Raw genomic sequence first — 201428 nt, forward strand, 5'->3', positions numbered from 1 at the left:
AGCTGCTCTGAGGTAGAATTCATGCCGGGCAAGGTGCGTTCGTGTTGAAATTGTGTTTTATGGATAACTCACATTTTATCAATCACTTACGGCATTCTTGCCCTTTTTTATGCAAAATTCAGGCTAGTGGATCCATTTCGCGGCGGCGAAGGCGACTCCGGCCAGCGTGATGGCAGTGGCGACAAACCACTTGAGCATTTTCGTCTCCAGTGCCGCTATCGAAACTTGCAGCGCCGCTATGTCCGCCTTGGTGGCGTAGTTGGACCGGATCACCGCAACGTCGCGCTCCACCGCCGCAAGACGTTCCAGGATCTTTTCTGTCACCAATTCAAGTTTGACGATACGGGCTTCCATGATGTCCATTATCTGCGCTTCCCAAAAAACGTTCAACCACGATCTCTCATCGTCGGCGATCCGTTTTCGGGTGCTGTTGACTTGACTCAAACGAGCGCATGGTGCGCCAGGTTCAGGCGCGCCGCAGCAGTGCGCGCAGATTGCATTGCTGCTGCCACAGGCGCCGCTCGTCGCTGCTGCGCGCCTGGAGCGCCAATTCCTCGTCCGATTGCGCAACCTGGGCCTGGATCAGCCGTTCGGCCAGCGCCGGGTCGGGCAGCATGGTGCCGAAGAAAGTCACCATGTCGTGGCGCTGGATCAGCAGGGTCGGGAAGTTGTCGACATCGAGGTCGCCCACCACCTCGGCCTGGTCTTCGATATCGATCCAGATGAAGTGCTTGTCGGGGTGGCGCGCGGCCAGGCCGTCGAAGGCGGCGCGGTAGGAGGCGCAGGTGCCGCACCAGGCCGCGCACAGGCAGGCGACGATCCAGCGCTCGCCGCCCAGCGCTTGCGCAATGCTGTCGCGGTTGTCGGAGTCGAGTGTGTGGCTGTGCATGAGCGGCATTCTACATCGGGCGACGAAGCCCTGCTTGCTTAAGAGCCTATCTCAGTAGATCGGAGTCGCTGCTGCCGCGCCTGGCAAGCGAGTGCCGCCTCGGTATTCCTTCGGAATACCCTCGTCGTTGCATGGCTAGCCATGCGGCCTCCTCGCGCCTTGCCCTCGCTTGCCATGCATCGCCTACGCGCATGTCGCCTACGCGCATGTCGCCTACGCGCATGTCGCCTACGCGCATGTCGCCATCAGCTTCCCCCGATCTACTGAGATAGGCTCTAAGCGCCAGGGCGGCACCCGGCCGGGTTAAAATACGGGATGTCTATTATTCTCGCTATTGAAACCTCGTCCGAGATGGCGTCCTGCGCCTTGCTGCGCGGCGACATCGTCATCGCCCGTGAATCGTCCGGCGTACGCACCCACTCGCAATCGATCCTGCCGATGGTGCAGGAACTGCTGGCCGAGGCCGGCATCGCCCTGAAGCAGTGCGACGCCATCGCCTTCGGCGCCGGTCCCGGATCCTTTACCGGCGTGCGCACCGCCTGCGGCATCGCCCAGGGCCTGGCCTACGGCGCCGGCTTGCCGGTGCTGCCCCTGATCACGCTCGAAGCGATGGCCGTGGCCTGCCGCCAGCAGCATGGCGCCACCGATGTGGTGGCCGTGCTCGACGCGCGCATGGGCGAAGTCTACTGGGCCCAGTACCGCTACGATAGCGGCGCCGGCCTGTGGCGCGAACTGGCCGCGCCGGTGCTGTGCGCACCCGGGGCCGTGGCGCCATTGCCGGTAGAGGGCCCGCTGGCCGCTTGCGGCAATGGCCTGGCGGCCTATCCCGACGCGTTTCCCGGTGAGGCCTTCGGGGCCATGTATCCGGACATCATGCCGCACGCCGCCCAACTGGCGCCGCTCGGGCGCGCCGCGCTGGCGGCGGGCAAGGCGCTCGGCGCGGCAGACGCCCAGCCGCTCTACCTGCGCAACAAGATCGCCTACACCAGCGCGGAACGCAGCGTGATCAACGCCGCCAAGGCCGCCGCATGAGCGCGCTGCGTGACGATGACCACCTGGTCTATGCGCCGATGGTGGCGGCCGATGTCGACGACGTGTTCGCGCTGGAACAGCAGGTTTACCCGCATCCCTGGACGCGCGGTAACTTCAGCGATTCGCTCGGCAGCGGCTACAACGCCTGGGTGCTGCGCGAGCGCGGCGGGGCGCTGATCGGCTATTTTTTGCTGATGCCGATAGTCGACGAAGCGCACCTGCTCAACGTGGCCGTGGCCGCCGCGCGCCAGGGCGAAGGCTTGGGCCGCTACCTGCTCGACAAGGTCGCCGCCTGCGCACGCGGGCTGTCGATGGACTCGATCCTGCTCGAAGTGCGCCCGTCCAACGTGCGCGCGCTGGCCGTCTACCAGCAGTATGGCTACACTGAAATCGGCCGCCGCCGCGGCTACTATCCCGCCCATGACGGCAAGCGCGAGGATGCCATCGTGATGAGGTTTGTCTTATGAGTACCAGCGCGCGCGACAGCGTCTTTTTGCAGGAGATGGGCATCGGCCCGCTGTGGACCTTGCGCGATGGCGCCGCCGGCGTGGCCGACGAGGCGTACTCCGACGAGCTTGCCGCTCCCGCGCAGCAAGCCGCGCCCCAGCCTGCCGCCGTGCCCGTGCCTACCGCCGTGCCTACCGCCGTGCCTAGCTCCGTACCTACCGCCATGCCCACCATCGCTGCGGTCGTCATGCCGCCCCCGCCGGTGGTGGCCAGGGCCGCGCCGCCCGCCGTCAGTCCTGCCACCAGCCCGGCCACCGATTCGGCCTGGGGCGAGGAGCCGCCCGCGCCGCCACCGACCGACGACGAGATCGCCGCCATGGACTGGGCCCAGCTCAAGAACGCCATCGCCAATTGCACCCGCTGCGGCCTGTGCAAGGGCGGACGCAAGCCGGTCTACGGCAACGGCGCGCAGCAGGCGCACTGGCTGGTGGCCGCCGGCGCCTCCACCGCGTCCGACGAAAAGGCGCGCCAGCCGGTGTCGGGCGAACCGGGCAAGCTGCTGGCCAACATGCTGGCCGCGGTCGATCTTTCGCGCGAGAGCAATGTGTACGTCACCAATTTGATCAAATGCCGTCCGACCAGCGCCAACGGCGGCGACCGCGCCCCGAGCGCCGAGGAAGCGCTGGCCTGCCGGCCCTACCTCGACCGCGAACTGGCGCTCTCCGGCGCATCGATGGTGCTCACGCTCGGCCAGATCGCCGCCAACGCCCTGCGCGGCAAGCCCTTGCAGGAAGCGCTGGCCGGTGCGCGCGGCCAGGTGCACGAACTGGCCGGCGTCAAGCTGGTGGCCACCCTGCATCCGGGCGAGCTGCTGCGGCGCGGCGCCGACAAGGCGCTGGCCTGGGCCGACCTGTGCCTTGCGCGGGAGCACGATGAGCGGCGCGCCTGACAACTACCAGGCCGGCTTCGCGCGCCGCTGGGGGCAGCTGACGCAGCCGCACGTGCGTGCGCTGGCCTGGCTGCTGCACGCGCCCGACCTGCTCGATCCGGACGACTCGCATTGGGAAGGCCGCATCGCCAGCCTGGGCGTGCTGCCGGCGGCGCTCGACGACTGGCTGCTCGGCCTCGATGCCGATCCCGCGCGCCTGCTCGAGGCGCTCGGCACGCGCAACTACACGCGCCTGGGCCTGTATGCCGAAAAGCTGATGGCTTTCTATTTCCGCGAGCATGGCCAGTTGGTGGCGCACGGCTTGCAGGTGCGCGCCAGCCGCAACGATACGGTCGGCGAGTTCGATTTCCTGCTCGATCCCGGTGATGGCGGCCTCGAGCACATCGAGTTCGCCACCAAGTTTTATCTGCTGGAAGGATCGGCGGCATCGCGCTTCGACACCTTTGTCGGCCCCAACCTGGCCGACAGCCTGGGCGCCAAGATGCGCAAGATTTTTGACCGGCAGCTGGCGCTCGGTTCGCACCCGGCGGCCCAGGCCGTGCTGCCGCGTCCCGTCACGCGGGCGCGGGCCCTGGTCAAGGGATGGCTGTTCTATCCGGGCGGCGCGGGGCAGGCGATGGATGGCATCTCCGGCCGGCATTGCCGCGGCTTCTGGTGCGCGCTCGACGAGGTGGCGGCGTTGGCGCCGGACGCCTGGGTGATCTTGCCGCGCCTGCAATGGCTGGCGCCGTTCCGCGCGCCGGACCAGGCCGGATTGCTGAGCCGGGCACAGTTGCAAGCCACCCTGGCCGAGAAATTCGACAGCGTGCCGATGCCGCTGCTGGTGGCCGCCGTGCGCGTGGAGGACGGCTGCCTGATCGAAACGCAACGCGGTTTCATCGTCCCCAACGACTGGCGCGTGCGCGCCGCCTTCCGCCAGAAAATGGTGGGGCAGGGCGCCTGATCAGTGCTTGTGCTCGCCGATCAGGGCGAGCGAATCGTGCTCGGCCTGGTTCATCTTGTGCTTGCGCATGATCAGGAACATGATGCCCGCCACCGACAGGCCGAAGCCGATGATCACAATATTCAAGTCCACTTTCAAGGTGATCAGGATGGCGTAAATGGCCAGCATGGTCAGGATCGACAGGTTTTCATTGAAATTCTGCACGGCGATCGAGTGGCCTGCGCTCATCAGGACGTGGCCGCGGTGTTGCAGCAGTGCGTTCATCGGCACCACGAAGAAGCCCGACAGCACACCGATCAGCAGCAACAGCGGATAGGCGATCAGGACCGAATGGACCATGGTCATGCAGACCACGACCACGCCCATGGCAATGCCGAGCGGGATCACGGTCAGCGACTTCTTGAGCGGAATCATCTTGGCCGAGCTGGCGGCGCCCACGGCCACGCCGAGCGCGACGATGCCGATCAGGGTGGTGGCTTTGTCGAGCGGCATGTGCAGCGATTTCTCGGCCCACTTGAGCACGATGAATTGCAAGGTCGCGCCGGCGCCCCAGAACAGGGTGGTCACGGCCAGCGAAATCTGGCCCAGCTTGTCTTTCCACAGCAATGAAGAGCAATTCGCGAAGTCGGCGATCAGCCTGGCCGGGTTGCGTTCCTGGTGGGCATACTTGGCCAGGGTGTCGGGAATGCGCAGGTTGAACAGGGTTGCCAGGATATACACGGCCACCACCACGCACAGGGCCGCTTCGGTGGTGTTGTCGATGCCGGTGTCGATGAACGGCATGTCCAGGCCGAGCATGAAGGCTGAGGCCTTGGCGCTGACCAGCGCGCCGCCCATCACGGTGCCGAGGATGATCGACATCACCGTCAGGCCTTCGATCCAGCCATTGGCGGCGACCAGTTTCTCTGGTGGTAACAATTCAGTGAGGATGCCGTACTTGGCCGGCGAATATACCGCCGCGCCGAAGCCGACCACCGCATAGGCCAGCAGCGGGTGGACCTGGAAGAAGATGAGCGCGCAGCCGGCCACTTTGACCAGGTTGGCGATGAACATCACTTTGCCCTTGGGCATGGAATCGGCGAAAGCGCCGACAAATGGCGCAAGGAGCACATAGAAGAGGACGAAGGAAAGCTTGAGCAAAGGCGTCAGCGAAGCCGGCGCATTCATGGAGATCAGCAGATCGATCGCCACGAACAGCAAGGCGTTGTCTGCCAGCGACGAAAAAAACTGCGCCGCCATGATGGTGTAAAAACCACGATTCATTCGAGAAGTCTAAAAGCTAGTGTGGGTTGCTTTATACCATGAATGGCTGGGAAGCCAAAGAAATCGGCGCGTCGGAACGGGCTGCGTCCGGTAAAATACAGGCTTGCCAACCACCCCATTTCGCACTATGCCGCGCCCGCTCATCGCCACGATTCACTTAGATTCCATGCAGCATAACCTGATGCGGGCGCGCGACTGCGCACCGCACGCCAAGGTGTGGGGGGTGGTCAAGGCCAACGCCTACGGCCATGGGCTCGAACGCGGCATGCGCGGCTTTGCCGACGCCGACGGGCTGGCCCTGATCGAAACCGAGAACGCGGTGCGCCTGCGCGAACTGGGCTGGACGCGCCCGATCCTGCTGCTGGAAGGGATTTTCGACGCCGGGGATGTCGACTTGTTGGTGCGCCATCAGCTCAACAGCGCTGTACATACGGTGGAGCAGATCGTGCTGCTGGAGCAGGCGACGCTGCCCGGCCCGATCGACATCCACCTGAAGATGAATACCGGCATGAACCGGCTCGGCTTCCGGCCGGAAGCCTTCGGCGCCGCGTATGCCCGCTTGCGCGCCATCCCCGCGGTGCGCGAGATTACCCTGATGACCCACTTCGCCAACGCCGATGAGCTCGAACACCCCCGGCTGACCGTGCTCGAGCAGGTGCGCCGCTTCTGCCTGGGTGCGGACGGCTTGCCCGGCCAGCGCAGCCTGTCGAACTCGGGCGGCGTGCTGCACCAGGGGGCGCTGTCGGACGAATTGTCGAACGACTGGGTGCGTCCCGGCATCATGCTGTACGGCGGCACCCCGGGCGGGCGCAGCGCGGCCGCATTCGACCTGCGTCCGACCATGACCCTGGCCAGCGAAATCATCGGCGTGCAAGACCTGGTGGCGGGCGACTCGGTCGGCTACGGCAGCGGCTTCCAGGCCGAGTGGCCGATGACAGTGGGCATCGTTGCATGCGGCTACGCCGACGGCTACCCGCGCCACGCTCCGCACGGCACCCCGGTGATGGTCGACGGCATCCTCACCAAGCTGGTGGGCCGGGTATCGATGGACATGATGGCGGTCGACCTGACCCACGTGCCGCGCGCGGGGGTCGGCAGCAAGGTGATCCTGTGGGGCGCCGGCTTGCCGATCGACACCGTGGCCAACGCCGCCGGCACTATCGGTTACGAATTAATGTGCGCGCTGGCACCCCGCGTGCGCGTCGTGGAAGGCAATCTGGATCTCAATGGCTAAAGTTAAAACGCAATACACCTGCAGCGACTGCGGCGGGATCAGCAACAAATGGACCGGGCAGTGCGCCGCCTGCCATCAGTGGAACACGATGGTCGAGACGGTGCTCGACACGCCTGGCGTGAACCGCCTGTCCCAGACCCAGCACAGGAGCCTGGCGCAGACCGCGCCGGTGCTGTCGCTGGCCGACATCGAGGCGGTCGACGTGCCGCGCTTCGGCACCGGTATCGAAGAATTCGACCGCGTGCTGGGCGGCGGGCTGGTCTCGGGCGGAGTGGTGCTGATCGGCGGCGACCCCGGCATCGGCAAGTCGACCCTGTTGCTGCAGGCGCTGGCCAATATCTCGCACATCAAAAGTACCTTATATGTGAGCGGCGAAGAATCGGGCGCCCAGATCGCCCTGCGCGCGCGCCGGCTCGGCGTCGATGGCAAGGAACTTAAGCTGCAGGCCGAGATCCAACTTGAGAAGATCCTCGGCACCCTGGCGGACCTGAAGCCCGAAGTGGCGGTGATCGACTCGATCCAGACCGTGTATTCCGACGCGCTGACCTCGGCGCCCGGTTCGGTGGCGCAGGTGCGCGAGTGCGCGGCGCAATTGACCCGGGTGGCCAAGCAGACCGGCGTGACCATTATCCTGGTCGGCCATGTGACCAAAGAGGGCGCGCTGGCCGGGCCGCGCGTGCTTGAGCACATTGTCGACACGGTGCTGTATTTCGAGGGCGATACCCAGTCCAGTTTCCGGCTGGTGCGGGCGATCAAGAACCGCTTCGGCGCGGTCAATGAGCTGGGCGTGTTCGCGATGACCGAAAAAGGCTTGAAAGGGGTGTCCAACCCCTCGGCGCTGTTTCTGTCGCAACACGACAACCAGGTGCCTGGCTCGTGCGTGATGGTGACGCAAGAGGGTACGCGGCCCTTGCTGGTCGAAATCCAGGCGCTGGTCGATACCAGCCACCTGCCCAATGCGCGCCGCCTGTCGGTGGGGCTGGAGCAGAACCGGCTGGCGATGCTGCTGGCGGTGCTGCACCGGCACGCCGGTATCGCCGCGTTCGACCAGGATGTCTTCATTAATGCGGTGGGTGGGGTCAAGATCACCGAACCGGCGGCCGATCTGGCGGTGCTGCTGGCAATTAACTCGTCGATGCGCAGCAAACCGCTGCCGCGCGGCCTCGTGGTGTTCGGCGAAGTGGGGCTGGCGGGCGAAATCCGGCCGGCGCCGCGCGGCCAGGAACGCTTGCGCGAAGCGGCCAAGCTGGGTTTTTCAATTGCAATGATTCCCAAAGCCAACGTGCCGAAGCAGAAAATCGAAGGCATGACCATCGTCGCGGTCGAACGGATCGACGAAGCATTTAACAAACTGCGCGAACTGGATTAGCCAACCGGTGTTGCAAATTAAAACTATAATGTATGACTCTGCAATGCCAACGGGCGAAACGTGTTTAACGAACAAAGACAAGCGCAGCGAAAATTGTTAAAAGTTAAAGCTGTGGTGACGGTGGACGGTTCCGCACCGGCCGCGGTCAAGACGGTGGATGTGGGTGCGAACGGGATGTGCATCATGTCGCCCGAGCCGATCCAGGTGGGGGCGAGCGCGCAGTTGCGCTTCGACCTGTTCGTCGATGGCGCCATGACCACGATTGATGTACGCGGCAAGGCCTCGTACTGCATTTTGAGTCATGGCGACTTCAAGGTCGGCTTCAGCTTCCTTAATCTGAATTTGTCGGGGGTGACGCAGCTGGCCAAGTTTCTGAAGTAAGACTGACTGACGCGGGGTCTGGGCATGCATCGTCCGCCCGCGACTGGCGCAAGCTTGTTCTCCGCCGCCATTGACCTGGCTCAGGTCTTGATCAGGAATTTGAACGAAGTGCGGCAAGCGAATGTGTTACCTTTACGTTAAACGTGAATCAAAGGTAAAACTTCATGGCCGTGCCGATCAATTCCAACAGTGTCCTGGGTGGCCTCAAGTCGGGCAATGCCGCCTCCGCCGAGATGGTCGGCCGGGTCAACAAGAGCTTGTTTGCGCAAAACGCCGGGGTCCAGAAACTCAGCGCCCAGCTGACCCGCGACCAGACCCGCCTGTCCGGGCTTGGGCAGTTGCAAAGCGCCTTGGCCAATTTCCAGTCGCTGACCCAGTCGCTGTCCGGCGCGGGCCTGCAAACCGGCGCCACCTCGTCCAGCCCCAACGTCCTGACCGCCGTGACCATGACCGGCGCCAAGTCTGGCACCTACGCAATTGACGTACAGCAACTTGCGCAGTCGCAAACCCTGCTGACGCTTCCGCAAAAGGACAAGGATGCGCCGATCGGCAACGGCCTGCCCAGCGCCATCAAGGTCGAATTCGGCACCGAGTCGGGCAGCGGCTTCACGCCAAACGGCAGCGTTCGTTCAATCAACATCGACATTGGCAACAATACCTTGCAAGGCATGGCGGACGCTTTCAAGGCCGCCGGCATCGACGCCACCATCGTCAAGGGCAGCGCCGGCTTCGCGCTGCAACTGAAGGGGCCGGAAGGCGCGGCCGGCAGCATGCGCATCAGCGCCGGCGGCGACGCGGCGGTCGAAAAACTGCTGGCCTACAATCCGGCCGGCCTCAAGAACCTGACGGCCGGCAGCACCGCTCAGGACGCCGTACTCAATATCGACGGCAAGCGCGTCACCAGTTCGGGCAACGTCATTACCGGCCAGATCGGCGGCACGGCGCTGGCGCTGACCGCCAAGGGCGCTACCAAAATGGTTGTCGCGCAGGAAACCGGCGCGATCGCCAAAAATATCGGCAATTTTGTCGATGGCTTCAACAAGCTCTCGTCCACCTTGCAAGGCTTGCAGCAGGGCGGCCTGAAATCCGATCCCGCCCTGCGCCAGGCGCAGGACCAACTGACGAATATGGTTCGCAGCAATAGCGAGGCGCTGGAAAAAGCCGGCGTTTCGCTCGACAAGAATGGCACGCTCAAGATCGACGCAAAGGCCTTGGCGTCGGCGGTTCAGGCCGACCCGAACGCGGTCAGCAAATTGTTCACCGACGGCGGCAAGGGCATTGCCGACAAGCTGGACACGCAGTTGGGCCAGTTGCTCGGCGCCGGCAGCAGCATCGTCAAGGAAAAACTGACGGTCGAGCGCAGCGTCAGCACGCTGACCGGCCAGAAAACCGCGCTCACCAGCGCGCTCAATGCCCAGGCGAGCAACCTGGTTGCGCGCTACACCGAGATCAGCCAGGGTAGCGGCGCCAACAGTGCCTTGCCCGGCCTGCCCGGAGGAGGGGCCCGCTCGCTGTTTGATTTCATGGCTTGAGGAGATGTCGAATGGCGGTTCGCAAGAACTTTACTTTCAGCGATATGGACCTGTGGCTCAACCAGCGCCAGGTCACCGAAATTGAATGCCTGGTACCGGACCTGACCGGCGTCGCGCGCGGCAAGATCCTGCCGCGCACCAAATTCACCAACGAACGCGGCATGCGCATGCCGGAAGCCGTGCTCGGCATGACCGTCACCGGCAATTATCCGGCCAACGACGTCGCGTACTTCCGCGCCATTTCCGAGACCGACCGCGACATGGTGCTGCGGCCCGACCCGTCCACCATCACCATGGTGCCGTGGGCGCTCGACCCGACTGCCCAGGTTATCCACGACTGCTATTTTCCCGACGGCAGCCTGGTCGATTTTGCCCCGCGCAGCGTGCTGCGGCGCGTACTCAAGCTGTATGCGGACAAGGGCTGGGAACCGAGCGTGGGTCCCGAACTGGAGTTTTACCTGACCGCGCGCAACAACGACCCCGACCTGCCGCTGCGCTCGCCCATCGGCCGTAGCGGCCGTGCCGAAACCAGCCGCCAGATCTACAGCATCGACGCCGTCAACGAATTCGACCCCCTGTTCGAGGATATCTACGACTTCTGCGAGCTCATGCAGCTCGACGTCGACACCCTGATCCACGAAATCGGCGCCGGCCAGTTCGGCATCGACCTGCTCTCGTGCGAGCCGCTGACCATGGCCGACAATGTTTTCTTCTTCAAGCGCACCTTGCGCGAAGCGGCGCTCAAGCACAATATGTACGCCACCTTCATGGCCAAGCCGCTCGCCAACGAGCCGGGCTCGGCGATGCACGTGCACCAGGGCGTGACCGACAGCGGCACCGGTCTGAACCTGTTCAGTACCCCGGAAGGAGCGCCGTCGCCCGCGTTTTACCATTACATCGGTGGCTTGCAGCGCTACATGCCGGCGGCGATGGCGCTGGCCGCGCCATATGTCAATTCGTATCGGCGCATCGTGCGCCACACCACCGCGCCCATCAATGTGCAGTGGGGGCTGGATAACCGCACGGTCGGCTTTCGGGTGCCGGAGTCGACAGCGCAGGAGCGCAAGGTGGAAAACCGCGTCATTGGGGCCGACGCCAATCCCTACCTGGCATTCGCCGTCACGCTGGCGTGCGGCTATCTCGGCATGACGGAAGAGATCGAGCCGAGCGCGATGACAGTTGGCAGCGCCCACGCGCTCGACTTTGAGCTGCCGCAGGGCTTGCCGCAAGCGTTGAGCCTGCTGCGCGCGGAAGACAAGCTGCGCGACGTGCTGGGCGAGCGGTTTGTCGACGTATATGCCGCTATCAAGGACCAGGAACACCTGGAATTCATGACCGTTATCAGCCCTTGGGAGCGCGAGCATTTGTTGCTGCATGTGTAGGGAAGGATGGTCTCTTCAACTTTCTTGTGGTCCTGACTGGCGCAACGAGCATGACATGATTCAACTGCGGCCTTCGTCTGGTATGTCCCGTACGCGCATGTCCCGTACGCGCATGTCCCGTACGCGCATGTCCCGTACGGGCATGTCATCTCTCCCCGAACACTTCCTCCAGACTGGGCGCGGCGAGGGCATGTTCGAACCATTCTTCAAGCTCAGCATGCGTGGCCTTGTCGATACGCTGGCCAGCTGGCGCAGGCAGGTCGCCGAAGCGGCGGCGCAACACGCTTCTCAGCATGGCGCGCAGTGCGATGAGCTTCCCTTCGGCCATGCCTTCGGCCTTTCCTTCCGCCTTACCTTCAGCTTTACCTTCAGCTTTACCTTCAGCTTTACCTTCGGCTTTACCTTCGGCGCGTCCTTTTTTGAAACCGATATACTCGAATTCTTCTGCCCAGGTTGCAAATTTGCGTCCCATGTCGGCAAACTCCTCCATATTCTCCAATGAAAACGGCCCCGGTCGTCCGGACCGGCGCTCCGCCACGCGGTTCGCCCATGCTGCGACCGATCGGCGCAGGGCGAGTTGCGGCGTTGCGCGTAGCCAGGTGATCAGCGCTGGTGCTACCTCCTTTAAGACATCGGGAGCCGATGAAAGTTCGAACAGGAACAGCAGTGACAACACATTCGCATTCGCTTTGAGCGCTGCCTGGTCCAGGCGCTTCTGGTCGATCAGCAGGTAGCGCTGGGATGGCTGGAACGGCGCCAGCCCGGCAGGCGCTTCCATCAGGAGCTTGGCCAACTCCATGCTGGCGCTCCAGCGCCGCTTGCCGTTGTAAAAGACCAGCGGCAACACCGGCGGTAGCAGGCCCCCGCGTTGCAATTCGTGGCGCTTGACCAGGTCCTGGTGCAGCAAGCCGATATAGGTCTGCATGCGCAGGGCCATCCAGGGGTCAACGCTGGACTGGAATTCCAGAAGCAGGTACACGTACAGGCAATGGTCGCCGACCTGTACGCGCCACACCATGTCGCCCTCGCGCGCCGATGCTTGCTCGCTTACATACGTGGCATTGACCCGCTTGAAGGACGACAGCGCGACGTTTTCGAACAGCTTGAAGGGCGTAAAGTCAGCGATCAGATCGCGCACCAGTTCCGGGTGGGCGAACAGCGAACGGTAGCCGAGGTCGTGGTGGGCGGTCATGGCGCATTGTAGCGAGGGACAGTACCCGCCCGTTGCGCTGGCTCAGGCGTACGTGGGGCACGAAACAGGCCATTCAAGGTCGCCGCCTCGTGCGAACATCGTCGCGGGTTTTCACGGCAGGCAAGCGCGATACTGCCGCAACCACCCTGGCGAGTTGTGTAAAATGAAATGACTTTAAGATACGCCACCGTTGTTGTTCGATCGAAGCACCCCAAGGATAAGCTTATGAATAACATTCTGTTTTCCATCGCCGCACTGCTGCTTCTCGCAGGTTGCAGCAACAATGTCGATTTCTCGATAGATAACCCGACCGATGCGGCAATCAAACTGCAGATTGATCAAACGGACTATGAGATCCCGGCAAATCAATCGAAAAAGATTACATTGAAAGCCGGCGAGCACAGCATGGACGCGCCCGTGGCGGGAAAAATCAAGTTCATTGTCTATGCTGAGCGCAAGGGCGGTCTGATCAACCCAACGCTGAGCGACTACGTGATTGTCAGCGTCGCTTACGTTACCGGCGAAGAGAAGCTGAAGAACTTCAGGCCGGGGGGCGGCGGCCCGTTCAAGCTCGATGGCGTGCCTTTCAGCGGTCCTTTCAAGCTCGTGAACGGATTGTTTATCGAGAACGATTGGCGCTTCGGCGTGCGCGAACCTTTTCCCACCTCGCTGCAAGGATATGACCCGGGTGGTGGTGGCAACATCTACAGCAAGCTGTTTACCGCAGCGGACTTTGTACGTTACTTCGAGAGCGAATCGGAGCAAGCCGGTTTCTTCGAGAAGCATCGCCAGCACATCGTTTCCGCACCGCGCAAGCCGGTTGCGCCGGCCCCGCTGCCCGATTTCGCGGACCCGCAACTGCAGAGTGCGTCGCTCAAGCTGCGCGAGCTGTACCAGCGCTACCAGCAAGCCGTCACGCCGGACGAGCAGAAACAATTGCAAAGCGAACGCCACAAGCTGACGATGGAGTTCGTGAGCCTCTCCGCGCGCCGCCTGGGCAACTCGCCTGCGCAGGAGAACGACAAGTACAACAAGTTCATCACCCAGATCGGCACGGTGTTGGGGTCGTCGGCGCTGGTAAAAGCGCCATGAAACGCGCTATTGACCTGCTGATGGGATGGCCAATCCATATCGCTGTTTACCGTCGGGAAGAACGTATCGCCGGCTCGCCCCGGTAACGGCGCCGATGCGCTGGAAATTCTCTTGCGCCTGACGCAGCGTCTGGTGATTTAGCCCGCTGTGGCTGCTTAACTCTGTCATCCCGTCATCTTCCCAAAAGCACACGCGGCCAATCTCGTCATTCGCACTCGTTTGCACGCTCAGGTAGCGGCAACACAGACATACCACCATCTCATCGACATCGACATCGACATCGCCCTCGACCGTGACGTTCCCGTCAGGCAGGGCGAGCTGCATCGACAGATACGTGTTGACCACGCCCATGTAGCTGTAGTCAAGCGCAAGCGGCACGAGCGGGTCATACAGCGCGCGCGTGGGGTCGTCCGGCTCAACAGAATAGGCCAGCATCGACTTCAACGGATCGGGCAGCCCGGCATATCCGGGACCATCGGCATCGCTGAACCACCAATCAAGCAACAGGCTCGCCCGCTGCTCGGTCGAAAGTCGCGCAAGGTCGCGGCGGGCCAGCAGGCCGATTGCTGCATCTCTGTTCATAAAGCATCTTAACTCAGCTGCAGGCCCGCTTATCCGCCATCGCAGGCACCATGATGGACGTTTTGCAATGAAAAATTGCGGAAGTCGTGTCTTTAAAGTCACATATCCAAATGACATCAACGGTAGTAGAATGTGAATTGGTCAGGCCGCTGCTTAAGTGGCCGGACCGATGATGTTAGGTGGGCGTGCACCTTTGTGTGGTGGCAAACCATAACGCGTTCGACCAAGATGTTTTTGAAAGCAGGGGCAGCATGAATCCATTTCCACGCCGGCAGTTGCGCGGCCCAGTCGCCAGCCTCGCGCGCTGATCCGCCCGTGCGCTTCGCGATTCGTGCCGTGGGACCCGACAACCGGGTCCAGATGCTGGAACTGGACGCCAGCGATGCCGTCGCCGCATCGCGCGCCGCTGTCGAACGCCGCCTGACGGTGCTCGACGTGCGGCCGCTCGCGCTGCAGGCCCAGCGGCGCGGCAAGACCTTTTCCCTGATGCTGTTCACCCAGGAGTTGCTGGCCCTGCTCGAAGCGGGCCTCGGCCTGGTCGAAAGCCTGGAAGCGCTCAGCGAAAAAGAATCCCACACCGATACCGGCGCGCTGCTGGCCCGCCTGCTGGCGCGCATGCGCGACGGCTTGCGCTTTTCGGTGGCGATTGCGGCCGAACCGGAGTCGTTCCCGCCCCTGTTCGGCGGCATCGTCAAGGCGGCCGAGCGCACCAGCGACCTGCCGCAGGCGCTCACGCGCTACATCGAATACCAGGTGCGCGTCGATGGCGTGCGCAATCGCCTGGTCAGCGCCTCGATCTATCCGGTCATCCTGCTCACCGTCGGCAGCGCGGTCAGCATGTTCTTGCTCGGGTACGTGGTGCCCAAGTTCTCCGCCGTCTACCAGGGCAGCGGACGCGAACTGCCGATGCTGTCGCAGTGGCTGATCAAGTGGGGCGGCGCCGTCGCCGGCCATGGCATGGCGATCCTGCTGGCCATGGCGGGCATCGGCGCGGCGCTGTTCTTCTGGCTGCGCCGCATGCACCGCTCCGGCCACTTGATGCAGCTGTTTACGCGCCTGCCGGGCGTGCGCGAACGCATGCACATCCTGGAACTGGCGCGCTTGTACCTTACCCTCGGCATGCTGCTCGAAGGCGGCATCGCCGTGGTGTCGGCGCTCGACATGGTTAGCGGCGCCATCTCGCCGGGGCGGCGTGGCGCATTGGCGGCGGCGCGCCACGCCATCGCTCAGGGCGGCAGCTTTTCCGAGTCGCTCGAACAGAACGGATTGACCACGCCGATCGCGCTGCGCATGCTGCGCGTGGGTGAGCGCTCCGGCCAACTGGGGCTGATGCTCACCCGCGCCGCGCTGTTCTACGACGCCGAAACGACCTTGTGGATCGAAAAATTCAGCAAGACCTTCGAACCGGTGCTGATGGCGGCCATCGGCGTCGTCATCGGCGCCATCGTGGTGCTGCTGTACATGCCGATCTTCGACCTTGCCGGGACCCTGCAATGAACCCGGTCGAGATGGCGCCCATGATGGCGTCCCTGCGCGCCGCGCAAAACAACGCGCGCCAGTCGGGCCGCGCCTTTTTTGCCGAACTCGAAGCGCTGACCCGGTCGGAGCCGCGCCTGCTGCTGGCGCAGGCGGCCGATGTGTTCCGCCTGCCCGCGATCGACATGGCGGCCATGCTGGCCTGTACCCCGCTGTTCGAGCGCTTGCCGCTGGCGCGCGCCCAGCAACGCCAGTGCGTGCTGCTGCAGGGCGCCGACGGCTTGTGGGCGGTGCTGTGCGACCCCTACGCGCAAGACCTGCAGGTGTGGGTCGAAACCCTGGCCGGGGCCCCGGTGCGCTGGCGCCTGGCGCTGCCGGCCGATCTGCATGCTTACCTGTCCAAGCAGGAGGAATCGGTGCGCTCGGTCGACTCGCTCGTGATGGGCGAAGCAGGCGAGGGCGATTGCGCGCGCCTGATGGAAAGCCTCTCCTATGCCTCGCTGGGCGACGCCGGCAGCCCGGCCGTCAAGCTGGTCAACTCCACCTTGTACGATGCGCTCAAGTCCGGCGTATCGGACATCCACTTCGAAAGTACGCCCGGCGGCATGCTCACCAAGTACCGCATCGACGGGGTGCTCGCCCAGGCCGCGCAAGTGGCCGGCAGCGCGCTCGCGGAGCAGGCCATCTCGCGCATCAAGGTGCTGGCCGAACTCGATATCGCCGAGCGCCGCGTGCCGCAGGACGGCAGTTTCCGGGTCGAGGCGCAGGGGCGCGAAATCGACCTGCGCGTGTCGATCATGCCGAGCGTGCATGGCGAAGACGCCGTCATCCGGATTCTCGACAAGCAGTCGATGATCAGCGCGCACGGCACGCTCACGCTCGATTCGTCGGGGTTCGCGCCCGACCACCTGGCCACCATGCGGCGCCTGGTGTCGGAACCGTACGGCATGGTGCTGGTGACCGGGCCGACCGGCTCGGGCAAGACCACCACCTTGTACGGCGCCATCACCGAAATCAACAGCGGCCACGAAAAAATCATCACCATCGAAGACCCGGTCGAGTACCAGCTGCCCGGCATCCTGCAAATTCCGGTCAACGACAAGAAGGGACTGTCGTTCGCGCGCGGCCTGCGCTCGATCCTGCGGCACGACCCGGACATCATCATGGTCGGCGAGATCCGCGACAAGGAAACCGGCGAAATCGCGGTGCAGTCGGCGCTGACCGGCCACCTGGTGCTCTCCACCGTCCACGCCAACAACGTGTTCGACGTGTTCGGACGCTTTGCCCACATGGGCATCGACCCGTACTCGTTTGTCTCGGCCCTCAATGGCGTGATCGCGCAGCGCCTGGTGCGCCTGTCGTGCCGCCAGTGCAGCGCCCCGTACACGCCGCACGACGAGGAACTGGTGCGCAGCGGCCTGCCGCGCGCCGCCGTTTCGCACTACAACTTCCGGCGCGGCGTGGGCTGCGGCGAGTGCCGTGGCACCGGCTACAAGGGACGGCGCGCCGTGGCCGAAATCCTGATTCTCGACGACGCGCTGGCCGAACTGGTGATCGAACGCCGTCCGCTGCGCCAGATCAAGGAGCTGGCCCGGGCCGCCGGCATGCGCAGCCTGTTCGATGATGCGCTGGCGCTGGTGGCCACCGGAGAAACCACGCTGGAGGAGGTCAAACGTGTCACTCTGGCAGGCTGAAAACATCGGCGTCGATATCGGCGCCCACACCATCGCGCTGCGGCGCGGCGCGCAGCGCACCACGCTCAAGGCGGCGGGCGGCGACTGGGCCGCGCTGGGCGTCGAACTGGCGCAGCTGCTGCCGGCGCGCGCGCGCCTGTCGGTGCGCGTGGCCGATTGCTGGAGCCGTACCTTCTTGCTCGAAGCGCCGGCCGGCATTGGCGGCCTGCGCGACTGCCGCCTGCTGCTCGACGCCCGCTTCGAAACCCTGTACGGCCAGGCGCCGGCCGACTGGCTGCTGCAAGCGGACTGGCAGGCCGGCGCGCCGATGCTGGCGTGTGCTATTCCGCGCAGCCTGCGCCAGGCGCTGGCCGGGTTTTCGCTGGCGCGCCTGTTGCCGGCGCTGCTGCAGGATTGGAGCCGCCACTGCGCGGCGCTGCCGCTTGACGGCGTCTGGTGCGCGGCGGCCGACGGCGTGGTTAACCTGCTGGTCTGGCACAATGCGCGCCTGCAACTGGTTCGCCAGCAGCCGGGTACGGACGTCGACGGCTTGCTGGTGCTGGAAATGGCGCGTCTTGGTGTCGCCTTGCCGGCCGCGCGCTTCTGGTCCGGCCCGGCCGCGCCGGCCGGCTGGACGCATCTGGAGGCAGCCGCATGAAGCCGATGATGATCGACTTCGCCGACCAGCGCGGCGCGTGGCGCTGGGACTGGCGCATGCGCGGCACCCAGCTGGGCGTGGCGTTCGCCTTGCTCGCCATGGTGCTGGGCGGCCTGGCATTCGGACGCGGCGTACGCGTGCAGCACGAGCTGCAAGAGGCGAGGGCGGCGCAGGCCGTGCGCCTGGCCGCGAGCGACCAGCGCGAGCGCGCCGGGCGTAGCCGCTCGCAGCCGCTGGCCGAAGAGGCGCAATTGCTGCGCCAGGCCATGCTGCAACGCGCGCAGCCCTGGGAAGAGATCTTCGGCGCGTTTGAGCGCGTGCCGCAGGCGCGCCTGCACTCGTTCGAACCCGATCTGGCGCGCGGCGTGGTCAAGGTCCAGGCCAACATGGACGATGTGGCTGGATTGCAGGAGTACCTGCGGTCCCTGAAAAGCAGCCCGGTCTTTGCGCGACTGAGCCTGATGCGCCACGAAGCGGCGGCCGAAGGCGGCATCAACTTCCATTACGAAGCGCAGCTCTCGGCCCCGTACCGGCTGCCCGATACCCCGATCCGGAGCGCCCCATGATGCAATGGAACGCGCTGCGCTGGCGCCTTGAGGTGCTGGCGGTGCGCCACGGTTTGTGGATGCTGCCCGGCGCGGCCTTGCTGCTGTGCGCATTGCTGGCCTGGCTCTGGTGGCTGCCATCGCAGGAAGCGGCCTTGCGCGACACACTGGCCATGCGGGTGAACGAACAGGCAACCGCCAGCGTGCCGGTCGCCGCGCCGCACAGCGCACTGCCGCCGGCGGCGCGCGCCGATGCGGCCCTGCAGCGCCTGTTCGCGCTCGCGGCGGAACACGGACTGACGATCGCGCAGGCCGATTACCGGCGCCAGGAAACGGGCCACGTCGGCCGCTGGCAAGTGCAGATGCCGGCCACCGGCACCTATCCGCAGGTGCGCCGCTTCCTGCGGGCGGCCCAGGCCATTCCCGGCCTGTCGCTTGACGAAGTTGGCATCCACCGCGCGCCGGTCGGCGCCGGGGTTGAAGCGCGGCTGCTGTTTTCGGTCTGGTTCACGCTTGACTCGCCAGCGGAAAAGGCGCCCTGATGTCGCCCCGTCTCAAGATCATGCTGGCGGTGATGCTGGGTGTCGGCCTGCTCATGCTGTTCGACAGTCCGTCCGAACCGGAGGTGGTGGGCGTGGCCGAACGCCCGCGCCGGCCGCAATCGACGCCCGTCGCCGCTGCGCCGCTGCGCGCGCCGCCGCCTGCGGTCGATCCTGCCAGCCCGGTGCCCGACCTGTTTGCCGGTGGCCCCATGCCGGCGGCGGAGCAGGGCGCGCCGCCGGCAAGGGATGACCCGGACGCCAGCGACAAGCCGCAAGCGCCGTTCGTCCTGCTCGGGTTCAAGGTGGAAGACGGCGTGCGCGAAGCGTATTTGCTGCGCAACGACGCCGTGCTGCTGGCGCGCGCGGGCAGCGTGTTCGAAAAGCGTTATCGCGTGCTGGCCCTGCGCCAGGAATCGGTGAACATTCAGGATCAACAAACCGGCAAGCAACACCGGATCAGTTTCGGGACAGAAGAATGAGAAAAATAGCAGGCAACCTGGCGTTGGCATGCAGCCTGGCCATGCTGGCCGCATGCGCGACCGGACCGCAGCCCACCCCGCCCGACATCCGTGCCTTGCTCGACGCCGGCAAGCTGGAAGAGGGCATGGCGCGCCTGGAGCACATGCTGGCCGCCACGCCGGGTCACATCGAAGCGCGCGTCCTGCTGGCCAACACGCGCATCGAGCTGACCAACCGGGTGCTGGCGCAGGCCGCCCGGGACGTGGCGCGCGGCGGTTGGGATGCGGCGCAGGAGGCTTACCGGCGCGCCGCCGCGCTGGGAGCCGTCGACCAGGCCATGATCGGCATGCGCAACCTGGCCGCGGCGCAGTCGCAAGCGCAGGCGCTGGCGGGCATCGAGCAGCAGCTCGCCGCCGGCAAGCGCACGGAGGCACGCGACGCCTTGCGCACGCTGGTAGCCAACTATCCGAAGAACGCGCGCGCGGCCAAGATGCTGCAAGCCTTGCAGGATCACGCCGCCGTGGCGCCCGGCGGCGCGGCGCTGGGGCAGGCATTCCAGAAGCGAATGAGTCTGCGCTTCCAGGATGCGCCGCTGCGCGCGGTGCTCGAATCGATGTCGCGCACCTCGGGCATCAGCTTCACGCTCGACAAGGACGTGCCGGCCGACCTGCGCGTGACGCTCAACCTGCAGGACACGACCATCGAGCAGGCGCTGCGCAATCTGTTAATGAGCGTGCAGATGGAGCAGCGCATCGTCGACGAGCGCACCGTGCTGCTGTACCCGAACGACGCGGCCAAGCAGCGCGACTACCAGAAGCTGACGATCCGCAGCTTCCGCATTGCCAACGCCGAAGCTAAAACCGTGGCCAACAGCCTGCGCACCCTGCTCAAGACACGCGACCTCGTGGTCGACGAAAAACTCAACATGCTGGTGCTGCGCGATACGCCCGAGACCATCCTCATGGCCGCCAAGCTGGTGGCGCTGCACGACGTGGCCGAACCGGAAGTCATGCTGGAAGTGGAGATCCTGGAAGTGCAGCGCAGCGACCTCGAATCGCTGGGCGTGAAGTGGCCGGGCAATGTGAGCCTCACGCCGCTCGGCGCGTCCACCCTGCTGTACGACGGCAGCGTGGCGACCAACCCGTTCACCCTGGGCGACCTGAAGAACCTCAATTCCAGGGGCTTGCTCGCCAGCGTCGACCCGATGCGCCTGTCGGCGTCGGTGAACCGCGATAACGTCAGCGTGCTGGCCAATCCGCGCGTCCGCATCAAGAGCCGCGAGAAGGCCCTGATCCGGGTCGGCGAGCGGGTGCCGAGCGTGTCGGCCAATGTCACCTCGACCGGCGTGACCTCGCAATCGGTCAATTACCTCGACGTGGGCCTCAAGCTCGAAGCCGAGCCGGTGGTGTACATGGACGATGAAGTATCGATCAAACTCAGCCTGGAAGTGAGCAGCATCCTCGGCACGATCTTCGACAGTAACGACCAGCCGTACGGCTACCGGATCGGCACGCGCAATGCCAGCACGGTGCTGCGCCTGCGCGATGGCGAGAACCAGGTGCTGGCGGGGCTGATCAGCGAAAACGACAAGCGTTCGTCAAGCGCCATTCCCGGCCTGGGCGAGCTGCCGATGCTTGAGCGGCTGTTCGGCAGCAAGGGCAGCGAGCGCACCAAGACCGAGATCGTGCTGTCGATCACGCCGCGCGTGCTGCGCAACCAGGCGCGCGGCGCCGGCGCCGAGGTGGAGTTCGACGCCGGGACCGATGCGAGCCTGCGTGGCCAGTCCGGCCAGTCCGGCCAGCCAGGCCAGCCGGGACAGTCGGCGCATGCGGCGCCACAAGAGCCGGCGCCGCCGCTGCCGGCGGCGCAACCGGCCAGCGCGCCGCTGCCTGAACGCAGCGGCGGCTGACATGCCCCGTGCGCGCGGATTCACGCTCATCGAGCTGATGGTAACCCTGGCGATCGTGGCGTTGCTCTCCACCATCGCCTTGCCGTTGGCGCAGGTGGCGGTGCAGCGCCAGAAGGAGCAGGAGCTGCGCCTGGCCCTGCGCGACATCCGCAGCGCGCTCGACGAATACAAACGCGCGGCCGGAGAGGGCCGCATCGCCAGCCTGCTCGATGGCAGCGGCTACCCGCCCAACCTGCAGGCGCTGGTGAACGGCGTGCCGGACCAGCGCAGCGCAAAGGCGCGCAAAGTGTTCTTCCTGCGCGCGGTGCCGCGCGATCCGTTCAGCACCGATCCGACCGTGCCGGCCGAACAGACCTGGCTCCTGCGCTCTTACCAGAGCGATCCGGCCGACCCCAAGCCCGGCGAAGATGTCTACGACGTGCATTCCAATTCTGAACAGGTGGGCCTCAATGGCATTGCGTACCGGCGCTGGTAAGCGCGGCTTCACGCTGATCGAACTGCTGGTGGTGCTGGCGATTCTGGCGCTGCTGCTGACGATCGCCGCGCCGCGTTTTTTTCGCAGTATCGACCAGTCGAAGGAAACGGTCCTCAAAGAGAACCTGCATATCACGCGCGAGGTGATCGACAAATTCTATGGCGATAACGGGCGCTATCCGCAGACGCTCGGCGAACTGGTGGAACGCAAGTACCTGCGCTCCCTGCCGCTCGATCCGATTACCGAAAGTACCTCGACCTGGATCCTCGTCGCGCCGGACAACGGCGCCGGCGTCTACAACCTCTACAGCGGCGCCACGGGCGCCGCGCGCGATGGCATGCCTTTCAGCCGCCTCTGATTCGCATCCCGATACGGAGTTCGTGCGGTCAGGCCAAATTGCCTGTGCCGCGCGCATTTTCGCGAATATTCACTTTTTGGACTGACCAAAAAATATTGTAAATCGACCAATAATCTATAGTGGTCAGGCCAAATGTTGTTTTTTGATCTTGCATTTTACATTTTTATCGGCATGAGGTCTTGTCGGTCTTGAAATAGCCACTCACTTGCCCAGCTTGCACGAAAAACGATGTCAGACAGACGTTGATATGAATTGAATGCATATACAAAGACGTTAGCCAATAAACAATGATCGTCACTGTGACAATCTCACACCGGGCTCATAGGTTTTGCGGGACTCGCCCCAAAATTGGTATCTTAATAATGCATTTGGTCATTTAACATGATATTGACACGACAATATAACAACGTGCATCCTCGCAGCAGACCTAACGAACGTTGATTTATTTGCAAATGGCCGGCCCGCGGAGCGCATGACCCCATGGTTTTTGCGGATGCAATACGGCAACAAAGCGGCGCTCCGTTTGGTCCACATCGCCAGCGAGGGGTTTTCCCCGGTAACCCTGGTGGCTCGAAAAACACCAATACTTACGGAGTAACCCGCATGAAAGTATCGACTTTGAAACTGACACTGGCTGCCGCAGCCGTTTTGGCCGGCGCCCAGGCAATGGCCGGGCCAATCGGCTACGGCGCCGCCACCACCGGCGGGGGCGCCAAGGCTGCGGTCAATGTCGCCACGCTGGCCGACATGGCGGCGAAAATCAAGGCGTATTCGGGCAGCGGTGGCCTGGTGCTGAACTACACGGGCAAGTTCGACTTCGCCAGCATCAAGGACGTCTGCGCGCAGTGGAAAAAACCGGCGCAGACCCTGGAAATCAAAAACAAGAGCGACATCACGATTCGCGGCGCGGCTGATTCGTCGGCCAACTTCGGCATCCGTGTGGTCGGCGATTCGAGCAATGTGATCGTGCAGAACATGACCATCGGCCTGCTGCAGGGCGGTGAAGACGCCGATTCGATCTCGATCGAAGGCACCTCGAGCGGCAAACCAAGCAAGATCTGGGTCGACCACAACACCATCTTCGCCTCGATCAAATCGTGCCCTGGCGCCGGCGACGCGTCGTTCGACGGCGGCATCGACATGAAGAAGGGCGCCAACCAGATCACGGTATCGTACAACTACGTGTACAACTACCAGAAGGTGGCATTGAATGGATTCTCCGACAAAGATACGCTCAACGCCGGTTCGCTGACCACCTACCACAACAACCGCTTCGAGAACGTCAAGGCGCGCCTGCCGCTGCTGCGTTACGGTAAAGCCCACCTCTTCAACAACTACTTCGGCAACGTCGATACGTCGGGCATCAACGTGCGCATGGGCGCCATGGCGCTGGTTGAAGCGAACTACTTCGAGAACGTCAGGAATCCTGTGACCTCGCGCGACAGCACCAAGCTCGGTTACTGGGACCTGCGCAGCAACTTCGTCGGCAGCGGCATTACCTGGGGCGCCCCGGACAGCGGCACCTACGCCAACGCCACCGACTGGAAAACCAGCAAAGCCTACGGTCCTACCGGCTACAACTACACCGCCAGCGCCGCTGCCGGCGTAAAAGCCAAAGCTATCGCAACGGCGGGCGCGCGCACCAACCTGGCCCAGTAATTTCGCTGCGCATTTCGCTGCGCATTTCGCTGTAAATCCAGCCGTCTGCGCAAGGCGATGGCTGCTTCATTCATCCACCAGGAGTTATCATGAAACGTCTCAATGCCCTTCTTTTCGCAGTCATCGGACTGTGCATCGCCACCAGCGCATCGGCCGCCCCGGGCAAGCGCGCAGTCCCGTCATGCACCAAGGTGCTGGTCACGCAAACGACCGAGGTTCCTGCCAACACCACCTTCGATGGCCTGGTCAAATACGGCAAGATGGTTTGCCTGGTGGGTAACACCAAGAAGATGGACGGCAGCCAGTCCGAAAGCCAGATCCCTCACTTCAACCTGGGTGTCGGCGCGACGCTCAAGAACGTGGTGCTGGGCGATCCTGCCAAGGGCACGGGCCGCAACCTGACCGCCGGCGGCGCCGACGGCGTCCATTGCGCCGGTAACTGCAAGATCGAGAACGTGTACTGGGGCGATGTAGGGGAAGACGCGGCTACGCTCAAAGGCGCAGGCACCATGACCGTCAGCGGCGGCGCGGCTTACAAAGCGGCCGACAAAATGTTCCAGAATAATGGCGCCAACAGCAAGATCGTCATCACCAACTTCTATGCGGAAGAAGGCGGCAAGCTGTATCGCTCGTGCGGCAATTGCTCGAGCCAGTCGGCACGCACCGTCACCATCAGCGGCGTGACGATCTATAACGTCAATGCCGGCGTGGGCGTAAACAGCAGCTTCGATGCGTCGAAACTGCCGGCACTGGCCAAGGCCTACGACGTGGCGACCATGAGCGACTTCGTGTCGAACAAGTCGTCGTCGCGCTGCGCCACGTTTGTCGGTACCTCGAAAGGCAACGAGCCTAACAAGGACACCAACGCCGGCAACATCGCTCGCGCATGCGTTTTTAAATAATCAGCAATCGGGTTTCAGGTGAGAGGACGGCTTATGTAGCCGGTTTGACCACGCGCACAGGCGATCCCTGTTCGCGTGGTTTTTTTCGTTCGAAGCGTCAGTCTTCCGGGCGCAAGGTGTCCTTGCAGTTGCCGCCGCACGCCATCACGTAGGCGAACTGCCAGTCGCAGTAGCGCTTTTGACCATCGAGGTAAACGAAGTCGCCATCGGCGAAGCTGCGCCGGATCGTTGGTGCGCACGAGGCGCTGCGCACGCCCATCAAGCCGCCGCCCGGCGCGCGCACCAGCTGCCAGTCGGCCTTGCCGGTGATCGGGTCGGGGTAGAGCTGGCGCAGGTAGCGCTTCATGCCCGGCTGGCGCGGGTCCTGCAACAAATCCTCCAGGCGCGACGGGGCATGGCTGGCATGGCCGTCGGGCGTATTGAGTTCGTATTCGAGAAAGGCGCGGATGTACTGCTTGCCGACGAACAGCAGCTCGGTTTCGGCGTCGCGCTTGCGCGCCAGCTCGCCCACCGACACAGTGGCCGCCGTCGCCACCCCGATCACGGCGATCATCACCATCAGGCCCACATAGGTGAAGCCCGGCGCGCTGTGCCTACGCACGGGAGAAGGTGCGCGTAACGCGTTCAAGGTGTGCGCGCATGGCCTGGCGCGCGCCGGCGACATCGTGCGCGGCGATTGCCGCCAGAATATTGCGATGGTCGATCAAGGTCTGCTTGCGCAGTTCCTCGGTCTGGAAGTGTTCCTTGAGCTTGTGCCACAAGGTGCCGCGCTGGTTCCAAAGGTAGTCGATGGCGCCCACCAGCGCCGTGTTGCCGGTCGCGCGTGCCAGGGCCAGGTGAAAATTGCGGTCGGCCTGCTCGTTGCTGGCGCGGTCTTCGTGGTCGCGCTCCATTTCCAGCACGGCGGTGAGAATGGCGTCGATGGCCGAATCGGTGGCATTTTTGGCGGCCAGGCCGGCCACCTCGGTTTCGATCATGCGGCGCGCGGCCAGCACTTCGAACGGTCCGGGGCCGACCTCCGGCGCCTGGGTGGCGCTCGCCGCCTGCGCGCTGACGTACACGCCCGAGCCGCTGCGCACCTCGACCACGCCGCCCAGCTCCAGGGCGATCAATGCCTCGCGCAGCGAAGCGCGGCTCACGCCCAGGCGTGCCGACAGCTCGCGCTCGGCGGGCAGGCGCTGGCCGGGCTGCATGCTTTCGGCGACGATCAGTTGGGCGATGCTATCGGCCACCACCCGGTACATGCGTGGTTCCGGCGTGCTCGCGTCGAGCGTCGCAGGGCTTGTTTTCATCGTCTGGAGCCGTCCGGGAAGGGGAAAGTGGAAAGGATACCGCAACAGGCCAGATTGTAGATAGCTATGCGCGCCCATGCAAGGCGCTTGCGCGGCGGCGCTTGCCAACCGGGCCGCAATGCCGGATCATTCCAGCAGTGCGTCCCGCATGGGGCATTTATCTGGCGTATATCTATATTCGGAGGCATCAATGGTGGCAGTCAATCGGCACATGCACGCGAAACGGCGGCTCGGCCTGGGTTTGGCCGCGCTGGCGGCGGTACTCTGGTCGGGCGTTCCGGCCCAGGCCCAGCAGCCCGAGGAAAAAGTCCTCAACATCTATAACTGGTCCGACTACATCGCCGACGACACGATCAAGAACTTCACCAAGGAGACCGGCATCACGGTGCGCTACGATGTCTTCGACAGTAACGAAGTCTTGAACGCCAAGCTGGTGGCCGGTAAATCGGGCTACGACATCGTGGTGCCGACCGCGCCGTGGGCGCGCCAGCAGATCGACGCCAAGTTGCTGCGTAAACTTGACAAATCCAAGCTGCCGAACCTGGCCAATCTCGATCCGGGCATCCAGGCCAAGCTGGCCACGCTGGACCCGAACAACGAGCACCTGGTGGACTGGATGTGGGGTTACACCACGGTCGGCATCAATGTCGACAAGGTCAAGGCCGCGCTGGGCACCACGCCGATGCCGGCCAATGTGTGGGAGCTGATCTTCAATCCGGTGTACACGTCCAAGCTCAAGTCGTGCGGCGTGTCGTTCCTCGATTCGCCGTCCGAAGTATTCCCGGCGGCGCTGCATTACATGGGCAAGCCGGCATATTCGAAGAACGCGGCCGATTATGCGGCGGCGGGCACGATGCTGCAGGCGGTGCGTCCGAGCGTGACCCTGTTCAGTTCTTCCGGGTATATCAACGACATGGCCAATGGCGCCATTTGCGTGGTGTTCGGCTGGGCCGGGGATATCAATATCGCCCGCCAGCGCGCCATCGATGCGAAAAAAGGCGTGAAGATCGAGGCCCTGGTGCCGAAAAACGGCGCGCCGCTGGTGTTCGACACCATGGCCATTCCGGCCGACGCGCCGCATCCGAATAATGCCCACCTGTGGATGAACTATATTCTGCGTCCGGAAGTGCAGGCCAGCCTGACCAACAAGGTGTTCTTTGCCAATCCGAACAAGGCCGGCATGAAGTTCGTGCGCAAGGATGTGGCGGAGAACAAGAGCGTGTTCCTGTCGGAGGAAGACTTGAAGAAGATGATCCCGCCGGAAGCGGTGCCGCAGGATATTCGCCGGGTGATGACGAGGACGTATACGAAGTTCAAGACCGGGCGTTAAACGGCGCTCCGATATTTCCGTTCCCTGCGGGTATTGCGTCGCTCGCTCCGTCTCCGTCGCTCCCGCGAAAGGCGGGAGCCCAAGTTCGCACCGAAGCCCATGACTGAGCAGAAAACTTGGGCTCCCGCCTTCGCGGGAGCGACGGTGGCAGATGAGCGACGGTGGCAGATGAGCGACGATGGTGGGAAGCGACGTTGGCGGGTAAGCGACGGTGGCGGATAAGCAACCGTGATGGGGGAGCGACGCTGCATGACAGAAGCGGCAAGCGCCCTCGGGCCTTGCCGCTTTTGTATCGACCCATAACGAGCCCTGTGCTATTCGTGATAGCGGTCTTGCAAGTCGAGCTTGCTGCCGTGAACCTCTTCCACCAGTTCATACAGCACCAAGCCAACCATTCCTCCAAAAATGGCCATGACGAGCATGCTTAACATGATCATGAACCGCCGTTGAGCGATTTCTCCTTTAGTTGATACACCTAAACTTTAGCAGGTGAATACAACAATTCAAGGATTACGATCGACCTATTTAACAATCAGGTCGGGCGCCATCACGCCTTTCAGATACAGGCTGTAGGGATCGAGCGCCTCGCGCTGCACCAGCCACCAGGCATTGGCTTTCTTGATCTGCCAGTCCTGCGGATGCCCCGACAGCAGCAGCGCCGCCACCTGGCCCAGGGTCGGCTGGTGCCCGACCACCAGCACCGGCTCGCGTCCGTTCGGCCAGTTGGCCGCCATCAGCACGTCTTCCGGATCGGCGCCCGGCGCCAGTTCGTGCACGATCTTGAACTTGCGCTTGAGCGGTTCGACCGTCTGGAGGGTGCGCAGGGCCGGGCTGACCAGGATGCGGGTGCTGTCGGGCAGCTGCGAGGTGAGCCAGTCGGCCATGCGGCGCGCCTGCTTCTGCCCCTTGGGCGTGAGCGCGCGCTCCATATCGTCCTGGCCCGCATCGGCATCGTGCGCCTCGGCGTGCCGCCATAAAATCAGATCCATCGTGTTCTCCTGTCACTCTCCGGTATCGACCGGGTGCGTGCCCAATAATTCCATCAAATGGCGCTGCGCCGAAAACTCCACCTGCTTGCCGCGCACCTTGCGGCGCTGGTAATGCCCGCTCGCGTCGAGCTCCCATGCGTTCGAGTTATCTTTCAGGTAGGGGTTCAATCCTTCCGTGATCACGCGCCGTTTCAGCGCCTTGTCCAGGATCGGGAAGGCCACTTCGATGCGGCGGAACAGGTTGCGGCTCATCCAGTCGGCGCTGGCCAGGTACACATCGTGCGCCAGGTCGTTGCGGAAATAGTAAATCCGGCTGTGTTCCAGGAAGCGCCCGATGATCGAGCGCACCTTGATATTCTCCGACAGCCCCGGCACGCCCGGTTTCAGGGTGCAGGCGCCGCGCACGATCAGGTCGATCTTCACGCCGTCGTGCGAGGCCGCGTACAGCGCGCGGATCACCGATTCGTCCACCAGCGCATTGATCTTGACGATGATCCGCCCCGGCCGGCCGGCACGGGCGATCTTCGCTTCGTTGCGGATCGCCTTGATGATTTCGCTCTGCAGCGCGAACGGCGCCAGCCACAAATGGGTCAGCTTGTGCGGCTTGGTCAGGCTGGTCAGGTGAATGAACACTTCGTTCACTTCCTGCGCCATCTCGGCGTGCGCGGTCAACAGGCCAAAGTCGGTGTACAGGCGGGTGGTGGTCAGGTGGTAGTTGCCGGTGCCGAGGTGGGCGTAGAAACGCAGGCCGCCCGGGTTGCCGTCGGCGTCGGCATCCTCGCGCCGGATCACCAGCGCCACCTTGGCGTGGGTTTTCAGGCCGACCACGCCGTACACCACCTGCGCGCCGGCCTGTTCGAGCTTGTCGGCCCAGTTGATGTTCGCTTCTTCGTCGAAGCGCGCCATCAGTTCCAGGATGACGGTCACTTCCTTGCCGGCGCGGGCGGCCGCCATCAGCGCTTCCATCAGGTCCGAATGCATGCCGGTACGGTAGATGGTTTGCTTGATCGCCACCACCGACGGGTCGTGCGCGGCCACCTGGATGAAGTCGACCACGGTCTGGAACGACTGGAACGGGTGGTGCAGCAGGATGTCGTGCTTTTTCAACTGCTCGAAGATGTCGTGGTGCGCGGTCTTTTGCGGCATGCCGGGGACGAAGGGCTCGAAGCGCAACGCTGGCTGCTTCACATGGTCGATCAGCTCGGCCAGGCGCACCAGGTTGACCGGGCCGTCGACCGCGTACAGGCGGCTCTTGTCGAGCCCGAATTGTTCGAGCAGGAATCCGGACAATTCCGGCGCGCAATTCTTGGCCACTTCCAGCCGCACCGAGGTGCCGAACTGGCGGCCCTGCAATTCGCCCTTGAGCGCCTGGCGCAGGTTCTTGACTTCTTCCTCGTCGACCCACAGGTCGCTGTCGCGCGTGACCCGGAACTGGGAATAGGCGATCACTTCGCGCCCGGTAAACAAGTCTTCTATATGCGAGTGGATGATCGAGGACAGCAGGCAGAACGACATGCCGCCGTTGGTCGACAGTTCGTCGGGGATGCGGATCACGCGCGGCAGCACGCGCGGCGCCTTGACGATGGCGATGCCGGTGCCGCGTCCGAAGGCGTCCTTGCCGGTCAGCGAAATGATGAAATTGAGACTCTTGTTGACCACTTGCGGAAACGGATGGGCCGGATCGAGCCCGATCGGGGTGAGCAGGGGGCGCACTTCGCGCTCGAAATATTCCTTCACCCAGGCGCGCTGCGCCTCGTTGCGGTCGGTGTGGCGCACCAGGTGCACGCCTTTTTTCTTCAGTTCGGGCAGCACTTCGGTATTGAGTACCGCGTACTGGTCCTTGACCAGATTGTGACATTCGTTGCTGATGCGCGCCAGGTTGGCGATCAGCGCAGGATTTTCAGCAAGGTTGCCTTGGGCCAGCAGACTGGCCACGCGCACTTCGAAGAACTCGTCCAGGTTGTTACTGACAATGCACAGGTAGCGCAGCCGCTCCAGCAAGGGCAGGGAAGTGTCTTCCGCCTGGGCCAGTACACGGCGGTTGAACGTCAATTGTGACAACTCCCGGTCCAGGAAGATGTTGGCGCGCGCCGGGTCCGTGCTCGATGCAGTTTTCATTATGTCTTTAACTAGTCAGATAGATAATAGTAAACGCCGCCAGTGTAATAAATGAATATGACAAGTCGGTGACACGGGGTGTGAATTGTGTGACATGCCTCGACGACATACAAAGCGTATCATGCAGACAGCAAAACGATTCTTGCAGGATTTCGACCATGTCATAAACATGTCATATTTGCGCGGTAGACTGCGCAGCATTCCACGTTGTATAACCCACAAGGACTTGATATGCGAATGAAACAGTTGTTGGCTTCCATCATCGTTGGCGTTGGCGCCCTGGCGGCAGCGAACTCCATGGCTGCGGACATGACCGGCGCGGGTGCGACCTTTCCTTACCCTGTGTATGCGAAATGGGCGGAGTCGTACAAGAAGGCAACCGGCAATGGCATGAACTATCAATCGGTCGGCTCCGGCGCCGGCATCAAACAGATCAAGGCAAAAACCGTCGACTTCGGCGCTTCCGACAAACCGCTGCCAGTCGAAGAACTGGACGCGGCCGGCCTGATGCAGTTCCCGGCCATCATGGGCGGCGTGGTCACCATCGTCAACCTGGAAGGCATCGCTCCTGGCGCCATGAAGCTGACCGGTCCGGTCATCGCCGACATCTACCTGGGCAAGATCACCAAGTGGAACGCGCCTGAAATCGCCGCCCTGAACCCGGGTGTCAAGCTGCCGGCCGACGACATCACCGTCGTGCACCGCGCCGACGGGTCGGGCACCACCTTCCTGTTCACCGACTACCTGTCGAAAGTGTCGCCCGAATTCAAGACCAAAGTCGGTGCCGATGCATCCGTGAAATGGGCGGTTGGCGTGGGCGGCAAGGGCAACGACGGCGTCGCCTCGACCGTGCAGCGCGTCAAAGGTGCGGTTGGCTACGTCGAGTGGGCCTTCGCCAAGAAAAACAAGATCGCGCACACCCAGCTCAAGAACAAGGATGGCGTGTTCCTGCAACCGGACGACGAGAACTTCAAGGCCGCCGCCGCCTCGGCCGACTGGGTCAAGGCGCCAGGTTTCGGCGTGGTGCTGACCGACCAGCCAGGCAAGAACAGCTGGCCGATCACCGGCGTATCGTACATCCTGATGCACAAGAGCCAGGCCGATGCCGCCAAGGGCAAGGAAGTCATCAAGTTCTTCGACTGGTCGTTCAAGAATGGTGACGCCGCTGCTGTCGAACTGGACTACGTGCCGCTGCCGGACAGCGTCACCAAGCTGGTGGGCGACTCCTGGAAAGCCAATCTGAAAGATGCAGCCGGCAAGGCCATCTGGTAACAACAAGGGGCGGGCAGGGGCGCGTGTGCGGCCCGCCTGCCCATTTAGCATCACTATCGGTATCAATCAACATCATGGCGATCAACATCATGTGGACACCTGGCGAAGTCAATCAATGAGCGCAAACCCAACTATCGCAATGGCCATGAGCAAATCCGCAGCGCATGAGCGCGAACATGCCGCGCTGCTTTCCACCATGCGCAAGCAGCGCATGCAAGATTTCTTCTTTCATAAAGTGACCCTGCTGTTCGCGGCAACGGTCCTGTTGGTGCTTGTCGGCATCATCGTCTCGCTGATCATCGGCTCGGCGCCGGCCTTCAGCAAATTCGGCTTCGGCTTTATCGTCAGCCAAGAGTGGGATCCGGGCAACCAGAAATTCGGCGCGCTGATCCCCATCGTCGGCACCCTGGCCACCTCGGTGATCGCCCTGCTGATCGCGTTTCCGGTCAGCTTCGGCATTGCATTATTCCTTACTGAAATTTGCCCGGTCTGGCTGCGCCGCCCGCTGGGCACCGCCGTCGAACTGCTGGCGGGCATTCCTTCGATCATTTACGGCATGTGGGGCGCCTTCGTGCTGGTGCCGCTGTTTTCGGAATATGTCCAGCCTTTCCTGAAAAGTACGCTGGGCCAGTTGCCGCTCATCGGCAAGCTGTTCAGCGGCCCGATGATGGGCTTTTCGATCCTGGCCGCCGGCGTGGTGCTGGCGATCATGATCATCCCCTTCATCGCCTCGGTCATCCGCGACGTGTTCGAAATCGTGCCGGCCGTGCTGAAAGAGTCGGCTTATGGCCTGGGCTGCACCAAATGGGAAGTCGTGCGCAAGATCGTGCTGCCTTACACCAAGACCGGTGTGGTCGGCGGCGTCATGCTGGGCCTGGGCCGCGCGCTCGGCGAAACCATGGCGGTCACCTTCGTGATCGGCAACGCCAATAACCTGTCCTTGTCATTGTTCTCCGCTGGTAACAGTATCGCCTCGCTGCTGGCCAACCAGTTCGCCGAAGCCGAGCATCCGCTGCATACCTCGTCGCTGCTGGCGACGGCGCTGATCCTGTTCATCATTACTTTTATCGTCCTGTCCGCAGCCAAGCTGATGCTGGCCGGAATGTCACGCAAGGAAGGCGTCAAATGAGCCAGACGATTGTCAACCCTGTCTACCGCAAGCGTCTCTGGAAGCACCGGATCGGCATCACCTTGTCGGTGCTGGCCATGTCGGTCGGCCTGATCTTCCTGATGTGGATTTTGTCGACCTTGCTGATCAAGGGCTTCTCGGCCTTGTCGCTCGACCTGTTCCTGGCCGATACGCCCGGTCCCGATTCCGAGGGCGGCGGTTTGCGCAACGCCATTCTCGGCAGCCTGATGATCGTCGGCCTGGCCACGTTTATCAGCACCCCGATCGGCGTGCTGGCCGGCGTCTACCTGGCCGAATACGGCGAAGAGAACCGCTTTGCCCAGGTCACGCGGTTTGTGACCGACATCATGCTGTCGGCCCCCTCGATTGTGCTGGGGATTTTTGTGTGGACCATGTACGTCAACGTGGCCGGGCACTATTCCGGCTACGCCGGCTCGGTCGCGCTGTCGCTGATCGCCATCCCGGTGGTGGTGCGCACCACCGACAACATGCTGCGCCTGGTGCCGCAAAACCTGCTTGAAGCGGCCTTCGCCCTGGGCGCGCCGCGCTGGAAAGTGGCCACCACGGTGCGCTTGCGCGCTGTGAAATCGGGCGTGGTCACCGGCGTCCTGCTGGCGGTGGCGCGCATTACCGGCGAAACCGCGCCGCTGCTGTACACGGCCCTCTCCAACCAGTTCTTCAGTTCCAACATGAATGCGCCGATCGCCAACTTGCCGGTGATCATTAATACCTACGCGCTCAGCACGGCGGACAACTGGATCAACCTGGCCTGGGCCGCATCCTTGCTGTTGACCTTCAGCGTGTTGTTGTTGAACATCGTCTCGCGTACCATGTTCAGCCAGAAAACCACGAAATAATCGACCGATCCCTCTCATGAGCCCTATGCCTACACCGATGCCTACTGTAACGCCGAAGAACAAGACGATCGAGATTTCCGGCCTGAACTTCTTTTATGGCAAGACGCAGAGTTTGACCAACGTCAATCTCAATATTTACGAAAAACAAGTAACAGCCTTCATCGGCCCTTCCGGCTGCGGCAAGTCGACCCTGCTGCGCACCCTGAACCGCATGTACGACCTGTATCCGGGCCAGCGCGCGGAAGGCTCGGTGATTTACCGCGGCAAGAACATCCTCGATCCGGGCCAGGATGTGAACATGCTGCGCGCCAAGGTCGGCATGGTGTTCCAGAAACCGACGCCGTTCCCGATGTCGATCTACGACAACATCGCCTTCGGCGTGCGCCTGTACGAAGACCTGTCCAAGGGCGAGATGGATGAACGGGTCGAATGGGCGTTGAAAAAAGCGGCGCTATGGGGCGAGGTCAAGGACAAGCTGTCCAAGAGCGGCCTGTCGCTCTCGGGCGGCCAGCAGCAGCGCCTGTGCATCGCGCGCGGCGTGGCGGTGAAACCGGACGTGCTCTTGCTCGACGAGCCGACCTCCGCGCTGGACCCGATCTCGACCGCGAAAGTGGAAGAACTGATCAGCGAACTGAAGCAGGATTACACGATCACCATCGTGACCCACAACATGCAGCAAGCCGCGCGTTGCTCGGACTACACCGCCTATATGTACCTGGGCGAGCTGGTCGAGTTTGGCGAAACCGACCAGATTTTCATGAATCCCGCACGCAAAGAGACGCAGGATTACATCACCGGACGCTTTGGCTGAGCCACGACAAAACATATTACGGAGAGCAGCAATGATAGGCGAGCATTCATCCAAGCAGTACGATCACGAACTAGAAACCATCCGCTCCAAGGTGTTGCTGATGGGTGGCATTGTCGAGACCCAGTTTCTCGACGCAATGACGTGTTTTCGCATCGGTAACCTCGAACGCGCCGACCGCGTGATCGCGGAAGACGACGAAGTCAACCAGCTCGAAGTGGCGCTCGACGACGCCTGCAGCCACCTGATCGTGCGGCGCCAGCCGACCGCCAACGACCTGCGCACGGTCATGGCGACCATCAAGGTGATCACCGATCTGGAACGGATCGGCGACGAAGCCGCCAAGATCGCGCGCACTTCCAAGAACTTGCATGGACGCGGCGCGGTTGGCGTGAACCATTACGAAATGGTGCGCACGATTGCCACCGCCACCTCCGACATGCTGCACGATGCGCTCGACGCCTTCGCGCGCCTGGATGGCAAGCAGGCTTTGCAGCTGATCGCCCAGGATGCGGTGATCGACCACGAATTCCGCTCGATCATGCGTAACCTGATTACCTTCATGATGGAAGACCCGCGCACGATTTCGTCGGCGCTGGACACGCTGTGGGTGGCCAAGGCAATCGAGCGCATCGGCGATCATGCCAAGAACATCGCCGAATACGTCATCTACGTCGTCGAAGGCAAGGACATCCGGCATAGCAAGCCGGCCCTTTTGATTCCCGATCAACCTGTACCCTAATCTCGATGGCAGCCGAAAAAACCACTGTATTAATCGTAGAAGACGAACCGGCCATTGTTGAACTGGTGACCTTTTCCCTGCGTGAAGCGGGCTGGAATGTGTGTTCGGTGCAGAATGTGGCCGATGCCTGGGAATTCATGCAGCAGCGCACGCCGCACCTGATGTTGCTGGACTGGATGTTGCCCGACCAGACAGGCTTGCGCCTGCTCTCGCGCATGCGTTCGGACCGCAACTTCCAGGACATTCCGGTGATCATGCTGACCGCCAAGAGCATGGAAGAGGACAAGATCGCCGGACTCAACAATGGCGCCGACGATTACGTGACCAAGCCATTTTCGCCGCGTGAATTGCTGGCGCGCGCCAAGGCCCTGTTGCGCCGCAAGAGCCCGGAGCATGACCAGGCGGTCATGAGCGCCGGGCCGGTGACCCTGGACCCGGTCAGCTGCACGGTGTCGATCGACAGCCAGAAGATCGACATGGGGCATGCCGAGTTCAAGCTGCTGAAATTCTTGCTGGCGCATCCGGAGCGGGTGTTTTCGCGCAGCCAGTTGCTCGACAAGGTGTGGGGCGACCATGTGGTGATCGAGGAACGCACGGTCGACGTGCATGTGCTCAGGCTGCGCAAGGCGCTCAAGGAATCGGAAAAGCTGATCAAGACCGTGCGCAGCGTGGGGTATATGCTGTCGGAGAAGTGATGTTGTAGAGGTTGGCGGCAGTGACATCGCGATGGCACTGCGACCGCCGACCTTCAATCCGTCATTCCCGCGAAGGCGGGAATCCAAGTTTGTTTGAGCAGCCACGAGCGGCGCTGCGAACTTGGGTTCCCGCCTTCGCGGGAACGACGGGGTAGCGTGAACAAAGGACACCCCCCGTAACATGAACCCCAAACTGCTGTTCTGGATCCCCGCGCTATTGCGCATGAGCTTCATCCTGCTTGGCGCGGGCGTCTTCTGGTGGCTGTTCGGGCTGGTCTACGGCCTGGCCGTCGCCTTTTTGTCCGTCTTCGTCCTGCTGTTCATCCAGCTGTCCTACCTGCACCAGCTCGGTAACTGGCTGGACGACCCGCATTCCGGCAAGCTGCCCGACGGCTGGGGTTCCTGGACCAATATTTTCTCGCGCCTGTACCGCCTGCGCCGCGACGACGAACGTAACCAGGCCGAGCTGACCGAATGGCTGGCCCGTTTTCGCCAGGCCATGCACCTGCTGCCCGACGGCGTGGCCATCATGGACGACGTGCTGTTCCTCGAATGGTGCAATCCGGCCGCCGAACGCCACCTGGGCCTGACCCTGGAACGCGACAAGGGCATGCGCGTCACCAACCTGATCCGCCATCCGGATTTCATCGACTACATCATCCTCGGCCGCTACGAAAACCCGCTGACCCTGAGTTTTCGCGACCGCAAGCTGATCTGCCAGATCATCCCGTTCGAAAACCGCCGCCAGATCCTGGTCACGCACGACGCCACCGAAACCCAGCGCATCGAGGAAATGCGGCGCGACTTCATCGCCAACGCCTCGCACGAACTGCGCACGCCACTGACGGTGATCGTCGGCTTTTTGGAAATCGCGTCGAGCGAAATGAACCTCGACCCGGAAACGCGCATGTCGCACCTGAAACTGATGACCGAGCAGGGCCACCGCATGCAGCGCCTGATCGAAGACATGCTGACCCTGTCGCGCCTGGAATCGATGGATTACCCCTTGCGCAGCGAATCGGTCGATATTGCCGCACTGATGGAGCAGGTGGTGCAGGAGGCGAGGGCGCTGTCGGGCGGCAAGCACCAGATCACGTCGAGCGTGAACGGGCCGGACATTTCGGGCAATGCGGAAGAGTTGCGCAGCGCCTTCGGCAACCTGGCCTCGAACGCGGTGCGCTACACGCCGCCGGGCGGCACCGTGCACCTGGCCTGGCAAATGGGTCCGAACGGACCGCAGTTCGTGGCCAGCGATACCGGCATCGGCATCGACCAGAAGCACATCGCGCGCCTGACCGAACGGTTTTACCGGGTCGACAAGAGCCGCTCGCGCGAAACCCAAGGCACTGGCCTCGGCCTGGCGATCGTCAAGCATGTGCTGCTGCGCCATGGCGGCAACCTGACCATCAAGTCGGAAGCGGGCAAGGGCAGCAGTTTTATCGTGTCGCTGCCGGCGGCCTGAGGGTCTTACTCGGGGTGCTTGTCGTTCTGGATAAAACCGGTCAGCCTGGCGATGGTGTCGGCTTCCGGTCCTGCCATGTTGAACAATGAATTTGAACGAGGCGCTGCCAGCCTTGCTGGTACCGCCATCAAAGCGCCCTGACGCAATCGAGGTTCCTCGCAACGAGGAGCTCTCCCCTGGATGTTAGTCCCGCCGTCATTTTCAATCGCGCCTATTTGCTTGCGATAAGGCAATATCCCAGTTCTTCGACTCGCTACGCTTGGTTTTCCCACTGGCAATTTTACGCCAGCATGTTCTTGCAGAAGACAGGAAAAACCATGCACCTTCGCGCCGCCAGTAGTTTGCCTTGCATCAATCGATTCCTGCGTTTCGCGCTCTTGTTTCTCGTTTTGATGCATGGCCACGCCCAGGCTGAAAACGGCTTGCCAGAGGGAACGCTAGGTTGGGATTACTACACCGGGATTTTCGGGCCGGACGAATACGCCCCCGATCCGGTCACCGCTTGCCAAAAAACAGCGAAGAAGCACATGGGAACGCCGCTGAAGGCGATTGAACCGTATGAAAATCGTCGCGATTGGTACAAATGCATCTACCCGCATTTTCTAGTGGTGGGCGGTGTGAGTTGGCATGGAAGTACCTTGTTGAGATGCAAACCAGGATACAGCGCATACTCCCAAGGGGTCTGCCGCAAGGAACAACCCGAGGTTGCGGTACCCTTGACGTGCCAGGGTTCCTCAGGAAACCCGGTTCAATTCACCAGCGGCGCCAAAGTCCAGCATGAAACCGATCTGGTCGCTGGCACCGAAGCGGCACTGCATATCAAGCGCACCTACCGCAGCGTTCGCGAAAACGGGCTCGGTCAATCGGCCGGCGCGGGCTGGTCGTTTTCTTTCGAGCGCGCTTTCTACGCTCGCCGCGAGTTCGGAGGCCCTAACAGGCCCACAGTCAGCGGCGCCCTCAGCGACGGCAGCTATTTCCAGTTCTCGCGCCAGCGCGACGGCACATATCGCTCCGACTACGACCGCAGTATGGCTCTGGTGGCACAAGGTGACGATGCCGGCTGGCTGCTGACGACACCCGACGGCACGGTCGAACGCTTTACCAAGGTAAATGACACGTTCAGACTCACCAGCGCGCATACCCGCGACGGCATGGTCACGCAGTATGCATATAACGCGAATAACCAGCTCAGCGACATTTCCAGCGCCAGTGGCCGTCGTGTGACGATCAAGTGGCAAGGCAACACCATCGCCTCGATCACCGGCGCCAGCGGAGGCGTGCGCTACGAATACGAGCAGGCGGACATTCCCGGCTCTGGGCCAATTGAAGGCATGGAGCGTCTGGTGGGCGTGCATTTCCTGGACCGCGCCGGCGCAGAGATCTCGTCGCGCACATACCACTACGAGGACCCCAACCAGCGCTTCCTGCTGACCGGCATCACCGACGAACATGGCAAGCGCTTTGCCACCTACGCCTACAACGTCGACGGCAGGGCCGTGCTGTCGGAACACGCCGGCGGCGCCGGGCGGTACACGTTCGAGTACCCCAGCCGCACCAGCCGCATCGTGACCGATCCGCTCGGCAGCCGCCGTACCATGGACCTTGCCTTCGGCACCGACGGCACGGGCCGGATTGTCGCGCAAAGCCAGCCCGCCGGTGCCGGTTGCGCCGCCAGCGCCAGTGCCAGGACCTATAGCGCCAAGGGCGATGTCACGAGCACGACCGACTTCAACGGTAACAAAACCTGCCTGTTCAGCGACCCGCTCCGTGGAACCGAGATCGCCCGCATCACGGGACTGGCCAAAAGCGCCGCCTGTCCCGCCAGCATCGACAGTGCGCTTCCGGCGGGGGCGCGCAAAACCAGTACGCGCTGGCATCCCGATGTTGCGTTGGCTGTTGCCACTGCCGCGCCGGCACGCCTGGAAACGAAGGTCTACAACGGCCAGCGCGACGCCGCCGGCAAAGTGGTGGAATGCGCCGGCGGCGCGCTGCTGCCGAATGGAAAGCCGATTGCCGTCGTCTGCCGCGCCACGGTCCAGGCGAGCAACGACAGTAATGGCGCCCTTGGATTCGCGGCGGCCGGGACCGGTCCGATCCAGGAATGGCGCTACACCTACAACCGCAGCGGGCAATTGCTGACCAGTAGCGGCCCGCTTGACGCCAATGGCAAGGCCGAATCGGCCAGCATGAGCTATTACGCCGACAGCAGCGCAAGCCACCGCCCGGGCGACCTGGCGAGTGTACGCAACGGCGTTGGCGAGGTCACCACCTACCTCGCCTACAGCGAGGAAGGCTTGCCGACCAAAATCGCGCATCCGAATGGCAGGATTGTCGAGTCTGAATACGACCCGCGCCAGCGCCTGATCTCCAGCACCGTCCGCGCGGCCAGTACGCAGGCCGAAACCACGCGTTACGAGTACGACGTGGCGGGTCAACTGATCCGCATGACAGCACCCGATGGCGCGGTGCTGGAATACAGCTACGACGAGGCCCACCGCCTGACCGGCTTGCGCGATCGTGCCGGCAACAGCATCAATTTCACGCTCGATGCGATGGGCAATACCGTACGCCAGGAAGTGAAAGATCCGAACGACAAACTGGTGGCGCAGACCACGCGCGCCTTCGATGCGCTCAACCGCTTGCAGCGGGAACAGAAGAGCGCGAACGACCTGGGCGCGCGCTTCGAATACGATGCGGTTGGCAACCTGACAGCGAGCACCGACCCGCTGGCGCGCGTCAGCAAGGGAACTTTCGACACCTTCAACCGTCTGATACAACAGACGCTGCCTGCGCCGGATGCCACGGGCAAGCCGGCAATGATCGACTACGCCTACACGCCGCAGGATCAGCTTGCCTCCGTGCTCGATCCGCGCCGCTTGCAGACGCGTTATGTGTTCAACGGGCTGGGGCAGCAAACGGCATTGATCAGCCCTGATACCGGCACCACGAGCACGCAGTTCGACGGGGCGGGGAATGCGATATCGAGCCTGGATGCGGCTGGGCGCAAGACTGCTTATCGCTACGACGCGGCGGGCCGGGTGACCGGCATCGGCGCCAGCACGTTCGAGTACGGCGCGGCCGGCACGCCCGCAGCAGGCTGTGTCACGGCGATGACGGATGAGGCTGGAAAAACAGTGTACGCCTACGATGGTTTGGGAAGGCTGTTGAGAAAGGAGCAAACGAGCGGTGCGGCGTCGAGGCGCTTCGTGACTGCCTATACCTATGGCAGCACTGGCAGCGCGGTTGGGCACGTCACCTCGATGACCTACCCCAGCGGCAATCGCATCGACATTACGTATGACAGCAATGGGAAACCGTCGGCCCTGGGGCTGACGCGCCCGAACACTGCGCGTATCACGATTTTGAGCGAGTTGACGTACCAGCCGTTCGGTGCCGTGCGGTCGTGGTTGTGGGGCAATCACAGCGCGGCCAGTCCCAACAAATACGAACGTCAGTTCGACCTTGAAAACCGGCTGGTCAGTTATCCGCTGGGGCACCTGGCGGCTGGTGGTTCAGTACGCACGCTCAGTTATGACGCAGCCGGGCGAATCGTGTCGATGACGCATAAAGGAAACGCCACGCCAGGCAGGCTCGACCAGCGGTATTACTACGATGGACGCGATCGCCTGATCGGCTTCGACAGCGCCACGGCGAGTCAGCGTTTTGAATACGACGCGAACGGGAACCGCACAAAGTTAACTGTCGGACCGAACAGCTACCTCAACACCATTGATGCCGGCAGCAATCGGCTGACGTCGACTTCCGGGCCGGTACCGGCCAAACGCAACACGTACGATGCCACAGGTAGCCTCATCAGCGACGGAACGCTGCGTTTTGGCTACGGCAGTAACGGCCGTTTGAACAACGTGTCCGGCGGAAGTGGTGGCGTCGTTCAATATCGCTATAACGGGCTGGGGCAGCGGACCATCAAGTCGGATGCGGCTGGCGCATCGACTTATTTTGTCTACGATGAGGCCGGCCGTATGGTTGGTGAGTACGACACTGCTGGTATTCCGATACAGGAAACGATCTATTTGGGCGGAATGCCGGTAGCGGTAATCAAACCGCGCTCGTCGAGTACTGGGGAAAATGCATACTATGTCTACGCGGATCATCTGCCAGCGCCCCGAGTTATCACACGCGCTAGCGACAACAGGATGGTGTGGCGCTGGGATGGGAGCAACCCGTTTGGCCAGGACTCAGCGGATGAAAATCCGAGCCGCCTGGCCAACTTTATCTACAACCTACGTTTTCCCGGACAATATTATGATAGTGAAACCAGCCTCCATAATAACTATTATCGTGATTATGATTCTCAAACAGGGAGATATATTCAAAGTGATCTTATTGGATTGGTTGGCGGAATCAATACATATATGTATGCCGCCGAAAATCCACTTTCATTTATCGATCCCCTCGGGTTGTCAATAGAAGATGTAGGATATATCTACAATCAGATGAAAAATGCGTTTAATGATATCAAGCCGCAGGGAGATGTAAAACTTGGGGAAATTCCTAAAAATGAGTCTGGTGCAACTGAGGCTTGGTCCGGAGATATAGTCGTTCCTCTATCATTTGCCGCTAAAAAGTGTTTATCTGAAGACGAATGGTCGAGTTTGTTTTTTACTTTGTTTCATGAGGGAATGCATAGTACAGATGGATTTTTGAAGCGACTGATAACGAAGAACGATATCAGCGATTCGCATCATAACAAAATTCATAACCGTGTGTCCTATGAAAAAATACGTCCGGTAGGTGAGCCTAGGCCAATGTGGGGTAAGCCTCGGCCTAGCCCAGTGAGTCAAGCTCAGCTTTATCAGGATTACTTTAAGAACTCTCCAGATTGTAAGTGCGTAAAATGAAAAGAAAATATTGGCTGCCTTTGGCAGTAGGTGCTGTATTCTTTGGCGCAGGAATCGCATTTGTATTTACTAGGCCTTTAATCGATTCGGACGCTGCTGCATTTCGCTTGATGACAACACATTCAAACCTCTCGATAATCGGAGATAGTATTGTATATTGGACGATGAAGCACGGTCGAGCTCCTAATGATAAGGAGAACTTTTCTGTGCTGAAGATGACAACTAACTCGCCCATAGACGGCTGGGAAAAGCCGCTTAAATACAGAAATATGGAGATTGCAGGGCCGGGAAGATTTTTGTTGTATTCAACTGGACCAGATGGAATTGATGAAAATGGATCGGGAGATGACGTGGTATACCGTCGAAATGTCTCTGCGGCAGAAAAGCGCGAATGATCCGGGACTCTGCGAATATTGTGGGGGTAACACACACGGAATGGCACGGGGTCAGCGAAGGGGGCTGTGGCACGGGGTCAGTACCGACATTCGCAAACGAACAGAACGATTACGAACCTATGGTACGAACCTATGGGGTCAGTACCGACATTCGCACACGAACAGAACGATTACGAAGAATAGGCTCTGTCGAATGCAGTTGACGTCGACTGTATATTCGCGTGGCGCGACTGTCCCGTTCGTGTGCGTTTGTCGGCACTGACCCTCGTCCTCGCTCCTGGCCTGGCAAATGGGGCCGAACGGACCGCAGTTCGTGGCCAGCGATACCGGCATCGGCATCGACCAGAAGCACATCGCGCGCCTGACCGAACGGTTTTACCGGGTCGACAAGAGCCGCTCGCGCGAAACCCAGGGCACAGGACTGGGCCTGGCGATCGTCAAGCACGTGCTGCTGCGCCACGGCGGCAACCTGACCATCAAGTCGGAAGCGGGCAAGGGCAGCAGTTTTATTGTGTCGCTGCCGGCGGCGTAAGCCATTTTCCGTCGTGCCGGAAGTTCTGGATGAAGTCGGTCAGCCTGGCGATCGTGTCGCTTGCAGGCTCCGCGATGAGGAAAACTTCCCTGTCCTCCCAGATCACCGGCACGCCGATAGCTGCCTCGAGTTGCCGATCGAAGTCGCCATACGCATCCGGGTCCTCGACGAACGAGGGCGGCATGAAATTGAACCATAGTTCGGCGCTGCCATCGGACATCATGCGGATTTCAGGTTCGCCGTCCGGGTCGAAGCCGCTCAGTTCGATAGTGTTGACTAGTTCGCTCATGATGCATGCTCCTTGAATAGGGTAGGTCTTCGATTTTACTCGTTGGCTATCCGGAATGCAGACGATCTTTGCTTGCCTCCCGGCGGCACTGCGTTCCCGGGAGCAGGTACAATCGTGGTCTTCGCTTCTTTGACGACCACTATGTTCACCAAACGCCGTTCCCTGATCGCCCTCGCCGTGTTGCTCGCCGGCTGCGGCACCACCACTCCTCCCGCCACCAAACCGGCCGCCGTGGTGCAACCGGCCGCCGCCGCCGTGCCCAAGAAAATCCGCATCGGCCTGGCCCTCGGTGGCGGCGCCGCGCGGGGGTTCGCCCACATTGGCGTGATCAAGGCGCTCGAAGCGCAGGGCATCTTTGCCGATGTCGTGGTCGGCACCAGCGCCGGCAGTGTGGTCGGCGCCATGTATGCCGCCGGCAACGATGGCTTCGCCCTGCAAAAGACCGCCATGGAAATGGATGAGGCCGAGATTTCGGACTGGGCCATGCCGCTGTTCGGCAAGTCCTCCGGTGTGCTCAAGGGCGACGCCTTGCAGAATTACGTGAACAAGGCCGTCAAGAACGTGCCGATCGAAAAGCTCAAGATTCCCTTCGGCGCCGTTGCGACCGACCTCAACAACGGTCAGCCGATCCTGTTCAGGCGCGGCAACACGGGGCAGGCGGTGCGCGCTTCCTCGTCCGTACCGAGCGTGTTCCAGCCGGTGCGCATTGGCGAGCGCTCGTATGTCGATGGCGGCCTGGTGGCGCCGGTGCCGGTGCGCTTCGCGCGCGAAATGGGCGCCGATTTCATTATCGCGGTCAATATTTCGAGCCAGACCGACGCGCAGGCGGCTGTCAGCTCGCTCGAAGTGTTGATGCAGACCTTCGCCATCATGGGCCAGCGCCTCAATCACTACGAGCTCAAGGATGCGGATGTGGTCATTACGCCGAACCTGCCGAAAATGGGCAGTAACGACTTTGCCGGCCGCAACCGTGCCATCATGGCCGGCGAGCAGGCCGCCGCGGCGGTGATGCCGCAGATCAAAGCCAAGCTCAAGGCGCGCCAGCAGTCATAAGGGCTATAGCCAATCCGATATCGGCAGACCGCGCGCTTGCCGTAAAATTGCCCGCATTAATCACTTGGGATATCAACATGCCATCGAAACCGTACCTGAACTTCGCCGACGTCCAGAAAATCGCCGCCGCCGCGCAAGCCGAAGCCCTTGCCAACAACTGGGCGGTGACCATCGCCATCTGCGACGATGGCGGCCATCTGCTGTCCTTGCAACGCCTGGACGGCGCCGCGCCATTGTCGTCGCACATCGCACCGTCCAAGGCCAAGACGGCGGCGCTGGGCCGGCGCGAGAGCAAGGTCTATGAAGATATCATCAACAATGGCCGCACCGCGTTCCTGACGGTGCCGTTCATCGAAGGCATGCTCGAAGGTGGCGTGCCGGTGATCGTGGACGGTCACGTGATCGGCGCCGTCGGCGTCTCGGGCGTGAAGTCGGACCAGGATGCGCAGATCGCCAGGGCCGGTATCGCCGCGCTGGCGCAATAAAGAAGGGCATAGGCCGCCCTGATCCGGTTTTCGGGGCGGCTCTGCGCAGGGCCGGTTCGGATGCGATGGCTTATGCTGTCATTCCCCCGCCAGGAGAATTCACATGACTGAATCAGAAAGCCGTCCGCCTCTGCCTCCCTTTACCCACGAATCGGCCACGCTCAAGGTGCGCCTGGCCGAAGATGGCTGGAACTCGCGCGACCCGGCCCGCGTGGCGCTGGCCTACACCGCCGCCAGCTGCTGGCGCAACCGCGCCGAATTCGTCACCGGGCGCGAGGCCATCGTCGGCCTGCTGACGCGTAAATGGGTGCGCGAACTCGACTATCGCCTGATCAAGGAGTTGTGGGCCTTCGGCGGCAACCGCATCGCCGTGCGTTTCGCCTACGAGTGGCGCGACGACGCCGGCAACTGGTTCCGCTCCTACGGCAACGAGAATTGGGAATTCGACCAGCACGGCTTGATGGCGCTGCGCCACGCCAGCATCAACGACCTGCCGATCCCCGAGCAGGAGCGCAAGTTCCATTGGCCGCTCGGGCGCCGCCCGGACGATCATCCGGGACTGAGCGCGCTGGGTTTGTAAACAGGGTCCGCCTCGGCGCCTGACGATGTTAAGGAGCGCTATGAACACCATATACAAAGCATCGCTGGCGTCGTTTGTCATGTTTTGCATCCTCGGCAGTGCCGGCGGCGCGGCGCGAGCGAGCGATGAATCCGGCGAACAGCTGTTTCGCCAGGAGAAGTTTGTCGCCGCCGAGCGGGCATGGACCAAGGCCGCCAAGGCGGGTGACCTGCGCGCCCAGTACATGCTTGGGCTGGCGCTGATCTCGGGCCGGCAGTTTCCCCTTGATGAACAACGCGGGCTGGCCTACCTCGCCGCGCTCTCCGATCGAGGTCATGGCGACGCGACCTACGCGCTGTACGGTTATCGCCTGCGCAAACACCTTGTGTCGGCGGCGGACGCCACCGCTTTGCTGGAAAAAGCCGCCGCCCAGGGCAGCGTCAATGCCCAGGCTGAACTTGAACTGCCAAGCGGGGAGCGCGGTTTGCAAATGGCCGGCGACGAGCTCGACCTAATGGTTCCGACGCGCGTGAGCAAGCTCGAGGCTGCCGGCCACGCGGGCGCGCTCGTGCGGGGACGCAAGGTGTATGAGGAATCGTGCCAGGTCTGTCATGCGCAGGGCCTGCTCAACGCCCCGCGCCCGGACGACCGGCCGGTGTGGGAGCTGCGTAACAAGCAAGGTTTCGATGTGCTGGTGAAGCACGCGATCGATGGCTTCCGGGCGCATCCGGCCAAAGGCGGCATGCCGGCCCTGACGGGCGACCAGGTGCGCGATGCGGTGTTTTACATGAGCTCGGGCCGATCGAAGTGACGGCGGGCCTGGCGCGCACGCGGCATGCGCCCCCGGCCGGTGCTGTCCTCAGGCGTGAATCAGCGGCCCGGCGGGCGCTGAATCAACCGCGTTGCTGCGTTCCAGCCAGGCCATCAGCAGTTCCATGTCGCGCACCTCGATTTCCGGCCCCTGGACGAATCCCACCTGCGCCAGGTTGCTGGCATCGCACACCAGCTTGTTAACAGTGGGCGAAAGCTCGACCATTCTTCCGTACGACTTCCACACCTTGCTTTCCCATTTGTGCAGGCTCGAATCGTTGAAGCGGTTGTTTTCGAAGTAAACCGTGACCGAGCCGTCGCTGTTGCCGAAGCCGACCATGCCCGAGCCGTTTTTCAGCATCTCCTTGACGGCGTCTTCCGCGTTAGTCTTGGGCACGAATACCGCTGCCCGCCCGCCCGGGTTGGGGCGCTCCATCGGCGTATCTCTTCCAAATGTAGACATAATCACATTTCCTGATAAATGGTTTGCCCGAGGATGCTGTCTCAAATGTATAGAGGACGGTTGGCGATGTCCAGTAAAAGCGCGAAAAGCGATGCAAATGCATCCGCCGGCGATTGCCGGAAAGGCCGCGTTGCGCTATAATTTGGAGGTTTAGCCATTCATACACCTACCGTAGCGACTACCCACTATCCCTCATTCAACATGACACCATCCCCAGCGCTAAGCGCACTGGGGAAACCATGGTCGTCGGTCTGACGTGGCGCAGCTACGGTAACTTTATCAGGAGTTGCCCTTGCCGCCATTTTTTTCTGGCCCCGCCGTTCCAGCCATCCTGGCTCTCGCCGATGGAACGATATTTAAAGGTATTTCCATTGGCGCCGCCGGCCATACTACCGGGGAAGTCGTGTTCAACACGGCCATGACCGGTTACCAGGAAATCCTGACCGATCCAAGCTATTCGCGCCAGCTTGTCACGCTGACCTATCCGCACATCGGCAATACGGGCGTCAATCCGGAAGACGTCGAGGCAAGCAAGGTCCACGCCGCAGGGCTGATCATCCGCGACCTGCCGCTGCTGGCGTCGAACTTCCGTTCGACCCAGTCGCTGTCGGACTACCTCAAGGCCGAAAACATCGTCGCCATCTCCGGCATCGACACCCGCAAGCTGACCCGCCTGTTGCGCGAAAAAGGCGCGCAGGGCGGCGCCATTTTGGTCGGCACGCAGGGCAACGAGCCTTCGCAGGTGCAGGCGCTGGAACTGGCGCGCTCCTTCCCCGGCCTGGCCGGCATGGACCTGGCCAAGGTGGTCTCGACCACCGCCGCCTACGAGTTCACCGAGACCGAGTGGAAGCTCGGCGAAGGCTACGGCAAGCTGACCGATCCCAAGTTCCACGTTGTGGCTTTCGACTACGGCGTCAAGCGCAACATCCTGCGCATGCTGACCGAACGTGGCTGCAAAGTGACCGTGCTGCCGGCCCAGGCCAGCGCCGCCGATGCGCTGGCGCTCAATCCGGACGGGATTTTCCTGGCCAACGGCCCGGGCGACCCGGAACCGTGCGATTACGCGATCGCGGCCAGCCGCGAGCTGATCGAGCGTGGCATCCCGACCTTCGGCATCTGCCTCGGTCACCAGATCATGGCGCTCGCTTCCGGCGCGCGCACGCTCAAGATGAAGTTCGGCCACCACGGCGCCAACCACCCGGTGCAGGATCTCGATTCGCGCAAGGTGATGATCACCTCGCAGAACCACGGTTTCGCGGTCGACGCGCAAACCCTGCCGGCCAACTGCCGCGTTACCCACGTATCGCTGTTCGACGGCTCGCTGCAGGGCTTCGCCCGCACCGACAAGCCGGCCTTCTGCTTCCAGGGCCACCCTGAAGCGTCGCCGGGCCCGAACGATGTAGCTTACCTGTTTGACCGCTTCATCAGTCTGATGCAAGCCGCGGAGATTAAATAATATGCCAAAGCGTAGTGACATTAAAAGTATTCTGATTATTGGCGCAGGCCCGATCATCATCGGCCAGGCTTGCGAGTTCGATTATTCCGGCGCCCAGGCGTGCAAGGCGCTGCGCGAGGAGGGCTATAAAGTCATCCTCGTCAACAGCAACCCGGCGACCATCATGACCGACCCGGAAATGGCGGACGTGACCTACATCGAGCCGATCACCTGGAAGGTCGTCGAGCGCATCATCGCCAAGGAGCGTCCCGACGCGATCCTGCCGACCATGGGCGGCCAGACCGCGCTCAATTGCGCGCTCGACCTGCACAACAACGGCGTGCTCAAACAGTACAACGTGGAGCTGATCGGCGCCTCGCCGGAAGCCATCGACAAGGCCGAAGACCGCTCCAAGTTCAAGGAGGCGATGACCAAGATCGGTCTCGGTTCGGCGCGTTCCGGCGTGGCCCACTCGATGGAAGAATCGTGGGTCGTGCAGCGCGAGATGGGTTTCCCGACCATCATCCGTCCCTCGTTCACCATGGGCGGCACCGGCGGCGGCATCGCCTACAACGAAGAAGAATTCGAGACCATCTGCAAGCGCGGCCTGGAAGCGTCGCCGACCAAGGAACTGCTGATCGAAGAGTCCCTGATCGGCTGGAAAGAGTACGAGATGGAAGTGGTGCGCGACAAGGCGGACAACTGCATCATCATCTGCTCGATCGAAAACCTGGACGCCATGGGCGTGCACACGGGCGACTCGATCACCGTGGCGCCGGCCCAGACCCTGACCGACAAGGAATACCAGGTCATGCGTAACGCCTCCCTGGCGGTGCTGCGCGAGATCGGCGTCGACACGGGTGGTTCGAACGTGCAGTTCGCGATCAACCCGCAAGACGGGCGCATGATCGTCATCGAAATGAATCCGCGCGTGTCGCGTTCGTCGGCACTGGCTTCCAAGGCGACCGGTTTCCCGATCGCCAAGATCGCGGCCAAGCTGGCGGTGGGCTTCACGCTCGACGAGCTGCGCAACGAAATCACCGGCGGCGCCACGCCTGCCTCGTTCGAACCGTCGATCGACTACGTCGTGGTCAAGATCCCGCGCTTCACGTTCGAAAAATTCCCGGCTGCCGACCATCACCTGACCACCCAGATGAAGTCCGTCGGTGAAGTCATGGCGATTGGCCGCACCTTCCAGGAATCGTTCCAGAAGGCCCTGCGCGGCCTGGAAGTGGGCGTCGATGGCCTGAACGAGAAAACGCGCGACCGCGAAAAGATCGAAGAAGAACTGGGCGAACCCGGCCCGGACCGCATCTGGTACGTGGGCGACGCCTTTGCCCAGGGCTTTACGCTGGAAGAAGTGCATCAGCTGACCCACATCGATCCGTGGTTCCTGGTGCAGATCAAGGAAATCGTCGACATCGAACTGTGGCTCGACAATCAAAAGCTCGAATCGATCGACAAGCCGACCCTGTACAAGTTGAAGCAAAAAGGCTTCTCGGACCGCCGCCTGGCCTTCCTGCTGCACACGACCGACAAAGTGGTGCGCGAGACGCGCCATGCGATGGGCATCCGTCCGGTGTACAAGCGGGTCGATACCTGCGCGGCCGAATTTTCGACCGACACCGCGTACATGTACTCGACGTATGACGAAGAGTGCGAGTCCAACCCGAGCGACAAGAAAAAGATCATGGTGCTGGGCGGTGGCCCGAACCGCATCGGCCAGGGTATCGAATTCGATTACTGCTGCGTGCACGCGGCGCTGGCGATGCGCGAAGACGGCTACGAGACCATCATGGTCAACTGCAATCCCGAGACCGTCTCGACCGACTACGATACCTCGGACCGCCTGTATTTCGAGTCGCTGACGCTGGAAGACGTCTTGGAGATCGTCGCCATCGAAAAACCGGTCGGCGTGATCGTGCAGTACGGCGGCCAGACGCCATTGAAGCTCGCGCTCGACCTGGAAGCGAACGGCGTGCCGATCATCGGCACCTCGCCCGACATGATCGACGCGGCCGAAGACCGCGAGCGCTTCCAGCAGATGCTGCAAAAAATGGGCTTGCGCCAGCCGCCTAACCGCACCGCGCGCACCGAGCCTGAAGCACTGGCGCTGGCGCAGGAAATCGGTTATCCGCTGGTGGTGCGTCCATCGTATGTGCTGGGCGGGCGGGCGATGGAAATCGTCCACGAACAGCGCGACCTGGAACGCTACATGCGCGAAGCGGTCAAGGTATCGCACGATTCGCCAGTGCTGCTGGACCGCTTCCTGAACGACGCCATTGAGGTCGACGTCGACTGCATCTCCGACGGCGTCACCACCTTCATCGGCGGCGTGATGGAGCACATCGAGCAGGCCGGCGTGCACTCGGGCGACTCGGCCTGTTCGCTGCCGCCATATTCGCTCTCGCAAGAGACCATCGATGAACTCAAGCGCCAGACCTCGCTGATGGCCAAGGGCCTGAACGTGATCGGCCTGATGAACGTGCAGTTCGCGATCCAGAAGACGGAAGTCGATGGCGTGATGACTGATACGGTATTCGTGCTGGAAGTGAACCCGCGTGCTTCGCGCACGGTGCCGTTCGTGTCGAAAGCGACCGGCCTGCAACTGGCCAAGATCGCGGCCCGTTGCATGGTTGGCCAGACGCTCGAATCGCAGGGCATCACCACCGAAGTCGTGCCGCCGTTCTACAGCGTGAAGGAAGCCGTGTTCCCGTTCGTGAAATTCCCTGGCGTGGACACCATTCTCGGACCCGAGATGAAGTCCACCGGTGAAGTCATGGGCGTGGGCATGACCTTCGGCGAAGCGTTCGTCAAGTCGCAGATGGGCGCCGGCGTCAAGCTGCCCGAATCGGGCAAGGTGTTCCTGTCGGTGAAGGGCTCGGACAAGCCGCGCGCGGTGAAGGTGGCGCGCGACCTGCACTCGATGGGCTTCCAGGTCGTCGCGACCAAGGGCACGGCCGCGGTGATCACCGCGGCGGGAATTCCATGCCAGGCCGTCAACAAGATGATCGAAGGCCGTCCGCACGTGGTCGACATGATCAAGAACCACGAGATCGCGCTGGTGATCAACACGGTCGAAGAAAAACGCAGTGCGATTGTCGACTCGCGCCAGATCCGGATTTCAGCTTTGGCCGCGCGCGTGACGACATACACTACAATAGCGGGTGCGGAGGCTGCGGTCGAAGGCATGCGTCATCTTGACGAGTTGCGGGTCTACGATTTACAAGGCCTGCATAAAACCTTAAACTAAGCGGCACGCAGTACCCCTGACCACAGGGCGCGCGAAGGACATCCTCCATCGCGCGCCCTGTGGTTTTCACTTTTCAGTAGAAACGCGAATACGACATGAACACATCTGTTCCACTTACCAAATACGGCGCCGAACTGCTCAAGGAAGAGCTGCACCAGCTCAAGACCAAGGAGCGCCGCAGTGTGATCGACGCGATCGCCGAGGCGCGCTCGCATGGCGATTTGTCCGAGAACGCCGAATACGACGCCGCCAAGGAGCGCCAGGCATTCGTCGAAGGCCGCATCGCGGAGCTGGAAGGCAAATTGGGCGCCGCGCAGATCATCGATCCGACCACCCTGGACGCCGAAGGGCGCGTGGTGTTCGCCTCGACCGTCGACCTGGAAGACCTGGATAACGGCACCAAGGTGACCTACCAGATCGTCGGCCTGGACGAAGCGGACTTGAAGCTCAATAAAGTGTCGGTTACCTCGCCGATCGCGCGCGCCTTGATCGGCAAGTACGCCGGCGACGTAGTGGAAGTGCAGGCGCCATCCGGCCCGCGCGAATACGAAATCCTCGAAGTCAAGTACATCTGATGCTGCTTGCGCGCGCCCGCCTGCTGCTGGTGACGGCGTGGGCGGGCAGTTTGTGGACGGTGGGCTACCTGGTGGCCCCGACCTTGTTCCGCACCCTGTCCGACAGCGTGCTGGCCGGGACCATTGCGGGCAGCATGTTCAGGGCCGAAGCGATGGTGTCGCTGGTGTGCGGCGTGGGGCTGCTGGTGTTGCTGGCCCTGGACAAGGGCGTCGATACCACACGGCGGCGCGTGCTGTTGCTGGTGGTGGCGTCGATGTTGGCCTTGATGGCGGCCAGTACGCTGGGACTTGGGCCGATGATGGCTCAGTTAAAAGAGGCGGCGCCCGGCGGCGTGATGGAAGCGGCCGCGCGCAAGCAGTTCGGCATGCTGCACGGGGTGTCGATGGTGTTGTATTTGATACAGAGCGTGCTGGCGGCGGTGCTGGTGTTCAAGAACCCAAAGCCGTAATCCCAGCCACCGTCGTTCCCGCATGCGCGGGAACGACGAGAGTGGCGGCAAGAACAACAATGCAGTAACGCAGGCAACGCGGGGATTATTTCCCCAGCGCGCCTTTCTTAGGGCTGGTCTGGCGCGGCTTGGCGCGCTTGATGGTGCCGCCTTCCGTCACACGCTCATTGCCTTTGATCATGACCTTGGTCACGGACGGACGCTTGGTACCGCTTGCGCTCGCTTTAACAATGGTAACTTCGCGCATTCCTTTACCCGACTTGCTGCTGCGTTCTTTCACCACTTCCACTTTGGGACGGTAAATGACCAGCAGTTTGCCGATGTGTTGCACCGGAGCCGCATCGAGCTCGGTACAGATGTTGTCGTAGATTTCTGCGCGCATGGCGCGGTCGTCGCCGAACACGCGGACCTTGATCAGGCCGTGCGAGTCGAGGCTGGCCGAGATCTCTTTGATCACGGCAGGCGTCAGGCCCGCTTCGCCGATGATGACGACTGGCTTGAGCGCATGCGCTTCAGCGCGCAGTGCGCTGCGCTCGACGGGGGTAAGTTTTTGCATAATATTTTTAGATAATCCTTTAAAAGCAGTATTCTACGCGAATGGCAAAGAACAAATTAAACAAAAACTGGTTGCACGACCACATAAACGACCCCTACGTGAAGTTAGCGCAGAAAGAGGGTTACCGTGCACGCGCCGCTTACAAGCTCAAGGAAATCGACGAGAGCGAAAAGCTGATCAAATCGGGCCAGGTCATCGTCGACCTCGGCTGCACCCCGGGCAGCTGGGGCCAGTACGTGCGGCGCAAGCTGGCCGGCAAGGATGGCGGCGGCATCAACGGCACCATCATCGGCCTCGACATGCTGCCGATGGAGCCGATCGCCGACATGCATTTTATCCTTGGCGACTTCCGCGAGGCGCGCATTTTGCGCCAGCTCGACACCATCTTGGCCGGCCGCAAATGCGACCTGGTGCTGTCGGACATGGCGCCCAACCTGTCGGGTATCCCCACGGCCGATTCGGCCCGCATGGAGCACCTGATCGACCTCGCCATCGAATTTTCGCAATTCCACATGAAACCGTCCGGCGCGCTGGTCGTCAAGTGTTTTAAAGACATGGGTTTCAGCCAGGTCGTGGAGAAGTTCCGCGCCGAGTTCAAGGTCGTCAAGCAGATCAAGCCGAAGGCCAGCCGTGATAAATCGTCCGAAATTTTCCTCGTTGGCAAGGGGCTGAAAAATCCTACCGACAAGAATACCGCACTGGAAGACGAATCTCCCCTTGATATTTGATGGGTTTAGCCGCACATCAACCAAGGAAAGCCGCAAAAGGCATGAGAATTGGGTAAGAGTTGCCTGATTTTCATGGCTTTTCAGTAGTTTTTCAGCCCGGCAGCGGGGCGTGCGTGGCACCGCCTGCTTATTGCGAGTAAAATCGGCGTTCTAAAATCGGTAAAAAGATGCGCCTGCATCGAAGGAGTTTTCGTGAATAATATGTTTTCAAAATCCGCCATCTGGGTAGTCGTTGCCCTGTTGTTGTTCATGCTGTTCCGGCAGTTTGACAACCACAACGTTGCCGGCGGCAGCAAGTCCATCGCTTATTCCGAACTGCTCGATGACGTGAAGGCACGGCGCATCAAGGAAGTGCTGATCGAAGGGCCGAACATCACCGCTACCCGCACCGACGACAGCAAGGTGCGCGCCACCGCCACCTTGCTCGACCGCGGCCTGGTCGGCGACCTGCGCGACGCCGGCATTCGCTTCGACATCAAGCCGCCTGAAGAAACCTCGTTCCTGCAGACCGTGATCATTTCCTGGTTCCCGTTCCTGTTGCTGATCGGCGTATGGATTTTCTTCATGCGTCAGATGCAGGGCGGCGGCAAGGGCGGCGCTTTCTCCTTCGGCAAGTCGAAGGCCCGCATGATGGATGAAACCAACAATACCGTTACCTTCGCCGACGTCGCCGGTTGCGACGAAGCGAAAGAAGAAGTCAACGAAATCGTCGACTTCCTCAAGGACCCGACCAAATTCCAGAAGCTGGGCGGCCGTATTCCGCGCGGCGTGCTGATGGTAGGCCCTCCGGGCACGGGTAAAACCCTGCTGGCGCGGGCCATCGCCGGCGAAGCCAAAGTGCCGTTCTTCTCGATTTCCGGTTCGGATTTCGTCGAAATGTTCGTCGGCGTCGGTGCAAGCCGCGTGCGCGACATGTTCGAGAACGCCAAAAAACACTCGCCTTGCATCATTTTCATCGACGAGATCGACGCGGTCGGCCGTCACCGTGGCGCCGGCATGGGCGGCGGTAACGACGAGCGCGAACAGACCTTGAATCAATTGCTGGTCGAGATGGACGGTTTTGAAGCCAGCTCCGGCGTCATCGTCGTCGCCGCCACCAACCGCGCCGACGTGCTCGACAAAGCGCTGCTGCGTCCGGGCCGTTTCGACCGCCAGGTCATGGTGGGCTTGCCCGACATCCGCGGCCGCGAACAGATTCTCAATGTGCACATGCGCAAGGTGCCTATCGGCGCCGACGTCAAGGCCGACATCCTGGCGCGCGGTACGCCTGGCTTCTCGGGCGCCGACCTGGCCAACCTGGTCAATGAAGCAGCCCTGTTCGCCGCGCGCCGCAGCAAGCGCCTGGTGGAAATGAGCGACTTCGAAGACGCGAAAGACAAGATCTTCATGGGTCCGGAGCGCAAATCGATGGTCATGCGTGAAGAAGAACGCCGCAACACCGCGTATCACGAATCCGGCCACGCCGTCATCGCCAAGCTGTTGCCTAAGGCCGATCCGGTCCACAAGGTCACGATCATGCCGCGCGGTTATGCCCTGGGCCTGACCTGGCAGTTGCCTGAGCATGATGTGCTGTCCGGCTACAAGGACAAGATGCTGGAAGAAATCTCGATCCTGTTCGGTGGCCGTATCGCCGAAGAACTGTTCGTCGGTCAAATGTCGACCGGCGCGTCGAACGACTTCTCGCGTGCCACCAAACTGGCGCGCTCGATGGTGACGCGTTTCGGCATGAGCGACAGCATGGGCGTGATGGTCTACGAAGATAGCGAAAACGAAGGTTTCTTCGGCGGCGCCACCAAGACCATCTCCGAGGCGACCCAGCAAAAGGTCGATGCCGAGATCCGTTCGATCCTCGACACGCAGTACGCGCTGTCGCGCCGCCTGCTGGAAGAGAATCGCGACAAGGTCGAAAAAATGACCCAGGCGCTGCTCGACTGGGAAACCATCGACGCCGACCAGATCAACGACATCATGGCCGGCAACGAGCCACGCGAGCCGAAGTCGGGTGTCCTGACCAAGCGCACGCCGCCTCCGGGCGACAGCGGTCCGGGCGGCGTTTCACCGAACGCGACAGCACCGGCGTAAATCTCTCCGATTTCTTGCAAGCTTGTATATAATGCCGTTCAGACAAGACTGAACGGCATTTTTTATGGTCGATCGATTAACATCATGATGTAAACGCAATGCGACAATATTTTCAATGCGGCCGCTTCGGCTTCGATGTGGCGGCCACACCCCTGGTCATGGGCATTCTCAACGTCACGCCCGACTCGTTTTCGGACGGCGGACGCTTCGGCTCGCTCGAATTTGCCCTCTCGCGCGCCGAAGAAATGGTGAGCGAAGGCGTTGACCTGATCGATGTCGGCGGCGAATCGAGCCGTCCGGGCGCGCCCGCGCTGCCCCTCGATGAAGAATTGCGCCGCGTGATGCCGGCGCTGTATGCGCTGCGCGATCTCGGCAAGCCCTTGTCGATCGACACCTACAAGCCCGAGGTGATGCGCGAGGCGATCCTGGCCGGGGTCGACATGATCAACGACATCAACGCGTTCCGGGCGCCCGGCGCCCTGGAAGCGGTGGCCGGCAGCGACTGCGCGCTGTGCGTGATGCATATGCAAAGTTCGCCGCAGACCATGCAGCAGTCCCCAAGCTACGCCGACGTGGTGCGCGAGGTGACGGATTTTTTGCGCGAGCGCATCGAGGCCATGCTGGCCATCGGCATCGAACGCCAGCGCATCTGCATCGATCCGGGTTTTGGTTTCGGCAAGACGGTGGAGCACAACTACGCCTTGTTGCGCAACATCGGCAAGCTGGGGCGCGAACTCGGCTTGCCGGTGCTGGCGGGGGTGTCGCGCAAGTCGATGATCGGGGCCGTGACCGGCAAGCCGGTCGAGCAGCGCCTGGCCGGCAGTCTTGCCGGCGCACTGGCTGCGGTGGCGCAGGGCGCGCGCATCGTGCGCGTGCATGATGTTACTGAAACAGTCGATGCACTTAAAGTGTGGCAAGCCGCCACCACGCATTCTTCATTAACTAATTCAATCACTGAGTAAAAGAGAAAACATGGCACGTAAATATTTCGGTACGGACGGTGTGCGCGGGCTGGTGGGCGTGGCGCCGATCACCCCTGATTTCGTGATGCGCCTCGGCTACGCCGCTGGTAAAGTCCTGGCCAAAACCAACGCCGCCTCGGGTCGTCCGACGGTCCTGATCGGCAAGGACACCCGTATCTCGGGTTACATGCTCGAATCGGCCTTGGAAGCGGGCTTCAACGCCGCCGGCGTGGACGTGATGCTGGCCGGCCCGATGCCGACCCCGGCCGTGGCCTACCTGACGCGCGCGCTGCGCCTGTCTGCCGGTGTCGTCATTTCCGCCTCGCACAACCCATTCCAGGATAACGGCATCAAGTTCTTCTCCGAGCACGGCACCAAGCTGCCGGACGCGGTCGAGCAAGAAATCGAAGCCATGATCGACTTGCCGATGGAATGCGTGCCGGCCGAAAAGCTGGGCCGCGCCAAGCGCCTGGAAGACGCCAAGGGCCGCTACATCGAATTTTGCAAGAGCACCTTCCCGAACGAGCTCGACCTGCGCGGCCTGCGCATCGTGCTCGACTGCGCGCACGGCGCCGCCTACCACATCGCACCGCACGTGTTCCACGAGCTGGGAGCGGAAGTCATCGCCATCGGCAACAAGCCGAACGGCTTTAACATCAACGACGGCTTCGGCGCGACCGCGCCGAAGGCCATGGCCGCGGCCGTGCTCGAACACCGCGCCGACCTCGGCATCGCGCTCGACGGCGACGCCGACCGCCTGGTCATGTGCGACGGCGCCGGCCGCATCTACAACGGCGACGAGCTGCTGTATGTCATGGTGCGCGACCGCATGACGACCGGCCCGGTGGCCGGCGCGGTAGGAACCCTGATGACGAACATGGCGCTGGAAGTGGCATTCAAGGAACTCGGCGTCGGCTTCGCGCGCGCCAAGGTCGGCGACCGCTATGTGCTGGAAGTGATGAAAGAGAACGGCTGGCTGTTCGGCGGCGAAGGCTCGGGTCACTTGCTGGCGCTCGACAAGCACACGACCGGCGACGGTATTGTCTCCGCGCTGCAAGTGCTGTCGGCGCTCAAGCGCAGCGGCAAGAGCCTGGACAAGTGCTGCAAGGAACTGACCTTGTATCCGCAAACCTTGATTAACGTGAAGGTGCCGTCCGGTTTCGACTGGACCAAGCATCCGGACATGGTGGCCGAGAAAGAAGCCGTGGAAGCGGAGCTGGGCGATACGGGGCGCGTGCTGATCCGCGCATCGGGTACCGAGCCGCTGATCCGCGTGATGGTGGAAGCGAAGAGCGCGCAGGTGGCCGAATCGACCGCGCGCCGGATTGCCAACAAGGTGCCGGCGTAAGCAAACAGTCGCGGCGGGGAGGGCGCGTCTGTTGATGGGCGCGCCGGTAAGCGGTTGAGTGGTGCTTGAAGTTAGTTTTCCTGTTTTCAACATTTCACAGAAAACTTCACGATGTGCCGTTGACGTTTGCGATTGCCCCGACGTATAATAACGTCTTCGGAGTGTGGCGCAGTCCGGTAGCGCACCTGGTTTGGGACCAGGGGGTCCAAGGTTCGAATCCTTGTACTCCGACCAAGTTAAAGACGGGCTGTCATGCATTTGACAGCCCGTTTTCATTTCCACAGGGGGTTCCTCCTTGCGGCAAATTACCCTCAGCTCGGGTAAGATATCGATACGATCAATACCGCCTGTCGTTCAACGGATAGGACCTCGCTCTTCTAAAGCGATCATGGGGGTTCGATTCCCTCCAGGCGGACCATTTTCCCAGGCTTGCATCCCTGTTCCAGCGAACAAGCAAAAGATCAGGCACGTCCATTCCACTTCCGTGACATGCGCATCTCCCACCGTTTCTCGAATATCACGTCAACCATGCCAATCACATCCGCCGTTTCCGTGCTGCCCCTGTGCCTGCTGTTAATCTCCGCGGCATCGCTGCCGGCGCATGCCGCCGTGCAGCACGCGCCGGTGACGCCCGCGTTCCTGAAAGCCGAGCGGATCGCCGTGCCGGGCAAGCTGGTCAAGGCCGCCCGCATCGTCGATGCCGGCGGCGAGCACATTCTGGTGGTCAGCTTGCGCACCGGCACGTCGAGCGCGGAAAACGCCACGCCGGGCGACGACGAGGAACGCCACGAATTGTTCGCCTCGCTGTACGTGCGCAAAGCCAACCGCTGGGCCCGCGAGTGGCTGATCCAGGATGAGAATGACTGTCCCATAGTGGATTCATCGGCCAACTTTTTCCCCAAGTACATTACTGTCACCGACCTCGACCAAAACGGCATCGCCGAAGTCACCGTTCCCTACAAATATTTTTGCGGCGGCGGGGTTGATTCCAGCACCTTGAAAGTGATCATGCGCCAGGGTGCGCAAAAATTCGCCGCGCGCGGACAGACGCAGTTGGCCGGCGAACCGGGGATGGCGTATGGGGGCGAACTGGTTTTCGATCCCTCGCTGTCGTTGAAAGAAAACGCCGTCTTCAAGGCGCATCTGCAATTCATTCGCGACAAGGTGTATATCGAACATTAATCTCAGGCGGCGATACACACTGCCACGGTCCTTGTACAGCGCCGCTATCACGCGTTCATTTACAGCTAATGCTGACGTCGGGATTCTCCCCCGGCTTTACCCGTTTGGTTTTCACCACGCATTGGGTAGCGCTCGCGGCAATGCGATGCAACAACTCGATTCCGCCGCCTCCATAGTTACAGAAAAACCACTTCTCACCGACCGTAAGAGGGTAGGTGACTTCATGACCCTCTTTGGTTTTGATGGACGCGCCGCCCATCAATTCTGCCCGGTCTTCGTCGGAGCCTGTAAACACCCCACCGCCGCTGAGCAGAAGATTGGCGCCTACTTTGCCTTTTCCATCCCACCCCTTAGGGACTTCCGCAAGTTTCACCGATTGGACAGGATAGCGGACCGGGCACTGAATTTTCTGCTCTGCTCCATGTGCTGCTGAAGCGAGAAAAACAACAACTCCAATCACTGGCATCTTCATATTTTTCACCATACAACGTAAAAGGTATCGGCATTGTCGGAGTCGTGATACGGGTTGCCCTCTGCGTGACTTTTCCCTCTGGCATTAATTGTACGTGATGCTATCTTATAGGGATTCCTGGTTTTCCACTGATCCATCACTTTGATACTTGTCGGTTTCCCCGTTTTCATGCTGACGGGGCCATAGCCAAGAAAAAAACAGGCGTGGTTGCCTTTTCGACGGTTGGGGTAGATGCCATTCTCAAACGTAGCGATCACGGTACCTACCGGAATATGGACGGAGTCAATGACACGTAAACCCGGACGCCATGTGCTCGTGTGCCCGACCTTCGTAAAATGCTGAACAAGCGGTACGCAGTCACCATTTCCGATAGGTTCGCCCCCTTCTAGATTTGGAGCATTCGCGTAAACTTTGAAAAATGAAGACATATTTGACCTTGAGAAAATGGATAGACCAGGTTTGTTTCTAAATCGCAACATTAGATGACCAACAAATGTTTTCTGTTGTTTTCCATTTGATGGGGCTATAGATCAAGATGGCACATAATCAACATTTAAAATATTGCATTTTCTAGTGCGGGAGATCTCTAAGGAAGTGGTGATGTCAATCTTGTATTTATTGTCTATTACGAATGAGAGCTAAGACGAGCTGATCAGGAATGGCGCTGCATCTGCCCTCGAGCAAAGACGTACTCGTAGCTTGTAAATGATGTGCCGCAAGAGAGATTTCAGGCTGCGCGATCGTCGGCACTCGACGCAATGACGTCAGCTTGGCTGTGGCGACTCATGGAACGCGTAAATAACTACGCGTCATCTGGCTCATCCCACCCGATCCGCGTGGCTATGCACAGCATGCTGTCCGTTGCGCACAAAGCCCGCCAGGGTCAAGCCGGATTGCTCCGCCACCCGCAGGACCGCCACGAGGCCGACCCCGGCCCGGGTCGCTTTTTGCACCATTTCATAACTGGCGCGGCTGGTGAGCACGCAAAACCCTTGTGCCGGCGAGAGGCCGCTTCGAACGAGCGCGCCGATCAGTTTGTCGAGGGCGTTGTGGCGGCCGATGTCTTCGCGCACCTGCAGCAGCTTGCCGTCCGCGTCCGCCCAGCCGGCCGCATGCGCGGCGCCGGTTAGTGGATGCAAACGCTGATGTTGCGGCAGCGATGCCATGGCGCGATGCAACGCCGCTGCACTGACGCGCGTGCTATGAGCAACGACACGACTGGGCGCGGAAAACTGCGCTTGGCTTTCCACTCCGCACAGCCCGCAGCCGGTGCGCCCGGTCCGCATGTGCTGTGCCTGTTTACTGCGGTGCAGGGAGCTGCCAACGATGCGGATGGCCACTTCTACCCCCTCCGGCCGGGCCGCAATGCCGATCTCGAACACGTCATGTTCTTGGTGAACAGGGTCTTCACTGAGTCCGAACCCAGCGCAAGATCCTCCAGCTCTTGCGGCGTGGCCAGCATGACAGCGTGCGTGATGCCGTTGTAGACCAGCGCAACCGGGGTTTCCTCAAGCACCCACTGATGGGCCGTGGTGGCGCTGCGACTATCAAAGACTGGCAATCCTAGCACAGTGTCCCGCAAGATATCCTCGCGCGCCCCGGCTGGCCCCAGTTCCAGCATCGTGCAAGCGTTCATGCCGCCACCGCAGCAACGTCGCGCACCCGGCAGACATCGATCGCCTCGGCGCCGGGCGCCATGCTTTCCTTCGCGTGGTGACAGAGCGGTATCAATGGATTGCATTCCAGGAAGTACCCATGCGATGCATTCGGCCGGCACCGAATACTCGGTGATGCGTAAACCGCTGACTGATTATCACCACGCTTGGAGTCAGTAAACATGTCACCGCCGCTGAGCGGACGATTGGCCTTCACCGGCTTTCCCCTTGTCATGCTGACGGGGCCATAGCCACGAAGAAGGCAGGCGTGGTTGCTTTTTCGACGGTTGGGGTACTATTCTCAGACGTTGCGCTCGCAGCACCCGCAGGAATATGGACGACGTCAATGACACGCAGGCAGGCAAGGGGTGAACCTTTTCGTCGTACAGATGTCAAATAGTTACAACTGATGCCATGTCACCATCAGCGATCGGGGAGTTCAGAATGACCATGAAAATAGCGTTAGCGCCGCAGTTTGAACAAATGGTGCGCGAAAAGCTTGCGTCTGGTATGTACGCATCGGCGAGCGAGGTGGTCCAGGACGCTCTGCGTCTCATGCAAGAACACGACCAAACGCGAGTGGCAAAGCACCTTCAACTACGTCAGGATATCGAGGATGGATTGAGCAGCGGACCTGCTGTACATTGGGATGCTGACGATATCACTCGGGCGGGATACGCTAGGCGCGCCATCAAGGCAGAAAACGGTGCATGAATGGGCGCCGTTACTGTCCGTCCCCGCGCCCGGATCGACCTTGACGAGATATGGGATTTCATCGCGCAGGACAGTGTGACGCAGGCAGACGCTTTCATCGGCAGGATGAGTGCAAAAATACAGCTGTTGGCCCAGCAGCCCGATCTTGGTCGTTTGCGGGAGGATCTGAGCCACGGTTTGAGAAGTTTTCCTTTCGAGCGCTACATTGTCTTCTACTTGCCGACTAAAGGTGGGGTGGAGCTTGTCCGCGTTTTGCACGGCGCGCGGGATGTGGAGGCGCTATTGCGCGTCAAGTGATTTTGGCGGAACGCCGGCACGGCTAGCGTGACGCAGTCATCGACACGGTCAACCTCCAGCGCTCCAGCCTGGCGAGCAGATCTTCATCGTCACATCCGTTTCACGCCTGCCGAAGCCCTTGCTCAGTTCAGATCACGCAAGGCTGTGCGAGCATCGGACCCGACGCGGTGCGACGCCATCGCAGTTCATCCTACCCGACGGGCGTGGCTATACACAGCATGTCGTCCGTTGCGCACAAAGCCCCCCAGGGGCAAGCCGGATTGCTCGGCCCCCCCGCACGGCCTGCGCCAGCGCGTGCGCAAGCTGCTCGCATTGCCGGATGCCGATGCAAGCAAGGGCGCCGGCCCGCAGGTCCGAATGTTATAGTACGTCCCGACGCCTGCCGCCGCCAGCGACGCGGTTTAACTCCCACGATGTACCTTCAGCTTGCCATGAGAAAAACCAGCACGACACCGCACCCGCCCGCTACCCTGCCCGATACCCGGACAGCCCATCCGGGCGGCACGCCGCGCGCCATCGTCGGCATCGGCGCCTCGGCCGGCGGACTCGAAGCGCTCGAATTGTTCCTTTCGGGCGTGCCGGAAGACAGCGGCCTGGCGTTTGTGGTCGTGCAGCATCTCGATCCCGTACATAAAAGCATCATGGTCGAGCTCTTGCAGCGCAGCACCAGCATGCCCGTCGTCGAAATCACCGACCGCCTGCGGGTCGAGCCGGATCATGTGTATATCATCGCGCCCGACTGCGACCTGTCGATCCTGCACGGCGTCCTGCACCTGCTCGAACCGGCCGCGCCGCGCGGGCTGCGCCTGCCGGTCGATTTTTTCCTGCGCTCGCTCGCCGCCGACCAGCAAGCCAACAGCATCGCCGTGATTCTCTCCGGCATGGGCGCGGATGGCTCGCTCGGTTTGGGGGCGATCAAGGAATGCGCCGGAGCCGTGTTCGTGCAAGATCCGGAGTCGGCCAAGTTCGACGGCATGCCGCGCAGCGCCATCGACGCCGGCCTGGCCGACGTGGTGGCGCCCGCCGAGGAGCTGGCCGCCCGCATCATCGCCTACCATCGCCACGCGCCGTTACCGGTGACGCCGCCCGAGCTGAGCTTTTCCGATGCCGACGGCAGCGCGCTCGACAAGATCGTGGTGATCCTGCGCGCCCAAAGCGGGCATGATTTTTCGTTCTACAAGAAAAGCACCATCTACCGCCGCATCGAGCGCCGCATGAGCCTGCACCAGCTGGGCAGCATCGCCGACTATGTGCGCTACGTGCGCGAGAATGCCCAAGAAGCCCAGTTGCTGTTCAAGGAATTGCTGATCGGCGTAACCAGTTTCTTCCGCGATAGCGCCGTGTGGGACCAGATCGAGAACGAGGCCATTCCCGCGCTGCTGGCGGCCCATCCGCAAGGCGCCATCCTGCGCGCCTGGACCCCGGCCTGTTCCACCGGCGAAGAAGCGTATTCGCTGGCGATGGCGTTTCGCGATAGCGTCGATCGCATCAAGCCGGAAGCACGTTTCACCCTGCAAATTTTTGCCACCGATCTCGACAGCGACGCGATCGGCCGCGCGCGCGCCGGGGAGTTTTCCGGCAATATTGTGGCCGATGTCAGCGAAACGCGCCTGCGCCGCTATTTCGTCGAGCGCGATGGCGGCTATCGGGTCTGCAAGGAAATCCGGGAGATGGTCACCTTCGCACCGCAGAACCTGGTAATGGACCCGCCGTTTACCAAGCTCGACCTGCTGACCTGCCGCAACCTGCTGATCTACCTGGAGGCGGACCTGCAGAAAAAGCTGCTGCCCCTGTTTCACTACAGCCTGCGCCCGGGCGGCATCCTGGTGCTGGGCAGCGCCGAAACAGTGGGTGCGGCCAGCGACCTGTTTACCGCGTGGCCGGGCAAGACGCGCATTTACCAGCGCCGCGAAAGCAGTCCGCGCACCGAGCCGGTCGATTTTCCGGCATCGATTTATGGCCGTGCCCGCAAAGGGCTGGTCGAAGCGATTCCGGCCGCCGCCCAGGTCCAGCCGGGCGGTTCCAGCGTGCAAATCCTGATCGACTCGCTGTTGCAACAACGCTTTTCGCCGGCGGCCGTCCTCACCACCGACAAGGGCGACCTGATCTACATCAGCGGCAAGACCGGTAAATACCTCGAACCGGCCGCCGGCAAGGCCAACCTGAACATCTTCGCCATGGCGCGCGAGGGGCTGGCCGGCGCCTTGAACGAAGTCTTCGCCCGCGTCGTGCGCGAGCAGGGCAGCCAGGTGCTCAGGGGATTGCGCGTGGGCGGCCACGACGGTGCGCTGCTGGTCAATGTGGAGGTGCACAGCCTGCAGGAACCGGCGCCGCTGCGCGGCATGGTCTTGATCGTGTTCTCGGACCAGCCGGCCGCGCGCCCAAGAACGCGACGCAAGGGCCAGCCGGGCGGCGTCGAGGCCGAGCGCATGGATGCGATGACGCGAGAAATCGCCCAATCGCGCGAGGAGCTGCAACGCGCGCGCGAAGAGATGCAGACCTCGCAGGAAGAGTTGAAATCGACCAATGAGGAATTGCAAAGCACCAACGAAGAATTGCAAAGCACCAACGAGGAACTGACCACCTCCAAGGAAGAGATGCAGTCGATGAATGAGGAGTTGCAGACGGTCAATCATGAATTGTCGGCCAAGGTCGACGAATTGTCGCAAGCCAGCGACGACATGAAAAACCTGCTTAACAGCACCAACATCGCCACCTTGTTTCTCGATGAAGACATGCGCATCCGGCGCTTCACCAATCGGATCACCGCCATCATCAAGCTTATTCCGAGCGACGCCGGGCGCCCGGTCACCGACCTGGTCAGCATGCTCGACTACCCCTCGCTGGCCGAGGACGCCCGTGAAGTGCTGCGCTCGCTGGTGTTCCGCGAAGTGCAGGTCAGCGCGCTCGACGGCCGCTGGTTCACGGTGCGCATCATGCCTTACCGCACCCAGGACAACCGGATCGATGGCGTGGTCATCACGTTTATCGACATCAGCGCCGCGAAAACGCTGGAACACGCCTTGCGGCTCAGCGACGAGCGCTTCCGGATTGCCATCGAACACGCGCCGCTGACGGTGTTCAGCCAGGACCGCGACTTGCGCTACACCTGGGTCCACAACTTGCAGCCGCAAGTGCGCTCGGGCGACGCCATCGGCAAGACCGACGCCGAGCTGTTGCCGCCGGAAGACGCCGCGCGCTTGAGCGCGCTCAAACGCCAGGCGCTCGAGCAAGGCGTGAGCGTGCGTGCCGAAACCAGTGCGCACCTGCATGGCGTCACCCGCTACTACGACTTTTTTGCCGAGCCCGCGCGCGACCAGGCGGGGGCGATTATCGGCGTCTCCGGCATGGCCTGGGAAATTACCGAGCAAAAGCGCGCTGAAGCGCGTTTCCGGCAATTGCTGGAGCATTCCCTGAATGCGGTTGCCTGCCACCAGCTGATTTTGGACTATGGCGTGCCGCGTGATTTCGTGGTCCTTGAAGTCAATCCGAAGTTCAAGGAACTGACCGGTTTGCAAGAAGTGGTCGGCCAGCGCCAGTCGGCGTTGGCGGGCTCGATCTATCCCTTCAACGCGGACCTGTTCGCCGCCTGCGTGCGGGTGGCGACCAGCGGCACGCCGGAGCGCCTGGATGTCTCCTGCAATGACGGAGCGCAATGGATCAACTGTGCGCTGTATTCTCCCGAGCCCGGCTACTTTATTTCGGTCAAGGAAGATGTGACCGAACACAGGCAACTGGCGCACATACTGAGCCAGGCCCAGTTGGTGTTGCAGCAAGGCGGTGCGCCCGGCGCGGACTTGCAACGGATCGTGCAAGAGGTGCAGGGCGTGCTGGAGCGCCGCACCAATCAGGACAACAATCATGAACCATGAACCGACACCCGCCGATGCCGAACTGCGCCTGCGCGCGCAGGAACGGCTGTCCGAACAGCGGCGCGCGCTGGCCAGCGGCGAGCACCACCTCGACAATCCGCAGCGCCTGCTGCACGAACTGCAGGTGCACCAGATCGAACTGCAATTGCAGAACGAGCAGCTGGAAGCGGCGCGCGCCTGGATCGAGGCTGCGCTGGCCAGCTACACCGAGCTGTTCGATTTCGCGCCCGTGCCATATTTCACGCTCGACCGGGTCGGCAAGATTGCCGAGCTTAACCTGGCCGCCGCGCGCCTGCTCGGTATCGAACGGGCCCGCGTGATCGACAAGCGCCTCGGTGTGTTTGTCGCCGAATCCGACCGTAGCCGCCTCGCGGCCTGCCTCAAGTCCCTGTTTGCGACGATGTCCGATGCGCACTGCGAAGTGGTGATCGTTGCCAAGGACGGCGCCCGGCGCACGGTGGAAGTGCGCACCACCTTGTCCAATAATGGCGAAGCCTGCCGCGCGGTGGTGATCGATGTGAGCGCGCGCAGCGCCGCCGGAGAGCAAATGCGGCGCCAGGCGCAGGTCTTTGCACGCGCGCCCGATGCGATGTTCATCAGCGACCAGCAGGGCGTCATTTCCGACGTGAACAACGCCTTTGGCGCGCTCACCGGCTATGCCCCCGAGGAAGTGCTTGGCCAGCATCAGGGCCTGCTGCGCGGCGCCGAGCAGGCGCCCGGGCTGGACCAGGACATTATGCTCTCGCTCGCTCTGCATGGCCGCTGGCGCGGCGCTGTGTGGCTGCGCCGGCGCGACGGTGAACTGGTGCGGCTGACCCAGCAGATCGACAGCGCTCCCCCCGAGACTGGGGAGCAAGGCTGGGTAGGGCGCTTTTCGCAGGGCGATTAAGCGCGGCGCAGGCCACGGTCGCGCCATTCCGGTCCGGCGCCCTGGACCGCGCAAGGCCCTGGATCGCGCAATTAAATTGCCCGCTTACCCAGCAAGCATTACAATTGAGAATAATTCTCATTCTTAAGTGATCGCTTGCATGTCCAGTTCCCCACCTCCACTCGCGCTTGAAACGCTGTACACCGACCATCACGGCTGGTTGCGCGGCTGGCTGCGCAAACGGCTGGGCAACGCCTGCGATGCGGCCGACCTGGCGCATGACACCTATCTGCGCATCATCACCAGCGGCCGCGTGCCGCCGCCCGGGCAGTCGCGCCGCCACCTGACCCAGATCGCCAACGGCCTCGTGGTCGACCTGTACCGGCGGCGCCAGATCGAACTGGCTTACCTTGAGGCCATCGCGCTGCTGCCTGCGGCGCACGCTCCGTCGGAAGAGGCGCGCGCCATCACGCTCGAAGCGCTGGTCGAGATCGATGCGCTGCTGCACTGCGTGCCGGCCAAGGCCCGCTCGGCGCTCTTGCTGTGCAAGCTAGAAGGAATGAGTTACCGCGACATCGCCGAGCGCCTCCAGGTGTCGGTCTCGTCGGTGGAAAAGTACATCGCCACGGCCTTGCAGGTGTGCGCCAGCGCACTGCACACCCCGGCGCAGCAGGGCGCGATCGCGTCATGAGCGCAGCCCCGCTCGACCCCGCCACCGTCAGCCAGGCCGCCGCCTGGATGGCACGCCTGTGGTCGGACCAGGCCAGCGCGGCCGACCAGGCTGCGTGCGGCGCGTGGCGCGCGGCCCATCCGGACCACGAACGCGCCTGGCGCCGCCTGCAAGCCGTAGAAGACAAGCTGGTCAGCGTTCCGCGCGAGATTGCCCAGCACGCCTTGCGCGAGCCTGCGGCAAGCGCCTGGGTCACGCGCCGCCGTGCGCTGCAACTACTGGGCCTGGGCGTGAGTGCGGGCGCCGCCTGGTCGCTGCGCGGCCCCGAAACCTGGGACCGCATCGCGTCCGATCACAGCACCGCCACCGGCGCCACGCGCGCGCTCATCTTGCCGGACGGTAGCCACGTGGTGCTGGCCAGCGCCACGGCGATCGACCTGCGCTTCGGCGGCGCCGAGCGCCTTGTGATCGTGCGCGCCGGCGAAATCCTGGTCACGACCGCGCCCGATCCGATAGCCGCGCAACGCCCGTTCCGGGTGCGCACGCGCGATGGCGTGGTGCAAGCCCTCGGCACCCGCTTTCTGGTGCGCCAGCATGCGGATCTGACGCGTGTCGGCGTGCTCGACGGGGCTGTCGAGTTGCGGGCGCACAACCATCTTCACGCTGCCGTGCGCATCGACGCCGGCCAGGGCGCGGCATTTTCGCAGGACCGCATCGAGCCGTCCGGGCCGGTGCAAGCCAGCGCCGCCGCCTGGTCGGACGGCTTGCTGGTGGCCGAAGACATGCGCGTGGCCGACTTTGTCGCCGAACTGGCGCGCTACCGGCCGGGCCTGCTGCGCTGCGATCCCGCCATTGCCGCCATGCGCGTGACCGGCGTGTTTTCGCTGCGCGATACCGACCGCGCACTGCGCAACCTGGCGCTGGCGCTGCCGGTCGCCGTGGCCTATCGCAGCCGCTACTGGGTCACCGTGCGCGCCCGTTGATAATGCCGTGTAAGATTTTTTACCGAAATCGTCGTTTCGGCTTGAGGGTTTCCGGTTCTCGTTCGGGATACATGTAAGCACTCCCGCATTCTTCGAACCAGGATCGCACCATGACCCATCCGTACCGCCATTCCTCCATCGCACCCTCAGCGCATCGACCGGCCTTGACTCTCCACCGTGGCGCGGCCGCCGTGCGCGCCGTTTTGCTGGCCGGGCTGGGCCTTGGCCTCGGCCTTGGCATGGGCCTGGCCACGCCGGCCCAGGCCCAAAGCGCACCGGCGCGCAGCTACCAGATCGCGCCCGGCCCGCTGGACCGCACCTTGACCAGCTTCGCCAGCGCCGCCGGCATCGAGCTGTCCGCCGATGCAACGCTACTGAACGGCAAGACCAGCGCCGGCCTGAACGCCATCACCAGCGTGCAGGCCGGCTTCGACGAAGTCTTGCGCGGACACGGCCTGCAAGCGCTGCGCCAGGCCAACGGCAGCTACACCCTGGTCAAGCTGGCCGAGCGGCCGGCCGCCCGTCCGGCGGCCCGGCCCGAGGCCGCCGTGCTGCCGACGATTACCGTGCTCGACAACGCCGAACCGGAGACCGCAAGTGGTCCCATCCGCGGCTACGTGGCCCGGCGCAGCGCCACGGCCACCAAAACCGACACGCCGATCATTGAAACGCCGCAGTCCGTCAGCGTGGTCGGCGCGGAGGAGATCGATACCCTCAAGTCGCAAAGCCTGCAAGACGTGCTCGCCTACGTGGCCGGCGTGGCCCGTAACGAAGCGGCCGACCGCACCACCGACCAGTTTTTCCTGCGCGGCTTCCAGGCCACCTCGGACCTTGGCAACCACTACCGCGACGGCACCCGCTACGGCGTCACCCGCTACGACGGTCGCCAGGAACTGTATGGCCTGGAACGGGTCGAAGTAGTCAAGGGCGCCGCGTCGGTCCTGTTCGGGGCGGGCGGGCCTGGCGGCATCATCAACACGGTCAGCAAGCGTCCCACGGCGGAGCCGGTGCACGAAATCAATCTGGAAGGAGGCTCATTCAAGCGCAAACAGGTATCGGCCGATCTTGGCGGCCCGCTGAGCGACGACGGCGTCTGGTCGTACCGCCTTACCGCGCTCTGGCGCGACAGCGACACCTTCATCGATCACGTACCCGACAACCGCCGTTTCGTGGCGCCCGCGCTGACGTGGAAACCGAACGCGGCGACCTCACTCACGTTTTTGGGAGACTATCAAAAAGACCGCACAGTCAATGTCTACGGCTTGCCCGCCGAAGGGACGGTGCTGCCCAACGCCAACGGCCCGATTGCGCGCCAGCGCTTCGTGGGCGAGCCGGGCTTCGATCAGTTCGCGCTGGAACGGTATTGCGCCGGATACCTGTTCGAGCATGCGTTCACGGAGCGGCTCAAGCTCAAAAACAGCCTGCGCTATGCCCATGCGAGCAACGCCTTCGACTACACCGAGGTGTGGGGCGGCGTTGACGCCAGCGCCCGCGTGACGGCCCTGCGCTGGGCCACCCAGCGCGCCGACCGTTCCTCGTCGCTGGTGTCGGACACGTCGCTCCAATACCAGCTGGGCGAGGGCGCCGTCAGGCAGACCATCCTGGCGGGCGTCGACTACTCGCGCGGACGCGAAGAAACCGAACGCTACACGCGCACGCTGGCCAATCTCGACCTGTTCGCACCGGTGTACGGCAGCGCCGTGGGTAGCGAGCGCGCGCCGAATAGCTTCGCCTACAAGGCCGACGGCAAGCGCATCGGCGTCTACGCGCAGGACCAGGTCAAGGTGGGCGAGAAATGGGTGGCCTCGCTGGGCGGTCGCTACGACATGATGCGCTACAACGAAGCCGGATTCTTTGGCGGCGTACGGGCCGACAATGAAAAAAGCCATGCCTTCACCGGCAGGGCAGGGCTGGTGTACCTGGCCGACAACGGCCTGGCGCCGTTTGCCAGCTACAGCGAATCGTTCGAGCCGACCACCGGCGTCGACCGCACCGGCGCGCGCTTCAAGCCGTCCGAAGGCAAGCAGTTCGAAGCCGGGCTGCGCTACCAGCCCAAGGGCGCCGACATGCTGCTCTCGGCTGCGGTGTACCAGCTGACCCGCCAGAACGTGCAGGTGGAAGACCCGCAGGATGCCAACTTTGCCATGCAGGCAGGCGAAGTGCGTTCGCGCGGCCTGGAACTGGAAGCGCGCACCCGGATCGGCAAAAGCGCCAACCTGATCGCCGCCTACGCCTACACCGACGCCCGCACCACCAAGGCGAGCCCCCTGTATCCGGAACGCGAAGGGCGGCGTGTCGACAGCGTGCCGTACAAGCAGTTCTCGATCTGGGGCGATGAGGGCTTCGGCGCGGCCGGCTTGCCCGGTTTACGGATCGGCACCGGCGCCCGCTACGTGGGCAGCACGCATGGCGCGGCGCATGGCACGCCCGTGATCGTGCCGTCCGTCACGCTGATCGATGCCATGGCCAGCTACAGCACCGGGCCGTGGAAACTCGCGCTCAACGTCACCAATCTGGCGGACAAGACCACTATCGGCAGTTGCACCTACGGTTGCTTTTATGGCGAAGCGCGCAAGATCATTGTCACGGCAAGCTACCGTTGGTAAGGCGTGCTCCCGGCGGCGGCTGTCAGTTGCGCCAGGTACAGCAGTCCTTTGATGCTCGGGAAAAAGCAGTACACCCCGCCGCGCGTGGTCACCAGCCGTGAAAAGCCGTCCAGGGTCCGGTTGGCGCTGCCTTTCGGACCCTTGCCGGGCAGGGTGAACGCGCTGCTGGCCGGATCGTTCACGCCTGCAAGAAAATCCTCGCCGCTGATGTTGTAGACGGCATTGCCGGCCACCGCGCCCTCGGGGCCGGTCGCCGATTTCACGAAATCATCCCTCCGGTTCCACTCGCTGCTCAGGAATTCGAACTGGTTGCGGATGCTCGCATTGATAAAGAAGCCGATCAGCCCGCGCTCGTGCGTGTCAGGGCGCGCGCGATCATACTGCCGACCATACGGTATCGAGCGCCGCACGAGCCGGTGATGGGTGCTGTCGGTGCCGATCACGGCGGCGTCGCGCGGATTGTTGCGCCGGATGTGGGCGCCAATTGGGCACTTCAGGCCCAGCGTATCGTCCGTGGCAGGATCGCTGCCGACGAACTCAAACCTGTTCAACTGCGCATCCGGCAGCGGCGCGCCTTGCGCCGTTGGCGTCAAGGTCAGCGGATTGCCGTTGCGCCAGCGCCCCATGAGCTTCGCCGCCAGTATCTCGGTATCGATGCCGGTCTCGGCCGCATAACGCGCCAGCATCGCCTCGAACCCGGCCACGTCCTGTTCCAGGATACGAAATACACCATAGCTGCTGTTGCTCGACAGTTCCTGCGGCAAGACACGATACGTGCCGCCCGCCGCATTCATGTGGCCAAGCAGAAATTCACCTGCGGGCACGTGTGGCTGCGCATCGGGCGCATCCCGTTCGCGGCGCGGCATGCCGATGATCGTCGGCTGCGCGATGCCATGGCGATAGCCGAAATGGACGGTGTTGTCGGGAAACTCGCCGCCATCCTGCACGTACAGCTCGCTCACGCCGCCCACAAAAGCGGCGCGCAGCTGCACCGACACAGTCTCCATCACCTCGGCGGAACTGGCTACCCACAAGCTCAGCACGATATGCACCCGGGCGGCATTGTCCAGGCCGCCAATCCAGCGTTCCGGCGCACTCGGCCCCAAGTCGCCCACCGTGGCGGCCGTGACAGGATCGGTCGCGCCGCGCTGGAATGCCGGGTCGAAGCTGGCGAGTTGCGCGGCAGTGACGCCGAGCGCGGCCAGGCCGGCGGCACTGAAACTGATATTCAGGAACGAGGAGGGTTTCGGCTCGATGATCCTGGCGCTGCTTATCATGGGAAAACCAGCGCGGCCCCGCACCAGCGCCTCGATCAGCTTGCCGGTCGCCGCAGCATCCGTGATCGTGAGCACGAAATGCCGCACCAGCCTGACGCGGTAGCCGCGCAGGATGACGCCCTGCACATCGTCCAGGTCAATCGCAGAATCGCTCATTCGCTTCTCCCGTCGCCTTCGCGTATGAACAGCGCACCGGGAGCGGGCCAGGTGCACGCGGCAGATCAGATCGCTGCCAGGATGTCTTGCACGGTATGCTGGTAGGCGGCGAAGAAATAGGTGTTCGGAATATGTTGCGAGGCATTGTTCTCGGCGATAAATGCTTCGAATTCAGCCTCGTGATCGACCACCGGCGTCAACGCCGCGCCGCCGACCACCAGCGACAAAGTCTTGTCGAACTCGGCGCTCAGCTGGACCGTGAAGTCATGGATGTAGGGGCTGAAATCGCCATCGAAGGAGGTGATGATGCCAATGACGAGCTTGTCCGACGGCAGCAGCGAGAACAGGTCCGGTTGCAGGTTCGGTTGCGAGCGATCGAGCAAGACGAGGCGCGCATAGTGGACGGTGCCGATCGATGCGAGCGCGGCCTCGATGGTCGGCAGCAGGGTGGTCAGGGTGGCGACGACGGTCACTGCGCTGGTGCCGGGAAGTACCGGCATGAACAGGGTGAGGGGGCTGGTCATGATATGCCTCTTTCTTGAAACACAGCATGCGCGGCCGGCAGGTTGGCGGCCGCGTCCTGTGTCAGCAAATGATAAGCATATCCCCGCACTGGCCAACCCGTTCGGACGGGGCGCGCGCTTGATTCAGCTTAAGGCGAAACGACCTTGCGCCAGAGCACGCGCGCCGTCAGAAGCGCGCCTCCAGCATCGCCCGCACCCAGGTCTTGCCCGGCTGCGTGGAGCGCGTGCCATAGCTGCCCGCCGCGCCCGCGTAGCTGCGGTCGCTGATCCAGTCATGCCGCAGCGCATTGGCGATACTCACTCTCAACTGCAGCTTGCTGTCCAGTTTCCACAAGCCATACATTTCCAGGTCGCGGCGGACGGAAGCATATGTAAATTCATTCTGCGACAAGCGCACGTGGCCGCCGCCGCTGTACACGAACGAGGCCCCGCTGGTCAGCGCGCCCGCCTTGTAATCGACGCCGGCCGTGGCCGACAAGCGCACTTGCTCGGCCAGGCGGTTGTCCGGCCCCGGCACCTGGTCCACGCTGGACCAGTTGCGGCTGACCGACATGCGCAGGTCCAGCGCGGGAGCGCCGGGCGCCAGCGATTGCAGCGGAAAGCGCGTTTCCACATCCAGCGTGCGCACGTCGCAGCGGCCACCGTTTTCCGGTCGCAGCACCCAGCGCCCGCCGGCCAGGCTCAGCGCCTGCACGGTGCAGTCGTCGATGCGGCGCGCCGCCGCCGCCACCGAGAACAGCGCGCCCTTGGCCCAGTGATGCTCGTAGGCGGCGTCGATGCCGAGCGCCAGTTCCGGGCGCAGGTTCGGATTGCCCGTGCTGTCCGGGTTCGATGCGCTGTTATTGATGGTCAGGACCGGGCGCGCGATCAACCTGCCCGGATCGGGCGCTTTGTAGGTGCGCGTGAGCGCCATGCGCACCTGGTCGCCGCTGGCGCCGGGTAGTTTGTACAGTGTATGCAGGATGGGGCTCAACACGTTGCTGTCGTTGCGCGAATCGGCCAGGCCGCTGCCGCCGCTGCGCGTGCCGATGCCTTCCCAGCGCGCACCCAGGTACACCGACCATTGCGGCGTCACGGTCCATTCATCCTGCGCGTACAGGGCCAGCGAACGGATCGTGGCGCGATAGCGTTCCGGCGCGGCGGCGAGGCCCGCGTCGGACTGCTGGCGCTCGCTCGTATTACGCGCCGCGCTGCCTTCCCAGCCCGCGCCGATGGCGTGCGCGCCGTCCGAGCGCGCGCTGTACTTGCCGCTTGCGCGCAAGGCGCGGTCGCGCGACAAACCATCGGCAAAGCGATCGAGGCTCAGCGCGCCGGACCCCGCCTGCGATTGCTGCGTCAGGCCGGTCGCGTAATTGCCCGCGTCGATGCCGAGCTTCGATTCCAGTTTGGCGCTCTCGCCCAGCTTGCGCGTCCAGGCCACATCGCTGCGCAGCGTGCGCCGGGTGGACGACGTGACGCTGCCGCTCGCCGGATCGACACGCGGCGCGCCGACAACATAGGTGGTGAGGTGGCGCGTATCGACATGCAGGTGGTTCGCGTACACGAACGACTGCCAGCTAACGACATCGCCGTTGCCAAACTCCCAGTTCAGGCGCGGGCTCAGGTTCAGTGTATTGAAATTGCCCACGTCGTCGCCGCGCAGCACATGTTCGTACAGCGGGCGTCCTTGCGCATCGCCGCCGGTTTCGACCGTCGTCACCGGCCGCCGGAAGGTATTGCGCGATGCGCTGGCCGCCAGCGAATACGAAAACGCACCCGCGCGGTCGGACAGGTTCAGGCTTGCCTTGCCCTCGGCCATGCCGCTCGACGCCCCCGCGCCGGCCTTCCAGTCGCGCTGCGCCTTCGACACGGTGCGCTTGAGGATCACGTTGATGGTGCCGGCAATGGCGCGCGTACTGGTGTCGGCGGTGGCCGCGCGCACCACCTCGATGCGCTCCACCGATTCGGGCGAGACCGAATCGAGCGAAAACCCGGATGGCGCGCGTTCGCCATTGAGCAGGATCTGGGTGTAGCCGGCCCCCAGGCCGCGCATCTGTGCATTGCCGCCGCTGACGGTCACGCCGGGTACGCGCTTGAGCGTATCGAGCACCGTGGCGTCGCCGTAGCGCACCATGTCGTCGCGGCTGACGACGATCTTGCCGGCCGTGTCGTCGCGCCGCGCATCGTAGCTGTCGCGGCTGGCGTTCACTTCCACCACCGCCGGCTGGGCGTGCGCGGCGCCGGCCGCCAACGCGGGTACGAGCAAAGCCAGCGCCCTCAAACCGCGCCGTCGATCACCACCGTCGCTCCGCTCATATAACTGTTCTTGTCCGACACAAAAAACGCCGCCGCTTCCGCCACTTCTTCCACCGTTCCCAGTCGCCCCAGCGCGCAATGGCGCACGTATTCCGTCATCTTCGCCGCCGGCACATTGCCGCTCACGCCTTCATCGAGCACGCCCGGCGCCAGGCAGTTGACGGTAATGCCGTAGCGGCCCACTTCCTTCGCCAGCGCCTCCGTCATGCCCTTGAGCGCCGCCTTGGCCGCGCTGTAGTGCACCGGCGCCTGCATCATCTTCACGCCCGCCAGCGAACTGATATTCAAAATGCGCCCGCGCTTCTGGTGGATCATCCCGCGCAACACCGCCTGGGTGGTCAAAAACGCGCCCTTGACGTTGGTGTTCATCATGCGGTCCCAGTCCTCTTCTTCCATCAGCGCGAGCGGCACCACCTGGCCGATGCCGGCGTTGTTGATCAAGATATCGATCGCCCCCGCATCCTGCTCGATGGCGCGCACCATGCCCTGCAGGCCCGCCTTGTCCAGCACCGACACCTGGAACGCCCACGCCTTCACGCCCAGTTCCTTGAGCGCGGCCAGCACGGCCTCGGCTTCGGCTACCGAACGCGAATAGTTAAAAGCCACGTTCGCGCCTTCGCGCGCCAGCGCCATGCACAGGGCGCGTCCCAGGCCGCGCGAGCCGCCGGTGACCAATGCGGTCCGTCCGTCGAGGATCCCCATTATTTGAGCACCACCGGCTTGCCGCCGCCAAGGCCGATCGAATGCGGCGCGCGCGCCGGCGTTTCATCGACCCCGATGCCGGTCAGCGCCTGGCGCGTGTCGGTGCGGTGGAACTGCACGATCTGCACCGGCGCGTCCGTGGTCCAGGGCTTCTTGCCCCATGCCGCCAGTTCGGTCTCCGGCCCCTTGGCCGCGCCCCGGTGGAACATATTGAAGCCGCAGGCCGGCATGATGCGCCCGTCCACCTGCGGATAATGGTGGCAGCACTTGCGCAGCCGTTCCAGGTCGAAATCGTGGCGGTCCATATAGTGGTGCAAAAAGATCGACTTGGCCTGCTGCTCGCCCAGGTGAATCGCTTCCTTGGCGCTGACCGGCCGGTTCGGGAACATCACGTCGATCGTGCGGCGCAGCGCCGCCAGGATATCGGCCGAACGCTCGATCTCATCCTGGCGCGCGAACACGTCGTGCACCACATCGCTCATCGCATCGTGAATCTCGGGCGACGCGCCCAGCGTGGCCGACGAACGCAGCAAGGTGCCGTGCGTGCGGAAGTCGACAAAGCGCCCGAACGGAATGTGGCTGCCGTCGTTCATGCGCAGCAGGTAGCTGAGCGAGACGCACTGCGGGTGGGAGCAGGGCAGGGGCGCAAAATCGCTCACCTTCAGCTTGCCGTTGGTTTGCTCCTCGATTGCCTTGATCACGCCCGGAATCGTCAGCCGGTCCATCGGGTCGTGCGCGAACTGCCCGCCGCCCGCGCCGGTAAAGGCGACCGGCTGGAAGTTCAGCGACAAAAAGTGGTCTTCCGAGAGGAACATCTCCACCACCTGGCCGATCTGGTGCTCGTTGACGCCGCGCGCGGCCACGAAAATGAGCTGCGTCGGAATATTGAGGTCCTTGAGCATCTTGAGTGCGGCGCTCTTTTCGTCGCACAGGTCGCGCCCGCGGATTTTTTCGTGCGTATCGGCCGTAAAACCATCGAACTGCAGCGCGATGTAGGCGCCGCTGGCCTTGATTTTCTCGGCAAAGGCGCGGTCGCGGCCAAGCCGCAAGCCGTTCGTGATGATCACGATGCGACCGATTTCCTCGCGCGTGGCGATCGCGATCAGCTCCATCAGGCGCGGGTGGCTGGTCGGCTCGCCGCCGGACAGCGCAATCGACTCCACCTGGCCCTCGTTGCGCACCAGCGTGTCGATCATGCGCGTGAACGCCTCGTTCGAGAGGTGATACGCGTTGGTGTTGTTGACGATGCAGACCGGGCATTCCAGGTTGCAGTAATCGGTAATCTCGATAATCGGCAGGCAGGTGTGCTGTTCATGGTCGCCGCAGGTGCCGCAATCGGTCGGGCAGCCTTGGTCCACTTCGGTGGCGAACACCAGCGGCTCGGTGCCGGCGCGCGCGTACGAGTATGCGTCCACGTAGTAGGCCGCGTCTTCCGACACCAGCGCCTCGGACGGTCCGCATTTCTCGCAGTTCTTCACAAAATAGACTTTGCCGTCGCGGATCACCACATCGGCCGGCAGCAATGCCAGGCACCCCGGACAGGTCGATGTGGTGTGCTTGAAATAGTGGTCGCCAACCTTGCCCGGTTCGACCTGGCCGCGCGCGAGAAAGCCCGCCATCCAGCCCTTGGCGTCGCTTGATACCATCTGTTCGGAAGGGCCGCACTGCTTGCAGTGGATCAGGCGCACGACCCCATCGTCGCGCAGCACCACGCGCGCCTCGATCGGCGCGGTGCAACCGCCGCAGATGGCCATCTCGTGCATGAAGAAGGTGTGCTCGCGATCCTTGCGCACGGTGCCCGTGTCGCAGCTGGTACATTCCATTTGAGCCTTTCAACGATGATCTACTAGTGTTGGGTGTTAACTTTAGGATATCCTAACCTGAATTGCATGTCTTGAGTGGCCGTTGGGCGCTGCCGGCGGCAATCGAGTTACGTAAAGGGCAGCGCGGATGCGATACATACTTCTCGATAAAATTACGGCGCTTGAGCCGCCGCAACTGGCGTCGGGAGTCAAGTGCGTGTCGCTGTCGGACGATATTTTTGCCGACCATTTTCCGGGACACCCCATCATGCCCGGCGCGATGATCATCGAATCGATGGCGCAGCTGGGCGGCGTGCTGGTCGAAGCGAGCATGCGCGAACAAGGCCGCCACGACCTGCACGCGCTGCTGGTCACGGTGGACCGCGCCAAGTTCCGCCACCAGGTGCGCGCAGGCGACAAGATGGAACTCGAATGCCACGGCATCGTGGTGCATGAAGATGGCGGCCAGGTGCGCGCCATGGCGCGCGTGGACGGCAAACTGGTGGCCGAGGCCGAACTGGCTTTCGCTTTCGCCCGCGTGACCAATCCAAAGCTGCTGGCGCGCCGCCGCGAGGTGCTCAATATCTGGCTCACCGGCTCGGCCGAGGAGCCATGACGCCAACGCGCGTGTTCGTGCGAGGCGTCGGCGCCATCACGGCATTGGGCGCCAACTGGCCCGCCTCGCTGCAAGCGCTGGCCGCCGGACGCAGCGCCATCGGGCAGGTACGTGGATTTGACGTGACCGGTTTTCCATCCACGGCCGGCGCCCAGATCGACGGCTTCACCCACACGGGCGACCGCCGCCTGGCACTGGTGCGGGTCGCCGCGCGCGAAGCGTGGCAGGGCGCCGGCGTCGACCCCGCACCTGAACGCCTCGGCATCTTCCTCGGCGCGGAATCGGGCCGTGCGCCATTCGCCACCTTGCATGGGCTGACCCGTGGCGCCGGCGGCGGCGCGCGCTTCGACCATGCGCAGTTCGGCGTCAAGGCGGCGGCGCTGGTGGCCGAATTCGACGCTTCCATTATCTCGCCCGCCGCCGTCACCTCGGCGCTCGCCCTCGAATACGGCGCCCACGGCCCGGCGGTGACGATTTCGCTGGCCTGTGCCTCGGGCGCGAGCGCGATTGCCGAAGCGGCGCGGGCGATCCGCCTCGGCGTGTGCGACGTGGCCCTGTGCGGCGGCGTCGGCGCCGATGTCGATCCGATGATGCTGGCCGGTTTTGGCCGCGTTGGCGCACTGAGCGCGCGCGGCGTCTCGTGCCCGTTCGACGTGCGGCGCGACGGCTTTGTGGTCGGCGAGGGCGCCGCCATGGTGGTGCTGTCGGCTGAACGCGGCAACGCCACGGTCGAACTGGCCGGCGAAGGCCGCAGTCTCGACGCCCATCACCTGACCGCACCGGACCCGCAGGGCATTGGCGCCACGTGCGCCATGCGCATTGCGCTCGCCGCCGCCGGTCTCGATGCGGTCGACTACATCCAGGCGCACGGCACCTCGACGCCACTGAACGACGCGGTCGAAGCGCTGGCGCTGCGGCGCGTGCTGGGCGCGAGCCTCGACGCCGCCCATGTCAGCTCGGTCAAAGGGGCGCTTGGCCACTGGATCGCTGGCGCGGGTGCGCTGGGTTTTCTGTGCGCGCACGCGGCGCTGGAGCAGGGCATCGTGCTGCCGACCGCGAACCTGGTTCAACCCGATCCGGCCTGCGCGCTCCCGCATGTGTTGACTAGTGCAATCCGCAAGAACGTCACCGCCGCCCTGGTCAACGCTTTCGCCTTCGGCGGCGCCAATTGCAGCCTGGTGGCGAGGCGCTGCGCGTGAGACAGGTATACATATCCGGCGCGGCGGCCGTCAGCGCATCCGGTTTCGACTGGCGCACCCTGGCCGGCTTCAAGGGGTTTGAACCCAGCGGCCAGCTTTCGGCCACCCATGGCAGCGTCATGGCGGCCGAAGTGCCGGCAATTCCGGCCGGTATCGATGTCGATGCGCGCGCCCGCAAGCTGATGGCGCATCCGGCGCGCCTGGCCGCCGTGGCCCTGCGCCTGGCGCTTGCCGACGCGCGCTGGTCGGCGCCGCAGCGCGAGCAAGCGGCCCTGTACCTGGGCGTGGGCGCGTCCGGCTGCTCCATGGATGAACTGACGCGCATGGTGGCTGCCAGCATCGTCAATCATGCATTTTCGCTGGAGCGCTTCGGCGGCGCCGGCCTGGCCGCCTGCAATCCCTTGTTCGCATTCCAGCTGATGAACAACTTCACGCTTTGCCACGGCGCGATCCTCAATGGCACAGCAGGCCCCAACAGCGCCTTCTATTCGCGCGGTACGGGCACGCTGGCCGCACTGAGCGAAGCGCACTGGCTGGTGGCCTCGGGCGAATGCGATACCGCGCTCGCCGGCGGCGCCGATTCGGCCCTGCATCCGGTCACCTGGACGCAGCTGGACGCCGCCGGCTATCCCGCGCGCGGCTTCGTTCCGGCCGAGGGTGCGGGCCTGCTCGCCTTGTCCGCTTCCGCCGACGGTGCGCTGGCGACGCTGGACGCCGTCAGTTTCCACAGCGCGCGCGCCTGGGAGCGTAACCCCGGCTTGACCGAAGCGTGCGAGGATGCCAATGTCGTCATCGCGCCGTGGGGTAGCGAGGCGCGCAAGCGGCTCGGTCATGACAATGCACTCGACGTCAGCTTGTGTCTTGGTGACGCGCTGGCGGCGGCGCCCGCGCTGGCCTGGTGCGTGGCGCTCGACCTGATACGCCAGGGCCGCTGCCGTCGCGCCATTGTGTTTAGCGCCGGTATCGACGGCGGCCTTGGCGTCGTCCGCTTAGGGAGCGTGGCATGACGCGCGCGGTCATCACGGGCGTGGGCGCGGTCAGCGCATTCGGCGTCGGCGTACCTGCCTTGTTCGACGGTCTGGCCGACGGACGCAGTCGCATCGCGCCGGTGCGCTCCTTCGACGCTTCCGCCTTCGACACCCGCGTGGCCTGCGAAGTGGCCGGTGGCGGCATCGGGCGCGACTGGCTGCGTGCGCATCTCGGCGACCTTGGCCGCGCCGAAGCGGTGCTCGACGCGTACGAACGCGCCGGCGCATGGCGCGACCGCAAATGCATGTTCGCGCTGCTGGCCGCCGTCGAGGCGTGGCGCATGGCCGGCTGCGGTGAGGCCGAGGACGAAGCGTCACTGGTGATGGCGCTCGGACTGGAACAGGCTTTTCTCGACGATTTTGGCCCCATGTTCAGTGGCCAGGCGATCGACTGGTCCGTCGGTGGGCACGATGGCATTCGCTTTCGCTCCGACGTCGACCTGGGCGCGCGCCTGGTTGGCGACGTGTTTGGCCTGCATGGCCAGGTCATCGTCAACGCATCGGCCTGCGCCGCCGGTGGGCTGGCGATTGCCCACGCGGCGTCGTTGATCGAGCGCGGCGCAGCCTCCATTGTCTTGTGCGGCGGGGCCGATTCGATGGTCAACCCGTTCGGCCTGGGCGGCATGTCGCGCCTCGGCGCGCCGTCGCCGCGCAACGAGCCCGACGCCTGCCGCCCATTCGACCTGCGTCGCGACGGCCTGGTGATCGGCGAGGGCGCCGCCATGTTCGTGATCGAATCGGAACAGCGGGCCGCCAGCCGTGGCGCGCGCGTGCTCGCGCGCGTGCTCGGATACGGCAGCACCCAGGACGCCTACCGCGTCACCGCGCCCCGTCCCGACGGCGCTTCCGCGCGGCGCGCAATGGAAGTGGCGCTCGGGCGCGCGCAACTGGCGCCCGCCGATATTGCTTACATCAATGCGCACGGCACCGGCACGCCGCTCAACGATGTGGCCGAAGCACGCGCCATCGCCGCCGCCTTCGGCGCCCGCGCGGTGCCAGTGAGCTCGGTCAAGGGTGCCATCGGGCATTTGATGGCGGCGTCGGGAGCGGTAGAAGCGGCCGCCTGCCTGCTCGCATTCGAACGCAATCTGCTGCCGGGAACGGCCAACCATCGCGACCCGGACCCGCAATGCGAGGTGGACGTCGTCAAAGCGCCGCGTGCGGCAAGCGTCGACGCGGTGCTGAGTAATTCGTTCGGCTTCGGCGGCCAGAACGTGTCTTTGATCTTTGGGCGGCCCGCATGAAGGTGGCGCTGACCGGCCGCGCATGGCGCACCCCGCTCGGTTCAAGCATCGACGAAGTCATCGAACGACTGCTGGCCGGGGAGCGCGCCGCCCGGCCCAACGCGCGTTTCGATGCGCGCAGCTACGCCTGCACCTTGGCCGCCACCATCGCCGCGCCGCCGGCGCCGTCGCGCCAGGCGCGCTTCCTGCGCCGTATGGGCTTGTACGCGGTGGAGGTGGCGGCCGAGGCGATGCGGGACGCCGGCGTGAGCGGCGGCGAGCGCGTGGGGCTGTTCTTCGGCTACGGCGGCTTGCGCGCGCACTGGGACGACCTGATGCCCGCATTCGAGCATCAACAGGCCGATGGCGCGGCCGCATGGGAGCGCGGCCTGGCGCTGCTGCACCCGTTCTGGATCTTGCAGCACCTCTCGAACAATGCGCACGCCATCGCCGCCCAGGAACTGGGCGCGCGCGGCGAAGGCGCGACCTACGGCGGCGCCAATGCGGGCGCGCAGGCGCTTGCCGGTGCAATCCGCGCGCTGGCCGCCGGCGCCGTCGACGTGGCGCTGGTGGTCGGCTACGACAGCCTGGTCGAGCCGGAAACGCTGGTCGAACTGGCCGCGCGCGGCTCCTCTGTATCGACTGTGCTGGCAGCGCCGTACGACATCGCTGCGCAGGGTTTCGTGCCCGGCGAAGCGGCCGCCGCACTGGTTTTGCAGCGAGCCGGCCGCGCGCGTGCCTACATCGAAGCGCTCGATGGCGCCGATGGCGAAAAGGGCGAGCCCCAACCGGCGCTGCTGGCGCGCCTTGTACGCATGCTTGCGCGGCCTGGCGACGCGGTCGATGGCTGCGGCCTGGCGCTGCCAGGCTTCGACGCGGCCGAGCGTGAGGCAGTTGCCGCGATCACCGGCGTCGGCGCGCCCCTGTGTTGTATCATGAGCGCCATGGGACAAATCGGCGCCGCCACTTCAGTTGTTCAAGTTATCGCGCTGGCAGAGCTGCTGCAACGCCAGCGCATGCCGCCGGTGGCGGGCTTGCGCGCCTCCGCACCCGGCCCCTTGCGCCCGCTCCTGCGAGCCGAATCATCGAATCACCGTTCGGCCATCGGCCTGGCCGCCAGCGCGCCGGGACTGGCCGGCATCGTCCGCGTGGAGCTGCCATGAAAACCGCACTCGTTACCGGCGGCTCGCGCGGCATTGGCGCCGCCATCGTGCTCGCACTGGCGCGCAAGGGCTTTACCGTCATCCTCAATTACCGCAGCGACGAAGCCGCCGCCGCCAGCGTGGCCGGACAGGTCGCGGCGCTCGGTGGCGAATGCTTGCTCGCGCGCGCCGATGTATCGGATCCGGCGCAGGTGGACGCGCTGTTCGCCGACATCGACGCTAGGCACGGCCAGCTCGATGTCCTCGTCTGCAACGCCGGCGTGCTGCGCGACACGCTGCTCGGCGCTAGCGAGCCGGCCGACTTCGACGATGTCTTTTCGGTGAATATCTCGGGCGTGGTCAATTGCTGCCGCCAGGCGTCGCGCCGCATGGTGTCGCGCCGGCGCGGGGTGATCGTCAACATGTCGTCGGTGGCGGCGACGCGTCCCGGCCGTGGCCAGAGCAATTACGCCGCATCCAAAGGCGCCGTCGAAGCGTTCACCAGGGCGCTCGCGGTCGAACTGGCTCCGCGCGGCATTCGCGTCAATGCGGTCGCGCCGGGCGTGATCGAGACCGACATGACGCGCGATATCCGCGCGTTGGCGCCGGAAGAACTGAACAAGCGCATCCTGCTCAAACGCGTCGGCAGCGCGCATGAAGTGGCCGCCGTGGTCGCCTTCCTGTGCAGCGACGACGCCAGCTACGTCACCGCGCAGGTGTGGAATGTGGATGGAGGATTCAAGGCGGAATGAACGAACAGACCACCCTGGACTGGTTTCTCTCGCGCCGCAGCACGCGGCAATTTTCCGATCGCCCGGTCGAGCGCGAAACGATCGAACGCCTGCTGCTCGCCGCCACCAGCGCGCCGTCGGCCAGCAACCGCCAGCCCTGGCAGTTTGCCGTGGTGCGCTCGCGCAGCCTGCGCGCGGCCATCGTCGACGCGGTGCGCGAGCGCGCCGACGAAATGAAGGCGGTCATCGCGCGCGGCCACCACGCCGAGGACTTCGGCAGCTACGGCGACTTTTTCCACGAACCCTTGATCAGCGCCGCCGTGATCATCATCCCGCAGTATCGCGAGTTCCCCGACCTGATCGCCAACCTGCTCGCCTCGGGCGGGGCCGATCCGTCGGCGTACCACACGGCTGGCGCCATGCAGGCCGAATTGTGCTCCACCAGCGCCGCCGTCATGAACCTCCTGCTGCAGGCCCACGCCAGCGGCCTTGGCGGATGCTGGATGGCGGGGCCGATGATTGCGCGCGACCGCATCTGCGCGCTGCTCGGCATCGCCGCGCCATGGCAGATGGTCGGCGCGATCGCGCTGGGTTACCCGCTTGGTCCCGCACCCGAACAAAAACCGCGCAAACCGCTGGGCCGCGTGGCCCGCTGGTTTGAAGATGAACATACCGACGAGGATACTAATTAAATGACCACCACAACTCCCCAGGAAATCGAAGACACCGTGCGCGCCATCGTCGGCGAATCGCTGGCCATTCCCGCCGGCGACGTGCCGCCGACGGTCAGCCTGATCGGGGAACTGGGTGCCGAGTCGCTCGATTTTCTCGATATCGTGTTCAAGCTCGAACGCACCTACGGCATCCAGGTCACACGCGGTGAGCTGGAACGCGCCGCGCGCGGCGACATGTCCGACGACGAATTCGCCCCAGGCGGCGTGATTTCGGATGCGGGTCTCGCGCGCCTGCGCGAGCTGATGCCCGAAGTGGCCGAGCAGATCAAGCCCGGCCTGCATCCGGGCCAGATTCTCAGCCTGTTCACGGTGCAGACCTTCGTGCACCTGGTCGTCGGCAAACTCGCACAGCGCACCAGCAACGTGGCCTGACACAATGACTCGGTGGATCGGCGGCCTGGTGTTCGACGCCTGCTTCTTTTTCGGAAGCGGTGTCGTCGCGCTGGCGGCCGGCCTGCTGATGCTGGCCGCACCGGGCACCGTGCTGCCCCTGTGGTTCGCCTGGATCTGGCTGGTGGAAGGCCCGCACCTGTGCGCCACCTGGCAGCGCACCTACTTCGACGCTGATTTCAGGCGCGAGCGTGGCCGCCTGCTGTGGACCAGCCTTGCATGGCTGCTGCCCGGTCCCGTCCTGCTTGGGGCGACCTGGATCAGCGGCCGCCCGGAACCGTTCCTGCTGTTCCTCGGCTTCGTGGCGCTGTGGTCTTTTCATCACGGGGTGCGCCAGCATCATGGCATCTTGTCGGTGTACCAGCGCCTGGGCGAGGCCGACGCCGCCGCGCGCAAGGCCGATAAGCGCCTCTTGCACGGCATCTTGTGGGTCGCTTTTGCTCTGCTCGCGCTGGCGCATCCGGCCAACCTGGACCTGGCGCGGCGCGTAAGCTGGGGCGCCGGTGCGATTGTCGCGTTGGGCGCGCTGCTGGCGGCGGCCATGCTGTCGTGGGCTGCGCTGCTGGTGCGGCGCTGGCGTCGCGGCAGCACGGTGCTGCCCGGCGTGTTCGGCCTCGTGGTCGCGGTGGGTACAACCCTGTTCTCGCTGTTCGCGGTCGGCCTGCGCGAGCCGCTGCTGGCGAACCCCCTCACCACCGAGCAGGTGTTCATGGCGGCCACCATCGTCGGCGGCACGCTGCACGGCTTGCAGTACATCGGCATCGTCATCGCCACCGAGCGCCGCCGCGAAAAATCGGCGCGGGCGGCGGGGCCGGTGCTGGCGTATGCCCTCATGCTGGCGGCGTCGCTACTGTACGTGCTTCTTAACGTGGCGCGCGGCGGGGCGCCGGTCGGATCGGCGCCCGGATCGGCGTCGGCCCAGGTGTTCCTGGCGCTGTACTGGGGCCTGTTCTGCCACCACTTCTGGCTCGACCAGAAAATCTGGCGGCCATCGTCGGATGCGCGCCTGCGCGCTGAACTCGGATTGGGAGCCGCATGAAGCAAAGCGAACACCCGGTCTCGCAAACCTACGCGAAGTACATCAATCCCTCCTTCATCGAGTTGCTCGGGGTGCTAGGCTACGGGCGCGTGTTCGTGCGCGCCAGCGACGTGTGGCTGTGGGACAGCGAGGGACGGCGTTATCTCGATTGCCTGGCCGGCTTCGGCTCGGTCAACCTGGGCCACAATCATCCTGCACTGATCGCGCGCCTGCACCAGCTGCTCGACGAACAGGTGCTGCACTTTTGCCACACCGGGCCGGCGGCTGGCGCAGCGGCGCTGGCCGAGGCGCTGGCAAAGCGGCTGCCCGCGCCGCTCGAGATCAGCCTGTTCGCCAGCAGTGGGGCCGAGGCGGTGGAGGCGGGCCTCAAGCTGGCGCGCGCCGCCACTGGCCGCAGCGACTTTATCTCGTGCGACGGCGGCTTTCACGGCACCACGCTGGGCACGTTGTCGGTGATGGGCGCCGAACGCCTGCGCCAGCCTTTCGAGCCGCTGCTGGCCGGCTGCCATCGCGTGCCCTTCGGCGACCTCGATGCGATCGACCGCGCCCTCAAGGCCCACAAGCCGGCCGCCTTCCTGGTCGAGCCGCTGCAGGCCGAAGGCGGCGTGGTCCTGGCGCCGCCCGGCTACCTGCGCGCCGCGCAAGAGATGTGCCGGTCGCGCGGCACGCTGCTGGTGCTCGATGAAATCCAGACCGGCCTTGGGCGTACCGGCACGCTGTTCGCGCACCAGGCGGAAGACTTTGTGCCCGATGTGCTGTGCCTCGCCAAGGCATTGTCCGGCGGGCTGGCCGCCATTTCGGTGGCGGTCATCTCGCGCGCGTTGTTCGACAAGGCCTACGGCGGCGCCGGGCGCTTCGACCTGCACAGCTCCACCTACCAGGGTAACGCGTTCGCTTGCGCCGCCGCCCTCAGGACCCTGGAACTGATCGACGAAGAAGACCTGGTCGCGCGCAGCGCCCGGCAAGGCGCGCGCCTGCTGGACGGCCTGCGCCAACGCTTGCGCGGGCACCCGCTGGTCAAGGACGTGCGTGGACGCGGACTGCTGGTCGGGATCGAATTCGGCCCGACCGGCAGTTCCTGGCTCGACAAGCTGGCACCCGCGCTGGTGGATAAGGTCTCGGAAGGCATGTTCGGCCAGTGGGTCGCGGTCCGGCTGCTGGAAGCGGGCATCCTGGCGCAACCCGCGTCGTCGCGCTGGAACGTGCTGCGGCTCGAACCGCCGCTGACCATCGCCGACGACGACATCGACGCGGTGGTCGAGGCGGTGGGCGCGATTCTCGACGACTATCGCTCAATCGCGCCCATCGTGGCGGACGTCACGCGCCGCGCGGGCGCGCAATGGAGGGGCGGATGGCAATTCTGAAAGGCCCGGGCCTGCTCGCCCGCACCAGCCGCGACCTGCGCTTCGTGGGCGGCGTTTTGCGCAAGCATCCGTTCCAGGTACTGGTGCAGGTGACCAACCGCTGCAATATGCGCTGTTCGTTCTGCGGCTTCTGGCCCAATGGCGTCGCCCCGCGCCTCGAACTGACCGTGGCCGACTACCAGCGCGTGGCGGCCGAACTGGCGAAGATCGGCACCTTTCTGGTGTCGGTCGAAGGGGGCGAACCGCTGCTGCGGCCGGACATTATCGAGATCGTGCGGGCGTTTGCGCAGCGCCATGCGCCGGTCCTGTACACCAATGGCTGGTTCGTCGATGACGCCAAAGCGCAAGGGCTGTTCGCGGCCGGGGTGGCGCAGGTGGGCGTGTCGATCGACTTTGCCGACGCCGCGCGCCACGACCGGAAACGCCGGCTCGACGGCGCTTTCGACCAGGCCTGGCGCGCCGTGGACACCTTGCTGGCGCACGCGCCCCACGGCGGCGCGCAGGTGCATGTGATGACGATCCTGATGAAGGAAAACCAGGACGACGTCGAAAAACTGCTGCAAATGAGCGCGGCGCGCGGCGTCGGCCACTGCGTCACCTTGCTCTCGACCGACGGTTTCAGGCGCGGCAAGAGCGACCAGGACCAGCTGCCGGACGTCTCGCTCAGCGCCAGGATGCTTGACCTGTGGCAGCGCTACCCGCACTTGCGCACCTTCCGCGACTACCTCGAACGCATGGACGCCTTTGTCGAGCGTGGTCCCATGCCGGCCTGCCACGCCGGCGAACAGTCATTCAATATCGACCATCTCGGTAACGTCTCGCCCTGCATCGAGCGCATCGATTCGGTGGTCGGCAATGTGCGCGACGAAGCGCTGGCGCAGATTGTCGGCCGCATGAAGGGGCTCGACTCAGTGGCGCGCTGCCAGGATTGCTGGACGCTGTGCCGAGGCTTTACCCAGGCGCTGGGGCAGGGCTCGACCATGCGCTCGCTGGCCGATCTCTCCACGCGCATGCGCTCCCAATGAACCATGAAACGGAACACCCTGTGATCGACTCCGACACCCCTGCGCCGCCATTGCGGCTGGCGGGAAAGCGCTGCCTGGTAACCGGCGGCTCGCGCAACCTGGGCCGCGCCATCTGCCTGGCCTTCGCCGCCGCCGGCGCGCGCGTGGCATTTACTTACATCAAAGACGACGAACAGGTCGAAGTCACCCGCGCCATGCTGCGCGAGCTGGGCGTCGAGCCGCTGGTTTTCAAGGGATCGGTCACCGATGCGGCCCACGCGAGGAGCACCGTCAACGCCATCGTGGCCGAGTGGGAGGGGCTCGACATCCTCGTCAACAACGCCGGCGTGATGCAGGTGCTGCCGATCGCCTTGCTGGAAGAAGACGACTGGGACCTGGTGCTCGATACCTGCCTGAAGGGTGCGTACATCTTCTCGCGCGCCGCGCTGCGGCCCATGCTGCGGGCCAAGAAAGGGAGCATCCTTAATATCGGCTCGATTGCCGGCGAGCGGATCGTCGAGTCGCCCGTGCATTACGCGGCGGCCAAGGCCGGCCTGCAGGGCTTCACGCGCGCGCTGGCCAAAGAGGTGGGGCGCTACGGGATTGCCGTCAACGACCTGTCGGCCGGCTTGCTGGAAGCGGGCATGGGCCAGCAGGCGCCCCAGTACCGGCTCGACGACTACACCACGCACTGCCCGCTGGGGCGCACCGCCACGCTCGAGGAAACCGCCGCTTTCGTCACCTGGCTGGTGTCGGACGAGAACAGCTTCATGAGCGGCGCGCGCCTGACCTTCGACGGAGGCCTGTGATGGACGCACTTCTGCATCAGGGCTACGACGATTTTCGCGCGTTTGTGAACCCGCTGGTGTCGATGCGCGCGCGCCTTTGCAGCGAACCTTATCTGCTCGAACGCGTGGAGCACGGCCACCTGATCGACACCGGTGGCAAACCGTACATCGACCTGCTGGCCGGCTGGGGCACGCAGGCGTTCGGCCATCGTCCGCCAGCGATCGAGGCGGCGCTGATGGACTTCCTGCGTGGCCGCGCGCCGTCGTTTTACCCATCCGGTATCAGCCCATACGCCGGTTTGCTGGCCAGCCGATTGCACCAGCGCACCGGCTACGACGCGGCGTTTTTCGCCAACGGCGGCGCCGAGGCGGTGGAGGCGGCGCTCAAGCTGGTGCGCGGCGCCAGCGGCAGGCCGCGCATCGTTTGCATCCAGGGCGCATACCACGGCTGTACCTTCGGCAGCGTGGCGATGATGCAGGCCGGGCCGTACCGCGACATTTTCGGTCCGCACCTGCCGATGGTCGACGCGCTGCCGTTCGGCGACATGCAGGCGCTCGACAACGCGCTGGCCGATCCGTCGCTTGCCGCCATCGTGCTCGAACCGATCCAGGTCGAAGCCGGCGTGCGCCTGCCCGATGCCGCGTATCTGGCGCGCCTGTGCCACGGCACGGGCGAGCGCGGCGTGCTGCTGGTGGCCGACGAAATCCAGACCGGCCTTGGACGCACCGGGCGTTTTTTGTCGAGCCAGGACTGGCCGCGCCGGCCCGACGTGGTCACCCTCGGCAAAGCGCTGGGCGGCGGCTTGATGCCGCTGTCGGTGATGCTCACGCGGCGCCCGATTTTTGACGGTGTGTACGGCAAGTTCGCGTTGGCCGAGGCGCATGCGTCCACCTTCAGCGGCAACGCGCTCGCCTGCGTGGCCGGCCTGGCGGCGCTCGACCTGCTGGACGACGCCATGCTGGCCGATGTGGAACGCAAGGGCCGCTTGCTGCGCAATGCGCTGGACGAATTCATCATGCCGTCGCCACTGGTCAAGGCGATCCGCGGCGAAGGCCTGATGCTGGGCGTCGAGCTGGAAGCACCGGACCATCCGTGCTACCAGTTCGACTACCTCGGCGTGCCCGAACTGGCGGCGCAGCCGGCCATCGGCATGCTGCTGGTGCACCGGCTGTACAAGGCCGGCTACATCTCGCAGATTTGCGGCCACGCGTGGCAGGTGCTGCGCGTGCAGCCATCGTTTATGATATCCGACGACGAGCTGCTGGCATGCGTGCATGCGCTGCGCGAGGCGCTCGACTTCCTGTGGGATCTTCAATGAAACGCGTACTTGTACTGGGCGGCAGCGGCGCCCTCGGCTCGGCCCTGCTGCGCGAACTGAAACGCGTCGGCGCCGATGTGATGTTTACGTACTGCCGGCGCGCCGCGCTTGCCGCCGCCATCGGCGACGAACTCGGTTTCGCGGCCTACGTGGCCGATTTCGAACAGGCTGACGCGCTGGACCTGCTGTTCGATGCGCTCGCGCGCGACGGCCGCTTGCCCGACGTGGTGGTCCACTGCGCCGGCGTGGCGCCGATCGCCTCGCTGGGCGCGGTGACGGCGGCGGCGTGGGACGCGGTGCATGCGGTGCACGGACGCGCCGCGCTGCTGTGCGCGCAGCAGATGGAGCGGCGCGGCCTGCGCGGTGCGCTGGTGCTGGTCGCCGCCCTCGACGGCGTGCAGCCGGTTCCCGCGCCCGCCCATTACGCGGCCAGCCAGGCCGCCATGTGGGGCCTGACCCTGGCGCTGGCCAAGGAGCTCGGCCCCAAGGGCATCCTGGTCAACCTGGCCGTGGTGGGCGTGCTCGATGGCGGCATTGCGCAAGCGCTCGACCCGAAACTGCGCGAATCGTACCGCCGCTATTCGGCGCTCGGGCGCACCGGCACCTGTGTCGAGGCCGCGCGCGGCCTGCGCTGGCTCGCGCTGGAGAACACCTACCTGAACGGCGCCCAGTTCCCGCTCACGGGCGGACTGGGGTGAAGCGCGCCGGCGGCATCTATATGATGCTGTTGCTTGCCATCCTGGCGGTGCAGAAGACGCAGGACGGGCTGGCGCCCGAACTGCTGTGGATGTGCCACGTGACCAGCACCATGCTGGCGCTGGGCCTGATCGCCAATGCCGCGCCGCTGATCGTCACTGGTTTCCTGTGCCAGGGGGCCATCGCCTTGCCGGCCTACGTGCTGCATGTGGCGGCCGGCGGCCATACCTCGCTCGCCTCGTTCCTGTTGCATGCGTCGGCGCCGGTGCTGGGGGCGCTGGCGTGGCGCGGCAAGCGCATGTCCGCCGCCGTTCCGTGGGTCGCGCTGGCGATCTACCAACTGCTCGTTGCGCTCAGCCAGGCGTTCACGCCCGACAGCATGAACATCAACCTGGCGTTTCGCCCTTGGGACCCGCTGGCCGGTTTCCTCCCGTCGGGCTGGCCGATACGGGCGTTGAACCTGGTGCTGATGCTGGTGCAGTTGCATGCGGCGCGCTGGCTCTGGAACCGCACCGTGCCGGCGAGCGTTAGCTGAACACCTTGGGCAGCTTCCACGCGCCCGCCAGGCGGAACTCGCGCGCCAGCACCAGCGCGCCGGGAACGGCCACCAGATACCAGCACAGCACGCGCAAGGTTACCGCCACGGCCATGCCCTGCGGCGTGAGCGCGGAATCGAGCATGTAGCTGGTTGCCACCTCGGCCACGCCGATCGCCCCCGGCACCGGGGCCAGGTAGGCGATCATCAGGCTGGTCGAAAAAATGGTCAGCGCTTGCAGCCAGGTCAGCGTAAAGCCAAAGTGGGTGGCCAGCAGCGACCCGATCGCCACGTAGGTCAGCAAAAAGACCACCGACGCCAGGTGGCACACCAGGTGCTGGACATCGGTCGACTTGCCGATGGCGGAAATGGCATGCGCGCTCTGGCCGATACCGAGCAGGATCTTTTGCCACAAGCCGCCATCTTTCATGGCGCCGGCGCGCCGTTCGGTCCAGCGCATCACCGGCCCCGGGAAAAACGCCATCAGCGCCAGCAGCAGCGCTATGCCCAGCAGCGGGGCGGTCAGCAGCGGCAGGCCGACCTGCAAGGGCGCCGGCAGGGCAATGGCGTGGCCGAAGGTGAGCGTGACGCACGAGACGAGGCAAATCCACAAGGTCATGTAGATGCTCTTGCTGACCGACGCAGCGAGCGCATGCGGCATCGGCACGCCCTGGCGCCCGAGCACGAACATCATGGCCGGCGTGTGCAGTTCGGCGCTGGGCGTGATGCTGGTGACGAAGTAGCTCACGCAAGTCAGGCGCAGGCCTTGTGCAAAGCGCAGCGGATGGCCGAGCACCGCGAGCATGCTGCGCAGGCGGATCCAGTCCAGCATATAGAACAGGCAGGTCAGGGCGGCAAGGCCGAGCCACAAGGTCGGGGGAATGGTGCCGATCAGGGCCAGCACGCCACCGAGGCTGGCGCCGCTGGCATGCGAGAAAAAGCGCACGGTCAGGTAGACGGTCAACGCGAACAATACGGCAAACAGGATCTTTTTCACGAGCGGGTCGCTTCGATGAAGGTCAGGTAGACCGCCGCCAGGTGACCGGCGGCGGTGGGGATGATGTGTTCGGCCTGGGCGGCGAATTTGGCGCGCGTGAGCGAGCGACGCAGGCCGAGCCGCTTGAGCAGGCGCCCCCAGTGGTGGTTGGTGCGGTCGGGCGCGAAGCGCTGCGTGAATGCGGCCAGGCCGGCGGCGGCATCATGCGCGCTGGCATACTGGCGCGGCACGTCGAAGGGTAGCGCCGCCAGGTGCGCGCCATTGGCTTCGACGTACCACTCGTAGCCGTCGGTCAGGTGCGCCACGCGGCTGGCGTGGACCGGGCAGGCCATGTCGATCACCAGGTGTGAGGCCATCCCCAGTTGCACGAAGGCGCGCGCGTGCTGGCCGGCGCGCCATGCCGTCACTGCACGGTCGACATAGTCCTGCGCCTTGGCCGGGGCGCTCGCCGTCAGGAAGGGAATGAAGCCGCCACCGAGATGGCGGCCGGAAAAATGACTGAGCGACCAGTGCTCCCGGATTTTTCGACGGCGCGCCATCCAGGTGATGTCTTCGCGGATCGCGCCCAGCACCAGCGCATCGTGGAAGCGGTTGAACCAGGGGTCGTCCAGCTTGCGCACGGCCAGGCCGATCACCAGCTGCAAACCGTTGTATCTCACTTGTATCTCACTTGTCCACTGCCGCCTGGTAGCGCGCCAGCAGGGCAAGCAGCTCGCCATACCGGCGCTGGCCGCCGTGGTCCCGGCAGAACTGCGCGACGTGCGCGAGGAACAGGGGAATGGCTTCTTCCGGCAGGTCGAGCGCGCGCAAGATGTCCTGCTGGTCGTTCATGCGACGCTCAGCCGGCCGCTGCCCAGGGTGGCCACCGGGGCGCCGGGCGCCACCGAAAAGCGCGTGTCGCGGTCGCGGTACAGGATGTTGTAGGCGCAGGAAGGCACGTTGCGCCCGTCCGGCTCGCGGATGCCCACGCAGCACTGGCGTATGCGGTCGGTATCGAAGGTTTCTTCGTCCATGTGCGAGTGCACGTAGATCGCTTTCGAACTCTGTTCGCCGATGCGCATGCGCTGTTCGGTCGACAGCCCGGGCGCGAACATACGCGCCAGCAGGCCCTTGAGGGTAGAGAGGATCATGTCGCTGTCGGGGCTTTCCATTTCGCCGGCCCACAGGCGCGTGATGACGTCCTGCAGGCGCAGTTCCACCTGCGGGGTCGGTTCCAGGTACAGCGTGCCGGTCAGCAGCGCGCGCAGGTCGGCGCGTTCCATGAAGCGGGTGAACGGCAGCCAGCGGCCGTCGTCCAGGCGCAGCATGTAGGTGATCAGGTAGCACATCGGATGGCTCGATGGGGATGGCACGAAGTCGCTGATGCGCAGCGCGCCGCCGGTCTGCTGTTCCAGGTCGGCCAGCACGTCGTAGGTGGTGTAGCGGCCGCGCCGGTCGAAGCGCGAGCCGCCCTGGCCGGTGAAGGTCATCGTGTGCAGTTCGACGCTGCGGATGAAGTCTTTTTCCAGCGCCAGCTTTACAAACGCACCCACTTCATGGTCGTTGCTGCCGCGTGCCAGCACCGGCAGCAGGGTGGTGTCGACCTTGTATTTTTCGAGCAGGGCCAGCACCCGCATCTTCGCCTGGTAGAAATTCCCGCCCAACATGTCGATATTCGTCCCCGGCGTGAACGAGTCGAACGACAGCACGATGCGCGCGTCCAGCGCGGCCAGCCGTTCGAGCAGCCATTCATCCTTGAGAAAACGCAGGCCGTGGGTGGAGATGGTGATGCGGTTGATGCCTTCGGCGTGGCACAGTTCCACCAGCCGCTCGAAGTCGGGATGCTGGGTCGGTTCGCCCCCGGTCAGGTTGATCATGCGGTTGCTCGGGTCAGCCCGCCGCATGTGCCCGAGGATGGCGCGCAGCTGGTCCTGCGACATGTGGAAGGCGCCTTCGTTGCGGTTATGCGTGTAGCAGATCGGGCAATCGAGATTGCAGGCCGAGGTGATCGGCACGATCGGCAGCAGGACCTGCTGTTCGTGGCTGGTGCAGGGGCCGCAGTCGAACGGGCAGCCCTGGCTGGCCGGCGCGGCGTCCGTGGGCGGCGTGAGCACCGGCGCCTCGTTCATCATGGCGTCGTACCAGGGGGCGTTGGAAGAGACGATGACTTCTTCCGAGCCGTGCTGCGGGCAGCGCTTGCGCATGACCACGCGGCCCTCGCTGCGCCAGATGGTGGCGTCGACGCTGCGTTTGCAGGTCGAACACAGGCTTGTCGTTGCGCGTACCAGTTCGTCGCTCATTGAGATTCACTTGGCAAATGCCGGACCAATCCGGAGATGTGCTGTGATTGTAATGGCAACGGCGTCAATCGCATAGCGGCTGATCGCGGAAGGTTTACTCCTTGGGCGCCTTCTTGCGCGCCAGCGCGCGGCTTTCCTGCTTGAGCTCTTGCGAGACCGGGCACACCGCCTGCATGAACGAGGCCAGCGTATTGGCCAGGTTGTCGCCCTGCAGGCGGTAGAACACGAATTGCCCGCGCTTGTCGCTGGCGATCAGGCCCGCCGATTCGAGGATGCGCAGGTGTTTCGACAACGATGGCTTGGTCATCTCGAAGCGCGTCGCGATCTCGCCGGCCGACAGCTCCGTTTCGGACAGGTAGGCCAGGATTTTGCGGCGTGGGGTCGAGGCCAGGGCGGCGAAGATTTGATCCATGATGTGCGGTGCGCCTGGTGGACGATAAAACGCCATGATACACCATGCTTTCCTAATTAGATAATTAGCTAGTTAGCTAAATATAGTGCATAATGGCCGTACCGACCCACTTTCCGATTGCGAGAACGCCATGCCAACTCCCGAGCCAGCGGCCACCGAGGCTGTCGTTTACTACAACAGCGCCTGTCCGGTGTGCGATGCAGGCATACGGGGCCAGCGTGACCGCATGCAGGGCTGCGCCATCGAGTGGCGCGATGTGCATGCCGAACCCGAACTGGCCGCGCAGCTGGGCATCGATATCGAAGCGCTGCGTGAGCGCCTGCATGTGCGAGACGCCAGCGGGCGCATGCTGGTCGGCGACCAGGCCTTTGCCGCGCTGTGGGCGGCCACGCCGGGGCAGCGGCCGCTGGCGCGCCTGGTGCGCTCGATGCACTGGCTGGCAGGGCCGCTGTACAAGGTTCTCGCGCGCCTGCTGTATCGCTGGAACCGCTGGCGCGGCAACTGGTAATCCCTCATTAAGATCACTTTATGGAGCACGACCATGCACACACCGACTTCCGGGCTTCACCCGAACGCCGACCCGGCCGAACTGGAGCGCTTCAACAATCTCGCCACGCGCTGGTGGGACGAGCAGTCCGAGTTCAAGCCGCTGCACCGCATCAACCCGCACCGGCTGGAATGGATCGATTCGCTGTGCTCCCTGGCCGGCAGGCAGGTGCTCGATGTCGGCTGCGGCGGCGGCATCCTGGCCGAATCGATGGCGCGCCGCAGCGCCAGTGTCACCGGCATCGACCTGGCCGAGAAGCCTTTGCAGATCGCGCGCTGGCATGCGCAGGGCCAGCAGGTCGATGTGAACTACGCCTACAGCAGCGCCGAGGCATGGGCGGACGGGCACGCGGCGCAGTACGACGTGATCACGTGCATGGAGATGCTGGAGCACGTGCCGCAACCGGCGGCGGTGATCGAGGCCTGCGCGGCGCTGGTCAAGCCGGGTGGCTGGGTGTTTTTTTCGACGATCAACCGCAACCCGCTCAGTTATCTGATGGCGATCGTCGGCGTGGAATATGTGCTGCGCATCCTGCCGGTTGGAACGCATCAATACAGCCGCCTGATCAAGCCGGCGGAACTGACCGGCATGGCGCGCAACGCCGGCCTGGTGCTGGCCGACCAGCGCGGCTTGGGCTACAACCCGCTGACCCAGCGCTTTCGCCTGCACCGGTTCATGGGCGTGGGTTATCTGCTTGCCATGCAAAAGGCCGCGTAAGCCTTGATTCGCTATGTCCTTGGGGCCAGCAGCGGATGTTCTTTTAGCGCCGCCAGAAAGTCCAGGTGACGGTGGCGTGTAATGCGCTTGTTGCGCGCGTATGGTGCCAGTGCGACATCGATATCCTGGCAGCCGTTCCGGATCAGGCAAATGGCGATGACCGGCAGCGGATACGCGTAATGATCCGGATAGGCGAGAACGTCCTCGATCAAACCGTCGCTGATGGCGAGCAGGCGCTCCATCTTGGGAATATGCCATTTGGCCAGGCGCTCGATGATTTCGCCACAGGTCCTGTCGATATCCATGCCGTCGTGCACCCGCACCACGCCGCCGATATCGGGACTGAATTCCTTGCGTTCCTCCGACAATGAATTGAAGCTCATGGTGGCGCAATTGAGCAGATTGCTGGCGTACGGCAGTGCCAGGCCGGCCAGCACCTCGTGCACGACGCCGCCGGTGATCTCGCAGGCCACATACACGCCGCCGGCGTTGCGCAGGTAGTCGAATGTCAGCTCGCCGAGGTGCTGTTTCGTGTCTTTGTCCAGCATCTTGATACCGTTCTTGAGTGGCTTGAGCAGCGCGATATCGGAACCCGGTTCGCCGAGCCGCGCGGCAAGCGTCGCCTTGAATTGCAGTTTGGTGGTGTTCAATGAGGTGGTATCCCGTAAGGTAAAAAGAGCGCAGCGTCATTCGGCGGGCGGCAGAAACGGCGTCACCATGTCCGCCCAGTGGGCTTGCCAGCAGCAGGAGTGGCCAAAGCCCGCAACTACCGTGACAGGCGGGCGCGCCGAAGCCGGGAAGCGCGCCGCGTACGCCGCCAGCACGGCCGGCGGCACCACATCGTCACCGGCGCCCACCCAGTGCTGCTGCGGCACGCGTGCCAGCCGCGCGGCGTGGTCGGCGGGATTGAAGGAGGCGGTCAGCGGCGACAGGTGCTGCAGGCGCGCCCATTCCACGGTATCGAGATTGGCGGCGACCGTCAGCAGCAAGGCCACGTCGGCGCGACGCGCGGCCAGCAGCGCGGCCACGGCGCCGCCGCCGGAGTAGCCCACCAACACCAGGCGTCGCGCGCCGGCGTGCCGCATCAACTGGTCGAGCGCGCCGTTCATGCTGTCGATTACCTCGGGGCCGTAGCGCGCATCGGTCCACAGCGCGCTGCGGCAGGCTGCGGGCAGGGTAGTCCCCTGGAACTGGCATGGCCGCGCCAGATACGCCACCGCGCCATGCGGATGGCGCAGCGCCAGTTGCAGCGCCACCGGATGGACGGGCGTGGGATCGGGCGAGGCGGCGGTGGCGCTCAGCCACGCCAGGCCGTCGCCTTCCAGGTACACGGTCAGCGTTGTCGCCGCCGGTGACGCAGGGCGGTAGACGGTGAGGGCGAAATCGCCCGCCTGGACGGAGTGGCGTTGCCAGCGCGCCGCAGCGGCCAACGCGTCTGCCTGCTGCAAGCGCCGGCCCGGATCGACGCCGGCGCACGCGCTCAGCAGTCCGGCAAGTGAAAGCATGGACAGTCGTGCCAAGAGGCGCACAAGCGCTTGATTAAGTAACATTATCCGGTTCTTCGACCATGACGCAGAGGATGATGATTGTATGCCGGTTCAAGCGCCGAAGCTGACATCGGCGGTGTGGGTCGGCCTGCCGGTTTGAAGGCGCAGGCCGGTATGTACAGGGGCGCTGTTTGCCCGCATACTCGGCGTTTGGACAAGACTATGAAAACGAGCGATGATGACGACACCGGACAATCCTTACGCGCCCCTTGCGCCGCTACCGGCGCGGCGGGTTAATACGCGCCTGCGCGGCTTGTCGTATGCGCTCGCGGCGTTCTTCGCGGTCCACTTGCTGTTGGTCCTGGTGGCTTTGGTGCTCAATCCCACCTACTACGTTACGCTGGCGGGCAAGAGCATTGTGTCATGCCTCTTTTTGGTGACCACGGTGATCGGATGCATCAACATGTATATCGGCGCAATGATGCTCGTTATGGGGCGCTGGCGCGGGCGCCTGCAGATGGTGTTCACCAGCGCGTTTTATAGTTTGCTCATATCGGCTGCAACCTGGTGGCCCAACAATGGTGCGATCGTGCTGGGCATCAGCGGCCTCGTTCTGGCGGCGGCGGGCGCATGGTTGGCTCGCGTGGCACAGCGGGATCTGCGAGGGAGCGGCCTCCTTTAGGCCGCGGGCATCAAGGAGTTGCGCCGACCAGCGCGCGCAGCTTTTCCGATGCGTCGTAGCGGCACTCGGCCGCGATGTGGGCGGGCAGGCAGCCCCATTCCATCAGCATCTCGACGGCCTGGCGGCGACAAATGCTGCATGGGTTGGTGCGATAGACCCATTGCGCCACCCCAGCCAGCGCTGGCGACCTGGCGCTGGTGCAGAGGTCGACCGCGCTGCTTCCGAGGGCATGCGCTTCGTCGCCGTCGACCGACTGGCGTTCCAGGGCGGCCAGGATCAGCGTTTCATCGCCTGGCTGAAAATTGTTCTTGAATAGCTCGAGTTCCTCGGAAAATTCGCTCGAAAACAGCGGATCGCCGAGACGTTCGCGACCCAGTGCGTACACGCGCGGGTCGCTGAGGTTCGACAGCGCCATGACAGCCGCGTTGCGCACCTTGGTTGCACTGTGGCTGGCTAGTTCCCATACGTGTTCGTCGAGGTACGGTAGCGTCGCCCGTCTGAATATCCACAACAGCTTTTCAGAAACCTTGGGATCGGGTTCAACACGCAGATGGTCGAGGATGCGGATCAAGTCTTCCTCGCCTGCCCAGCGGCCGAACAGCAGAAAAAGCCCGCGTCCGGCCGACTTGCGGGTAGCGGCGGCCAGGATGGTGTCGCACGGGTTTCTCACCATGAACTCCTCGCCGCGTCGCTTGTCGCGCGCAGCCTGGCTTTCGTGCGACCGGTCGTGCACGGCGTCGCTAGCGATCCGTGCTTCCTCCCTGGCGACGTAGGCGGCGACTGCCTCGTCGCCAGCCGCCACCCGTTTCAGTTCAGCGAACACGGTGTCGAAGGAGATCATGTGGTCAATCAAACGATCGACCGTATCGACCCAGGCATCGGGGTCTTGCTGGACGACCCTTCCAAGGAGCCGCGCCATCTCGAGCACGGCGGGAATGCCGTCGAGGGCGCAGATGTCAGTGGCGCCGAGAACGGTGGCGGCGGAAAAGGTTTGCGCCCAGACGAAGTTGCGCAAGGCGGATGCGGCCTGAAGGTCGCCATTGCGGCCCATCAGGCTGGCCAGTTCGCGCAGTTGGTCGCCATCGCGGTCATCCGCGCTGTTGGCCAGCGCCGCCAGGATCGGATCGACGAACCGGGGGTATGCCGACGTGCCTTTGAACAGGCTGTACATCCAGTCGGCGCGGCTGCCCTCGCACTGACGGTCGAAGCACTGGTCTTCGAGGCAGGCGGCCAGTACCAGGTCTTCTACGCCGTCCATGCCGTGCTCGCGCAAGTGCATCACGACGGCGCCGCGCCCGTGCCGTAGGGCGATGGCGAATGCCTCGCGCGCGAGTTCGGTCGATTGAATGGTTCACTCCAAAAGTTCAACAGGAAAGCGTGCATTGTAAGCCACGCGCGGCTGCCGGCAAGGCGGGTGTCAGAATGCCTTGTGCATCAGCGCGCGCAGTTCGTCCGAGGCGTCGTAGCGGCATTCGGTCGCGATGTGCGCGGGCAGGCAGTCCCATTCCAGCAGCATCTCGACGGCATGGCGGCGGCAAATGGTGCAAGGACTGGTACGGTAAACCCATAGCGCCACCCCGGCCAGCGCTGGCGACCTGGCCTCGGTGCACAGCTGCACGGCGTAGTAGCAAAGGTTGTATGCATCTTCCCCGTCGACCGACTGGCGTTCCAGCGCGCCCAGGATCAGCGTTTCATCGCCTGGCTCGAAATTTAGGTCGAATCGTTGGAGCTCGTGCGCAGATTTGCACGAAAATGCAGGATCGCCAACGCGTTGCCGCGCCAGTTCGCGCAGGCGGGGATCGCTAAGGCAATACATTGCCGTTTTCGCCGCTTGGCGTACGCCGGGCGAGTTGTGGTTGGCGAGTTCCCAGACACGGTCGTCGAGGCAGGTCAGTGTCCCGCTGGAGAATACGTGCAGTAAGTTCTCGCATGCTTGCGGGTCGCTTTCGACACGCAGATGGTCGAGCACGCGGTCCAGGTCCTCCTTGCTTGCCCGCCGGCCGAACTCCTGGAACTGGTAATGGTCGCTCGACTTGCAGGAGGCTGCCGCCAGGATGACCTCGACCGGGTTTCTGCGCATGAATCTCTGAACGCGTTTCGGCTTACCCGCAACCCGCGCCGCATGCGCGTAATCGGACCGGGCGAATCGCGCGTAGTCGCGCTCTTGCTCGGCGACGTAGGCCGCGATTGCCTCGTCGCCGACCGCAAGCCCTTTTAGTTGGGCCATCACGGTATCGAAGACGAGGGAGTTGTCAATCAGGAATCCAAGCAACTCGACACACACATCGGCGTCTAGCTGGATAACCGTTCCGAGGCGCCGTACCATTTCGACCACGGCAGGCATGCCGTCGATTGCGGTGAGATCCGCGGCGCCGATAATGTCCGGTCCGGAGAAGTCCTGCGCCCAGACGAAGCTGCGCAGTGCGTCCGCAGCCTGCGCGTCGCCATCGCGGGCCATCAGTCCTGCCAGTGCGCGCAGGTGGTCGCCATCGGTATTACGCAGGCTGTGGGGGACTGCCGCCACGATCGCGTCCACGAAGCGCGGGTAAGCCGGCGTGCCCTTGAACAGGCTGTACATCCACGGGGCGCGGCTGCCCTCGCACTGGCTCTCGATGCATTGTTCTTCGAGGCAGGCCGCCAGCACCAGGTCCTCGACATCGTCCATCCCGTGCGCGCGCAAGTGCATCACGACGGAGCCGCGCCCGTGCCGGAGGGCGATGGCGAATGCTTCGCGGGAGAGTTTGCTCGATTGAATGGGCGGCTCCAAAAAGTCCAACACACGTGCCTTCATTGTACGCGGCGCCAACGCGGCGCTACCTTTGGTAGCGTCGGGCGGCACCCGAACGGAAGCGGTTGGCCTGCGTGCTCCCCGCTGCAATAATCATTCGGTCGCCTTCCCTGAGAACCCGCCATGAACCATTCCAACGACTTCCCATTAGTGAACGATGTCCATTCCGGCCTGAACGCCACCCGCGTGGCGGATATTATCGCTCCGCGCAACGTGGCCGGCATCAGCGCGGCAATCGCCCACGCCGCCGAGCACAATCTGCCGGTGGCCATTTGCGGCGCGCGCCATGCGATGGGAGGGCAGCAGTTCGGCGAAGCGGCCCTGCTGCTCGACATGCGCCACATGAACCGCGTGCTCGACTTCGACGACGTCAACGGCCTGATCGAAGTGGAGGGCGGCATGCAGTGGCCGGCCTTGATCGACTATCTGCACGCGGCGCCACAAGGAAAAGCCCACGGCTGGAGCATCCGCCAGAAGCAGACCGGCGCCGACGCGCTCACCCTGGGCGGCTGCCTGTCGGCCAACGTGCATGGACGCGGCCTGCGCATGGCGCCCTTCATCGCCGACGTCGAAGCGTTCAAGCTGGTCGACGCCCAAGGCACGCTGCATCATTGCAGCCGCCAGCGCCACCCCTTGTTGTTCAACCTGGCCATTGGCGGCTATGGCCTGTTCGGCGTAATCGCCAGCGTCACCCTGCGCCTGGCGCCACGGCGCAAGATGCGAAGGGACGTGAGCGTGATCGGTCTCGATGACTTGCCGGCCGCCTTCGGGCAGCGCATCGACGCCGGCTACGTCTACGGCGATTTTCAGTTCGCAATCGACCCGGCCAGCAGCGACTTCATGCAGCGCGGCGTGTTCTCGTGCTACCTGCCGGTGGACGATGCGACGCCGCTCGGCGCGGCCGGCAAGGACCTGTCGGAACAGGACTGGCGCGCCCTGCTGGAACTAGCCCACACCCACAAGACGGACGCCTTCGCGCAGTACGCCGCGCACTACCTGTCCACCGACGGCCAGGTGGCCTGGAGCGATCGGCTCCAGCAAAGCACCTACCCGGACGGCTACCACCGCGCCATCGACCGCAAGCTGGGACACTGCGGTTCGGAGATGATCGGTGAGCTGTACGTGCCGCGCGAGCGCCTGTGCGACTTCATGCGCGAGGCCGCGGCCGACTTTCGCCAGCATGGCGTGGACCTGATCTACGGTACCATCCGCCTGATCGAAGCGGACCGCGAAAGCTTCCTGCCTTGGGCGCGCCAAGACTACGCCTGCGTCATCTTCAACCTGCACACGGCGCATACGGCGCACGCCATCGAGGCGACCAACGAGACCTTCCGGCGCCTGATCGACCTGGCCATGGCGCGCGGCGGCAGCTATTACCTGACCTATGCGGCAGCGGCCAGCCTGCGCCAGGTGCAGGCCTGCCATCCGGCTTTCGGCGAATTCTTGGAATGGAAAAGGCGTCTCGACCCGCAGCAGCGGTTCCAGAGCAACTGGTACCGCCACTACCGCGACCTGTTCGGCGCGGCAGGCGAGACGCCGCAAACCCTTACTTACCGCCAGGGCAGGAGCCGAAGTTGACCGACTGCTTCGCCGGATACGCGGCCGCTGTGAGCTTATTGGTCACGTCGGTGATGCTCAGGTCTGTCCAGCGCACGCTTTCCAGCACCAGTGTCATCGGACCCGGGCATGGGTTGTGTTTAACTTTTGGCACTTTCAGCGTAATGCAGGCCGACACCGTACCGTACTTGTCGGCTTGGTAGCTGGCCGAGGCGGTAACGGTTTCCTTGATGACCGTATCCTGGCCCGGTGGGCATTTGCCGGCGGGGTTACGGCAGGCGTACGAGGCCGTGACCGTCCCTTTTGCCACATAGCTGACCTTCGTGTCCTTTTTCAGGCCGGTTTCTTTGAAGCAAATTTTCACGTCGCCGGTTTTGGGATCGATTGCCGATGTGACTTTGCCGGAGAACTGAGGTCCGTAGGACTGTTGTGGATTGGTCTGGGCCGCACCTGCCGCGCAAAAAAGCGCCCCGCACACTGCCAGCGTGCTTGCATACTGTTTGACTGATAAATTCATGGTAATGCCCCTTAAAAGTCCCGCTATGAATACTGCTTACGGCTACCTCGCGCAGACGTTTCTGGCGACCAATCGGTCGCTCAGGGCGTTGATGCGCACTCTCAGGGTAGGCCGCTGGGACAGGGGACCTTTGTGCAGACGCACACCTTCTGGTTGATTCAATCGAGCCAGGCCGCAGTAGTCGGGCCGCCTATTTCAGGTAGGCACCGCCGCAGACGACCACATCTTCGTGCGGCTGGCAATACATGGCTTTTGGCTCGGTTTTCTTGCTCACGGGATTAGTGCAACGTGCGCGCACGCAAGGATTGGACGATGTACATTGAAGCTCCCTGGAAAGAGCGCCCGCTTGGCGCAAGGTCCACGCTAGCATCTGTGTGGGTGCGGCGGTACACTCAGCACTGCTTAGTGTCCTGAGTGTCGCGAGCCAGGGCGGGACTTCAGTTAAAGCTCAAGCCGCCGGGATTGGCGTTGGTGACCGTTTTCGCCTTCAGGTCCACCGTAAAGTGATCGCTCGGCTTGGCCGAGCCGAGTCCCTTGAAGATCGAGAACACCTGCTTGAACTGGTCCTGGAACAGCACGTGGACCGGGTTCTGGTCCGACGGCTGGGCGCCCACCCTGACCGGCGCCGCCGGCTTGGCCGGAAACGCCGCCATCAACACCTTGTACATGCGCACCCGCTCCGCGCCCATGTCGCGCAGGGCCAGTTCGCCCGCATACACGGTGCGGTGGAAGTCGCCATGGAAGTCGTAGGCGGTGACGTTGGCAAAGTCGTCCAGTTTCAGGCCCGCCGCTGCCGCCAGCTTGCCGGCGCGGATGGTGGCGTCGGCCCAGTCGGTGGCCAGTTGCACGGCCGGTGCCGGCGTGCCGGCCACCGTCCCCTTGGCCGCGCATGATGCGGTGAGCGGCACGATGCCCGGCGCGTCCTTGAGCTGCGCCAGCGTGACCCTGGTGTCTAACTGCGACAGAATCAGCATCTGCTTCGCGTTCAGGCTGGTCGCCGCTTCCTTCATCTCGCACGGCCAGTATTCATCCATGAAGCGCAGGCGCGACAACTCGCCGAAATAGTAGCGCGTAAATTCGCCGTACGACCTGGTATCGAGGATGGCGTGGTTCCAGCGCTTCTTGATATCGGCCTCGGCGCCGCTGCCTTGCAGGAAGGCGTACTCGCTCTCGTACAGCGCAAAGAGCTCGTTAAAGCGCGGCACGTTGGTCAGGGCCACGGTGCTCACGTCGACCGTGTCGGCATCCTTGTAGGTGACCACCTTGTACGAGGCGCCGTACACGGCCAGCGACGGCGACTGCACATTGACCAGGAAATTACCCGCCGCATCCTGATAGTCGTTGGTGCCGTTAAAGTGCATGTGACCGCCCACATGCAGCCGCAGGCCGGTGGCCGCCAGTGCCGCCGTGGTGGCCGCCGCCGGCACGCGCGCCGTCTGGAACGCGCCCGGCTTGAATACGGCCTTCATGGCGTCGGTCTGGTTGGCGTAGAAATCCATGGTCGGATAGTGCGAGAACGCCATCAATTGCTTGCCTTCCGCCCTGGCGCGCGCGGTGACCGACTTGATCCACGCCATCTGGTGCCGCTTGTGCGTGAGGACCTTGTTCCAGCCCGCGTTGCCGGCGCCATCGAAACCCTTGAACGCCTTCGGCTTGGCCGGGTCGAACGAGGCGTTCGGGATAAACACGTTGGCATCGATCGACAGCAGCCACAAGCCCTTGACCGGCTCGACCAGGTAGCTCGAATCGATGATGTCGCTGCACTTCGTGTAAGGCTTGCCGAGGGCTTTTCGCCGTCGGCCCGGTACATGCCGCCTTCGCCCTCGGCGCACATTTCGAACTGGCGGTTGCGCACGTCGCCGCTGGCCATCGCTTCGGCGTAGCTGTATTTGCCGCCCGGGTAATTGCTGAACGGGGTTTCCCAGTGCAGGTCGGCCTTGTTCGGCATGTAGCCAAAACCGGACAGCTTGGCGATCAACTTTTCATAGCCCATCTCCAGCAGTTCGTTGGTGCAGACGACGGTCGGGTCCTTGGCCTTGCAGGCCGCGTTCCCGCTGGCGAACACCTTCTGCTCCTTGCCGTCCCTGGTCAAAAAATCGCTCTTGCCGGCTTCGTCATCGTCGTACGGCTCGTTGGGGTCGTGATTGCCCGGAGCGATAAAGAAGCGCATGCCCTTGGCCTGGTACTCGTGCAGGATGGCGCTGATGCCGTTGATGTTGATCGGCTGCGCATCGTCCGAATAGTCGCCCGGCAGCGCGACCAGGCGGATGCCCCTGGCGAACGCGTCGTCAAGAGCTGCGCGGAAGGCGAAGTAGTTTTCGTTGAACAGGCGCGTCGAGGTGAGCTGCGCGTACATGGTGCGGATGGTGGCGTTCTTGCCGTCCTTGGTAGGAATGCCGCTGAACTGCGCGCTCTTGAAGTCGCCGTACACGTCTTCGAAATGCACATCCGTCATGAAGGCGACACTGGGCGTCGCGGCCGGCGCCGCCACTGGCGGCGCGATCGGGGCGGGAGCCGGCGCGGCGGCAGGTTCGTCGTCGCTGCTGCAAGCGGCCAGCAGCAACAGCGAGGCGGCGGCCAGGCCAAGGGACGGGCGAACGGAAGGTGTGATTCTCATGCATCGACTCCGGTGGACCGGCACCTGGCCGGGCGGGGTGGGGAAGCGCGCATTCTTGCATCGCAAAATGACCTGCTCATGACAGTCGCCTTGCGCAAGCACGCGCGATGCGCAAGAATGGTTCTCTTTTAACGACACTGCCGGCGTCCCGCGCGCCCGGCTTGGCACCATGTTGCGTCAATCTCTTGCTGTATTTTCCGGGCCGGCACGCGCCATCGCGATGCTGGCCTTTGGCTTGGGCGCCTTGAGTGCGCACGCCGCGCCGGCCAGCCAGTGCTTCGGCAGCGTGAGCAAGGGGCGGCTCGAAGGGGGTGTCAAACTGCCGGTATCGGGGCCGAATTTTTCCGCCTACAGCGCACAGGCGATTGCCGCCGGCCGCACCCATGTGCATGCGACGGTGGCGCGCATCATCCTGGACGCGTACATGGGCGCGCACGCGGCAACGCCGGCCGCCAGGTATGTGTACGGCGAAACCGGCATGGCCAACGGCGGGCCGTTCGCGCCGCACAAGACCCACCAGAACGGGCTGTCGGCCGACTTCTTCGTGCCGGTGCGCGATGCGAGCGGCGCGCCGGCCTCGCTGCCGGCCAGCGCCGGGAACCACTACGGCTACGACATCGAATTCGACGCCGATGGCCGCTACCAGGACTACCGCATCGACTTCGCCGCCTACGCCGAGCACCTGTACCAGCTCGACGCGGCCGCCAGGGCGCACGGCGCGGCGCTGGGGCTGGTGATCGTCGATCCGCGCTTCATGCCGGCGCTGCTGGCCAGCGCGCGCGGGCCGTGGCTGCGAACGCACATCCCGTTCATGAAGGGCAAGCCATGGGTGCGCCACGACGAGCATTTTCATGTCGATTTCAAGCTCGCCTGCGCGCCGCCTGGCGCGGCACCTGCGGGGCGCCAGCCGTGACGGGCGCCGTGCCGCGCATCGTTCCGGCCGGCGTGGCCGTGCAAGCGGTGCTTGGGCCGGTCGACGACCTCAAGGCCCTGCTGGGCGCGTACTCCATGGACGATGACGAGATGGTCGCCATCCTGGTCGACGGCGACTGGTCGTGCGCGACCGACGGGCCGCTGACGATGGCAGAACTGTGCGGCGACCTGGCCGCGCACCATGCGGACGATAAAATCCTGTGCGCGATTGTCATCACGGGCAACCTGCACGCGCCCGGCGTGGTCCTGTGCGACAGCGACCGTGACTGGGCGCCGTCGCTCATCGTCGGCGGCACCGTCACTGCGCGCAGCCTGAGCCTGGGCGGGGGCGCCACCCGGATCGGTGGCGACCTGGCGGTCGGCAGCACCATCTACGGCTTCTACAACCACGGCTCGCTCGACGTGGGCGGCGGCACGCGCGCCCACGCCATCGTCTGCGCCGACTTTTACATGACGTTCGCCGGCCCCGTCGACTGCGCGCATGTGGCCTGCACGCGCGGGTGGCTGACCATCCCGGTACATTTCGAAGGGGAAGCGATCAACCGCATGCTGCTACCCGACTTGCTCGATTCGGCCAACTGGCCGATCGATGAACTGGTCAGGCAAACGCTGGAAGAAGGTCGTTGCGTGCTGCTCCCGCCCGCGCAGATCGGCAAACAGCCGCCCGTCACGGTCAGCCGCGCCGGGCGTGCCCGGCTCGCGCAACTCGACCTGCAAGCCATCGACGGGCCGGTCCTCAGGCTCGACCTGTCCAAATGCGACCTCAAGACCGTACCCGAGTCGATTACCCGTTTTGCCGGCGCGAGCTGGCTCAGTCTCGCCGGTAACCGGATCGTCCGGGTGCCCGACTGCGTCGCGGCACTGCGCGAACTCGAGGTGCTCGACCTGTCCGACTGTGGCCTGGCGGCGCTGCCCGACTGGCTGGCCCGCCTGCCGAAGCTGCGCGTATTGCATGTCGCCGGCAACGACCTGACTGCGTTTCCCGCCATCGATGGCGGCTTTGCGGCGCTGGAGGAACTCGATATCGGCCATGCGTTCAGCCGCAGCGACGAGCATGTGGATTGGGCGTTCAACGTGTCACTACGCGGTTTTCCCGCGCTGCGGCGCTTTGCCAACCGCCTGAACATCAAGGATGGCGCCAGTATCGCCGCCGCGCATGAAGGCTGGTACAGCCCGACCCTGGAGCACCTGCACATTGCGCCCGAGATGGCAGGCCGGATGCCCGACTGCCTGGCGCGCATGCCGCAACTGCGCTCGCTGGACTTGCAGATTGCCGCTGCGATGACGCCATCGGCCTTGCGGGTGTTGTCGGCCATGCCCTGGCTGGAAGCGATCCAGTTCAGCTACTGCGAACCGGGATGCGCCTTCCTGTCCGCACTGCGGGCGGCCTTGCCGGCCACCCTGATCCGCTGGAACACCGTGGGCGGGCAGGCGGCGTCCAGTGCGCACAGGGAGATCGACAGCCTGATTTATCGCGACAGATTGGACGAGGCCTTGATTGCGGTGGAACGCCACATCGGCAGCAGCGGCGGCCTGTATCCCTGCCTGCCGGCGTCGGACCACGAAGGGACTCTGCGCCGCAAGCTCGATATTCTCAGCGCCATGGCGCGCCTGTGCGACGATGCGCCGCTCAAGCGCCGCCAGATTGGCGCTGCCGCCGACTGGGCTGCGAGCATGATGGCGCGCTACGCCGGCGTGTCGGCGCCGACCTTGTGGCGCCTGGGGTATGAGCTGGGGAGCGACCATGCCAACTGCCAGATCACGCAAGCGTGGTGGCTGATCCGGCGCGAGGCGCCCGACCACGCTGGCGCGACGGCGCTGCTGGTGGCGATCGAGCGCGAGGTCGCCGCGCATGCCCCGCACCGGCATATCGCCGAGCGCTTGCAACAGCGCATCGCCAACCTGCGCGCGCTGATGGCCTGACACCGGGGGCGGGGGATTGCCATGGTGGCCAGGTCGTCGCACTTGGGAAGCTATCCTCACGCCGTGTGGCCGAAAACTCACGCGCAGGTGCTAACGCATCGCCTGTCGGAATGTTTACTTTCTTCCGCGACATGAAAATGATACTCTACGCTATTATGCGAAAAACATCATTACCTCCGCCGCCAGTCACCATCGATACACTATGAACAAGAAAAAGTTGGGAATCATCGCTGCGGGCGTCGCCCTGTGCGCCGCCGCCGTGGCTGGCTATGCCATGTTCGGCTGGAAGAAAGCGCACCACGGCAAGGGCCTGAACATCGACTTGTCGCAGCCCGACGCGCTGATCGTGACCAAAAGCCTGTCGTCGCTGCCGCGCGACCTGCTCACCATTCCGCTGGCGCGCGACGTGCTGCGCGAGGATTTCGTGTTCTATTATGAGCAGAATGGCGACAAACTGGGCCTGCAGGGCGCCTTGCGCCGCATCGCCTATGAACATCAACTGGGCTGGGGCGACCAATTGATCCGCACGGTGCTCGACGAGCCGGCCGACGTGGCCTTGTGGCGCGAAGAAGACGGCTCGCTCAAGCACTTCGCCATCGCCGTTTCGCGCAACAGCATGACGCGCCTGCTCGAACAAGCGGGCAAGGTCGCGCTCAAGGACACCCAGATGACGCTGGCCGGCGAGATTCGCGTCGAGGGCGACAAGGTCGCGCTGTACTCGCTCAATTACGCCCACAAGCGCACCTTGCTGATCGCCGCGCGCGGCACGCGCATGGTGATCCTGTCCGATCCGGCCATGGTGTTCGGCGCCGACGGCAAGGCCGACGGCAAAGCCGAGACGACGGTGGCCAACCTGCTCGCCGCCGATCCGAAAAAACAGCAGGCCTTGCGCCAGCAGTTCCACCTGGACGCCCAGCCGGTCGACGGTCACAGCGTGGCGGTCAAGGCCGACGTGCTGGCCTTCGGCTACCAGCCATTCTTCGGCGCGCTCGACGCGCTGCGTTTCGACTTTACCAAGGGCCAGTGGCAGACGCGCGCGCTGGTCGACGCCGGCAAGCTGGCCGCCGGCGGCTACGACAACCGCGCCCTGTGGCCGGTGCTGCCGCATAATCCGGCCGCCTGCTTCGCCTTGCCCGCGGATTGGGCCGCCATGAAGACGGTGCTGGGCGACGTCGACGCGTCGTCCAACGTGGCGCCACTGTCCGAACAGTTGACGGGACCGGCCGCCGTCTGCTGGTACGGCACCTCGCGCCTGTACACGCCGCTGGTGGTGGCCACCCGCAAGGCGGGCGGCAGCGACGAGCTGTATGGCGCGCTGTTCGCGGCCGCCATCGGCAACAAGAAAAGCGGGGCGGTGCAAAAATCGGCGGGCCCGAACGGCGCCACGCTGTGGCAGCGCGAAGTCGCCACCGGCATCGGTCCCCAGCATCCGACCCTGGCGGTGAGCGGCCAGACCGTGCTGTTTTCGCCAGACCGCAAGCTGGTCGAACAGGCGCTGGCGGTCGCCCGCAAGCAGGCCCCGGCGATTGCCGACCGCCTGAGCGATTCCTCGCGCACGGTGGGCCTGATCGCGCCGTCCGCGCTGGCCGAGTTGATCCGCAAGGAAGCCTTCGACGCGCTGCCGTCCGCGCGCGAGCCGGTGCTGCGCGCCGCCGCCGACGCGCACCTGGTGCCGCGCCTGAACGCGCTCAAAAAATATCCGCCATACCGGCTCGTGCTCAAGTCGCTGCCCGCCAGTGGCGTGAGCTGGCAGCAGGTCGAGTGGCAGGCGATCGATAAATGATGGCAGTCACCCGCCGTCACCTGCTCGGCCTCGCCGCCGGCTGCGCCGTGCTGCCGTTGGCGCGCGCGCTCACCGGCGCGCCGGCCGCCGCCATGCCCGCCTACCTGTCGAAGGCGCAGAGCCGCGCCTTCCAGGCGTGGATGCTGCGCATCGTGAACGCGCAGATGGAGCAGGGCCCGTCGCCGCGCTGGCAACACCGCGACTGCGCAGGCCTGGTGCGCTTTGCCGTGAACGAGGCGCTGACCGTGCATGACGCCCGGTGGATGCGCGCCAACGGCATCGGCAGCGACGGCCAGCTGCCGCCCGAACTCGAACTGACGCCGGCCCAGCAAGTGCTGCGCAACCGCTGGGTGCAGACTGGCGGCACGGTCGGCCATTATGTGTCGGCCATCGGCCTGGTGCAGAACAACAGCCGCTTCATCGGGCGCGACGTCAATCAGGCGCAGCCCGGCGACCTGCTGTTTTTCGACCAGGGCGACGAACATCACCTGATGGTCTGGATGGGCGCGCGCATCGCGTACCACACCGGCACCGTCACACCGAACGACAACGGACTGCGTACCGTTGATGTCCCACAACTCAAAACCTGGAAGGACACGCGGTGGCAACCAGCGGTCGACAATCCCAATTTCGCCGGCATGTTCCGGCTGGCGTTTTTAACATGAACAATCCGATCACGCGCGCCATGGCGCTGCTGGTGCTGCTGTGCGCCTTCGTGCCCGCGCTGGCGCCGGCCCAGGAGGCCGAGGCAGTCGAGGCCCAGGCCAAGCCCGCCGAGGCCAGCGCCGCACCGTCCGGCACCAATTACACCAGCTTCAAGGGCGAACCGTTCTTCCTGCTGTCCGACGCGGCCTACGGCAGCGGCGAAGTGGCCAAGGTGCGCCTGGAAGTGCCGGGGCGCGATATGGCGCGCTCCAACCTGGAGGAGTACGGCGGCGTCGATGTGCTGGTGTACCGCGTGCCAGAGCCGCTCGAGTTCCTGAAAAAGCAGCGCAACCTGCATCGCGTGCAGGTGGCCGGCAATTACAAGGGCGAGGGCTTGCTCAACACCCTGACCATGCTGTGGGACCGCTGGTGGAAGCAGTCGCGCATGGCCTGGCGCAAGCTGTTTTCGAACGATGCGCGCGAGGCGGTCACCAGCGCCCAGCCCAAGCTGGCCACCAGCGAATCGATCACGCGCCCGGTGCCGTTCCGCCAGCAGCCGCAGTACGAGCCGCTCAAGGGCTACGATCTGGTCGACCGCTTCCGCTACCCGGTCTGGAAGGCGCAGATCATCACGCCGCCGGCCGGCATCAAGATGGAAGGCTCGAGCAGCGAATTCATGGCCACCAGCGCCGGCAACGTGATGATCCCGATCGGCCAGCGCAAACCGGGCCTGTACCTGGTCGAGGCGATCATCGGCGAGCACCGCGCCACCACCCTGGTGTTCGTGTCGGACACGATGGCCATTACCAAGGTGTCTGCCAACCAGATGCTGGTGTGGGCCGCGCGGCGCGACAACGGCGCCGCGGTGCCGGACGTCGACGTCACCTGGACCGACGGCAGCGGCGTGCTGCAATCGGGCCGCACCGGCGCCAATGGCGTGGTCTCGCTCGATCGCGGCAGCCCTGAGCACACGTATGTGATGGGCGAAGACCGCAGCGGCGGCGTGTTCGTGTCCGAGAATTTTTACTACGACAGCGAAATCTATAACACCAAGGTGTATGCCGTTACCGACCGTCCGCTGTACCGGCCGGGCGACGAAGTCAACGTCAAGTTCATCGGCCGCGAATTTACCGGCGCGCGCACCTCGCAGGCGGCCGTGACGGCGCCGCTGGCGCTGACCGTGTTCGATCCGAACGGCACGCCGCTGCTGACGCATTCACTGCAACTGATCGGGGAAACCGGCAGCGATACGCGCTTCCGCCTGCCCGACAACGCCGGCGCCGGCGGCTACGAACTGCGCTTCACCTACCGCGACACCCAGTACGGCGCCGCCTTCCGCGTGGCCGACTACGTCAAGCCGCATTTCGAGATCAACCTGGTCCCGGCCAAGGCTGATTTCAAGACTGGCGAAGATGTCAAGGGTCGCATCGAATTGCGCTACCCGGACGGCACGCCGGTCGCCAAAGCCAGCCTGTCGCTGACCCTGCGCGCCCAGAAAAACGCCATGGTCGAAGGCGAATTGCGCTACAGCGGCGCGTTCCCGGTCGAATTGAAGACCCAGGAACTGGTCAGCGACGGCAAGGGCAATGTCGATTTCGTCCTGCCGCAGGCCAAGGACCCGTCGCGCTACATCCTCACCGTACTGGCCTCTGACGGCGCGGCCTACCGCGTCAGGAGCACCCGCGAACTGATGATCGAGCGCTCGGCCAGCCAGTACACGGTCAAGGCGCAGCGGCGCTTTTCCGCGCCCGGCGAAACGGTGCGCTTCGACGTTGCGGCCGAGGCCACCGCAGGCGCCAAGCCGGTGCGCTGGGAGATGATCCAGCTCGAAAAGCAGACCAAAACCGAGGGCGTGTTCGACGCTGCCAAGCCGACCTGGGATGTGAATTTCCCTGCATCGGGTTCGTATCAACTGAGCCTGCGCGACGCCCAGAACAACCTGGTCGGCGGCACCAGCCACTGGGTCAGCGGCCAGGGGCTGGCGGCCACGCCGGGCAGCATCGAGATCGTGCTTGACCATGAACGCTACCGCGCCGGCGACACCGCCGAAGCGCTGATCACCTTCGCCGACCCGGTCGACCAGGCCTTGCTGACGCTCGAGCGCGACAAGGTCGAACAGGTTGGCCTGCTCACCGCCGGCGCCGACTGGATCAAGCCGGTGCGCGTGGCGCCGAACCAGTGGCGCGTGAAGATTCCCGTCAAGGACGACTACGGCCCGAACATCACGTTCTCGGTGGCGTACACGCGCAAGGGCGACTTCGTGTTCCAGAACGCCGGCATCCAGATCGTCGAGCCGCGCATCGCGCTGCAGTTCAAGACCGACAAGGAAGTCTACCAGCCGGGCGAGAAGGTCACCATCGACGTCACCGCGCAAATGGACGGCAAACCGGTATCGACCCTGGTCACGCTGGGCGTGGTCGACGAAATGATCTACGTGCTGCAGCCGGAGATCGCGCCCGATATCGGCGACTTCTTCTACCACCCGCGCCGCAACAACGTGCGCACCACCGCCAGCCTGTCGTTCATCAGCTACGACCTGGCCGCCGGGCGCAGCGCCGGCGCCCCCGCGCGCCATAACTACAATGAGCGTGGCGTCAAAGTGCTGGAACGCCCGCGTCGCGACAATGTAGACACGGCCCTGTGGGCGCCCGCGCTCAAGACCGACGCCGACGGCCGCGCGCGCGTCACCTTCACCATGCCTGACGCACTGACGCGCTGGCGCATCACCGGCCGCGCCATGGATGCGCAGGGGCGGGTCGGCCAGCACAGCGGCTATCTGCGCTCGGACAAGAACTTCTTCGCCAAGTGGACCGCGCCGGACTGGATGCGCGTGGGCGACGCGCCGCAGGCATCGGTAGCGGTGTTCAACCAGACCGCCAGCGACCAGCCTGTTGAAGTAACCCTCACCGCCGGCGCGGTCGTCAAGACCGAGAAGATCACCGCCCGCCGTGGCGTGAACTATGTGCAGTTCCCGCTGCCGGCCTACAGTGGCCCGATGCGCCTTGAAGTCAAACAGGACGGCAAACTGGTCGACGCGCTCGACACCGACGTGCAGGCATTGCCGGCCGCCTGGAACAGCCCACGCACCCTGAGCGTGCCGCTGACCGGCGCTAGCGTGCCAGTCACGCTGCCGGCGGACGCGCGCAATATCCGCGTTTCGTTCGCCAGCGGCGCAGCCAGCCACTTCGCGCGCATCGCCGACGACCTGATCGAGTATCCGTACGGTTGCGTGGAACAGACATCGAGCCGCCTGATTCCGCTGGCGCTCGGATTGCAGAACCTCGGCCCGGAAGCCGGCCCGGTGCAACTGCGCCTCTTGAACACCTTGCAGGCGCAGCGCCTGCGACTGGTGTCGATGGCTGGTCCGGAAGCGCAATTCGGCTGGTGGGGCAATGCCACGGCCGGCAATTCGCTGATGACGGCCTACGCCTATTACGCCGACTGGTACGCGGCGCGCGCGCTGCGCATCGAGATGCCGCCCGAGCACTGGCAAGGTTTGCTGGCCATGTACGGCAAGGAAGGCCTGAAAGAGCCGGTGCTGTACCGTGCGCTGACCCTGTGGCTGGCGCAGGAAATGGGCTTGCCGGTCAAGACGCTCGCTTCCGGCCTGGCCGACGAACTGGCCAAGACAAAACTCGACGCCAAGCCGGCCGCGCTGGCGCCGACCAGCAGCATGCTGCTCACCGCCGAAAGCGGCAACTCGCAGGCGCTGACCCTGGCCCTGCTGTCGGTGATCGCCGCCAACGATGGCGTGGCGCTCGTCCCCGAACTGCAGGAGCAAGTCAGCGCCGCGTGGACCACCTTGCGCGCCAACCCGGCGCCACTGGCGCAAGCCTTGCTGATGCTGGGCGGGCAGCTGCCGGCCAGCCAGGCCGACGCCGTGCTGGGCGCGGTGCGCTCCGACATGGCGACCCTGGACCGCGCGCTGACCTTGGTGTGGGTACAGAAGAAGCTGGGCGGCCCGCCGGCCGCGAAAGACGCCGGCGTCGCGCTCACCGGCACCTGGCAGAAATCGGCCAGCCCGCTCGGCCAGGCCTTGTTCCGCTGGCAGCCTGTGAAGGGTGTGCCGACCCAGTTGCAACTGGCCGAAGCCGCGCCGGAGAACACGGTGGCCATCATCCAGTACGACAGCCGCGAAGCGGAAACGCATACGCTGCCGGTCAAGATCGAGCGGCGCCTGATGCGCATGGAGCAGAAGGACAAGACCTTCAGCCCCGTGCCCGTGAAAAACGGCGAGGCGTTGCGCACCGACGCGCTGTACCTGGACGAAATCACGCTCACGCCGGCGGCCGGCGCGAAGTACCGCTATGGCCTGCTCGAAGTGGCGCTGCCGCCCGGCGCCTCGGTCGAGGCAACCACCTGGGGCATGACGCTCGCCGGCGAGAAAAAGGAAGCGCTGGAAGCTGCGCGCCATGAATCGCGCCGTGAAGGCTACGTGGTGCCGGTCGAGCCACTGGCCGAACCGCTGCGCGTGCGCCATCTGCTGCGCTTTGCGCAAAAAGGCAGTTACGTGCTGCCGCCGGCGCGCTACTACCGCATGTACCAGCCCGAGAACAAGGCGCTGGAAGGCGAGGGCAAGACCATGCGCACCTTGCAGGTCGAATAATGCCGGCATGGCGGTCAAGCCGATGCGCATTGGCGCTGGCGCTGTGCGCACCACTGGCGCAGGCGGCCACGCTCGATGTGGCGTGGTGGCGCGACGGCCAGCTCACCGCGCTGCAGCTCGACGACAAGGGCGGCAGCAGGCGCGCGCCCTTCGACGGCGCGCGCCAGGTGCCGCTGGGCAGCCTGTGGAAGCTGTTCGTGTACGTGTATGCGATCGACAAAAAAATGCCGACCCCGGACTACACCTGCGGCGGCCAAAAGAACGAGGAAGTGTACTGCTGCACCGCCGGTAAAAGCATCGCGCGCGACCTGGCGCTGGCGCAGTCGTGCGGCCTGTTTTTCTCGCCGGCCCGGTTAATGCTTACGCGTCGCCCGTGGCAGCAATATTGGAGCGAGCGTCTCGGGCGCGATGCGAGCGGCGAATACGACTGGCTGGCCGACCCGGCCAACCTGGCGCCGGAACGCCTGGTCAGCCTGCGCAGCCTGATGCTGGCGCTGGCCAGCATTCCGGCCGACAGCCGCAAGGACGCCGAGTCGGCGCTGCTGCACGTGGTGCTGGGCGCGCGCGGCGTCAACACCGCCAGCTGGTTCGGCAGCCGCCTGCGCGTGAAGACCTACTCGTGGCACCATCCGCAGCGCACGACCGAGCGGCTCGGCGGCGCGGCCGGCTGGCTGGCCGATGGCACGCCGCTGTGGTTCGGCGGCGCCGACACCAGCAGCCGCATCCTGGAAAAATGGGCGCCGCGCCTGGCCAGTACCTTGCCGTCGGCGGCGGCGCCACTTGACGCGGGCTGCGTGGTGGTCGATTACTTCGCGCGCTATCCGATCAAGGCGGTGGCGGCAGGGCGCAACGCCGCCGTGCCGGGACTCCTTCGCGGGCCGTACCAGGTGCGCTTCAAGAACGGCCGCAGCCTGGCGTTTTTCAGCCAGAACGACATGGTGCTGGAGCGCGATCCGCAGGGCCGGACGCGCCTGACCGGACGATTCGGGGTCAACGAGTACGTGGCGCGCGTGATCGACCGTGAGGGCGGTACCAGCGCGCCGGAGGCAGCCAAGGCGCTGGCGGTGGCGGCGCGTACCTATCTGCAGCAGAACGCGCAGTGGGCCGAGGGTTGCCAGCGCATCGCCGACAGCAGCGCCACGCAGCGCGTCGCTCCCCAGCCGGCCAGCGTGGCGGCGCGCGCCATCGCCGACTGGACCGACCAGCTGGTGCTGTCCGGCGTGAACGTGCGCTATCACGCCGATACGGCGTCGAAGGACACCATGGCGTGGAGCCAGGCGGTGGAAGAGGCGCAGCGGGGAATGCGTTTCGACGCCATCCTGACGGCGGCCTATCCCGGCGCCGACCTGACCACGCTCTCGGGCGGCGACTCGCAGCAGTGCGTGCGCCTGCCCGGCGCGCAGGCGTGGCTGGCGCGCGAACTGCCGCAGTGGGAGCGCGTGCTGCGCAAACAGGCCGGCTACGAAACACCGGCCGAACCGCCGGCGGTATGCCATCTGGTGCGCGGTGCGCCGTATTCGGAGCAGTCGCGTAACCGGATCTATTTGCGCGGCCTGGCCAGCCGCGAAGACCGCATCACCCTGGCGCACGAGTTCCTGCACCTGGGCCTGCGCAACCACCCGAGCGGGCAGGATGAAGTCCTGGTCGAACAACTGGCGCGGCGCCTGGTCGATACGCGCCTGGAAGCGCATCAATAATCCCACCACACCTGATCATGAAAATACTGTTGATATCCGCACTGCTGTTGTCCACCACCGCCCTGGCCCAGGTGAAGATCGACTCGCCCAACAGCGGCTGGCGCAATTCCAAGGGCGCCAAAGAGGCGTATTCGCAGGATGTGAATTATCCGGCGGCGTCGGTCAGCGTGCAGGAGGGGCAGAGTCCGACGGCCGAGATTCGCGGGCGCATCGGCGGCAAGGGCAAGAGCAAGCCGGCCACCCTGGTGGTCAACGGCGTGGCGATGCCGATGGCGGTGCAGGAAGATGGCAGCTTCGCGCGCCCGTATGCCTTCGGACGCGGGTCGAACAGCGTGGAAGTGCGCTCGCCCGACGGCAAGGCGCGCAATCGCACCCAGTTCCTCGATTCGTACGCCGGCAAGACCCAGTCGCGCCTGCGCGTGGTGCTGTCGTGGGACAGTGACGGCACCGATGTCGACCTGCACGTGGTCGCGCCCGACGGCGGCCACTCGTGGTACGGCAACCGGGTCATGCCCAACGGCGGCGCGCTCGATGTCGACGTCACCACAGGTTATGGCCCGGAGATTTTTTCCAGCGCCGCGCCGCCGAAGGGGAACTACCACGTCTATGTGAACTATTACGGGGCCGGCCAGGACAGCGGCATCCTGACGGTGGCGCAGGTGGCGATCATCACCAACGAAAATTCACCGAACGAGCGCCAGGAAGTGGTGCGCGTGCCATTGCGCGCGCCGGGCGAACTGACCTTGGTCAAGTCGTTCGTTTATCCTTGACCTGCGCTCCGAAAACAACGCCCTTCATCGGCGCTTTGACAGTTTTTGAAAGGCATGTAAAACTGTCGTCAGGAAATACGATCCTGGCTGCGTACCGACCGCGCCAGTCTTCTGACGAATTGGGAGTGCAAGTGAGTACTGCAGCATGGATCTACGATGCCAGCATCGTTATCAGGAACGCCCGGCAACCGGAGGCGTTCAACGCGATTCGCACATCGTTCGAAGGATGCGACTCCTTTTTCGCCGAACGCGCACGCGCCGAACGGGACTTCCCGGCTTTCCTTGAATCGATCGGCTTCACCAGCCAGCGCCAGGAAGGCGCGCTGCTGATCGACGGCGGCGATATCGAGATCATCACCAACTGGCTGATTCGCCTGTTCGACACGCTCGGACCCTTCGTCGAAGCCGGCGGTGTGCTGGAGATCCGCGACGAAGAAGGCGAGCAGATGACATTCTGCTACGACGGCAAGCAGATGGACATCGAATTCAGCGAGTAATGCAAGGCGCCGGCGCGCCGCTTCATGCTACATTGGCACCCCATCAATTTTGAAGGAGTGCTGCGTCATGCCACCGAATCCCGACATCGCCTCAATCCGCGCCGACCTGCTCGACGAGATGGCTGCCTACATGGAGCGCTGCGCCGAAGACCCGGACAACGAGCCCCCGTACGGCAAGGCCGAAATCGACGAGTGCGCGAATATCCTCGACGCATACGCCGCCGCCATCGACAAGCTCTCCAAGCCTGCCGATCATGCAGCGATCATGAAAGAAGTTGAACGCGTCGTCGTGGCCCTCAACGAGTTCGATGAACGCGCCGGCGGCGTGATCGAGACCGAAGAGCGCGAAAAACTGTGTGACATCATCTACCTGGTTGCCAAGGATGCCGGCCTGCAAGCCGACGAAGACATCACCGAACAATGGCGCGACTGGTAAATACACGCACCGCGACGCGCACTGCGACGCCCACCTCGCGCGCAACCTTGCAATTTATATAGTCCAGACCTATACTTCGCCGGTAGTCAAGCTTCTGGTTCTGGCAAACGATCGTTTGCCGGATTAAATGGGAAGCCGGTGCGCTCCTCCACGGAGCAAAGCCGGCGCTGCCCCCGCAACGGTAAGCGAGTCAAGGATGTGTATCACGCCACTGTGCAAAGCATGGGAAGGCGCATATCCCGGAAGTGGGCTTTGGCCCCGCCACTCGCCAGCCCGGAAACCAGCCGAAGCGGTAAGTCGTTTGTATCGCGGAGGGCGATCCAGGTGGATCGCTGCGTACCGCACCCATCTCATGTTCCTTCTCTTCGTACAAGCCCCCGGTTGCCGGCCATGGCAAGACGCGCGCGTCTGCATTGGACTGGCTCTATGCGCAGTGCTTTTGGAAGGAATGCCATGTCGTCGATCCGCAGCGTCACCCCCACCTTTGACGAACAAGTCCCGTTTACCGCCATCAAGGAGCGCATCGTGCAAGCCATGTGCGCCGCCAGCCTTGGCGCCGTGCTGCTGTTCGGCGCCGGCTTCGCCTCGATGGAAACGCTGCACAACGCGGCGCACGACAGCCGTCACTCGGCCGGCTTTCCATGTCACTGATTCGCACCGCGCCCTCAACGGGCCTGGGCACCTTTAACCGCATTCTCGCCAGCGCGGCGGCGGCCGGCATCCTGGCCGGCCTGCTTCTGACCGGCGTGCAGCAGGTGCAAGTGGCGCCCATCATCCTGCAGGCCGAGGTGTTCGAAAGCGCCGCGCCCAAAGCGCTGGAAGTGGCCGCGCCGCACAGCCACGCCGACGCCACGCCGCACGAGCATGCGGAAGGCGGCGCGCATGAACACGGCGGCTGGCAGCCGGACGACGGTCTTGAACGCACCTTCTACACGGCGGTGGCCAATATCAGCGCCGGCGTCGGTTTTGCGCTGCTGCTGGCGGCGGCCATCAGCCTGCACGGCCGTGCAAGCGGCTGGCGCGCGGGCCTGTTGTGGGGTGCGGCCGGCTACACGGCGTTCTTTGTTGCGCCCTCGATCGGCTTGCCGCCCGAGCTGCCGGGCACCGTCGCCGCGCCGCTGCTGGCGCGCCAGCTCTGGTGGACCGCCACCGTCGCGGCCAGTGTCGGCGGCCTGGCGCTGCTGGTCTTCGCCAAAAACTGGCCGCTCAAGATCGCAGGCGCCTTGCTGCTGTTCGTGCCGCACCTGATCGGATCGCCGCAGCCGGCGCTGCATTCGAGCAGTGCGCCGCCCGAGCTGGCACGCAGCTTCCTGTACGCGACCTTGCTGGCGAATGCCGCCTTCTGGCTGGCCATGGGCGCGCTGTCGGGCTACTTCTACAAGAAGTTCGGCTGACCGATGCGCACCCACGACCGGCACGTGTTCATGTGCGTCGGCCCGCGCTGCACCGAAAACGGCGTGCAGGCGCAGGCCGTGTTCGAGCATATGGGGCGCGAGATTGACGCGCATCCGGACTTGTGCGTCAAGCGCACCCGCACCCACTGCATGGTCGCTTGCCGCAATGAAGGGCCGATCGTGGTGGTGTATCCCGAAGGCGTGTGGTACCGGCGCGTCGACGAAGCGGCGGCCGCGCGCATCGTCAGCGAACACCTGATTGGCGGCGCGGAAGTGACCGACCTGATTTTCCATCGCATCGGCGAAGGCGACACACTCGTGGCGGACAATGACACCTGATTTTCCTCAAGGCCCGACGCCCATCGCGCTGCTTACCCACGCATCGAACGACCTGACGGTCCTGCACCACGCCGTAAGCCAGTTGCCGCCCGAGTTCGGCGCGGTGGCGGGCGTGAACCTGCAAGGGCTCGACGCTGATGGCGGCGCCACGGCGCTGCTCGCGCGCGAGGTGCAGGGCGCGCGCATCATCATCTTGCGAGTACTCGGGCGACTCGGCAGCGTCCCCGGTTTTGCCGACCTGGTAAGCCACGCGCGCCGCACCGGCCAGCACCTGATCGCCATCAGCGGCACCGGCGAGCCCGATCCGGAGCTGGCCGCGGTGTCGACCGTCGCACCGGACGTGCTGCAACAAACACTGAACTACTTCCATTGCGGCGGCAGCGGCAACCTGGCGCAGTTGCTGCGCTATTTGTCAGATCATCTGCTGCTGACCGGATTCGGGTACGAAAGCGCGCTGGCGCTGCCGGAACACGGCATTTATCATCCCGACCTGGCGCAGGGCGCCGGCATCGACGACTGGCTGGCGCTGCGCAAAGCCGGCGCGCCGAGTGCCGGCATTGTGTTCTACCGCGCGCATTGGATGAGCGGGAACACGCGCTTCATCGACGCGCTGCTCGACGCGCTGGAAAAGCGCGGCATGAACGTGCTGCCGGTGTTTACGTCGTCCTTGCGCAGCGGCGCCGGCGGCGGCGGCGAGCTCCCGGACGCGCTGCGCTACTTCAGCGATGCGCGCGGGGTGCATATCGACGTATTGATCAACACGACATCGTTCGCGATGGGCGAGATTACGCCTGGCGGCCCCACGCCGGCCGGCTGGTCGGTAGGTGTGCTGGAAACGCTGAACGTGCCGGTGCTGCAAGCGATCACCAGCGGCATGACCCTGCCGCAGTGGGAGCAGTCCGCGCGCGGACTCAATCCGCTCGATACCGCGATGAACGTGGTGCTGCCCGAATTCGACGGGCGCATCATCACCGCGCCGGTGTCGTTCAAGTCGCGCGCCGCCGGCCTGCAGGGCGACGCGGTCGAATACGAGCCGGTGCCGGACCGGGTGGCGCGCGTGGCCGGCATCGCCGCGCGCTTTGCACGCCTCAAGCACGTGCCCAACGTCGAGAAGCGCGTCGCCTTCATGTTCACCAATTCGAGCAGCAAGGCGTCCCAGATCGGCAATGCGGTCGGGCTGGACGCCCCGGCTTCGCTGATGCGCATCCTGGACGCCATGCGCGATGCCGGCTACGACGTCGGCCAGCCGCCCGCCGACGGCACGACGCTGATCCACGACCTGGTTGCGCGCTGTTCGTACGACCAGATTTACGTGACCACCGAGCAGTTGCGCAACGCCGCCGGCCGCGTGCCCGCCGCGCTGTACGCGCAATGGTTTGCCGAGCTCACGCCCGACATGCAGGAGAAAATGAGCGGCCAGTGGGGCGCGGCGCCGGGCGAAGCGTATGTGTGCGACGGCCACCTGGCGCTGGCCGGTATCGAATTGGGCAATACCTTCGTCGCGTTGCAACCGCCGCGCGGCTACGGCATGGATCCGGACGCGATCTATCACCAGAGCGACCTGCCGCCGACCCACCATTATTACGCCCTGTACCGCTGGCTGCGCGATGTCTGGCGCGCCGACGCCATCGTCCACGTCGGCAAGCACGGCACGATGGAATGGCTGCCCGGTAAAGGGGTGGGCCTGTCGCAGAACTGCTTCCCGGACGCCTTGCTGGGCGACTTGCCGCTGTTTTACCCGTTCATCATCAACGATCCGGGCGAAGGTTCGCAGGCGAAGCGGCGCGCGCACGCGGTCGTGGTCGACCACCTGACGCCGCCGATGACCACCGCCGATACCTACGGTGCGCTGGCGCAGCTCACGCAACTGGTCGACGAGTATTATCAGGTCGAAGTGCTGGACCCGGCCAAGCTGCCGCTGTTGCAGCAGCAGATCTGGGAACTGGTCAAGCAGACCAACCTGAATGCCGACCTGCAGGCGCGCCTGCTGCACCATGATCATGATCATGACCATGATCACGATCATGGACACGGCCATCACCATCATCACGACCATGATCACGATCACGATCATCACCACGAAGAAGACGGCGAGCTGCCGGCCGCGCTGGCGTCGATGGGTGGCTCCGACGTGGCCCACCTGATCGAGGATCTTGACGGTTATCTGTGCGAGCTCGGTTCTGCCCAGATCCGTGACGGCCTGCACATTCTCGGCGGCGGTCCGGACGCGGAACAGATGCCGGCCATGCTGGTATCGCTCACGCGCCTGCCCAACCTGGATATTCCGGGCCTGCAGGCCGAAGTGTCGAAACTGTTCGGCCTGACGATGGACCTGCTGCTCGATCAAAAGGGGCGCCGCATCAACGTGGCGCCGGCACTGGCGCGGCTGGCGCAGTGCGCCGTGGTCACGCGCTCGGATGCGCTCGACGCCATCGACGCCTTGTGCCTGCGCTTGTTTACCGAACTGGCGGCGCGCGAATACCGCCCGGCCGCCATCGATGAAGTGCTCAACCTCGTCTTTGCCGACATCGACGGCGACCAGGTGGCCGCGCCGCTGCTGCAACCGGCCATGCGGGTCAAATCGAGCATGCTCTCGCAAATGGGCAAGGCACGTCCCGCGCCCGCTGCCGTGCGCGCTGCTGTTTCCCCCATCGCGCCGGCCGCGCCGGCAGTCGATCGTTTCGACGCGCTGCGCAAGGTGCTCGGTTTCGCGTGCAGCCAGCTGGTGCCGAACCTGGCGCGCGCCACCGACGAAATCGACAACCTGATCAATGGCCTGTCCGGCGAATACATACCGGCCGGCCCAAGTGGTTCGCCCACGCGCGGCATGGCGCACATCCTGCCGACGGGGCGCAACTTCTACTCGGTCGACCCGCGCAGCGTGCCGTCGCAATCGGCCTGGCGCGTCGGCCTGCAACTGGCGCACGAGGTACTGACGCGGCACGAGCGCGAAACCGGCGAGTATCCCGAGAGCGTCGCCATCAGCATCTGGGGCACCAGCGCAATGCGCACCCACGGCGACGACGTGGCCCAGATCCTGGCGCTGCTCGGCGTACGCCCGGTATGGCGCGCCGAAAGCCGCCAGGTGAGCGGCGTGGAAGTGATCCCGCTCGACGAACTGAAACGCCCGCGCATTGACGTTACGACCCGCATCAGCGGCTTTTTCCGCGACGCGTTCCCGCAACTGATCGACCTGATCGACGATGCCGTGAACACCGTCATCGCGCTCGACGAACCGCTCACGCACAACTTCGTGCGCAAGCACTACCTGGCCGAACTCGGAGGCTGGATAGAGCAGGGACTGAGCCCGGAAGAGGGCGCGCGGCGCGCGTCGTACCGCGTGTTCGGCGCCAAGCCGGGCAGCTACGGCGCCGGCATCCTGCCCTTGATCCAGCACAAGAACTGGGAAGCCGACGCCGATTTCGCCGAAGCCTACGTCAACTGGGGCGGCTACGCCTACGCGCGCGGTGAACAGGGCGCCGACCAGCGCGACGCCTTCAAGGTGCGCCTGTCCGGCGTGCAGGTTGCCCTGCACAACCAGGACAACCGTGAACACGACATTTTCGACAGCGACGACTACCTGCAATTCCACGGCGGGATGATCGCCACCATCCGCGCGCTGACCGGCCAGCAGCCGCGCCACTACTTCGGCGACAGCGCCGATCCGGCGCGCGCGCAGGTGCGCGACCTGAAGGAAGAAACCCTGCGCGTGTTCCGCTCGCGCGTGGTCAATCCCAAATGGCTGGCCAGCATCCAGCGCCACGGTTACAAGGGCGGGCTGGAACTGACGGCCACCGTCGACTACCTGTTCGGCTACGACGCCACGGCGCAGGTCATGGACGACTGGATGTACGAAGACGTCGCCCAGGCCTACGGCTTCGACGACACCATGCAGCGCTTCCTGGAAGAAGCCAATCCGTGGGCGCAGAACGCGATTGCCGAACGCCTGCTGGAAGCGGCCAGCCGTGGCATGTGGGCCGAGCCGCGTCCGGAAACACTGGCCAAGCTGCGCGAACTGTATCTCGATAGCGAAACCCTGCTCGAAGCGCGCGGCGAAACGGCGCGCAATGGATAAGATGAAGATCATGAACTTTCCGTTTTCGGCCATCGTCGGCCAGCCGCAGTTGCAGCGCGCGCTGATGCTGTGCGCGGTCGATCCCGGCATGGGCGGTGTGCTCATTCGCGGCGACAAGGGCACTGCCAAGAGCACGGCGGCGCGCGCGCTGGCCGACGTGCTGCCGCATATCGACACGGTCGCCGGCTGCGCCTACAACTGCGGCGCCGGTTCGGTGTCCGAGCACTGCGACGCCTGCGCCAGCGGCGCGCCGCGCCTGGCCCCGGTGCCATTCGTGACCCTGCCGCTGGGCGCGACCGAAGACCGCGTGATCGGCAGCGTTGATCTTGCGCGCGCCCTGCAAGGTGGCCAGCGCGTGTTCCAGCCTGGCTTGCTGGCGGCGGCGCACCGGGGCGTACTATATATAGATGAAGTCAACCTGCTGGCCGACCATCTGGTCGACGTTCTGCTCGACGTGGCGGCGATGGGCGTCAATTCGGTGCAGCGCGAAGGGCTGTCGATCCGCCACCCGGCGCGTTTTACGCTGGTCGGCACCATGAACCTGGAAGAAGGCGACCTGCGCCCGCAGCTGCTGGACCGCTTTGCCCTGATGGTCGAAGTGGCGGCCCCGCGCGACAAGAAAGTGCGCTCGGAAGTGGTGCGCCGCCGGATCGCCTTCGAAGCCGATCCCGCGGCATTTTGCGCGGCGTGGGAAGAGCAGCAGCAGGCCTTGCACCGCCAACTGGCCGAAGCCCAGCGCCTGCTGCCGCAGGTAGCGCTGGACGACGCCATGCTGGACCTGATCAGCCACTTGTGTTGCGAATTCGAGGTAGCGAGCCTGCGTGCGGACATCGTCATGCATAAAGCGTCGCGCGCCCTGGCCGCGCTGGACGGACGGCTGCAAGTCACGCCGGCCGATCTGCGCAGCGCGGCCGAACTGGTGCTGCCGCACCGGCGCCGCCGCAAACCCTTCGAACAACCGGGCCTCGATCATGACCGCCTGGACGAATTGATGCGCGACGCATCGCCGCCGCCGCCCGCGCAGGACGACGCCAGCGAATCCGACGACGGCGAACAGACGCCATCCGATGAACAAGGCGAAGAGCAGGTGTTCGCAGCCGCGCCCAGCGCCGCCGCGCCGCGCATCGTGGTCGAATCGACCTCGGGCCACAGCAGCGCGGGCCGCCGCAGCGAAGCGATGGGCGCCGCGCGCGGAAGAGTGGTGCGGGCCGTGCCCGACGAGCAGCCGACCAGCATCGCCATCGGCGCGACTTTACTCAGCGCCGCCATGCGCGAGCCGGGCCACGTGCAGGTCACGCGGGCCGACCTGCACCAGCAGATCCGGGTCGGCAAAAGCGCCAACCTGATCTTGTTCGTGGTCGACGCCTCCGGCTCGATGGCCGCCCAGCGTCGCATGGAAGCGGTCAAGGGCGCCGTGCTGGCCCTGCTGACCGATGCGTACCAGCGGCGCGACACGGTGGCCGTGATCTCGTTCCGGGGCCAGTCGGCGCACCTGCTGCTGGCGCCGACGGGTAGCGTGGACCGTGCGGAGCAGGGCTTGTCCGACCTGCCGACCGGCGGGCGCACGCCCCTGCCGCACGCGCTGCACCTAGCGCTCGACACGCTGGAAAAATCGGCCCACCGCGCCCCGGCGCTGATGGTGCTGCTCACCGATGGCAAGGCCAACGTACCGCTGGCGGCCGATGGCGACGCCTGGCGCGAGTCGCTCGACCTGGCCGGCAAGCTGGCCGAACGCGGCGTGCCCGCGCTGGTGCTCGATACCGAGAGCGGCTATTTGCGCCTCGGACGCGCCGCGCAACTGGCGCACACCCTGGGCGCCGAATGCCTGACGCTCGAGCAGCTGTCGGCCGACAACCTGGCGCTGACCATCCGCGCGCGCCTGGCGCCCACCTGACAACACAGAATATGAGGAGCAGTTCTACATGATTATTTGCATAGGCGCGGGACCCGGCGATGTCGGCTACCTGACGCAGCGCGGCGCGCAGCTTATTCGCGAGGCCGACGTCGTCGCCGGCTTCGACGCGGTACTGAACGTCGTTCAAAGCCTGATTCCGGCCGAGGCCCATGTCATCGGCATGGCCTACCGCGACCAGGTAGCGCAGCTCGACGAGGTGGCGCGCCTGCACCATGCGGGCAAGCGCTGCGTGGTCGTGTTCATGGGCGACATCCACTTCAGCGGCTTCCAGTACCTGGAACGGGTCGAACGCGCGTGCGGGCACCCGGTCGAATCGCTGCCCGGTATTTCGTCGGCCCAGATCCTGGCGTCACGCGCCAAGGTGTGCTTCGACGAGACCACCTTCATCACCTTCCACCGCCGTGGCGACCTCGATCCGTTCAAGCGCCACCTCGTGCATGTGCTGCAGGACCAGCGCAACGCGATCGTGATCCCGTGTCCGTGGGATGCGGCGCGCTCGTTCATGCCGTGGCATATCGCGGCCTACCTGCTGGAAAACGGCATCTCGCCCGATCATCCGACCGAAGTGTGGGAAAACCTGACACGCGGTGAAGCCGAATGGCATGGCAGCCTGCTCGAATGCGCCAGCCATACCTGTTCCGACATGAGCATCATGCTGATTCGTACGCTCGCGCCGATGGCCAGCCAGATCGAGGCGGCGCCCGCACCATGACCCAACAAGAAAAACTCGGCATCGTCGTCGCGGGCCACGGCAGTCGGGACCCGGACGCCGTGCGCGAATTCGAAGCGCTGGTCGAACTGGTGCGCGCGCGCGCGCCGAACGACGTTGTCACGCATGGCTATCTGGAGTTTTCCAGTCCCACCATCGCCGAAGCGGTACAGGCCAATCTGGCCGCCGGCACGCGCCAGGTAGCGGTGGTGCCCGGCGTGCTGCTGGCCGCCCGCCACGCCAAGAACGACATGCCGGCCGAAGTGCAGGCCATGGCGCGCGATTACCCGGACATCGATTTCCATTTCGGCGCGCCGATGAACCTGCACCCGCAACTGCTGCAACTGGCGCAGGAACGCATCGTCGAAGCCGAGGCAAGGTCGCCGCTGACGGTGCGCCGCTCCGACACCTGCCTGGTGCTGGTCGGACGCGGCACCACCGACCCGGACGCCAATGGAGAAGTCGCCAAGCTGGCGCGCATGCTGGAAGAGGGCATGGGCTTCGGTGGCGTCTACGTATGCTATTCGGGTACGGCCACGCCGCTGGTGGCCGACGGCCTGCGCGCCGCCGCCCGCATGGGCTACCAGCGCCTGGTGGTCCTGCCGTTCTTTTTGTTCGACGGTGTGCTGGTCAAGCGCATCTACGCGGCCGCCGATGACCTGCGCGAGCGCGAGCCGGGGCTGGAAGTGCTCAAGGCCGGCTACTTCGGCGTGCATTCGCACGTGGCCGACGTGATGATCGAACGCGCGCGCGAGGCGGTGGCCGGGCGCGCCGCGATGAACTGCTCGCTGTGCAAATACCGCGTCCAGATCGTCGGCTTCGAGCAGCAGGTGGGCGAGCCGCAGCAAGCGCACCACCTGGCGGTACGCGGCTTGCTGGCGCAGGAGCCGCAGGTACCGCAAGGGGCGGCCGCGCCAAGCTACGCGCCGTACGACCCGCATCCGATCGAGGCGGAGAGCTTCCAGATCATCGCCGCAGGGCGCGACTGGTCGGGTTTTCCAGCTTCGCACATGACGATTCTCCAACGCCTGGTGCATACCAGCGGCGACTTCGGCGCGGTGGACGATATGTACTTTTCGCCGGGCGCGGTCGAAAGCGGCATCCTGGCGCTGTTGCGCTGCAAGCGCGTGCTGACCGATGTGACCATGGTGCAGACGGGCCTGAAACGTCAACTTCTCGAAACCCTCGGCATCGACACCTGGTGCGGCGTGCATGACCGCGAAACGCACCTGATGTCGGCGGCCGAAGGCATTACGCGTTCGGCGGCGGGCATCCGGCGCGGCTGGCAAAAGTTCGGCAACGACGTGGTGCTGTCGATCGGCGACGCACCGACCGCGATTGCCGAAGCGGTGCGCTTGATCCGCGACCATGGCTGGCGCCCGCAACTGGTCATCGGCCTGCCGGTCGGCTTTGTCGGCACGCGCGAAACCAAGGACGAGCTGCGGCGCTGCCTGCAGGTGCCGCGCATTACCAACAGCGGCACGCGCGGCGGATCGCCATGGGCGGCGAGCGTGGTCAATGGCCTGATGATTGATGCGCTCAATCAGCTTGCAGGGTATGAAGCGCGTTGAACGGGTCCGGTTCGATCTTTCGGTCCTGGCGTTAAACGGGCTGCGGCGCGGCCGCACCACAGGCAGCTGCGCCACGGCGGCGGTCAAGGCGGCGCTCGGCCTGCTGCTGCACGGTGCGCGCGGCGAGGCTGTCCGGATCAGCCTGCCCGACGGCGCGCATTACCTTGAAGTGCCAATCCAGATGGTGGGTTGGAGCGATGGTGGCGCAGCGCGGGCCGAGGTGTTGAAAGACGGTGGCGACGATCCGGACAACACGCACGGCGCCACCATCTTTGCCGAAGTGCGGCGCAACGATGCGCGCGTGGTGCGCTTTTTTGCAGGGCGTGGCGTCGGCACGGCAACCCGTCCCGGCCTGCGCGTGGCGGTGGGCGAGCCGGCGATTAACCCGGTGCCGCGCCAGATGATGCGGCGCGCGGTGGAGGAAATGCTGGACGACGCCATGGCGGAGCCGCCCGACAGCGGCTTCGACCTGACTATCGGCTGCGAAAACGGGGACGTCATCGCGCGCAAGACCTTCAATCCGCGCCTGGGCATCGTGGGCGGCATCTCGATTCTCGGCACCTCGGGGATCGTGGAGCCGATGTCGCTGTCAACCTGGATCGCGTCGGTGGAAGTGTATGTGCGGGTGGCGCTGGCTGCGAGCACCGACAGCGTGGCTTACCTGCCCGGCAAAATCGGGCGCGAGTTCGCCAGCGGCGTCCTGGGCCTGCCGGACGAACGCTCGGTGCAGATCGCGAACTTTCTCGGCGACGCGCTGGACTTCACCGAAAAGGCCCTGCGCGAAGCCGGTCGCTGCCTCGATGTGCTGTGGCTCGCCGGCCACCCGGGCAAGCTGGCCAAGGTGCTGGACGGGTTTTGGGATACGCATTCGAGCAAAAGCAGCATGGCAATGGCCGGCGTCGCGCGCGTGGTCGCGCAGATGGGCGGCGATGCGCAACTGGTACACGAAATAGAAAATGCAAACACAGTGGAAGCAGCAATGGAACGTTTAAAGAGTGAGCCCTTCGCCAAGGCGGTGTGGATCGAGATCGAGCGCCGTATCGGCGTGCTCGCGCACGCGCGCGTGCCGTCGGTCAAGCGCCTCGAAGTGCGCCTGTTCGACCTGGCCGGCAACCCGCTGGGGGTGGACGCATGAGTATCGGTACCCGCATTGGCACCCTTTGGGGTATCGGGGTCGGCCCTGGTCCGGCCGGCTACCTTCCGCTGGCGGCGCTGGATGCACTGCGTCGCGCCGACCTGGTTTACGCGCCGCGCGCGCGCGGGGCCGAGCTGTCCGTCGCGCTCCAGTGCCTGGCCGGGATCGACATCGACCCGGCCAAGCTGCGCGAGATCGAATTTAACATGGACCCGGACCGCTCGGTCCTGAGCGAGCATTACGCGCAGCTGGCCGACGCCATCGCGCTGGAACTGCGCGCCGGGCGCAACGTGGCCTACTTGACGATAGGCGACTCGCTCACCTATTCGACCTACGGCTACGTGCTGGCGGCCCTGCGTGCGCGCATTCCGGACCTGCCGCAGCGTACCTTCCCGGGCATTACCAGCTACGCGGCCGCAGCATCGGCGCTGGCATGGCCGCTGGGGGAGGGCAAGGAGCGGGTATTGATCTTGCCATGCCCCGAAACGGTGGAAGAACTGCGCAACGACATCCTGACGCATGACATCGTGGTGCTGATGAAGGTCGGCCCGCGCCTCGGCTGGGTGCTCGACCTGCTGCGCGAGATGCGCATTGCCGACCACTGCGCCTTTGCGCGCCGCATCGGCCTGCCCGGAGAATTGCTGGCCTCGGGCGTTGGCGACCTGGTCGCCAACGACGCGATGGGCTACCTGGCCACCTTGCTGGTGCGCCGTCAACCACGGCAGGAGAGATAAGATGAAAGTGTACTTCGTTGGAGCGGGCCCCGGCGCCGCCGATTTGATCACCTTGCGCGGCGCACGCCTGTTGGGCAGCGTCGACATGGTGCTGTACGCCGGCTCGCTGGTGCCGGTCGAGATGCTGACGCACTGCCGCCCTGACGCCGAAATCATCGACACCGCCAAGCTCGATCTGGAGCAGCAGCAGGCGTGCTACGTGCGCGCGCAGGAAATGAATATCGACGTGGTGCGCCTGCACTCGGGCGACCCGGCCATCTACGGCGCCACCGCCGAACAGATGCGCCGTCTCGATGCGCTGGGCATTGCATATGAAGTGGTGCCGGGGGTGTCGTCGTTTACGGCCGCCGCAGCGGCGATTAGCGCCGAGCTGACCAAGCCGGAAGTGTCGCAGAGCGTGATCCTGACGCGCGTATCGGGCCGTGCGTCGGCCGTGCCGGAACTTGAATCGATCGCGCGCCTAGCCGAACACCGCGCCACCATGTGCATCTTCTTGTCCGGGCCGCACCTGAAAAAGATCGTCGGCGACCTGTCGCTGCACTATCCGCAAGATACGCCGGTGCGCCTGGTGTACCGCGCCAGCTGGCCGGAACAGAAAATCTACCAGGGCACGCTCGGCGCCGTCCTGGAAGATACCAAGCGCGGCGAGTGGAACCTGACCACGATGATGCTGGTCGGCGCGGCGCTCGACAAGGACGTCGCCGTCGAATCGAGCTTGTACTCGAAAGACTTCACGCACCTGTTCAGGGTCGTCAAGAAAAACAAGGCGGAGGCGGCGTCGTGAACGCAGCACCGGCCATCTGGCTGGTGCGCGCGCATGGCGAGGAGCTGGCGGCGGTGCTGCAAGCTGGCTTGAACGCCGAGGTGTATCGCCCGTGGTTGCGGGAAGGCGTCAGCCACAAGGCGCAGTTTGCCGAAACCTACCGCCGGCACGCGCAATGGATCGTGATCGGCGCGACCGGCATCGCGGTGCGCTTTTTGGACGGCCTGGCGACGGACAAGCATACCGACCCGGCGGTCGTGGTGCTGGACGAAGCGGGGCGCTTTGCCATCTCGCTGCTGGCCGGGCACGAAGGCGGCGCCAATGCGCTCGCTTACAAGGTCGCGCGCACGGTCGGTGCGACCCCGGTGGTGAGCACCGCCACCGAGGCCTTGAAGCCGCTGGTGGTCGGCATCGGCTGCCGCAAGGGTGTCCCTGTGGAGCGGATCGAGGCGGCGGTGCGCCATGCGCTCGGCCAGCGCCGTATTGAAGAAGTGCGCGAGATGGCGACCGTGGACCTGAAGGCGAACGAAGCGGGCCTGCTGGAATTTTGCGACCTGCATGGGCTGCCGCTGCGCGTGTTCGCGCGCGCGACCCTGGCGGCGCGCCCGTGGGTCAGCGTGCCGTCGGACTGGGTGCGCAGCAATGTGGGATTGGATGGCGTATGCGAGCCGTGCGCGCTGGTCGCCAGCCCGCGCGGTGCGCTGCTGGTGCCAAAAACGTGCCTGGACGGCGTGGCCGTCGCGGTAGTTGAAGATAAATGGATGGAGATCTGATGAGTGGTGTATTGAATCTGGTGTCGGTCGGTCCCGGTTACGAGGACCTGATCGCACCGCGCGCGATTGCGGCGTTAAGGGACAGCGATGTGATCGTGGCGTACGAATTGTATTTGCGCTGGATCATGCCGCACGTCGAGGGCAAGGAAATCCATACGCCGCCGCTGACGCAGGAGCGCGAACGCGCCTTGCTGGCGATCGAAAAAGCCCGCGGCGGCGCACGCGTATCGCTCATTTCGAGCGGCGACATCGGCATTTATGCGATGGCCGCGCTGGCGTACGAAGAAATGAGCGAGGATGACACCTACCGGGTCAACCTGATCCCGGGGATTACCTCGGCCAACGCCTGCGCCTCGCTGCTTGGTTCCCCCTTGTCGCACGACTTTGCCACCCTCAGTTTGTCGGACTTGCTGTGCCCCTGGGAGTGGATCGAGCACCGTGCGCGCCACATCGCCAAGGCCGACCTGGCGTGCGTGATGTACAACGTGCAAAGCGCCAGCCGCCAGCAAGGCGTGTACCGCGTGCTGCAGCTGATGCTCGAATCGAAAGCGCCGCATACCCTGTGCGGCGTGGTCAAGAACGCCTACCGTCCGGGTCAGGAAGTGAGCATCCACCGGCTCGACGAGCTGCCGTCGCTGCAGTTCGACATGCTCACCACCATCGTGGTCGGCAACCGCTTCACCCAGCGCAAGCGCGGGCAGATCTTTACGCCGCGCGGCTACAACGATTGGGACGCCAAGGCCGACAGCACGCTGCCGCAACGCCAGGAACTGCCCGATGGCGGCGTGTGGGTATTCTCCGGCACCAGCGACGGCAATGCGCTGGCGGCGCGGCTGGCGGCCGGCCAGGCGCGCCCGGTGGTGGTGTCGGCGGCGACCGATCATGGCGGCGACGTGGCGATCAAGGCCTGTCCCGGCGCCACCGTCTGGGCCGGGCGCCAGGGGATCGAGGCGCGGCGCCAGGCGCTGGTGGCCAGCGGCGCGAAAGTGCTGGTGGACGCCACCCATCCTTACGCGACCAGCATGTCGGAGCAGTTGATCGGGCTGTCGCGCGAACTGGGCATTCCTTACCTGCGCTACGAGCGGCCAAGCAGTTTCAATGCCGATGGCGGCACCTTGTGCGCGTCGCCCCAAGACGCCGCCGCACGCGCCATCGCGACGGGCCAGCGCATCTTCCTGTCCACCGGGTCGAAAGACCTGGCGACCTTTTTGCATGCCGACGGCGCCGGCGACAAGCAATGGTTCGCGCGCCTGACGGCCGAACCGGAATTTATCGAACGCGCGGTCGCGCTGGGCGTGCCGCGCGAGCGCATTTGCGCCATGCAGGGGCCATTCTCGAAGGACTTCAACATCGCCTTGTGGCGCGACTGGCAGATCGACTGCGTCATCACCAAGGATTCGGGCGACGCCGGCGGCTACGCGGCCAAGGTGGAGGCGGCAAAAGCTCTCGGCATTGAACTGCTGGTGGTGCAACGCCCGCAGGTCGACTACCCGGCCATGTGCAACAGCGCCGATGATCTGATCGCGCAACTGGCGGCACTGGACCTGGCATGAAGCAGCCGATCCCCGTCACCATCGTGACCGGCTTCCTCGGCTCCGGTAAAACGACGCTGCTACGCAGCCTGATCGAAAAGCGCCAGAGCCGCCGCCTGGCGCTGTTGATCAACGAGTTCGGCGAAATCTCGATCGACGGCGCGCTGGTGCGCGGCGAAGCGGGCGCGGACGACCAGGTGCGCGTGCATGATTTTCCGTATGGGCTGATTGCGTACGGCGACGACGAGCTGTTTTTCCCGACCATGCGGGCGATTGCCGCGCGCCGCGCGAATGTCGATCACGTACTGATCGAAACGTCCGGCCTGGCCCTGCCGACGGCCATCATGGAGATGTTGCAAAGTCCCGAGCTGGCCGAGGACTTTATTCTCGACGCCACCCTGGCGGTGGTCGATACGCCGCTGCTGCTGTCGGACCAGTTCGAAACCGGCACTGGCAGCGATGCGGCGGCCACGGTGTTCGGCCAGCAGCTGGAGTTTGCCGATGTGGTGGTGCTCAACAAGATCGACGACCTGGACGACGACGCGCTGCTGCTGGCCGAAACGCGGGTGCGCGAGCGCGCGCCCAAGGTGCGTTTCCTGGAACTGGCGTACAAGGCGCAACTCGACATCCGCCTCGCGCTCGGCCTGCGCCTGCACCAGCCGACCCGCACCGAGCATACGCACACCTACACGCCGCTGGCGACCATGCCCGGTCCGAATGCCGGCGTGCTGGCCGAGCAGGGGCGCCTGAACGGGCACGCGCATTCGGGCCTGGCCGCGCATTCGCACGGGCTGGCCACGCACAAGCATTTTCACGAGCAGGACCCCGGCTGGCTCTCGTTCGTGCTGCGCAGCGATGCACCGCAAAGCGCCGACAAGGTGCGCCACGCCTTGCAGGAAGCGGTGCGGCTTGAACCGGTCTTGCGCAGCAAGGGCTTCATTCGCACCAGCGAGACCGATCAGGCGGTGCTGGTGCAGGGCGTGCGTTCGCGCGTGATGATCAGCGTCGACGCGGTGCGGCCGGCGGCGCGCCGCTCCGAACTGGTCATCATCGGTTATCACGCCAGCCGCACGCGCGTGGCGGCGGTGCTGTCGGAACTGACCGGAACTGCCTGGCACTAAACTTGCATTAACCGTTTAATCATTCTTCTATCCTGGAGCTTCACATGCAATCGAAAATCATCCGTACCCTGGCGCTGGCGCCCTTGTTCTACTGCGGCGCGGCGCTGGCCCATCCCGGCCATGACGGCGGCTTGCTGGCCGGCCTGGCGCATCCGTTTTCGGGCCTCGATCACATGCTGGCGGCCGTCGCCGTCGGTATCTGGGCCGCGCAGCTGGGCGGGCGCGCCCGCTGGTTGCTGCCACTGAGCTTCATCGCCTTGCTCGCCGCCGGCGGCATGATGGGGATGGCGGGCGTGGGCATCGCCGCACTGGAAAGCGCGATCATCGCGTCGGTGCTGGTGCTCGGCCTGTCGATCGCCTTCAAGGTCAAGCTGATGCCGGCGTTGGGCGCCCTGATGGTGGGCGCTTTCGCACTCGTCCACGGCCTGGCGCACGGCGCCGAAATGCCGCATGCGGGCAGCGCCGGCATGTACTTTGCGGGCATCCTGGCCTCGAGCGCCTTGCTGCTGGCTGGTGGCATGCTGGCCGGCGCGGTACTGCGCCGGCAGCAGGCGTGGCTGCGCGGCGTGGGCGCGGTGATCGCCTTGGGCGGCGTCTGGATCGGCGCCGCTTTTTAAAAGGGCAGGGCGTGGGCCGCGCTCATGCCCATGGCCAGTGGGCCGCGCTGGCACAGGGCGATTTCCCAGTGCTGCTTGTCTACTGACGGGAACAGCGCGGCGCCGGCCAGCACCAGGCGGCTGGTCGCTTTCCACAGCGGGAGCGGGATGTCGGCGTCGGCGCCGGCCAGCTTCCAGCTAGCGCGCACGATGTGCGGGCCGTGCGCCGGCATCGCCACCGTCACGCGCAGGCCGCCGAGACTGTGCGGCGAGGGCAGTTCTTGCAGCAGGTAGCCGCGTGCGCACGGCAGGTCGAGCAGTTGCACCAGGTCGGCCAGCGCGATCAGCGTGCCGTTGCCGAGCACCGCGGCATCGCTGCCTTTCTCGTAACTGATCGCCGAAAAAATCTCCGCACCGCCATCATCCGATACCGGCACGAACTGCAGCGGGTAGACCGCCGCGTCGCGCAGGTAACGGCGCGCTTCAGCCGCGCTGTACAGCATTCGCACACCATCGATGGCGCAACCGGCGCAGTTGAACAGGGCGGCCACGCGCGGGCAGGGCAGGGCGTGCACCTGCATCGCGGCATAAAATGCGATCCGGTCGGGCGCGCAGGCAGCTTGCGGCGCTTGTGGACGCGGCGCCGGCAAGGCGTGGAACATCCGGCAGATCAGGTCGTGCGCCTGCGTGAATGAGCTTTTGTGCATTGCGTCCGCCTGGCTGAAGTAAAACATGGATTTCCCCTGCTGTTTGTGTGAGCGCAACATTCCTATAGGTAACGTTACCGCGAAGAATTGGCAGCGAGCATGATGCAAGCCAAGCTTGGCGCCAGCCGTGCGAAAACGCCACAGCTTGGCGCTGGGCGCGCGCGACGATGCGCTGGTCATGCGGCACCTGGTGGCGGGCTGGCGCGTCGACAGCCGGCGGCCTTGCCTGGTACGCTGAGCGGCGTGTTAAACTTTGCCAAACAGGCACTATTTCAGGAGGAATCACATGGCGCACCCGACTGGTTTGGACAATCCGGACCCCGCTGCGATAGCGCCGTTCGTCGCAGAACTTGCTGCGTATTTCGACAGGCCCTTGAACCCCGACTATGTCGCTAACTTCGACATCGAACTCAATTTGCTGGACCGGGCCCAATCCGAGGAACTGACAACCATCCTTCAGGATGGGAGCCTGGTGACGATCCATGGCGGCGTTGTGCTCGACGATGGCAACACCAGCGACCATCACTTGTACCTGACGCGTGGGCCATTCGCCGGCGGAATCCTGTTTCTTCCGCACGACAGCGACTTTTGGAATGTGGCCTTCGTTTCGCTCGACGCTTTCCTCGACGCCGTCAAAAGAGCCTGGGAAACCAACACCTGGCTGACCGATAACCATCCCCCGACGACGCCATTGCACCGCGATCCGGCCGTCCTTGGCAAGTTCATCCATGACTTGCTCGACCGCGACGAGGAGAGCGAAGAGTGCGTCATTCAATCGGCCATTTACTCCCTTGCGCCGGTCGATCCGGACTTGCTCATGCGGCTGGCGGTCCATCCGAATTTTCTGTATGCCGAGGCGGTGGCGGGGCAAATCGCGACGCATCCAGCGCTTGCGCTGCGGCCGCTCGCCCAGTGGTGCAGCGAGCACAAGGTCGGTCAGGTTGCAGGGGCGGGACAGCGCGCCCTGGCCGCGATCGACCGCTTGGGTAGCACCCCGCCCCGGGATGGAGCCGAGGCGCGCAGCAAGGCGTGCAAGTGAAATGATCAGTTCCGAAACGGCGCAAGCCATGGTGCTTCGCCGCTCCGAAGGCGACCCATCGTCGTCACGCCACGAAAAATTCGCGGTGCAATCCTGTCAATTATCCAGGCAAGGCGACTACTGGATTGTTTGCGTCAATACTGCCGCTTACGTCGTGCATGGCCGCGCCGAGCATTGTCTCGTTGGGGTGAATGCGCATCTGGTCGACGTCATTTCCGGCCAGATTGAAACAGTCGCGAGCTGCAGGCCTGTCGAAGACTATCTGCAGGATAAATATGACGTGCGGCGTGCCGCGGGAATGCACTACATGCTCACGCCCGCGTTTGATCGCACCGACAAGGTGGCAGTGATCCGTATTCGGCAGGCATTCGGCTGCTCGATGCAGGAGGCGATGAAACTGGCCTCGCCGGAGCATCATTGCTGGCTTACCGGCCCGCGTCGTGTGTTGCAATGGGCGCAGGGCGAACTGACGCTCAAGAACATCGTCACCGATATCGTCCTCGCGCCCGATGCGGCGCACGCAGTCGACATCGACGGCAGCATATGGCACTGGGACTTATTGAAAGCCAGGCTGGCGCTCAGGATCCGCGCCGTGTGACATGGCTTGCCGTTCCGCTTCAGCTTAGCGAGTCCGGCCACATCGACCGCACGCACCGGCTGCCCTTGCCCACGCCTCCGTTGCGGGCGCTCACACTGCCGCCCTGCAACTCCGCCAGTTTACGCACCAGCGCCAGGCCCGGCCCAAGCCCGCCGATGGGGAATTAAGTGCGTCGATATTGTTTACTACTGGTTACCGATTGCTGGCAGCGATACTTGGTATCAATGGCGCAGGAAGAACGCGATCATGTTGATGCTCATGCAGCCATTAGCGGTATCAAACAGGCGCTGATGGCGCAACGGCGCGCGCGCCGCGCGCCGCGCGTCCGCCCCGCGGAACAGCATTGTGTGGTGTCTGTTGGACAAAGCTTCTCAATTCAATTGGCATGACAATTTCCCGATTTTTTTCATGCTATAGTTTATTGGCAATATGGTTCCGCAAGTCGCCAAGGGAATTCGTACCGCTTCGGCGTGGTATCAAATCGGTTGGAACGACGGCGTGTTTTTCATTGGACGTATTGGTTGACATTGCGGTGGCCTCACATGCCGTTCGTCAGCAGTGAGGCTGAGGTGAATTTCCCACAGAAGGAAGCCTGCCATGAAGCGCACGCCAGAATCCCCACCTCAGCCCGAAGCGAAGGCGCGCTCGGGAATTACCGGACTCGACGAGATGACCGGCGGCGGCCTGCCGCGCGGCCGCACGACCTTGCTGGCCGGCGGCCCCGGTTCCGGCAAGACCGTGGTGTCGCTGCAGTTCCTGGTCAATGGCGCCCGCCATTGCCACGAGCCGGGGATCTTCGTCGCCTTCGAGGAATCATCGGAACGCATCGTGGCCAATGCGCTAGGCTTTGGCTGGGGCATCGCCGAATTACAGAAAAACAATCAACTCTGCTTCCTGGACGCGCAGCCCGCGCCCGACCTGATCTTGTCCGGTCATTTCGACTTGAGCGGCATGCTGGCGGTGCTGGACGCACAGGTCAAGGCATTGAATGCCAAGCGTGTTGTCGTCGACGCGCTCGATATTGTGCTGGCGCTGTTGCCCGACCCCTTGTCGAAGCGGCGCGAGATCTACCGGCTGCACGACTGGTTGCTGTCGAATGGCTTGACGGCCATTATCACGGCCAAGGCGGACGGCGACACGCCGGGCGCGTTGGTCGAGCATTCGCTCGGGCTCATGCAGTTCATGGTCGACTGCTCCATGCTGCTCAACCATAGCGTGGTGCTTGGCGTTTCCCAGCGCAATATCCGGATCCAGAAATACCGGGGCGCAGTGTTCGACGAAAACGAATCGCCCTTTTTGATCAGCAAGAATGGCTTCGAGGTCGCCGTCGCGCGCACCCTCGGCCGGCTCGATACGCTGGTCTCGAACGAACGGGTGTCGAGCGGCGTGGAGCGGCTCGACACCATGCTCGGCGGCGGCTATTACCGGGGCGCGAGCGTGCTCATCACCGGTTTTCCCGGCACCGCCAAGACCACCCTGAGCGGCGCCTTTGCCGAGGCCGCGTGCCGGCGCGGCGAACGCACGATGTTCGTCAGCTTCGATTCCGACGGTTCCGAAGTCGTGCGCAACCTCAATTCGGTCGGCATTCGCCTCGAACCCTTCGTCCAGAGCGGCGTACTGCGCATGATTTCGGCGCGCACCATCACCGGCAGCGCCGAGACCTACCTGGGGCGCATCAAGATGCTGGCCGAGGAGCACCAGGCGCGCTGCCTGGTCATCGATCCGGTCTCGACCCTGTCGAAGTCGGGTAACGAACTGACCGCGCACAACGTCGCCGAGCGCCTGATCGACTGGTCCAAGGGGGCCGGCACCACGCTCGTGTGCACCAGCCTGCTCGACGAAATGGCGTCCCAGAACGAGGGCGGGTCGCCGTTGCAGATATCGACCCTGGCCGATACCTGGATTCACCTGAACTACCTGGTCCAGGGTGGCGAGCGCAACCGGGGCATGTCGATCATCAAGTCGCGCGGGACTTCCCATTCGAACCAGGTGCGCGAATTGATATTGAGCGACAAGGGCGTTACCCTGGCCGACACCTACACCGCCGGCGGCGAAGTGCTGATGGGGACGATGCGCTGGGAAAAGGAGAGCGCGGAGAGGGTGGCGGCCGAAGTGGCCGAGGCGGCCGCCAGGCTCAAGAAAGTGCGGCTCGACGCCGAGGAAGCCGAGCTCGAAGTGCGGGTCAAGTCCCTGCAGGCCGAACTGATCGCCAAGCAGGCCGAGAAAGCCCTGCTGGCCAGCGCGGCCGAGAGCCGTGCCCGCGAACTGACGCGCGGACGCAGCGAGATGGCCGAATTGCGCGGGGCCGACGCCACCGAGCCGCACGCCGGGGCACTATGAGCGAGGACTCGCCCATCTTTGTCTTTCGCCTCTACGTGGCGGGCGAGGCCCAGAATTCGGTGCAGGCCCGGCTCAACCTGCGCGCCCTGTGCCAGACCTACCTGCCCGGGCGGCACCAGATCGAGGTGCTCGATGTGTTTCGCGAACCGGGGCGCGCGCTCGAGGACGCCATCTTCATGACCCCGACCCTGATCAAGCTCGCTCCCGCCAGCGTGCGCCGCATCGTCGGCACGCTCAGCCAGACCGAGTCGGTCCTGCTCGCGCTCGGGCTGGAAGACCAGGTACCATGAACAGCGGCCTGGAAAACGGCACCCGGGGCGCCGAAGTGGCGGCCCTGATCGCCGCGCTGCAGGCCAACGTGGCGCGCCTGGAGGAATTGACCGGCGGCGAAATCGATACCATCACCGACCCCCATGGCCAGCCATTCCTGCTGCGCCGCGCCCAGGCGCAGGTGCGCCTGAACGACGCCAGCCGGCTCGATGCGATCCTCAACTCCCTGCCGGCCTACATTGCGATCCTCGACGCCGATGGCGTCATCATGTCGGTCAACCAGGCGTGGACGGCGTTCGGCAAGCCGCCGGCGCTGGGCGCGGCCGGCCCCGGACATGCCGTCGGCACCAACGTGCTCGAGCAATGCGCGCTGGTGGGCGGCACGGGCGCCGCTCAGGCGCGCGAGGTGGCCGACGGAATCGGCAAGGTGCTCGGCGGCCAGACCCGTCATTGGTCCTTCGAATACGCCTGCGGCAGCGGAACGACGCAGTCATGGCTGCTGCTGACCGTCACGCCCCTGGCCGACAAGAACCTGCACGGCGTGGTCGTGATGTACATGGATATCAGCGAGCGCAAACGCGGCGAGGACGAGCTGCGCCGCTTCCGCACCGCGATGGATTGCACCGACGATGCGATTTTCCTGCTCAATTGCAGCAGCATGCACTTCGTCGAACTCAATGCCGCAGCCTGCAGGATGCTCGGCTATTCTCGCGAACAATTGCTGGGCATGGGGCCGTGCGATATCACGGCTGAGTCGACCTGGGAGCAGATGGCGGCCTTGTACGAACACCTCAAGGCCAACTGCGGCAGCAGCCTGTCGGACGAGATGGCGCTGATCCGCAAGGATGGCTCGCAAGTGCAGGTCGAGTTTCACCGGCAAGCCTTGCAGTCGGGAGCGGACTGGATCATCGTGGCCGTGGTGCGCGATATCAGCGAGCGCAAGGAAGCGGCGCTGCGCCTTCAGTACCAGGCCCATCACGACGGACTGACGGGTTTGCCGAACCGCACCTTGTTCTACGATACCCTGACCCGCACGCTGCAGCAGGCAATCCAGCATGGATGGACGCTGGCCGTCCTGTTTCTCGATCTCGACAACTTCAAGGCCGTCAACGATACCCTCGGCCATGGCGTGGGCGACGACCTGCTGGTCCAGTTCGCGCACCGCCTGCTCGGTTGCGTGCGCGCGCGCGACACGGTCGGGCGCCTGGGCGGCGATGAATTCGGCGTGATCCTGGTGACGCAGGATGAACAGAACGATGCCGCCACCGTGGCCGGCAAGATCCGCGAGGTGCTGCGCACGCCGTTCGTGCTGGGCCAGCATGAATTGAACGTCACGGCCAGCATCGGCATTACCATGCACCCGCTCGACGCCAGCCAGCCCGACGAACTGATCAAGTACGCCGACACGGCGATGTACCGCGCCAAGCACGCCGGGCGCGATACCTTCCGCTTTTTCACGGCCCAGATGAACGTCGAGGTGCTGGCCCGGCTCGACCTGGAAAAAGCCTTGCGGCACGCCTTCGCCAATGGCGAATTCGTCCTGCACTACCAGCCCAAGGTCGACCTCGAGAGCGGCTGCGTGGCCGGCGTCGAAGCGCTGCTGCGCTGGGAGCGGCCGGGGCATGGCATGGTGGCGCCGGATCTGTTCATCGGCTCGCTCGAGGAAACCGGGCTCATCTTAAAGGTCGGCAGCTGGGTCATCGATCACGCCTGCGGCCAGGTCGCCCAGTGGATGCGCTCGTCCGTGGGGCGCTTGCAGGTGTCGGTCAATGTGGCGGGGCGCCAGCTGGCCGAGGGCGACGTCAACGCCGACTTCGTCGCCGCGCTGACGCGCCACGGCGTGCCGCCCGAGCTGCTCGAACTGGAATTGACGGAAAGTTCGCTGATGGTCAACACGGAACGCACGATCCACACGCTCAGGAACTTGAAACGGCTCGGCGTGCGCATTTCGATCGATGACTTCGGTACCGGGTATTCGAGCCTGGCTTACCTGCGCCGCTTCCCCATCGACAAGCTCAAGATCGACATCGCCTTCATCCGCGAAGTGACCAGCAATCCGGACGACGCGGCCATCGTGCAGGCGATCGTGGGCATGGCCCACAGCCTCAAGCTCGAGGTCATCGCCGAAGGGGTCGAGACGGCCGCCCAGCTCGCGTTTTTGAAACGCAATCGCTGCGACCAGGTGCAGGGATTCTTTTTCAGCCGGCCGCTGGCGCTGGCGGACCTTGAAGCCTTGCTGCTCAATGACCGCCAGATGTACCGGCCCGCGGTGCCGACGCCGCCCCATCGCAAGACCTTGCTGCTGGTCGACGACGAGGCCAACGTGCTCTCTTCGCTGCGGCGCCTGCTGCGCCACGACGGCTACCACATCCTGTGCGCGGGCTCGGCCGCCGAAGGGTTCGACCTGCTGGCGCAGCACAGCGTACAGGTGATCGTCTGCGACCAGCGCATGCCGGACATGAACGGCACCGAGTTCTTCGATCGGGTCAAGGAGATGTACCAGGACAGCATCCGTATTGTGCTGTCCGGCTACGCCGATCTCGACTCTGTCATCAAGGCCGTGAACAAGGGGGCGATTTACCGTTTTTATACCAAGCCATGGGATGACGCCGTGTTGCGCGCCGACTTGTGCGAGGCATTCCGGCAATACAGCCTGTTGCATGACGTGGAACCGGAGCACGACGACTGCGACTGTCCCGCCAGCGACTGTCAGGCCGAGAGCGTCGCCCAACTCGCGCAAGCCGACGGCCCGCCCGGGTGAGCTCACGCAAGTGAGCGCAAGCCGGTGAAGGCCGGGTGAAAGCGCCAAACGCTGCGCGCTCGGATGAGCGCGGTTCAGCCGACCGTCGTGCCCATTGCCGCAGTTTCGTCGGCCATGCCGGCCGCGCGCATCTCCGCCGCCGGCAGCTCGATGGTAAACCGGCTGCCTTGGCCCGCGCCCTCGCTGTACGCGCTCACGCTGCCGCCATGCAGCTCCACCAGTTTGCGCACCAGCGCCAGGCCCAGTCCGAGCCCGCCGGTGGCCCGGTCCGGCGTGCGCCGCCCCTGCGAAAACAGTTCGAACACGCGCGGCAGCAGTTCCGGTTCGATCCCGTTGCCGTTGTCGCTCACCTCGACGCTGACCCGCTCGCCATCGCGCGCCAGCGTCACCCGGATCGACGACTGCGGCGGCGAATACTTGGCGGCGTTGACCAGCAGGTTGGTCAGCACCTGGATCAGGCGCGTGGCGTCGCCGCGCACCCAGTATTGATCGTCGCCGCAGATGGTGTCGAAGTGGTGCGCGCCCTTGAGCATGGCGCCCATGGTCTGTTCGACGGCGGCGGCCAGGATGGCGCGCATCGACACCGGTTTTTTCTCCAGCGTGATCAGGCCGCGCGTCACGCGCGACACGTCGAGCAAGTCGTTCACCAGGTGATTCATATGGTCCACCTGGCGCGAGATGATGTCGCCCGCCTGGCGCATCTGTTCGGGCGAGATATTCGGCATCTTGAGCAGGTGGGCGGCGGTGCTGATCGGCGCCATCGGGTTGCGCAGCTCGTGCCCGAGCATGGCCAAAAATTCATCCTTGGAGCGGTTCTGACCCTCGGCGATTTCGCGCGCCTGCTGCGCTTCGAACAAGAGACGTTCGCGCTCGGCCGAGGCGCTCGCCAGCAGGTGGGCGCCCAGGTACACGTTCTGGTCGAGCCGGTCGACTTCCGTGATGCCCGAGTACAGCGGCAGCCGGGTCGGCCCGCTCACCATCGCGCGCGCCGCCTCGCCGGTGCGGGCAATCGCCCGGGTCACGCGCGCGCTGAACAGCAGGGCGGCGGCGCCGGCCAGCAGCAGGGCGATGAGCAGCCCCGACACCGAATAGAGCACCGTGCGGCGCGCGGTGCCATCGATCGTGGCGCGCGGGGACGACATCGCCACCCACCAGCCCGACACGGTGGACACGGTCAGCATCGCGTAGCGTCCGTCCGCCGTGGTCACCAGCCCGTTCTCGCGCAGGCGGATCGCGACCAGCAGCGGCGGCGGCGCCAGGCTGCCCACGGCCGCGTGCTTGCCGTTGCTGGCCAACAGGCGGCCCTGACGGTCGTACACGCTGAAGGTGGTGCCCTCGGCGTCCGGCGCGGGCAGGGCGCGCAGCAGGTCGTCGACGTCGAAGCCATAGCCGAGCACGTAGCGCACGCCGTTGTCGAGGAACACCGGAAAGTCGACTTTGACGACGTAGTTCTCGGGCAATTTGCCCGGCAACAGGTCGGAGATGGCATACGCCGCGCTCGAGAGCATGCGCTCGACGCGGGCGCGCTCCCTGGCGCGGGTGTCGGGCAGGCTTGCATCCGGCGGGCGGGTGGTGTCGACGAGCAACTGCCCGCTGTCGTCGAGCAGCTCGATCCAGGCGCCGTCGTTGCCGGCCATGGTGCGCGCCTTGATGCCGAACTGGGCGATTTGCCCGGCTTCGAGTTTGTTCGAACTGCTGAGACCTCGAATCAGGCCGATCGCCTGGTGCCACTGGCCATCGACGGCGATCGAGGTGGCGCGCGCCGCCAGTTTCATGGACAGCACGGCGGCGTCGCGCTCGGCCTGGATCAGGCGGCTCATCGGGACGGTGGAAAACAAAATCACCGGCGCCAGCGCCGCCACGATCATCAAGGCAAGGAAGGACCGAATCTTCATGATAACTCTTCCGGGAGGACATGCCAGCGCGAGCGGAGTCGCCCAGGCATTGCATCCCATTAAGCTTAGCATGTCTTTACGATCAAGATTCCTATTAGTATTTCTTTACTGTTGGATTCGGGGAACGCTACTTGACGCGGCGCTCCCCATGCGTTCTAAGGATTCCAGCCGAGCCCGTTGTTCCAGGCGGAAAATACCTTGGCGCGCGTGGCAAACCCGGCCGCCACTCCCTCTTCGCTCAGCAGGTAGCCGCCGACCCGCGCCGACAGGTCCAGGGGCGCGCCCTGCAAGTCGGTGGTGCCGAACTCGCGCCAGCCCGACAGCGCGTTCGGCTGCACCGGATTGGGCGCCGGCTGGCCGTTCACGCCAGGGCCGGCCCAACCGGCCGGGGCCACGTGCGCGTCCATCTTGCAGTTGATGAAGGCGATGTTGTCCCAGCTGGCCGTGCCGCCGGGACTGCGCGCGAGCCACGTGGCGCCGTTGGGAACGTCGCCGTGCAGGGGACCGGGGCCGGGGCCGTGGGTCAGGCTGCTGCCCAGGAAAACGAAGCCTTTGTCGCCCGCGTTCGGCACGCGCGCCTGCAACACGTAACCGCCACTGCCGGCGCTGGTGCTGTCGCCGACGCTGCGGATCTCGCTTTCTTCGAACAGGGCCGCGCGCGCGCCGCCCCAGATGAAGTCGACGTTGCCGGCCACCAGCGAGCGGTAGAACCAGGCGTAGCCTTTCAGGTTGAGCGTGTCCTGTTCGCTGAAGAAGGCGGCGTTGGTGGCCACCAGGCGAGCGTCGCTGTTGAAGTACAGCGTTTCGGCCTGCGCCGAGATGGCCGGTGAGCGCAGGGTGGTGTTTTTCAGGGTCAGGTTATCGAGCGTGACCATGTCGGCCGCTTCCACCAGCAACACCGGGCGCCCGCCCAGCGGTGCGCCGCTGCCTCCCGGCGCTTCGCTCGCGCCGGTGCCGGGGTTGAGGCTGTCGTGGTTGGTGTAGTGGATCAGCACGCCGTCGCGGCTTTCGCCCTTGATGCTCACGTTGTCCTTGCCGCGCAGGTACAGCAATTCTTCGTAGCTGCCGTTGCGCACGCTGATGGTCACCGGCTCGGCCCTGGCGAAGGCGCTGGTTGCGTGGTTGAGCGCGCCTTGCACGGTGCGGAAGTCGGCCGGGCCGTCGTCATCCACGACGAGGCTGGCGCTGGCCGGCGCGCCGGCCCTGGTCGTAAAGCTCCAGCCGCCCGCCTTGCCGATGCCGCGAAACGGCGTGCCGCCCAAGGTGGCGCCGTTGAACACGCCGTCGGCGATGGCCACGTAGTAAGCGCTGCCGTAGGCGAGGCGGTTGTTGTGCGGCTTGATGCTCACCGTGTTGCCGTGGATGTGCACCGGCGCATAGCGCACGCGCCGCAAGCGGTCCTGGCCGGCATGGCCGATCGTGTCGATGTCGTCGGCCGGGCGGATCACGTCGACCAGCGCATCGTCGCTCTTGCGGAAGATGCGGATGGTGCCGCCGCTACCCAGGGTCGGCGCGTTGTCGAAGGTCAGGGTGAGCGGGCTGTCGATGGCCTCGTCGACGGCGCCGGCGGGCGGGAAGCTGGCGCCGTCCAGGCGATAGGTCTGGGTCGGCTGCACGAAGCCCGGCGCGATGGTCGCGCTGATGCTGCGCGTCAGGGTCGGATCGGCGCCGCTGGTGAAGATGATTTTGGCGCTGCCGGCCGCCAGCGGGGTCAAGGTGACCGTGGCGCCGTCGCTGGCAACGCCCACCACGCCAGGCCTGCTCGACTCCACCGTGAAGGTATCGACGCTGCCGTCGCCTTTTTTCGCGCCCACGTTGATGAGCAGCGGAGGATCGCCCGCCTCGGCCGTGTACGCCAGCGGGTGGGGAGCGAGCGTTAGTTGCACCGGTTTCATCCGCGGATCGCCGACCCGCACATCGTCGATCTGGAACGACTTGTTGGTCGTGTACAGGCCGATCAGGCCGCGCGCGGCGAAGCTGCTGTCGCTCACCGAGCCGAGGTTTTCGCCATCGAGATACAAGGTCAGGGTGCTGCCGATCATCTCGAAACGCACGGTGTAGAACTGCGCGTCCATGGCGATGGCGCGCTTGCTTTGCTTGATCTTGCTCAAGCTGTTGCCAAGCATGCGCGCGAGCTCGACCTGTGTGCTGGTGCTGGCGTTTTGCACGTTCAGGCCGGCGCCGTACCAGTTGGCCGGATCGACATAGCGCGTGATCAGGTACAACTGCTTGTTGCCGGTGGTGCTGTTGGTCAGCGGTCGGATGCGCGCCTCGACGACATAGTCGCCCGAGGGCACGCCCTTGAACGCATCCGGCTTGACCAGCGCCAGGATGCCGCCGCTGCTGGCCGCCGTGTATTGCAGCACCTTGTTGCTGGTGCCCGAAGCGTCCGCCTGCACGCTGAAGGCGCCGTTCGGGCCGGGCAGCGGCAGCAAGCTCCAGCGCGCGCTCGATCCATCCTGGAAGTCGTCGCAGAAATACAGGCCGGTGGCCGGGCAGGACAGGGTCGGCACGGTGTCGGTGCTGGTGTCGCCAGTACCCGTGATGCTGGTGCTGAGCTTGCCGCCGCCGGCCTGCGCCAGGGCGTTGGCCTTGACCAGGGCTGGCGGGCGTGGCGTGAACGGATATGGCGGGTTCCAGCCGGAAGGGGCGAGCGCGCACGCCGGCAGCGCCGCGCCATTGAGCAGCGAGCCGGTGTCGCTGAAGGCGCCGCCGCTGCCACCGGGCGCCGAGACGATATCGGCGCAGGTGCTCGCGCCGGCGATGGCGAAGACGTTGTTGTCCGAGCGGATCTTGGCGTTCTGGCCGATGCCCACGCTGTAGGCGTGCGGATACGCCGGCGCCGCCTTGCTGCCCATGTAGTAATTGTTGAACAGATGGACCATGCCGAAGCGCACCCGTGGCGAGCGCTGGGTGACATCGGCGTACACATTGTTGCTGAAAGTGACGCGCAACTTGCCTTCGTCGGCGGTGGCGGTGTCGCTCGAACCGATCAGGTTGTTCTTGTTGTGCTGGCCGAAGTGGTTGTACGACACCGTCACCAGGTCGGAGGCGTTGGTGATGTCGACCGCGCCGTCGTGGCATTGCTTGTGCTTGCCGTTTTCGATGACTTGCAGGTCGTCGGTCAGCGGCGCGTCGGTAAAGCTGTTGTGGTCGATCCAGACATGATGCGAGCCCGATACGCCGATCGCGTCGTAGGCCGAGTTCCAGTTACCGGCGGCGCCGTCGAGCGGGTCCCAGATGGGGCCGACGTCGCACGGGTTCATGATCTTCAGGTTGCGGATGATCACCTGTTCCACGTTCTGCACGGCGATATGGCCATTGACGATGCCGGCCGTGGCCCCGGCGCCGATCAGGGTAGTGTTGCTGCCGAGGCGAATGGCGCCGCGCGCGGCCTGCTCGCCGGTGCTGGCGTAAGGCACGCCGCCGCTCATGTCGATCATGCCGGTCAGCTTGATGATCTTGCTGCTGTTGCCGCCGTTGCGCAGGGCGGCCAGGAGCTGGGCGCGGTCTGCCACCGTGTAGATTTGCTCGGGCACGGCGTTGGCTCCGCCTACGGTGCCCCCAGACTGGCTGGCCCAGCCATCGGCGGGCGCTGTCTGGCGTGCAGGGTCGACGGCGGCATGGGCCTGGCTCCAGGTGAACGCCGTCAGCAGGGCGGCGCTGAGCGCAGCCCTGATAGGTGCTTCTTTCATTGGATTCTCCGGTGACTAAGTAAGTGTGCAGAAATTATTGTCATTTATAGCGAACAGAAGCGGATGCCTGGCAAGGCGCACGCCGCGACGCAGTGCGAGCACTGCTAGCGGTGGGCAACGCAGCAAGGCGCCGCTTATGGAAGCTGGAAATGACAAGAATTTATGCGCACTTACTTAGGCTGTGGGGGCGCGGCGGCGCATCAGGGCGAAGGCGGCAAGGCCGGCCAGCATCAAGGTGACGCTTGCTGGTTCGGGCACGGGCGAGGGCGCCGCTTCCAGGCGCGCGCTGAAGCTGGCGAAGCCGCCGCCCCAGTCGAGCGCGGAGAGGTCCAGGCCGATGGTGTGGCCGTCGATCAGGTTCAGGATGGGCAGGCCGCCGATGGCCGCGCTGCCCTGCAAGGTGAAGCGCGTCAACGGTGCGCCCAGGCTGGCGCCGAAATCGAAGCGCATGCTGTACGCGCCCGCTTGCACCGGGCCATTGTTATAGACCGTCATCAAGCCGTCTTCGGCGAAGTCGATGCCGAACAGGAAGTCGGCACTGAGGAATTCGACGCCGCCGGCGCCGGTAGGGTCGATGGCCGTGACGTTCGACCCCGGAACCGGGGCGAACTGCTGGTCCAGCCCCAGCATGCCATCAGCCGACCCGTTGTAGGTCGCGCTGATGGTGGTGTGTTGCAGCGGCAAAACTGCCGCCTGTGCTTGTCCCGCGGTCAATGCCACGACCGCGAGTGTCTCCAACATTTTTCTTGTTTTCATTTTTTTGTCGTCCAATAAGTGAAACAGCAGGCTACATCGTCAGTACCTCATCAAAAACTTGTTGAACTACGCCGTCACGGTGGTGTTGATCACCTTGCCGGCGATGGTCACGTTTGTCAGTTTTGCCGACTTCACGTTGTAGGCGAACCAGGGCTTGTCGGCATTGGCCGGGGTGCCGAAGTCGCAGTCGGTGATCGTGATGTCGGTGATCGGCACGATCTTGGACGGATCGTCGCCGTTGTAATCGAAAGCGACAGGCCCGAGCAGCATGATGGCCTGGAAGCACGAATACGTGCCGGCGCGGGTCTTGACGTTGCCGACCTTGACGTTCGAAATGTGTACGTTGGACACCACCGGCGGGCGCGTGCGCACGTTGTCGGCGGTCGGTGCGTAATCGCAATCGATGGTGATCACCGCGCCGGCCGAGGACGACACGGTGTTGGGGGCGATCGGCGAGCCCGGCAGAGGGTTGTAGTACTGCGGCGTGGTCTGCACCCCGTTTGGAATCGTCACGTTGCGCACGTAAAAATGCTTCAGGAAGCCGCCACGGTTCATATTCGTCTTCATGCGGATCGCCGTGCTCAGCGGGCTGGTGGCCCAGTTCACATTGCGGAACTCGATATCCTGCGCGTACACATGCTCGATGCCGCCCGACATTTCGCTGCCCAGGGTCACGCCGCCGTGGCCGCTGTTCATGATGCACTTCTGGATCAGCACGTTCTGGGTCGGCCCGAACTGCGTGTCGAGATTCTTGCCGGCCTTGATCGCGATGCAATCGTCACCGGTGTTGAAGGTGCAGTCTTCCACCAGCACGTTGTCGCACGCTTCCGGGTCGAAACCGTCGCTGTTCGGTCCCATGCTGTCCATGTGGACCTTGCGGATTTCGAGGTCGCGGCAGGCCACCGGGTGGTGCAGCCAGAACGGCGCCTGGTTGACCTGGTAGCCCTTGAGCAGCATCTTGTCGCAGCCGATGAACTCAATCATGCACGGACGCAGGTAATGGCCGCGCCCGAACACGCGCTTGCCGACCGCTACGCCCGCTTCCGACAGCGAGGGCAGGTAGGATTCGTCGTTGCGCCAGCGGCTCGAATCGCCTTCGATCAGCTTAACCTGGCTTGGGCTCAGGTCCGGCGCCACCGTCAGGATGCTGGGCGGATTGGCCGGATTGACCGCCACCTGCGAGGCCAGTTCCCTGGCGCCGCTGCGCTTGTTCTTCCAGTCCCACCAGCAGTCGCCGCCGTTCAGCGGCACGCCGCCCTGGCCGTCGAGAATGCTGGTCCAGTCTTCGCCGGTCAGGGCGATGTTGTTTTGCTTGTGCGCATACACCAGCGGCGAATAGTTCAGGCAATCGTTGCTCTGCCAGCGCGACAGGGTCAGCTTGCCGTTGGGGCCGCAATCGACCTCGCCGTATTTGGCGAAATCGTCCGGATCATTGCTGAAGAACACATGCGCCCCCGATTTGAGGTGCACATGCACGTTCGAGCGCAGCACGATGGGGCCTTTGCACAGCCAGGCGCCGGCGGGAATCACCACGCGCCCGCCGCCCGCCCTGGCGCAGGCGGCAATCGCGGCCGCAATGGCCGGATAGCAATCGTGCGCGCCGGCGGCCGGCGTGCTGACCATGCCCGGCTCATGATGGCCGATAAAACCTTTCACGGTGCTCACCTTGCAGGGCTTGGCGCCGTGCGCGGTGATCGGGAAATCCTGCTTGCGAAATACCAGCGGCGTCTTGAAGCGCGCGGCAATGGCTTGCGCCTGTTGCCATGGGTCGGCTGGCTTCTCGTCGGCCATGGCCGGCAGCGACATGGCGCCGCCGCCCAGGGCCAGGCCGGCGGCCCCGGCGCCGCGCAGGAGGGCGCGGCGCCGGGTATCAATCGAATGCTTGTTCATGAAGGTGCCTGTTGTATCAAAAGTTGTACGTCAGAAGTTGTAAGTCATGCGCAGATTGTACGAGCGACCGATCGGGTTGGCCGCGCTGCTCAGGTAGCCGAAGGTGTAGCCGCTGTGGTTGGTGACCGGCGGGTTTTCATCGAACATATTGGTGATGCCGGCCACGATGCTGATGTTCTTGAAGCCGGTATACGTGCCGGTCAGGTTCCACACCGAGTACGGCTTGATTTCGCGATGGTATTCGGCCGCCACCAGGTTCTGGTCGTCATAGTGCGAGTTGTAGTTCTGGGTCAGCTGCGCGCTGTAGTGGCCGCGCTTCCAGCTGGTCGACAAGGTGTGCTTCCAGCGATAGGTGATGATCGGGAAGCTGCTGGTGGTGCCGTTGCTGGCCAGGCCGAAGCGGCCGACGTTGGACACAAAGGCGCTGTCTTTTTCGAGCTGGTTGTCGAACTGGGTCAGGTAGGTGCCGTCGAGCTGGAACTTGAACTCGCCGATGTCGATCCGCGGCAGCGCGTAGTTGGCGGTGAGGTCGATGCCGGCGGTTTTCTGGCCGCCCAGGTTCATCGTCACGTTCTTGATGTAGGCCAGGGTGCCATCCGGATTGCGCACGAACAGGTCTTTGTACTTGGCCGGGTCCTGGAAGTAGACTTGCTCGGGCAGGTTGGCCAGCATGTTTTTCATGCGGATGTTCCAGTAGTCGAGCGAGACGGTCAGGTTCTTGACCGGCTCGACCACCATGCCGAGGGTCCAGCCGCGCGAGGTTTCCGGGGTCAGCTGGTCGTTGCTGCCGGTCTGCTTGGGCAAGGCCACGTTGCACACTTCGGACGAGACAGCGCCCGCCACGGCGGTGCCGCTGCCGGCCACGCCCGGTTTGCCGCCAGGGCACAGGGCCGGATCGTCCCATTTGCCGGAGGTGTTGCCGTTGGCGCCAGGCAGGCGGTAGCCGTAGCGGTCGAACAGGGTCGGCGCGCGGAAGCCCGTATTGGCCGAACCACGGAACATCAGGGTTTTCGACGGCTCGTAGCGAAAGCTCGCCTTCGGGTTGAAGGTGTTGCCGAAGTCGCTGAAATAATCGTCGCGCGCGGCCAGGTTGACGGTCAGTTGCTTGCTGATCGGAATATCGAGCTCGGCGTACAGGGCCGACACATTGCGCGCGCCGTCGCCATGCGAGGACGAGGCGTTGGCGTAGCTTACTTCGTTGGTGATGCCCAGGCGCGTATCTTCGGTGGTGTCGCGGTGGATGTCGATGCCGACCGCCATCGCCAGCGAGCCGCCCGGCAGTTGCATCAGGGTGCGGCTGGCGGTGGCGTCGAACCCTGCGAAGGTGCTGGTCGAATCGCGGTTCAGTTGGCCGTCGACCGAGATGTCGCGCAGGTAACCCTTGCCGGCTTCATCCTGCAGGCCGAACGGGTTGAGCACGCCGCTGGCCAGGCCCGCGTTCAGGCCGGGGCCGCTGACATAGCCGGTGTTGTAGTAGTTCTTGCGGTTGCTGTGGCCGTAGACCAGGCCGGCTTTGTAATCCCACTCGCCGATCTTGCCTTCATCGACCAGCGCCAGGCGCTGGTTCAGCTGCACGTCCTTGTTGCTGGCCAGTCCCAGGTCGGCCACGCTCCAGGTCACGATCAGCGGTTCGCCTTTCAGCCCGGCCACCGCCGGCACGCCGCCGGCGCCGCCCGGATACCACTTGCTGCTGGCCGGCACGCGCGCGCTGACGCCCTTGGCGGCGACGCTCTGGGTCGGATTGCGGGCCGAGTAAATGCTCGACTCGCCGCGCATGTAGTCCAGGCTCAGCGTGTGGTCGTCCGAGAACTGCCTGGTGCCGCGCGCGTAGAAGGTCAGCTGCTCGGTTTCGTGCAGGGCGGTGCCATACTCGTTGTTGTCGATGACGCAGGTGTTCTTGGCGCCCTGGATCGAGTACGGCGCGGCGCAGCCGGACTTGTAGTACGGGTTGGCGGCGGTCTTGTTGGTGGCGGTGGTGAAGTTGGCCGGGCTGGCGTAGCCGCCGGTGGCCAGGGTCTGGGCGCGGCCGATGCCCGCCAGCAGTTCGGGCGAGCTCAGTTCGGCGCGGTCGCGTGCGGCCAGGCGGCTGCGCTGGCGGCCGTCGATGGTGCCGTACAGATTCCAGCCGTCGGTGGCCAGGTTGCCCTTGCCGAAGGTGGCCGAGACGCGCTGCTCGTCGCCGCCGCCCGATTTTTCGGGCTGCACGTACTGGGCGGTGATGGAGCCGCCTTCGACGCTGTTTTTGGTGATGAAGTTGACCACGCCGCCGATGGCGTCCGAGCCGTAGATGGAGGAGGCGCCGTCGCGCAGGATTTCGACCCGCAGCAGGGAACTCATCGGGATGACGTCGAGGTTGGCGTAGCCGTCGGCGATCGCCTCATTGGCCAGGCGGCGGCCGTTGAGCAGCACCAGGGTGCGGTTCACGCCCAGGCCGCGCAGGTTGATGTTGGTGCCGGAACCGGCGTTGGACGGGGCCAGCGAGTTCGATTGCGGCAGCGCCATCATCACATCGGCCAGGCTGGTCATACCGCGCTTGGTGAATTCCTCGGCTTTGATGGTCGAGACCGGCAGGGCCATCTCGGTGGCAAGGCGCTTGATGCTCGACCCGGTCACTTCGATGCGCTGCATGCCCGCGTCAAGCTGTTGGGCCGCGGCCTGGTTCATCACCGTCAGCACCGCAAGGGTGATGGACGACAATACGAGTTTCGAGTGGATCGAGCTGGTGTGCTTGTTCATGTGAGACGGTCTCCTGCGGATTATTGTTTGACATTAAACGCTCCCGGCGATGGCGCGGAAAGCTGGTCAGGACACCTCGCGTATCCTGTGCCATGGCGACGAAGGCGCGAGCCGGGGTCGACATGGTCAATAATGGTTTGCTCATGGTTTGCTCATGGCTTGCTCATGGCTTGCTCGTACGGTGCGGCGTTCTGCGCGCCTGCTCTCCACTGATACATATAGAGGTCGGTGCTTATCCTCGCGAAAAGGTGCGCGTCACCCGTTCCAGGTGGGCGCGCATGGCCGCGTGCGCTTCGGCCGGATCGTGGGCGACGATGGCGTCGAGGATGCGGCGGTGATCGAGCAAAGTGGCCTGGCGCAATTCTTCGGTCTGGAAATGTTCCTTGAGCTTGTGCCAGAGGCGGCCGCGCTGCTTCCACAGGTGGTCGACCGCGCCGACCATGGCGCTGTTGCCGGTGGCGCGCGCGATCGACAGGTGAAAGTCGCGGTCGAGCTTTTCGTTGCTGCTGTAATTGTCGTGCTGGCGTTCCATCTCGACGACGGCGCTGCGGATGGCCTCGATGGCGCTGTCGCTGGCCATGCGGGCGGCGCTGGCGCACACCTCGGCTTCGACCAGGCGGCGCGCGGCCAGCACTTCGAAGGGGCCGGGGCCGGCTTCGTCAAGCTCGTGGCGGGGAAGCTCGACGCGGCTGACGTAGACGCCGGAGCCGCCGCGCACGTCGACCACGCCGCGCAGTTCGAGCGCGATCAGGGCTTCGCGCAGGGAAGCGCGGCTGACGGCCAGGCGGCTTGCCATCTCGCGTTCGGGCGGCAAGCGTTCGCCGGCGCCGATTCCCTGTTCGCGGATCAGTTCCTCGATGCGTCCGGCGACGATGCGGTACAGCCGCGGTTCGTGCGCGAGGGCGTTGTCGGGAGCGGGTGTGACTTTCTTGAGCATGGCGGCCTGCACATCTTTTGGTCAGGCCATTCTAAAGTGGTCTGACCAATCGCGCAAGGTGCTCGGGCCAAAATAGTGGAGATGGGGGCGGATGCGAATCACAAGGGCAGGAGGACGCGCTCCGTCGGCAAACCGTCTCCCCCGCGCAGGCGCCCACGCGGGGGAGGCGGGTCATTCAGTGGTCTACTTCGCAAGTCGTCGCTGCATGGCTGCCAGGCGCCGGCCCAGGCGGGCCATCAGGCTGCCCAGCAGATAGCGCACCGTAGCCAGCGGATGCTGCACGCCGTAGCCTTGCCGGCCCAGGTTCTGCGGCATGAAAAAGCGGCTGAAACGCTGCAGCGCGCCGCTCTCGCCGAGCCGGAAGCGGGCGTTGACGCGGGTGGTGTTGAAGCCATATTCATTGGCGAACAGGAACACCGCGCTGGGCGAGGTCATGGAGATATCGGCCAGTTCGTCGTCGTGCAACTGGGTGCAGCCGCGCAGGTAAGAGACGCGGATGGTCAGGGCGATGTCGGGAATGCGGATCACCAGCGGCTGGATCAATCCGACCAGTTCCAGCAGGCAAGGCAGCCCCAGCAAGTTGGCGTTGACGCCCTTGCGGTAGTTGTCGGCGGCGGCGCGCACCTGGGCCGGGGTGGCCGGCGCTTCGGACGGCAACAGTTCGCACGGCACGCCGAGCAGCCGTTCCCAGTGCTCGACGGCCGCATCGCTGGCCCAGGCCAGGCTTTCGGCGGTGTCCACGCCCAGCGCGATGGTGTCGCGCGGCTGCAAAAAGCGCACCGAATCGGTTGCGCGCGACAGGCGCGCCCACTGCGCCAGGCGCTGCGGCGTGTTCTGGTGATCGTTCATATAGCAGTTGTCGATGTGCGAAAACGACACGAACGAGGCGAACGGCACCGTAATCCTGGGCGCGAAAGCGGCGATCTGCAGCTTGATGCGGTGCAGCTTTTCGGCCGCGGCGGCGCAGCGCAGTTCGGCCTGGAAGGGATTGCCGACCCAGTTGGCGTAACCAAACCCGGTCATCAAGACATCGACCCGCTCGCACAGCAGCGCGATGCTGGCCTTGACCTGCGCGCACTGGGCGGCGCTGTTCAAGGCGCAGTCGTTGATGTTGAGCACGTGACGCCCGCCCGAGCTGATCAGGCAATACGCATCGCCATCGGCATGCGGAAACACGGTGATGCGCATCTCGCCATCGAGCGCGACCGGAATGCCGGGCTGGCATTCGATGACATCGAAGCCATTGTCGCGCAAAAAGTTGACCACGCGCTTGTCCTTGGTTTCCTGGAACAGCATGGTGACCTTGCCGGCAAAATCGCGCTTGAGCCGCTTGACGAAGGGCACCGAAAAATGGTCGGGATGCTCTTGCGAAAACCAGATGAAGGTGTTGCGCTTCCCCGCGGCCAGTTCAGCGATCAATGCCGCGTTGGACGTGCTGTCGTCGAGCAGGCTCCAGCCATTGTTGAAAACCGGGCCTTCGACCCAGGGATCGGCCAGCAGCACGGTATGCTCGTTGGCGACATGAAAGCAGGCGTGGTTGACGAAGGTGAGCAGATTGTGGTTCATGGCGGCACCGGATCAGCTGAGGGCGATAAACCGGCTGCGGTGAAAACCGAGCGACCGGTGCGGATGAAACTGGCAGCGCGCGACCGCGCCGACGAAAATCATATGGTCGCCTTCCACGTAGCGGCTGCGCGAACGGCATTCGAAGCGCGCCACGCTCCACAGCGCCAGCCGCGGATCGGGCGAGACCGGGTTGAAGGAGTTGATGGTCACGCCGGAGGCGAACTGCGACAGCGCCTGTCGGAAATAGTTACTGTCGAAATCGGCGGACGGGGCGCACGGAGGATGGGCTTGCATGGCTGGCCTGCGCGTGGTGGAGGTTTACCCATACTAAAGGCGGTCGGGTGCGCGGCTTTGATCCTGCACAAGCGGCCTGAACAGCTCAGTTGGCGGGCTGGTAGCTCTCCAGGATGGTGTGCATCCGGCCATTCTTGCGCAGCGCCAGCAGGGCGCGGTTCATTTGCGCCAAGGTCAGCTTGCCGCCGGGCGGCAGCGCGCAGTAGGTATCGAACGGTTCGATGGCCAGCACCGTACGGCTCAGGCGTGCGCGTTCGGCGTGGGCGCGCCGCTGGTAATCGTAATACAGGGAATTGGTGAGCATGTAATCGAAGCGGCGGCGCAGCAGCTTGCGCAGGTTCAGGTCGTCGCTGACGGCGTCGTCGCGCACGAACTGCGGCCCCAGTTCATGATCGAGCACAGGGTAGCGGTAGCCGGTGATGGTGCCGGTGCGCGCGCCGGCCAGCTCGCGCAAGTTGCCCAGCGGCGCCGTATCGATGCGCCCGACGATGATCATCTTGTTGGAAAAGACCGGGTTCGACCATTGCCAGCGCTGGCCGTCGAGCCATTCGGGACGCAGGTCGCACAGCAGGTCGACCGTGCCGTCGGCCAGCGCGGCCTCGACCCGCTTGCGCGGCAAGGTCAGGTAGCGCGGGCGCAGGTTCAGCTCGCCCGCCAGGGCGTCGCCGACATCCTTGAGCAGGCCGCCGGTTAGCTCGATGCCCTGGAAACGGGTCATCGGCATGGCGCTGCCGGTGGACACGCCAAAGACGAGTTCGGCGCCGCCCGCGGGCAGCGCCAGTGCAATGGAACAGAGGGACGACAGCAGCGCAAAACCATTCTTCATGCCGCCATCATACCTTGCCGTCGCCGGCAAGGGCGCAGCGGCTTATTGGATCTTGGCGATGGACACCTCCGTCGATTTGACCAGGGCGATGACCTCGCTGCCGACCTTCAGGTCCAGGTCCTGGATCGAGCGGCTGGTGATGACCGAGGTGACGATGCCGTGCGCGGTTTCGACATCGACCTCGGACACCACCGGGCCGGCGATGATTTCCTTGATCTTGCCCCTGAACTGATTGCGTACGTTGATTTCCGAGATAGCCATGCTGTTCCTTTCGTGGGTGGGGAGGGGTGTTTCAGTAACTCATTAACAGGCGCAGCGGCTTGCTGCCGCTGTCGCTGCCGGGACCGGGGTGGATCGCTTGCGGCGCGCCGCAAGCGAACAATTTCAGCTCGCCCGGCGCGAAGCGGTGCCACTGTTCGCCGGTGGTCAGGGGCAGGGTGGCGATCACGACGATCTGGTCGTCCAGGTGGTTATGCTGGCGAAAATCGATCTGCAGGTCGCAATCGACCAGGCTGGCGCTGGCGAACGGATAGGCGCGCACCACGTAATGCAGCTGGGTCGAGCAATGCGCCAGTAAAAAGTCGCCATTCGATAAAATGAAATTGAAGGTGCCGTGGCGCGCGATCACCGCCGCCATGGTGTGCACCGCTGTAAAGAGCGCCGCGCGCGACGGCGGCTGGACCGGAAAGCGGCGCCGCAGCCCGGCCAGCAGATAGCAAAAGGCGCGCTCGCTGTCGGTTTCGCCGGCCGGGACGAAATGCGGATCGGGCGCCGGCTTGAACGTGCTCAGGTCGCCGTTATGGGCGAACGACCAGGTCGTGCCCCACAGCACGCGGGTAAATGGATGGCTGTTCTGCGGCGCCACCTCGCCCTGGGTGGCCTTGCGGATATGCGCCACCACATTCTTCGCCTTGACCGGATTGTGCTTGAGCGCCAGCGCCAGGGGCGAGTCGATGGACGGGCGGTCGTCGATGATCAGGCGGCAGCCGGACGGCTCGTGAAAGGCGATGCCCCAGCCGTCGCGATGCACGCCGGTGCGCCCGCCGCGCTCGCTGAAACCGGCGAAGCTGAAGTTCAGCGCCGCTGGCTTGCTGCTGTTCATTCCGAGTAATTCACACATGGGCGTCGCTTCCTTTTTGCATCTGTCGCCCCCAGCGTAGTCGCGCCGGGGGCATCTGCAAACGACTATTTTCGCGTTTCGATAGAAGCATTTTGCGCATAAGCGCCTGGGGTCGATATGCACCGGCCGCATATCGATTGGCGAAACGATTCCTTCGCCGGCGCGCGCGGCGCGACTAGACTTTCCCCTTTACCTACAGCGAGACATGTAATGCCTTTCCCTACCTTGAACACTTACCTGGCCCACCTGTCCGACCCGGACCGTCCGGCCAGCAGCGTGTGGCTGGACTCGGCGGGCCGCGCGCAGGGCAAGTATTTCAACTGCACCATCACGAGCGCCTTCCAGCCGATCCGCGCGCTCGGCAGCAGCCGCATCGTCGCCTATGAAGGCCTGGCGCGCAGTGCTTCGGCGGGCGATGCCGGGCTTTCGCTGTGGAAACTGCTCGACCACGCCGCCAGCGACGACGAATCGATCGAGCTCGACCGGCTATGCCGCATGCTGCACGCGATCAATTTCTTCCGCCAGGACGAAGCCGGGCACAGCGACCTGTACCTGAATGTGCACGACCGTCTGCTCAGTGCGGTCAGCAGCAATCACGGGCACGCCTTCAAGCGCATCCTGGACGCGCTGGACTTGCCGGTCGGGCGCATCGTGCTGCAACTGCCAGCCACCACGCCGCAGCAGGGATGGCTGCTCAACTACGTGGCCGACAACTACCGGCGCAACGGCTTCCGGCTGGCCTTGAATGCGGCTTCGGTGGTGCAGGCGCAGGCGATGGTGGCCGAGCAGAGGCCGCACGCGATCAAGCTCGACGCGCGCTACCTGTCGGGCGGGGTCTCGCTCGAACCGCTGCTGGAGGCGGCCCGGGCGGCTGGCGTGCGGCTGATCTTCAAGCGGGTCGAGACGGCGCCGGCGATCGCCACGGCGGAAGCCGTTGCCGATTTGCCGCTGTACGCACAAGGCTTCTTCCTCGACCAGCCGCAAGCGTCGCTGGTAACAGAGGCCGCCTTTGCCGCCTGACTCCCCCACCGCCGGTGTCAGGTCTGACATTCGGACACGGCCTCAGCTATTACCGCCGGTGTCTACCTCCGGTGTCACCTCCGGTGTCAGGTCTGACATTCGGACACGAGTTCATCCACGACGCTGTCCAGGCCGTGTCCGAATGTCAGCGTAGTAATCGGCGGGCCGCCGAAAATCGCGCCGAAGAAACAAATATAGGGTATTTGTGGCAGAGTGGAATGAGGCGCTGCGCAAGACCGATAGAGCAATGGTGCGATTGCCCGAATGTCAGCGTGGTCCCGGATACCTCATCGACATTGGTGAAGCGGGTAGGCGCTTTGAACCGCCGACACCGCTATCCCGTTTAAGAGAGTGAGCACGACGACGTTCCACTGCAGCGCCCCATTCCAATCTGAATGATGGAGCTAACGATGGCAGAACGCAACCGAAAATTGACAGGCAAGTCGAGCGGGCAGCATCGCTCCCTGGAGATTGCCTATCCGAACGCTGCGGGTATCGATATCGGCAATGCCGCCCATTTTGTGGCGGTACCGCCTGATCGCGATGACTATCCGGTACGCGAATTTCCCAGCTTTACGCAAGACCTGCATGCCCTGGCTGACTGGCTCACGGCCTGTCGGGTCGATACCGTCGCCATGGAATCGACCGGCGCGTACTGGATACCGCTGTTCGAACTACTGGAAGCACGCGGTTTCAAGGTGCTGCTGGTCAATGCGCGCCACGTCAAGAACGTTTCCGGCCGCAAGTCCGACGTGCTCGACTGCCAGTGGCTGCAGCAATTGATGAGTTATGGTTTGCTGGCCGGCGCATTCCGTCCGGACGACGAGGTGTGTGCTGCGTTCGCTGTGGCGCCAGCGTGCCAGGCTGTTGCGCGAGCAAGGCAGGCAGGTTCAGCGTATGCAGAAGGCGTTGACCCAGATGAATATCCAGTTGGCCAATGTCATCTCCGACATCGCCGGTGTCACGGGACAGCTGATTGTGCGCGCCATCCTTGCCGGCGAGCGCGATGGCCATACCCTGGCGGCACTGAAAAACGGCCGCATTCACGCCAGTGAGGATGAGATCGCCCGCAGCCTGCAAGGCAACTGGCGTCGGGAATATTTGTTCGACTTGGGCCAGAGCGTGGCGATGTTCGACTTCATCGGCACCCAGTTGGCGCACTGTGATCGCGAAGTCGACCAGCAGTTGCGACTTCTGCAGAGCCATGATGCGTTGCCGGAAAAGAGCGGCAAGCGCAAGGGGTCGCGCAACGCGCCCGAGTTCGACCTGCGTGCGCGCTTGTTTCAGATGTGCGGCGTGGACTTGACGCGGATCGACGGCATCAACATTACCACCGCGCTGGCGGTGGTATCGGAAACCGGCGCCGACCTCACGCGCTTTCCGACCGTGCGACACTTCACCAGCTGGCTTGGCTTGTGCCCGGGGACAAAAATCAGCGGTGGCAAGATTCTGAGTGCAAAGACCAAGCGCGTCGTCAACCGGGCGGCACAGGCGCTGCGTCTGGCGGCGGCCTCTTTACGAGCCAGCAGGTCCGCACTTGGCGCCTACTACCGCCGCCTATGCGCCCGAATGGACAAACCCAAGGCTGTCACTGCGGCGGCACATAAACTGGCACGGCTCGTCTACACCATGCTCACCCGGGGCGAGGAATACACCGATCAGGGCCAGGAGCAATACGAGCATCAGTATCGGGACCGTCTGCTACGCAATCTTGCAAAACGCGCGGAACAGTTGGGCATGACACTTACCCCGGCTACCGCATGAACAACACCGTGGCCGGGAGGGGGCGGCGGTGTTGTTTCTTAAGAGACCTGACACCGGGGGGGGGCCGTGGATGAACTCGTGTCCGAATGTCAGACCTGACACCGGGGGGTAAATGTCAGACCTGACACCGGGGGGTAACAGAGACAGCCTTTGCCGCCTGACCCCAGCACCGGCGGCGGGGGTGTGCACGCGACGCATTATTTCTCATTGGAAGGGCCTTTTCGCTTAGAATTCGGGGGCTATTAACGAATTTTGGGCAGGGGCAGGTATGGCATCAGCGGCAGGTGGGCGTAACGATATGGTCGCATGCGTCCTGGCGCGGTAGGGCAGCGCCGTTCGCCGCCGGATCAGGGCAGCCGGCGCCTGGGCGGCGCCCTGCTTGTTTCGCTGCTGGTGCATGGCTTGATTCTGTCGCTTCAGTTCGGCATTCCCGCGCTCGGTTTGCCCGGCTCGGCCACGCCGATCGAGGTGCGCCTGGCCGATGTCGCCGATCAGCCCACGCCAGTACCGCCGCTGGATACGCCCGCTCCGCTTGCGCCACTGCCTTTGCCGTCACCCCTTCCCGAGCCCGACAAGCCGGCAACATCGACCGGCGGCATGCGCCTGATCGACCCGGTGCCGACTCCGGCGCCCGTTCCCACCCCCGTCACGCTGCGCTTGGCTGTCAAGAAGGACAAGCCGCGCAAGGCCAAGCGCATCAGCCCGCCATTGCCGGCCACCGATGCGCTGGCGATGGACTCGCGCGTGATGGTCCAGGATTCGGTGGTGAACGATTTCGCGGTGCCGATGCCGCGCCCGGAAGAGGCCGAGCAGAAAACCATCGATCTCAAGGAAGCCCAGCACGGCACCGACGATGGCACCGAAGCGACCAGCGCCGCCGAGGTCGCGGAAGCGGCGCGCGTAGCCCAGCTGGCCGAGACCCGGCGCGCGGAGGAGGAAGCCGAGCGGCTGGCGGCGCAGCGCAAGCTGGAGAAGGAAGAGGAGGCGCGCAGGCTGGCCGAGTTGCAGGCACGCCAGCAGCAGGAGAAGGCCGCGGCCGCTGAGACGGCGCAGCAACAGGAGCAGCAGGCCCGCGTGGCGCAGCAGGCGCAGGTGGAGGCCAACGCCGCGCGCGAGCGCGCCAGCGTGCTCAGGGCCGAGCAGCAGAAAACGGCGCAGTTGGCGCTTCAGCAGAAGGCCGAGCAGCAGAAGGCGGAGCAACAGAAGGCGGAGCAACAGAAGGCGGAGCAACAAAAGGCGGAGCAGCTGCGCGCCGACCAGCAAAAGGCCGACCAACAGAAGGCCGACCAACAGAAGGCCGAGCAGTTACGCGCCGACCAGCAAAAGGCGGATCAGCAAAAGGTCGAGCAGCTGCGCGCGGAACAGGCGAAGGCCGAGCGTCAACGCGCCGAACAGCTCGCGGCCGAGCAGCAGGCAGCGCAGAAGGCGGCCGAACAACAAGCCGCGCAAAAACTGGCCGAGCAAGCCGCCCAGAAAAAGGCCGACCAGGCCGCGCAAGCCGCCGAATCCGCCCGCCAGGCGGCGCTGCAACGCGGGCGCGAAGGCAGCGGCACCCAGGCCGCCAATACGCCACCCGGTGGCACCGCCGCCGGCGCTGGCAGCGGCGCCGGCGGCAAGGCGGTCATCCCCAAGAACCTGCTGGGAAGCGAGCTGTCGAACCGCGCGCGGGAAATGGTCAAGGGCCTTGATATCCTCTCCGGCACGCCGCCGCCGCCGATGCGCGACGAGCGCCGCGTGGCCGTCGGCGCGGCCGAACGCGATCTGCCCTTGCGTATGTACGTCGAGAGCTGGCGCCAGAAAATCGAACGCAATGGCAGCGCGAATTATCCGCGCGGCTGGGCCGATGTGGAGCACACGCACGCAATGGTCAACGTGGCGGTGCGCAGCGACGGCACCGTGCAGGATGTGACGATCCTGCGTTCGAGCGGCCGCGCCGACATGGATGAAGCGGTGCTGCGCATCGTGCGCGTGAACGCGCGCTACTCGCCGTTCCCGCCGAATATCGCCGCGCGCTACGACGTGATCGATATCCGCCGCGTGTGGCAGTTCGGCGACAACCTCAAATTGATGGAAGAAGTGCGCTAGCGCGTGTTGCGAAGGCGCGGAAATGCGCCTTCTGCACGGTTACGGTACGAACTTGCTCAACTGGTTGTTCGAGATGAACAGTTCTGCCGCGCCACTGACGCCCCTGCCTCTAACCGAGCACGTGGGGACCGCGTCCCTGGGGATTGACGGGAAGATCACCGTGACGACCGCGCCGGCCTCCATGCGCCGGGAAAGGGTGTGCGTCCTCGTGCTTGGCGTGCATCGTGCCGTCTCGAGGTTGCCAACGATTCCGTTGTTTCTGACATGTAGGATATACCCGCCACCTAAAGCCCGCGTGATGTTAAAAAGCTCGAAATCGGGCCGGACGCCCTCGAGGTCGGTGTCCGCGAAGCGTCCGGCCGGATCGGCAAGGTCGATCCACACGTGTCCCGCGCTGTCCCGGCAGACCAGATCGGCCCGCCCATCGCCGTTCTGGTCGGCGAGGAAGGTGAGCGCGCCGGCATGCGTGCAATAGTTGGTGTCAAGCCAGAAGTCGGTGCCACCGTAAAAATCGGCGCCCGCGTAGTCGATCCAGAGCCGGTTCGCGTCTTTGCACAGCAGGTCGGCGCGGCGGTCGCCGTTGATGTCGCCGATATACAGCGTCGCGCCGGCGTGGCTGCAAAAGCCAATCGTGGTGTTGCTCCAGCGTTCTTCCAGGCCGGTGGCCTCGGCCAGGGCAACCCACTTGACGCCGGTACTTCTATCGTGGCAGACCGCGTCGAGCCGGCCGTCGCCATCCACGTCGCCCGTGAGCCACTGGGCGCTGCTGTGGGTGCACCACGACGCGGGTATGGCGGCGTGCGCTTGATCCGGCATGAACATAACGGCCGCCGCGACGAACAGCACGGCGGCCTGCAGATGTTTGAATGGCGTGAGAAGCAACATAGAACCTCCGGAGAAAGCAGTCAAGCCAGTAGTGGCTGAGGTTCAGGATAGATTGCCTTCCTGCGCCTGCTTCGATCCTGCTCATACTCCGGTACGGTGAAACAGCATGCGCCATGCAGCCCTGTTGGACTGTCACAAGTTGATGCGATTCATCTAAATCGATGCGCCCGGATGCGTCGGCCGCCGCTTGCATCAGCTTGCGCAAGCGCCGCAGCCACGCTCACCTGCCGGCCGGACCCTGGCCCTTGCGTTGCTCCACCAGCGCGGCCAACAGCCGTTCGACCGCCTCCAGGTTGGCCGGTTTGATCAGGTGATGGTCGAAACCGGCCTCCTTGCTGCGCGCGCGATCGTTGTCGTCGCCCCAGCCGGTCAGCGCCACCAGCACCAGCGGTTCCAGCTGCGCCATGCCGCGCAGCCGGCGCGCCACGTCATAGCCATTCATGCCGGGCATGCCGATGTCGAGGAAGGCCACGTCGGGCCGGAACTGTTCGGCCAGCGCCAGTGCGCGCGCGCCGTCGTTGGCCACGCGGCTGGTATGGCCGATGATTTCCATCAGTTCCGACAGCATGTCGGCGGCATCCTGATTGTCGTCCACCACCAGCACGCGCAGGCCGTTGGCGACGCTGCCGCAGGACGTGTCCGCGCCGGGTGCCTGCGCCGCCACGTCGGGCGCGAGCGGCAGGCGGATGTCGAAGCGGCTGCCTTTGACGGTCGCGTCGCGCACCAGTTCAATCGTGCCGTGATGGAGTTCGACCAGCCGGCGCGCCAGCGACAGGCCGATGCCAAGGCCGCCCTGGGCGCGGTCGAGCGAGGCGCCCACTTGCGAAAACATCTCGAACACGGTCAGCGCCGATTCGGGCGGAATGCCGATCCCGGTGTCGCGGATCGAGAGCACCGCGTGCGCGCCGTCGCGCCACGCCAGCACATTGATGCGACCGCCAGCCGGGGTGTACTTGGCGGCGTTATTGAGTACATTGCCGATCACCTGGGCGATGCGGGTCGGGTCGGCGTCGAGCGGCAGCGACTCGGGCGCGATGTCGAGCGAGAGCGTGTGGCGGTTGGCGTCGATCAGCGGCATGCTGGTTTCGACCGCGCTGGCCACCAGTTCGCGCACCTCGACCCGCACTGGTTTGAGTTCCAGGTTGCCGCGCGTGATGCGGGCGATGTCGAGCAGGTCGTTGACCAGGGTGACCATCTGCGTCACCTGGCGTTCCATCATGTCGCGCACGCGCGCCACCGTGGCCTGGTCGTGTTCGGCCATGCGCATCACCTGCAAGCCATTCCTGATGGGCGCCAGCGGGTTGCGCAGTTCGTGCGCGAGGATCGCCAGGAATTCGGTCTTGCGGCGGTCGGCTTCGCGCAGCGCTTCGGTGGCGCGCACGCGTTCGATGTGGGCCCATGAACGCTCCACGGCCTGGTCGACCAGCGCCACTTCGGGAGCGGTCCACTGGCGCGGACAGTCCTGGTGCACCGCCATCATGGCCACCAGCTTGCCTTCCTTGACCAGCGGGCAGCAGATGATTGCCTTGCAGCCGATGGCGTTGAACATGGCGGCGCCGTCGGCTTCATCGAGCTCGCGGTCGACGTCGCAGATGCGCAGCGTGCGGCCTTCGCGCATGTCGCTGGCGGCGCGCGCGCCGAACAGGTCGAGCGAGTACACCCCGACCGTGCTGACGGCGCCCGGCGCGGTCCAGTCGTGGCGGATGGTGAAGCGGTCGTTGTCGCTTTCGACGTCGGCGTACGGGCAGCGCGTGGCGCCCAGATGCTCGCCGAGCATGCGCGTGGTGAGCTCCATGATGGTTTTGGAATCGTCCGCGTTGCGCGTCGCCTGGCTCATGGCGTCGAGCAGGCGCAGGCGCTCTTCGACGCGCTTGCGTTCATCGACGTCGATATGAATGCCGACCCATTCGGTGATCGCACCGGCGGCGTCGAAAATCGGCACCGCGCGCGCATTCATATAGCGGTGCTGGCCATCGGCGCGGCGCAGGCGGTGTTCGATCTGGTACATGCTGCTGGTGGCCAACGCGGCGTGCCAGGCGGCGGCGGTGCGCTCGCGGTCGTCGGGATGGATCGCTTCGAGCCAGCCCCAGCCGTTGAACTGTTCCTTCGATTGGCCCGTAAATAGAGTCCAGCTCGCCTGTTCCCCTTCCAGGCGCCCGGCGGCCGACGCCAGCCACAGGATGGCGCTGCTCGCCTGCACCAGGGAACGGTAGCGTGCTTCGCTGGCGCGCAGCTCGTCGCTAGCGTGGCGGATCGCCGCGAGGTCGGTGTTGTCGGTCGTACAGTTGTGCTTAGGGGGAAAGGCGTGGGGCATGGTCTGTTTTTACAGAAAGTTAGTCGCTCGCATTTAACCACGAGCTTGCCAGAAAAGGGTTTTTCCTGTCGCCACTGCTGTAAAAAAATGCGTGCGGACGGGGTTTGATGTGGAGCAAGACCGGGCCGGTGGGGCTCACTTACTCTGGACTGAACAATGTTTATCTTGATAAGCACCCTGAAAATGCCAACCTACCTATCCAAGACACTGCCGGCGCTGCTGTTGCTGGCCACCCTGGCCGGCTGCGCCGGTTACCGCATCACCGGCGCCAGGCTGTCCGGCGCGGCCAGCGGCCCCGTGCCGCCGACCGAGTTGATCACAGAGCAATTGATCGACGCCGAAAAAACCTTGCGCGCCCAGCGCGGCAGCCAGAGCCTGGCGCACCTGGTGGTGCGCAATCCGCCGCCGTACGTGATCGGCAGCGGCGACATTCTCTCGATCGTGGTGTGGGACCATCCGGAGCTGGCGGGGCAGGGCGTTGCGGCCTCGTCCACGGCGGTGGACTCCCATAGCCCGGGCGCCCCGCCGCCGGCCGGCTTCGTGGTCGATCACGAGGGGCGGGTGCAGTTTCCGTTCGCCGGGGCGCTGACCCTGGCCGGCCTGACCGAGGAACAGGCGCGCGCGCTGCTCACCAAGCGCCTGGCGCACTACATCACCAAGCCGCTGGTCACCTTGCGCGTGCAGGCTTACCGCAGCAAGCGCGTGTATGTCGATGGCGAAGTGCGCTTGCCGGGCTTGCAGTCGATCAACGATATTCCCATGACCCTGGTCGAGGCGCTCAACCGCGCCGGCGGCATGCTGCCCAGCGCCGACCAGAGCCGCATCGTGCTCGAGCGCGGCCACGCGCGCTACCAGGTCGGCTTGCGCGGCTTGGTGGCGCGCGGCATCAATCCGGGCAGCATCCTGCTGGCGCCCGGCGACGTGGTGCGGGTTCACTCGCGCGACGAGAGCAAGGTGTTCGTGTCGGGCGAAGTGATCACGCCCAAGGCGCTGACCATGCACGACGGGCGCCTGACCCTGAGCGAGGCGCTGGGCGAGTCGGGCGGCATCAGCCCGCTCAGCGGCGACGCGCGCCAGGTGTATGTGGTGCGCCGCGCGCCCGAGGGCACCCGTGTGTACCAGCTCGACGCGCGCCGCGCCGGGGCGCTGGCGATGGCCGAGGCCTTCGAACTCGAACCGCGCGACCTGATCTATGTGGCAGCCTCGCCGCTGGCCAACTGGTACCGCAGCGTGAGCATGCTGTTCCCCGGCGCACTGACGCAGGCGGTCACGCTCAGCCGCCCCTGAACTTGCATTGAGGACATTCATATGAACTATGCCGACGACCTGCGTCCATTGCCCGCCCCCAAGCCCTTGCCGGTGCCCAGCCTGCCGCCGCCGGCGCCGCCGCCCGGGCACGAAGCCGCGCCGCACGAGATCGACCTGCAGGGCTACGTCAACATCCTGTACGACAGCCGCTGGCTGATCGGCGCGGTCACCGCCGTGGTGACCATGCTGGCGATCATGTATGCGCTTGTCGCCAGCCCGGTGTACGAGGCGAACCTGATGATCCACGTCGAGGAAGAAAGCCCGAACGCGTCAAAAAACATCCTCAGCGAAGTGTCGTCCCTGTTTGAAACCAAGAAGGCGGCCATTGCCGAAATGGAACTGCTGCGCTCGCGCATGGTTATTTCGCACGCGGTCGACAACCTGCAATTGTTTGTCGATGTGCGGCCCAAGTATTTCCCCGTGGTCGGTTTCTGGTTTGCCAACCGCAAGTCGAACGAACTGACCGAACCCGGCATTTTCGGGCGCGGCGGCTATGTGTGGGGGCCGGAAAAGGCGGACGTGTCGGTGTTCGAGGTGCCCGAGGCCTGGTACAACCGCACCTTCACGCTGACCGCAGCCGGTAACGGACGCTATCACCTGTCCGGCGGCGGCTTGCCGTCCGCCTACGAAGGCGTGGTCGGCACCACCTTGCGCGCCACGGTGGCCGGGGCCGCTTTCGAGCTGCGGGTCGACCGCCTGAGCGCGTTGCCGGGAGCGCAGTTCCGCCTGACGCGCAGCTCGCGCCTGGCTGCGATCGAACGCATCCAGACGGCGCTGGTGATCACCGAGCAGGGCAAGCAGTCGGGCATCATCGAAGTGCGCCTGCAGGGGCCGGACGCGCAGCGCATCAACAGCCTGCTGGGCGAAATCGGCCGCGAGTACATGCGCCAGAACCTGGCGCGCAAGACCGAGGAAGCGGAAAAATCGCTGGCGTTCCTGAATTTGCAGTTGCCTGCGCTCAAACGCCAGCTGGAAGACTCCGAGGAAAAGTACAACGGTTTCCGCAACAGCAAGGGCAGCATCGATATGCGCGAAGAAGCGCGTATCAGCCTGCAACAGGCGGCTGCGGCGCAGACGCGGCGCCTGGAACTGGAGCAGAAGAAGACCGAGTTGCTGCAGCGCTTCACGGAAAACCATCCGATCGTGCAGGGGATCAAGCAGCAGCGGCGCGAAGTCGAGGCCGAGATTGCCGAAGTGGCCAAGCGGATCCGCACCTTGCCGGTGCTCGAGCAGGACGAATCGCGCCTGCTGCGTGAGATCAAGGTGAATACCGATCTGTACACGGCGCTGTCGAATACCGCTCAGCAATTGCGCCTGATTTCGGTGGGCCGGGTCAGCAATGTGCGCCTGATCGACGCGCCGATGGCGCCCGAACGCGCGCTCAAGCCCAACCGGCCGCTGATCGTGGCGCTGGCGGTGGTCACCGGCCTGTTCCTGGGCGTGCTGCTGGCGTTTGCGCGCAAGGCCTTCCTGGGCGGGATCGACAATCCGCAGCGCATCGAAACCATCCTCGGCGCCCGCGTCGTGTATGCCAGCATTCCTCACAGCACGCATCAGGAGCGTCTGGAACGCAGGGCGCGGGGTGGCAATGTGCTGCCGATCCTGGCGCAGGTGGCGCCGGAAGACATCGCCATCGAAAGCTTGCGCAGTTTCCGCGCGGCATTGATGTATACGATGCCGTCCTTGAAGAACAACATCGTGATGTTGGCGGGGCCGGGCAGGGCGATGGGCAAGTCGTTTCTGTCGGTCAATTTTGCCGCCGTGCTGGCGGCCAGCGGCAAGCGCGTGTTGCTGATCGATGCAGACTTGCGCAATGGTCACCTGCACCGGTATTTCGGGATCAGCCGCGAGCGTGGATTGACCCAGGCGATTGGCGGCGCGCAGACGATCGACGAGGTGATTCATCGGGGCGTGCTGGACAATCTCGATGTCATCCCGACCGGCGCGCTGCCGCCGAATCGCTCGGAGTTCTTGCAGCATCTAAATTTTTCCAACTTGCTCGAGGTGGTCGGCAGCCGCTACGACATCGTGCTGATCGATCCGCCGCCGATCCTGGCGGTGTCGGACGCGCTGATGATCGGCGCGCATGCCGGGGCGGTATTCATCCTGGCGCGGGCCGGGGTGACGACCGCGGTCGAAATCACCGAGTCGATCAAGCGCCTGAACCACGCCGGCATCACGCCGCAGGGTGTGTTGTTCAATGATATGGCCTTGCGCGTGGGCAGCTACGCGTATCAGTTCAAGTACACCCAGGTGCCGCAACTGGAACAGTGAGCGGCTCGCGCAGGGGCGAGCGCACTCAACGGTAGCATCTTCTAATCAATTTCACTCTAGAAACGCGACAGGCCGGCACCGGCCCGCCGCGTTTTTGTCATTTTATGTTTCCCTAAAGAAAATAATTTTGATCATTTGATTACACAGGTGAATTTACTTGAGTAAACACTGAACCTAAACATTTGACGCAGATCAAACCTTGCTCATTTACTTGATTGAGCGAGGAACTTTTGATGAACAAGCTATCCAGTTTTGCGTCGGATTTCCGCTTTAACGCGAGCATCTGCGGCGGCGTCGCCGTGTTGCTGTCCGCTTGCGGCGGTAGTACCAGCAGCAATGGCAGCAACCCGACTCCGGCGCCGCAGTTCGCAGCCCTCACGTCAGCCCTCACGTATAACGGCGCCTTCGCGCCGCTCGACTTGTATGTGTCACCTACCGGCGCCGATACCAATGCGGGCACGCAGGCGGCACCCTTCAAGACCATCGCCCGCGCGGCCCAGGCCGCAACGCCGGGCACCACCGTCCGCGTGCTGCCGGGCACTTACGCCGGCGGATTTCGCACCAATGCCAGCGGCACCGCCGAAGCGCGCATCCGCTATGTGTCGGAAGTGCCGTGGGGCGCCAAAATCGTGCCGCCCGCCAATTCCACTAGCACCGCGGCCTGGGATAATCGCGGCAGCCACGTGGAGATCGCGGGCTTCGAGGTCGATGGCAGCGGCGCCCAGGCTGGCACCAAATGGCTGACGGGCCTGTACACCGGCGGCTCTTACAGCACGGTGCGCAACAACCACGTGCATCACATCGCGCGCACGGTCCCCTGCGCCGCCAGCGGCGGCGGCATCGGTTCGGACAGTTACTACAAGGGCAGCGCCAACGATGTCAGCGCGAACGTCGTGCACGACGTGGGGCCGGCCGGCTGCGCCAACTACCTCGGCATTTATATCAATACGGCGGGCAGCCGGGTCGATAACAACCTGGTGTACGCGGTCAGCGACGCCGGCATCCGCCTGTGGCACGACGCGACCAACGTCGTGGTGGTCAACAACACGGTGTTCAACGCCGCCACCGGGATCGTGGTCAGCGGCAACGGCGGCTACAACGGCAGCGTGCCGAACGACCACACGCGAGTCAGCAACAACATTCTTTACGATAACACTAGGTACGGCGTGCAGGAAGTCGGTTCCACGGGCCTCAACAATCGCTACAGCAACAATCTGATTTTCGGCAACGGCACGCCCTTCATGCTGAACAACGGCCTGCAGCCGGTCGGCACGGTGGCGGCCGAACCGCAGTTCGTCAACTACGTGCGCACCGGGGGCGGCGACTACCGTCCGGCGAGTACTTCGCCGGCCAACGCGGCGGCGCTGCCTGCGGATGCGCCTGCGACCGACCTCGACGGCAAGCCGCGCACGGCCGGGACGGGCTTCGACATCGGCGCGTACCAGCATGCGGGCATAACGCCGACGCCGACTCCTACGCCGACTCCGATACCGATTCCTACGCCGACACCAGAGCCGACCATCCCGCCGACGACCTACAATTTTTTCGTGGCGTCGAATGGCTCCGACACGGCTGCCGGCACCAAATCGGCGCCGTTCAAGACGATTGCGCGAGCCTCGCGCGCGGCCTTGCCGAGCACGACGATCCACGTAGCGGACGGCACGTATCCGGGCGGCTTCAAGACAACGGTCAGCGGCACCGCGGCTGGCCGCATTTATTATGTCTCCAGCACAAAATGGGGTGCGAAAATCGTACCGCCAGCGAGCTCATCAAACGACACCGCATGGGACAACCGTGGAAACTATACCGACATCATCGGCTTCCACATCGACGGCACCACCGCGCAGAGCGGTACCAAATGGACGCACGGCATCTACAATGGCGGCTCTTATGACATGATTCGCGGTAATTGGGTGCACCATATCGCCACCAAGGTCCCCTGCACCAGCGCGGGCGGTTCGGCCATCGGCGTGGACAGTTACTTTCGCGGCATCAAGTCCGACGTCGTCGGCAATCTCGTTCATGATATTGGACCGGCGGGCTGCCGATTCGTTCAGGGTATTTACGTCAGCACCTCGGGCACGGTGAAAAACAACGTGGTGTATCGCGTGGCGGAAGGGGGTATCCATCTCTGGCACGATGCCAACAACGTGATCATCACCAACAATACGGTGACCGCATCGCATACCGGCATCATCGTCGGCGGCGGCGACTACTATCACACCACCGGCCCGAACAACGACACCATCGTTGCCAACAACATTGTGTACGACAACGCGATGGGGATTTCGGAGCAGGGCCAGACCGGCACCCGCAACCGCTACACCAACAACCTGGTGTTCCAGAACCCGACCTACAACTTCAGCCTGAAGAACGGCCTGACGCACAGCGGGACCGTGAGCGCCGATCCGCAATTCGTTTCCTACACGCGCAGCGGCACGCCGGACCTACACCTGCGCCCGACCTCCCCGGCGATCGGAAAGGGGACGCCGACCAATGCCCCGCCGGTCGATTTCGACAATAAGCCGCGCAATGCGACAAGCGGCTATGATATGGGCGCATACCAGCATTGAGCGCGTGTGGGTAGTGTCAAGGAAAGCCCATGTCATGCTTGTTAGGATGGTGGCATGGGTTTACGTGACGAACATTCCATCGAACAAGAACGCATCCGCTCCGTCTGCCGCGCCTGGATGGTGGACGAGCGGATCGCCGCGTACGCATGGCACCGGCCGGAAGTCATGGAGCTCGATGCGGCGCGCTCGCGGGTTGCCGGCGAGCTGCTGGCGCAGACGCTCGGCCCCGAGCTCGGCAAGCTGCGCGTGGTCGACGTGGGCTGCGGTTCGGGCGGCTTCCTGCGCCAGCTGGTCGACTGGGGCGCCGATCCCTGCCGACTGGCGGGCACCGAATACCAGGAGCAGCGGCTGGTGCTGGCGCGCATGCGCAGTGCGCCGGGCATCCGCTGGCACCTGGGCGACCTCGACTTTGCCGCACCGGACAGTGTCGACCTGGTGGTGGCCAACACCGTCTTTTCATCGATCCTGGGAGCGGATGCGCGGGCGGCGCTGGCGCGCGACATGTGGCGCAGCGTGGCGCCGGGCGGTTGGTGCATGCTGTTCGACTTCCGCTATAACAACCCGCGCAACCCGAATGTGCGCCGCGTCACGCGTGGGGAGCTGCGCCGGATGTGGCCGGCGTCGGAGAGCCGCTACCGCACCTTGCTGCTGGCGCCGCCGATCGCGCGGCGGCTCGCTGGCGCGCCGCGCATCCTGTCCGGGTTGCTGGTGACCTTCGCGCCGCCGCTGCGCTCGCACTTCATCTACATGGCGCGTAAGCCTGGCTGAGCGGGGTCGCATCCGCGCACCGTTGTCACACCACCGTCGCACTCGGCACCGTCGCACTCGCCTTCATCGCACCTCCATCGCATCACCCGTCGCACCCGCGCCAAGACGGGTGCGGTGGCGGGTCCGCCCTTGCTTACCGCTTGGCGGACACCGGCTGCGGCACGCTATCCGCCCGGCCCATCAAGCACGCCTTCATCCGGCGCCGCACCGCGTAAGTGCGCGCTTCGAACAGCAGATAGAAGCCGTACGCGCCCACAATCACCGCAAGCAGCATGAACAGGTAGATTCCCAGGTCGCCCACACTGTCGGCGGAAAACTGCCGGCGCCCGAACAGGGTCATGCCGACGTGGCCGATGATGCCCAGCAACGGAATATGCACCACGTACAGCGTAAACGAAAAGTTCGAAAAGAACACCGCCACGCGCCGCAACGGCCCGACAAACCGCTGGTCCGCCGGCAAGGGATTCACCGTACTCGACAAAAACAGCAAGAACAGCACGCTCAACAACAGGTCTTGCGGAAACGAGGCGATGACCATGTCATCATTGCTACCCTTTAAGCGGAACACCACCGACGCCATCCCCAGCACCACCAGCAGCAGCGCGCGCAGGGACGTGCCGCATTCCACGCGAACCCGTGAGAACGCCGCGCCGAGCAGCCAGATCGTGAAGTACAGCACCATGTCGAAGGGCAGCAGCATGCCGATCAGCAGCAACACGAGCGTCGCCAGCACCCGCCGCGTGCCGCTCCCCGCCGCCAGGCACATGACCAGCAACGGAAACATAATGTAGTACCACGTTTCGTTGGACAGGCTCCAGAGCGGGAAGTTCCCGCCAAATTCCGGCACGACGATGGTTTGCAGTCCGAACAGGTTGCCGGCCAGCGCCGTGACCGAGTAATCGTTGGCGCGCGAAAAATCGGGTGTGTGCGGATCGATCACGCCGCTGACGATGCCGCTCGCCAGGATCAGGACAAAGGTCGGCAGCAGCACCGTCCACAGGCGCGTGACGCGGTCGATCGCATACGCCTTGATCGCCTGCGGCTGGCCCAGCTTGTTGAGCAGGCTGCCGCCGACCAACCAGCCGCTGATCAGGAAAAACACCACAACGGCCTGGTGCGCGAAACCGGTCAGGAACGACAGCGCCTGGTACCACAAGGCGGGATCTTCCAGGGTGCGCAGGCCGGGAAAAAATCCCGCGCGCACGTGGGCGGCGGCCACCTCGATCGCCGCCAGGCCGCGCAGCAAGGAGATGAGCAGGGAGTGCAAGGAGTCTTCCCCCAGCTGGCTTTCTCTCAGAAAGCGAATGCTGGGCATCGGATGCGGTTTCATGATGCTTTTTCCCATGAGTTATATGCGTTATCGGTCTGTCGATCTACAAGGGGTAGACCTGGGTGTTGCCGCTAAGCAGACGCGCGGCGCGGATCATCCAGTAGCCCAGGTGCGCCCACTTCATCAGCCATGCCGCCGCCAGCAGCGCCCCCGTGGCCGGCAGCAGGCCCTTCAACGACAGCGCGCTCACGCCGGCGGCCCCGAGCCGGATGCTGCCGAGGCTGATCGCCGCGCCCAGCAGGCAGCCCGCCAGCGCTTCGGCCACGCTGTGCTGATGGTCCGCCACCAGCAGCGCGCCAGTCAGCGCCCCCACGCCAAGGCCGAGGCGCAGTGCGCGCTCGCGCCAGCCATCGGCGCGGCCCAGCGCGAGCATCCAGAACAGCATCGGAAAAACCGCGCTGGCGCCCGCCGCGTGGCCACTCAGTGCCTTGTAACCGAGCAAGGGCACGCCGCCGCCCCAGCCGAGAAAGACGATCTTGCTGACCGCCACCAGGCCCAGCCCGGCCCCCAGCAGCAAGCCCCACCAGAGCGCCAGGCGCCAGGCGCGCGCGGCCAGCATCCACGCCAGCAGGGCGGCGCCGAGCGGCATCGTCACGCGCGGGTCGCCCAGGTGCAGGAGGAAGGTCAGCTCGCTCATGGCCGGCACCTCAGCGTGCCAGCGCCGCAAGCGTGCTGAAAATGATGCGCAGGTCGGTCCAGAAGCTGCGCTCGCGCACATAACGCACGTTGTAGGCCAGCTTGGCGGGCAAAATGGTGTGCAGGTAGGCCCGCTCGGGGTCGGCGCTGCGTCCGAGGATGGCGTTCTCGTCCTTGTAGCAGATCGAGGCCCAGTCTGTGATGCCGGGCGCGACCGACAGCACGATGGCGCGCACCTCGGGTGGATAGCAGGCAACGTAGCGCGGCACTTCCGGGCGCGGACCGACCAGGCTCATGCTGCCCAGGACCACGTTGATCAGCTGCGGCAATTCATCAAGCTTGTAGTGCCGCAGGAATTTGCCGACCGGCGTGATGCGCGCGTCGGCACCGACGGTGAGCTGGGGGCCGTCGCCCTTGTCCACGCGCATGGTGCGGAACTTGATGATCTCGAACGGCGCGCCGTGACGTCCGACGCGCTGTTGACGGAACCAAGCCGGCCCTGGCGAGTCCAATCGAATGCAGACGGCGATGACGGCCAACAGCGGGGCCAGCACCAGCAGCCCGGCCAGCGCCGCCACGAGGTCGAACAGGCGCTTGATCATGTCAGCAACTCGCGCAGCTTATCGATGATGCGTTGCTGGTCGGCGTCGCTCATGCGGGTGTACAGGGGCAAGGACAGCATGCAGGCGAAGCTGGCTTCGGCCACCGGGAACTGTTCCGGACTGAGGCGGCAACTGTCGCGCCAGAACGGGTGGCGGTGCAGGGGAATGAAGTGCACGCTGGTGCCGATGCCGCGCTCGGACAGGCGCGCGATCAGTTCGTCGCGGTCCAGCCTGGCGTTCGCTTGCAGCCGTATGACATACAGGTGCCAGGCATGGCTGCTGCCGGGCGCGGGGGCGGGCGGCAAGCGCAGCGGCAAGCCTTGCAGGCCGTTGCCGTAAGCCTGCGCCAGTTGTTCGCGGCGCAGCAGGAAGCGGTCGATCTTGCGCAACTGCTCGATGCCCATGGCGGACGCGAGATCGGTCAGGTTGTACTTGAAGCCGGCCGCGACCACGTCGTAGAACCAGGCCGGGGTGCGCGAGGTGTAGCGCTCGAAGGCGTCCTGGCTGATGCCATGGATGCGCATCAGGCGCACGCGCCGCGCCACGGCGGCGTCGCGCGTGACGACCATGCCGCCTTCGCCGGTGGTCATGGTTTTGTTGGCGTAGAAGCTGAACACGGTGGCGTCGCTCGCCAGCGTGCCGACCAGGCGGCCTTTGTACACGGTCGGGAAGGCGTGCGCGGCGTCTTCGACCACCTTCAGGCGGTAGGCGGCGGCCAGGGCCAGCACGCCGTCCATGTCGCAGGCCAGGCCGGCGTAGTGGACGGGAATGATGGCGCGGGTGCGCGGCCCGATGGCCGCTTCGACGGCTGCCAGGGAAAGATTGAGGGTGTCCGGGTCGGCGTCGACCAGGACCGGGTGCGCGCCGAGGTAACGCACCACCTCGGCGGTGGCGGTGAAGGTCAGGGTCGGCACGATGACCTCGTCGCCCGGGCCGATGCCGAGCGCTTCGAGCGCCAGGTGCAGGCCGGCGGTGGCCGAGTTGACCGAGATGGCGTCCACGTTGCCGCCGAGGTAGGCGGCGAAGTCGTGTTCGAACTGGCGCGTGCGCGGGCCGGTGGTGACCCAGCCCGAGCGCAGGCAGTCGACCACGGCGGCGATTTCTTCATCGCCGATGTCGGGCAGGGCGAAGGGCAGGAAGGGAGGTGAATCGAGCGCGGCCGCATCCGCTGAGGGTGTCAGGTCTTCAGGCATGATCAAGGCTCCATGGGTTTGGTGGTCCGGCGCGGCTGCGCCGCACGCGGAGGTGTTGTTCGGTCGGCATCGCCGCGCCGCATGCCAATGCCTTGTGCGCTTGCGCTCCTTGCGCCAATGCATGGCCGCTGCCGGGAATGAACGGGGCTCATCATGTGCACGCCTGCAAGAAACGGCGGGCCAGCACCGGATAGCTCAGCTTGGCCATGGCGTAGGCGCGTCCGCGTTCGCCGGCGGCGTCGCGCTCCTGCTGGTCGAGCGTGAACAGGGCCAGCAGCCCGTGCGCCACCGCGACCGGGTCTTGCGGCGCCACGGTCAGGCCGCAGCCGGCCTCGGCGACCGGGTCGTTGCCGGCCTCGACCGAATGCAAGATGGGGCGGCCGGCCATCATGTAGTCGATCAGTTTGTTGGGGGCGATGCCGTAGCGATACAGGCGCTGGCGCTGCCAGCCGATGTAGGCCACGTCGAAATACGCCAGCAGGGCCGGCACCTGTTGCTTGGGCACCGGGTCGAGAAAATGCACATTGTGCAGGCCGCGCTCCATGGCCAGCCGGACCAGGCGCGCCTTGTCCGGCCCGCCGCCGGCCAGCACGAAGGCGATGCGCTGGTCGGCTACGAGGCGCGCGGCGTCGAGCAGGGTGTCGAGCGCGTTGGCCAGGCCATGGGTGCCGGCGTAGCCGACGATAAACTTGCCATCGCTGCGCAGCGCGGCCAGGCGCGCGCCGGCGATGCCGTCCAGCGCGGGCGGCGTGGCCAGCCATTCGGCCGGATCGGCGCCGTTGGGCACGATGTGCAGCTTATGCGGCGCCATGCCATGCGCTTCGAGGTGGTCGCGCACCTTGGGCAGGATCGAGACGATGGCGCAGGCGTTGCGGCAGGCGTAGTTTTCAGCGGCCTGCAGCAGCATGATGAACGGATGCCGGCGCGAATAGCCGCCCAGTTCGATCGGCGAGAGCGGCCACAGGTCGTGCAGTTCGAACAGCAGGCGCGCGCCGGCGCAGCGGGCGATGCGGTGCGCCGGCCAGATATCGAGCGGATAGGTGCTCGAGGCGATGACGACGTCGGGTGCGAACTCGGCGGCGAGGCGGCGCGCGTGCAGGTGCAGGCGCGTCACGAAGGCGAGCATATTGGCCACGCGCGCGCCGCCGTTGCCGCGGTAGGCCGGCGTGGCGACCCAGCGGTAGCCGACGCCGTCGATGGTTTCGTCGAGCTGGTCGCAGCCGTACAGTTGCGGCGCCTGGGCCCGGATGTGCGACTGCGACGAGGCGATGATGCGCACCGTGTGGCCGAGGCGCACCCATTCGCGCGCCAGGTAGAAGGGGCGGTATTCCATGCCATGCTTGAGCGAGCCGGCGTAGTGATTGATGAGGAGAATGTTCATGGTCCAGGCTCCCGCAGGCGTGGTGCGCTCACCATGTCAGCCCCTCGACCAGGCGGCGCAGGTTGCAGCGCGTGTTTTCGCGCCAGTTGGTTTCCCACTGCACCGGATGGGTCAGCAGGCAGATGGTGCGGTAGCGCCCCAGCGCCGCGTGCGGGCTGATCGGGTGGTACAGCAGCGGCGGCGGGCGGTCGCTGATATACAGCTCGAACTGTTCGAGCAGGGCGCTGTCATACGTTTCACAGGCGATGCCGCAACGGGCGCGCAGGGCGCTGTCGGCCAGCAGTTCCTTGTTGATCAGCTTGAGCTTGCGGTTGGCAAAGTCGCCGTGGCTGGCCACCGTGCTGATCTTGCTGCCGAGGCCATCTTCGATGCGGCGCAGGTTGGCCGCGAATTCCTCGCCGATGGCGGGGAAGTGGCGCCGCACTTCCCCGCCATCATGAATGTGGTGGCGCTTGGCGAAACTGGCGATTTCCTCGAAGTGGTAGCTCGCTTCGCTGCCGTAGTCTTCGATGTCGCGCATCAGACCGAAGTCGAGCGTGGAAAGGCGGAAGTAGAAGCTCGAGCGCACCCCGCGCCGCACCTCGCGCGCGAACATCCTGGCGGTGGTGCGCAGGTCGCTGTCGATGTCGTGCCGGTGCACGATGGTGGGCGCACGTCCGGCCGGCGGGGGCGGGCGCAGGAATTCGCGCACCGACACCTGCGCGTAGCCGCGTTCGGTGGCCTCGCGCAGCAGGGCCTCGTACTCGGGCAGGCGCGAGGGCATCAGGTAATCGCTGTAGAGGCGTCGGAACAGATAATTCATCGGAGGTGGTACAGCGCGCGATAGGGGGTGAAGCCGAGCATGGTCTTGAACTGGCGCAGCCCGGGCAAGGCGCCGAAGTAGGTGTCGTACATCAGGTAGTGCGCCAGGCCCTGGTCGATCAGGCCGGCCGTGATGTCGCCGACGAGCAAGTGCATGATGCCGTCGTTGTTGCGGTAGCCGATCAAGCGCTCGAAGGCGTGAAAGTTGCCGTAATGGCCGACGTTGGCGTAGGCGACCAGCCGGTTGTCGGGGCTCAGCACGCCGTAGTAGCGGAAGTTGAGCAGCTTGTCGAAGCAGGGCTGCTTTTCCAGGTAGGTCTGGTCCATGGGGCGGCCCTGGCGCGCCTCGACCGAGGTATTGATGTCGAAAATGGCGTCCACATAGTCGTTGCGCTCGATTTCGGCGAGCCGGTAGCCGCGCGTGCGCGCACGCTTGATGTGCTGCGCGCCCCAGTTGCGCCCTTTGATGCTGTCGAAGTAGTCGTGGCGGTTGTTAAACCGTCGCAGGTCGATCAGGGCGGCGCCCCAGCTTTTGTGCTGGATGATTTTGTAGCGCGGGTGGCGCTTGGTGTAATAGCGGTAGGTCGAACGCACATTGACGGGCGCGATGGCCTCGTCGAAAAACAAATGGGCGACGGGAAGTCGTAGCAAGTGCCTGACGGTGGCAAGGTGGTCCGACAAAGTGGAAAGTAGGGTAGTCATTGCGGTTCATCGCGGCGTTAACCGCCTTTTCTTGTTGGTCGGGAGTTGGCTTTCCAGACTGGTTAATCGACTGAATGTGGCGTGCATGGGTGCTTGCACGGTCCGGGCCGGCAAGCGCCCGGGCTTTTCTTACTGTAGCCAGACGGCGTGCTGGCGTATTTGAAGTGGCGTAAATCGAACCGGCCTAAGCGCGCTTGTTTGTGATCGCTCAGCGCATCGGCGTTTATTCATTTCAGCGAAGATACGAATGCACAGGTTTATGTGCCGGCGCGCCGCATATCGCCAATTGACGCGTGTAACTGGCGATACAGTCCGATGAGTTTTTCCGCCTCGGTCGGCCAGTTATAGTTCTCGATCACGGCGCGCCGTCCATTGCGCCCCATGCGTTGGGCAATCTGCGGATTGCGCACGAAATAGTCGATGGCGGCGGCAATGGCGGCCGGATCGCGCGGATCGACGCACACGCCGCATTGATGGTCTTGAATAATCCCGCGCCACAGGGCAATATCGGAGGCGATCACGGGAATGCCGGCCGCCATGTATTCGAACATCTTGACCGGGAGGGCGTCGAGATAATTGGGTTCGGGATGCAAGGTCACCAGGCCGGCCAGGGCTTGCGCCATGACGGCGCGCACGCCGTCGCGGTCGAGGTAGCCGGGACGGTTCAGGCGTTGCCAGCCGGGCAGCGCGCTCAGGGCGTTTTCCAGCTTCACCTCCGGGAAGCGTCCTGCCACGGTGATGCGCGCCGGCGACTGCAGCAACTGCGCCGCCGCGACCAGCTCGCCGATGCCGCGCATGGCCGACAGGCTGCCGACATAACACACTTCCTGCCGCTTCTCGCTCCAGGGCGCCTCCGCATCGAATTCGCCCGGCACCGGATAGTTGTTGACGTCGATCGTGTTTGGATTGATCCGCATAAATTTGTCGCGGATAAAGGGCGTCGCGGCAACGATGGCGTCGAACTGGCGGCAGGCGTGGCGCTCGTAGGCGGCGCTGGCGCGTGACAACACGCCGCGCAGGCCTGGCGTCAGGTACGGTTTACCCAACAATTGCAGCGGCAAGTCTTCGTGGGCGTCGAAAATGACGGTTTTGCCGAGGCGCTTGAGGGCCAGCCCGGCGGGCATCAATTCCGGATCGTGCAGGTGGTAAATGTCGGCGTCGACCTGGCGCGCGCGCAGCAAGACGCGCCGGGTGCTGCCCAGCATGCGCGCCAGCCGGCCCGTGATGTGGCCGACATCGGTGATGTGGACGCCGCTGTCGCGCTCGTCCCCCAAGCCGTCGGCCACGACCAGCGTGACCTCATATCCTTGCCGTACCAGCGCCCGGCATTGCTTGATAAAGATGCGGGTGTCGCGACGCGGGTGGGCCGATGTCAGATGTGCGATGGTGAGCATGTGTCATTCCGTACCGGTAGGAAGAAAAAGCCGCCATGGTGGCGCCGATGAGCATGTCGGTAAAATAGTGCGAGGTAATCAGCAGCAGCAGGGTGATGCAGCACAGCGAAAACGCCAGGATGAATGCCCCCGAGCGATCGCGCGAGAAGTAGCCTTTGAAAAACAGGGGAATCGCCGGCACGATCAGGATGCCGAGCACGAACAGGAATCCGAAGATGCCGGTATCGACCCAGGCCGAGAGCACATTGTGCGAATACAGGCCGGGCGAATAGCTGGCGTAATCGCCAAAAATGGGAAACTGCGCGATCGAATTGAGCGCGTAGGTGCTCAGGTGATGGCGCGCGTTGGCCGAGCTTGAATGGGACAGGTCGAGCAACTCGAGAATCCGGTTGGAAGGCAGCATCGATAACAGTTGCTCCAGGTTGGAATAGACCATCAGGAACAGGAACAGGAACCCGGCCGCCATCAGCACTTTCTGGCGGGTGTAATACAGCTCGATGATGGGAATCATGAACAGCATCGCGGCAAATTCGCTGCGCGCGGTATTGATGAACAGGGTGGACGCGGCCACGCAATAGAGCAGCATGCGCAGCGACCGCGCGCGGGTGCAGGTAATGGCGAGCGCGAAGGTGAACAGGTAAGAGCGCGAAAACCCCTGGTACGAGGCCAGGCTTTCGGGAGTTTTGGCATTGCCCAGCGGCGCCAGGTAAAACGCGCCATCGATCGCATATGCGAACACGATGGCCGACATGGCAAACAGGCTGCCCAGCGCCATCAGGCGAAAGCGCCGCTCGTCGGGGGCGCTCATGCGGAACACAAAGAACACATTCAGCATGAAAATGATCCCCAGCAGGTGATTGGTGACAACGGTCATCTTTGCGCCAGCGATGGCGTTGACGCCGACGATCAGCGCAAAGTAGGCCAGGTACAGGAAAAATGCCAGGTCGCTCTTGCCCAGGTAATCGCGGTCTTGCCGGACTTTGCTGGTGTAGCAGAAAAACAGCAGTGGCAGTAGCAGCAGCGATACCGGTGCAAAATAGCCGCCCAGCACAGCCGGGATTTTTCCCAGTCCCAGCGCCGTGTGATAGAAAAAGAACCCGGGAAACAAGGCAAAAAAACCGAGCATCCCGATCCATTGCTCGCGTCTCGCGGACGGTGCGATCGGGTTCATGCGGCCACCATGCGGTTTTGCGCGCACTGGTACGACATGTGCAGGTAGACGAGGTAGAGCAGGGAATAGCCGATCGCATACCACAGCACGCTTTGCCGCAAGGTGCCGGGCGCAAGGAACACCGACAAGGTCATCGCGAACAGCGCTACCTGCCACACCAGGTCGGTCTTCTGCCTGCCGGCGACAAAGAACACGTAGCTGAGCGGGCTGGCGATGAAATTGAGGAAATACAGGGGCGCCAGGATTTGCGCCAGCTCGCCGGCGGCGCGCCAGTTCTCGCCGAAGGCAAAGGCGAACAGTGGCGGCGAAAACAGCAGCAACACCAGCGAGGGGCCGATGCCGAGCAGGGCCAGCGCCTTGAAGGTGTAGCGATAGGCGTCGCGGCAATTGCCTTGGGTCTGGAAATCGTGCACCGACTGGCGCTTGAACACTTCCAGCACCGACGCGGCCAGCAGGGCGATCGGTGCGCCCAGCACCCGCTGGGTCAGTGCGAACAGGCCGGCGGCCAGGGCGCCGTGGCGCGCGCCGATCATCAGGAGCGGCAACTGGCCGACGATGACATTGAGCAGGTTCGAGGGCAGCGAGAAGCGCCAGAATTTGTCGTGGCGGCGCAGGTAGGCACGCTGGGCGCTGTCCGGCAGCCAGCCGGGCCATGCCTGCGGCGGCGCCAGCAGCAGCATGGCGGCCAACAGCCCGACCGCCAGCCCCACCAGCTGGCCGGCGACCAGGGCGGCCCCGCCGATCCCCAGCGCCAGCAGTCCCACTTGCGCGGCGGCGATGCTGGCGGCGCTCCACACCCGTGCGCGCGCCGCCTTGCCGAAGGCATTGTGCGAGGTGGCGTAGGCCAGCGTCGTTTGCATATAGGCGGTCATCCAGGTGGCGACGCCGATTGTCAGCAGCGCCGGCCACGACAGTTGCGCGGCGAACGGCACCCCGCACAGGCGCGCCAGCACCGCGCCCGCGGTCGTCAAGAGGGCGGTGATGCTGGCGCTGTAGGCCACCACCGAAAAACAGGTGCGCTGCGCGGCGCGCTCGTGGTCGAGGATCATCGCCGCTTCCAGTCGCAAGGTGGCGCCGATGGCGGCCACCGCCACCACGCCCAGCCACACGCTGAACGCGCCCACATCGGCCGGCGTGCACAGGCGCGTGATGAGCGGCGCGGCCAGCAGCGGCAAGGCCTGCGCCCCGAGCGCGCCGCCGAGCACGGTGATCACGTTGCGCCAGTAGGCCGGTAGCCGTGCAGTCATGACGCCGCTCCCCTCAATCCTGGCGGCAGACGGCGGGTGCGCCGCCCACCGCGGCGAGCAGCGCCGCGCACACCCGGGCGATGCTGGCGTCGTCCAGATACGGTCCCATCGGCAGGCTGAGCACCTTGGCGGCCATGGCCGTCGCCACCGGCGTGCTGTGCGGGTCGCTCCAGCGCGCGTAGGCCGGCTGCAGGTGCATCGGCACCGGATAATGCACGGCGGTCGGAATGGCGGCCGCCTGCAAGGCGGCGCGCACCTGCTCGCGCTGCTCCACCACCACCGTGTACTGCGCGAACACACTGCTGCGGTCGCGCGGACGCGCCACCAGGCCGATTTTGCCGGACAGCAGGGCGTCGTAGCTGGCGGCGGCGCGCGCGCGCTCCTTCAGTTCCCAGTCGAAATAGTCGAGCTTGGCCAGCACGATGGCGCACTGCAAGGTGTCCATGCGGCCACCGACGCCGATGCGCGTGTGCACGTAGCGGCGCGACTGGCCGTGCACCCGGATTTCGCGCATGGCCGTGGCCAGCTGATCGTCGCTGGTGAAGATGGCGCCGCCGTCGCCATAGCAGCCGAGCGGCTTGCTGGGGAAGAAACTGGTGCAGCCGATGGCCGACAGGTTGCAGCTGTGCTTGCCGCCATAGGTGGCGCCGAAGCTCTGGGCGGCGTCTTCGATCACGGTCAGTTTATGGCGCCAGGCGATCGCGTTGATGGCTTCCATGTCGGCCGGCTGGCCGTACAGCGACACCGGCATGATCGCCCTGGTGCGCCCGGTAATCTTTTCTTCGATCAGGGCCGGGTTGATATTGCAGGTGGCCGGGTCGATATCGACAAACACGGGCGTCGCCCCCAGCAGCACGATGGCTTCGGCCGTGGCGATGAAGGAAAACGGCGTGGTGATGACTTCGTCGCCCGCTTCGATCCCGAGCGCCATCAGGGAAATGATCAGCGCTTCGGTGCCGGACGACACCGTGATGCAATGGCGTGCCCCGGTGAACGCGGCCAGGCGCGTTTCCAGTTCCTCCACTTCCGGTCCCATGATGTACTGGCCGTGGTCGAGCACGGCCTGGATGCGGGCGTTGATGTTTTCGCGGCCCATCTTGTATTGCGTTTTGAGGTCGATGAATTCCATGATTGGGGTTCCGATCGCTGACAGTTCAAAGAGGGGCGTCCAGCAGGCGGCAGACACCGCCGCGCACCTGGTAGCGTTCGCCCGTATGGGGGCAGGTGGCGTCGCCGTCCGCGCCCCGGGGCAGCGCCAGGCGCTCGCCATGGCGGCCGATCCAGCCGCTCTGGCGCGCCGGCACGCCCGCCATCAGCGCAAAGTCGGGCACGTCGCGCGTGACCACGGCCCCGGCCGCGATGAAGGCGTAGCGGCCGATGGTCACGCCGCACACGATGGTGGCGTTGGCGCCGATGCTCGCGCCTTGCCGCACCAGGGTGGGCCGGTAGGCATCCTTGCGCACGATGGCCGCGCGCGGGTTCCAGACATTGGTAAACACCATGCTCGGGCCGCAAAACACCTCGTCCTCGATGGTCACGGCGTCGTACACGGACACATTGTTCTGGATCTTGCAGCGAGCGCCGATCCGCACGTCATTGCCGATAAATACGTTTTGCCCCAGCGAACAGCCGGCGCCGATGCGCGCGCCGCCGCACACGTGGGCGAAATGCCAGACGCGCGTGCCCGCGCCCAGGATGGCGCCGGGGTCGACAATGGCGCTCGCTTCGATGATGACCTGGTCCATAGTCAATACTCCAAAGGCAAGGCCACGCGCTTGCCGTCGCGTGCGGATTTATAGGCCGCAATGAGCACCTCGAGCGACTTGAGTCCCTCGCGCCCGTCGGTTTCCGGCTCGGCTTCGCCGCGCAGCACCTTGATCACGTTGTCGTAATACAGCGGATGGCCGAAACCGTAGACCGAGGTGGTCTGGTAGCTGGCGTCGCCGATCCGTGCGTCGTCCTCGTCCGGCTCGGCAAACTCCCATTGCTGCACTTCATTGACCGCCACTCCGCCGATGCGCACCGTGCCGCGCTCGCCGAGGATGGTGATCGAGCCTTCCAGGTTGCGCGGATAGGTCAGCATGGTCACATTCATCGACCCCAGCGCGCCGTTGCGCCAGCGCAGGCTGATCACGCCGGTGTCTTCCACCTCGATATCGCGCGCCAGGGTGGCCGTGTAGGCTTGCAGGCTTTCGACCGGGCCGACGATCCAGTCGATCAGGTCGACGTAGTGGCTGGCCTGGTTCATGAAGGCGCCGCCGTCGTATTCCCAGGTGCCGCGCCACTTGGCGCTGTTGTAATAGTCGTCCGGGCGGGTCCAGAACACGTTCAGGTTGACCATGTAAATGCGCCCGAAGCGCTTTTTGTCGACCGCACTTTTGAGCAGCTGCAAAGTGGCATTGCGCCGGTTCTGCTTGACCACGAACATGCGCACGCCGGCCGTGTCGCACGCGGCCACCATGCGCTTGCCATCTTCCCAGCGCGTGGCCATGGGCTTTTCGGTGATCACATGGCGCCCCCCGCCGGCGATCTGGACCGCCTGCTCCGGATGCAGCCCGGACGGCGTGCAGATGATGACGGCGTCGGCGTCGCACTTGGCCAGCATGTCGGCCAGGGTGCGGTAGGGGCGGGCGCCGGTGCGGGCGGCGGCGGCGGCCAGCGCCACCGGATCGATATCGCATACGCCGGCCAGCTCGCAGCGCTCTTCGTGCTGGGCGATGGCGTTGAAATGGTTGTTGGCAATGCGCCCGCAGCCGACCAGCGCGAAGCGGATGCGGCGGTCGGTGACGGGGGGCGGAAAGGTACGCATGAGGTTCTCCAATCGCTGTGATTCAGGTACGGCCGGTCAGGTACGGCCGGTCAGGTACGGCCGGTCAGGCACGGCCGGTCAGGTACGGCCGGTCAGGTACGGCCGGTCAGGCACGGCCGGTCAGGCACGGCCGGTCCAGGCACGGCCAGTTAGGCATGGCCGGTCTAGGCACGGCCGGTCTAGGCCTTGACGACGTTCGGCAGCCGGTCCAGCCAGACGCCCCGGGTATCGACGATCAGGGCGGCGTGTTGGGCGATCAGGTCGTAGTCGAATGCGCTGTGGCTGGTGGCCAGCAGCAGCACGTCGTAGGACGCGATGGTCGCCGCCGTCAACGGCACGCTGGCCAGGTCGAAATGGTGTTCCCGCATCGGTGGAAACACCGGCACGTGCGGGTCCGAATAGTCGACCAGGGCGCCCTTGGCACGCAGGATTTCCATCAGCTCGACCGAAGGCGATTCGCGCATGTCCTCGATATTCTTTTTGTAGGCGATGCCGAGCACCAGCACGCGGCTGCCCTTGATCGAACGCGAACGCTCGTTGAGCGCGTCGGCCAGCTTGCCGATGACCCAGTGCGGCATGTCGCTGTTGATCTCGCCCGCCAGCTCGATAAAGCGCGTGTGCAGGCCGTACTGGCGCGCTTTCCAGGTCAGGTAGAACGGGTCGATCGGAATGCAGTGCCCGCCCAGCCCCGGCCCCGGATAGTAGGGCGTGAAGCCGAATGGCTTGGTGGCGGCGGCGCGGATCACTTCGTGGATATCGATATCCATCTTGTCGGCAATGATTTTCATTTCATTCACCAGGCCGATATTCACGGCGCGGTGGATGTTTTCAAGCAGCTTGGTCAGCTCGGCGGCACGGGTGGAACTGACCGGCACCACCTGGTCGATGGCCGGGCTGTACAGGGCGACGCCGGCGCGCAGGCAGGCCGCGGTGTCGCCGCCGCACACCTTGGGAATGGTGCGCGTTTCAAAGTCCGGGTTGCCGGGGTCTTCGCGCTCGGGCGAAAACACCAAAAAGATGTCTTCGCCGACGGTCAGCCCGCGCGAGGCCAGGCGCGGGCGCAGTTCCTCGTCGGTGGTGCCGGGATAGGTGGTGCTTTCGAGCGACACCACCTGGCCGGCGCGCAGGTAGGGCAACAGGGCATCGGCGGTGGCCAGCACGAACGACAAGTCCGGCTCGCGGTAGGCATTGAGCGGGGTCGGCACGCAGATGATCAGGGCGTCGGCTTCGGCTGCGCGGGCGAAATCGCCGGTCGCTTCGAACCCGGCCGCCAGCGCGGCCCCGATGGCGCTGCCGGATATATGCTCGATATAGCTGGCGCCGGCATTTAAACGCCTGACCTTGGCCGGATCGATATCGATGCCGAGCACGCGGAAACCGGCTTCCGAATAACGCAGGCTGAGCGGCAAACCCACGTAACCGAGGCCGATAATGCCGATCACGGCGGTGCGTTGTTCAAATCTGGCGATCAGCTGCGACAAATGGCTGTTTGAATGTTGGTCTCTCATGATTAATATCTCCGCACATAAATACGAATTAATTCGGGGTGAAACCGCGGCTTGAAGTATTTATTATTGCCGCTATTTATTCGATGCGGTGCGGCGAGAAATTGCGTAATAAGGCGGGCCGGGTTTTATCGGGCGGCGCCACCATCGGCGGTGGATTTTCCGGCGCGGCGCCATTCGGCTGCGGCATATATTCCGCCACGATCGCCTTGACCATCGATGCGATCATGGCGCGGTCATGCGTATTGCAGGCCAGCATCAGGCAAGTAATATAGGTGTCGAGCACGCCAGGATCGAGCGCGTGTTCTTTCATGCGCATGATGCGTGGATGGTCGCTGGGGAAAACCTTGCCGTCGGTAAGCAATTCCTCATAAAGCTTTTCCCCAGGAAATAATCCGACAAACTTGAGGCCGATATCGCCGGCCGGGTTCTGCGCCGTTTTCTCGGTCAGGCCCGACATCATGATCAAGGTGCGCGCCAGGTCGACGATGCGCATCGGCTCGCCCATATCGAGCACGAACACGTCGCCGCCCTTGGCCATGGCGCCGGCCTGGATGACCAGCTGGGCCGCCTCGGCGATGAGCATGAAATAGCGCGACACCTCCGGATGGGTGATGGTCAGCGGTCCGCCCTCGGCCAGCTGGCGCTGGAACAGGGGAATGACCGAGCCGGACGAGCCCAGCACATTGCCGAAACGCACCATGCAAAAGGTCGTGTCCGGCCCGTGGACGGCCGCCGCCGCCTGGAAGATCAGCTCGGCGATGCGCTTGCTCGCGCCCATGATATTGGTCGGGCGCACCGCCTTGTCGCTGGAAATGAGCACGCAGGTGCCCACCTTGAACTTGCCGGCCGCCGCCGCGATGACTTGCGAACCGAGCACATTGTTGCGCAGGCCTGCGGCGATGTTGCTCTCGACCAGGGGGACGTGCTTGTAGGCCGCCGCGTGGTAAATCGTATCGATCGGGTTTTCCTGGAAAATACGTTCCACCAGGCGCGCGCTGCATACTGAGCCCAGGTGCGCGCTGATGCGCAGCTCCGGATGGCGGCCGAGCAATTCCTGGCGGATGGTGTACAGCGCGAACTCGGAATGGTCGATCAGGTGCAGCTCGGCCGGCGCCAGGGTGGCGATCTGGCGGCACAGCTCGCTCCCGATGGAGCCGCCGGCGCCGGTCACCAGCACGCGCTTGCCGCGCACGCAGCGGTCGAACAGGTCGGCGCGCGGCGGCACCGGCTGGCGCCCCAGCAAGTCCTCGAATTTCAGGTCGCGCACCGTGTGCACGGGCGTGGCGCCATCGGCCAGGTCGAGCAGGCGGCACAGGATGCGGGTGTTGACGCCCACCATCGACAAGCGTTCCATGATGTCGCGCAAGCGCTGCGGCGACACCGACGGCAGCGCGATGATCACCGAGCGCACGCCCAGGCTGCGCACGGTCTCGGCCAGGTGCTCGGTGTGAAACACGCGCAAGCCGGCGATGCTGCGTTGGTGGAGGGCGCGCTTGTCGTCGAAAAAGCAAACGGGGCGATACTCATTGCTGGTGCGCATGGTCAGCGCCAGTTGCGCGCCGGGTTCGCCGGCGCCGTAGATGGCCACCGCGTGGTCCGGCTGCGGCGCGTCGTTCATCTGCCTGCGCAAGAAGTTGCGCACCGCCATGCGCGAGGTGACCACGTACGAAAACGCGATAAACCAGTAAATGATCAGCGTACTGCGCGGGAATTTGTCGTCGTTCATGCCCATCAGGATCAGATAGACCGACAGGGTCGCCAACGCCAGGGTGCAGCCGGTCACCGCCAGCATGCGCTGGTCGATAAAGCGGATCACCGCGCGGTACAGGTCCGACAGCGAGAACGCGCCCACCGTCAGCAGCGGCACCAGGACATAGGCCGCGAGCGGATATTGCATGGCCGATGCGGCATCCCCCACCCGCAGCAGCATCGCCGCCAGAAAACACAGCGGCAGGGCCAGCAGATCGACCACGACCATCAGCGCGATTTTGGCGGTGCGGTTCATGCTGACCAATTCGGTACAGAATTGGCCGAGCGGTTTGTGAATAAGCGTCTGCATGGCTGGAATGGGATTGAAATGAACCTGGGTTGATGTGGTGAATAGCATGGTATGCCGGCTCACCGTCACCATGTATTTACATTTATATATTCAATGTCGGGCGGCGGCTTAGAGCACTTATCCACGCGTAAGTTATTATCCCGCCGGCTTGATCGTATTGATTTGATAATCATCAACGGCTGACTTAGCTTAAATATTGCCGATTGTCTTTGATTGGGATTTAGAATGAATTGCAAATGGAAATATTATTCTGGCAGGCGCAGAGGGGGAATCGGGCGATTATCCGAACGGTTGTGGGAAAACGCGCAGAAAACGGCGGCGAAAAGCAATCGGATTCGACCGATGTACGGATCGTGAAAACCGTTAAGTTTGATATAGATCGACTCTGCCCATCGTGACGGGAGCGTTTTGGCGCGCGCGCGGTCTATTCCTGCATGACTGTGCCGCGCGCTTCGGGTGTGCGGGCTGGCAAACTATTTCATGGAGGAGGACATGAGCAAGATCATCGGTATCGATCTCGGCACCACCAACTCCTGCGTCGCCGTGATGGAAGGCGGCCAGGCCCGGGTGATCGAGAACGCGGAGGGCGCGCGCACCACGCCGTCGGTGGTGGCCTACCAGGACAATGGCGAGATCCTAGCGGGCGCGCCGGCCAAGCGCCAGGCGGTGACGAACCCGCAAAACACGCTGTTCGCCGTCAAGCGCCTGATCGGGCGCAAGTTCGACGAGGCGGAAGTGCAAAAAGACATCCACCTGATGCCTTTCAAGATCGTTCGCGCCGACAATGGCGACGCCTGGGTCGAGGTGCGCGGCAAGCGCCTGGCGCCCCAGCAAGTGTCGGCTGAAGTGCTGCGCAAGATGAAAAAGACGGCCGAGGATTATCTGGGCGGGCCGGTCAGCGACGCCGTCATCACGGTGCCCGCCTATTTTAATGACGCCCAGCGCCAGGCCACCAAAGATGCCGGCCGCATCGCCGGGCTGGAAGTGCGCCGCATCATCAACGAGCCGACCGCCGCCGCGCTGGCGTTCGGGCTCGACAAAGCCGCGCGGGGCGAGCGCAAGGTGGCCGTGTACGACCTGGGCGGCGGCACTTTCGATATTTCCATCATCGAAATCGCTGAGCTCGAAGGCGACCAGCAATTCGAGGTACTTTCCACCAATGGCGACACCTTTCTCGGCGGCGAAGACTTCGACCAGCGCGTGATCGACCACATCATCGGCGAGTTTAAGAAGCAGAGCGGGATCGACCTGGGGCGCGATCCGATCGCCTTGCAGCGCATCAAGAGCTCGGCCGAACGCGCCAAGATCGAGCTGTCCACGACCCAGCAGACCGAAATCAACGAGCCCTACATTGCCATGGCCAATGGCGCGCCCGCGCACCTCAACCTGCGCCTGTCGCGCGCCACGCTCGAGGCGCTGGTCGACGAGCTGATCGACCGCACCATCGCACCGTGCCAGCTGGCGCTCAAGGACGCCGGCCTCACCCGGGAGCAGATCGGCGACGTGATTTTGGTGGGCGGCATGACGCGCATGCCCAAGGTGCAGGAAAAGGTGCGCGCATTTTTCGGGCGCGATGCGCGCAAGGATGTCAATCCCGACGAAGCGGTGGCGGTCGGGGCGGCCATCCAGGGGGCGGTGCTGTCGGGCGAGCGCTCCGATGTGCTGTTGATGGACGTCACCCCGCTGTCGCTCGGCATCGAAACCCTGGGCGTGGTGATGACCAAAATGATCCCTCGCAACACCACCATTCCGACCAAGTTCAGCCAGGTGTTCTCCACCGCCGATGACAACCAGCCGGCCGTTGCCGTCAAGGTGTATCAGGGCGAGCGCGAGGTAGTTGCCGGCAACAAGTTGCTGGGTGAATTCAATCTGGTCGGCATCGCGCCGGCGCCGCGCGGCATGCCGCAGATCGAGGTCAGTTTCGATATCGATGCCAATGGCATTTTGCATGTCAGCGCGCTCGACAAGGCGACCGGCAAGGCCAACCAGGTGACGATCAAGGCCAATTCGGGCCTGAGCGAAGCGGAGATCCAGAAAATGGTGCAGGACGCGCTGGCCCACGCCGACGAAGACCGGCGCGCGCGCGAACTGGCCGATGCGCGCAACCGTGGCGATGCGCTGGTGCATGCCACGCGCAAGCAGCTCGACGACCATGGCGCCGGGCTCGACGCCGCCGTGCGCGAGCGCATCCAGGCCGCCATCGACAATCTCGACAATGCCTTGCGCACCGGCGGCAAGGAGGAAATCGAAACGCGCATCGCGGCCCTGTCCGGCGCCGCGCAGGCCATTGGCGAAAAGCTGTACCAGCAGCAAGCTGGAGGACCGGAGCAGGGCGGCGCCGCGCAGGCCGGTGCCGGGCAAGCGAAAGCGGGGCGTGACGACGTGGTCGATGCCGACTTCCGCGAGGTGCGCGACGGTTGAAATTCCATATGGCATGGGCTGGGGCCGGTAAAGCGGCATCGTTTGATGCGCTCGGTATGCGGCGCTGGCGGAGTCAATACGATGGGAGCTACCGCACAGCGAAGGAGCCGCCATGGCCGGGCCTGTCGTCATCACGCTCGGCCAGATCGACCAGCTTGCTCCGCGCGCGCTGCCGGTCTACCGCACGGCCTTCAGCGACGAGCAGCATTTTCTGGTTCAGTTCGGCATCGCCGCGTCCGCATTGCGCGTGAGCCATTTCATGGCGCAGGTCATGCACGAATCGGCGGCCCTGACGCGCACGGTTGAAAACCTGCGTTACAGCACGCAGCGGCTGGTCAAGGTCTGGCCGCAGCGTTTTCTTCCGCGCGGGCCGCTCGATCCCGCCAGCTACGCCGAGGATGAAGCCAGGCTTGCCAACGCAGTCTATGGCGGTCGTTTGGGAAACGATCGTCCCGGCGATGGCTACCTGTATCGCGGTCGCGGATTGTTGCAGCTGACTGGACAGGACAGCTATGCGCAGGCGACTGCAACGCTCCAGACCGCTTATCCATCGGCGCCGGACTTCGTCGCCGACCCGGAAGCGGTGCTGTCGGCACGGTGGTGTTTGGGCGCGGCGGCGGCGATCTGGCTTGCCAAGGATTGCAATCAGGCAGCCGATGACAATAACATCGTGCTGGTGACGACACGCATCAACGGCGGCACGATCGGCCTGGCCGAGCGCCGCCGCTGGCTGGCGCGCACGCGCGAGGTGTGGCGTGAGTAAAGTGTGGCGTGAGTAAAGTGTGGTGTGAATAAAGTGTGGTGTGAATAAAGTGTGGTGTGAGTAAAGTTTGGTGTGAGTAAAGTGCGGCGCGACTTGCCGTCCGTTGGCCTATCGCCGTCGCCCCCGCGCAGGCGGGGGTCCAAGTTAAGGTGCGGCGCGACTTGCTTCCGTTAGCGTATCGCCGTCGCCCCCGCGCAGGCGGGGGGCCAAGTTCGCCCTACGGCCAGCGACCGAACAAGAAACCGTGAACCCCGTCCGTGCGCAGTAACTGCGTCAATTGAGCGCCATTGGCGAGCGCCCTCCATGCAGTGATCAACGACTAACCGACCCCGCCGGCCCTTTCACAGCCGCCGTCGCCGTCGTCCTTGGCACCACCGCGACCGGCGCGCCCGGACGTGGCTGCGGCGCGGCCGGCGGCACCACAATATGGTCATTGAGCCGCAAGAACTTGAACCCCGCCAGCTTCATGCCATTCTTGCCGTTGCGTTCCTCGCGCGCCGCCGTGCGTGCAAAAAACGCGTCGAAGCTTTCCTCGCGCACTTGCGGCTCGGCCGAATTCAAAAAGTTACGCTGCCCGTTCGCATCGACCACGATCAGGCCGACGTGCGATGCCCACAGCTTGCCGCCGCGCGTGGAAATCACGTTGACCAGGTCGCCATCCTGCAATTGCCCGACAACGCTGGCAACCTTGTCCTTGGCCACATAGCTTTCCAGGCTCAGTTGCACCGGAATACTGCTGGCCGTGTTGTGACGCATCTTGAGGAACGCCGCGCGGTCGATCTTCATCTCGTACGCCGCGGCCTCGGCGCCGGCCAGCAAGGCGCTGACGTCCGACACCAGCCAGCCATTGTTGATATTCCAGTCCACTTCGGTGTAATGATTGCGCGTGGCCACGCCAATCACGCCATCCTTGTAGCGGATGCGCTGCAACATCCAGAAGAATTCTTCCCACGACTGGCTCAGCGCCATCGCGTACGTGTGCTCGGCGAACACCACGCAGTCGCTCGCCTGCAGGCTGAACATCGGCAGGTTGTCGTGCAGTTCGTAGGGATACTCGCCCAGCAGGTTCAATACATACGGCTGGCCGATATTCTTGCGTCCGATCGCGGCGATGCGCTTGCGCAGGTCCGGTTCGGCGCTATGCATATAGGCGATGTAACGCCCGACTTCGGCCGGCGTCATCTGGTAAATCTGCTTGCGCAGCAAGGTGGCCAGGTCGAATGGGGGCGCGACAGGAGCGAGCGGCGCCGCGCTCGGCGCGGGCGCGGGTGGCGCCACCGGTTCGGGCGCCACAGGTGGCGGCACGACGGCGGGCGCTGTCACGACAGGCGGGGCCGGCGGCGCGCTGGCGCAACCGGCCAGGATGGCACTGAGTAAAACGAGGTGAGCAAGACGCATCGGGAATCAATATTGAACGCTAAAGCGACAAGCTAACCGCTGTCACCGCGTTTGACAATGGAAATGTGTTGCGCGCGCACAAGGAAGTTGCAGCTTGCCGTTCCGGCATTGCATGGAGTGATAGATGAAATGGCATGCGTGCGCCGTGATGTCCGCGCCGGGCCGTCGCTGTAGGGGCAGGGCGTCCCATCGCGTAGGGCCCGCAGGTACAGGCTCGCTGGAATGGGGGGCGGACAATCCCGGGCGCGATGTTGGCGCAAGTGTGCGCCAACGAACGGTTGGGTTCCGGCTCAGCCTTTAAGATGCAGCTGTGTGAGTGAGGGGCCCAGCGGCGCAGTCCAACGGTGACGCCTCCTCAGCAGGTTAGCCGGTCGCCTCGAGGATCGGCACCAATTCTTGATGTCAGCGCATCGGTGCGCTGGCTTTGATAAAAAAACCGAAGCGGAGGTCATCATGCCTGCCATTACCCAGCCACCCAAGCACCTGGTACGCGAATATCTTCAGCGCCGCTCGCGTGATCCAAAGCCGCCACCATCGCCCGAAGAAATCCGGCGCGAACTCGGATGGGGCTTGCTGCTTCCAGGCTTGAAACTGGCGCCGATCCGCCGCTGACCGCTTCCTGTCCTACAAGATCCTTGCACTTTGTCCTATTTTTTCTGTAGCATCGTTCTACCATAATCCTAAAAACATCAACACAGGAGTATCAAATGACAAATCGAATCGGTAACAAAGACATCGCCCAGCATCGTGGCAAAGCCGAGAAAAAAGACATCAAGCGCACCAACATCGCGCGCGAAGCCATCAAGAAAGCGATTGCCGCGTCCAAATACCGCAACCAGGTCCGCAATCAGCCTGCGCCAGAGGCATTCCTGCCACCGGCCTGATGTCCGCCTGAGGGCACAACAAAAAACCCGCACCGGCAACGCTGCGGGTTTTTTGTTGTGCCCGACTCACCGGCATGCCGACTGTGCCGGCCTACTTCGATTATGATGCTATTGTAAATTTTGCATTTAACCGGAGTAAGTAGATGAGCATATCCCCTCGACTGCAAGCACTGTCCATGCCATTGGCGGCAGCATGGCTGTTACTTGCCTGCGGCGTGACGCAAGCAGCGGCCATGCCGAAAACCGACTATTGGGCTCCGGTATTGGCGAGCGTCGCCGGTACCTACGACAGCGAGTGCACCCAGATGTATCCAGATGCGCCCGGCGCTGCCGGCACCAGAGGCCCGGTTGTGGTGAGCGCGGACGGGAACGTCACCGGCGCCGGCTTGGCCCAGGCTTCCTTGGCTGACATGGGTGTCTTGTTGAGCCGGTTCCGCGAGCCGAATGGCGCAGTGTCGTTATCGGTCCTCGCGAACAAGGATGCCCGGACGGTGTCATTCATGGCGCCTGCGGAAGGAACCCGGATCGCCAGTTTTGGGGTGGAGCCAAACGCCACGCGATGCAAGATCGAGCGGCCCTTCGAGATCGCCAGGCAAAGCCTGTATGCGACCTATGCCGGCACGCTCGACGCGAAGATGAAGCTGACATGCCTGTTCAACACGAGCAAGAAAGAGACCGAGGTTGACTATCAGCTGGCCAACGGTATTCTGAAAGTGGCCGACCAGGTTGTCGACTTGAACAAGGCGACGCTCGAGCGCGTCAAGATTGAACCGAATAGGAATCTCAGCTACAACGCCCATCTGGCAGACGAGAGAAGGGCCGTCATTACAATGGATGCGCAAGGCCAATTGCTCAGATTCCGTTCGATCGGCAAGGACGTCAACGCGACATGCAAACCCTGAGCCTTGACCAGCCCCGGCGCGCATCCATGATGCCCGTCACAGCTGTTCGCCGACCGCTCATGCTGTAACGAGCATTCCCGCTTGAACCCGAGGCCGGCCCACCGCCGCCTCAGGCATTGACGCTTCAATTGTTTGCATGCGAGCAATATCAGATGGCATGGCGCGGCTATGCTGTTGATTGCAAATTCTTGCATTCAACGGAGTCAGCCCATGAATACATTCCCCCCGCGTTTTCTTTTGATGGTCGCTATTCTGTTTCTGAGCGCATGCACCGAGGAACGTGACGCGTCAGCGGCGGAAGAGGAAGCAACGGTCTTAGGGCAGGCTGATCGCCATGCCAGTGCGAAGCCCAGCTTGCCAAAAGTCGATTATTGGGCGCCGCTGCTAGCCGGAATCGCGGGTACCTACGACAGTCAATGCGCGGCCGAGAGTATCAACATGACTGGAATGACTGGAATGACTGGATCGGAGGCATCGTCACCAGGACCGATCGCCGTTACGGCGGATGGGGACGTGAGTTCCGCAGGCGTGTCGCTCAATCTGCGTAGGCAGATGAACCTGAGCCTTGAGCGAAAGCACGAGGCCGGCGGGCCGGTTGAGCTGCATCTGCTTGCCGCCTCCGAGACGATGATGTTTTCGCTGGAACCGAAGGTGGACGGCGGCGGCTGGGTCAGGCTCGGGATGATGCCGCAAATAAGGCAATGCAAAATCACCAGGCCACTGCCACTCAACCGCCAAAGCCTGTACGCTACCTTTGCCAAGCTGATCGATGCAAATATGCACGTGGAATGCGGCAGCGCTGGCGCGCTGACGAGGGTTGTAAGTCGCTACCAACTGGCCGATGGCATTCTTAAAGTGGCTGGGCGCGTTGTCGACCTGAACAAGCTAAGCCGTGAAACCGCCACGATATATGCGGGTAACGGCTTCATGTACAGCGCGAATATGCCCGATGAGCAGCCGCTCATCATCATGTTGGACCCGCAAGGCCAGCTGAGTCAACTCCACTTATGGAGCAAGGACGGCGGCTCAATCATGTGCTCCAGGCGTTAGCGACAAATGCCAGCGCCGCCATGCCCGAATGAAGACTCACGTGTGAGCGCAACACTCGCTTGATGTTCGAGTGCAAGAATACCCCCGACCGCGCCAGCCGGCGCCTTCACGCCGGCTGGCGTAACGCCGCCCGCGTCACCTCGATCAGGCGCGCACTGAGGCGCTCGAGCTTGGGCGACTGTACCCGCCACGCGTGCCAGTACAGCATCACATCGGTCGGCTTGTCGGGCGCCAGGTCGACCAGCGCGCCCTTGTCGATATCGTCCCTGAACTGCTGTTCCGGCACCATGCCGTAACCGAGCCCCAGCCGCACCGCCTGGGTGAAGGCGTCGCTCGACGGAATGAAATGGCAGGGATAACCGCCGGCCGGCAGCCCCAGTTCGCGCAGCAGGAACACCGCCTGCAAGGCGTCCTTGCGGTCGAACACCATCACGGGCGCGCGCCGCGCCGCCTCGCGCTGCAAGCCATCGGGAAACCAGCGCGCGACGAACGCCGGCGTGGCAAGCAGGCGGTAGCGCATTGCGCCCAGCCGCTCCACCGTGCATCCCCGCATCGGCTGCGCTTCGCTCGATACGCCCGCCAGCGCCGCTCCCTGCGACAGCAAGGTGTAGGTATGGTCCTGGTCGTCGAGCGCGATGTCGAGCAGGATCTGTTCTTCGATCAGGAAGGACGCCAGCCCCGGCAGCAGCCAGGTGGCTAGCGTATCGTTGTTGACAGCCAGGGCAATGGTCAAAGGATGCGCTTCGCTGTCTGCCGATTCCGCCAGAAACTCCGCTTCCAGCAGCCGGCTGCGGCGCAGGTATTGCACCAGGCGCTGGCCGGCTTGTGTGGCGCGGCAGGGTTTGCTGCGCACCAGCAGCGGCATGCCCAACTCGCTTTCCAGCGCGCTGACCCGTTGCGATACCGCCGAGGGCGTCAGGTGAAGCAGGGCGGCCGCCTGCTCGAAACTGCCGCTGTCCAGCACGGCAAGCAATGCTTCGCCCTTGCGTGTATCGAGCATCTGCGTATCCAACATTAGAAAAATTTAATTATACGTAAAGAAGTTAATCTGGCTTCACTTGCGCGCATCGATATTGCACACTCGCATCTCTTAGCGATCAACCGGAGTGTGCATGCCCTACCTTTCCACTTTTTTCAACGGCCTGGCCCTGTGCTTCGGGCTGATCGTCGCCATCGGCTCGCAAAATGCCCACGTGCTGCGGATGGGCCTCAAGCGCGAACACGTGGGCTTGACGGTGCTCGCCTGCATTCTCATCGATGCCGCCCTGATCGGGCTCGGCGTGGCCGGCGTGGGCGCCTTGGTGCAATCGTCGCCGCTGCTGCTGGGCGCGGCGCGCTGGGGCGGGGCGGCGTTTTTGCTGTGGTACGGCCTGCGCAGCTGGCGCGCCGTGTTCGCCAACGCCGCGCTCACGGTCGGGCCGGCCACTGTGCGCAGCAGTGCCCGCCAGGCACTGGCCAGCGTGGTTGCGCTGTCCCTGCTCAATCCGCACGTCTACCTCGACACCGTGGTGCTGCTCGGCGCCATCGGCGGCAACTTTGCGCCACCGGAACGCCCGGCTTTTGCACTCGGCGCCATGAGCGCCTCGGCGCTGTGGTTCTGCGCGCTCGGTTACGGCGCCACCCGGCTGTCCGGCCTGTTTGCCCGCCCCGTCGCATGGAAATGGATCGATGGCCTCACCGGCACCATGATGCTGGCGCTGTCGGCCTCGGTGGCGTTCGGCTCCTAGCTAGCCTGAATTTTGCATAAAAAAGGGCAAGAATGCCGTAAGTGATTGATAAAATGTGAGTTATCCATAAAACACAATTTCAACACGAACGCACCTTGCCCGGCATGAATTCTACCTCAGAGCAGC

Annotated in this window: 176 protein-coding genes, 2 tRNA genes, 2 pseudogenes and 1 riboswitch; of the genes and pseudogenes, 115 read left to right on the forward strand and 65 right to left on the reverse strand. The window is 64.4% G+C overall.

Annotated elements, in window-relative coordinates:
* Positions 1–123 precede the first annotated feature (123 nt).
* Both F2P46_RS10305 and F2P46_RS10310 read right to left on the reverse strand, forming a co-directional pair.
* Positions 124–363 carry a hypothetical protein gene (locus F2P46_RS10305; RefSeq protein WP_229509215.1) on the reverse strand — a complete coding sequence of 80 codons (240 nt, stop codon included), beginning with the start codon at positions 361–363 and terminating at the stop codon, positions 124–126.
* Between the two features lie 103 nt (positions 364–466).
* The gene (locus F2P46_RS10310; protein WP_166888497.1) at positions 467–889 is read right to left on the reverse strand and encodes a thioredoxin family protein; all 423 of its coding nucleotides are present in this window, start codon (positions 887–889) and stop codon (positions 467–469) included.
* A gap of 315 nt (positions 890–1204) precedes the next feature.
* Between F2P46_RS10310 and tsaB the strand changes: the two genes are divergently transcribed.
* From tsaB to F2P46_RS10330, 4 genes are read left to right on the forward strand one after another with little or no spacing between them, the layout of a single operon-like run.
* The gene (gene tsaB, locus F2P46_RS10315; RefSeq protein ID WP_166888499.1) at positions 1205–1921 is read left to right on the forward strand and encodes a tRNA (adenosine(37)-N6)-threonylcarbamoyltransferase complex dimerization subunit type 1 TsaB; all 717 of its coding nucleotides are present in this window, start codon (positions 1205–1207) and stop codon (positions 1919–1921) included.
* Entirely contained in the window at positions 1918–2388 is a 471-nt protein-coding gene (gene rimI, locus F2P46_RS10320) for a ribosomal protein S18-alanine N-acetyltransferase (RefSeq protein WP_166888502.1), read from the forward strand. Before tsaB ends, rimI begins: the two co-directional genes overlap by 4 nt.
* Positions 2385–3317, forward strand: a complete 933-nt coding sequence (locus F2P46_RS10325) for a uracil-DNA glycosylase (protein ID WP_166888505.1) — start codon at positions 2385–2387, stop codon at positions 3315–3317. The genes rimI and F2P46_RS10325 overlap by 4 nt, the downstream gene beginning before the upstream one ends.
* On the forward strand, positions 3301–4260 hold the full coding sequence (locus F2P46_RS10330) for a DUF1853 family protein (protein ID WP_166888507.1): 960 nt from the start codon (positions 3301–3303) through the stop codon (positions 4258–4260). The genes F2P46_RS10325 and F2P46_RS10330 overlap by 17 nt, the downstream gene beginning before the upstream one ends.
* Here F2P46_RS10330 and lplT read toward each other — a convergent pair whose 3' ends face one another.
* Positions 4261–5523 carry a lysophospholipid transporter LplT gene (lplT, locus tag F2P46_RS10335; RefSeq protein WP_166888511.1) on the reverse strand — a complete coding sequence of 421 codons (1263 nt, stop codon included), beginning with the start codon at positions 5521–5523 and terminating at the stop codon, positions 4261–4263.
* Positions 5524–5650: 127 nt separating this feature from the next.
* Between lplT and alr the strand changes: the two genes are divergently transcribed.
* From alr to F2P46_RS10360, 5 genes are all read left to right on the forward strand, one after another.
* Positions 5651–6757 (forward strand): alanine racemase, encoded by a 1107-nt coding sequence (gene alr / locus F2P46_RS10340; protein ID WP_166888514.1) that lies wholly within the window; start codon positions 5651–5653, stop codon positions 6755–6757.
* Positions 6750–8126, forward strand: a complete 1377-nt coding sequence (gene radA / locus F2P46_RS10345; RefSeq protein WP_166888516.1) for a DNA repair protein RadA — start codon at positions 6750–6752, stop codon at positions 8124–8126. Before alr ends, radA begins: the two co-directional genes overlap by 8 nt.
* Before the next feature lie 60 nt (positions 8127–8186).
* On the forward strand, positions 8187–8507 hold the full coding sequence (locus tag F2P46_RS10350; RefSeq protein WP_166888519.1) for a PilZ domain-containing protein: 321 nt from the start codon (positions 8187–8189) through the stop codon (positions 8505–8507).
* Positions 8508–8671: 164 nt separating this feature from the next.
* Positions 8672–10039 carry a flagellar filament capping protein FliD gene (gene fliD, locus F2P46_RS10355; protein WP_166888522.1) on the forward strand — a complete coding sequence of 456 codons (1368 nt, stop codon included), beginning with the start codon at positions 8672–8674 and terminating at the stop codon, positions 10037–10039.
* A gap of 11 nt (positions 10040–10050) precedes the next feature.
* A complete protein-coding gene (locus F2P46_RS10360) occupies positions 10051–11421 on the forward strand; it encodes a glutamine synthetase family protein (RefSeq protein ID WP_166888525.1) in 1371 nt (456 codons plus the stop codon).
* Between the two features lie 145 nt (positions 11422–11566).
* Here the strand turns inward: F2P46_RS10360 and F2P46_RS10365 are convergent, their stop codons facing one another.
* The gene (locus F2P46_RS10365) at positions 11567–12613 is read right to left on the reverse strand and encodes an Rpn family recombination-promoting nuclease/putative transposase (RefSeq protein ID WP_166888528.1); all 1047 of its coding nucleotides are present in this window, start codon (positions 12611–12613) and stop codon (positions 11567–11569) included.
* A 225-nt stretch (positions 12614–12838) separates the two neighbouring features.
* Here F2P46_RS10365 and F2P46_RS10370 point away from each other — a divergent pair, with 225 nt between their 5' ends.
* A complete protein-coding gene (locus tag F2P46_RS10370; protein WP_166888531.1) occupies positions 12839–13705 on the forward strand; it encodes a hypothetical protein in 867 nt (288 codons plus the stop codon).
* 6 nt (positions 13706–13711) lie between these two features.
* Here F2P46_RS10370 and F2P46_RS10375 read toward each other — a convergent pair whose 3' ends face one another.
* Positions 13712–14287 carry a CPCC family cysteine-rich protein gene (locus F2P46_RS10375; RefSeq protein ID WP_166888534.1) on the reverse strand — a complete coding sequence of 192 codons (576 nt, stop codon included), beginning with the start codon at positions 14285–14287 and terminating at the stop codon, positions 13712–13714.
* A gap of 315 nt (positions 14288–14602) precedes the next feature.
* Between F2P46_RS10375 and F2P46_RS10380 the strand changes: the two genes are divergently transcribed.
* From F2P46_RS10380 to F2P46_RS10430, 11 genes are all read left to right on the forward strand, one after another.
* The gene (locus tag F2P46_RS10380) at positions 14603–15784 is read left to right on the forward strand and encodes a type II secretion system F family protein (protein WP_166888537.1); all 1182 of its coding nucleotides are present in this window, start codon (positions 14603–14605) and stop codon (positions 15782–15784) included.
* Positions 15781–17457, forward strand: a complete 1677-nt coding sequence (locus F2P46_RS10385) for a GspE/PulE family protein (RefSeq protein WP_166888540.1) — start codon at positions 15781–15783, stop codon at positions 17455–17457. The genes F2P46_RS10380 and F2P46_RS10385 overlap by 4 nt, the downstream gene beginning before the upstream one ends.
* Complete coding sequence (locus tag F2P46_RS10390; protein WP_166888542.1) at positions 17438–18094, forward strand: hypothetical protein; 657 nt, start codon at positions 17438–17440, stop codon at positions 18092–18094. Before F2P46_RS10385 ends, F2P46_RS10390 begins: the two co-directional genes overlap by 20 nt.
* Positions 18091–18660 (forward strand): hypothetical protein, encoded by a 570-nt coding sequence (locus F2P46_RS10395; protein ID WP_166888545.1) that lies wholly within the window; start codon positions 18091–18093, stop codon positions 18658–18660. Before F2P46_RS10390 ends, F2P46_RS10395 begins: the two co-directional genes overlap by 4 nt.
* Positions 18657–19181: a type II secretion system protein GspM gene (locus F2P46_RS10400; RefSeq protein ID WP_166888548.1), complete on the forward strand. Its 525-nt coding sequence runs from the start codon at positions 18657–18659 to the stop codon at positions 19179–19181. Before F2P46_RS10395 ends, F2P46_RS10400 begins: the two co-directional genes overlap by 4 nt.
* Positions 19181–19660 carry a hypothetical protein gene (locus tag F2P46_RS10405; RefSeq protein WP_166888551.1) on the forward strand — a complete coding sequence of 160 codons (480 nt, stop codon included), beginning with the start codon at positions 19181–19183 and terminating at the stop codon, positions 19658–19660. The genes F2P46_RS10400 and F2P46_RS10405 overlap by 1 nt, the downstream gene beginning before the upstream one ends.
* Complete coding sequence (locus tag F2P46_RS10410; RefSeq protein WP_166888553.1) at positions 19657–21549, forward strand: secretin N-terminal domain-containing protein; 1893 nt, start codon at positions 19657–19659, stop codon at positions 21547–21549. Before F2P46_RS10405 ends, F2P46_RS10410 begins: the two co-directional genes overlap by 4 nt.
* A 1-nt stretch (position 21550) precedes the next feature.
* Positions 21551–22024: a type II secretion system protein gene (locus F2P46_RS10415; RefSeq protein ID WP_166888556.1), complete on the forward strand. Its 474-nt coding sequence runs from the start codon at positions 21551–21553 to the stop codon at positions 22022–22024.
* Entirely contained in the window at positions 21999–22382 is a 384-nt protein-coding gene (locus F2P46_RS10420; RefSeq protein WP_166888558.1) for a prepilin-type N-terminal cleavage/methylation domain-containing protein, read from the forward strand. The genes F2P46_RS10415 and F2P46_RS10420 overlap by 26 nt, the downstream gene beginning before the upstream one ends.
* 603 nt (positions 22383–22985) lie before the next feature.
* Positions 22986–24041: a polysaccharide lyase family 1 protein gene (locus F2P46_RS10425; protein WP_166888561.1), complete on the forward strand. Its 1056-nt coding sequence runs from the start codon at positions 22986–22988 to the stop codon at positions 24039–24041.
* 89 nt (positions 24042–24130) lie between these two features.
* Positions 24131–24943: a pectate lyase gene (locus tag F2P46_RS10430; RefSeq protein ID WP_166888564.1), complete on the forward strand. Its 813-nt coding sequence runs from the start codon at positions 24131–24133 to the stop codon at positions 24941–24943.
* A gap of 97 nt (positions 24944–25040) precedes the next feature.
* Here the strand turns inward: F2P46_RS10430 and F2P46_RS10435 are convergent, their stop codons facing one another.
* Positions 25041–25544 carry a type II secretion system protein gene (locus F2P46_RS10435; RefSeq protein WP_166888567.1) on the reverse strand — a complete coding sequence of 168 codons (504 nt, stop codon included), beginning with the start codon at positions 25542–25544 and terminating at the stop codon, positions 25041–25043.
* Positions 25537–26235: a FadR/GntR family transcriptional regulator gene (locus F2P46_RS10440; RefSeq protein ID WP_166888569.1), complete on the reverse strand. Its 699-nt coding sequence runs from the start codon at positions 26233–26235 to the stop codon at positions 25537–25539. The genes F2P46_RS10435 and F2P46_RS10440 overlap by 8 nt, the downstream gene beginning before the upstream one ends.
* Before the next feature lie 211 nt (positions 26236–26446).
* Here F2P46_RS10440 and F2P46_RS10445 point away from each other — a divergent pair, with 211 nt between their 5' ends.
* Complete coding sequence (locus F2P46_RS10445) at positions 26447–27565, forward strand: polyamine ABC transporter substrate-binding protein (RefSeq protein ID WP_229509216.1); 1119 nt, start codon at positions 26447–26449, stop codon at positions 27563–27565.
* Positions 27566–27879: 314 nt separating this feature from the next.
* Here F2P46_RS10445 and F2P46_RS38235 read toward each other — a convergent pair whose 3' ends face one another.
* From F2P46_RS38235 to ppk1, 3 genes are all read right to left on the reverse strand, one after another.
* Complete coding sequence (locus F2P46_RS38235) at positions 27880–28002, reverse strand: hypothetical protein (RefSeq protein WP_267875850.1); 123 nt, start codon at positions 28000–28002, stop codon at positions 27880–27882.
* A gap of 84 nt (positions 28003–28086) precedes the next feature.
* Positions 28087–28554: a phosphohistidine phosphatase SixA gene (gene sixA / locus F2P46_RS10450; protein ID WP_166888573.1), complete on the reverse strand. Its 468-nt coding sequence runs from the start codon at positions 28552–28554 to the stop codon at positions 28087–28089.
* 12 nt (positions 28555–28566) lie between these two features.
* A complete protein-coding gene (gene ppk1 / locus F2P46_RS10455; RefSeq protein WP_166888575.1) occupies positions 28567–30672 on the reverse strand; it encodes a polyphosphate kinase 1 in 2106 nt (701 codons plus the stop codon).
* 231 nt (positions 30673–30903) lie between these two features.
* Here ppk1 and pstS point away from each other — a divergent pair, with 231 nt between their 5' ends.
* From pstS to F2P46_RS10505, 10 genes and pseudogenes are all read left to right on the forward strand, one after another.
* The gene (pstS, locus tag F2P46_RS10460; protein ID WP_166888577.1) at positions 30904–31944 is read left to right on the forward strand and encodes a phosphate ABC transporter substrate-binding protein PstS; all 1041 of its coding nucleotides are present in this window, start codon (positions 30904–30906) and stop codon (positions 31942–31944) included.
* Between the two features lie 145 nt (positions 31945–32089).
* Entirely contained in the window at positions 32090–33073 is a 984-nt protein-coding gene (pstC, locus tag F2P46_RS10465) for a phosphate ABC transporter permease subunit PstC (RefSeq protein WP_229509217.1), read from the forward strand.
* A complete protein-coding gene (gene pstA, locus F2P46_RS10470) occupies positions 33070–33930 on the forward strand; it encodes a phosphate ABC transporter permease PstA (protein ID WP_166888580.1) in 861 nt (286 codons plus the stop codon). Before pstC ends, pstA begins: the two co-directional genes overlap by 4 nt.
* Positions 33931–33955: 25 nt before the next feature.
* Positions 33956–34741 (forward strand): phosphate ABC transporter ATP-binding protein PstB, encoded by a 786-nt coding sequence (pstB, locus tag F2P46_RS10475; protein ID WP_187362493.1) that lies wholly within the window; start codon positions 33956–33958, stop codon positions 34739–34741.
* Between the two features lie 31 nt (positions 34742–34772).
* Positions 34773–35480 carry a phosphate signaling complex protein PhoU gene (phoU, locus tag F2P46_RS10480; protein ID WP_166870092.1) on the forward strand — a complete coding sequence of 236 codons (708 nt, stop codon included), beginning with the start codon at positions 34773–34775 and terminating at the stop codon, positions 35478–35480.
* Positions 35481–35485: 5 nt separating this feature from the next.
* Complete coding sequence (locus F2P46_RS10485; protein WP_166888586.1) at positions 35486–36175, forward strand: response regulator; 690 nt, start codon at positions 35486–35488, stop codon at positions 36173–36175.
* A gap of 181 nt (positions 36176–36356) precedes the next feature.
* Positions 36357–37637 (forward strand): phosphate regulon sensor histidine kinase PhoR, encoded by a 1281-nt coding sequence (gene phoR / locus F2P46_RS10490; protein ID WP_166888587.1) that lies wholly within the window; start codon positions 36357–36359, stop codon positions 37635–37637.
* 317 nt (positions 37638–37954) lie between these two features.
* Positions 37955–42499 (forward strand): RHS repeat-associated core domain-containing protein, encoded by a 4545-nt coding sequence (locus F2P46_RS10495; protein ID WP_166888591.1) that lies wholly within the window; start codon positions 37955–37957, stop codon positions 42497–42499.
* Positions 42487–42894, forward strand: coding sequence for a hypothetical protein (locus F2P46_RS10500; protein WP_166888593.1), 408 nt, complete (start codon positions 42487–42489; stop codon positions 42892–42894). The genes F2P46_RS10495 and F2P46_RS10500 overlap by 13 nt, the downstream gene beginning before the upstream one ends.
* 307 nt (positions 42895–43201) lie before the next feature.
* Positions 43202–43426 (forward strand): annotated as a pseudogene (locus F2P46_RS10505) (ATP-binding protein); the annotation flags it as partial.
* On the opposite strand, the gene F2P46_RS10510 reads toward F2P46_RS10505, so the two are convergent.
* Complete coding sequence (locus F2P46_RS10510; RefSeq protein ID WP_166888596.1) at positions 43401–43715, reverse strand: hypothetical protein; 315 nt, start codon at positions 43713–43715, stop codon at positions 43401–43403. The pseudogene F2P46_RS10505 and the gene F2P46_RS10510 sit on opposite strands and share 26 nt — an antisense overlap.
* Positions 43716–43856: 141 nt before the next feature.
* On the opposite strand from F2P46_RS10510, the gene F2P46_RS10515 reads away from it, so the two are divergent.
* The 4 genes from F2P46_RS10515 to F2P46_RS10530 all read left to right on the forward strand — a co-directional run bounded on the left by F2P46_RS10515 (position 43857) and on the right by F2P46_RS10530 (position 46623).
* Positions 43857–44768, forward strand: a complete 912-nt coding sequence (locus F2P46_RS10515) for a patatin-like phospholipase family protein (RefSeq protein WP_166888598.1) — start codon at positions 43857–43859, stop codon at positions 44766–44768.
* A 77-nt stretch (positions 44769–44845) separates the two neighbouring features.
* Complete coding sequence (locus tag F2P46_RS10520) at positions 44846–45253, forward strand: heme-binding protein (RefSeq protein ID WP_166888601.1); 408 nt, start codon at positions 44846–44848, stop codon at positions 45251–45253.
* A gap of 103 nt (positions 45254–45356) precedes the next feature.
* The gene (locus F2P46_RS10525; RefSeq protein ID WP_166888604.1) at positions 45357–45833 is read left to right on the forward strand and encodes a DUF1348 family protein; all 477 of its coding nucleotides are present in this window, start codon (positions 45357–45359) and stop codon (positions 45831–45833) included.
* A gap of 40 nt (positions 45834–45873) precedes the next feature.
* Positions 45874–46623, forward strand: a complete 750-nt coding sequence (locus F2P46_RS10530; RefSeq protein WP_166888607.1) for a c-type cytochrome — start codon at positions 45874–45876, stop codon at positions 46621–46623.
* A gap of 48 nt (positions 46624–46671) precedes the next feature.
* Here F2P46_RS10530 and F2P46_RS10535 read toward each other — a convergent pair whose 3' ends face one another.
* The gene (locus F2P46_RS10535; protein ID WP_229509218.1) at positions 46672–47085 is read right to left on the reverse strand and encodes a hypothetical protein; all 414 of its coding nucleotides are present in this window, start codon (positions 47083–47085) and stop codon (positions 46672–46674) included.
* 292 nt (positions 47086–47377) lie between these two features.
* Here F2P46_RS10535 and carA point away from each other — a divergent pair, with 292 nt between their 5' ends.
* The 4 genes from carA to F2P46_RS10555 all read left to right on the forward strand — a co-directional run bounded on the left by carA (position 47378) and on the right by F2P46_RS10555 (position 52797).
* Complete coding sequence (gene carA, locus F2P46_RS10540; RefSeq protein WP_166888610.1) at positions 47378–48541, forward strand: glutamine-hydrolyzing carbamoyl-phosphate synthase small subunit; 1164 nt, start codon at positions 47378–47380, stop codon at positions 48539–48541.
* A 1-nt stretch (position 48542) separates the two neighbouring features.
* Entirely contained in the window at positions 48543–51773 is a 3231-nt protein-coding gene (gene carB / locus F2P46_RS10545; protein WP_166888613.1) for a carbamoyl-phosphate synthase large subunit, read from the forward strand.
* Between the two features lie 95 nt (positions 51774–51868).
* Positions 51869–52348, forward strand: a complete 480-nt coding sequence (greA, locus tag F2P46_RS10550) for a transcription elongation factor GreA (protein WP_166888616.1) — start codon at positions 51869–51871, stop codon at positions 52346–52348.
* Complete coding sequence (locus F2P46_RS10555; RefSeq protein ID WP_166888619.1) at positions 52348–52797, forward strand: DUF4149 domain-containing protein; 450 nt, start codon at positions 52348–52350, stop codon at positions 52795–52797. Before greA ends, F2P46_RS10555 begins: the two co-directional genes overlap by 1 nt.
* An 85-nt stretch (positions 52798–52882) precedes the next feature.
* Here the strand turns inward: F2P46_RS10555 and F2P46_RS10560 are convergent, their stop codons facing one another.
* Positions 52883–53353: a YhbY family RNA-binding protein gene (locus F2P46_RS10560; protein WP_166888622.1), complete on the reverse strand. Its 471-nt coding sequence runs from the start codon at positions 53351–53353 to the stop codon at positions 52883–52885.
* 41 nt (positions 53354–53394) lie between these two features.
* On the opposite strand from F2P46_RS10560, the gene F2P46_RS10565 reads away from it, so the two are divergent.
* From F2P46_RS10565 to F2P46_RS10595, 7 genes are all read left to right on the forward strand, one after another.
* On the forward strand, positions 53395–54081 hold the full coding sequence (locus F2P46_RS10565; RefSeq protein ID WP_166888625.1) for an RlmE family RNA methyltransferase: 687 nt from the start codon (positions 53395–53397) through the stop codon (positions 54079–54081).
* Between the two features lie 192 nt (positions 54082–54273).
* Positions 54274–56163, forward strand: coding sequence for an ATP-dependent zinc metalloprotease FtsH (gene ftsH / locus F2P46_RS10570; RefSeq protein WP_166888627.1), 1890 nt, complete (start codon positions 54274–54276; stop codon positions 56161–56163).
* A gap of 98 nt (positions 56164–56261) precedes the next feature.
* Complete coding sequence (gene folP / locus F2P46_RS10575; protein ID WP_166888630.1) at positions 56262–57125, forward strand: dihydropteroate synthase; 864 nt, start codon at positions 56262–56264, stop codon at positions 57123–57125.
* Positions 57126–57135: 10 nt separating this feature from the next.
* Positions 57136–58473, forward strand: a complete 1338-nt coding sequence (glmM, locus tag F2P46_RS10580) for a phosphoglucosamine mutase (protein WP_166888632.1) — start codon at positions 57136–57138, stop codon at positions 58471–58473.
* 157 nt (positions 58474–58630) lie between these two features.
* Positions 58631–58707 (forward strand) — tRNA-Pro (locus F2P46_RS10585).
* Positions 58708–58816: 109 nt separating this feature from the next.
* Positions 58817–58891 (forward strand) — tRNA-Arg (locus F2P46_RS10590).
* Between the two features lie 110 nt (positions 58892–59001).
* Complete coding sequence (locus F2P46_RS10595; RefSeq protein ID WP_166888634.1) at positions 59002–59655, forward strand: M949_RS01915 family surface polysaccharide biosynthesis protein; 654 nt, start codon at positions 59002–59004, stop codon at positions 59653–59655.
* A 55-nt stretch (positions 59656–59710) separates the two neighbouring features.
* On the opposite strand, the gene F2P46_RS10600 is transcribed toward F2P46_RS10595, so the two are convergent.
* The 4 genes from F2P46_RS10600 to F2P46_RS10615 form a co-directional block, all read right to left on the reverse strand.
* Entirely contained in the window at positions 59711–60127 is a 417-nt protein-coding gene (locus tag F2P46_RS10600; protein WP_166888637.1) for an STY0301 family protein, read from the reverse strand.
* Positions 60128–60132: 5 nt separating this feature from the next.
* Positions 60133–60606 carry a BPSL0067 family protein gene (locus F2P46_RS38795; protein ID WP_368737907.1) on the reverse strand — a complete coding sequence of 158 codons (474 nt, stop codon included), beginning with the start codon at positions 60604–60606 and terminating at the stop codon, positions 60133–60135.
* 339 nt (positions 60607–60945) lie between these two features.
* On the reverse strand, positions 60946–61509 hold the full coding sequence (locus F2P46_RS10610) for a formate dehydrogenase accessory sulfurtransferase FdhD (protein WP_166888932.1): 564 nt from the start codon (positions 61507–61509) through the stop codon (positions 60946–60948).
* On the reverse strand, positions 61470–61763 hold the full coding sequence (locus F2P46_RS10615) for a hypothetical protein (protein ID WP_166888643.1): 294 nt from the start codon (positions 61761–61763) through the stop codon (positions 61470–61472). Before F2P46_RS10615 ends, F2P46_RS10610 begins: the two co-directional genes overlap by 40 nt.
* A 463-nt stretch (positions 61764–62226) precedes the next feature.
* On the opposite strand from F2P46_RS10615, the gene F2P46_RS10620 reads away from it, so the two are divergent.
* From F2P46_RS10620 to F2P46_RS10650, 7 genes are all read left to right on the forward strand, one after another.
* Positions 62227–62496 (forward strand): type II toxin-antitoxin system ParD family antitoxin, encoded by a 270-nt coding sequence (locus tag F2P46_RS10620; protein WP_166888646.1) that lies wholly within the window; start codon positions 62227–62229, stop codon positions 62494–62496.
* Positions 62497–62793, forward strand: coding sequence for a type II toxin-antitoxin system RelE/ParE family toxin (locus F2P46_RS10625; RefSeq protein WP_166888649.1), 297 nt, complete (start codon positions 62497–62499; stop codon positions 62791–62793).
* 431 nt (positions 62794–63224) lie between these two features.
* On the forward strand, positions 63225–66665 hold the full coding sequence (locus F2P46_RS10630; RefSeq protein WP_166888652.1) for a chemotaxis protein CheB: 3441 nt from the start codon (positions 63225–63227) through the stop codon (positions 66663–66665).
* Positions 66655–67554, forward strand: a complete 900-nt coding sequence (locus F2P46_RS10635; protein ID WP_166888655.1) for a PAS domain-containing protein — start codon at positions 66655–66657, stop codon at positions 67552–67554. The genes F2P46_RS10630 and F2P46_RS10635 overlap by 11 nt, the downstream gene beginning before the upstream one ends.
* Positions 67555–67693: 139 nt before the next feature.
* Positions 67694–68224, forward strand: coding sequence for a sigma-70 family RNA polymerase sigma factor (locus F2P46_RS10640; protein ID WP_166888658.1), 531 nt, complete (start codon positions 67694–67696; stop codon positions 68222–68224).
* Positions 68221–69186, forward strand: a complete 966-nt coding sequence (locus F2P46_RS10645; protein WP_229509219.1) for a FecR domain-containing protein — start codon at positions 68221–68223, stop codon at positions 69184–69186. The genes F2P46_RS10640 and F2P46_RS10645 overlap by 4 nt, the downstream gene beginning before the upstream one ends.
* Before the next feature lie 239 nt (positions 69187–69425).
* On the forward strand, positions 69426–71792 hold the full coding sequence (locus tag F2P46_RS10650) for a TonB-dependent siderophore receptor (protein WP_229509226.1): 2367 nt from the start codon (positions 69426–69428) through the stop codon (positions 71790–71792).
* Here F2P46_RS10650 and F2P46_RS10655 read toward each other — a convergent pair.
* From F2P46_RS10655 to F2P46_RS10675, 5 genes are all read right to left on the reverse strand, one after another.
* Positions 71780–73225 carry a peroxidase gene (locus tag F2P46_RS10655; protein WP_166888664.1) on the reverse strand — a complete coding sequence of 482 codons (1446 nt, stop codon included), beginning with the start codon at positions 73223–73225 and terminating at the stop codon, positions 71780–71782. The genes F2P46_RS10650 and F2P46_RS10655 overlap by 13 nt on opposite strands.
* Before the next feature lie 65 nt (positions 73226–73290).
* Complete coding sequence (locus F2P46_RS10660) at positions 73291–73749, reverse strand: hypothetical protein (RefSeq protein WP_166888667.1); 459 nt, start codon at positions 73747–73749, stop codon at positions 73291–73293.
* A gap of 166 nt (positions 73750–73915) precedes the next feature.
* Positions 73916–75994: a TonB-dependent receptor gene (locus tag F2P46_RS10665; protein WP_166888670.1), complete on the reverse strand. Its 2079-nt coding sequence runs from the start codon at positions 75992–75994 to the stop codon at positions 73916–73918.
* Positions 75995–76005: 11 nt separating this feature from the next.
* A complete protein-coding gene (locus tag F2P46_RS10670; protein ID WP_166888673.1) occupies positions 76006–76746 on the reverse strand; it encodes an SDR family NAD(P)-dependent oxidoreductase in 741 nt (246 codons plus the stop codon).
* Entirely contained in the window at positions 76746–78569 is a 1824-nt protein-coding gene (locus F2P46_RS10675; protein ID WP_166888676.1) for a radical SAM protein, read from the reverse strand. The genes F2P46_RS10670 and F2P46_RS10675 overlap by 1 nt, the downstream gene beginning before the upstream one ends.
* 127 nt (positions 78570–78696) lie before the next feature.
* On the opposite strand from F2P46_RS10675, the gene fabZ reads away from it, so the two are divergent.
* Genes fabZ through F2P46_RS10750 form a run of 15 tightly spaced genes read left to right on the forward strand, consistent with a single transcriptional unit; the run spans position 78697 to position 92356 of the window.
* The gene (gene fabZ, locus F2P46_RS10680) at positions 78697–79164 is read left to right on the forward strand and encodes a 3-hydroxyacyl-ACP dehydratase FabZ (RefSeq protein WP_166888678.1); all 468 of its coding nucleotides are present in this window, start codon (positions 78697–78699) and stop codon (positions 79162–79164) included.
* The gene (locus F2P46_RS10685; RefSeq protein WP_166888681.1) at positions 79161–80363 is read left to right on the forward strand and encodes a beta-ketoacyl-[acyl-carrier-protein] synthase family protein; all 1203 of its coding nucleotides are present in this window, start codon (positions 79161–79163) and stop codon (positions 80361–80363) included. The genes fabZ and F2P46_RS10685 overlap by 4 nt, the downstream gene beginning before the upstream one ends.
* Positions 80360–81370 carry a beta-ketoacyl synthase N-terminal-like domain-containing protein gene (locus F2P46_RS10690; RefSeq protein ID WP_166888683.1) on the forward strand — a complete coding sequence of 337 codons (1011 nt, stop codon included), beginning with the start codon at positions 80360–80362 and terminating at the stop codon, positions 81368–81370. The genes F2P46_RS10685 and F2P46_RS10690 overlap by 4 nt, the downstream gene beginning before the upstream one ends.
* Positions 81367–82635 (forward strand): beta-ketoacyl-[acyl-carrier-protein] synthase family protein, encoded by a 1269-nt coding sequence (locus F2P46_RS10695; RefSeq protein WP_166888686.1) that lies wholly within the window; start codon positions 81367–81369, stop codon positions 82633–82635. Before F2P46_RS10690 ends, F2P46_RS10695 begins: the two co-directional genes overlap by 4 nt.
* Positions 82632–83777, forward strand: a complete 1146-nt coding sequence (locus F2P46_RS10700; RefSeq protein WP_166888689.1) for a beta-ketoacyl synthase N-terminal-like domain-containing protein — start codon at positions 82632–82634, stop codon at positions 83775–83777. The genes F2P46_RS10695 and F2P46_RS10700 overlap by 4 nt, the downstream gene beginning before the upstream one ends.
* Positions 83774–84508 (forward strand): SDR family NAD(P)-dependent oxidoreductase, encoded by a 735-nt coding sequence (locus F2P46_RS10705; RefSeq protein ID WP_166888692.1) that lies wholly within the window; start codon positions 83774–83776, stop codon positions 84506–84508. Before F2P46_RS10700 ends, F2P46_RS10705 begins: the two co-directional genes overlap by 4 nt.
* Complete coding sequence (locus F2P46_RS10710; protein WP_166888695.1) at positions 84505–85179, forward strand: nitroreductase family protein; 675 nt, start codon at positions 84505–84507, stop codon at positions 85177–85179. Before F2P46_RS10705 ends, F2P46_RS10710 begins: the two co-directional genes overlap by 4 nt.
* Positions 85180–85593, forward strand: a complete 414-nt coding sequence (locus F2P46_RS10715; RefSeq protein WP_166888698.1) for an acyl carrier protein — start codon at positions 85180–85182, stop codon at positions 85591–85593.
* A 4-nt stretch (positions 85594–85597) separates the two neighbouring features.
* On the forward strand, positions 85598–86650 hold the full coding sequence (locus tag F2P46_RS10720) for a hypothetical protein (RefSeq protein WP_166888701.1): 1053 nt from the start codon (positions 85598–85600) through the stop codon (positions 86648–86650).
* Positions 86647–88014, forward strand: coding sequence for an aspartate aminotransferase family protein (locus tag F2P46_RS10725; RefSeq protein ID WP_166888704.1), 1368 nt, complete (start codon positions 86647–86649; stop codon positions 88012–88014). The genes F2P46_RS10720 and F2P46_RS10725 overlap by 4 nt, the downstream gene beginning before the upstream one ends.
* On the forward strand, positions 88002–89039 hold the full coding sequence (locus F2P46_RS10730; RefSeq protein ID WP_166888707.1) for a radical SAM protein: 1038 nt from the start codon (positions 88002–88004) through the stop codon (positions 89037–89039). Before F2P46_RS10725 ends, F2P46_RS10730 begins: the two co-directional genes overlap by 13 nt.
* Entirely contained in the window at positions 89036–89827 is a 792-nt protein-coding gene (locus tag F2P46_RS10735; protein ID WP_166888710.1) for an SDR family oxidoreductase, read from the forward strand. Before F2P46_RS10730 ends, F2P46_RS10735 begins: the two co-directional genes overlap by 4 nt.
* Complete coding sequence (locus F2P46_RS10740) at positions 89827–91125, forward strand: aspartate aminotransferase family protein (protein ID WP_166888713.1); 1299 nt, start codon at positions 89827–89829, stop codon at positions 91123–91125. The genes F2P46_RS10735 and F2P46_RS10740 overlap by 1 nt, the downstream gene beginning before the upstream one ends.
* Positions 91122–91823 carry an SDR family oxidoreductase gene (locus tag F2P46_RS10745; protein ID WP_166888716.1) on the forward strand — a complete coding sequence of 234 codons (702 nt, stop codon included), beginning with the start codon at positions 91122–91124 and terminating at the stop codon, positions 91821–91823. Before F2P46_RS10740 ends, F2P46_RS10745 begins: the two co-directional genes overlap by 4 nt.
* A gap of 20 nt (positions 91824–91843) precedes the next feature.
* Positions 91844–92356 carry a hypothetical protein gene (locus tag F2P46_RS10750; RefSeq protein ID WP_166888718.1) on the forward strand — a complete coding sequence of 171 codons (513 nt, stop codon included), beginning with the start codon at positions 91844–91846 and terminating at the stop codon, positions 92354–92356.
* Here the strand turns inward: F2P46_RS10750 and F2P46_RS10755 are convergent.
* The 5 genes from F2P46_RS10755 to F2P46_RS10775 form a co-directional block, all read right to left on the reverse strand.
* Positions 92349–93353, reverse strand: a complete 1005-nt coding sequence (locus F2P46_RS10755; protein ID WP_166888721.1) for a YbhN family protein — start codon at positions 93351–93353, stop codon at positions 92349–92351. The genes F2P46_RS10750 and F2P46_RS10755 overlap by 8 nt on opposite strands.
* A complete protein-coding gene (locus tag F2P46_RS10760) occupies positions 93350–94012 on the reverse strand; it encodes a zinc dependent phospholipase C family protein (protein WP_166888724.1) in 663 nt (220 codons plus the stop codon). Before F2P46_RS10760 ends, F2P46_RS10755 begins: the two co-directional genes overlap by 4 nt.
* Before the next feature lie 7 nt (positions 94013–94019).
* Positions 94020–94184, reverse strand: coding sequence for a hypothetical protein (locus F2P46_RS10765; protein ID WP_166888727.1), 165 nt, complete (start codon positions 94182–94184; stop codon positions 94020–94022).
* Positions 94181–95632 (reverse strand): radical SAM protein, encoded by a 1452-nt coding sequence (locus F2P46_RS10770; protein WP_166888730.1) that lies wholly within the window; start codon positions 95630–95632, stop codon positions 94181–94183. Before F2P46_RS10770 ends, F2P46_RS10765 begins: the two co-directional genes overlap by 4 nt.
* 94 nt (positions 95633–95726) lie before the next feature.
* Positions 95727–96044 (reverse strand): metalloregulator ArsR/SmtB family transcription factor, encoded by a 318-nt coding sequence (locus F2P46_RS10775; protein WP_166888733.1) that lies wholly within the window; start codon positions 96042–96044, stop codon positions 95727–95729.
* Between the two features lie 130 nt (positions 96045–96174).
* Between F2P46_RS10775 and F2P46_RS10780 the strand changes: the two genes are divergently transcribed.
* A complete protein-coding gene (locus F2P46_RS10780; protein ID WP_166888736.1) occupies positions 96175–96552 on the forward strand; it encodes a DUF393 domain-containing protein in 378 nt (125 codons plus the stop codon).
* Positions 96553–96585: 33 nt separating this feature from the next.
* Positions 96586–97308: a bifunctional 2-polyprenyl-6-hydroxyphenol methylase/3-demethylubiquinol 3-O-methyltransferase UbiG gene (gene ubiG, locus F2P46_RS10785; RefSeq protein WP_166888739.1), complete on the forward strand. Its 723-nt coding sequence runs from the start codon at positions 96586–96588 to the stop codon at positions 97306–97308.
* 11 nt (positions 97309–97319) lie between these two features.
* Here the strand turns inward: ubiG and F2P46_RS10790 are convergent, their stop codons facing one another.
* Entirely contained in the window at positions 97320–97958 is a 639-nt protein-coding gene (locus F2P46_RS10790) for a hypothetical protein (RefSeq protein ID WP_166888742.1), read from the reverse strand.
* A gap of 36 nt (positions 97959–97994) precedes the next feature.
* Positions 97995–98813 (reverse strand): alpha/beta hydrolase, encoded by an 819-nt coding sequence (locus F2P46_RS10795; RefSeq protein WP_166888745.1) that lies wholly within the window; start codon positions 98811–98813, stop codon positions 97995–97997.
* Positions 98814–99030: 217 nt separating this feature from the next.
* Here F2P46_RS10795 and F2P46_RS10800 point away from each other — a divergent pair, with 217 nt between their 5' ends.
* A complete protein-coding gene (locus F2P46_RS10800; protein ID WP_166888748.1) occupies positions 99031–99477 on the forward strand; it encodes a hypothetical protein in 447 nt (148 codons plus the stop codon).
* A gap of 10 nt (positions 99478–99487) precedes the next feature.
* On the opposite strand, the gene F2P46_RS10805 is transcribed toward F2P46_RS10800, so the two are convergent.
* On the reverse strand, positions 99488–100735 hold the full coding sequence (locus F2P46_RS10805; protein ID WP_166888750.1) for a hypothetical protein: 1248 nt from the start codon (positions 100733–100735) through the stop codon (positions 99488–99490).
* Positions 100736–100894: 159 nt separating this feature from the next.
* Complete coding sequence (locus F2P46_RS10810; protein ID WP_166888753.1) at positions 100895–102268, reverse strand: hypothetical protein; 1374 nt, start codon at positions 102266–102268, stop codon at positions 100895–100897.
* Positions 102269–102388: 120 nt separating this feature from the next.
* Here F2P46_RS10810 and F2P46_RS10815 point away from each other — a divergent pair, with 120 nt between their 5' ends.
* Positions 102389–103843: an FAD-binding oxidoreductase gene (locus F2P46_RS10815; protein ID WP_166888755.1), complete on the forward strand. Its 1455-nt coding sequence runs from the start codon at positions 102389–102391 to the stop codon at positions 103841–103843.
* On the opposite strand, the gene F2P46_RS10820 is transcribed toward F2P46_RS10815, so the two are convergent.
* Together F2P46_RS10820 and F2P46_RS37610 are read right to left on the reverse strand one after the other, a co-directional pair.
* Positions 103812–104339 carry a hypothetical protein gene (locus F2P46_RS10820; protein ID WP_166888758.1) on the reverse strand — a complete coding sequence of 176 codons (528 nt, stop codon included), beginning with the start codon at positions 104337–104339 and terminating at the stop codon, positions 103812–103814. The genes F2P46_RS10815 and F2P46_RS10820 overlap by 32 nt on opposite strands.
* Before the next feature lie 1522 nt (positions 104340–105861).
* Positions 105862–106956 carry a metallophosphoesterase gene (locus tag F2P46_RS37610; RefSeq protein WP_229509221.1) on the reverse strand — a complete coding sequence of 365 codons (1095 nt, stop codon included), beginning with the start codon at positions 106954–106956 and terminating at the stop codon, positions 105862–105864.
* A 169-nt stretch (positions 106957–107125) separates the two neighbouring features.
* Between F2P46_RS37610 and F2P46_RS10830 the strand changes: the two genes are divergently transcribed.
* From F2P46_RS10830 to F2P46_RS10940, 23 genes are all read left to right on the forward strand, one after another.
* The gene (locus F2P46_RS10830) at positions 107126–107869 is read left to right on the forward strand and encodes a penicillin-insensitive murein endopeptidase (RefSeq protein ID WP_229509222.1); all 744 of its coding nucleotides are present in this window, start codon (positions 107126–107128) and stop codon (positions 107867–107869) included.
* Entirely contained in the window at positions 107866–109812 is a 1947-nt protein-coding gene (locus F2P46_RS10835) for a leucine-rich repeat domain-containing protein (RefSeq protein ID WP_166888760.1), read from the forward strand. Before F2P46_RS10830 ends, F2P46_RS10835 begins: the two co-directional genes overlap by 4 nt.
* Positions 109813–110014: 202 nt before the next feature.
* Positions 110015–111595, forward strand: coding sequence for a DUF2138 family protein (locus F2P46_RS10840; protein WP_166888763.1), 1581 nt, complete (start codon positions 110015–110017; stop codon positions 111593–111595).
* Positions 111592–112260: a DUF1175 family protein gene (locus tag F2P46_RS10845; RefSeq protein WP_208296578.1), complete on the forward strand. Its 669-nt coding sequence runs from the start codon at positions 111592–111594 to the stop codon at positions 112258–112260. Before F2P46_RS10840 ends, F2P46_RS10845 begins: the two co-directional genes overlap by 4 nt.
* Positions 112257–116846 carry an alpha-2-macroglobulin gene (locus F2P46_RS10850; RefSeq protein ID WP_166888765.1) on the forward strand — a complete coding sequence of 1530 codons (4590 nt, stop codon included), beginning with the start codon at positions 112257–112259 and terminating at the stop codon, positions 116844–116846. Before F2P46_RS10845 ends, F2P46_RS10850 begins: the two co-directional genes overlap by 4 nt.
* A gap of 29 nt (positions 116847–116875) precedes the next feature.
* Complete coding sequence (locus F2P46_RS10855; protein ID WP_229509223.1) at positions 116876–118543, forward strand: DUF2300 domain-containing protein; 1668 nt, start codon at positions 116876–116878, stop codon at positions 118541–118543.
* A gap of 17 nt (positions 118544–118560) precedes the next feature.
* Positions 118561–119313, forward strand: a complete 753-nt coding sequence (locus tag F2P46_RS10860) for a DUF2135 domain-containing protein (protein ID WP_166888770.1) — start codon at positions 118561–118563, stop codon at positions 119311–119313.
* Positions 119314–119444: 131 nt separating this feature from the next.
* A complete protein-coding gene (locus tag F2P46_RS10865) occupies positions 119445–119810 on the forward strand; it encodes a hypothetical protein (RefSeq protein WP_166888771.1) in 366 nt (121 codons plus the stop codon).
* A 67-nt stretch (positions 119811–119877) separates the two neighbouring features.
* Entirely contained in the window at positions 119878–120246 is a 369-nt protein-coding gene (locus F2P46_RS10870; protein WP_166888773.1) for a hypothetical protein, read from the forward strand.
* 78 nt (positions 120247–120324) lie between these two features.
* Positions 120325–120550, forward strand: a riboswitch (cobalamin riboswitch).
* A 149-nt stretch (positions 120551–120699) separates the two neighbouring features.
* Positions 120700–120897 (forward strand): CbtB domain-containing protein, encoded by a 198-nt coding sequence (locus F2P46_RS10875; protein WP_166888775.1) that lies wholly within the window; start codon positions 120700–120702, stop codon positions 120895–120897.
* On the forward strand, positions 120888–121640 hold the full coding sequence (locus F2P46_RS10880) for a CbtA family protein (protein WP_166888776.1): 753 nt from the start codon (positions 120888–120890) through the stop codon (positions 121638–121640). Before F2P46_RS10875 ends, F2P46_RS10880 begins: the two co-directional genes overlap by 10 nt.
* A gap of 3 nt (positions 121641–121643) precedes the next feature.
* Positions 121644–121979: a ferredoxin gene (locus tag F2P46_RS10885; protein WP_166888777.1), complete on the forward strand. Its 336-nt coding sequence runs from the start codon at positions 121644–121646 to the stop codon at positions 121977–121979.
* Complete coding sequence (locus F2P46_RS10890; protein WP_166888778.1) at positions 121969–126054, forward strand: cobaltochelatase subunit CobN; 4086 nt, start codon at positions 121969–121971, stop codon at positions 126052–126054. Before F2P46_RS10885 ends, F2P46_RS10890 begins: the two co-directional genes overlap by 11 nt.
* A 10-nt stretch (positions 126055–126064) precedes the next feature.
* Positions 126065–127948 (forward strand): magnesium chelatase subunit D family protein, encoded by a 1884-nt coding sequence (locus tag F2P46_RS10895; protein ID WP_208296579.1) that lies wholly within the window; start codon positions 126065–126067, stop codon positions 127946–127948.
* 28 nt (positions 127949–127976) lie between these two features.
* Positions 127977–128681: a cobalt-precorrin-7 (C(5))-methyltransferase gene (locus F2P46_RS10900; RefSeq protein WP_166870018.1), complete on the forward strand. Its 705-nt coding sequence runs from the start codon at positions 127977–127979 to the stop codon at positions 128679–128681.
* A complete protein-coding gene (locus tag F2P46_RS10905) occupies positions 128678–130249 on the forward strand; it encodes a precorrin-8X methylmutase (RefSeq protein ID WP_166888781.1) in 1572 nt (523 codons plus the stop codon). Before F2P46_RS10900 ends, F2P46_RS10905 begins: the two co-directional genes overlap by 4 nt.
* A complete protein-coding gene (gene cbiD, locus F2P46_RS10910) occupies positions 130236–131384 on the forward strand; it encodes a cobalt-precorrin-5B (C(1))-methyltransferase CbiD (protein WP_166888783.1) in 1149 nt (382 codons plus the stop codon). The genes F2P46_RS10905 and cbiD overlap by 14 nt, the downstream gene beginning before the upstream one ends.
* Positions 131381–132118 carry a precorrin-2 C(20)-methyltransferase gene (gene cobI / locus F2P46_RS10915; RefSeq protein WP_166888785.1) on the forward strand — a complete coding sequence of 246 codons (738 nt, stop codon included), beginning with the start codon at positions 131381–131383 and terminating at the stop codon, positions 132116–132118. The genes cbiD and cobI overlap by 4 nt, the downstream gene beginning before the upstream one ends.
* A gap of 1 nt (position 132119) precedes the next feature.
* Entirely contained in the window at positions 132120–132902 is a 783-nt protein-coding gene (gene cobM / locus F2P46_RS10920) for a precorrin-4 C(11)-methyltransferase (RefSeq protein WP_166888786.1), read from the forward strand.
* Positions 132899–133654 carry a cobalamin biosynthesis protein gene (locus F2P46_RS10925; protein WP_166888789.1) on the forward strand — a complete coding sequence of 252 codons (756 nt, stop codon included), beginning with the start codon at positions 132899–132901 and terminating at the stop codon, positions 133652–133654. Before cobM ends, F2P46_RS10925 begins: the two co-directional genes overlap by 4 nt.
* The gene (gene cobJ / locus F2P46_RS10930) at positions 133654–135207 is read left to right on the forward strand and encodes a precorrin-3B C(17)-methyltransferase (RefSeq protein WP_166888792.1); all 1554 of its coding nucleotides are present in this window, start codon (positions 133654–133656) and stop codon (positions 135205–135207) included. Before F2P46_RS10925 ends, cobJ begins: the two co-directional genes overlap by 1 nt.
* Positions 135204–136307 carry a GTP-binding protein gene (locus tag F2P46_RS10935; RefSeq protein WP_166888795.1) on the forward strand — a complete coding sequence of 368 codons (1104 nt, stop codon included), beginning with the start codon at positions 135204–135206 and terminating at the stop codon, positions 136305–136307. The genes cobJ and F2P46_RS10935 overlap by 4 nt, the downstream gene beginning before the upstream one ends.
* Before the next feature lie 44 nt (positions 136308–136351).
* The gene (locus tag F2P46_RS10940) at positions 136352–136924 is read left to right on the forward strand and encodes a HupE/UreJ family protein (protein ID WP_166888798.1); all 573 of its coding nucleotides are present in this window, start codon (positions 136352–136354) and stop codon (positions 136922–136924) included.
* Here F2P46_RS10940 and F2P46_RS10945 read toward each other — a convergent pair.
* Positions 136921–137610, reverse strand: coding sequence for a hypothetical protein (locus tag F2P46_RS10945; RefSeq protein ID WP_166888801.1), 690 nt, complete (start codon positions 137608–137610; stop codon positions 136921–136923). The genes F2P46_RS10940 and F2P46_RS10945 overlap by 4 nt on opposite strands.
* 286 nt (positions 137611–137896) lie before the next feature.
* Here F2P46_RS10945 and F2P46_RS10950 point away from each other — a divergent pair, with 286 nt between their 5' ends.
* Entirely contained in the window at positions 137897–138649 is a 753-nt protein-coding gene (locus F2P46_RS10950; protein ID WP_166888804.1) for a hypothetical protein, read from the forward strand.
* A 1-nt stretch (position 138650) separates the two neighbouring features.
* Positions 138651–139247, forward strand: a complete 597-nt coding sequence (locus tag F2P46_RS10955) for a hypothetical protein (RefSeq protein ID WP_166888807.1) — start codon at positions 138651–138653, stop codon at positions 139245–139247.
* A 221-nt stretch (positions 139248–139468) separates the two neighbouring features.
* Here the strand turns inward: F2P46_RS10955 and F2P46_RS38240 are convergent, their stop codons facing one another.
* Positions 139469–139591: a hypothetical protein gene (locus F2P46_RS38240; RefSeq protein ID WP_267875851.1), complete on the reverse strand. Its 123-nt coding sequence runs from the start codon at positions 139589–139591 to the stop codon at positions 139469–139471.
* A 253-nt stretch (positions 139592–139844) separates the two neighbouring features.
* Between F2P46_RS38240 and kaiC the strand changes: the two genes are divergently transcribed.
* From kaiC to F2P46_RS10970, 3 genes are read left to right on the forward strand one after another with little or no spacing between them, the layout of a single operon-like run.
* On the forward strand, positions 139845–141587 hold the full coding sequence (gene kaiC / locus F2P46_RS10960; protein ID WP_166888810.1) for a circadian clock protein KaiC: 1743 nt from the start codon (positions 139845–139847) through the stop codon (positions 141585–141587).
* On the forward strand, positions 141584–141877 hold the full coding sequence (locus F2P46_RS10965; RefSeq protein ID WP_166888813.1) for a circadian clock KaiB family protein: 294 nt from the start codon (positions 141584–141586) through the stop codon (positions 141875–141877). The genes kaiC and F2P46_RS10965 overlap by 4 nt, the downstream gene beginning before the upstream one ends.
* On the forward strand, positions 141874–144618 hold the full coding sequence (locus F2P46_RS10970) for an EAL domain-containing protein (protein WP_166888815.1): 2745 nt from the start codon (positions 141874–141876) through the stop codon (positions 144616–144618). The genes F2P46_RS10965 and F2P46_RS10970 overlap by 4 nt, the downstream gene beginning before the upstream one ends.
* 74 nt (positions 144619–144692) lie before the next feature.
* Here the strand turns inward: F2P46_RS10970 and F2P46_RS10975 are convergent, their stop codons facing one another.
* From F2P46_RS10975 to F2P46_RS11025, 11 genes are all read right to left on the reverse strand, one after another.
* Positions 144693–146513, reverse strand: coding sequence for a HAMP domain-containing sensor histidine kinase (locus F2P46_RS10975; RefSeq protein WP_166888818.1), 1821 nt, complete (start codon positions 146511–146513; stop codon positions 144693–144695).
* Positions 146514–146668: 155 nt separating this feature from the next.
* Positions 146669–150208, reverse strand: coding sequence for a pectinesterase family protein (locus F2P46_RS10980; protein WP_166888821.1), 3540 nt, complete (start codon positions 150206–150208; stop codon positions 146669–146671).
* Positions 150209–150382: 174 nt separating this feature from the next.
* Complete coding sequence (locus F2P46_RS10985) at positions 150383–150892, reverse strand: VPLPA-CTERM sorting domain-containing protein (RefSeq protein WP_166888824.1); 510 nt, start codon at positions 150890–150892, stop codon at positions 150383–150385.
* A 138-nt stretch (positions 150893–151030) separates the two neighbouring features.
* The gene (locus F2P46_RS10990) at positions 151031–152854 is read right to left on the reverse strand and encodes a glycoside hydrolase family 28 protein (RefSeq protein WP_166888826.1); all 1824 of its coding nucleotides are present in this window, start codon (positions 152852–152854) and stop codon (positions 151031–151033) included.
* Positions 152855–152884: 30 nt separating this feature from the next.
* Entirely contained in the window at positions 152885–155590 is a 2706-nt protein-coding gene (locus F2P46_RS10995; RefSeq protein WP_166888829.1) for a TonB-dependent receptor, read from the reverse strand.
* A gap of 232 nt (positions 155591–155822) precedes the next feature.
* Positions 155823–156527 (reverse strand): FadR/GntR family transcriptional regulator, encoded by a 705-nt coding sequence (locus F2P46_RS11000; RefSeq protein ID WP_166888831.1) that lies wholly within the window; start codon positions 156525–156527, stop codon positions 155823–155825.
* A 183-nt stretch (positions 156528–156710) separates the two neighbouring features.
* Positions 156711–158093, reverse strand: a complete 1383-nt coding sequence (locus tag F2P46_RS11005) for a hypothetical protein (protein WP_166888834.1) — start codon at positions 158091–158093, stop codon at positions 156711–156713.
* 12 nt (positions 158094–158105) lie between these two features.
* Positions 158106–158387, reverse strand: coding sequence for a flavin reductase family protein (locus F2P46_RS11010; protein ID WP_166888837.1), 282 nt, complete (start codon positions 158385–158387; stop codon positions 158106–158108).
* Between the two features lie 85 nt (positions 158388–158472).
* Entirely contained in the window at positions 158473–159213 is a 741-nt protein-coding gene (locus tag F2P46_RS11015; protein ID WP_166888840.1) for an ABC transporter substrate-binding protein, read from the reverse strand.
* 42 nt (positions 159214–159255) lie between these two features.
* A complete protein-coding gene (locus F2P46_RS11020) occupies positions 159256–159474 on the reverse strand; it encodes a molybdopterin-binding protein (protein ID WP_054267531.1) in 219 nt (72 codons plus the stop codon).
* A 31-nt stretch (positions 159475–159505) separates the two neighbouring features.
* Entirely contained in the window at positions 159506–160333 is an 828-nt protein-coding gene (locus F2P46_RS11025) for a class II glutamine amidotransferase (protein WP_166888843.1), read from the reverse strand.
* 210 nt (positions 160334–160543) lie between these two features.
* Here F2P46_RS11025 and F2P46_RS11030 point away from each other — a divergent pair, with 210 nt between their 5' ends.
* The 3 genes and pseudogenes from F2P46_RS11030 (at position 160544) to tolA (ending at position 165202) form a co-directional block, all read left to right on the forward strand.
* On the forward strand, positions 160544–161353 hold the full coding sequence (locus F2P46_RS11030; protein ID WP_166888846.1) for an EAL domain-containing protein: 810 nt from the start codon (positions 160544–160546) through the stop codon (positions 161351–161353).
* Positions 161354–161763: 410 nt separating this feature from the next.
* Positions 161764–163117, forward strand: a pseudogene (locus F2P46_RS11035) (IS110 family transposase).
* A gap of 306 nt (positions 163118–163423) precedes the next feature.
* Positions 163424–165202, forward strand: coding sequence for a cell envelope integrity protein TolA (tolA, locus tag F2P46_RS11040; protein WP_166888849.1), 1779 nt, complete (start codon positions 163424–163426; stop codon positions 165200–165202).
* Between the two features lie 39 nt (positions 165203–165241).
* On the opposite strand, the gene F2P46_RS11045 is transcribed toward tolA, so the two are convergent.
* Positions 165242–166087 (reverse strand): VCBS repeat-containing protein, encoded by an 846-nt coding sequence (locus F2P46_RS11045; RefSeq protein ID WP_166888852.1) that lies wholly within the window; start codon positions 166085–166087, stop codon positions 165242–165244.
* Between the two features lie 220 nt (positions 166088–166307).
* Positions 166308–168401 carry an ATP-binding protein gene (locus F2P46_RS11050; protein WP_166888854.1) on the reverse strand — a complete coding sequence of 698 codons (2094 nt, stop codon included), beginning with the start codon at positions 168399–168401 and terminating at the stop codon, positions 166308–166310.
* A 156-nt stretch (positions 168402–168557) separates the two neighbouring features.
* On the opposite strand from F2P46_RS11050, the gene F2P46_RS11055 reads away from it, so the two are divergent.
* From F2P46_RS11055 to F2P46_RS11070, 4 genes are all read left to right on the forward strand, one after another.
* Positions 168558–169688, forward strand: a complete 1131-nt coding sequence (locus F2P46_RS11055) for a polysaccharide biosynthesis/export family protein (RefSeq protein ID WP_229509224.1) — start codon at positions 168558–168560, stop codon at positions 169686–169688.
* Positions 169689–169709: 21 nt separating this feature from the next.
* A complete protein-coding gene (locus F2P46_RS11060) occupies positions 169710–171983 on the forward strand; it encodes a polysaccharide biosynthesis tyrosine autokinase (protein WP_166888857.1) in 2274 nt (757 codons plus the stop codon).
* A 233-nt stretch (positions 171984–172216) separates the two neighbouring features.
* Positions 172217–174556 carry a DUF1565 domain-containing protein gene (locus tag F2P46_RS11065; RefSeq protein WP_166888860.1) on the forward strand — a complete coding sequence of 780 codons (2340 nt, stop codon included), beginning with the start codon at positions 172217–172219 and terminating at the stop codon, positions 174554–174556.
* A gap of 54 nt (positions 174557–174610) precedes the next feature.
* Positions 174611–175324 (forward strand): class I SAM-dependent methyltransferase, encoded by a 714-nt coding sequence (locus F2P46_RS11070; RefSeq protein WP_166888863.1) that lies wholly within the window; start codon positions 174611–174613, stop codon positions 175322–175324.
* A 133-nt stretch (positions 175325–175457) separates the two neighbouring features.
* On the opposite strand, the gene F2P46_RS11075 is transcribed toward F2P46_RS11070, so the two are convergent.
* The 15 genes from F2P46_RS11075 to F2P46_RS11145 all read right to left on the reverse strand — a co-directional run bounded on the left by F2P46_RS11075 (position 175458) and on the right by F2P46_RS11145 (position 192103).
* Entirely contained in the window at positions 175458–176654 is a 1197-nt protein-coding gene (locus tag F2P46_RS11075; protein ID WP_166888866.1) for an acyltransferase, read from the reverse strand.
* A gap of 43 nt (positions 176655–176697) precedes the next feature.
* Entirely contained in the window at positions 176698–177291 is a 594-nt protein-coding gene (locus F2P46_RS11080) for a membrane-associated phospholipid phosphatase (RefSeq protein WP_166888869.1), read from the reverse strand.
* A 10-nt stretch (positions 177292–177301) separates the two neighbouring features.
* Complete coding sequence (locus tag F2P46_RS11085; RefSeq protein ID WP_166888872.1) at positions 177302–177892, reverse strand: sugar transferase; 591 nt, start codon at positions 177890–177892, stop codon at positions 177302–177304.
* Positions 177889–179085 (reverse strand): DegT/DnrJ/EryC1/StrS family aminotransferase, encoded by a 1197-nt coding sequence (locus F2P46_RS11090; RefSeq protein ID WP_166888875.1) that lies wholly within the window; start codon positions 179083–179085, stop codon positions 177889–177891. The genes F2P46_RS11085 and F2P46_RS11090 overlap by 4 nt, the downstream gene beginning before the upstream one ends.
* Positions 179086–179236: 151 nt before the next feature.
* Complete coding sequence (locus F2P46_RS11095; protein ID WP_166888878.1) at positions 179237–180466, reverse strand: glycosyltransferase family 4 protein; 1230 nt, start codon at positions 180464–180466, stop codon at positions 179237–179239.
* A gap of 28 nt (positions 180467–180494) precedes the next feature.
* A complete protein-coding gene (locus F2P46_RS11100; protein ID WP_229509225.1) occupies positions 180495–181268 on the reverse strand; it encodes a hypothetical protein in 774 nt (257 codons plus the stop codon).
* Positions 181265–181969 carry a hypothetical protein gene (locus tag F2P46_RS11105; protein WP_166888882.1) on the reverse strand — a complete coding sequence of 235 codons (705 nt, stop codon included), beginning with the start codon at positions 181967–181969 and terminating at the stop codon, positions 181265–181267. Before F2P46_RS11105 ends, F2P46_RS11100 begins: the two co-directional genes overlap by 4 nt.
* Positions 181970–182226: 257 nt before the next feature.
* Positions 182227–183363 (reverse strand): glycosyltransferase family 4 protein, encoded by a 1137-nt coding sequence (locus F2P46_RS11110; protein WP_166888885.1) that lies wholly within the window; start codon positions 183361–183363, stop codon positions 182227–182229.
* Positions 183269–184534 (reverse strand): hypothetical protein, encoded by a 1266-nt coding sequence (locus F2P46_RS11115; protein WP_166888887.1) that lies wholly within the window; start codon positions 184532–184534, stop codon positions 183269–183271. Before F2P46_RS11115 ends, F2P46_RS11110 begins: the two co-directional genes overlap by 95 nt.
* Positions 184531–185781, reverse strand: a complete 1251-nt coding sequence (locus F2P46_RS11120; RefSeq protein WP_166888889.1) for an oligosaccharide flippase family protein — start codon at positions 185779–185781, stop codon at positions 184531–184533. The genes F2P46_RS11115 and F2P46_RS11120 overlap by 4 nt, the downstream gene beginning before the upstream one ends.
* A gap of 13 nt (positions 185782–185794) precedes the next feature.
* Positions 185795–186910: a DegT/DnrJ/EryC1/StrS family aminotransferase gene (locus tag F2P46_RS11125; RefSeq protein ID WP_166888892.1), complete on the reverse strand. Its 1116-nt coding sequence runs from the start codon at positions 186908–186910 to the stop codon at positions 185795–185797.
* A 25-nt stretch (positions 186911–186935) separates the two neighbouring features.
* Positions 186936–187526 (reverse strand): acyltransferase, encoded by a 591-nt coding sequence (locus tag F2P46_RS11130; protein WP_166888894.1) that lies wholly within the window; start codon positions 187524–187526, stop codon positions 186936–186938.
* Positions 187527–187528: 2 nt separating this feature from the next.
* Complete coding sequence (locus F2P46_RS11135) at positions 187529–188590, reverse strand: Gfo/Idh/MocA family protein (RefSeq protein ID WP_166888897.1); 1062 nt, start codon at positions 188588–188590, stop codon at positions 187529–187531.
* 179 nt (positions 188591–188769) lie between these two features.
* Positions 188770–190098 (reverse strand): nucleotide sugar dehydrogenase, encoded by a 1329-nt coding sequence (locus F2P46_RS11140; protein WP_166888900.1) that lies wholly within the window; start codon positions 190096–190098, stop codon positions 188770–188772.
* Between the two features lie 76 nt (positions 190099–190174).
* Positions 190175–192103: a nucleoside-diphosphate sugar epimerase/dehydratase gene (locus tag F2P46_RS11145; RefSeq protein ID WP_166888903.1), complete on the reverse strand. Its 1929-nt coding sequence runs from the start codon at positions 192101–192103 to the stop codon at positions 190175–190177.
* A gap of 546 nt (positions 192104–192649) precedes the next feature.
* On the opposite strand from F2P46_RS11145, the gene dnaK reads away from it, so the two are divergent.
* Both dnaK and F2P46_RS11155 read left to right on the forward strand, forming a co-directional pair.
* On the forward strand, positions 192650–194578 hold the full coding sequence (gene dnaK, locus F2P46_RS11150) for a molecular chaperone DnaK (protein ID WP_166888905.1): 1929 nt from the start codon (positions 192650–192652) through the stop codon (positions 194576–194578).
* A gap of 112 nt (positions 194579–194690) precedes the next feature.
* Positions 194691–195341, forward strand: coding sequence for a glycoside hydrolase family 19 protein (locus F2P46_RS11155; protein ID WP_166888908.1), 651 nt, complete (start codon positions 194691–194693; stop codon positions 195339–195341).
* A gap of 312 nt (positions 195342–195653) precedes the next feature.
* Here the strand turns inward: F2P46_RS11155 and F2P46_RS11160 are convergent, their stop codons facing one another.
* Positions 195654–196739: an N-acetylmuramoyl-L-alanine amidase-like domain-containing protein gene (locus F2P46_RS11160; RefSeq protein WP_166888911.1), complete on the reverse strand. Its 1086-nt coding sequence runs from the start codon at positions 196737–196739 to the stop codon at positions 195654–195656.
* A 453-nt stretch (positions 196740–197192) separates the two neighbouring features.
* On the opposite strand from F2P46_RS11160, the gene F2P46_RS11165 reads away from it, so the two are divergent.
* The 4 genes from F2P46_RS11165 (at position 197193) to F2P46_RS11180 (ending at position 199575) form a co-directional block, all read left to right on the forward strand.
* A complete protein-coding gene (locus tag F2P46_RS11165; protein WP_166888914.1) occupies positions 197193–197351 on the forward strand; it encodes a hypothetical protein in 159 nt (52 codons plus the stop codon).
* Positions 197352–197446: 95 nt separating this feature from the next.
* Positions 197447–197623 carry a hypothetical protein gene (locus tag F2P46_RS11170; RefSeq protein WP_164557843.1) on the forward strand — a complete coding sequence of 59 codons (177 nt, stop codon included), beginning with the start codon at positions 197447–197449 and terminating at the stop codon, positions 197621–197623.
* Positions 197624–197766: 143 nt separating this feature from the next.
* Positions 197767–198525 carry a hypothetical protein gene (locus F2P46_RS11175; protein ID WP_166888917.1) on the forward strand — a complete coding sequence of 253 codons (759 nt, stop codon included), beginning with the start codon at positions 197767–197769 and terminating at the stop codon, positions 198523–198525.
* A gap of 210 nt (positions 198526–198735) precedes the next feature.
* Positions 198736–199575, forward strand: a complete 840-nt coding sequence (locus F2P46_RS11180; protein ID WP_166888920.1) for a hypothetical protein — start codon at positions 198736–198738, stop codon at positions 199573–199575.
* A 106-nt stretch (positions 199576–199681) separates the two neighbouring features.
* Here the strand turns inward: F2P46_RS11180 and F2P46_RS11185 are convergent, their stop codons facing one another.
* The gene (locus F2P46_RS11185) at positions 199682–200575 is read right to left on the reverse strand and encodes a LysR family transcriptional regulator ArgP (protein WP_166888923.1); all 894 of its coding nucleotides are present in this window, start codon (positions 200573–200575) and stop codon (positions 199682–199684) included.
* 112 nt (positions 200576–200687) lie between these two features.
* On the opposite strand from F2P46_RS11185, the gene F2P46_RS11190 reads away from it, so the two are divergent.
* Positions 200688–201302 (forward strand): LysE/ArgO family amino acid transporter, encoded by a 615-nt coding sequence (locus tag F2P46_RS11190; protein WP_166888926.1) that lies wholly within the window; start codon positions 200688–200690, stop codon positions 201300–201302.
* Positions 201303–201428 lie beyond the last annotated feature (126 nt).

Source organism: Massilia sp. CCM 8734 (assembly GCF_011682155.1).
Lineage (GTDB): Bacteria > Pseudomonadota > Gammaproteobacteria > Burkholderiales > Burkholderiaceae_D > Telluria_A > Telluria_A rubra.

What these genes read in the sequence shown, in the direction of transcription:
- F2P46_RS38235 (WP_267875850.1), bottom strand. Translation starts at nt 28,002, where the DNA reads ATGATCATGTTAAGCATGCTCGTCATGGCCATTTTTGGAGGAATGGTT.
- F2P46_RS10675 (WP_166888676.1), bottom strand. Translation starts at nt 78,569, where the DNA reads ATGGAATGTACCAGCTGCGACACGGGCACCGTGCGCAAGGATCGCGAG.
- F2P46_RS11015 (WP_166888840.1), bottom strand. Translation starts at nt 159,213, where the DNA reads ATGAAGAATGGTTTTGCGCTGCTGTCGTCCCTCTGTTCCATTGCACTG.
- F2P46_RS10440 (WP_166888569.1), bottom strand. Translation starts at nt 26,235, where the DNA reads ATGAAAACAAGCCCTGCGACGCTCGACGCGAGCACGCCGGAACCACGC.
- F2P46_RS10955 (WP_166888807.1), top strand. Translation starts at nt 138,651, where the DNA reads ATGATCAGTTCCGAAACGGCGCAAGCCATGGTGCTTCGCCGCTCCGAA.
- F2P46_RS11025 (WP_166888843.1), bottom strand. Translation starts at nt 160,333, where the DNA reads ATGTGTGAATTACTCGGAATGAACAGCAGCAAGCCAGCGGCGCTGAAC.
- F2P46_RS10615 (WP_166888643.1), bottom strand. Translation starts at nt 61,763, where the DNA reads ATGAACGCTTGCACGATGCTGGAACTGGGGCCAGCCGGGGCGCGCGAG.
- F2P46_RS10620 (WP_166888646.1), top strand. Translation starts at nt 62,227, where the DNA reads ATGACCATGAAAATAGCGTTAGCGCCGCAGTTTGAACAAATGGTGCGC.
- F2P46_RS10890 (WP_166888778.1), top strand. Translation starts at nt 121,969, where the DNA reads ATGACACCTGATTTTCCTCAAGGCCCGACGCCCATCGCGCTGCTTACC.
- F2P46_RS10850 (WP_166888765.1), top strand. Translation starts at nt 112,257, where the DNA reads ATGAACAATCCGATCACGCGCGCCATGGCGCTGCTGGTGCTGCTGTGC.
- F2P46_RS10765 (WP_166888727.1), bottom strand. Translation starts at nt 94,184, where the DNA reads ATGAACGACCAGCAGGACATCTTGCGCGCGCTCGACCTGCCGGAAGAA.
- F2P46_RS10800 (WP_166888748.1), top strand. Translation starts at nt 99,031, where the DNA reads ATGATGACGACACCGGACAATCCTTACGCGCCCCTTGCGCCGCTACCG.
- F2P46_RS10670 (WP_166888673.1), bottom strand. Translation starts at nt 76,746, where the DNA reads ATGGGGATCCTCGACGGACGGACCGCATTGGTCACCGGCGGCTCGCGC.
- F2P46_RS11135 (WP_166888897.1), bottom strand. Translation starts at nt 188,590, where the DNA reads ATGCGTACCTTTCCGCCCCCCGTCACCGACCGCCGCATCCGCTTCGCG.
- F2P46_RS10600 (WP_166888637.1), bottom strand. Translation starts at nt 60,127, where the DNA reads ATGAAGATGCCAGTGATTGGAGTTGTTGTTTTTCTCGCTTCAGCAGCA.
- F2P46_RS10685 (WP_166888681.1), top strand. Translation starts at nt 79,161, where the DNA reads ATGACGCCAACGCGCGTGTTCGTGCGAGGCGTCGGCGCCATCACGGCA.
- pstS (WP_166888577.1), top strand. Translation starts at nt 30,904, where the DNA reads ATGCGAATGAAACAGTTGTTGGCTTCCATCATCGTTGGCGTTGGCGCC.
- alr (WP_166888514.1), top strand. Translation starts at nt 5,651, where the DNA reads ATGCCGCGCCCGCTCATCGCCACGATTCACTTAGATTCCATGCAGCAT.
- F2P46_RS10555 (WP_166888619.1), top strand. Translation starts at nt 52,348, where the DNA reads ATGCTGCTTGCGCGCGCCCGCCTGCTGCTGGTGACGGCGTGGGCGGGC.
- F2P46_RS10905 (WP_166888781.1), top strand. Translation starts at nt 128,678, where the DNA reads ATGACCCAACAAGAAAAACTCGGCATCGTCGTCGCGGGCCACGGCAGT.
- F2P46_RS11000 (WP_166888831.1), bottom strand. Translation starts at nt 156,527, where the DNA reads ATGCTCAAGAAAGTCACACCCGCTCCCGACAACGCCCTCGCGCACGAA.
- F2P46_RS10510 (WP_166888596.1), bottom strand. Translation starts at nt 43,715, where the DNA reads ATGAGCGAACTAGTCAACACTATCGAACTGAGCGGCTTCGACCCGGAC.
- kaiC (WP_166888810.1), top strand. Translation starts at nt 139,845, where the DNA reads ATGAAGCGCACGCCAGAATCCCCACCTCAGCCCGAAGCGAAGGCGCGC.
- radA (WP_166888516.1), top strand. Translation starts at nt 6,750, where the DNA reads ATGGCTAAAGTTAAAACGCAATACACCTGCAGCGACTGCGGCGGGATC.
- F2P46_RS11070 (WP_166888863.1), top strand. Translation starts at nt 174,611, where the DNA reads ATGGGTTTACGTGACGAACATTCCATCGAACAAGAACGCATCCGCTCC.
- cbiD (WP_166888783.1), top strand. Translation starts at nt 130,236, where the DNA reads ATGAAGCGCGTTGAACGGGTCCGGTTCGATCTTTCGGTCCTGGCGTTA.
- F2P46_RS10330 (WP_166888507.1), top strand. Translation starts at nt 3,301, where the DNA reads ATGAGCGGCGCGCCTGACAACTACCAGGCCGGCTTCGCGCGCCGCTGG.
- F2P46_RS10630 (WP_166888652.1), top strand. Translation starts at nt 63,225, where the DNA reads ATGAGAAAAACCAGCACGACACCGCACCCGCCCGCTACCCTGCCCGAT.
- F2P46_RS10740 (WP_166888713.1), top strand. Translation starts at nt 89,827, where the DNA reads ATGGACGCACTTCTGCATCAGGGCTACGACGATTTTCGCGCGTTTGTG.
- fabZ (WP_166888678.1), top strand. Translation starts at nt 78,697, where the DNA reads ATGCGATACATACTTCTCGATAAAATTACGGCGCTTGAGCCGCCGCAA.
- F2P46_RS10900 (WP_166870018.1), top strand. Translation starts at nt 127,977, where the DNA reads ATGATTATTTGCATAGGCGCGGGACCCGGCGATGTCGGCTACCTGACG.
- F2P46_RS10525 (WP_166888604.1), top strand. Translation starts at nt 45,357, where the DNA reads ATGACTGAATCAGAAAGCCGTCCGCCTCTGCCTCCCTTTACCCACGAA.
- glmM (WP_166888632.1), top strand. Translation starts at nt 57,136, where the DNA reads ATGGCACGTAAATATTTCGGTACGGACGGTGTGCGCGGGCTGGTGGGC.
- F2P46_RS10860 (WP_166888770.1), top strand. Translation starts at nt 118,561, where the DNA reads ATGAAAATACTGTTGATATCCGCACTGCTGTTGTCCACCACCGCCCTG.
- F2P46_RS10595 (WP_166888634.1), top strand. Translation starts at nt 59,002, where the DNA reads ATGCCAATCACATCCGCCGTTTCCGTGCTGCCCCTGTGCCTGCTGTTA.
- F2P46_RS11055 (WP_229509224.1), top strand. Translation starts at nt 168,558, where the DNA reads ATGTTTATCTTGATAAGCACCCTGAAAATGCCAACCTACCTATCCAAG.
- folP (WP_166888630.1), top strand. Translation starts at nt 56,262, where the DNA reads ATGCGACAATATTTTCAATGCGGCCGCTTCGGCTTCGATGTGGCGGCC.
- pstA (WP_166888580.1), top strand. Translation starts at nt 33,070, where the DNA reads ATGAGCCAGACGATTGTCAACCCTGTCTACCGCAAGCGTCTCTGGAAG.
- F2P46_RS10815 (WP_166888755.1), top strand. Translation starts at nt 102,389, where the DNA reads ATGAACCATTCCAACGACTTCCCATTAGTGAACGATGTCCATTCCGGC.
- carB (WP_166888613.1), top strand. Translation starts at nt 48,543, where the DNA reads ATGCCAAAGCGTAGTGACATTAAAAGTATTCTGATTATTGGCGCAGGC.
- F2P46_RS11145 (WP_166888903.1), bottom strand. Translation starts at nt 192,103, where the DNA reads ATGAACCGCACCGCCAAAATCGCGCTGATGGTCGTGGTCGATCTGCTG.
- F2P46_RS11185 (WP_166888923.1), bottom strand. Translation starts at nt 200,575, where the DNA reads ATGCTCGATACACGCAAGGGCGAAGCATTGCTTGCCGTGCTGGACAGC.
- F2P46_RS10950 (WP_166888804.1), top strand. Translation starts at nt 137,897, where the DNA reads ATGGCGCACCCGACTGGTTTGGACAATCCGGACCCCGCTGCGATAGCG.
- tsaB (WP_166888499.1), top strand. Translation starts at nt 1,205, where the DNA reads ATGTCTATTATTCTCGCTATTGAAACCTCGTCCGAGATGGCGTCCTGC.
- phoR (WP_166888587.1), top strand. Translation starts at nt 36,357, where the DNA reads ATGAACCCCAAACTGCTGTTCTGGATCCCCGCGCTATTGCGCATGAGC.
- ppk1 (WP_166888575.1), bottom strand. Translation starts at nt 30,672, where the DNA reads ATGAAAACTGCATCGAGCACGGACCCGGCGCGCGCCAACATCTTCCTG.
- F2P46_RS10415 (WP_166888556.1), top strand. Translation starts at nt 21,551, where the DNA reads ATGCCCCGTGCGCGCGGATTCACGCTCATCGAGCTGATGGTAACCCTG.
- sixA (WP_166888573.1), bottom strand. Translation starts at nt 28,554, where the DNA reads ATGGATCTGATTTTATGGCGGCACGCCGAGGCGCACGATGCCGATGCG.
- F2P46_RS10640 (WP_166888658.1), top strand. Translation starts at nt 67,694, where the DNA reads ATGTCCAGTTCCCCACCTCCACTCGCGCTTGAAACGCTGTACACCGAC.
- F2P46_RS10485 (WP_166888586.1), top strand. Translation starts at nt 35,486, where the DNA reads ATGGCAGCCGAAAAAACCACTGTATTAATCGTAGAAGACGAACCGGCC.
- F2P46_RS11050 (WP_166888854.1), bottom strand. Translation starts at nt 168,401, where the DNA reads ATGCCCCACGCCTTTCCCCCTAAGCACAACTGTACGACCGACAACACC.
- F2P46_RS10935 (WP_166888795.1), top strand. Translation starts at nt 135,204, where the DNA reads ATGAAGCAGCCGATCCCCGTCACCATCGTGACCGGCTTCCTCGGCTCC.
- F2P46_RS10875 (WP_166888775.1), top strand. Translation starts at nt 120,700, where the DNA reads ATGTCGTCGATCCGCAGCGTCACCCCCACCTTTGACGAACAAGTCCCG.
- F2P46_RS10365 (WP_166888528.1), bottom strand. Translation starts at nt 12,613, where the DNA reads ATGACCGCCCACCACGACCTCGGCTACCGTTCGCTGTTCGCCCACCCG.
- cobI (WP_166888785.1), top strand. Translation starts at nt 131,381, where the DNA reads ATGAGTATCGGTACCCGCATTGGCACCCTTTGGGGTATCGGGGTCGGC.
- pstB (WP_187362493.1), top strand. Translation starts at nt 33,956, where the DNA reads ATGCCTACACCGATGCCTACTGTAACGCCGAAGAACAAGACGATCGAG.
- F2P46_RS38795 (WP_368737907.1), bottom strand. Translation starts at nt 60,606, where the DNA reads ATGTTGCGATTTAGAAACAAACCTGGTCTATCCATTTTCTCAAGGTCA.
- F2P46_RS10975 (WP_166888818.1), bottom strand. Translation starts at nt 146,513, where the DNA reads ATGAAGATTCGGTCCTTCCTTGCCTTGATGATCGTGGCGGCGCTGGCG.
- F2P46_RS11075 (WP_166888866.1), bottom strand. Translation starts at nt 176,654, where the DNA reads ATGAAACCGCATCCGATGCCCAGCATTCGCTTTCTGAGAGAAAGCCAG.
- F2P46_RS10710 (WP_166888695.1), top strand. Translation starts at nt 84,505, where the DNA reads ATGAACGAACAGACCACCCTGGACTGGTTTCTCTCGCGCCGCAGCACG.
- F2P46_RS10795 (WP_166888745.1), bottom strand. Translation starts at nt 98,813, where the DNA reads ATGCTTTCACTTGCCGGACTGCTGAGCGCGTGCGCCGGCGTCGATCCG.
- F2P46_RS10535 (WP_229509218.1), bottom strand. Translation starts at nt 47,085, where the DNA reads ATGTCTACATTTGGAAGAGATACGCCGATGGAGCGCCCCAACCCGGGC.
- F2P46_RS11045 (WP_166888852.1), bottom strand. Translation starts at nt 166,087, where the DNA reads ATGTTGCTTCTCACGCCATTCAAACATCTGCAGGCCGCCGTGCTGTTC.
- F2P46_RS10495 (WP_166888591.1), top strand. Translation starts at nt 37,955, where the DNA reads ATGCACCTTCGCGCCGCCAGTAGTTTGCCTTGCATCAATCGATTCCTG.
- F2P46_RS10830 (WP_229509222.1), top strand. Translation starts at nt 107,126, where the DNA reads ATGTTGCGTCAATCTCTTGCTGTATTTTCCGGGCCGGCACGCGCCATC.
- F2P46_RS10780 (WP_166888736.1), top strand. Translation starts at nt 96,175, where the DNA reads ATGCCAACTCCCGAGCCAGCGGCCACCGAGGCTGTCGTTTACTACAAC.
- F2P46_RS10520 (WP_166888601.1), top strand. Translation starts at nt 44,846, where the DNA reads ATGCCATCGAAACCGTACCTGAACTTCGCCGACGTCCAGAAAATCGCC.
- F2P46_RS11105 (WP_166888882.1), bottom strand. Translation starts at nt 181,969, where the DNA reads ATGACTACCCTACTTTCCACTTTGTCGGACCACCTTGCCACCGTCAGG.
- F2P46_RS38240 (WP_267875851.1), bottom strand. Translation starts at nt 139,591, where the DNA reads ATGCTGTTCCGCGGGGCGGACGCGCGGCGCGCGGCGCGCGCGCCGTTG.
- F2P46_RS10395 (WP_166888545.1), top strand. Translation starts at nt 18,091, where the DNA reads ATGAAGCCGATGATGATCGACTTCGCCGACCAGCGCGGCGCGTGGCGC.
- F2P46_RS10940 (WP_166888798.1), top strand. Translation starts at nt 136,352, where the DNA reads ATGCAATCGAAAATCATCCGTACCCTGGCGCTGGCGCCCTTGTTCTAC.
- F2P46_RS11060 (WP_166888857.1), top strand. Translation starts at nt 169,710, where the DNA reads ATGAACTATGCCGACGACCTGCGTCCATTGCCCGCCCCCAAGCCCTTG.
- F2P46_RS11115 (WP_166888887.1), bottom strand. Translation starts at nt 184,534, where the DNA reads ATGAACCCGATCGCACCGTCCGCGAGACGCGAGCAATGGATCGGGATG.
- F2P46_RS11190 (WP_166888926.1), top strand. Translation starts at nt 200,688, where the DNA reads ATGCCCTACCTTTCCACTTTTTTCAACGGCCTGGCCCTGTGCTTCGGG.
- F2P46_RS10995 (WP_166888829.1), bottom strand. Translation starts at nt 155,590, where the DNA reads ATGAACAAGCACACCAGCTCGATCCACTCGAAACTCGTATTGTCGTCC.
- F2P46_RS11160 (WP_166888911.1), bottom strand. Translation starts at nt 196,739, where the DNA reads ATGCGTCTTGCTCACCTCGTTTTACTCAGTGCCATCCTGGCCGGTTGC.
- F2P46_RS11140 (WP_166888900.1), bottom strand. Translation starts at nt 190,098, where the DNA reads ATGAGAGACCAACATTCAAACAGCCATTTGTCGCAGCTGATCGCCAGA.
- cobM (WP_166888786.1), top strand. Translation starts at nt 132,120, where the DNA reads ATGAAAGTGTACTTCGTTGGAGCGGGCCCCGGCGCCGCCGATTTGATC.
- F2P46_RS10730 (WP_166888707.1), top strand. Translation starts at nt 88,002, where the DNA reads ATGGCAATTCTGAAAGGCCCGGGCCTGCTCGCCCGCACCAGCCGCGAC.
- F2P46_RS10885 (WP_166888777.1), top strand. Translation starts at nt 121,644, where the DNA reads ATGCGCACCCACGACCGGCACGTGTTCATGTGCGTCGGCCCGCGCTGC.
- F2P46_RS11120 (WP_166888889.1), bottom strand. Translation starts at nt 185,781, where the DNA reads ATGACTGCACGGCTACCGGCCTACTGGCGCAACGTGATCACCGTGCTC.
- greA (WP_166888616.1), top strand. Translation starts at nt 51,869, where the DNA reads ATGAACACATCTGTTCCACTTACCAAATACGGCGCCGAACTGCTCAAG.
- F2P46_RS10445 (WP_229509216.1), top strand. Translation starts at nt 26,447, where the DNA reads ATGCACGCGAAACGGCGGCTCGGCCTGGGTTTGGCCGCGCTGGCGGCG.
- F2P46_RS10970 (WP_166888815.1), top strand. Translation starts at nt 141,874, where the DNA reads ATGAACAGCGGCCTGGAAAACGGCACCCGGGGCGCCGAAGTGGCGGCC.
- ubiG (WP_166888739.1), top strand. Translation starts at nt 96,586, where the DNA reads ATGCACACACCGACTTCCGGGCTTCACCCGAACGCCGACCCGGCCGAA.
- F2P46_RS11020 (WP_054267531.1), bottom strand. Translation starts at nt 159,474, where the DNA reads ATGGCTATCTCGGAAATCAACGTACGCAATCAGTTCAGGGGCAAGATC.
- F2P46_RS10705 (WP_166888692.1), top strand. Translation starts at nt 83,774, where the DNA reads ATGAAAACCGCACTCGTTACCGGCGGCTCGCGCGGCATTGGCGCCGCC.
- F2P46_RS10425 (WP_166888561.1), top strand. Translation starts at nt 22,986, where the DNA reads ATGAAAGTATCGACTTTGAAACTGACACTGGCTGCCGCAGCCGTTTTG.
- F2P46_RS11155 (WP_166888908.1), top strand. Translation starts at nt 194,691, where the DNA reads ATGGCCGGGCCTGTCGTCATCACGCTCGGCCAGATCGACCAGCTTGCT.
- F2P46_RS10405 (WP_166888551.1), top strand. Translation starts at nt 19,181, where the DNA reads ATGTCGCCCCGTCTCAAGATCATGCTGGCGGTGATGCTGGGTGTCGGC.
- F2P46_RS10820 (WP_166888758.1), bottom strand. Translation starts at nt 104,339, where the DNA reads ATGAATTTATCAGTCAAACAGTATGCAAGCACGCTGGCAGTGTGCGGG.
- cobJ (WP_166888792.1), top strand. Translation starts at nt 133,654, where the DNA reads ATGAGTGGTGTATTGAATCTGGTGTCGGTCGGTCCCGGTTACGAGGAC.
- F2P46_RS10840 (WP_166888763.1), top strand. Translation starts at nt 110,015, where the DNA reads ATGAACAAGAAAAAGTTGGGAATCATCGCTGCGGGCGTCGCCCTGTGC.
- pstC (WP_229509217.1), top strand. Translation starts at nt 32,090, where the DNA reads ATGAGCAAATCCGCAGCGCATGAGCGCGAACATGCCGCGCTGCTTTCC.
- F2P46_RS10805 (WP_166888750.1), bottom strand. Translation starts at nt 100,735, where the DNA reads ATGGACGGCGTAGAAGACCTGGTACTGGCCGCCTGCCTCGAAGACCAG.
- F2P46_RS10870 (WP_166888773.1), top strand. Translation starts at nt 119,878, where the DNA reads ATGCCACCGAATCCCGACATCGCCTCAATCCGCGCCGACCTGCTCGAC.
- F2P46_RS10655 (WP_166888664.1), bottom strand. Translation starts at nt 73,225, where the DNA reads ATGAGCGATTCTGCGATTGACCTGGACGATGTGCAGGGCGTCATCCTG.
- F2P46_RS11095 (WP_166888878.1), bottom strand. Translation starts at nt 180,466, where the DNA reads ATGAACATTCTCCTCATCAATCACTACGCCGGCTCGCTCAAGCATGGC.
- tolA (WP_166888849.1), top strand. Translation starts at nt 163,424, where the DNA reads ATGCGTCCTGGCGCGGTAGGGCAGCGCCGTTCGCCGCCGGATCAGGGC.
- lplT (WP_166888511.1), bottom strand. Translation starts at nt 5,523, where the DNA reads ATGAATCGTGGTTTTTACACCATCATGGCGGCGCAGTTTTTTTCGTCG.
- F2P46_RS11165 (WP_166888914.1), top strand. Translation starts at nt 197,193, where the DNA reads ATGCCTGCCATTACCCAGCCACCCAAGCACCTGGTACGCGAATATCTT.
- F2P46_RS10715 (WP_166888698.1), top strand. Translation starts at nt 85,180, where the DNA reads ATGACCACCACAACTCCCCAGGAAATCGAAGACACCGTGCGCGCCATC.
- F2P46_RS11125 (WP_166888892.1), bottom strand. Translation starts at nt 186,910, where the DNA reads ATGGAATTCATCGACCTCAAAACGCAATACAAGATGGGCCGCGAAAAC.
- F2P46_RS11005 (WP_166888834.1), bottom strand. Translation starts at nt 158,093, where the DNA reads ATGAACCACAATCTGCTCACCTTCGTCAACCACGCCTGCTTTCATGTC.
- F2P46_RS10565 (WP_166888625.1), top strand. Translation starts at nt 53,395, where the DNA reads ATGGCAAAGAACAAATTAAACAAAAACTGGTTGCACGACCACATAAAC.
- F2P46_RS10720 (WP_166888701.1), top strand. Translation starts at nt 85,598, where the DNA reads ATGACTCGGTGGATCGGCGGCCTGGTGTTCGACGCCTGCTTCTTTTTC.
- F2P46_RS10560 (WP_166888622.1), bottom strand. Translation starts at nt 53,353, where the DNA reads ATGCAAAAACTTACCCCCGTCGAGCGCAGCGCACTGCGCGCTGAAGCG.
- F2P46_RS10695 (WP_166888686.1), top strand. Translation starts at nt 81,367, where the DNA reads ATGACGCGCGCGGTCATCACGGGCGTGGGCGCGGTCAGCGCATTCGGC.
- F2P46_RS10385 (WP_166888540.1), top strand. Translation starts at nt 15,781, where the DNA reads ATGAACCCGGTCGAGATGGCGCCCATGATGGCGTCCCTGCGCGCCGCG.
- F2P46_RS10990 (WP_166888826.1), bottom strand. Translation starts at nt 152,854, where the DNA reads ATGAACAAGCATTCGATTGATACCCGGCGCCGCGCCCTCCTGCGCGGC.
- F2P46_RS11085 (WP_166888872.1), bottom strand. Translation starts at nt 177,892, where the DNA reads ATGATCAAGCGCCTGTTCGACCTCGTGGCGGCGCTGGCCGGGCTGCTG.
- phoU (WP_166870092.1), top strand. Translation starts at nt 34,773, where the DNA reads ATGATAGGCGAGCATTCATCCAAGCAGTACGATCACGAACTAGAAACC.
- F2P46_RS10945 (WP_166888801.1), bottom strand. Translation starts at nt 137,610, where the DNA reads ATGCACAAAAGCTCATTCACGCAGGCGCACGACCTGATCTGCCGGATG.
- F2P46_RS10410 (WP_166888553.1), top strand. Translation starts at nt 19,657, where the DNA reads ATGAGAAAAATAGCAGGCAACCTGGCGTTGGCATGCAGCCTGGCCATG.
- F2P46_RS10650 (WP_229509226.1), top strand. Translation starts at nt 69,426, where the DNA reads ATGGGCCTGGCCACGCCGGCCCAGGCCCAAAGCGCACCGGCGCGCAGC.
- F2P46_RS11090 (WP_166888875.1), bottom strand. Translation starts at nt 179,085, where the DNA reads ATGCCTGAAGACCTGACACCCTCAGCGGATGCGGCCGCGCTCGATTCA.
- F2P46_RS10375 (WP_166888534.1), bottom strand. Translation starts at nt 14,287, where the DNA reads ATGAACAGAGATGCAGCAATCGGCCTGCTGGCCCGCCGCGACCTTGCG.
- F2P46_RS10775 (WP_166888733.1), bottom strand. Translation starts at nt 96,044, where the DNA reads ATGGATCAAATCTTCGCCGCCCTGGCCTCGACCCCACGCCGCAAAATC.
- F2P46_RS10880 (WP_166888776.1), top strand. Translation starts at nt 120,888, where the DNA reads ATGTCACTGATTCGCACCGCGCCCTCAACGGGCCTGGGCACCTTTAAC.
- F2P46_RS10660 (WP_166888667.1), bottom strand. Translation starts at nt 73,749, where the DNA reads ATGACCAGCCCCCTCACCCTGTTCATGCCGGTACTTCCCGGCACCAGC.
- F2P46_RS10515 (WP_166888598.1), top strand. Translation starts at nt 43,857, where the DNA reads ATGTTCACCAAACGCCGTTCCCTGATCGCCCTCGCCGTGTTGCTCGCC.
- F2P46_RS10625 (WP_166888649.1), top strand. Translation starts at nt 62,497, where the DNA reads ATGGGCGCCGTTACTGTCCGTCCCCGCGCCCGGATCGACCTTGACGAG.
- F2P46_RS10430 (WP_166888564.1), top strand. Translation starts at nt 24,131, where the DNA reads ATGAAACGTCTCAATGCCCTTCTTTTCGCAGTCATCGGACTGTGCATC.
- F2P46_RS11110 (WP_166888885.1), bottom strand. Translation starts at nt 183,363, where the DNA reads ATGCTCACCATCGCACATCTGACATCGGCCCACCCGCGTCGCGACACC.
- F2P46_RS10745 (WP_166888716.1), top strand. Translation starts at nt 91,122, where the DNA reads ATGAAACGCGTACTTGTACTGGGCGGCAGCGGCGCCCTCGGCTCGGCC.
- F2P46_RS10370 (WP_166888531.1), top strand. Translation starts at nt 12,839, where the DNA reads ATGAATAACATTCTGTTTTCCATCGCCGCACTGCTGCTTCTCGCAGGT.
- F2P46_RS11180 (WP_166888920.1), top strand. Translation starts at nt 198,736, where the DNA reads ATGAATACATTCCCCCCGCGTTTTCTTTTGATGGTCGCTATTCTGTTT.
- F2P46_RS10400 (WP_166888548.1), top strand. Translation starts at nt 18,657, where the DNA reads ATGATGCAATGGAACGCGCTGCGCTGGCGCCTTGAGGTGCTGGCGGTG.
- F2P46_RS10305 (WP_229509215.1), bottom strand. Translation starts at nt 363, where the DNA reads ATGGACATCATGGAAGCCCGTATCGTCAAACTTGAATTGGTGACAGAA.
- F2P46_RS37610 (WP_229509221.1), bottom strand. Translation starts at nt 106,956, where the DNA reads ATGAGAATCACACCTTCCGTTCGCCCGTCCCTTGGCCTGGCCGCCGCC.
- F2P46_RS10980 (WP_166888821.1), bottom strand. Translation starts at nt 150,208, where the DNA reads ATGAAAGAAGCACCTATCAGGGCTGCGCTCAGCGCCGCCCTGCTGACG.
- F2P46_RS11100 (WP_229509225.1), bottom strand. Translation starts at nt 181,268, where the DNA reads ATGAATTATCTGTTCCGACGCCTCTACAGCGATTACCTGATGCCCTCG.
- rimI (WP_166888502.1), top strand. Translation starts at nt 1,918, where the DNA reads ATGAGCGCGCTGCGTGACGATGACCACCTGGTCTATGCGCCGATGGTG.
- F2P46_RS10750 (WP_166888718.1), top strand. Translation starts at nt 91,844, where the DNA reads ATGATGCTGTTGCTTGCCATCCTGGCGGTGCAGAAGACGCAGGACGGG.
- F2P46_RS11175 (WP_166888917.1), top strand. Translation starts at nt 197,767, where the DNA reads ATGAGCATATCCCCTCGACTGCAAGCACTGTCCATGCCATTGGCGGCA.
- F2P46_RS10725 (WP_166888704.1), top strand. Translation starts at nt 86,647, where the DNA reads ATGAAGCAAAGCGAACACCCGGTCTCGCAAACCTACGCGAAGTACATC.
- F2P46_RS10360 (WP_166888525.1), top strand. Translation starts at nt 10,051, where the DNA reads ATGGCGGTTCGCAAGAACTTTACTTTCAGCGATATGGACCTGTGGCTC.
- F2P46_RS10635 (WP_166888655.1), top strand. Translation starts at nt 66,655, where the DNA reads ATGAACCATGAACCGACACCCGCCGATGCCGAACTGCGCCTGCGCGCG.
- F2P46_RS11130 (WP_166888894.1), bottom strand. Translation starts at nt 187,526, where the DNA reads ATGGACCAGGTCATCATCGAAGCGAGCGCCATTGTCGACCCCGGCGCC.
- F2P46_RS10735 (WP_166888710.1), top strand. Translation starts at nt 89,036, where the DNA reads ATGAACCATGAAACGGAACACCCTGTGATCGACTCCGACACCCCTGCG.
- F2P46_RS10645 (WP_229509219.1), top strand. Translation starts at nt 68,221, where the DNA reads ATGAGCGCAGCCCCGCTCGACCCCGCCACCGTCAGCCAGGCCGCCGCC.
- F2P46_RS11065 (WP_166888860.1), top strand. Translation starts at nt 172,217, where the DNA reads ATGAACAAGCTATCCAGTTTTGCGTCGGATTTCCGCTTTAACGCGAGC.
- F2P46_RS10310 (WP_166888497.1), bottom strand. Translation starts at nt 889, where the DNA reads ATGCACAGCCACACACTCGACTCCGACAACCGCGACAGCATTGCGCAA.
- F2P46_RS11010 (WP_166888837.1), bottom strand. Translation starts at nt 158,387, where the DNA reads ATGCAAGCCCATCCTCCGTGCGCCCCGTCCGCCGATTTCGACAGTAAC.
- F2P46_RS10895 (WP_208296579.1), top strand. Translation starts at nt 126,065, where the DNA reads ATGAACTTTCCGTTTTCGGCCATCGTCGGCCAGCCGCAGTTGCAGCGC.
- F2P46_RS11080 (WP_166888869.1), bottom strand. Translation starts at nt 177,291, where the DNA reads ATGAGCGAGCTGACCTTCCTCCTGCACCTGGGCGACCCGCGCGTGACG.
- F2P46_RS10845 (WP_208296578.1), top strand. Translation starts at nt 111,592, where the DNA reads ATGATGGCAGTCACCCGCCGTCACCTGCTCGGCCTCGCCGCCGGCTGC.
- F2P46_RS10325 (WP_166888505.1), top strand. Translation starts at nt 2,385, where the DNA reads ATGAGTACCAGCGCGCGCGACAGCGTCTTTTTGCAGGAGATGGGCATC.
- F2P46_RS10700 (WP_166888689.1), top strand. Translation starts at nt 82,632, where the DNA reads ATGAAGGTGGCGCTGACCGGCCGCGCATGGCGCACCCCGCTCGGTTCA.
- F2P46_RS11170 (WP_164557843.1), top strand. Translation starts at nt 197,447, where the DNA reads ATGACAAATCGAATCGGTAACAAAGACATCGCCCAGCATCGTGGCAAA.
- F2P46_RS10530 (WP_166888607.1), top strand. Translation starts at nt 45,874, where the DNA reads ATGAACACCATATACAAAGCATCGCTGGCGTCGTTTGTCATGTTTTGC.
- F2P46_RS11030 (WP_166888846.1), top strand. Translation starts at nt 160,544, where the DNA reads ATGCCTTTCCCTACCTTGAACACTTACCTGGCCCACCTGTCCGACCCG.
- fliD (WP_166888522.1), top strand. Translation starts at nt 8,672, where the DNA reads ATGGCCGTGCCGATCAATTCCAACAGTGTCCTGGGTGGCCTCAAGTCG.
- F2P46_RS10770 (WP_166888730.1), bottom strand. Translation starts at nt 95,632, where the DNA reads ATGAGCGACGAACTGGTACGCGCAACGACAAGCCTGTGTTCGACCTGC.
- F2P46_RS10965 (WP_166888813.1), top strand. Translation starts at nt 141,584, where the DNA reads ATGAGCGAGGACTCGCCCATCTTTGTCTTTCGCCTCTACGTGGCGGGC.
- F2P46_RS10810 (WP_166888753.1), bottom strand. Translation starts at nt 102,268, where the DNA reads ATGAAGGCACGTGTGTTGGACTTTTTGGAGCCGCCCATTCAATCGAGC.
- F2P46_RS10420 (WP_166888558.1), top strand. Translation starts at nt 21,999, where the DNA reads ATGGCATTGCGTACCGGCGCTGGTAAGCGCGGCTTCACGCTGATCGAA.
- dnaK (WP_166888905.1), top strand. Translation starts at nt 192,650, where the DNA reads ATGAGCAAGATCATCGGTATCGATCTCGGCACCACCAACTCCTGCGTC.